The sequence below is a fragment of the Pseudomonas sp. S1_G07 genome, assembly GCF_054668565.1.
This window is the reverse complement of the sequence record NZ_CP162778.1, coordinates 4,805,571-5,032,051: the sequence shown is the minus strand read 5'-3', so window position 1 is coordinate 5,032,051 and position 226,481 is coordinate 4,805,571. Positions and strand designations below refer to the sequence as shown.

General features: G+C 62.2%; 214 protein-coding genes, 9 tRNA genes, 3 pseudogenes and 1 riboswitch (2 of these 227 cut by a window edge). Of the genes and pseudogenes, 147 read left to right on the top strand and 79 right to left on the bottom strand.

Annotated elements, in window-relative coordinates; translation table 11 throughout:
• A protein-coding gene (locus tag AB4O05_RS22900; RefSeq protein WP_460137514.1) for a GNAT family N-acetyltransferase crosses the window boundary here: on the top strand, positions 1-243 show its 3' portion. 201 nt of this gene lie to the left of the window's left edge; 243 of the gene's 444 nt are visible here — the last part of the coding sequence; the start codon falls outside the window, past its left edge; its stop codon occupies positions 241-243.
• A 120-nt stretch (positions 244-363) separates the two neighbouring features.
• Here AB4O05_RS22900 and AB4O05_RS22895 read toward each other — a convergent pair whose 3' ends face one another.
• Positions 364-1,050: a tetratricopeptide repeat protein gene (locus AB4O05_RS22895; RefSeq protein ID WP_460135158.1), complete on the bottom strand. Its 687-nt coding sequence runs from the start codon at positions 1,048-1,050 to the stop codon at positions 364-366.
• Between the two features lie 14 nt (positions 1,051-1,064).
• Entirely contained in the window at positions 1,065-1,736 is a 672-nt protein-coding gene (locus AB4O05_RS22890; RefSeq protein ID WP_460135159.1) for a hypothetical protein, read from the bottom strand.
• Positions 1,737-1,913: 177 nt separating this feature from the next.
• Between AB4O05_RS22890 and AB4O05_RS22885 the strand changes: the two genes are divergently transcribed.
• Together AB4O05_RS22885 and AB4O05_RS22880 are read left to right on the top strand one after the other, a co-directional pair.
• Complete coding sequence (locus AB4O05_RS22885; RefSeq protein WP_460135160.1) at positions 1,914-2,147, top strand: hypothetical protein; 234 nt, start codon at positions 1,914-1,916, stop codon at positions 2,145-2,147.
• Positions 2,148-2,220: 73 nt separating this feature from the next.
• Entirely contained in the window at positions 2,221-2,520 is a 300-nt protein-coding gene (locus AB4O05_RS22880) for a hypothetical protein (protein WP_460135161.1), read from the top strand.
• Between the two features lie 36 nt (positions 2,521-2,556).
• Here AB4O05_RS22880 and AB4O05_RS22875 read toward each other — a convergent pair whose 3' ends face one another.
• Both AB4O05_RS22875 and AB4O05_RS22870 read right to left on the bottom strand, forming a co-directional pair.
• Positions 2,557-4,116 carry a GMC family oxidoreductase gene (locus tag AB4O05_RS22875; RefSeq protein ID WP_460135162.1) on the bottom strand — a complete coding sequence of 520 codons (1,560 nt, stop codon included), beginning with the start codon at positions 4,114-4,116 and terminating at the stop codon, positions 2,557-2,559.
• 98 nt (positions 4,117-4,214) lie between these two features.
• The gene (locus AB4O05_RS22870) at positions 4,215-4,970 is read right to left on the bottom strand and encodes an alpha/beta hydrolase (RefSeq protein WP_460135163.1); all 756 of its coding nucleotides are present in this window, start codon (positions 4,968-4,970) and stop codon (positions 4,215-4,217) included.
• 104 nt (positions 4,971-5,074) lie between these two features.
• Here AB4O05_RS22870 and AB4O05_RS22865 point away from each other — a divergent pair, with 104 nt between their 5' ends.
• Both AB4O05_RS22865 and AB4O05_RS22860 read left to right on the top strand, forming a co-directional pair.
• Complete coding sequence (locus AB4O05_RS22865; protein WP_460135164.1) at positions 5,075-6,514, top strand: HD domain-containing phosphohydrolase; 1,440 nt, start codon at positions 5,075-5,077, stop codon at positions 6,512-6,514.
• 55 nt (positions 6,515-6,569) lie between these two features.
• Positions 6,570-7,133, top strand: a complete 564-nt coding sequence (locus AB4O05_RS22860; RefSeq protein ID WP_460135165.1) for a nucleotidyltransferase family protein — start codon at positions 6,570-6,572, stop codon at positions 7,131-7,133.
• Positions 7,134-7,167: 34 nt separating this feature from the next.
• On the opposite strand, the gene chrA is transcribed toward AB4O05_RS22860, so the two are convergent.
• Positions 7,168-8,379, bottom strand: a complete 1,212-nt coding sequence (gene chrA / locus AB4O05_RS22855; protein WP_460135166.1) for a chromate efflux transporter — start codon at positions 8,377-8,379, stop codon at positions 7,168-7,170.
• Positions 8,380-8,561: 182 nt separating this feature from the next.
• Here chrA and tspO point away from each other — a divergent pair, with 182 nt between their 5' ends.
• Together tspO and AB4O05_RS22845 are read left to right on the top strand one after the other, a co-directional pair.
• The gene (tspO, locus tag AB4O05_RS22850) at positions 8,562-9,002 is read left to right on the top strand and encodes a tryptophan-rich sensory protein TspO (protein ID WP_460135167.1); all 441 of its coding nucleotides are present in this window, start codon (positions 8,562-8,564) and stop codon (positions 9,000-9,002) included.
• Positions 9,002-9,916: an alpha/beta hydrolase fold domain-containing protein gene (locus AB4O05_RS22845; protein WP_460135168.1), complete on the top strand. Its 915-nt coding sequence runs from the start codon at positions 9,002-9,004 to the stop codon at positions 9,914-9,916. The genes tspO and AB4O05_RS22845 overlap by 1 nt, the downstream gene beginning before the upstream one ends.
• Here the strand turns inward: AB4O05_RS22845 and AB4O05_RS22840 are convergent.
• Positions 9,897-10,355 (bottom strand): DUF6678 family protein, encoded by a 459-nt coding sequence (locus AB4O05_RS22840; protein WP_460135169.1) that lies wholly within the window; start codon positions 10,353-10,355, stop codon positions 9,897-9,899. The genes AB4O05_RS22845 and AB4O05_RS22840 overlap by 20 nt on opposite strands.
• Before the next feature lie 216 nt (positions 10,356-10,571).
• On the opposite strand from AB4O05_RS22840, the gene AB4O05_RS22835 reads away from it, so the two are divergent.
• Complete coding sequence (locus AB4O05_RS22835) at positions 10,572-10,796, top strand: hypothetical protein (protein ID WP_460135170.1); 225 nt, start codon at positions 10,572-10,574, stop codon at positions 10,794-10,796.
• Positions 10,797-11,136: 340 nt separating this feature from the next.
• On the opposite strand, the gene AB4O05_RS22830 is transcribed toward AB4O05_RS22835, so the two are convergent.
• The 4 genes from AB4O05_RS22830 to AB4O05_RS22815 all read right to left on the bottom strand — a co-directional run bounded on the left by AB4O05_RS22830 (position 11,137) and on the right by AB4O05_RS22815 (position 15,173).
• Positions 11,137-11,901, bottom strand: coding sequence for an ABC transporter ATP-binding protein (locus AB4O05_RS22830; RefSeq protein WP_460135171.1), 765 nt, complete (start codon positions 11,899-11,901; stop codon positions 11,137-11,139).
• Positions 11,898-12,890: a FecCD family ABC transporter permease gene (locus tag AB4O05_RS22825; RefSeq protein ID WP_460135172.1), complete on the bottom strand. Its 993-nt coding sequence runs from the start codon at positions 12,888-12,890 to the stop codon at positions 11,898-11,900. Before AB4O05_RS22825 ends, AB4O05_RS22830 begins: the two co-directional genes overlap by 4 nt.
• Positions 12,887-13,897 (bottom strand): ABC transporter substrate-binding protein, encoded by a 1,011-nt coding sequence (locus tag AB4O05_RS22820; protein ID WP_460135173.1) that lies wholly within the window; start codon positions 13,895-13,897, stop codon positions 12,887-12,889. Before AB4O05_RS22820 ends, AB4O05_RS22825 begins: the two co-directional genes overlap by 4 nt.
• Positions 13,898-14,012: 115 nt before the next feature.
• Positions 14,013-14,206: riboswitch (cobalamin riboswitch) on the bottom strand.
• 37 nt (positions 14,207-14,243) lie between these two features.
• Positions 14,244-15,173 carry a DNA/RNA non-specific endonuclease gene (locus AB4O05_RS22815; RefSeq protein WP_460135174.1) on the bottom strand — a complete coding sequence of 310 codons (930 nt, stop codon included), beginning with the start codon at positions 15,171-15,173 and terminating at the stop codon, positions 14,244-14,246.
• 135 nt (positions 15,174-15,308) lie between these two features.
• Here AB4O05_RS22815 and AB4O05_RS22810 point away from each other — a divergent pair, with 135 nt between their 5' ends.
• Entirely contained in the window at positions 15,309-16,370 is a 1,062-nt protein-coding gene (locus AB4O05_RS22810) for a M4 family metallopeptidase (RefSeq protein ID WP_460135175.1), read from the top strand.
• A 28-nt stretch (positions 16,371-16,398) separates the two neighbouring features.
• The gene (locus tag AB4O05_RS22805) at positions 16,399-16,704 is read left to right on the top strand and encodes a protealysin inhibitor emfourin (RefSeq protein ID WP_460135176.1); all 306 of its coding nucleotides are present in this window, start codon (positions 16,399-16,401) and stop codon (positions 16,702-16,704) included.
• Positions 16,705-16,707: 3 nt separating this feature from the next.
• Here AB4O05_RS22805 and AB4O05_RS22800 read toward each other — a convergent pair whose 3' ends face one another.
• Positions 16,708-18,099: an aldehyde dehydrogenase family protein gene (locus AB4O05_RS22800; protein WP_460135177.1), complete on the bottom strand. Its 1,392-nt coding sequence runs from the start codon at positions 18,097-18,099 to the stop codon at positions 16,708-16,710.
• A 102-nt stretch (positions 18,100-18,201) separates the two neighbouring features.
• On the opposite strand from AB4O05_RS22800, the gene ptrR reads away from it, so the two are divergent.
• The gene (ptrR, locus tag AB4O05_RS22795) at positions 18,202-19,080 is read left to right on the top strand and encodes a putrescine utilization regulator PtrR (protein ID WP_460135178.1); all 879 of its coding nucleotides are present in this window, start codon (positions 18,202-18,204) and stop codon (positions 19,078-19,080) included.
• 98 nt (positions 19,081-19,178) lie between these two features.
• Here the strand turns inward: ptrR and AB4O05_RS22790 are convergent, their stop codons facing one another.
• Positions 19,179-19,388 (bottom strand): hypothetical protein, encoded by a 210-nt coding sequence (locus AB4O05_RS22790; RefSeq protein ID WP_460135180.1) that lies wholly within the window; start codon positions 19,386-19,388, stop codon positions 19,179-19,181.
• Positions 19,389-19,487: 99 nt separating this feature from the next.
• Positions 19,488-20,684 carry an amino acid aminotransferase gene (locus AB4O05_RS22785; protein ID WP_460135182.1) on the bottom strand — a complete coding sequence of 399 codons (1,197 nt, stop codon included), beginning with the start codon at positions 20,682-20,684 and terminating at the stop codon, positions 19,488-19,490.
• A gap of 345 nt (positions 20,685-21,029) precedes the next feature.
• Here AB4O05_RS22785 and uvrB point away from each other — a divergent pair, with 345 nt between their 5' ends.
• The 13 genes from uvrB to AB4O05_RS22720 all read left to right on the top strand — a co-directional run bounded on the left by uvrB (position 21,030) and on the right by AB4O05_RS22720 (position 32,327).
• Positions 21,030-23,045, top strand: a complete 2,016-nt coding sequence (gene uvrB, locus AB4O05_RS22780) for an excinuclease ABC subunit UvrB (RefSeq protein WP_460135183.1) — start codon at positions 21,030-21,032, stop codon at positions 23,043-23,045.
• Between the two features lie 183 nt (positions 23,046-23,228).
• Entirely contained in the window at positions 23,229-24,710 is a 1,482-nt protein-coding gene (gene gltX, locus AB4O05_RS22775) for a glutamate--tRNA ligase (protein WP_460135184.1), read from the top strand.
• 147 nt (positions 24,711-24,857) lie between these two features.
• Positions 24,858-24,933, top strand: a tRNA-Ala gene (locus tag AB4O05_RS22770).
• Positions 24,934-25,011: 78 nt separating this feature from the next.
• Positions 25,012-25,087 (top strand) — tRNA-Glu (locus tag AB4O05_RS22765).
• Positions 25,088-25,136: 49 nt separating this feature from the next.
• Positions 25,137-25,212, top strand: a tRNA-Ala gene (locus AB4O05_RS22760).
• A gap of 80 nt (positions 25,213-25,292) precedes the next feature.
• Positions 25,293-25,368: transfer RNA gene (locus AB4O05_RS22755), tRNA-Glu, on the top strand.
• A 183-nt stretch (positions 25,369-25,551) separates the two neighbouring features.
• Positions 25,552-26,091: a TetR/AcrR family transcriptional regulator gene (locus AB4O05_RS22750; protein ID WP_460135185.1), complete on the top strand. Its 540-nt coding sequence runs from the start codon at positions 25,552-25,554 to the stop codon at positions 26,089-26,091.
• Between the two features lie 15 nt (positions 26,092-26,106).
• Entirely contained in the window at positions 26,107-26,940 is an 834-nt protein-coding gene (locus AB4O05_RS22745; RefSeq protein ID WP_460135186.1) for an alpha/beta hydrolase, read from the top strand.
• Between the two features lie 41 nt (positions 26,941-26,981).
• On the top strand, positions 26,982-27,416 hold the full coding sequence (locus AB4O05_RS22740) for an acyl-CoA thioesterase (protein WP_460135187.1): 435 nt from the start codon (positions 26,982-26,984) through the stop codon (positions 27,414-27,416).
• 55 nt (positions 27,417-27,471) lie between these two features.
• Positions 27,472-28,431 carry a tRNA dihydrouridine synthase gene (locus AB4O05_RS22735; RefSeq protein ID WP_460135188.1) on the top strand — a complete coding sequence of 320 codons (960 nt, stop codon included), beginning with the start codon at positions 27,472-27,474 and terminating at the stop codon, positions 28,429-28,431.
• 417 nt (positions 28,432-28,848) lie between these two features.
• Positions 28,849-29,883: a hypothetical protein gene (locus AB4O05_RS22730; RefSeq protein ID WP_460135189.1), complete on the top strand. Its 1,035-nt coding sequence runs from the start codon at positions 28,849-28,851 to the stop codon at positions 29,881-29,883.
• Between the two features lie 96 nt (positions 29,884-29,979).
• Positions 29,980-30,930, top strand: coding sequence for a hypothetical protein (locus AB4O05_RS22725; RefSeq protein WP_460135190.1), 951 nt, complete (start codon positions 29,980-29,982; stop codon positions 30,928-30,930).
• A 113-nt stretch (positions 30,931-31,043) separates the two neighbouring features.
• Positions 31,044-32,327: a hypothetical protein gene (locus AB4O05_RS22720; protein ID WP_460135191.1), complete on the top strand. Its 1,284-nt coding sequence runs from the start codon at positions 31,044-31,046 to the stop codon at positions 32,325-32,327.
• Positions 32,328-32,330: 3 nt separating this feature from the next.
• Here AB4O05_RS22720 and AB4O05_RS22715 read toward each other — a convergent pair whose 3' ends face one another.
• On the bottom strand, positions 32,331-35,609 hold the full coding sequence (locus AB4O05_RS22715) for a sensor domain-containing protein (RefSeq protein ID WP_460135192.1): 3,279 nt from the start codon (positions 35,607-35,609) through the stop codon (positions 32,331-32,333).
• A 67-nt stretch (positions 35,610-35,676) separates the two neighbouring features.
• On the bottom strand, positions 35,677-36,567 hold the full coding sequence (locus AB4O05_RS22710) for a LysR family transcriptional regulator (protein ID WP_460135193.1): 891 nt from the start codon (positions 36,565-36,567) through the stop codon (positions 35,677-35,679).
• A 139-nt stretch (positions 36,568-36,706) separates the two neighbouring features.
• Here AB4O05_RS22710 and leuC point away from each other — a divergent pair, with 139 nt between their 5' ends.
• The 19 genes from leuC (at position 36,707) to AB4O05_RS22615 (ending at position 55,551) form a co-directional block, all read left to right on the top strand.
• Positions 36,707-38,125, top strand: a complete 1,419-nt coding sequence (gene leuC, locus AB4O05_RS22705) for a 3-isopropylmalate dehydratase large subunit (protein ID WP_460135194.1) — start codon at positions 36,707-36,709, stop codon at positions 38,123-38,125.
• A 10-nt stretch (positions 38,126-38,135) separates the two neighbouring features.
• Positions 38,136-38,780: a 3-isopropylmalate dehydratase small subunit gene (gene leuD, locus AB4O05_RS22700; RefSeq protein WP_460135195.1), complete on the top strand. Its 645-nt coding sequence runs from the start codon at positions 38,136-38,138 to the stop codon at positions 38,778-38,780.
• Between the two features lie 133 nt (positions 38,781-38,913).
• Positions 38,914-39,678 (top strand): class I SAM-dependent methyltransferase, encoded by a 765-nt coding sequence (locus AB4O05_RS22695; protein ID WP_460135196.1) that lies wholly within the window; start codon positions 38,914-38,916, stop codon positions 39,676-39,678.
• Between the two features lie 53 nt (positions 39,679-39,731).
• Positions 39,732-40,814: a 3-isopropylmalate dehydrogenase gene (leuB, locus tag AB4O05_RS22690; protein ID WP_460135198.1), complete on the top strand. Its 1,083-nt coding sequence runs from the start codon at positions 39,732-39,734 to the stop codon at positions 40,812-40,814.
• A 64-nt stretch (positions 40,815-40,878) separates the two neighbouring features.
• A complete protein-coding gene (asd, locus tag AB4O05_RS22685; protein ID WP_460135199.1) occupies positions 40,879-41,991 on the top strand; it encodes an aspartate-semialdehyde dehydrogenase in 1,113 nt (370 codons plus the stop codon).
• A gap of 149 nt (positions 41,992-42,140) precedes the next feature.
• Positions 42,141-43,151: an aspartate-semialdehyde dehydrogenase gene (locus AB4O05_RS22680; protein ID WP_460135200.1), complete on the top strand. Its 1,011-nt coding sequence runs from the start codon at positions 42,141-42,143 to the stop codon at positions 43,149-43,151.
• A gap of 163 nt (positions 43,152-43,314) precedes the next feature.
• Entirely contained in the window at positions 43,315-45,873 is a 2,559-nt protein-coding gene (locus tag AB4O05_RS22675) for a FimV/HubP family polar landmark protein (protein WP_460135201.1), read from the top strand.
• Positions 45,874-46,010: 137 nt separating this feature from the next.
• Positions 46,011-46,835 (top strand): tRNA pseudouridine(38-40) synthase TruA, encoded by an 825-nt coding sequence (gene truA / locus AB4O05_RS22670; protein WP_460137515.1) that lies wholly within the window; start codon positions 46,011-46,013, stop codon positions 46,833-46,835.
• 64 nt (positions 46,836-46,899) lie between these two features.
• On the top strand, positions 46,900-47,532 hold the full coding sequence (locus tag AB4O05_RS22665; RefSeq protein ID WP_460135202.1) for a phosphoribosylanthranilate isomerase: 633 nt from the start codon (positions 46,900-46,902) through the stop codon (positions 47,530-47,532).
• 244 nt (positions 47,533-47,776) lie between these two features.
• Positions 47,777-48,697: an acetyl-CoA carboxylase, carboxyltransferase subunit beta gene (gene accD / locus AB4O05_RS22660; protein ID WP_460164802.1), complete on the top strand. Its 921-nt coding sequence runs from the start codon at positions 47,777-47,779 to the stop codon at positions 48,695-48,697.
• Entirely contained in the window at positions 48,694-50,001 is a 1,308-nt protein-coding gene (gene folC, locus AB4O05_RS22655; protein ID WP_460135203.1) for a bifunctional tetrahydrofolate synthase/dihydrofolate synthase, read from the top strand. Before accD ends, folC begins: the two co-directional genes overlap by 4 nt.
• Positions 49,985-50,638 (top strand): SPOR domain-containing protein, encoded by a 654-nt coding sequence (locus tag AB4O05_RS22650; RefSeq protein WP_460135204.1) that lies wholly within the window; start codon positions 49,985-49,987, stop codon positions 50,636-50,638. The genes folC and AB4O05_RS22650 overlap by 17 nt, the downstream gene beginning before the upstream one ends.
• 259 nt (positions 50,639-50,897) lie before the next feature.
• The gene (locus AB4O05_RS22645) at positions 50,898-51,455 is read left to right on the top strand and encodes a CvpA family protein (RefSeq protein WP_460135205.1); all 558 of its coding nucleotides are present in this window, start codon (positions 50,898-50,900) and stop codon (positions 51,453-51,455) included.
• A gap of 41 nt (positions 51,456-51,496) precedes the next feature.
• Entirely contained in the window at positions 51,497-53,002 is a 1,506-nt protein-coding gene (gene purF, locus AB4O05_RS22640) for an amidophosphoribosyltransferase (protein WP_460135206.1), read from the top strand.
• Positions 53,003-53,067: 65 nt separating this feature from the next.
• The gene (locus tag AB4O05_RS22635) at positions 53,068-54,279 is read left to right on the top strand and encodes an O-succinylhomoserine sulfhydrylase (RefSeq protein ID WP_460135207.1); all 1,212 of its coding nucleotides are present in this window, start codon (positions 53,068-53,070) and stop codon (positions 54,277-54,279) included.
• Positions 54,280-54,290: 11 nt separating this feature from the next.
• A complete protein-coding gene (locus AB4O05_RS22630; RefSeq protein WP_460135208.1) occupies positions 54,291-55,055 on the top strand; it encodes an SDR family oxidoreductase in 765 nt (254 codons plus the stop codon).
• A 107-nt stretch (positions 55,056-55,162) separates the two neighbouring features.
• Positions 55,163-55,238, top strand: a tRNA-Val gene (locus AB4O05_RS22625).
• Between the two features lie 55 nt (positions 55,239-55,293).
• Positions 55,294-55,370 (top strand) — tRNA-Asp (locus tag AB4O05_RS22620).
• A gap of 104 nt (positions 55,371-55,474) precedes the next feature.
• A tRNA-Asp gene (locus AB4O05_RS22615) sits at positions 55,475-55,551 on the top strand.
• A 222-nt stretch (positions 55,552-55,773) separates the two neighbouring features.
• On the opposite strand, the gene AB4O05_RS22610 is transcribed toward AB4O05_RS22615, so the two are convergent.
• A complete protein-coding gene (locus tag AB4O05_RS22610) occupies positions 55,774-57,057 on the bottom strand; it encodes an NAD(P)/FAD-dependent oxidoreductase (protein ID WP_460135209.1) in 1,284 nt (427 codons plus the stop codon).
• 184 nt (positions 57,058-57,241) lie between these two features.
• On the opposite strand from AB4O05_RS22610, the gene AB4O05_RS22605 reads away from it, so the two are divergent.
• The 6 genes from AB4O05_RS22605 to AB4O05_RS22580 all read left to right on the top strand — a co-directional run bounded on the left by AB4O05_RS22605 (position 57,242) and on the right by AB4O05_RS22580 (position 60,925).
• Positions 57,242-57,318: transfer RNA gene (locus AB4O05_RS22605), tRNA-Val, on the top strand.
• An 89-nt stretch (positions 57,319-57,407) separates the two neighbouring features.
• Positions 57,408-57,833: a GNAT family N-acetyltransferase gene (locus AB4O05_RS22600; protein ID WP_460135210.1), complete on the top strand. Its 426-nt coding sequence runs from the start codon at positions 57,408-57,410 to the stop codon at positions 57,831-57,833.
• Positions 57,834-58,129: 296 nt separating this feature from the next.
• Entirely contained in the window at positions 58,130-58,846 is a 717-nt protein-coding gene (locus tag AB4O05_RS22595) for a DUF969 domain-containing protein (protein WP_460135211.1), read from the top strand.
• On the top strand, positions 58,843-59,793 hold the full coding sequence (locus AB4O05_RS22590; protein ID WP_460135212.1) for a DUF979 domain-containing protein: 951 nt from the start codon (positions 58,843-58,845) through the stop codon (positions 59,791-59,793). The genes AB4O05_RS22595 and AB4O05_RS22590 overlap by 4 nt, the downstream gene beginning before the upstream one ends.
• Positions 59,794-59,800: 7 nt before the next feature.
• Complete coding sequence (gene pcp / locus AB4O05_RS22585; protein ID WP_460135213.1) at positions 59,801-60,415, top strand: pyroglutamyl-peptidase I; 615 nt, start codon at positions 59,801-59,803, stop codon at positions 60,413-60,415.
• Positions 60,416-60,478: 63 nt separating this feature from the next.
• The gene (locus AB4O05_RS22580) at positions 60,479-60,925 is read left to right on the top strand and encodes an anti-virulence regulator CigR family protein (RefSeq protein WP_460135214.1); all 447 of its coding nucleotides are present in this window, start codon (positions 60,479-60,481) and stop codon (positions 60,923-60,925) included.
• A gap of 25 nt (positions 60,926-60,950) precedes the next feature.
• Here the strand turns inward: AB4O05_RS22580 and AB4O05_RS22575 are convergent.
• A pseudogene (locus AB4O05_RS22575) lies at positions 60,951-61,063 on the bottom strand (DNA-binding response regulator); the annotation flags it as partial.
• Positions 61,064-61,105: 42 nt separating this feature from the next.
• Entirely contained in the window at positions 61,106-61,357 is a 252-nt protein-coding gene (locus tag AB4O05_RS22570) for a DUF2790 domain-containing protein (protein ID WP_460135215.1), read from the bottom strand.
• 202 nt (positions 61,358-61,559) lie between these two features.
• Here AB4O05_RS22570 and AB4O05_RS22565 point away from each other — a divergent pair, with 202 nt between their 5' ends.
• Entirely contained in the window at positions 61,560-62,237 is a 678-nt protein-coding gene (locus AB4O05_RS22565) for an HAD-IA family hydrolase (protein WP_460135216.1), read from the top strand.
• A 19-nt stretch (positions 62,238-62,256) separates the two neighbouring features.
• Here AB4O05_RS22565 and AB4O05_RS22560 read toward each other — a convergent pair whose 3' ends face one another.
• The 3 genes from AB4O05_RS22560 to csrA all read right to left on the bottom strand — a co-directional run bounded on the left by AB4O05_RS22560 (position 62,257) and on the right by csrA (position 63,308).
• A complete protein-coding gene (locus tag AB4O05_RS22560) occupies positions 62,257-62,553 on the bottom strand; it encodes a hypothetical protein (protein WP_460135217.1) in 297 nt (98 codons plus the stop codon).
• Between the two features lie 97 nt (positions 62,554-62,650).
• The gene (locus AB4O05_RS22555; protein ID WP_460135218.1) at positions 62,651-62,902 is read right to left on the bottom strand and encodes a hypothetical protein; all 252 of its coding nucleotides are present in this window, start codon (positions 62,900-62,902) and stop codon (positions 62,651-62,653) included.
• Between the two features lie 211 nt (positions 62,903-63,113).
• Entirely contained in the window at positions 63,114-63,308 is a 195-nt protein-coding gene (csrA, locus tag AB4O05_RS22550; RefSeq protein WP_003192511.1) for a carbon storage regulator CsrA, read from the bottom strand.
• Positions 63,309-63,569: 261 nt separating this feature from the next.
• Here csrA and AB4O05_RS22545 point away from each other — a divergent pair, with 261 nt between their 5' ends.
• A complete protein-coding gene (locus tag AB4O05_RS22545; protein ID WP_460137516.1) occupies positions 63,570-63,935 on the top strand; it encodes an SPOR domain-containing protein in 366 nt (121 codons plus the stop codon).
• Between the two features lie 28 nt (positions 63,936-63,963).
• Here AB4O05_RS22545 and AB4O05_RS22540 read toward each other — a convergent pair whose 3' ends face one another.
• From AB4O05_RS22540 to AB4O05_RS22530, 3 genes are all read right to left on the bottom strand, one after another.
• Positions 63,964-64,653, bottom strand: a complete 690-nt coding sequence (locus tag AB4O05_RS22540) for an endonuclease (protein ID WP_460135219.1) — start codon at positions 64,651-64,653, stop codon at positions 63,964-63,966.
• A gap of 4 nt (positions 64,654-64,657) precedes the next feature.
• Positions 64,658-64,909 carry a DUF1654 domain-containing protein gene (locus AB4O05_RS22535; protein ID WP_223015307.1) on the bottom strand — a complete coding sequence of 84 codons (252 nt, stop codon included), beginning with the start codon at positions 64,907-64,909 and terminating at the stop codon, positions 64,658-64,660.
• Between the two features lie 191 nt (positions 64,910-65,100).
• Complete coding sequence (locus AB4O05_RS22530) at positions 65,101-66,189, bottom strand: asparaginase (RefSeq protein ID WP_460135220.1); 1,089 nt, start codon at positions 66,187-66,189, stop codon at positions 65,101-65,103.
• Positions 66,190-66,742: 553 nt separating this feature from the next.
• Here AB4O05_RS22530 and AB4O05_RS22525 point away from each other — a divergent pair.
• Genes AB4O05_RS22525 through AB4O05_RS22495 form a run of 7 tightly spaced genes read left to right on the top strand, consistent with a single transcriptional unit; the run spans position 66,743 to position 73,748 of the window.
• Positions 66,743-67,738, top strand: coding sequence for a substrate-binding domain-containing protein (locus AB4O05_RS22525; protein ID WP_460164801.1), 996 nt, complete (start codon positions 66,743-66,745; stop codon positions 67,736-67,738).
• Positions 67,739-67,795: 57 nt separating this feature from the next.
• The gene (locus AB4O05_RS22520) at positions 67,796-69,349 is read left to right on the top strand and encodes a sugar ABC transporter ATP-binding protein (RefSeq protein ID WP_460135222.1); all 1,554 of its coding nucleotides are present in this window, start codon (positions 67,796-67,798) and stop codon (positions 69,347-69,349) included.
• Positions 69,346-70,323, top strand: coding sequence for an ABC transporter permease (locus tag AB4O05_RS22515; RefSeq protein WP_460135223.1), 978 nt, complete (start codon positions 69,346-69,348; stop codon positions 70,321-70,323). Before AB4O05_RS22520 ends, AB4O05_RS22515 begins: the two co-directional genes overlap by 4 nt.
• Before the next feature lie 3 nt (positions 70,324-70,326).
• Complete coding sequence (locus AB4O05_RS22510; RefSeq protein WP_460135224.1) at positions 70,327-71,349, top strand: LacI family DNA-binding transcriptional regulator; 1,023 nt, start codon at positions 70,327-70,329, stop codon at positions 71,347-71,349.
• Positions 71,350-71,372: 23 nt separating this feature from the next.
• A complete protein-coding gene (rbsK, locus tag AB4O05_RS22505; RefSeq protein ID WP_460135225.1) occupies positions 71,373-72,290 on the top strand; it encodes a ribokinase in 918 nt (305 codons plus the stop codon).
• A complete protein-coding gene (gene rbsD / locus AB4O05_RS22500; protein ID WP_460135226.1) occupies positions 72,287-72,691 on the top strand; it encodes a D-ribose pyranase in 405 nt (134 codons plus the stop codon). Before rbsK ends, rbsD begins: the two co-directional genes overlap by 4 nt.
• Positions 72,692-72,719: 28 nt before the next feature.
• Entirely contained in the window at positions 72,720-73,748 is a 1,029-nt protein-coding gene (locus AB4O05_RS22495; RefSeq protein ID WP_460135227.1) for a nucleoside hydrolase, read from the top strand.
• Between the two features lie 32 nt (positions 73,749-73,780).
• Here AB4O05_RS22495 and AB4O05_RS22490 read toward each other — a convergent pair whose 3' ends face one another.
• On the bottom strand, positions 73,781-73,993 hold the full coding sequence (locus tag AB4O05_RS22490) for a hypothetical protein (protein ID WP_460135228.1): 213 nt from the start codon (positions 73,991-73,993) through the stop codon (positions 73,781-73,783).
• Positions 73,994-74,148: 155 nt separating this feature from the next.
• On the opposite strand from AB4O05_RS22490, the gene AB4O05_RS22485 reads away from it, so the two are divergent.
• Together AB4O05_RS22485 and AB4O05_RS22480 are read left to right on the top strand one after the other, a co-directional pair.
• Positions 74,149-74,454: a hypothetical protein gene (locus AB4O05_RS22485; RefSeq protein WP_460135229.1), complete on the top strand. Its 306-nt coding sequence runs from the start codon at positions 74,149-74,151 to the stop codon at positions 74,452-74,454.
• Between the two features lie 143 nt (positions 74,455-74,597).
• Entirely contained in the window at positions 74,598-74,918 is a 321-nt protein-coding gene (locus AB4O05_RS22480; RefSeq protein WP_460135230.1) for an I78 family peptidase inhibitor, read from the top strand.
• Positions 74,919-74,992: 74 nt separating this feature from the next.
• Here AB4O05_RS22480 and AB4O05_RS22475 read toward each other — a convergent pair whose 3' ends face one another.
• Together AB4O05_RS22475 and AB4O05_RS22470 are read right to left on the bottom strand one after the other, a co-directional pair.
• The gene (locus AB4O05_RS22475; protein WP_003234260.1) at positions 74,993-75,205 is read right to left on the bottom strand and encodes a cold-shock protein; all 213 of its coding nucleotides are present in this window, start codon (positions 75,203-75,205) and stop codon (positions 74,993-74,995) included.
• A gap of 288 nt (positions 75,206-75,493) precedes the next feature.
• Positions 75,494-75,808, bottom strand: coding sequence for a hypothetical protein (locus AB4O05_RS22470; RefSeq protein ID WP_016978147.1), 315 nt, complete (start codon positions 75,806-75,808; stop codon positions 75,494-75,496).
• A 367-nt stretch (positions 75,809-76,175) separates the two neighbouring features.
• On the opposite strand from AB4O05_RS22470, the gene thrS reads away from it, so the two are divergent.
• The 9 genes from thrS to AB4O05_RS22425 all read left to right on the top strand — a co-directional run bounded on the left by thrS (position 76,176) and on the right by AB4O05_RS22425 (position 83,632).
• A complete protein-coding gene (gene thrS / locus AB4O05_RS22465; RefSeq protein WP_460135231.1) occupies positions 76,176-78,098 on the top strand; it encodes a threonine--tRNA ligase in 1,923 nt (640 codons plus the stop codon).
• The gene (gene infC / locus AB4O05_RS22460) at positions 78,098-78,649 is read left to right on the top strand and encodes a translation initiation factor IF-3 (protein WP_169850653.1); all 552 of its coding nucleotides are present in this window, start codon (positions 78,098-78,100) and stop codon (positions 78,647-78,649) included. The genes thrS and infC overlap by 1 nt, the downstream gene beginning before the upstream one ends.
• 60 nt (positions 78,650-78,709) lie before the next feature.
• Positions 78,710-78,904, top strand: coding sequence for a 50S ribosomal protein L35 (rpmI, locus tag AB4O05_RS22455; RefSeq protein ID WP_002553160.1), 195 nt, complete (start codon positions 78,710-78,712; stop codon positions 78,902-78,904).
• Positions 78,905-78,934: 30 nt separating this feature from the next.
• A complete protein-coding gene (gene rplT / locus AB4O05_RS22450) occupies positions 78,935-79,291 on the top strand; it encodes a 50S ribosomal protein L20 (RefSeq protein ID WP_007913489.1) in 357 nt (118 codons plus the stop codon).
• 109 nt (positions 79,292-79,400) lie between these two features.
• Positions 79,401-80,417, top strand: a complete 1,017-nt coding sequence (gene pheS / locus AB4O05_RS22445; protein ID WP_460135232.1) for a phenylalanine--tRNA ligase subunit alpha — start codon at positions 79,401-79,403, stop codon at positions 80,415-80,417.
• Between the two features lie 26 nt (positions 80,418-80,443).
• Positions 80,444-82,822, top strand: coding sequence for a phenylalanine--tRNA ligase subunit beta (gene pheT, locus AB4O05_RS22440; RefSeq protein WP_460135233.1), 2,379 nt, complete (start codon positions 80,444-80,446; stop codon positions 82,820-82,822).
• Between the two features lie 3 nt (positions 82,823-82,825).
• On the top strand, positions 82,826-83,128 hold the full coding sequence (ihfA, locus tag AB4O05_RS22435) for an integration host factor subunit alpha (RefSeq protein WP_002553164.1): 303 nt from the start codon (positions 82,826-82,828) through the stop codon (positions 83,126-83,128).
• Entirely contained in the window at positions 83,109-83,465 is a 357-nt protein-coding gene (locus tag AB4O05_RS22430; protein WP_003174972.1) for a MerR family transcriptional regulator, read from the top strand. Before ihfA ends, AB4O05_RS22430 begins: the two co-directional genes overlap by 20 nt.
• 90 nt (positions 83,466-83,555) lie before the next feature.
• Positions 83,556-83,632, top strand: a tRNA-Pro gene (locus tag AB4O05_RS22425).
• A gap of 69 nt (positions 83,633-83,701) precedes the next feature.
• Here the strand turns inward: AB4O05_RS22425 and AB4O05_RS22420 are convergent.
• Positions 83,702-84,883: pseudogene (locus tag AB4O05_RS22420) on the bottom strand (tyrosine-type recombinase/integrase).
• Positions 84,769-85,170: a hypothetical protein gene (locus tag AB4O05_RS22415; protein WP_460135234.1), complete on the bottom strand. Its 402-nt coding sequence runs from the start codon at positions 85,168-85,170 to the stop codon at positions 84,769-84,771. The pseudogene AB4O05_RS22420 and the gene AB4O05_RS22415 overlap by 115 nt, the downstream one beginning before the upstream one ends.
• Positions 85,171-86,493: 1,323 nt before the next feature.
• Here AB4O05_RS22415 and AB4O05_RS22410 point away from each other — a divergent pair.
• From AB4O05_RS22410 to arsJ, 3 genes are all read left to right on the top strand, one after another.
• The gene (locus AB4O05_RS22410; protein WP_460135235.1) at positions 86,494-86,865 is read left to right on the top strand and encodes a metalloregulator ArsR/SmtB family transcription factor; all 372 of its coding nucleotides are present in this window, start codon (positions 86,494-86,496) and stop codon (positions 86,863-86,865) included.
• Between the two features lie 71 nt (positions 86,866-86,936).
• On the top strand, positions 86,937-87,941 hold the full coding sequence (locus tag AB4O05_RS22405) for an ArsJ-associated glyceraldehyde-3-phosphate dehydrogenase (RefSeq protein WP_460135236.1): 1,005 nt from the start codon (positions 86,937-86,939) through the stop codon (positions 87,939-87,941).
• A gap of 12 nt (positions 87,942-87,953) precedes the next feature.
• Complete coding sequence (gene arsJ, locus AB4O05_RS22400) at positions 87,954-89,174, top strand: organoarsenical effux MFS transporter ArsJ (RefSeq protein WP_460135237.1); 1,221 nt, start codon at positions 87,954-87,956, stop codon at positions 89,172-89,174.
• Positions 89,175-89,236: 62 nt separating this feature from the next.
• On the opposite strand, the gene AB4O05_RS22395 is transcribed toward arsJ, so the two are convergent.
• Together AB4O05_RS22395 and AB4O05_RS22390 are read right to left on the bottom strand one after the other, a co-directional pair.
• A complete protein-coding gene (locus AB4O05_RS22395; protein ID WP_460137517.1) occupies positions 89,237-90,793 on the bottom strand; it encodes a methyl-accepting chemotaxis protein in 1,557 nt (518 codons plus the stop codon).
• Between the two features lie 200 nt (positions 90,794-90,993).
• Positions 90,994-91,227, bottom strand: coding sequence for a hypothetical protein (locus AB4O05_RS22390; RefSeq protein WP_460135238.1), 234 nt, complete (start codon positions 91,225-91,227; stop codon positions 90,994-90,996).
• 282 nt (positions 91,228-91,509) lie between these two features.
• Here AB4O05_RS22390 and AB4O05_RS22385 point away from each other — a divergent pair, with 282 nt between their 5' ends.
• The 13 genes from AB4O05_RS22385 (at position 91,510) to fecE (ending at position 104,568) form a co-directional block, all read left to right on the top strand.
• Complete coding sequence (locus AB4O05_RS22385; protein ID WP_460135239.1) at positions 91,510-91,731, top strand: PLDc N-terminal domain-containing protein; 222 nt, start codon at positions 91,510-91,512, stop codon at positions 91,729-91,731.
• A 14-nt stretch (positions 91,732-91,745) separates the two neighbouring features.
• Complete coding sequence (locus AB4O05_RS22380) at positions 91,746-92,264, top strand: hypothetical protein (protein WP_460135240.1); 519 nt, start codon at positions 91,746-91,748, stop codon at positions 92,262-92,264.
• 8 nt (positions 92,265-92,272) lie between these two features.
• On the top strand, positions 92,273-92,716 hold the full coding sequence (locus tag AB4O05_RS22375) for a DUF421 domain-containing protein (protein WP_460135241.1): 444 nt from the start codon (positions 92,273-92,275) through the stop codon (positions 92,714-92,716).
• A gap of 250 nt (positions 92,717-92,966) precedes the next feature.
• Positions 92,967-93,635 (top strand): GntR family transcriptional regulator, encoded by a 669-nt coding sequence (locus AB4O05_RS22370; RefSeq protein WP_460135242.1) that lies wholly within the window; start codon positions 92,967-92,969, stop codon positions 93,633-93,635.
• A gap of 63 nt (positions 93,636-93,698) precedes the next feature.
• On the top strand, positions 93,699-94,508 hold the full coding sequence (locus tag AB4O05_RS22365) for an ABC transporter substrate-binding protein (protein ID WP_460135243.1): 810 nt from the start codon (positions 93,699-93,701) through the stop codon (positions 94,506-94,508).
• A gap of 12 nt (positions 94,509-94,520) precedes the next feature.
• A complete protein-coding gene (locus tag AB4O05_RS22360) occupies positions 94,521-95,297 on the top strand; it encodes an amino acid ABC transporter permease (RefSeq protein WP_248078967.1) in 777 nt (258 codons plus the stop codon).
• A gap of 2 nt (positions 95,298-95,299) precedes the next feature.
• Positions 95,300-96,079 (top strand): amino acid ABC transporter ATP-binding protein, encoded by a 780-nt coding sequence (locus AB4O05_RS22355; RefSeq protein ID WP_460135244.1) that lies wholly within the window; start codon positions 95,300-95,302, stop codon positions 96,077-96,079.
• Between the two features lie 21 nt (positions 96,080-96,100).
• Positions 96,101-97,711: a gamma-glutamyltransferase family protein gene (locus AB4O05_RS22350; protein ID WP_460135245.1), complete on the top strand. Its 1,611-nt coding sequence runs from the start codon at positions 96,101-96,103 to the stop codon at positions 97,709-97,711.
• Positions 97,712-98,168: 457 nt separating this feature from the next.
• Positions 98,169-100,574, top strand: a complete 2,406-nt coding sequence (locus AB4O05_RS22345) for a TonB-dependent siderophore receptor (protein WP_460135246.1) — start codon at positions 98,169-98,171, stop codon at positions 100,572-100,574.
• A gap of 332 nt (positions 100,575-100,906) precedes the next feature.
• Positions 100,907-101,821 carry a Fe(3+) dicitrate ABC transporter substrate-binding protein gene (locus AB4O05_RS22340; protein WP_460137518.1) on the top strand — a complete coding sequence of 305 codons (915 nt, stop codon included), beginning with the start codon at positions 100,907-100,909 and terminating at the stop codon, positions 101,819-101,821.
• Positions 101,822-101,823: 2 nt separating this feature from the next.
• Positions 101,824-102,813 (top strand): iron-dicitrate ABC transporter permease FecC, encoded by a 990-nt coding sequence (fecC, locus tag AB4O05_RS22335; protein ID WP_460135247.1) that lies wholly within the window; start codon positions 101,824-101,826, stop codon positions 102,811-102,813.
• On the top strand, positions 102,810-103,778 hold the full coding sequence (locus AB4O05_RS22330) for an iron chelate uptake ABC transporter family permease subunit (RefSeq protein ID WP_460135248.1): 969 nt from the start codon (positions 102,810-102,812) through the stop codon (positions 103,776-103,778). The genes fecC and AB4O05_RS22330 overlap by 4 nt, the downstream gene beginning before the upstream one ends.
• 4 nt (positions 103,779-103,782) lie before the next feature.
• On the top strand, positions 103,783-104,568 hold the full coding sequence (fecE, locus tag AB4O05_RS22325) for a Fe(3+) dicitrate ABC transporter ATP-binding protein FecE (protein WP_460135249.1): 786 nt from the start codon (positions 103,783-103,785) through the stop codon (positions 104,566-104,568).
• A 27-nt stretch (positions 104,569-104,595) separates the two neighbouring features.
• On the opposite strand, the gene AB4O05_RS22320 is transcribed toward fecE, so the two are convergent.
• Positions 104,596-105,312 (bottom strand): M12 family metallopeptidase, encoded by a 717-nt coding sequence (locus AB4O05_RS22320; RefSeq protein ID WP_460135250.1) that lies wholly within the window; start codon positions 105,310-105,312, stop codon positions 104,596-104,598.
• Between the two features lie 265 nt (positions 105,313-105,577).
• On the opposite strand from AB4O05_RS22320, the gene gspE reads away from it, so the two are divergent.
• The 13 genes from gspE to AB4O05_RS22255 all read left to right on the top strand — a co-directional run bounded on the left by gspE (position 105,578) and on the right by AB4O05_RS22255 (position 117,562).
• On the top strand, positions 105,578-107,275 hold the full coding sequence (gspE, locus tag AB4O05_RS22315; protein WP_460135251.1) for a type II secretion system ATPase GspE: 1,698 nt from the start codon (positions 105,578-105,580) through the stop codon (positions 107,273-107,275).
• Positions 107,272-108,468, top strand: coding sequence for a type II secretion system inner membrane protein GspF (gspF, locus tag AB4O05_RS22310; protein ID WP_460135252.1), 1,197 nt, complete (start codon positions 107,272-107,274; stop codon positions 108,466-108,468). The genes gspE and gspF overlap by 4 nt, the downstream gene beginning before the upstream one ends.
• Before the next feature lie 20 nt (positions 108,469-108,488).
• The gene (gene gspG, locus AB4O05_RS22305; protein WP_460135253.1) at positions 108,489-108,914 is read left to right on the top strand and encodes a type II secretion system major pseudopilin GspG; all 426 of its coding nucleotides are present in this window, start codon (positions 108,489-108,491) and stop codon (positions 108,912-108,914) included.
• 7 nt (positions 108,915-108,921) lie between these two features.
• Positions 108,922-109,347 carry a GspH/FimT family pseudopilin gene (locus AB4O05_RS22300; protein ID WP_460135254.1) on the top strand — a complete coding sequence of 142 codons (426 nt, stop codon included), beginning with the start codon at positions 108,922-108,924 and terminating at the stop codon, positions 109,345-109,347.
• Complete coding sequence (locus AB4O05_RS22295) at positions 109,344-109,676, top strand: type II secretion system protein (RefSeq protein WP_460135255.1); 333 nt, start codon at positions 109,344-109,346, stop codon at positions 109,674-109,676. The genes AB4O05_RS22300 and AB4O05_RS22295 overlap by 4 nt, the downstream gene beginning before the upstream one ends.
• Entirely contained in the window at positions 109,673-110,281 is a 609-nt protein-coding gene (locus AB4O05_RS22290) for a prepilin-type N-terminal cleavage/methylation domain-containing protein (protein WP_460135256.1), read from the top strand. The genes AB4O05_RS22295 and AB4O05_RS22290 overlap by 4 nt, the downstream gene beginning before the upstream one ends.
• The gene (locus tag AB4O05_RS22285; RefSeq protein ID WP_460135258.1) at positions 110,278-110,979 is read left to right on the top strand and encodes a type II secretion system minor pseudopilin GspK; all 702 of its coding nucleotides are present in this window, start codon (positions 110,278-110,280) and stop codon (positions 110,977-110,979) included. Before AB4O05_RS22290 ends, AB4O05_RS22285 begins: the two co-directional genes overlap by 4 nt.
• Positions 110,976-111,968 carry a PilN domain-containing protein gene (locus AB4O05_RS22280; RefSeq protein ID WP_460135259.1) on the top strand — a complete coding sequence of 331 codons (993 nt, stop codon included), beginning with the start codon at positions 110,976-110,978 and terminating at the stop codon, positions 111,966-111,968. Before AB4O05_RS22285 ends, AB4O05_RS22280 begins: the two co-directional genes overlap by 4 nt.
• Positions 111,943-112,545, top strand: coding sequence for a type II secretion system protein GspM (gspM, locus tag AB4O05_RS22275; protein WP_460135260.1), 603 nt, complete (start codon positions 111,943-111,945; stop codon positions 112,543-112,545). Before AB4O05_RS22280 ends, gspM begins: the two co-directional genes overlap by 26 nt.
• On the top strand, positions 112,542-113,060 hold the full coding sequence (locus AB4O05_RS22270) for a hypothetical protein (protein WP_460135261.1): 519 nt from the start codon (positions 112,542-112,544) through the stop codon (positions 113,058-113,060). Before gspM ends, AB4O05_RS22270 begins: the two co-directional genes overlap by 4 nt.
• Before the next feature lie 5 nt (positions 113,061-113,065).
• On the top strand, positions 113,066-115,195 hold the full coding sequence (gspD, locus tag AB4O05_RS22265; protein WP_460137519.1) for a type II secretion system secretin GspD: 2,130 nt from the start codon (positions 113,066-113,068) through the stop codon (positions 115,193-115,195).
• 332 nt (positions 115,196-115,527) lie between these two features.
• Positions 115,528-116,196, top strand: coding sequence for a haloacid dehalogenase type II (locus tag AB4O05_RS22260; RefSeq protein WP_460135262.1), 669 nt, complete (start codon positions 115,528-115,530; stop codon positions 116,194-116,196).
• A 40-nt stretch (positions 116,197-116,236) separates the two neighbouring features.
• Entirely contained in the window at positions 116,237-117,562 is a 1,326-nt protein-coding gene (locus tag AB4O05_RS22255) for an NAD(P)/FAD-dependent oxidoreductase (protein ID WP_460135263.1), read from the top strand.
• Positions 117,563-117,609: 47 nt separating this feature from the next.
• On the opposite strand, the gene AB4O05_RS22250 is transcribed toward AB4O05_RS22255, so the two are convergent.
• From AB4O05_RS22250 to AB4O05_RS22240, 3 genes are read right to left on the bottom strand one after another with little or no spacing between them, the layout of a single operon-like run.
• Positions 117,610-119,082: an aldehyde dehydrogenase family protein gene (locus AB4O05_RS22250; RefSeq protein WP_460135264.1), complete on the bottom strand. Its 1,473-nt coding sequence runs from the start codon at positions 119,080-119,082 to the stop codon at positions 117,610-117,612.
• 52 nt (positions 119,083-119,134) lie between these two features.
• Entirely contained in the window at positions 119,135-119,848 is a 714-nt protein-coding gene (locus AB4O05_RS22245) for a cupin domain-containing protein (protein WP_460135265.1), read from the bottom strand.
• A 21-nt stretch (positions 119,849-119,869) separates the two neighbouring features.
• On the bottom strand, positions 119,870-120,721 hold the full coding sequence (locus AB4O05_RS22240) for a GNAT family N-acetyltransferase (protein WP_460135266.1): 852 nt from the start codon (positions 120,719-120,721) through the stop codon (positions 119,870-119,872).
• Between the two features lie 498 nt (positions 120,722-121,219).
• Between AB4O05_RS22240 and AB4O05_RS22235 the strand changes: the two genes are divergently transcribed.
• The 8 genes from AB4O05_RS22235 (at position 121,220) to AB4O05_RS22200 (ending at position 131,384) form a co-directional block, all read left to right on the top strand.
• Entirely contained in the window at positions 121,220-121,888 is a 669-nt protein-coding gene (locus tag AB4O05_RS22235) for a haloacid dehalogenase type II (protein ID WP_460135267.1), read from the top strand.
• Between the two features lie 45 nt (positions 121,889-121,933).
• Positions 121,934-123,208: an NAD(P)/FAD-dependent oxidoreductase gene (locus AB4O05_RS22230; protein ID WP_460135268.1), complete on the top strand. Its 1,275-nt coding sequence runs from the start codon at positions 121,934-121,936 to the stop codon at positions 123,206-123,208.
• Positions 123,209-123,305: 97 nt separating this feature from the next.
• Complete coding sequence (locus AB4O05_RS22225; protein WP_460135269.1) at positions 123,306-124,943, top strand: ABC transporter substrate-binding protein; 1,638 nt, start codon at positions 123,306-123,308, stop codon at positions 124,941-124,943.
• Positions 124,944-124,962: 19 nt separating this feature from the next.
• Positions 124,963-125,919: an ABC transporter permease gene (locus AB4O05_RS22220; protein ID WP_460135270.1), complete on the top strand. Its 957-nt coding sequence runs from the start codon at positions 124,963-124,965 to the stop codon at positions 125,917-125,919.
• Entirely contained in the window at positions 125,916-126,791 is an 876-nt protein-coding gene (locus tag AB4O05_RS22215; RefSeq protein WP_460135271.1) for an ABC transporter permease, read from the top strand. Before AB4O05_RS22220 ends, AB4O05_RS22215 begins: the two co-directional genes overlap by 4 nt.
• Position 126,792: 1 nt before the next feature.
• On the top strand, positions 126,793-128,634 hold the full coding sequence (locus tag AB4O05_RS22210; protein WP_460135272.1) for an ABC transporter ATP-binding protein: 1,842 nt from the start codon (positions 126,793-126,795) through the stop codon (positions 128,632-128,634).
• A 14-nt stretch (positions 128,635-128,648) separates the two neighbouring features.
• Complete coding sequence (gene argE, locus AB4O05_RS22205) at positions 128,649-129,806, top strand: acetylornithine deacetylase (RefSeq protein WP_460137520.1); 1,158 nt, start codon at positions 128,649-128,651, stop codon at positions 129,804-129,806.
• A gap of 117 nt (positions 129,807-129,923) precedes the next feature.
• Positions 129,924-131,384: an NAD-dependent succinate-semialdehyde dehydrogenase gene (locus AB4O05_RS22200; RefSeq protein ID WP_460135273.1), complete on the top strand. Its 1,461-nt coding sequence runs from the start codon at positions 129,924-129,926 to the stop codon at positions 131,382-131,384.
• 64 nt (positions 131,385-131,448) lie between these two features.
• Here AB4O05_RS22200 and AB4O05_RS22195 read toward each other — a convergent pair whose 3' ends face one another.
• Positions 131,449-132,375: a 2-hydroxyacid dehydrogenase gene (locus AB4O05_RS22195; RefSeq protein WP_460135274.1), complete on the bottom strand. Its 927-nt coding sequence runs from the start codon at positions 132,373-132,375 to the stop codon at positions 131,449-131,451.
• Between the two features lie 193 nt (positions 132,376-132,568).
• Between AB4O05_RS22195 and gabT the strand changes: the two genes are divergently transcribed.
• From gabT to AB4O05_RS22180, 3 genes are read left to right on the top strand one after another with little or no spacing between them, the layout of a single operon-like run.
• The gene (gene gabT / locus AB4O05_RS22190; protein ID WP_460135275.1) at positions 132,569-133,861 is read left to right on the top strand and encodes a 4-aminobutyrate--2-oxoglutarate transaminase; all 1,293 of its coding nucleotides are present in this window, start codon (positions 132,569-132,571) and stop codon (positions 133,859-133,861) included.
• A gap of 48 nt (positions 133,862-133,909) precedes the next feature.
• Entirely contained in the window at positions 133,910-134,554 is a 645-nt protein-coding gene (locus tag AB4O05_RS22185) for a 2-haloalkanoic acid dehalogenase (RefSeq protein WP_460135276.1), read from the top strand.
• A gap of 45 nt (positions 134,555-134,599) precedes the next feature.
• Entirely contained in the window at positions 134,600-135,088 is a 489-nt protein-coding gene (locus tag AB4O05_RS22180; RefSeq protein ID WP_010449292.1) for an Lrp/AsnC family transcriptional regulator, read from the top strand.
• 78 nt (positions 135,089-135,166) lie between these two features.
• Here AB4O05_RS22180 and AB4O05_RS22175 read toward each other — a convergent pair whose 3' ends face one another.
• Positions 135,167-135,409: a hypothetical protein gene (locus tag AB4O05_RS22175; protein WP_460135277.1), complete on the bottom strand. Its 243-nt coding sequence runs from the start codon at positions 135,407-135,409 to the stop codon at positions 135,167-135,169.
• A gap of 288 nt (positions 135,410-135,697) precedes the next feature.
• Here AB4O05_RS22175 and AB4O05_RS22170 point away from each other — a divergent pair, with 288 nt between their 5' ends.
• Both AB4O05_RS22170 and AB4O05_RS22165 read left to right on the top strand, forming a co-directional pair.
• Complete coding sequence (locus AB4O05_RS22170; protein ID WP_460135278.1) at positions 135,698-136,618, top strand: LysR family transcriptional regulator; 921 nt, start codon at positions 135,698-135,700, stop codon at positions 136,616-136,618.
• Positions 136,618-137,502: a LysR family transcriptional regulator gene (locus AB4O05_RS22165; RefSeq protein WP_460135279.1), complete on the top strand. Its 885-nt coding sequence runs from the start codon at positions 136,618-136,620 to the stop codon at positions 137,500-137,502. The genes AB4O05_RS22170 and AB4O05_RS22165 overlap by 1 nt, the downstream gene beginning before the upstream one ends.
• A 3-nt stretch (positions 137,503-137,505) precedes the next feature.
• Here AB4O05_RS22165 and AB4O05_RS22160 read toward each other — a convergent pair whose 3' ends face one another.
• The 3 genes from AB4O05_RS22160 to pmrG form a co-directional block, all read right to left on the bottom strand.
• Positions 137,506-139,050 carry an ArnT family glycosyltransferase gene (locus tag AB4O05_RS22160; protein WP_460137521.1) on the bottom strand — a complete coding sequence of 515 codons (1,545 nt, stop codon included), beginning with the start codon at positions 139,048-139,050 and terminating at the stop codon, positions 137,506-137,508.
• 2 nt (positions 139,051-139,052) lie between these two features.
• Complete coding sequence (gene arnT, locus AB4O05_RS22155; RefSeq protein ID WP_460135280.1) at positions 139,053-140,708, bottom strand: lipid IV(A) 4-amino-4-deoxy-L-arabinosyltransferase; 1,656 nt, start codon at positions 140,706-140,708, stop codon at positions 139,053-139,055.
• A 189-nt stretch (positions 140,709-140,897) separates the two neighbouring features.
• Positions 140,898-141,572 (bottom strand): lipopolysaccharide core heptose(II)-phosphate phosphatase PmrG, encoded by a 675-nt coding sequence (gene pmrG / locus AB4O05_RS22150; RefSeq protein ID WP_460135281.1) that lies wholly within the window; start codon positions 141,570-141,572, stop codon positions 140,898-140,900.
• Between the two features lie 275 nt (positions 141,573-141,847).
• Between pmrG and AB4O05_RS22145 the strand changes: the two genes are divergently transcribed.
• The 6 genes from AB4O05_RS22145 to AB4O05_RS22120 all read left to right on the top strand — a co-directional run bounded on the left by AB4O05_RS22145 (position 141,848) and on the right by AB4O05_RS22120 (position 149,185).
• Positions 141,848-142,516, top strand: a complete 669-nt coding sequence (locus AB4O05_RS22145) for an ABC transporter ATP-binding protein (protein ID WP_460135282.1) — start codon at positions 141,848-141,850, stop codon at positions 142,514-142,516.
• Position 142,517: 1 nt separating this feature from the next.
• Positions 142,518-144,980, top strand: coding sequence for an ABC transporter permease (locus tag AB4O05_RS22140; RefSeq protein WP_460135283.1), 2,463 nt, complete (start codon positions 142,518-142,520; stop codon positions 144,978-144,980).
• Entirely contained in the window at positions 144,970-146,031 is a 1,062-nt protein-coding gene (locus AB4O05_RS22135; protein ID WP_460135284.1) for a lipocalin-like domain-containing protein, read from the top strand. Before AB4O05_RS22140 ends, AB4O05_RS22135 begins: the two co-directional genes overlap by 11 nt.
• A gap of 138 nt (positions 146,032-146,169) precedes the next feature.
• A complete protein-coding gene (locus tag AB4O05_RS22130) occupies positions 146,170-147,165 on the top strand; it encodes a hypothetical protein (RefSeq protein WP_460135285.1) in 996 nt (331 codons plus the stop codon).
• A gap of 2 nt (positions 147,166-147,167) precedes the next feature.
• Positions 147,168-147,524, top strand: a complete 357-nt coding sequence (locus AB4O05_RS22125; protein ID WP_460135286.1) for a hypothetical protein — start codon at positions 147,168-147,170, stop codon at positions 147,522-147,524.
• 149 nt (positions 147,525-147,673) lie between these two features.
• A complete protein-coding gene (locus tag AB4O05_RS22120; protein ID WP_460135287.1) occupies positions 147,674-149,185 on the top strand; it encodes a hypothetical protein in 1,512 nt (503 codons plus the stop codon).
• Between the two features lie 98 nt (positions 149,186-149,283).
• On the opposite strand, the gene AB4O05_RS22115 is transcribed toward AB4O05_RS22120, so the two are convergent.
• From AB4O05_RS22115 to AB4O05_RS22095, 5 genes are all read right to left on the bottom strand, one after another.
• Positions 149,284-150,147, bottom strand: a complete 864-nt coding sequence (locus tag AB4O05_RS22115) for a LysR family transcriptional regulator (RefSeq protein WP_460135288.1) — start codon at positions 150,145-150,147, stop codon at positions 149,284-149,286.
• 125 nt (positions 150,148-150,272) lie between these two features.
• Complete coding sequence (locus AB4O05_RS22110; RefSeq protein ID WP_460135289.1) at positions 150,273-151,892, bottom strand: alpha/beta fold hydrolase; 1,620 nt, start codon at positions 151,890-151,892, stop codon at positions 150,273-150,275.
• 136 nt (positions 151,893-152,028) lie between these two features.
• Positions 152,029-153,411: an efflux transporter outer membrane subunit gene (locus tag AB4O05_RS22105; protein WP_460137522.1), complete on the bottom strand. Its 1,383-nt coding sequence runs from the start codon at positions 153,409-153,411 to the stop codon at positions 152,029-152,031.
• Positions 153,412-153,436: 25 nt separating this feature from the next.
• Positions 153,437-155,407: a MacB family efflux pump subunit gene (locus AB4O05_RS22100; protein ID WP_460135290.1), complete on the bottom strand. Its 1,971-nt coding sequence runs from the start codon at positions 155,405-155,407 to the stop codon at positions 153,437-153,439.
• Positions 155,404-156,579 carry an efflux RND transporter periplasmic adaptor subunit gene (locus AB4O05_RS22095; protein WP_460135291.1) on the bottom strand — a complete coding sequence of 392 codons (1,176 nt, stop codon included), beginning with the start codon at positions 156,577-156,579 and terminating at the stop codon, positions 155,404-155,406. The genes AB4O05_RS22100 and AB4O05_RS22095 overlap by 4 nt, the downstream gene beginning before the upstream one ends.
• Before the next feature lie 204 nt (positions 156,580-156,783).
• Between AB4O05_RS22095 and AB4O05_RS22090 the strand changes: the two genes are divergently transcribed.
• The 5 genes and pseudogenes from AB4O05_RS22090 to AB4O05_RS22070 all read left to right on the top strand — a co-directional run bounded on the left by AB4O05_RS22090 (position 156,784) and on the right by AB4O05_RS22070 (position 161,884).
• Entirely contained in the window at positions 156,784-157,314 is a 531-nt protein-coding gene (locus AB4O05_RS22090; RefSeq protein ID WP_460164924.1) for a sigma-70 family RNA polymerase sigma factor, read from the top strand.
• Between the two features lie 118 nt (positions 157,315-157,432).
• Positions 157,433-158,770: a lysine N(6)-hydroxylase/L-ornithine N(5)-oxygenase family protein gene (locus tag AB4O05_RS22085; RefSeq protein WP_460135293.1), complete on the top strand. Its 1,338-nt coding sequence runs from the start codon at positions 157,433-157,435 to the stop codon at positions 158,768-158,770.
• 96 nt (positions 158,771-158,866) lie between these two features.
• Positions 158,867-160,084: pseudogene (locus AB4O05_RS22080) on the top strand (putative DNA modification/repair radical SAM protein); the annotation flags it as partial.
• Positions 160,085-160,918, top strand: a complete 834-nt coding sequence (locus tag AB4O05_RS22075; RefSeq protein WP_460135295.1) for a TIGR03915 family putative DNA repair protein — start codon at positions 160,085-160,087, stop codon at positions 160,916-160,918.
• 72 nt (positions 160,919-160,990) lie between these two features.
• On the top strand, positions 160,991-161,884 hold the full coding sequence (locus AB4O05_RS22070) for a GNAT family acetyltransferase (protein WP_460135296.1): 894 nt from the start codon (positions 160,991-160,993) through the stop codon (positions 161,882-161,884).
• A gap of 161 nt (positions 161,885-162,045) precedes the next feature.
• Here the strand turns inward: AB4O05_RS22070 and AB4O05_RS22065 are convergent, their stop codons facing one another.
• The 5 genes from AB4O05_RS22065 to AB4O05_RS22045 form a co-directional block, all read right to left on the bottom strand.
• Positions 162,046-163,065 (bottom strand): branched-chain amino acid aminotransferase, encoded by a 1,020-nt coding sequence (locus AB4O05_RS22065; RefSeq protein ID WP_460135297.1) that lies wholly within the window; start codon positions 163,063-163,065, stop codon positions 162,046-162,048.
• A gap of 203 nt (positions 163,066-163,268) precedes the next feature.
• On the bottom strand, positions 163,269-164,648 hold the full coding sequence (lpdA, locus tag AB4O05_RS22060) for a dihydrolipoyl dehydrogenase (RefSeq protein ID WP_460135298.1): 1,380 nt from the start codon (positions 164,646-164,648) through the stop codon (positions 163,269-163,271).
• Between the two features lie 3 nt (positions 164,649-164,651).
• A complete protein-coding gene (locus AB4O05_RS22055) occupies positions 164,652-165,908 on the bottom strand; it encodes a dihydrolipoamide acetyltransferase family protein (RefSeq protein ID WP_460135300.1) in 1,257 nt (418 codons plus the stop codon).
• Entirely contained in the window at positions 165,909-166,967 is a 1,059-nt protein-coding gene (locus AB4O05_RS22050; RefSeq protein WP_460135301.1) for an alpha-ketoacid dehydrogenase subunit beta, read from the bottom strand.
• 1 nt (position 166,968) lies between these two features.
• Positions 166,969-168,204 (bottom strand): thiamine pyrophosphate-dependent enzyme, encoded by a 1,236-nt coding sequence (locus AB4O05_RS22045; protein ID WP_460135302.1) that lies wholly within the window; start codon positions 168,202-168,204, stop codon positions 166,969-166,971.
• Between the two features lie 194 nt (positions 168,205-168,398).
• Between AB4O05_RS22045 and bkdR the strand changes: the two genes are divergently transcribed.
• Positions 168,399-168,887: a Bkd operon transcriptional regulator BkdR gene (gene bkdR / locus AB4O05_RS22040; protein ID WP_460135303.1), complete on the top strand. Its 489-nt coding sequence runs from the start codon at positions 168,399-168,401 to the stop codon at positions 168,885-168,887.
• Positions 168,888-169,007: 120 nt separating this feature from the next.
• Here bkdR and AB4O05_RS22035 read toward each other — a convergent pair whose 3' ends face one another.
• Positions 169,008-169,871, bottom strand: coding sequence for an MBL fold metallo-hydrolase (locus AB4O05_RS22035; RefSeq protein WP_460135305.1), 864 nt, complete (start codon positions 169,869-169,871; stop codon positions 169,008-169,010).
• A 94-nt stretch (positions 169,872-169,965) separates the two neighbouring features.
• Between AB4O05_RS22035 and AB4O05_RS22030 the strand changes: the two genes are divergently transcribed.
• The 4 genes from AB4O05_RS22030 to AB4O05_RS22015 all read left to right on the top strand — a co-directional run bounded on the left by AB4O05_RS22030 (position 169,966) and on the right by AB4O05_RS22015 (position 174,351).
• A complete protein-coding gene (locus tag AB4O05_RS22030; RefSeq protein WP_460135306.1) occupies positions 169,966-170,301 on the top strand; it encodes an ArsR/SmtB family transcription factor in 336 nt (111 codons plus the stop codon).
• A 55-nt stretch (positions 170,302-170,356) separates the two neighbouring features.
• Complete coding sequence (locus AB4O05_RS22025; protein ID WP_460135307.1) at positions 170,357-171,169, top strand: sulfite exporter TauE/SafE family protein; 813 nt, start codon at positions 170,357-170,359, stop codon at positions 171,167-171,169.
• Positions 171,170-171,308: 139 nt separating this feature from the next.
• On the top strand, positions 171,309-172,454 hold the full coding sequence (gene nosP, locus AB4O05_RS22020; RefSeq protein ID WP_460135308.1) for a nitric oxide-sensing protein NosP: 1,146 nt from the start codon (positions 171,309-171,311) through the stop codon (positions 172,452-172,454).
• Positions 172,396-174,351 carry a PAS domain-containing hybrid sensor histidine kinase/response regulator gene (locus AB4O05_RS22015; RefSeq protein ID WP_460135309.1) on the top strand — a complete coding sequence of 652 codons (1,956 nt, stop codon included), beginning with the start codon at positions 172,396-172,398 and terminating at the stop codon, positions 174,349-174,351. Before nosP ends, AB4O05_RS22015 begins: the two co-directional genes overlap by 59 nt.
• A 76-nt stretch (positions 174,352-174,427) precedes the next feature.
• Here AB4O05_RS22015 and AB4O05_RS22010 read toward each other — a convergent pair whose 3' ends face one another.
• From AB4O05_RS22010 to AB4O05_RS21985, 6 genes are all read right to left on the bottom strand, one after another.
• On the bottom strand, positions 174,428-175,093 hold the full coding sequence (locus AB4O05_RS22010; RefSeq protein ID WP_460135310.1) for a response regulator: 666 nt from the start codon (positions 175,091-175,093) through the stop codon (positions 174,428-174,430).
• 27 nt (positions 175,094-175,120) lie between these two features.
• Positions 175,121-175,660, bottom strand: coding sequence for a PQQ-dependent catabolism-associated CXXCW motif protein (locus AB4O05_RS22005; RefSeq protein ID WP_460135311.1), 540 nt, complete (start codon positions 175,658-175,660; stop codon positions 175,121-175,123).
• A 108-nt stretch (positions 175,661-175,768) separates the two neighbouring features.
• On the bottom strand, positions 175,769-176,560 hold the full coding sequence (locus AB4O05_RS22000; RefSeq protein ID WP_460135312.1) for an ABC transporter permease: 792 nt from the start codon (positions 176,558-176,560) through the stop codon (positions 175,769-175,771).
• Complete coding sequence (locus AB4O05_RS21995) at positions 176,557-177,297, bottom strand: ABC transporter ATP-binding protein (protein ID WP_460135313.1); 741 nt, start codon at positions 177,295-177,297, stop codon at positions 176,557-176,559. Before AB4O05_RS21995 ends, AB4O05_RS22000 begins: the two co-directional genes overlap by 4 nt.
• Positions 177,294-178,253 carry a YVTN family beta-propeller repeat protein gene (locus tag AB4O05_RS21990; RefSeq protein WP_460135314.1) on the bottom strand — a complete coding sequence of 320 codons (960 nt, stop codon included), beginning with the start codon at positions 178,251-178,253 and terminating at the stop codon, positions 177,294-177,296. The genes AB4O05_RS21995 and AB4O05_RS21990 overlap by 4 nt, the downstream gene beginning before the upstream one ends.
• Before the next feature lie 30 nt (positions 178,254-178,283).
• Entirely contained in the window at positions 178,284-179,456 is a 1,173-nt protein-coding gene (locus tag AB4O05_RS21985) for an ABC transporter substrate-binding protein (protein ID WP_460135315.1), read from the bottom strand.
• Positions 179,457-179,623: 167 nt separating this feature from the next.
• On the opposite strand from AB4O05_RS21985, the gene AB4O05_RS21980 reads away from it, so the two are divergent.
• Together AB4O05_RS21980 and AB4O05_RS21975 are read left to right on the top strand one after the other, a co-directional pair.
• Positions 179,624-180,886 carry a sensor histidine kinase gene (locus tag AB4O05_RS21980; protein WP_460137523.1) on the top strand — a complete coding sequence of 421 codons (1,263 nt, stop codon included), beginning with the start codon at positions 179,624-179,626 and terminating at the stop codon, positions 180,884-180,886.
• Positions 180,883-181,515, top strand: coding sequence for a response regulator transcription factor (locus tag AB4O05_RS21975; protein ID WP_460135316.1), 633 nt, complete (start codon positions 180,883-180,885; stop codon positions 181,513-181,515). Before AB4O05_RS21980 ends, AB4O05_RS21975 begins: the two co-directional genes overlap by 4 nt.
• A 1,522-nt stretch (positions 181,516-183,037) precedes the next feature.
• Here AB4O05_RS21975 and AB4O05_RS21970 read toward each other — a convergent pair.
• Together AB4O05_RS21970 and exaA are read right to left on the bottom strand one after the other, a co-directional pair.
• The gene (locus AB4O05_RS21970; protein ID WP_460135317.1) at positions 183,038-183,694 is read right to left on the bottom strand and encodes a pentapeptide repeat-containing protein; all 657 of its coding nucleotides are present in this window, start codon (positions 183,692-183,694) and stop codon (positions 183,038-183,040) included.
• Positions 183,695-183,765: 71 nt separating this feature from the next.
• On the bottom strand, positions 183,766-185,658 hold the full coding sequence (gene exaA / locus AB4O05_RS21965) for a quinoprotein ethanol dehydrogenase (protein ID WP_460135318.1): 1,893 nt from the start codon (positions 185,656-185,658) through the stop codon (positions 183,766-183,768).
• 255 nt (positions 185,659-185,913) lie between these two features.
• Here exaA and pedF point away from each other — a divergent pair, with 255 nt between their 5' ends.
• The 6 genes from pedF (at position 185,914) to exaC (ending at position 192,484) form a co-directional block, all read left to right on the top strand.
• Complete coding sequence (pedF, locus tag AB4O05_RS21960; RefSeq protein ID WP_460135319.1) at positions 185,914-186,375, top strand: cytochrome c-550 PedF; 462 nt, start codon at positions 185,914-185,916, stop codon at positions 186,373-186,375.
• 3 nt (positions 186,376-186,378) lie between these two features.
• Complete coding sequence (locus AB4O05_RS21955) at positions 186,379-187,254, top strand: substrate-binding periplasmic protein (RefSeq protein WP_460135320.1); 876 nt, start codon at positions 186,379-186,381, stop codon at positions 187,252-187,254.
• Positions 187,255-187,263: 9 nt separating this feature from the next.
• Positions 187,264-188,013, top strand: a complete 750-nt coding sequence (locus AB4O05_RS21950) for a quinoprotein dehydrogenase-associated SoxYZ-like carrier (RefSeq protein WP_460135321.1) — start codon at positions 187,264-187,266, stop codon at positions 188,011-188,013.
• A gap of 16 nt (positions 188,014-188,029) precedes the next feature.
• The gene (locus tag AB4O05_RS21945; protein WP_460135322.1) at positions 188,030-188,959 is read left to right on the top strand and encodes a quinoprotein relay system zinc metallohydrolase 1; all 930 of its coding nucleotides are present in this window, start codon (positions 188,030-188,032) and stop codon (positions 188,957-188,959) included.
• 107 nt (positions 188,960-189,066) lie between these two features.
• Positions 189,067-190,842, top strand: a complete 1,776-nt coding sequence (locus AB4O05_RS21940; RefSeq protein WP_460135323.1) for a PQQ-dependent methanol/ethanol family dehydrogenase — start codon at positions 189,067-189,069, stop codon at positions 190,840-190,842.
• A 121-nt stretch (positions 190,843-190,963) separates the two neighbouring features.
• The gene (gene exaC, locus AB4O05_RS21935; protein WP_460135324.1) at positions 190,964-192,484 is read left to right on the top strand and encodes an acetaldehyde dehydrogenase ExaC; all 1,521 of its coding nucleotides are present in this window, start codon (positions 190,964-190,966) and stop codon (positions 192,482-192,484) included.
• Positions 192,485-192,617: 133 nt separating this feature from the next.
• Here exaC and AB4O05_RS21930 read toward each other — a convergent pair whose 3' ends face one another.
• The 3 genes from AB4O05_RS21930 to AB4O05_RS21920 are packed head-to-tail and all read right to left on the bottom strand — an operon-like array spanning position 192,618 to position 195,326.
• The gene (locus tag AB4O05_RS21930; RefSeq protein WP_460137752.1) at positions 192,618-193,442 is read right to left on the bottom strand and encodes an IS3 family transposase; all 825 of its coding nucleotides are present in this window, start codon (positions 193,440-193,442) and stop codon (positions 192,618-192,620) included.
• Positions 193,443-193,499: 57 nt separating this feature from the next.
• Complete coding sequence (locus AB4O05_RS21925; protein ID WP_126587413.1) at positions 193,500-194,849, bottom strand: IS110 family RNA-guided transposase; 1,350 nt, start codon at positions 194,847-194,849, stop codon at positions 193,500-193,502.
• Positions 194,850-194,888: 39 nt separating this feature from the next.
• Positions 194,889-195,326 carry a transposase gene (locus AB4O05_RS21920; RefSeq protein ID WP_460135325.1) on the bottom strand — a complete coding sequence of 146 codons (438 nt, stop codon included), beginning with the start codon at positions 195,324-195,326 and terminating at the stop codon, positions 194,889-194,891.
• Positions 195,327-195,542: 216 nt separating this feature from the next.
• On the opposite strand from AB4O05_RS21920, the gene pqqA reads away from it, so the two are divergent.
• The 7 genes from pqqA (at position 195,543) to AB4O05_RS21885 (ending at position 203,399) form a co-directional block, all read left to right on the top strand.
• Positions 195,543-195,614 (top strand): pyrroloquinoline quinone precursor peptide PqqA, encoded by a 72-nt coding sequence (pqqA, locus tag AB4O05_RS21915; protein WP_010209364.1) that lies wholly within the window; start codon positions 195,543-195,545, stop codon positions 195,612-195,614.
• Between the two features lie 127 nt (positions 195,615-195,741).
• The gene (gene ercA, locus AB4O05_RS21910; protein WP_460135326.1) at positions 195,742-196,905 is read left to right on the top strand and encodes an alcohol dehydrogenase-like regulatory protein ErcA; all 1,164 of its coding nucleotides are present in this window, start codon (positions 195,742-195,744) and stop codon (positions 196,903-196,905) included.
• Complete coding sequence (locus tag AB4O05_RS21905) at positions 196,889-198,259, top strand: ATP-binding response regulator (RefSeq protein WP_460135327.1); 1,371 nt, start codon at positions 196,889-196,891, stop codon at positions 198,257-198,259. The genes ercA and AB4O05_RS21905 overlap by 17 nt, the downstream gene beginning before the upstream one ends.
• A 76-nt stretch (positions 198,260-198,335) precedes the next feature.
• Positions 198,336-199,799, top strand: coding sequence for a DASS family sodium-coupled anion symporter (locus AB4O05_RS21900; protein ID WP_460135328.1), 1,464 nt, complete (start codon positions 198,336-198,338; stop codon positions 199,797-199,799).
• Positions 199,800-200,111: 312 nt separating this feature from the next.
• Positions 200,112-200,369, top strand: coding sequence for a DUF6124 family protein (locus AB4O05_RS21895; RefSeq protein ID WP_460135329.1), 258 nt, complete (start codon positions 200,112-200,114; stop codon positions 200,367-200,369).
• Between the two features lie 244 nt (positions 200,370-200,613).
• Positions 200,614-202,257 (top strand): MFS transporter, encoded by a 1,644-nt coding sequence (locus AB4O05_RS21890; RefSeq protein ID WP_460135330.1) that lies wholly within the window; start codon positions 200,614-200,616, stop codon positions 202,255-202,257.
• Entirely contained in the window at positions 202,254-203,399 is a 1,146-nt protein-coding gene (locus AB4O05_RS21885) for an HlyD family secretion protein (RefSeq protein WP_460135331.1), read from the top strand. The genes AB4O05_RS21890 and AB4O05_RS21885 overlap by 4 nt, the downstream gene beginning before the upstream one ends.
• A 119-nt stretch (positions 203,400-203,518) precedes the next feature.
• Here the strand turns inward: AB4O05_RS21885 and AB4O05_RS21880 are convergent, their stop codons facing one another.
• The 9 genes from AB4O05_RS21880 to copC form a co-directional block, all read right to left on the bottom strand.
• On the bottom strand, positions 203,519-204,382 hold the full coding sequence (locus AB4O05_RS21880; protein ID WP_460135332.1) for an aldose 1-epimerase: 864 nt from the start codon (positions 204,380-204,382) through the stop codon (positions 203,519-203,521).
• 68 nt (positions 204,383-204,450) lie between these two features.
• Entirely contained in the window at positions 204,451-205,731 is a 1,281-nt protein-coding gene (locus AB4O05_RS21875; RefSeq protein ID WP_460135333.1) for a TRAP transporter large permease, read from the bottom strand.
• Between the two features lies 1 nt (position 205,732).
• Positions 205,733-206,260, bottom strand: a complete 528-nt coding sequence (locus tag AB4O05_RS21870; protein ID WP_460135334.1) for a TRAP transporter small permease — start codon at positions 206,258-206,260, stop codon at positions 205,733-205,735.
• A gap of 63 nt (positions 206,261-206,323) precedes the next feature.
• Positions 206,324-207,295: a TRAP transporter substrate-binding protein gene (locus AB4O05_RS21865; protein ID WP_460135336.1), complete on the bottom strand. Its 972-nt coding sequence runs from the start codon at positions 207,293-207,295 to the stop codon at positions 206,324-206,326.
• Between the two features lie 51 nt (positions 207,296-207,346).
• The gene (locus tag AB4O05_RS21860; protein ID WP_460135337.1) at positions 207,347-208,222 is read right to left on the bottom strand and encodes an SMP-30/gluconolactonase/LRE family protein; all 876 of its coding nucleotides are present in this window, start codon (positions 208,220-208,222) and stop codon (positions 207,347-207,349) included.
• 30 nt (positions 208,223-208,252) lie between these two features.
• Positions 208,253-209,068 carry an NAD-dependent epimerase/dehydratase family protein gene (locus tag AB4O05_RS21855; protein ID WP_460135339.1) on the bottom strand — a complete coding sequence of 272 codons (816 nt, stop codon included), beginning with the start codon at positions 209,066-209,068 and terminating at the stop codon, positions 208,253-208,255.
• A 222-nt stretch (positions 209,069-209,290) separates the two neighbouring features.
• Entirely contained in the window at positions 209,291-210,553 is a 1,263-nt protein-coding gene (locus tag AB4O05_RS21850; RefSeq protein WP_460135340.1) for an OprD family porin, read from the bottom strand.
• A gap of 323 nt (positions 210,554-210,876) precedes the next feature.
• Positions 210,877-211,734 (bottom strand): copper homeostasis membrane protein CopD, encoded by an 858-nt coding sequence (gene copD, locus AB4O05_RS21845; RefSeq protein WP_460135341.1) that lies wholly within the window; start codon positions 211,732-211,734, stop codon positions 210,877-210,879.
• A gap of 3 nt (positions 211,735-211,737) precedes the next feature.
• Positions 211,738-212,103: a copper homeostasis periplasmic binding protein CopC gene (gene copC / locus AB4O05_RS21840; protein ID WP_460135342.1), complete on the bottom strand. Its 366-nt coding sequence runs from the start codon at positions 212,101-212,103 to the stop codon at positions 211,738-211,740.
• A gap of 116 nt (positions 212,104-212,219) precedes the next feature.
• Here copC and AB4O05_RS21835 point away from each other — a divergent pair, with 116 nt between their 5' ends.
• On the top strand, positions 212,220-212,840 hold the full coding sequence (locus AB4O05_RS21835; RefSeq protein ID WP_460135343.1) for a TetR family transcriptional regulator C-terminal domain-containing protein: 621 nt from the start codon (positions 212,220-212,222) through the stop codon (positions 212,838-212,840).
• A gap of 57 nt (positions 212,841-212,897) precedes the next feature.
• On the opposite strand, the gene preA is transcribed toward AB4O05_RS21835, so the two are convergent.
• From preA to hydA, 3 genes are all read right to left on the bottom strand, one after another.
• Positions 212,898-214,172: an NAD-dependent dihydropyrimidine dehydrogenase subunit PreA gene (gene preA / locus AB4O05_RS21830; protein ID WP_460135344.1), complete on the bottom strand. Its 1,275-nt coding sequence runs from the start codon at positions 214,170-214,172 to the stop codon at positions 212,898-212,900.
• Entirely contained in the window at positions 214,172-215,539 is a 1,368-nt protein-coding gene (locus tag AB4O05_RS21825; protein WP_460135345.1) for an NAD(P)-dependent oxidoreductase, read from the bottom strand. The genes preA and AB4O05_RS21825 overlap by 1 nt, the downstream gene beginning before the upstream one ends.
• Before the next feature lie 189 nt (positions 215,540-215,728).
• Positions 215,729-217,168, bottom strand: coding sequence for a dihydropyrimidinase (gene hydA / locus AB4O05_RS21820; RefSeq protein ID WP_460135346.1), 1,440 nt, complete (start codon positions 217,166-217,168; stop codon positions 215,729-215,731).
• 593 nt (positions 217,169-217,761) lie between these two features.
• On the opposite strand from hydA, the gene AB4O05_RS21815 reads away from it, so the two are divergent.
• On the top strand, positions 217,762-219,249 hold the full coding sequence (locus AB4O05_RS21815) for an NCS1 family nucleobase:cation symporter-1 (RefSeq protein WP_460135347.1): 1,488 nt from the start codon (positions 217,762-217,764) through the stop codon (positions 219,247-219,249).
• Positions 219,250-219,306: 57 nt separating this feature from the next.
• Complete coding sequence (locus AB4O05_RS21810) at positions 219,307-220,590, top strand: Zn-dependent hydrolase (protein ID WP_460135348.1); 1,284 nt, start codon at positions 219,307-219,309, stop codon at positions 220,588-220,590.
• Positions 220,591-220,713: 123 nt separating this feature from the next.
• Here the strand turns inward: AB4O05_RS21810 and AB4O05_RS21805 are convergent, their stop codons facing one another.
• Positions 220,714-220,917 (bottom strand): hypothetical protein, encoded by a 204-nt coding sequence (locus tag AB4O05_RS21805; RefSeq protein ID WP_460137757.1) that lies wholly within the window; start codon positions 220,915-220,917, stop codon positions 220,714-220,716.
• A gap of 210 nt (positions 220,918-221,127) precedes the next feature.
• Between AB4O05_RS21805 and AB4O05_RS21800 the strand changes: the two genes are divergently transcribed.
• The gene (locus AB4O05_RS21800; protein ID WP_460135350.1) at positions 221,128-221,805 is read left to right on the top strand and encodes a C39 family peptidase; all 678 of its coding nucleotides are present in this window, start codon (positions 221,128-221,130) and stop codon (positions 221,803-221,805) included.
• A 9-nt stretch (positions 221,806-221,814) separates the two neighbouring features.
• Here the strand turns inward: AB4O05_RS21800 and AB4O05_RS21795 are convergent, their stop codons facing one another.
• The 4 genes from AB4O05_RS21795 to AB4O05_RS21780 all read right to left on the bottom strand — a co-directional run bounded on the left by AB4O05_RS21795 (position 221,815) and on the right by AB4O05_RS21780 (position 225,842).
• Positions 221,815-222,771, bottom strand: a complete 957-nt coding sequence (locus AB4O05_RS21795; protein WP_460137527.1) for an FAD:protein FMN transferase — start codon at positions 222,769-222,771, stop codon at positions 221,815-221,817.
• Complete coding sequence (locus AB4O05_RS21790) at positions 222,761-224,941, bottom strand: PepSY domain-containing protein (protein WP_460135351.1); 2,181 nt, start codon at positions 224,939-224,941, stop codon at positions 222,761-222,763. The genes AB4O05_RS21795 and AB4O05_RS21790 overlap by 11 nt, the downstream gene beginning before the upstream one ends.
• Before the next feature lie 25 nt (positions 224,942-224,966).
• Positions 224,967-225,437, bottom strand: a complete 471-nt coding sequence (locus AB4O05_RS21785) for a DUF2271 domain-containing protein (protein ID WP_460135352.1) — start codon at positions 225,435-225,437, stop codon at positions 224,967-224,969.
• 81 nt (positions 225,438-225,518) lie between these two features.
• Positions 225,519-225,842 (bottom strand): PepSY domain-containing protein, encoded by a 324-nt coding sequence (locus tag AB4O05_RS21780; protein ID WP_460135353.1) that lies wholly within the window; start codon positions 225,840-225,842, stop codon positions 225,519-225,521.
• A gap of 132 nt (positions 225,843-225,974) precedes the next feature.
• Between AB4O05_RS21780 and AB4O05_RS21775 the strand changes: the two genes are divergently transcribed.
• Positions 225,975-226,481, top strand: the 5' portion of a protein-coding gene (locus tag AB4O05_RS21775) for a response regulator transcription factor (RefSeq protein WP_460135355.1). It continues 153 nt past the right edge of the window; 507 of the gene's 660 nt are visible here — the first part of the coding sequence; the start codon lies at positions 225,975-225,977; its stop codon lies beyond the right edge, outside the window.

Here is a 226,481-nt window from a genome sequence, read left to right as displayed (position 1 = left end):
CATGAGCTTCTGCTTGACCACCTGTATGTGAAACCTGGTGCTCAGGGGGCTGGAATTGGCTCTCAAGTGCTGAGTCGTATTTTTGAGGAGGCTGATCAGCTCGGCCGTCCGATCAAAGTGGGTGCTCTCAAGGAAAGCGCAGCCAATCGTTTTTATACCCGTCATGGCTTTGTGTTCGTGGAGAGTGGTGAGTTCGATAACTACTATGTGCGTGTTAACGGGGTGATGGTTATGTCCAGATGAACGATGATCGTCCACGCACAATGAGTTTCTGAACAGGGAGGGCAGAGGTGATCCTTCCCTTGTCCAAGATGCGACGCAAGCGGTCACTGCGCATTCGCCGCTAAGCAGGTTCTCCTATTACTACGGTATGGAAATTCCATACCCGGCGAGCTTGGCCTTGTGCTCCTCCTGCACGTATTTCTTGTTGACGATCTGTGAGAACTTCATGAAGTCGGCCTTGGCGTCGTTCCTGTCTGCCAAATGGTCGTACGCGATCCCGCGCGCATAATACGCCCAGGCATAGTCCGGCTGGCGCTGAAGGCCGGTACTGAAGGCTTCAGCAGCCTCTCGGTACTGACCTAGGTCTGTCAGCGCGAGGCCCAGATGAAAGTAGGTCGGCATGTGAAAGCCGGAACCTTTTCCGGCTTCTCCCATGCCGTTGTCAAGGTTGTACTGCACCAGTTCAAGGGCTTTTTTCGGGTTGCCAGCGTCGCGATACATGGCGCTCAAATCCAGGTAGACGCGTGGCTCAGGCTTGACCGCCAGTTGTATGGATTTTTCCTTGGCCGTCACGGCTTCGGGAAAACGCTTGAGGTTGCTGTAGGCATCGGCCTGCACCGCGTAAGTCAAACTTTGCAGCGAGGCGGGCAGCGTAGTTTTCTGCAGGCATAGATCACCTTCCTGCAGTACCAGAGGGTAGTTTTCGGCTTTGGAAGCCTTTAACTGATTGACGCAGTGGGCAACGTTAGCTTTTTGCGGATTCTGCATCCCTGCACAACCTGTGAGGATGACGGAGCAGACGACAAGTGCGGGCCAGCGAGTATTCATGATAGGCATCCTTGTCAGTCGAGCAGATGAGCGTTGAGATCAGGGCGATAGACCTGCAAGAGCGGCGCAGTCACCGTGCCTTGTAGCGAGCAGAACACGGTGGTGTGCCCTGCGAGAGGCTGTGCTGTTTCACCCGTGTCGACGATCAGCACGCGGTCTACGAAACCAAATGGCGTGGGGACGCCGGGACCGGTCAGCCCTTCGGTGCGCCATTGGCCGATCGGGTCACCGATGCGGCGAATTTCGGCGCGGGTAATGGCTTTGCCTTGCATGACAAAACGTGTGTTGTCAACGATCAGTGGCTTGAGTTTTGCAGCCACCTCTTGTGGCGAGCCATCGGCTACAAAACCCCAGAACAGAAAGTTGCCGACGTCCTTGATGGTTTCGGCCTGATTGTAATAGCCGACCATACGCACGCCGTTAACGATCAGGGGCGTTTCGAAGTGTTGGTAAGTGCCACCTTCCTGCAGCGGACTCATGATGGTCGGTGCCTTGACCGAGCCATAGTCACTCAGGCGCAAGGTACCGGCTGGCAGGCGGGCATCGCGCAGGCTTTCGAAGAAATGCGCATCGCAACGCGAGAATTCAGTCAGCAGTTGTTCGGGCGTGGTGACGGTCTGGGCTTGCGCAGTGCAGGCGGCGCAGACGGCGAGCAAAGCAGCGCCGGAAAAAAGAGAGCGGAACATTAAAATTATCCGTGACGTGGAAACAAAAGCTGTCGGCGGCTAAGGCGGGAACTTTAGCAATACGGGCCTGCGGGTCGCAGCGGGAAAACAACCCCTTGCCGCCTATAACGGTCTACCATGCCACCCCCGGCAGTGGTTCCACGCGCTACCGATTCTCTTTTTTGCAAGGTATCGCCCATGTCCATCGACCAAATCAGCCTTCCCAAGGGCGTCGGCCCTCACGCCGCCAAGCTGCTGGACGCCATCACCGGTGCCGGCACCCCTGAGGAACTCAACCGCGCAGGCGGCAAAGCCGAAGGTTTTGTGTTGGGGCTGGAGGCCAGCAAAGCCATCAAAAGCCAAATCGCCGAGTCGTTGTATGTGGCCTACGACGACGCGGCGAGCCATCGGGCGGGGGAGTTGAAGGGCTGACGCGTGCGGTTCTCGAGACAGTTTGCGTGCAGGTCTTTAGACTGGACGCCTTCACTTTCAGGATGACATTCCCATGTTCAAAGCTGTCGTTGCGGCACTGCTGCTGACCTGCGCCTTGGGCGCTTCGGCCGATACGCAGGTCGATGTCTCGCAGATTTACGGCAAGATCCAGTTCGTGGACAGCAACCCCGACTACAAGGTCAAGGTGGTGACCCAGGACGCTGACCTCAAGGTGCAGCAGGTCGATAGCAGTTCTGACTCCGTCGGGAAATGGCAAACCGTGGACGTCAACCCCGACTACAAGGTCCAGATCGTCGACTCCAACCCGGACTTCACCATTCAATACGTGGATTCCTACCCAGGGGTGAATTGAGAGGCCGCCCGCCCAAAAAGCAGAGCGGCGGTGTTTTTACACGCCGTACTGCACCCGAATCTCCTCCACTGCCCGCTCGCCGATCACCACACAAGGCGCCATGGTGTTGCCGCTGGTCACGTGGGGCATGATCGAGGCATCGGCAATTCGCAGGCCTTGCATGCCGTAAACCTGCAGCCGGCTGTCCACCACCGACATCGCGTCTCGGCCCATTTTTGCCGTGCCGCATTGGTGCCAGTAGGTGACGGCCGCATTGCGGGCATAGTGTTCCAGGGCTTTGGCGTTTGAAGTGCCGGGCAGGCGTTCACCTTTGACCAGGCCGTTGAACGACGGTTGAGCGCCGAGTGCCTGGACGAAGCGCAGGTTGTGCAGCGCGGCTTGCAGGTCGGCCGGATGTGACAGGGTGTTGGGTTGGATAATGGGGGGATCCGCCGGGCTGGGGCCCGAGAGGCTGATCTGGCCTCGGCTCTGCGGGTGCGCCAGGCCGGCGAACATGGTCCAGCCGTGGGTGGGCACGTCGAGGTGCGCGTTTTCGGCGCTGGGCACCGGGAATTCGGCCTGGCAATGAAACATGTCCGGCAGGCGCAACGCGCTGTCGCTGCTCCAGTACAGGGTGGCTTCCGAGCCGCCATAGCCGATGGGCTGTGGTTCGGTGTATTCGAAGATGGCGGCGAAGGACACATGGTCCTGGTGATTGGCGCCTACCCCCGGCAGATGCTGCACCACCGGAATGCCGTGGCGGTGCAGCTGCTGTTCCGGGCCTATCCCCGATTGCATCAGCAGCTTGGGGGTGTTGACCGCGCCGAGCGACACCACCACCTCGTGGTCGGCGTAAAAGCGCTGCAATTGCCCATGGTTGAGCGTTTCCACCCCCACCACCCGCGTACCCTCAAACAGCAGACGGGTGACTTGTGTCTCGGTCAGCACACTGAGGTTGGGTTGGCCGCGACGCGGGTGAACGTAGGCGCGGTAGATGGAATGGCGCTGGCCGTCCTTGACGATCAGGTCGTTGATGGCTGCGCCGCCACGGCCTTCCATCATCAGACCATTGGGGCTATCGAAGGTGGGCAGGCCCATCGCGCGGGCGGCACCGAGCATGGCGCGGGCGATGGGTTGCGGGGCGTGTGCGGTTTGCACGTGAACCGGGCCGCCGTTGCCGCGTCGGGCGGGGTCGGCTGGGCCGCGATAGTCCTCGATACGCTGATAAATCTTCAGGACGGACGCATAATTCCAGGCCGGGTCACCGCTCTGGGCGGCGAAGTCTTCCCAGTCGTTCATGTGCCCACGGGCCCAGACCATCACGTTGATACTGGACCCGCCGCCGAGGCCGCGGCCCATGTTGAGCGGGATCTGTCGGTGGTTGACGTGGGGGTTGGCGGCAGCGGTGAAGTTCCAGTCGCGCTCGCTGCCCAGGTTCAAGGGCCAGTTGCCGGGCTGCATCACGTTGGGGTGCTCGTCATCGCCCCCTGCTTCGATCAGCAGCACGCGTACGTCGGGGTTTTCAGCCAGGCGGCCGGCGACCACCGAGCCGCTGGTGCCGGCGCCACATACGATGAAGTCGAAGTGGCGACCGGACAGTGGATGGTTTGCAGACATGCAATCACGCCCCTCTGGTGGATGTTCGCGCAGGCTCAGGCACTTACTTTTTCGTGCGTTCTTGATAAGTGCCTGGCCCCTGATGACAATGCGCGGCGTTACTGGCTTTGCTGCACGGCCTGGAGAATCACCTTGGCGACGTCCGCCGGACGCGATTGCTGGGGCACGTGGCTGGCCGCGATTTCGGTGACGTGGGCGCCGATTTTTTTCGCAAAGGCGCGTTGCAGGTCGGGCTGGATCATGCGGTCGTCGCGGGCAACGACGTACCACGACGGCTTGCCCTTCCACGCAGCGGTGCTGGTTTTATCGTCAAATGCCGAAGCGCGGATTGGCCCTTGGGTCGCTGCCATCACTGCGGTTTGCTCGGGCGAAAGGTCCTGGGCGAAGCCGGTGGCCATGCCTTGCGGAGTCATGTAGAGAAAGCCGTTTTTATCGGCTGTAATGTCTTTGACGCCCGCCGGGGCCGGGTAGTCTTTGCCCAGGTCTTTGCTGGCTTGGCCGGCATCGGGGGCGAAGGCGGCGACGTACACCAGGCTGCGCACTTTCTGGTCGGTACCGGCTTCGCTGATGACGGTGCCGCCCCAGGAGTGCCCGACCAGCACCACGTTGCCGTCCTGATTGTTCAGCACGCGTTGGGTGGCGGCGACATCGTCGGCCAGGGAGGTCAGCGGGTTTTGCACCACGGTGACTTTGACGCCCTGCTTTTGCAGCAAGGGCACCACCTTGGCCCAGTCGGAGCCGTCGGCGAAGGCACCGTGCACGATCACCACCGACGGTTGGGCGGCGAAGCTGGCGTTGGCAAACAGCGATGTGGTCATGGCGAAAGCAAGGGCAATGGCTTTGGGCTTGAACATGGTGAGGTCTCCTGTAGTGGGTGTGCTCAGTGTCGGCATTGCGGGGTGTTGCGGGTATCGGTCGTTTGTCCGAGGCCGGTCATTTAATGTGCAGGGAGGGCCGTATGGAAAAACGTGACTGTATTGAAATGGAGGGAGCGATCCAGGCGTTGTCGATGGTGGGCGACTTGAGCATGGGGCAGCCGTTTGATCAGTCGCGGCGCACCGCGCGCCTGGTGCAGTTGCTGGCCCGCACTTGCCAAGGGGAGGGCGAGCACATCGAGGTTGCGCGCCAGGTGGCCCTGTTGCGCTGGTCGGGCTGCACGGCCAACGCAGACGGTTTTACCCGGTTGTTGGGCGACGATGTCGAAGGCCGCAATGCGATGCTCAGCCAGACCCTCGACGCGGCGGACGTGCGCGCGGTGCAACGGGCCACGCCCCTGGCGCAGGTGCATTGCGAGGTGTCCGGCGACATCGCGCGGACGTTGGGCCTGAGTGCCAGCGTGGAGCAGGGCCTGCGCAATGTCTTCGAGCAATTTGACGGCGGCGGCCGGCCCTTCGGCCTGCGTCATCCCGATGTGCCGGACGTGGTCTATCAGGTGGTGCTGGCGGGGGACCTGGAGATCCTGTCACGGGTTCATGGGCTCGACGGGGCGTTGCAATGGATTTCGACCCAGCGCAACCAGCGTTATCCGGCCGCATTGACCACCGAGCTCCTGCGGCATGCCGGGGAGTGGCTGGAACAGTTACGCACCGCGCAGGAAGCGCCTGTGTGCAAGCAGCCCGATCAGCGCGAGGTTTCGCTGACGCTGGTGGGCGACGTGATCGACCTCAAGCTGCCGTGGCTGGCCGGCTATTCACGGCGCTCGGCCGACCTGGTGCGCGCCGCGGCGCAGCTTTCCGGGCTCTCGCAAGCCGCTGCCGACCAGCTGGGGCAAGCGGCACTGATACATGGCATCGGCCGGGCAGCGGTGCCCAATCGTGTCTGGAATACCCCCGGCGCACTGCTCGAAGGTGATGTTGAGCAAGCACGCCTGGTGCCTTACTGGACCTCACGTGTCTGCAGCCAAATCCCGAGTCTCGCCGTCGTGGGCCAATTGGCGGCCCACGCCTATGAGCGGCTGGATGGCAGCGGCTACTTCCGCAGCTTGAATGGCGCGGCGCTGTCTGACGAGCAGCGCTTGCTGGCCGCCACACTGGCCTGGGAGGCGCTGCGCAATGAACGGCCTTGGCGGCCGGCGTTCAGCGAGGAGCAGGCGACCCGCGTGTTGCTGGATGAGGCGCGCCAAGGGCGGTTCGATCCCCGCGCCTGCCAGGCCGTTATCGCGGCGGCGCGTGGCGAACTCACGGCGCCGGGCTGCAAGGCGAGCGGCAGCCCACTGACCGACCGTGAAACCGAGATCCTGCGGCGCATCAGCAAGGGCGGCAGCAACAAAGAAGTCGCGCGCCAATTGGGCATCAGCCCCAGCACCGTGCGCACCCATGTCGAGAGTGTCTTTCGCAAACTACAATGCACCACGCGCGCAGCGGCGACGCTCAAAGCCTTGACGTCGGGGCTGATCTGAATGCGCTCGCAGGCACGCTGCTGGCAGTGAAATAACCGACTCCCCGGGACCGCACATGACATTGACCGTCGACACCTTGCTCAACCTGGCCATGGCCAACCCCCTCAACGCCGAAATCACTGCGCGCCTGCCCGACCTTGGGGTGGAGCAGTGCATGCTCACGGCGGGGTGTTTGTTCCAGGCGGTGTGGAATCATCAGTCGAATCGACCCGCCGATCAGGGGGTGAAGGACTACGACGTTTTTTACTTCGACACCGACCTGTCCTACGAGGCAGAGGACGCGGTGATTCGCAGGGCTGAGCGGTTGTTCCAGGGCTTGGGCGCCAACGTGGAGGTCAAGAATCAGGCGCGGGTGCATCTGTGGTACGGGCAGCGGTTTGGCCGGCCATATCCTCAGCTGCACTCGGCCAGGCAGGGGGTGGATCGTTACCTCGTGGCGGGAACGTGCATCGGCCTGGAGATCGCCACGGGCGAGGTGTATGCGCCCTATGGGTTGGCGGATGTGGAGCAGGGGCTGTTGCGCATCAACCCGCTGCATCCGGAGCCGCAATTGTTTGCGCAGAAGGCCAGGAGTTATCAGGAACGGTGGCCGTGGTTGAGGATTGTGGCGCCGGGTTGAAGGCTGCCAAACGAAGCCGCTCCCGCCGTTGGCCTCACCCGACGAGGAGGCTGAGCACCCCTCCCAGTGCGCCGCATGCGAGCACCACCAGCCACGGCGGCAGCTTCCAGCGCATCAGCGCCACCAATGCCAGCAGCGCCAGGCCGAGGTCGTAGGCGTTGAAAATCGCGCTGGTCCACACCGGTTGGTACAGCGCGGCCAGCAACAAACCCACCACGCCGGCATTCACGCCGGCCAATGCGGCTCGGGTGCGCGGGCTGCGGCGCAGGGTTTCCCAGAAGGGCAAGGCGCCGAAGACCAGCAGAAACGAGGGGGCGAAGATCGCCAGCAGGCAGATCAGGCCGCCCAGCCAGCCGTTTGGGGCCGGGGTCAGGGCGGCGCCGAGATAGGCGGCGAAGGTGAACAAGGGGCCGGGCACGGCTTGCGCGGCGCCGTAGCCAGCGAGGAACAGGTCGTTGCTGATCCAATGCGGCGGCACCACTTCGGCTTGCAGCAGCGGCAGCACCACATGGCCGCCGCCGAACACCAGCGCGCCGGCACGGTAGAACGCGTCCACCAGCGCCAGGCCTTGGTTGGGCAGGGCTTGGGCCAGCAGCGGCAACGCCACCAGCAACAGCACAAACAGCAGTAACCACAGGGCGCCGGTGCGACGGCGGATCGGCATGGGCAAGGGTTCGTGCTCGGCGTTCGGCGCTGGCGTGAAGAGCAGCAGGCCGATCATGCCGGCGGCCACGATCACGCCCACTTGGCTCCAGGCGGACGCTGTGAACAACGTCACCCCCGCGGCGATCAGCATCAGGCTCACCCGCGCCACGCCCTGGCACAGGTTGCGCGCCATGCCCCATACGGCTTGGGCGACGACGGCCACGGCAACCACTTTAAGGCCATGCAGCACGCCGGGCGGCAGGGCGCTGTTGTGTTGGGTAATACCCAGGGCAAATACCATCAGCAGCAGGGCGGACGGCAATGTGAACCCAGCCCACGCCGCCAGGGCGCCGCCGTAACCCGCCCGTTGCAGGCCCAGTGCGATGCCCACCTGGCTGCTGGCCGGGCCGGGCAAGAATTGGCACAGTGCAACCAGGTCCGCGTAGCTGTGCTCGCTCAGCCAGCGCCGCCGGCTGACGAACTCGTCGCGAAAGTAGCCCAGGTGGGCGATCGGGCCGCCGAAAGAGGTGAGGCCCAGGCGCAGGAAGATCAGGAACACCGACCAGGGGCTGTTAGAGGGAGCGGCGAGGGGGTTGGCCAAGGTCGGGTTCTCGGATAGGCGCTGAAGCAGGTGATGTGTTCTGGAACCATAACCAATTTTCATGACGCGCAGAAGAGCCGGCCTGCGTGCCATTTTTGGCGCCTTGATTGAATTTATGCGCGGTAGTTTGAGTCACTCAAGCATAGCGTTGCTTTCTGCCGACTCCACCTCAAGGACCGACCATGACCTTTTTCATCTTCCTGCTCGCCTGCGCCGCCGCCGCCAGCACCGGCATCCTCTTCAAGCCCGGTGCGTGGTACGAGTCCCTCGTCAAACCCAGCTTCACCCCGCCCAACTGGCTGTTCCCGGTGGCGTGGACGCTCATCTACCTGTTGCTGGCCTGGGCCGGTTATCGCTTGAGCCTGATCCCCGGCAGCCAAATAGTGCTGGCCCTGTGGGCCGCGCAGATCGCCTTGAATACGCTGTGGACCCCGGTGTTCTTTGGTGCCCATCGGCTGTTCGCCGGGATGGTGATCATTGTGCTGCTGTGGCTTACCGTGGTGGCCATGGTGGTGCTGGCCGTGCGCCTGGACCTGATCACCGGTTTGATCCTGTTCCCGTACCTGGCGTGGCTGTGCGTGGCGGCGGCGTTGAATTTCTCGATCCTGCGCAATAACCGCTGATGGCCTGTCAACCTTGGCCGGCCAGCGAGCCGGAACTGGCGCAGATGCGCCGCTTCAATCAAAAACTCGCGTGGATGCCGCGTTTCAAGATTCGTAATCGGCTGACGCCGCGTTTGATCCAGGCGCTGTGGCGGGTCAGTCAGAGGCTCAAGAAAGCCCCCGTGGCGCACTGCAAAAGGGTGGGCGGCGTCCCCGTACGCATCCTGCGACCCAGCGGCAAGCCCAAAGGCGTGGTGCTGGATATCCACGGCGGCGGTTGGGTCATTGGAAACGCGCAGATGGATGACGACCTTAACCTGGGCATGGTCAACGCGTGCGACGTGGCGGTGGTGTCGGTGGACTATCGGTTGGCGGTGGACACGCCGATTGAGGGGCTGATGGACGATTGCCTGGTGGCCGCGCGCTGGTTGCTCAATGATGAGGAATTCGCGGGTTTGCCGGTCATCGTCGTCGGTGAATCGGCCGGAGGGCATTTGGCGGCGGCGACCTTGCTGGCGCTCAAACAATGGCCGCAATTGCTCGACCGCGTGCGCGGCGCGGTGCTGTATTACGGCGTTTACGATTTGAGCGGCACACCGAGCGTACGCACGGCCGGGCCGGATACGTTACTGCTGGACGGGCCGGGGATGGTCGAGGCGTTGCGCATGCTCACGCCGGGGTTGAGTGATGATGAGCGCAGGCAACCGCCGTTGTCGCCGTTGTATGGGGACTTTGACGGTATGCCGCCCGCGTTGATGTTTGTGGGGGCGTTGGACCCGCTTAAAGACGACACGCTGTTAATTGCGAAGCGCTGGCCGCAGGCGGAGGTCCATCTGCTGCCGGAGTCGGCCCATGGGTTCATTCATTTTCCGGTTGCGATGGCGGAAGGGGTGTTGGTGTATAGCCGACAGTGGATCAGAGATCGCGTTGGGTAAACGTCTGTGCAGGCGGGAAGTCTTCGTAGGATTTTGGTAGGTAACCCCAAATTCTCAGCATGTCAGCCTGTACCTCGAACTCGAAACCAATTTGTGCGACGGCCTTCGATATTTCTTCGGTATGATCAATGTACGTTTGTGGGAGTAGCGCACCCAGGGACGGTGCTAGTTCCCACAAGCCGATATCGAACCATTCGACGTAGGCAAATGGGAACGGCAAGTGGTAGTGCCACTCCACGTCCCATTCCGATATATGTCCTGTGATAGATTTAGAACGATACGGTGGTTGCCAGCCTGAGAGTTGACGGACATGGGTGATCAGTTCGTTCCACTTGGTATTGTTCGCCGCGCTTGCCAGGTTTCTCGCTGCTACGGCAGCTTTTATGATCTTGCGGTTCTTATCATTCTGTCGGGCGTCAGGCCCTGGTAGTTCGTTCATATTCATTCCTGTCGACTCACTCATTTGAATGACATGGTACTGCGGGCCATCCAGTAATTTGAAGGCGATCCAGAATATTGAGACTTCCTTTTTTTCCTCCCGGAATTGTCTGAAAGCGTTACTTGGTTATCTTCGTTGCGAGCGGATAGGGAACTTAAAACCTGATCACCTAGTCGGGTTAATCAGCTGCACCTCTCCCATAATAAGGACGCCGCCATGCGCGCATACACCCTGAACTATCTGTTCAACGATGCACCCCGCACCCATCTGTTTGAACTCAAGCAACCCGATTTGCCCGTGCATGAGGCCGCGTTGCACTTGCTGCAATTGCACTTCGGCGATGCGGAGAATGGCTTGATCATGCCCCCGGCGGATGCGGCGCCGGAGGAAATTCTGGAGCAGGCAGAGGTAGTGGGGATTACGCGGATAGAGGTTGTATGAGCCAAAGATCCAGTAGATTCGAGAAGCATCGCCAATCAATGTAGGCGGCCCCACCACCTCTTCGACGTAGCGCTATCGCGCAGCAAACCGGGACCTCTGTGGCGAGCGGGCTTGCCCCGCGTTGGGCTGCGAAGCAGCCCCAAGACCAGGCGCAGAGGAGTGCCTGATACAGCGCATTCGTCTTCATTAGGGGCGCTTCGCACCCCAACGCGGGCGGTGCGACGATTCGCGAAGCCCGCTCGCCACAAAGCACGGTCGTTTAATTATTTAAAATCAATTAGTTATTTTATGTTTATAAGCGCTGGCTTGCCTGCTCCCGCCGTTGGATTGTGTGAAGCCATTAATTGGAGCGCAACCGCAGGATCTGCGCGCCGTCAAACGGGTCGGTCAGGTAATGTCCCTGCACTCCGAACGTGTCCTGCAAGCGTTGTGGCGTCAGCACCTGCCGCGGTTTGCCCAGCGCCACCAACCGTCCGTGATCCAGCACGGCCAGGCGATCACAGGTCAGTGCCTGGTTGAGGTCGTGCAGGGCGATCAAGGTGGTCACCGGCAAACCCTGCACGCCTTTTAAAATCGTCAGTTGATGCTGGATGTCCAGGTGGTTGGTCGGCTCATCCAACAACAGAATCTGCGGCCGCTGCGCCAGGGCGCGGGCGATGTGCACGCGTTGGCGTTCGCCGCCGGAGAGGCTGCGCCAGGCGCGGTGGCTCAGGTGGGTGGCGTCCACATCGTGCAGGGCCTGCTGCACGATGGCGTCGTCGTCGCGGGACCACGGGCTCAGCGCCGACAACCACGGTGTGCGGCCCAGGGCCACGGCGTCGAACACGCGGATGGCGTCGTCGGTGTCGGCCTGCTGTTCCACCACCGCCAGTTGCTGCGCGATGGCGCGGCGCGAGAGGTCGCCCAGGCGTTGGCCACCCAGGCGTACTTCGCCGCTGGCAGGGGCGCGCAAGCCGGCGAGCAGTTTGAGCAGGGTGGACTTGCCCGAGCCGTTCGGCCCGACGATGCCCAAGGTTTCACCCGGCTGCACCTGCAGGTGGATGTCGCACAGCAACTGCGCCTCGCGCACCTTGAAGCCCAGGCCGGTGCAACTGAGTACCGTCATCGCGCGTTCCTGCGGCCAATCAGGATCAGTGCGAACACCGGTGCACCCACCAACGCCGTGACCACGCCCACGGGGATCACCTGGCCTTTGATCAAGGTGCGCGACAGCACATCGGCGGCAATCAAAAACAATGCACCGCCCAGTGCACTGGCCGGCAACAGGCGCGAATGCCCGGTGCCGAGCAACAGGCGCACGGCGTGGGGGATCACCAGGCCGACAAAGCCGATGGAGCCGACAATCGACACCATCACCGCTGTCACCAGCGCCGCGCAGCCCACCAGCAGAAACTGCACGCGGCGCACCGGGATGCCGAGGGACGCCGCCGAGTCGCTGCCGAAGGTGAACGCATCCAGCGCGCGGCGATGCCACAGGCACACCGCCAGCCCCGCGACCGCCACTGGCACCGCCAGCCACACCGACGGCCAGCGCACGCCGCTGAGGTTACCCAGTAGCCAGAACAGGATGCCGCGCGCCTGTTCAGAGCTGGCCGATTTGGTGATCAGGAACGCGGTGAGGGCATTGAACAGCTGTGAGCCGGCAATACCCGCGAGGATGATCTGGCCGGTGCCGCTGGCCCGCGTGAGCAGAATCACCAGGGCAAACGCCGCCATGGCACCGACGAAGGCACCCGCCGACAACGAAATCAGCCCGCCGCCCACGCCCAGCAACGCCACCAATACCGCGCCGGTCGAGGCCCCGGCGCTGATGCCCAGCAGGTACGGGTCGGCCAACGGGTTGCGCAGCAACGACTGCAAAATCACCCCGCAGGTGGCCAGCCCCGCCCCGCAGGCGGCGGCGACCAGGGCGCGGGTCAGGCGGTAGTTCCACACCACGCCTTCGTCGATGGGGTCCAGTACGTAGCCGGCGGCCCAGAGTTTATTGGCGAGCACCTGCAACACCACGTGTGGCTCGATAGTGGTTTCACCGATGGCCACGCCGGCAAGTACGGCAACCAGGAGCAGCGCGAGGGCGAGTAGGGTGCGGATCATTTGGACAGGTCGTAGCCGTCGATGGCGCCGGCCAGTTGTTCAAGGCCATCGAACGTGCGCAGGCTGGCCTGCAGCGCCAGGGCGTCGAGGATGATGATGCGGTTGTTCTTCACGGCATCCATGTTACGGGTCACCGGGTCGCTGCGCAGGAACGCAAGTTTCTTTTCGTGATCGTCGGCCGGGTAGCGACGGCGGTCCATGCGCGCGATGATCAGGAAAGTGGGGTTGGCCTTGGCGATGGTTTCCCAGCCGACCGCGGGCCATTCCTCATCGGACTGCACCACGTTGTGCAGGCCGAGGGTCTGCAGCATGAATTCGGGAATGCCCTTGTGCCCGGCCACGTACGGGTCGCTGGCCATCTCGGAACTGGAGAACCACACCAGCGCACTGGCGTGCTTGAGGCCTTTGCTGCGTGCGGTAGCGATGGACTTGGCCAGGCGCGCCTTGAGCTCATCGTTCAACTGTTGGCCGCGATCCTGGACATCGAAAACCTGCGCCAACTGGTCGATGCTTTTGTAGATCGCCTCGATGCGGAACGGCTCCAGGCGCGTACCGTCGGCGCCCACCAGGTTGTCCTTGCCTTCGCAATCGGAGGGCAGCACGTAGGTGGGGATCTTCAGCTCGTGAAACTGTTCGCGGGTGCCGACCACGCCTTGCGGGCCCACCACCCACTCCAGCTCGGCGGCCACCAGTTGCGGGCGCTTGGCGATCACCGCCTCGAAGCTCGGTTCGTTATTGGCCAGGCGCTCGATTTTATCGTTCTGCGCCTTGAACGGCGCCAGCACGCTGTTGAACCACAGCGAAGTGCCGACCACGGTGTCGCCCACGCCCAGGGCATAGAGCATTTCGGTGGCGGCCTGGCCGATGGTCACGCTGCGCGAGGGCGCGTGTTGAAAGGTGAGGGTGCTGCCGCAGTTCTCGATCGTCAGCGGGTAATGAGTGGGCGCCGCTTGGGCCAGGGCGCAGAAACCCAGGCCGGTGATCAGGGCGGTAACGCGTGGCAGCATGGGGCGATCTCCGTTTGAACCGTACGTGAAACAGGGGAGGTACGGTTCGGAAATACGCCCTCGAACGCTGCCGATCGGGCAGGCGAGAATGTCCTTCCCGGACACCCCGCCGGTTGGTGATTGTGCTGGGCCGGCAGGTCTCCTGACTGATGCGTCGTCGCCTTGCTCCGGCCTTCCCGGACAGCGTCCAGTGGCAGTGGGGAGCAGGCTCGGCACCTACAGTTGCGGGGGCAGTTTCGCTTGGCGCCGCGTGCGGCGCTTCGAATTCCCTGTTAGTCCCTTACGGGAACCGGCGGCGGTATGGTAGTCGATTAGGCCCTGGCGAAGTAGCCCAAGGCCCGTCGGTTCACAGACGAATGTCCCCAGGCCCCTGGATCAGCGCTTCAATCCGGGTGCCAGTGGCGCGTTCTTCGTTGCTGAAACCATCGTAATCGGCCAGGTTGGCGAAGCGGATGCCGGTCAATTGTTCGATCTGGATCACACTGCGCCGATACGTCCTGAGCTGGCCGAACATCAGGTCAAGCTGACCCAGCTCGCGGCTCTGGTCGATCATGTAGGCACTGGCGCTGGGCTTGCCGTCGTCGCTGAGGTAAGCCACCACCTTCCAGAACGCCTTGGGGATTTTGACGCCCCGGTAGACACGGTCGTCGTCGGCGAACACCGGGCCGCTGAACACCGTGGCCCGGGCTTTCCAGCGCTGGGTGTTGTTGAGGATGTAGTCCTCGAGTTCGAGCCAGGTCTTTTGGTTGAAGCCGCTCATCTGTGGCGAGCAGTTGGTGAAGTGGAAGGTGTCGGCGTTGGCGATGGCCGCCGCGTCGCCCCAGTTGGGGTCCTGGCGCCGCACCAGGTGGCCGCGATCCAGACCATTGCTCGCATAGAGCTCTTCGCCCACCTGCGCGCTGATCGGCAGGCGGCCATCGTAGGCCCAGGTGTCGCTGCTGCGCAGAATGTCCTCGTGCTGGCCGCCATCGATATTGACGCCCACATAGAGCGCCAGTCGTCGGGAGCGAGACATGGTGACCGAGAAGTGCGTGTAGTCCAGGCGCCCTGGTTGCATGTCATCCGCCAGCGTCTCGCTCACGGTGGGCCACGGCACCACGAAGCGGCTGAGGAAGTCTTCTGCGTAGCCCTGCCGGCCCTCCAGCGCTTGCGCCGGGGTCACCCGTGGGCCGCCCGCGCGGGCTTCCAACAGTGTGGGGCTGGCCGCGACCAACGGGTGCAGATCGGCGAGCCGGGGGCGGTGCGACAGGTCGATATTGGCTTTGCGTGCTGGCATGGGATGCTCCTTGCGGGCCTGGAAATAAACACGACTGCAACATAGCTTCATGACAATTTAGTCCATGCACCGACAGCAGGACTATCCTGAAGCGGTCACCCGGACGTAGTCACATGCCAAAAAGGGAGCTAGCCCATGTGTGTTCGCCAGCAACGCAATCCGATCTTCTGCCTGATTCCGCCGTACATGCTCGACCAGATCGCGCGTCACGGTAATAAAGCCCAACGGGAAATCGCCTTGCGTACCCGCGCCAAGGACAGCACGTTCCGCTCTTTGCGCATGGTCGCCGTGCCGACCCGGGGGGCCGCCCATATGGCCCTGGCCATGGGCGCCGAAAAACGCCGCTCGATCTACAGCGCCGAGGGCAATGACAGCCTGCCCGGCAAGCTGATCCGTAGCGAGGGCGACGCCGCCAGTGGGGTGGCGGCGGTGGACGAAGCCTATGATGGCCTGGGCGCGACCTTCGATTTTTTCGACCAGGTGTTCGACCGCAATTCCATCGACGATGCCGGCATGGCGCTGGACGCCACCGTTCACTTTGGCCAGGACTATAACAATGCCTTCTGGAACTCGACCCAGATGGTGTTCGGTGATGGCGACCAACAGTTGTTCAACCGCTTCACGGTGGCGCTTGACGTGATCGGCCATGAGTTGGCCCATGGCGTCACCGAGGATGAGGCCAAGCTGATGTATTTCAATCAGTCCGGTGCGTTGAACGAGTCGTTGTCGGACGTGTTCGGCTCGCTGATCAAGCAGTATGCATTGCAGCAAAAGGCCGAGGACGCCGATTGGTTGATCGGTAAAGGGCTGTTTACCGAGAAAATCAACGGTACCGCGCTGCGCTCGATGAAGGCTCCCGGCACGGCGTTTGACGATAAGCTGCTGGGCAAGGACCCTCAGCCGGGGCATATGGATGATTTTGTGCAAACCTATGATGACAATGGCGGCGTGCATATCAATTCCGGCATTCCCAACCATGCGTTTTATCAGGTTGCCACGAACATCGGCGGGTTTGCCTGGGAGCGCGCCGGCCGCATCTGGTATGACGCCCTGCGTGATGCGCGGCTGCGGCCGAACTCGGGCTTCCTGCGGTTTGCGCGTATCACCTACGATGTCGCCGGTCGACTTTACGGCGCGAACAAGGATGAACAGAAGGCGGTCAAGGAAGGCTGGAAAGCGGTGGGCATTCACGTTTGACACACCGCCTGGGCGGTGAGGAGCAGCCATGCACATTTCAATCAAGGAAATCGGCGGGCCGGCGTTTTTTCCTGGCCTGGCCCGGCCGAACACTGTGGAGCTGGAGAAGCTGCCCGAGCCGGACCAGCAGGAGTTGCGGCAACTGATCGAGGCTTCACACTTCTTTGAGTTGCCGCAAAGCACTACGCCGGAACCCGGCAACCCCGACCAGGTGCATTACACCCTGACCGTGACGGAAGGCGAGCGTGAGCACACGGTGTGCGTGCTGGCGCCGGTGAAGTCGCAGGCACTGGACGGGCTGGTGCAGTGCGTGCGGCGGCATGTTCGCTGTTGAGGCTTATTTGCGGTCCAGCCACACGGTTTGCGCATTGCAGAACTCGCGTACGCCAAAGTGCGACAGCTCGCGGCCGAACCCGCTCTTCTTAATGCCGCCAAACGCCACTCGCGGGTCGGAGACGCTGAAGGCGTTAACGAAGATGCCGCCGGTTTCCAGTTGGTTGGCGATATCGCGGGCCTTGGCCGCATCGGAGGTGAAAAGGCTGGCGGTGAGGCCGAATTCGCTGTCATTGGCCAGCGCCACGGCGTGGTCTGCGTCGCGGGCGGTGATGATGGAGGCCACTGGGCCGAACAGTTCCTGCTTGAACGAGGTCATCTGGTCGGTGACGCCTGCCAGGACGGTCGGCGCATAGTAGTTGCCGACGCCCGCGACGTTATGGCCGCCCAGCAGCAGAGTCGCGCCTTCTGCCAGGGTCGCCTGGACCTGCCCGTGCAGCTCATCGCGCAGGTCGAAGCGGGCCATTGGGCCGACGTAGGTGGCGCTCGATGTGGGGTCACCCATCACCAGGGCACGGCTGGCTTCGACGAACCTGGCCGTGAAGGCTTCCACCACGCCTTGCTCGATGATCAGGCGCTTGGCGGCGGCACAGACTTGGCCGCTGTTCTGGAAGCGACCGATCACCGCAGCCTGCACGGCGGCGTCGAGGTCGGCGTCGTTGAGCACGATAAACGGGTCGGAGCCACCCAGTTCCAGGACGCATTTTTTCAGCGCGGCGCCAGCCTGGGAGCCGATGGCGATGCCGGCGCGCACGCTGCCTGTGAGGGTGACGGCAGCGATGCGTGGGTCGGCGATCGCCTCGGACACACCAGCGGGGGTGACGTTGATTACCTCCAACAGGCCGTCAGCGAAGCCGGCTTTGTGAAGCGCGGTTTTGATCAGGTAGGCGCAGCCCATCACATTCGGCGCGTGCTTGAGCACATAGGTGTTGCCGGCCAGCAACGCCGGCACGGCGCCACGCAGTACCTGCCATACCGGGAAGTTCCATGGCATCACCGCGAGGATCGGCCCGAGCGGGCGGTATTCGATATGGGCGGTGCCGTTGTCCACCAGGGTCGGTTCCGGGGCCAGCATGGCCGGGCCGTGGGCCGCGTACCACTCGCTCAGTTGCGCGCATTTCTCGATTTCGGCGCGGGCCTGGGTGATGGGTTTGCCCATTTCCAGGGTGATCATCCGGGCCATCTCTTGCGTTTGGTCGCGCAGCACGCCGGCCAAGGCCAGCAGCCGTTCGGCGCGCCGGTTCAGCGGCTCGCGACGCCAGGCGCGGAAGGCGGCGTTGGCGCGGTCGAGGGCGGCGTCGAGTTGCGACGCGGTGTCGAACGGGTAGCTGGCGACGGTTTCGCCCGTGGCGGGGTTGATCGACAGGGCGTGAGTGGTGTGTGAGATCGCGTTCATGGCACCGTCCGGCTGATGGGGGGAATGGGCTCAGCGTACGGGGCTGTATCTTTTCTGGAAACTGAATAATATTAAGCGATACGTTCACGATTGGAGAATGATTTGGACCTGGTGCAGCTGGAAATCTTCAAGGCCGTTGCCGAGCAAGGCAGCATCAGCGCCGCCGCACAGTTGATTCACCGGGTGCCGTCGAACCTGACCACGCGGATCAAACAACTGGAACAGGATTTGGGCGTGGAGTTGTTTATCCGCGAAAAAAGCCGCCTGCGCCTATCACCGGCCGGGTGGAATTTCCTCGGCTATGCGCGGCGCATCCTCGACCTGGTGCAAGAGGCCCGCGCCACGGTGGCGGGGGAGGAGCCCCAGGGCGCCTTTGCCTTGGGGTCGCTGGAGAGTACGGCGGCGGTGCGTATTCCGGCGTTGCTGGCGGCGTATAACCAAAAACATACGAAGGTCGAGTTGGACCTGAGCACCGGGCCGTCCGGCACGATGATCGAAGGTGTGCTGTCCGGGCGACTGGCGGCGGCGTTTGTCGATGGGCCGGTGCGGCATGCCACGCTGGAGGGGGTGGCGGTGTTCGAAGAGGAGATGGTGGTGATCGCGCCGCTGCACCATGCGCCTGTCACCCGCGGGCAGGATGTGAGTGGCGAGAACATTTATACGTTCCGCTCCAATTGCTCGTACCGGCACCACTTCGAGCGCTGGTTCTCACAGGATGGCGCGGTGCCGGGCAAGATCTTTGAGATCGAGTCGTACCACGGCATGTTGGCGTGTGTCAGCGCTGGCGCCGGCCTGGCGCTGATGCCGCGTAGCATGCTGGAAAGCATGCCGGGGTCTGCGGCGGTGAGTGTGTGGCCGCTGGCGGATAATTTCCGCATCCTGCACACCTGGCTGATCTGGCGGCGGGGCACGGTGTCGCAGAGTTTGAACAGCTTTGTGAAGTTACTGGAGGAACGCGATCTGGTAGCGCAGTCGTTCTAGTGTGGAAGCGGGCTTGCCTGCGCTAGCGTCAACCGGGCCGGCCTGATACACCGCGGTGCCGGCCTCGCAGGCAAGCCAGCTCGCACCTTTGATCGTGTTCAACCGCCGAACTGGAAGGTGCCCATCGCCAGTTTGGCCATGATGGCCGTTGCGCCCAGCTGCACCAGCCACAACGCCAATCCGCCCAGGAACACCCCCAGCGCGACTTGCAGCACCAGGCTTTTCTGGCGTTTGGCTTGCGGGGCACGCGGGGTGTAGTCGTGCAGGTCGTCGCGGTCGGCGCGCAGATCCAGGTCGTCATTTCTCATAAGGTTCTCACAGCAAGAGGGCGGTCAGGGTTCAGTCTAGGGGCTGGATACGAAAAAGGGGAAGCCATCGGCCTCCCCTCCTGTGCAACGCCAGCAGGTTTACAGCACCTGGACGATTGCCTGTGTGACCGCACCAATGTTCGCCTGGTTCAACGCCGCCACGCAGATACGCCCGGTATCCAGCGCGTAGATGCCAAACTCGGTGCGCAAGCGGGTGACTTGTTCGACGGTCAGGCCGGAGTAGGAGAACATTCCGCGCTGGCGGCCGACGAAGCTGAAGTCCTGGCCCGGTGCGGCCTTGGCCAGTTCAGCGACCATCTGCTCGCGCATGCCACGGATGCGCAGGCGCATCTCGGCCAGCTCGGCTTCCCACTGGGCGCGCAGCTCAGGGTTGTTCAGTACGGCTGCCACTACCGCCGCGCCGTGGGTCGGCGGGTTGGAGTAGTTGGTGCGGATCACACGCTTGACCTGGGACAGGATGCGCGCGCTTTCTTCCTTGGATTCGCTGACGATCGACAGTGCGCCCACGCGTTCGCCATACAGCGAGAACGATTTGGAGAACGAACTGGAGACAAAGAAGGTCAGGCCCGATTCGGCGAACAGACGCACGGCGGCGGCGTCTTCGTGGATGCCGTCGCCAAAGCCCTGGTAGGCCATGTCGAGGAATGGCACCAGGTTCCTGGCCTTGACCACGTCCAGCACGTTTTGCCAGTCTGTCGGGCTCAGGTCGACACCGGTCGGGTTGTGGCAGCAGGCGTGCAGCACCACGATGGACTGGGGCGGCAGGGCGTTGAGGTCTTCGAGCAGGCCGGCACGGTTTACGTCATGGGTGGCGGCGTCGTAGTAGCGATAGTTCTGCACCGGGAAACCGGCGGTTTCGAACAGTGCGCGGTGGTTTTCCCAGCTTGGGTCGCTGATGGCGACGACGGCGTCTGGCAGCAGTTGCTTGAGGAAGTCCGCGCCGAGCTTCAGCGCGCCGGTGCCGCCCACGGCTTGTACGGTGACCACGCGGCCAGCATCGAGCAGTGGCGAGTCGTTACCGAACAGCAGGGTTTGCACGGCCTTGTCGTAGGCTGCAATACCGTCGATCGGCAAGTAGCCACGGGCGGCATGTTGCCCCACGCGAATGGCTTCCGCTTCGGCAACGGCACGCAAGAGTGGAATCTTCCCCTCCTCGTTGCAGTAAACGCCCACGCCAAGGTTGACCTTGGTGGTTCGTGTATCGGCGTTGAATGCTTCGTTGAGGCCCAGGATTGGATCGCGTGGTGCCATTTCGACAGCGGAGAACAGGCTCATTTTTGCGGCAGCTCTATGGGGGAAGGGAGGGACGTGTCGCGCTCCAGCCGAATGCACTAGAGCGGTGCACAAACGGGGAGCTAGTATAGAGGCCATCACCGCGCAGAGCGACCACCGAAACGCCTTTTCGGCCAAGTTTTTCGGTTTATTTGCCCACCGTTAGTCTTATTGCAACCTTGATCGTAGACGCCAGGTAGGACGATTGCCTTGAAACCCATCACATTTGCCACCACTTCTACAGCTATCATGGTTTTTTCCTGCAACCTGCGATGATTATTCGCGGGTCGCTGAGCTTTTTTCGTCCCTGGTGGTGTCAGGCCGGGGGTGACTAGAAAGAGGTACGTTATGTCGGATTTCCAGCTCGTCACCCGCTTTGAACCCGCCGGCGATCAACCCGAAGCGATTCGCCAGATGGTCGAAGGCATCGAGGCGGGCCTGGCGCACCAGACGCTGCTCGGGGTGACCGGTTCGGGCAAGACCTTCAGCATCGCCAACGTGATCGCACAGATCAACCGCCCGACCCTGGTGCTGGCGCCGAACAAGACCCTGGCCGCGCAGCTGTATGGCGAGTTCAAGGCGTTCTTCCCGAACAACGCGGTGGAGTACTTCGTTTCCTACTACGACTATTACCAGCCCGAAGCCTATGTGCCGTCCTCCGATACCTTTATCGAGAAGGATGCGTCGATCAACGACCATATCGAGCAGATGCGACTGTCGGCGACCAAGGCGTTGCTGGAGCGCAAGGACGCGATCATCGTCACCACGGTGTCGTGCATTTATGGCCTGGGCAGCCCGGAAACCTATTTGAAGATGGTGTTGCACGTCGACCGTGGCGACAAGCTCGACCAGCGCGAACTGCTGCGTCGCCTGACGAGTTTGCAGTACACCCGCAACGACATGGACTTCGCGCGCGCGACCTTCCGCGTGCGCGGCGATGTGATCGACATTTACCCGGCCGAATCCGACCTGGAAGCGATCCGCATCGAGCTGTTCGACGATGAAGTCGAGAGCCTGTCGGCCTTCGACCCGTTGACCGGCGAGGTGATCCGCAAGTTGCCGCGCTTCACCTTCTACCCGAAAAGCCACTACGTGACCCCGCGCGAAACCCTGATGGGCGCCATCGAGGGCATCAAGGCCGAGTTGGCCGAGCGCCTGGAATACCTGCGCGCCAATAACAAACTGGTGGAAGCTCAGCGCCTGGAGCAGCGCACCCGTTTCGACCTGGAGATGATCCTGGAGCTGGGCTACTGCAACGGTATCGAAAACTACTCGCGCTATCTTTCGGGCCGCGAATCCGGGGCGCCGCCACCGACGCTCTACGACTACCTGCCGGACGACGCGCTGCTGGTGATCGACGAGTCCCACGTCAGCGTGCCGCAAGTGGGGGCGATGTATAAGGGCGACCGTTCGCGTAAAGAAACGCTGGTGGAATACGGCTTCCGCCTGCCGTCGGCGCTGGACAACCGGCCGATGCGCTTCGATGAATGGGAAGCCATCAGCCCGCAGACCATCTTTGTGTCGGCTACGCCGGGTAATTACGAGGCTGAACATGCCGGCCGGGTGATCGAACAACTGGTGCGCCCGACGGGCCTGGTCGACCCCGAGATTGAAATCCGCCCGGCGCTGACCCAGGTCGACGACCTGCTTTCGGAAATCACCAAGCGCGTGGCGCTGGAAGAGCGGGTGCTGGTCACCACGCTGACCAAGCGCATGTCCGAAGACTTGACCGATTACCTGGCCGACCACGGCGTGCGTGTGCGTTACCTGCACTCGGACATCGACACCGTGGAGCGCGTGGAGATCATCCGCGACCTGCGCCTGGGTACGTTTGACGTGCTGGTGGGGATCAACCTGCTGCGTGAAGGCCTGGACATGCCGGAAGTGTCGCTGGTGGCGATCCTCGATGCCGACAAGGAAGGCTTCCTGCGTTCCGAGCGCTCGCTGATCCAGACCATCGGCCGTGCGGCGCGTAACCTCAACGGCCGGGCGATTCTGTACGCCGATCGCATCACCGGCTCCATGGAGCGCGCGATTGGCGAGACCCAGCGTCGCCGTGACAAGCAGATCGCCTTCAACCTGGAAAACGGCATTACGCCCAAGGGCGTGTTCAAGGACGTCGCCGACATCATGGAAGGCGCCACCGTGCCCGGCTCGCGCAGCAAGAAGCGCAAGGGCATGGCCAAGGCCGCGGAGGAAAGCGCCAAGTACGAAAACGAACTGCGCTCGCCGAGTGAGATCACCAAGCGCATTCGCCAGTTGGAAGAGAAGATGTACCAGCTGGCGCGGGACCTGGAGTTTGAAGCGGCGGCGCAGACGCGCGATGAGATCGGCAAGTTGCGTGAGCGCTTGCTGGCCGTGTAGCCCTCTTCCCTGTAGGCGCGAGCTTGCTCGCGAAAAACGCCAGGACACCGCGTTCTGCCTGAGTGCCCGCGTTATCGTTGGCGATCTTCGCGAGCAAGCTCGCGCCTACAACAAGGGGCTGCGGGCTGTTACCATTCGCCCCTTGTTTCAATTTTCAGTTATATCGCCCATTCGAGACCTGCCATGACCACCGTCCGCACGCGCATCGCGCCATCGCCTACTGGGGATCCCCACGTCGGCACTGCCTACATCGCCTTGTTCAACTACTGCTTTGCCAAGCAGCACGGCGGTGAATTCATCCTGCGGATCGAAGACACCGACCAGTTGCGCTCTAGCCGCGAGTCGGAGCAACAGATTTTCGATGCCCTGCGCTGGCTGGGCATTACCTGGGCGGAAGGCCCGGACGTCGGCGGCCCGCACGGCCCGTATCGCCAGAGCGAGCGCAGCGACATCTACAAGCAGTACACCCAGCAATTGGTGGATATGGGGCATGCGTTCCCTTGCTTCTGTACCGCCGAAGAGCTGGACCAGATGCGCGCCGAGCAACAGGCCCGTGGCGAAACCCCACGCTACGATGGCCGTGCGCTGCTGCTGTCCAAGGAAGAAGTGGCCCGCCGCCTGGCTGCCGGTGAGCCCCATGTGATCCGCATGAAGGTGCCGAGCGAAGGCGTGTGCGTGGTGCCGGACATGCTGCGCGGTGACGTCGAGATCCCGTGGGACCGCATGGACATGCAGGTGCTGATGAAGACCGACGGCCTGCCGACGTACTTCCTGGCCAACGTGGTCGACGATCACCTGATGGGCATCACCCACGTGCTGCGTGGCGAAGAATGGCTGCCGTCGGCGCCGAAGCTGATCCTGCTCTACGAGTACTTCGGCTGGGAGCAGCCGCAGTTGTGCTACATGCCGCTGCTGCGTAACCCGGACAAGAGCAAGCTGTCCAAGCGCAAGAATCCGACCTCGGTGACCTTCTACGAGCGCATGGGCTTCATGCCCGAAGCGATGCTCAACTATCTGGGCCGCATGGGCTGGTCGATGCCGGACGAGCGCGAGAAGTTCTCGCTGCAGGAAATGGTCGACAATTTCGACCTGTCCCGTGTGTCGTTGGGTGGGCCGATCTTCGATATCGAGAAGCTGTCGTGGCTCAACGGCCAGTGGCTGCGCGACCTGCCGGTGCAAGAGTTCGCCAGCCGCGTGCAGCAGTGGGCGTTGAACCCCGAGTACATGATGAAGATCGCGCCGCTGGTGCAGGGCAGGGTGGAGACGTTCAGTCAGGTTGCACCGTTGGCCAGTTTCTTTTTTGCCGGGGGCGTGAACCCGGATCCTAAGCTGTTCGAGTCCAAGAAACTCTCGGCCGACCAGGTTCGGCAGTTGATGCAGTTGATCCTGTGGAAGCTCGAAAGCCTGCGCCAGTGGGAGAAGGAGGCGATCACGGCGACGATTCAGGCGGTGGTCGAGTCCCTTGAACTGAAGCTGCGCGATGCCATGCCGTTGATGTTCGCCGCGATCACCGGGCAGGCCAGTTCGGTGTCGGTACTGGATGCGATGGAAATTCTCGGCCCGGACCTTACGCGTTTCCGTCTGCGCCAAGCCCTTGATTTGCTTGGTGGTGTGTCGAAGAAAGAAAACAAAGAGTGGGAAAAGCTGCTGGGCACTATCGCTTAAGCGGGCCGTTGCAGCGACGAAACCCCGGTTTTCCGGGGTTTCGTCGGTAAGTGATTGTTATCCCGGCAAAAAACTTTGGAAATTGTTGAAAATAAATTTGACACGTTTCCAAACCGCCATTAAGATTCGCCCCGTCCTCACCGATGAGGGGCTATAGCTCAGCTGGGAGAGCGCTTGCATGGCATGCAAGAGGTCAACGGTTCGATCCCGTTTAGCTCCACCAATTTGCAGGTTCAAGGTCTGGCCACACCGTCCTTGAATCGATCAGAACTCAGCTCTGATCAGTTTTACAGAAGGTTTTGTCCCCTTCGTCTAGTGGCCTAGGACACCGCCCTTTCACGGCGGTAACAGGGGTTCGAGTCCCCTAGGGGACGCCAGTTTCAACAAGCAGGTCGCAAGGCTTGCTGCGCCGCGAGGCGAAAATTCGGGGCTATAGCTCAGCTGGGAGAGCGCTTGCATGGCATGCAAGAGGTCAACGGTTCGATCCCGTTTAGCTCCACCAATTTACAGGTTCAAGGTTCCGGCCACACCGTCCTTGAATCGATCAGGTCTCAGCCCTGATCTGTTGTAGAGAAGGTTTGTGTCCCCTTCGTCTAGTGGCCTAGGACACCGCCCTTTCACGGCGGTAACAGGGGTTCGAGTCCCCTAGGGGACGCCACGATTACCCGCTATGCGGGATTTTTAAGGGTCATTCAATTATTGAATGGCCCTTTTGTTTGTCTGGCGTTTGGCCAGTGCCCCTTCCAGTTTCCCTTCTTCTTGTTCTGACCAATGGTCATGGCTGTCGCCTGCCAAATATTATTATGATAATAATATTCACCCATGAACGTCGGAGGCTTTGATGAGCGATAAAAAAGCGCAAACCCGCGAACGCATTCTGCAAGCCGCCAGCGCCGCGTTGATCCGGCGTGGCCCGGCTGAACCCAGTGTGGGTGAAGTCATGGGCGCGGCAGGCCTGACCGTTGGGGGGTTCTACGCGCACTTTGAAAGCAAGGACGCGCTGATGCTGGAAGCCTTCACCCAATTGCTCGCGCGGCGACGTGCCGCCATCGACGACATGGATTCACAGCTGACCGGGGAAGAGCGCAGGGGCTTGGTGGCGGCGTTTTATCTGTCGCGCAAGCATCGCGACTCCACCGCCCAGGCATGCCCGATACCGGCAACCGTGGGCGAAATGGCCCGTCTGCCCGACACGTTCCGTGAGGCGCTCAACGAACATGTGGAGTTGATGGCCGCGCAACTCGCCGCCAGCCCCGACGACACTGACAAGGCCCTGGCTGACATGGCGCTGATGATCGGTGGCCTGGCATTGGCCCGCGCCCTGGGGCCGGGTGAGTTGTCGGACCGGGTGTTGCGCGCCGCCAAGTCAGCTGTGCGCTAGAGGAGGGCTTGCAGGATGGGCACATTAACCTGGACTCGTCGCTTCAATGGCACGCTGGGTCACCTGGCGCCGCAAACGATGGCCAACAGGATGCGCCGCGCCTTCATGACGCCGCGCGACCTGCCGCCGCGCGATTGGGAGCTGCCGCTGCTGGCGCAATCGGAGCGCATCACTCTGCGTTTCGGCTTGTCGGCCCTGCGCTGGGGTCAAGGCCCGGCCGTGCTGCTGATGCACGGTTGGGAAGGCCGGCCCACCCAGTTCGCCAGCCTGATCACGGCATTGATCGCCAATGGTTATTCCGTGATCGCCCTGGACGGTCCTGCCCACGGTCGTTCGCCGGGGCGTGAAGCGCATGTGCTGCTCTTTGCCCGCGCCATGCTGGAGGCGGCCGCCGAGTTGCCACCGCTGCGCGCCGTGATCGGCCACTCCATGGGCGGCGCCAGTGCGCTGCTGGCGGTGCAGTTGGGGCTGCGCACCGAGGCGCTGGTGAGCATTGCGGCGCCGTCACGCTTTCTGGATGTGCTGCGCGGCTTCACTACAATGGTCGGTTTGCCGGCACGGGCGCGCTCGGCGTTTATCCAGGCAGTAGAGCTGGCGTTCGGCATGCCGCTCAAGCACCTGGATGTGGCCCACTATAAGATGAATATTCCCGGCCTGATCGTGCACGCCGAAGATGACACCTTCGTCCCGGTCAAGGCCTCTCAAGCCATCCACGAGGCCTGGTTTGACAGCCGCCTGCTGCGCCTGGAGCAGGGAGGCCACCAGAAAGTGCTGGCTGATCCACGGGTCATCGAAGGGGTGCTGGCGCTGTTGGCCGGTCGCCGTTTACCAGCGCAGCAGAGCGCCTGATACACTGCTTCCCGCCGACATTAATCGACTGGGAGCAAGGCATGGGCTGGGATTTGGCAACGCCGTTTATCATCGATCTGCAGGTCGCGCCTGAAGACATCGACGGCCTGGGGCACGCCAATAACGCGGTGTATGTGTCCTGGCTGGAGCGTTGCGCCTGGCGCCACTCCCAGCGGCTGGGGCTGGACCTCACCGAATACCGTCGCCTGGATCGCGCCATGGCGGTGGTGCGCCATGAGATCGACTACCTGGCGGCCGGCTATGAAGGGGACGAACTGCAACTGGCCACCTGGATCGTCGATTGGGACCAGCGCCTGAAAATGACTCGCCGCTTTCAACTGGTGCGCCCCCGTGATGGCGCAACCCTGCTGCGCGCGCACACCACCTTTGTGTGTATCGAATTGTCCAGTGGCAGGCCCAAGCGCATGCCGGTGGAGTTTCTCGATGGCTATGGCGCCGCCCTGACAGGGGGTTAACGGTTGCTGTGGGAAACCCAGTAAACTGCGCCACGATTTTTGTTGAGTGTTTTCCATGCAAATTGCTTTGGCGCCCATGGAGGGGTTGGTCGACAACATCCTGCGGGACGTGCTGACCCGCGTGGGCGGTATTGACTGGTGCGTGACCGAATTCATCCGCGTCAACGACCGCCTGCTCACCCCAGCCTATTTTCACAAGCTTGCCCCGGAATTGCTGCACGGTGCCCACACCGCCGCGGGCGTGCCGTTACGCGTGCAGTTGCTCGGTTCCGATCCGGTGTGCCTGGCGGAAAACGCCGCCCTGGCCTGCGAGCTGGGCTCCCAGGTGATCGACCTGAACTTTGGCTGCCCGGCCAAGACGGTCAACAAGTCGCGCGGCGGTGCCGTGCTGCTCAAGGAGCCGGAGCTGCTCAACCGGATTGTTGAACACGTACGCCGCGCCGTGCCGGCGCATATCCCGGTGACCGCCAAGATGCGCCTGGGTTTCGACAGCCCGGACGGCGCGCTGGTGTGCGCCACGGCCCTGGCCGAGGGCGGCGCGGCGCATATCGTGGTACATGCCCGCACCAAGACCGATGGCTACAAGCCCCCGGCGCACTGGGAATGGATCCCGCGGGTGCAGGACGTGGTCAAGGTACCGGTGTTCGCCAATGGCGACATCTGGAGTGTCGAGGACTGGAAGCGTTGCCGCGAAGTCAGCGGTGCCGAAGACATCATGCTTGGCCGTGGCCTGGTGGCACGCCCCGACCTGGCGCGCCAGATCGCGGCGGCGCGCGCAGGTGAAGAGGTGGTGGAAATGACCTGGGCGCAGATGCAGCCCATGTTGCAGGACTTCTGGGCCCAATCAGTGGCGCAGTTGACTGAAAAGCAGGCTCCGGGTCGTTTGAAGCAGTGGCTGGCGATGTTGACACGCAATTATCCGCAAGCGGTGCAGCTGTTTACGGCCATGCGTCGGGAGACGGAGTTGGAACAGGTCAGCCGATTGCTGGGGATGCCGCATCCACTCGGAGCCTGAGTTTCTTTGCCAGTGACCGCTTGCGCTGCAAGGGCGCATAGGGTTTTTAACGACATATTTACCTGTCACTTGGAAGGGCGCCACTGGCGCCCTTTTTTTCGCGCGCACTAACACAGATGGTTAGCGAGCTTGGGTTTGAATGTTATCGAATGTTTGCGTTGCTGCAGTTTATTAACGCGTGTGACTGCACTTTGAGGTCGTGAGCTGCTTGCATCAAGGCTCGCCGGCGAAAGTCCGTAGGGCAAAGTCTGAAAGTATGCTTTGGTTTCCTTATATGAAGACCGATTTCTGGAACTCGATGGCCTGACTTTCCACGTAAGTAGGGACTGTGAAGCAGTGTTATTGCTTCCGGCTATTCAACCTATCGCTTTCCTGGCCCGTTAATAGGGCCAGGCTATTTTGATTAAGGAATCGCAAATGTCTCTATCGGTTAATAACCTGCCGCAAGTAAAAGTGGACGCGCCGTCGGTTGATCGAAGTTCCGTATCGCCTTCCAGGTCAGACACTAGCCCGCCCCCCCAGGCTCACGGCACTCATATCAGTAATACACCGGCACGCACGGACAACGTCCGACCTTCTCCTAATGAAGTCATGATTCCCGGCGCTGCGCTCAACAAGTTATTTGACATGCTTGAGTTGGTGCTGAAAACCATGCGCGACATGGTGTCCGGAAGGTATTTAACGCCGGCCGTGTTAGTTGATCCAGGCAAATTTTCATTGCGGTCCGACGTGCGTGAGAAACCTGTGCAGCAGGACTCAGGCAAATTGCCAGTGAAGCTGGACGCACGTGAGCAAGGCGTGAAGGCGGAAACGAACACGTTGCCGGTGAAGCCGGATGCACGTGAGAAATCAGTGATGCCGGATGCGGGGCATTTGCCAGTGAGGCCGCAATGGACTGATCGTCCGGCAGTGACCCCCGACGAGGATGTGGTGCCGCTATTTCCACCCATGCCTGAGCCTGATGTCACCGTGAACAATAACTCCAAGGCAGACGTACATTTAAGTGTCAACGTGGGGCATTGTCACTGCGATGACAAGGGTGGGCTCCCGGACAGGCGCAGAAGGGCGAATGATGTGCCAAGGCCCGATGCGGAGCACCGGCCTGGTCGTCGCACCGATGCCGCGCCCGACGGCAAGCCTGGCATTACCCCCGGTCCCACGCCAGCGCCAGGCGTCGTACCAGGCTTGATTCCAGCGCCTATTCCCGCGCCAGGCGTCGTACCAGGCGTGATTCCAGCGCCTATTCCCGCGCCGGGCGTCGAACCGGCCGTAACCCCCAAACCCGATCCCGAAACATTGTCCATTCCAAAGTCCGAGGTCACGCCCCAGCCAATCCTTCCTGATGCGCCGGATTTGACGCCCCTGCCGGATATGCCCGTTCCGGACTTGACCAGCCCACGTCCCAACGACAATCAAGTTGATGCAAGGCGCTGGTGGTTCAACGTTCAGTAAATACTCATATTTTGAGTTGCAGGAAAAACCACTTGAATAGTTTGTGCACTTCTTCGGATGTAAATGTCCGGAGAGGTGCCTGCTTATGGGGGATTTATGTCTAATTGCTCAATAAAAAATATCGCGCGTTTAATCGATGTCAGGCAGGTGTTGGCGGTTGATTCACTTAATGCCAGTAATCAATCGTGTGAAAAGTCGAAGTTGATCGACAATCAGGCCATTGACAATAGTGTGACGCGGCCTGTTGCTGTACCGCAGGAAAAAGAGGGCATCGGCAATGAATCAGAAATCCTGAAGACGCTGGTTGTTTTGTTTAATTCTTTTTTTACTCAACTACTCAGTTTGGTATCTAATAAAAACGACAACAAAGTACCTGATACACCCGCACCTTTGCCCGCACCGAGGGTGGTGCCTGAACCTGTGGTGCCCAGCCCAGAGCCCGCAACGAATATCCCAGGGCTTTCGAGCAAGCGAAACGGTGCGAAGCCCGACAACATTTGGAGTGGGTTTTACCAGGGCCCCGATGGCAACTGTGTGACGGTCTCGGCCATCAAGGCCGCCATGTATCGATTTGGCCAAAGCCCGACGGATATTTTCAAGAGCGTAACCCGAACCCACGACGGTTATCGGGTGGTGATGCGCGATGAGTTCCAACTCACCCTGACTGACCGCGAACTGCGCGAGGGCGCTAAAGGCGCGCAATTCAAGGGCCCGGACAAGGGCATGCTTCAGGACGCGGAATTTCTCTTCGCTGTCAGCGCCAAGCGCGCCCAGATGGAAAACAACGATCGCATGGCGGGCAGGGGATATTGGGCGGCGATTCGCAGTTTGAATAACGGTGAGGATGAGACCGGGCCGGGCGAGGGGTTCCTGCGGTTGGGGTTGAGGCAGCACATGAAGCGGGTTTCGGTGCGCGAACTCGCCCGTGGACAAGTGGGCATGTGCAATCGGACCGGGCATTCGGTAGCGGTTATCAATGGCCGTGAAGAGTTATGGGGGCGTCGCGGCTCCTCGCCCACCCGGGGGGACGCCGTAGCGCTTATGTAGCGGGCGACTGGACCGACCCACTGTGCAGCCGGGGTGCGACTCGCTCCGCTACAACCTTGCCCTGGCTGCATTTTTTCAGGCTATTGCTTCGATAATCATCAGGAAACCAGTGAATGAATACCTCGGTAGGTGAGCGTCCATTTTGGCCGGCGAACGGCACGGGCGATGCGTTTTCATGTCTTTCTTCAAAGCAGGCAGGCGAAAAACCTGCGGATATCAACCGGGCGTTCGACGTCGAGCAACGGCAGTTTGGCGAGACCTTTGACTGCAGCACCCAGGCGGCCGTGATCAAGTTGATGATGTTGACGTTCGGTCAGCATCCAAGCGGGATGTTCAATGAGCTGGTCGCCACGGGTGAGGGGTATCACATCACCATGAAGGATGAGTTCAAGGTGCAACTGTCTCGCCAGGAGTTGGAACAGGCAACGAAAGCGTCACGGTTCAGCGGAGCGGACAGCGGTGCGGTCAAGGACGCCAACTTCGTGTTCGCAGCCTTTGTCAAACGCAAGCAACTGACCGGCGGTTACCCCACGTTTGCGGCCGCCCTGGCCAAAACCCTTGAGGGCGAGACGACCCAGCGATGCTTGCAGGGCATGGGTGTGTTCGGTCTTTCCCAATATGTGTCGTCAAGCGACATGGCCGCAAAAGGGGCCGTGGGGGTCATGTCGACCCATAACTTTGGCTCAGCATTGGTCATGGAGGGGGTAAGGCATCTTTACGGCCAGCAGCGCAGCGCAGATCAAGGCTACGGTTATGTTTTGTTCAACGACGATAGTGTGCCCCGCGCCGATGGGAGGAAAGTCTCCCATGTGGCATCCGGCACCACGTCCGCGCAAATATGGGATGGCTTTTATCAAGGAGGCGAGGGCAATTGCGTCACGGTCTCGGCGATCAAGGCGGCCATTATTCGGTTCTGGCAGGATCCCCAAGGCATCTTTAAGCAAGTCCAGCTCACCCCACAAGGGTTGGAGGTGGTCATGAGGGACTCCTTCAAGGTCACGGTGAGCTTTGATGAGCTGCATCAAGCCGCCGTCGCGTCGAACTTCCAGGGCAGCAATGCGCCGTTGCTCAATTACGCCAATTTCTTGTACGCGGTCAGTGCCAAACGCGCGCAGATGGAAAATAACGACTTCCGCGCCGCAGAGAGTTATGACGTAGCCCTGCAAACCCTCAATGACGGCGAATTTCCAGGCGAAGCGCTGCGCCGGCTGGGGCTGTTTGGCTATATGCGTGAAAGCACCGTTGAAGAGTTGGTCAGGGGCGCGATCGGTACGCTCGCGGACACTGGCCATTCGGTTGCGGCGATCGATGGCGCGGTTGATTTTTACGGGCAAAAGCACGAGCTGGCCTCATCGCGCTGGAAACGTGCCGGGCTGCGCGCGATAAAGCTGGTGTGAGGGCTATAGCAGCAACCGCCTGAAGCCATCGATCGGCAACGGCCGGCTGTGTAAATACCCTTGGAACAAATGGCACCCCAGCTTTTGCAGAAACGCCAGTTGTTCCGGGGTTTCCACGCCCTCGGCAATCACTTCCAGGTTTAGGCTGCGGGCCATGGCCACAATAGCGCGGATGATTTCGGCGTCGTTGGGGTCGTGCGTCGCGTCGCGTACAAACGACTGGTCGATTTTCAGCGCATCTACCGGCAGGCGCTTGAGGTAGGTCAGGGAGGAGTAGCCGGTGCCAAAGTCATCCATGGCAAAACTGACCCCGAGCTTTTTCAGGCGGCGCATCTTGGCCACGGTGTCATCCAGGTTCTGGATCACGATACCTTCGGTGATTTCCAGCTTCAGCAGGCTGAAGGGCAGTTGATGCTGGTTGAGGCTGCGTTCGACGCGTTCGACAAAATCGTTCTGGCGGAACTGCCGTGGGCTGATGTTGACGCACAGGCTGAAATCAAGCGGGTCTACCAGGCCTTCGGCGATCAATTGCTGAAAAGCCGCGCAGGCTTCATCGAGGATCCAGGTGCCCACTTCGAGGATCAGGCCGCTGTCTTCCAGTACCTTGATAAATTCGGACGGCGACTGCGCGCCCAACTGCGGGTGGTGCCAGCGCACCAGGGCTTCGGCGCCGACAATCTTGTCGCCCCGTGCATCGACCTGAGGCTGGTAGTGCACGCTGAACTCGCCGCGCGACAGCGCCAGGCGCAGGTCGGTTTCCATGCGCAGGCGTTCGCTGGCGGTTTTTTGCATGCTGTTGTGGAACATTTGCGTGGTGTTGCGCCCTGAGTCCTTGGCGCGATACAGGGCAATGTCGGCGCGCTTGAGCAGGTCCGCCGGGGTTGAGCCATGATCGGGAATCAACGCCACGCCGATACTGGGCGTGACCTGCAAGCGATGCCCATCGAGGAACATCGGTTCCGACAGCAGTTCGCGCAAGGTGTCGGCCAGTTCCTGCACCTGGTGGCTGACTTCCATGCGCGAGCCGTCCAGGCCACTGAGCAGCACCACAAACTCATCGCCACCCAGGCGCGCCACGGTGTCTTCCATGCGCACGCTGGCTTCAAGGCGCGCGGTGACGATTTTCAGTACGGTGTCGCCCACCGGATGGCCGAGGGAGTCGTTGATGTGCTTGAAGTGGTCAAGATCAAGGAACAGCAACGCGCCACGTAAATTGTGGCGCTTGAGCAGTGCGATCTGCTGGCTCAGGCGGTCCATCAGCAGCGCACGGTTGGGCAGGTTGGTCAGCGGGTCGTGGTAAGCCAGGTGGCGGATCTGCGCCTGGGCGTTCTTCAGCAGGCTCACGTCCCGTGCGGTGAGCAGCAGGCACGGGGTTTCATTCAGGGTGATGGGTTCTACCGAAACCTCCACCGAGAGCAATTCGCCGCGCTTGTTGTGCCAAAGCATCTCCAGGTGATGAATGCGACCCTTGATCTGCAGTTCGGTCAACAGCGCCGAGCGCTGGTTCTCATCGGCCCAGATGCCGATCTGGTACAGCGTAAGGCCGATGGCTTCTTCGGCGCGGTAGCCGGTGAGGCGGCAGAAACCGTCGTTGACCTCCACATAGCGGCCGCTGTCGCGCTCGGTGATGGAAATCGCGTCGGGGCTGGAGTGGAAGGCCTTGGCGAACTTCTCTTCGCTGGCCTTCAGGGCCGCTTCCGAACGTTGCTGCTGGGTGATGTCGCGCAAGGTGGTGACGATGCATGGCTGCTCGCCAACCTTGATCAGGCGGCTGGAAATCACGCAGGTCAGGCTCTGGCCGTTCTTGTGATGGGCAACCACGGTCACATTGTTCAACGCCTGTTCGCGGATCACCCGCTCGATACGTTGCAGGCGCTGGTCGGCGTCGTCCCACAGGCCGATCTGGTCGGCGTTCTTGTCGATCACCTCGGCGGCGGCCCAGCCGAAGGTCTGGGTGAAGGCCGGGTTGATCTCGATAAAGGTGCCGTTTTCCAGGCGCGTGACGCAGATCGGGTCGGGACTGGCCTGGAACAGGCTGGCGAATTTTTCTTCGGAAGCGCTCAGGCGTTGTTCCCGTTCCACCTGGTCAGTGATGTCCAGCAGAGTGCCGGCCATGCGCAGCGGAACGCCTTTCTCGTTGCGGTACAGGCGGGCGCGGCTTTCCAGGTAGCGCGAGGTGCCGTCTTCCATGGGCACGCGGTAGGTCAACTGATAGTTGCCGGCCGGGCCTTCGCGCAGGGTGCGGTAGGCATTGCGCATACTCTCGCGTTCTTCATCGGGCATGCCCTCGAAAAACGCGTCGAAGGACTCATGGAACGGTTCGGGCGGCAAGCCGTGCAACTGCGCGGCGCGGGCCGAGCCGTAGAGCATGCCGCTGGGGATGTGCCAGTCCCAGGTGCCCAGTTGCGCCGAATCCAGGGCCAGGTCGAGGCGTTCCTGGCTGTCCTTGAGGGCCTGCTCGGCGGTTCTGTGTTCGGTGGTGTCGAGAAAGGTGCTGATCAGGTAGGCCTCACCCTCCAGCTCGACCTTTTGCGCGCTGAGGATGCCATCGTGGATCTGGCCGTTACTGGCGCAAAACTGCACCTCCAGGGTGATGGACTCGCCCTTGCGCTGAGTGGCCTTGACCAGTTGCGCGCGTTGCTCGGGGTGGCGCCACAGGCCCAGGTCGAGGGTGGTGCGGCCGATAGCGTCGGCCACCGGCCAGCCGAACAGTGTCTCGAAGTGCTGGTTGGCCTCGCTGATCAGGCCATCCGACTGGCGCGTCAGCAGCACCATGTTCGGGCACAGATGAAACAGTGTGGCGAAGCGTTTTTCCGAGTGGCTGAGGGCGCTTTCCCGCTCGCGCTGGTGGGTGATCTCACGAATCACGCCGATCATGCGGCCCCGGCCGGTTTTGTCTGGCAGCAAGCTGCCGTTGATTTCCAGCCAGTGAAAGCTGCCGTCCGGCCATTGAATACGGTGATGCATGGCCTGCTCGACCGGCTCGCCCGCCAATACCGCATGAAAAGCCCGTACCACTCGGACGCGATCGCCGGGGGCCAGCAGATCGAGGTAGTCCAGGTCCTTAGGCAGTGGCTGGCGCGGGTCAAAGCCAAACAGCGCCTGGGTGCCGCGTGACCAGCTGATTCTGCCGGTATCGATTTCCCAGCACCATGCGCCCAGCCGGGCAGCGTTGAGGGCGGCCAACAATTGCGGGGCGCTGTCCCAGCTTTGCTCCGCCTCTTGAGGGTCCAGAGCATAGATGCGCGGCAGGGGTGGCACGGAATCGACGGGGTTGCGCATTATCAAAGGGCCTTGATTCGATGGGCAAACAGCGCGGTTTTACTCAGAAACCTGCGGCCGCACAATGTCATACCGGTACCCCTGGCAGATCGACCTGTGCATCCAGCAGGCTCATGAAAGCCCGCGCAGCATTCGACAGCGTCCTTTCAGTGTGCACGATATAGCCTAGCTGGCGACTGAGTTGTATGCCTGGCAAAGCGATACTGGCGACCTGGTCGTCGAGCATGGTGCGCGGTAACACACTCCAGGCCAGGCCAATGGACACCATCATCTTGATCGTTTCCAAATAGTTAGTGCTCATCGCGATGTTCGGCGTGAGGCCCTGGGCTTCAAACAGACGCCTGACGATATGGTGGGTAAAGGTGTTGCCGCCGGGGAAAACCGCCGGGTGGCCGGCAATGTCGGCCAGGCTGACCCTGCCGTTGCCGATCAGGCTGTGCTCCGGCGCCACCACGAAGTCCAGTGGGTCGTGCCATACCGGGGTGGCGCTTACCAGGTGGTGGGGATCGGGTGCCAGGGTAATTACGGCGACTTCGGCGCGGCCGTGGAGGATTTCTTCGTAGGCCACTTCCGAATCGAGAAACTGAATATCCAGCGCCACGTTCGGGTATTCCCGGGTAAAGGTGCGCAGCACCGGCGGCAGACGGTGCAGGCCGATATGGTGACTGGTGGCCAGGGTGAGACGCCCGCTGACTTCGCCGGTCAGGTTGGTGAGCGCGCGGCGCGTGTCGTCCAGCACGTTGAGGATCTGATAAGCACGTGGCAGCAGTGCCCGTCCGGCTTCGGTCAAGCCCACTTCACGGCCCAAACGATCAAACAGGCGCACTTTCAGTTGCTGCTCCAGCCCGGCGATCCGCTTGCTGATGGCCGGTTGGGTCAGGTGCAGGCGTTCACCGGCGCCGGAGAAGCTGCCGGTCTCGGCGATGGCAATAAACGCATTGAGGTTGGCCAGGTCCATTGGTGTATTCCAGTTGGTAATCCAAAGCATAAAAAATATGAATTTGAGTTATTTAATGTAGCGCCATACCATCAGCCTCACAAGCCAAAGGGTTATTGAAAAGCCCGGCGTATGAAACACCGCTGATGAGGACCGACTGATGGCCGGCAAAACGCTTTACGACAAGCTTTGGGATTCCCATGAAGTGAAACGGCGCGATGATGGGTCGTCGCTGATCTATATCGACCGTCACATCATCCATGAAGTGACCTCGCCCCAAGCGTTCGAAGGCCTGCGACTGGCCGGGCGCAAGCCTTGGCGCGTCGACTCGATCATCGCCACTCCGGACCACAACGTGCCGACCACCCCGGAGCGCAAGGGCGGTATCGACGCCATCGTCGACACCGTGTCGCGCCTGCAGGTGCAGACCCTTGACGACTATTGCGACGAATATGGCATCACCGAATTCAAGATGAATGACGTGCGTCAAGGCATCGTGCACGTGATCGGCCCGGAGCAGGGTGCCACCTTGCCCGGCATGACCGTGGTCTGCGGTGACTCTCACACCTCCACCCACGGTGCCTTCGGCGCCCTGGCCCATGGCATCGGCACTTCCGAGGTGGAACATGTGTTCGCCACCCAGTGCCTGGTTGCCAAGAAAATGAAGAACATGCTGGTTCGCGTCGAAGGTACCTTGCCCTTCGGTGTGACCGCCAAGGACATCGTCCTCGCCGTGATCGGCAAGATCGGCACCGCCGGCGGTAACGGCCATGCCATCGAGTTCGCCGGCAGCGCCATTCGTGACCTGTCCATCGAAGGCCGCATGACCATCTGCAACATGTCCATCGAGGCCGGTGCCCGCGTGGGTATGGTGGCGGCTGACGACAAGACCGTTGAGTACGTCAAAGGCCGTCCGTTTGCACCCACAGGCGCTGACTGGGACGCCGCGGTTGAGGCCTGGAAAGACCTGGTGTCCGACGCCGACGCGGTGTTCGACACCGTGGTTGACCTCGACGCCGCGCAGATCAAGCCGCAGGTCAGCTGGGGCACCTCCCCGGAAATGGTCCTGGCCGTCGACCAGAACGTGCCGGACCCGGCCAAAGAGGCCGACCTGGTCAAGCGCGGTTCCATCGAGCGCGCCTTGAAGTACATGGGCTTGAAAGCCAACCAGGCGATCACCGATATCCAGTTGGATCGCGTATTCATCGGCTCCTGCACCAACTCGCGGATCGAAGACCTGCGGGCCGCGGCGGTGATCGCCAAGGGCCGTAAAGTGGCGGCGACCATCAAGCAAGCCATCGTGGTGCCGGGTTCGGGCCTGGTCAAAGCGCAGGCCGAAGCCGAAGGCCTGGACAAGATCTTCCTCGAAGCCGGTTTTGAATGGCGCGAGCCGGGCTGCTCGATGTGCCTGGCGATGAACCCGGACCGCCTGGAGTCGGGCGAGCATTGCGCCTCGACTTCCAACCGTAACTTCGAAGGGCGCCAGGGTGCCGGTGGTCGTACCCACCTGGTCAGCCCGGCGATGGCCGCCGCTGCTGCCGTCAACGGTCGTTTCATCGACGTTCGCGAATTGATCTGAGGAATCCCCGATGAAAGCTTTTACCCAGCACACAGGTCTTGTCGCACCGTTGGACCGCGCCAACGTGGACACCGACCAGATCATCCCCAAGCAGTTCTTGAAGTCGATCAAGCGCACTGGTTTTGGCCCGAACCTGTTCGATGAGTGGCGCTACCTGGACGTGGGTTACGCCTACCAGGACAACTCCAAGCGCCCGCTGAACAAAGACTTCGTGCTCAACGCCGAACGCTACCAGGGTGCCAGCGTATTACTGGCCCGAGAAAACTTCGGCTGCGGCTCCAGCCGTGAGCACGCGCCGTGGGCCCTGGAGGAATATGGCTTTCGCAGCATCATTGCGCCGAGCTACGCCGACATCTTCTTCAACAACAGCTTCAAGAACGGCCTGTTGCCGATCATCTTGACCGACGAAGAGGTCGACGAACTGTTCAAGCAAGTGGAGGCCGATGTGGGCTACCAGTTGACCATCGACCTGGCCGCGCAAACCGTGACCCGCCCGGATGGCAAGGTGTACCACTTCGAAGTGGACGCCTTCCGCAAGCACTGCCTGATCAATGGCCTGGACGATATCGGCCTGACCTTGCAGGACGGCGATGCGATTGCTGCGTTTGAGGCCAAACACCGGGCCAGCCAGCCCTGGTTGTTTCGCGACGCATAACCCACTGTAGGAGCGAGCTCGCTCGCGAAAAAGCCCAAGGCGCGAGCGTTGTTTCAGGCTGTCAGTGTCAGCGTTGGCGGCCTTCGCGAGCAAGCTTGCTCCTACAAAAAAGCACCACCAGAAGGAGCTTTCCATGACCACCGCCGCCCACACCCAAGTCGTGCAAAAACAATTCGGCGAGCAGGCTGCCGCCTACCTGAGCAGTGCCGTGCACGCCCAGGGCACCGAATTCGCGCTGCTCCAGGCCGAACTGGCCGGGCAGGGCGCCGCGCGCCTGCTGGACCTGGGCTGCGGTGCCGGGCATGTGAGTTTCCAGGTGGCGCCATTGGTCAAGGAAGTGGTCGCCTACGACCTGTCCCAGCAAATGCTCGACGTGGTTGCAGCCGCTGCGCAAGAACGTGGTTTCACCAATATCAGCACCGTAAACGGCGCCGCCGAACGTCTGCCGTTTGCCGATGGCGAGTTTGACTTCGTGTTCAGCCGTTATTCGGCCCACCACTGGAGCGACCTCGGCCTGGCGTTGCGCGAAGTGCGCCGCGTGCTTAAACCGGGTGGGATGGCGGCGTTTGTCGACGTCTTGTCACCGGGCAGCCCGCTGTTGGACACTTACCTGCAAACCGTCGAAGTGTTGCGCGACACCAGCCACGTGCGCGACTACTCCGCCGCCGAGTGGATGCGCCAGCTCAGTGAAGCCGGTCTGCATGTGCGCAACAGCAGCCGCCAACGCCTGCGCCTGGAATACACCTCATGGGTCGAGCGCATGCGCACACCTCAAGCCCTGCGCGCGGCGATCCTTGAGCTGCAGCAGGCGATGGGCCAGGAAGTGCGTGATTATTACGAAATTCAAGCCGACGGCACCTTCAGCACCGACGTGCTGGTGGTGTGGGCCGAACGCTGATTGATTTTTCCCGACCTGCCCACGGGCGGGTCGCTTGATGAAATGAGGAACCCATGAGCAAGCAGATTCTGATTCTCCCTGGCGACGGTATTGGTCCGGAAATCATGGCCGAAGCGGTCAAGGTCCTGGAGTTGGCCAACACCAAGTACAGTCTGGGCTTCGAGCTGAGCCACGACGTGATTGGCGGTGCCGCCATCGACAAGCATGGCGTGCCGCTGGCCGACGAAACCCTGGACCGTGCCCGTGCCGCCGACGCCGTGCTGCTGGGCGCCGTGGGTGGCCCGAAATGGGACAAGATCGAACGTGATATCCGCCCTGAGCGCGGCCTGCTCAAGATCCGCGCGCAACTGGGCCTGTTCGGCAACCTGCGTCCGGCGATCCTCTACCCGCAACTGGCGGATGCCTCGAGCCTCAAGCCGGAAGTGGTGGCGGGCCTGGACATCCTGATCGTGCGTGAACTGACCGGCGGTATCTACTTTGGCTCGCCACGTGGCGTGCGTGAGCTGCCCAATGGCGAGCGCCAGGCCTACGACACCCTGCCGTACAGCGAGAGCGAAATCCGCCGTATTGCCCGTGTCGGTTTCGATATGGCCCGCGTGCGTGGCAAGAAGGTCTGCTCGGTGGACAAGGCCAACGTACTGGCTTCCAGCCAACTGTGGCGCGAAATCGTCGAGGAAGTCGCCAAGGACTACCCGGACGTCGAGTTGAGCCACATGTACGTCGACAACGCCGCCATGCAACTGGTGCGTGCGCCCAAGCAGTTTGACGTGATCGTCACCGACAACCTGTTCGGCGACATCCTGTCCGACCAGGCCTCGATGCTCACCGGCTCCATCGGCATGCTGCCGTCGGCGTCCCTGGACACCCACAACAAGGGCATGTACGAGCCTTGCCACGGCTCGGCGCCTGACATTGCCGGCCAGGACATTGCCAACCCGCTGGCGACCATTTTGTCGGTCTCGATGATGCTGCGTTACAGCTTCAACCTGAGCGTGGCGGCGGACGCGATCGAGAAGGCGGTGAGCCTGGTGCTGGACCAGGGCTTGCGCACCGGCGATATCTGGTCGCAGGGTTGCACCAAAGTCGGTACGCAAGAAATGGGCGACGCAGTAGTCGCCGCGCTGCGGAATCTGTAATCTCTCGGGCCCACTTGCAGTTGTTGCTGCAAGGCGGCCCACTTTTTAACAAGGTGTAGTTGCGATGAAACGTGTAGGTCTGATCGGTTGGCGCGGTATGGTCGGTTCCGTGCTCATGCAGCGGATGCTGGAAGAGCAGGATTTCGATCTTATCGAGCCGGTGTTTTTCACCACCTCGAACGTGGGTGGCCAAGGGCCGTCCGTGGGCAAGGATATTGCCCCGCTCAAGGACGCCTACAGCATTGACGAGCTGAAAACCCTCGACGTGATCCTGACCTGCCAGGGTGGCGACTACACCAGCGAAGTCTTCCCCAAGCTGCGCGAAGCCGGCTGGCAGGGTTACTGGATCGATGCCGCCTCGAGCCTGCGCATGCAGGACGACGCGGTGATCATCCTCGACCCGGTCAACCGCAGGGTCATCGACCAGCAGCTGGATGCCGGCACCAAGAACTATGTCGGCGGCAACTGCACCGTCAGCCTGATGCTGATGGGCCTGGGTGGCCTGTTCGAAGCCGGCCTGGTCGAGTGGATGAGCGCCATGACCTATCAGGCAGCCTCCGGCGCCGGCGCGCAGAACATGCGTGAGCTGATCAAGCAGATGGGCGCGACCCACGCCGCTGTTGCCGATCAACTGGCCGACCCGGCCAGCGCGATCCTCGACATCGACCGCCGTGTGGCCGAAGCCATGCGCAGCGATGCCTACCCGACCGAGAACTTTGGCGTGCCATTGGCGGGTAGCCTGATCCCGTGGATCGACAAAGAACTGCCAAACGGCCAGAGCCGCGAAGAGTGGAAGGCCCAGGCCGAAACCAACAAGATCCTCGGTCGCTTCAAGAACCCGATCCCGGTGGATGGTATCTGCGTGCGTATCGGCGCCATGCGTTGCCACAGCCAGGCGCTGACCATCAAGCTCAACAAAGACGTGCCGATCGCCGATATCGAAGGGCTGATCAGCCAGCATAACCCTTGGGTCAAGCTGGTACCGAACAACCGCGACATCAGCATGCAGGAGCTGAGCCCGACCAAGGTCACCGGCACCCTGAATGTACCGGTGGGCCGTCTGCGCAAGCTGAACATGGGCAGCCAGTTCCTGGGCGCCTTTACCGTCGGCGACCAACTGCTGTGGGGCGCGGCCGAGCCGCTGCGTCGCATGCTGCGGATCTTGCTGGAGCGTTGATTTTTTGAAGCAGTAAAAAACCCGCAACTGGTGACAGGCGCGGGTTTTTTATTGCTTGTCATGGCCCTATCGCAGGCCCAGGTTAATTGCCTCACCCCCAGGCACCCGGTAAAGTGCCGCTCCTCCCCGCAATGCCCGAGGCAGCCCTCATGACCCAGACCTTTGAAATCGCCGTAATCGGCGCCACCGGCACCGTTGGCGAAACCCTGGTGCAGATTCTCGAAGAACTGGCATTCCCGGTAGGCACCCTGCATCTGCTGGCGGGCAATAATTCAGCCGGTGCGTCGTTGCCGTTTCGTGGTAAGAACGTGCGAGTGCGGGAGGTCGACGAGTTCGATTTCAGCAAGGCGCAACTGGCGTTTTTCGCCGCTGGTCCGGCGGTGACCCTGAGCTTCGCGCCGCGCGCCATCGCGGCGGGGTGTTCGGTGATCGACTTGTCAGGTGCCTTGCCCGTCGAGCAAGCGCCGCAGGTGGTGCCGGAAGCCAATGCCCATATACTCAAGGGCCTGAAAAAACCCTTCCAGCTCGCCAGCCCGAGCCCGTCCGCGACCAACCTGGCGGTGGTGCTCGCGCCGTTGCGCGCGGTGGTGGACATCCAGCGTGTCAGTGTCACTGCCAGCCTGGCGGTGTCTGCCCTGGGGCGCGAAGCGGTCAGCGAGCTGGCGCGGCAAACCGCCGAGCTGCTGAATGTGCGCCCACTGGAACCACAGTTCTTTGATCGGCAGATGGCTTTCAACCTGCTGGCACAGGTCGGCAAGCCAGACGCCCAGGGTCATACGGCCCTGGAGAAGCGTCTCGTACACGAATTGCGTGCCGTGCTGGAAAATCCTTTGCTAAAGATTTCCGCAACCTGCGTTCAAGCCCCGGTGTTTTTCGGCGATAGCCTGACTGTCTCATTGCAACTGAGCGCACCGGTCGATCTGGCTGCCGTCAATCGCGCACTCGAGGCCGCTCCTGGTATAGAGCTGGTGGAAGAGGGGGATTACCCAACAGCGGTGGGCGATGCCGTCGGCCAGGATGTGGTCTATGTGGGGCGGGTTCGCGCCGGGGTGGATGATCCGGCGGAACTAAATCTGTGGCTGACGTCAGATAACGTACGCAAAGGCGCGGCGCTGAACGCCGTGCAGTTGGCGCAGTTGTTGATAAAAGGCCTTGCGTAAAAGATACTTGGCGGCAATTTGTAGATTGATTCTAACCAGGCGCTATGCTTGGCCCCAAGCAGGAACAATTGCGCGTCGGTGACCTATCGGCTCGCCATGCCTTATGGCAAGCGGTTACCAACCTTCTCGCCGGCCGGGGAGTGTTCAAACAAAGGATGAGGCTATGGTTCAAGTTCGCAAACTGGTGTTAGCAATAGCGGCCGCCTCGGCGCTGTCCTCCGGTATGGCGCAGGCGCTGCAACTGGGGGAAATGACCCTCAAGTCGACCTTGAACCAGCCGTTGTCGGTGGAAATCGAATTGCTCGATGTCGGTGGCCTGACGGCTGCCGAGATCACCCCGAGCCTGGCCTCATCCCAGGCGTTTGTGGATGCGGGCGTGGATCGCCAGGCGTTTCTCAATGACCTGACGTTCACCCCGGTGATCAATCCCAATGGCCGCAGCGTGGTGCGCGTCACCTCCAGCAAGCCGCTGCCTGATTCCTACGTACGTTTCCTGCTGCAGGTGCAATGGCCTAACGGCCGTTTGATGCGCGACTACAGTGTGCTGCTCGACCCGGCCAAGTTCGACCAGTCGGCACCCGCCGCCACAACGCCCGCGCCTCGCTTGAGCGCGCCGGCCAGCAGTGGGCCGACGCCGAGCAAGCCTGTCTTGCACACCACCACGTCCCGCGACACTTTGTGGGAAATCGCCGCGAAGCACCGTAATGGCGCCTCCGTGCAGCAGACCATGCTGGCCATTCAGGCGCTGAACCCCGGTGCCTTTGTCGACGGCAATATCAACCGTTTGAAAACCGGCCATGTCCTGCGTCTGCCTGATACCGTTCAAAGCACTGCGCTGTCCCAACCTAAAGCCATCGCCGAAGTGGCGGCGCAGAACGCCGCGTGGCGCCAGGGCCGTCGTTCCGCGGCTAACCAGGCAACCGGCAAGCAGCAGTTGGACGCCACCAGGCGCACCCAGGCGGGCAATGCGCCATCGACCACTCAAACCCAAGACAACCTGAGCCTGGTCTCGGCTGAAGCGGCCAGGAAAGGCGGCAAAGGCAAGGCGGGAGACAGCCAGGCCCTCGGCGACAAGCTGGCGATGACCCAGGAACAACTGGACACCACGCGCCGCGACAACGAAGAACTCAAGAGCCGCGCTGCCGACTTGCAGAGCCAGTTGGACAAGCTGCAAAAGCTGATCCAACTGAAAAACGATCAACTGGCGCGTTTGCAGGCTGAGAAAGGTGACCCGGCAGCCCCGGCGACGGCGGCGATGCCCGCGCAGTTGGCCGGCGAACCTGCGGCCGCGCCAGCAGCACCTGCAGCACCTGCAGCGGCGCCGACGCCCGTTACGCCACTCGCCGAGGCCGCCAAGCCCGATGCCGCGCCAGTCTCGACCACCGACGGCAAATTCAATGAGCTGCTGACCAATCCGGTGGTGCTCGGTGTTATCGGCGGCGCGGCTGGCCTGGTGGTGCTGTTGCTCCTGCTGCTGTGGGCGCGTCATCGCAATGCCCGTCGCGAAGAGGAAAAGCACCTGCGCATGGCGCGTGCCCTGGCTGAAGAGCCGCTGTTTAGCTCCAATATCGATCAGGATCTGCCATCGGACAGCTTCGAAGGCCTCGAAGTACCGCCGCCTAACGTCAAGCTGACCACGACGCCCGCGCCCGCTCCGGTGGTTGCGCCGGCGGCGATGGCACCGACGGTTGCGTCCGTACTCGCGCCGCTCGCGGCGGCCGTGGCCCAGCAAAACGCCAACGATGCGCTGGCCCAGGCCCAATCCCATATCGACCGTGGCCATCTGAACCAGGCTGCCGACGTGCTGGAACAAGGCATCAAGCACGAGCCCAAGCGCAGCGACCTGCGCCTGAAGCTGATGGAGGTCTACGGCCTGCAAGGCGACAAGGACGGTTTCGTCACCCAGGAGCGTCAGCTGGTGGCCAATGGTGAAAATCACGCCCAGGTCGAACAGCTCAAGAGTCGTTTCCCGGCCATGGCCGTACTGGCCGCCGGCGTGAGCGCCGCAGTGGCGGCGGCGGCCCTGGACGCCCAGTACGTCAAGGACCTGTTGGAAGACAAGCCAGCAGCCCCGGCACCCGCGCCCGAGGCGGTCGACACCGATTTTGATCTGAGCCTGGACGATCTTGAAGCGGTCTCGCCCGCCAATCTTGACGATGAGCGCACGTTTGCAGCGCTCCTGCAGGAACAGACAGAGCCCAAGGCGAGTCAGGATGATCTGTCGGACTTTGACCTGGACCTGCAGCTGGATGCACCCGCCTCGGCTCAATCGGACGATGACTTCCTCTCTGGCCTTGAAGGGCAGGTGAAGGACGTGCCCGCGGTCGAGCCGCCGACCCTCACGCCGGCGGCGCAGGACGATTTCGACCTGCCGGAAGATTTCGACCTGTCTCTGGCGGACGAGCCGGATGCGACGGCCAGGCCCGATGCCTTCGCTTCGGAGCTGGACGATGTCAACGCCGAGCTGGATCGTCTGTCCCAGAGCCTGGAGCATCCGCCGATCGAGCACACCTTCACCGCTGAAGATGCGGCACTGGGCGCTGACGAGCCGGAGTTCGATTTCCTGTCCGGCACCAATGAGGTCGCCACCAAGCTCGACCTGGCCCAGGCCTATATCGACATGGGTGATGCGAGCGGCGCGAAAGACATCCTTGCCGAAGTGCTGGCCGAGGGCGACGAGGGGCAGCGCAGCGAAGCCAAGGAAATGCTTGGCAAACTCTGACGGCTGACGCATGGCCGGTGTGGGGGCGATCCCTGACAAAAGCGCCCGCCACGCGACAGCCGCCCTTATAATGGATGCCTTTGCGCAACTCATCGGGCTCTCAGTTCTTGGCAAATATAGATAACGCGGCCGCCGAAATGGCGGCCGCAGGCTTTTACCGTATCGCCCTCGGCGTGGAATACAAAGGCTCGCGCTATCGCGGCTGGCAGCGCCAGGCGTCGGGTGTGCCGACCGTGCAGGAAACGTTGGAAAAGGCCCTGTCCAAGGTGGCCGACTCACCGGTATCGCTGATGTGCGCCGGGCGTACCGACGCCGGTGTGCACGCCTGTGGCCAGGTGGTGCACTTCGATACCCAGGCCGAACGCTCGATGAAGGCGTGGGTGATGGGCGCCAATATCAATTTGCCCCATGACGTCAGCGTCAGCTGGGCCAAGGTCATGCCTGCGCACTTTCATGCGCGCTTCAAGGCGATTGCCCGGCGTTACCGCTACGTGATCTACAACGACCAGATCCGTCCGGCGCACCTTAACGAAGAGATCACCTGGAACCACCGCCCGCTGGACGCCGAACGTATGGCCGAGGCCGCGCAGCATCTGGTGGGCGTGCATGATTTCAGCGCCTTCCGGGCCGGCCAGTGCCAGGCCAAGTCGCCGATCAAGGAAGTCCATCATCTACGGGTGACCCGCCACGGCAAGATGATCGTGCTGGATATTCGTGCTGGCGCGTTCCTGCATCACATGGTGCGCAACATTGCGGGTGTGCTGATGACCATCGGCACTGGCGAACGCCCGGTGGAATGGGCCAGGGAAGTACTCGAAAGCCGCATTCGCCGTACCGGCGGGGTGACGGCCCATCCGTTCGGCCTGTATCTGGTGGAGGTCGAGTACCGCGACGAGTTCGAGCTGCCGGAGCGTTTCATCGGGCCACACTTCCTCACGGGTTTCAGCGAACTTGGCGGCTGACGCCCGGAAAAGCTTTTGTTACCATCCGGGACTTTCCCGGCGCAAACCCTGAGGTTTCTACGATATGTCTGCCGTTCGCAGCAAGATTTGCGGGATTACCCGCATCGAAGACGCGCTGGCGGCAGTCGAGGCGGGTGCGGATGCCATCGGTTTGGTGTTTTATGCCTGGAGTCCACGGGCGGTGAATGTGTTGCAGGCGCGGGCGATCATCCAGGCACTGCCGCCGTTCGTGACCACCGTGGGCTTGTTCGTCAACGCCAGCCGCTGCGAACTCAACGAAACCCTGGATGCTGTGCAGCTGGATCTGCTGCAGTTTCATGGCGATGAAACCCCCGAGGAATGTGAAAGCTATCAGCGCCCGTATATCAAGGCGCTGCGGGTCAAGGCCGGGGACGATATCGCCAGCGCGTGTGCCGCCTATGGCGGAGCGCGCGGGATTCTGCTGGACACTTATGTCGAAGGCGTGCCCGGTGGTACGGGGGAGGCGTTTGATTGGTCGCTGATTCCGGCGGGCCTGAGCATGCCGATCATCCTGGCGGGTGGGCTCAACCCCGGAAATGTCGCGGCGGCCATCGACCGGGTTCGCCCGTATGCGGTGGACGTCAGCGGTGGGGTAGAGCAGGGTAAGGGAATCAAGGATCACAGCAAGATTCGCGCGTTCATGCAGGCCGTGCGCAACAGCGGTGTCGGGATGTGACGGCTGGCAGTCTGCCGCCGTCCATAACTACCACTGTGTAAAACAGCCCGGCGCCACCTGCAGGTGGCCCGGAAACGAAGTGGCAACCCTGCGCTGGCAGGTTGTCTGGAAGGCTGAGGATGCAGGCTGGAAATGGCAGGTCGAACGTCTGACCCCGTCCAGCCTGGGTCATCGCCACAAATGAATTTAGCTCAAGGGCATACGCGGGGCTGTGTTCAAGCCACCGGTACTGGAGAAAGAAAGCATGAGCAACTGGTTAGTAGACAAACTGATCCCTTCGATCATGCGTTCCGAGGTGAAAAAAAGCTCGGTTCCTGAAGGCTTGTGGCACAAGTGCCCATCCTGCGACGCGGTGCTGTACCGCCCGGAACTGGAAAAGACCCTGGACGTTTGCCCCAAGTGCAACCACCACATGCGTATCGGCGCCCGCGCCCGCATCGACATTTTCCTCGACGCCGATGGCCGTCACGAGCTGGGCGCCGACCTGGAGCCGGTTGACCGTCTCAAGTTCCGCGATGGCAAGAAGTACAAGGACCGCCTGACCGCTGCGCAAAAGCAGACCGGTGAGAAGGATGCGCTGATCTCCGTCAGTGGCAAGCTGCTGGGCATGCCAGTGGTGGTCTCGGCGTTCGAGTTCTCCTTCATGGGCGGCTCCATGGGCGCCATCGTCGGCGAGCGCTTTGTTCGCGCCGCCAACTACGCCCTGGAAAACCGTTGCCCGATGATCTGCTTCGCCGCTTCCGGTGGCGCGCGGATGCAGGAAGCCCTGATTTCCCTGATGCAAATGGCCAAGACCTCGGCGGTACTGGCGCGTCTGCGCGAAGAGGGCGTCCCGTTCATCTCCGTGCTGACCGATCCGGTCTACGGCGGCGTTTCCGCCAGCCTGGCAATGCTCGGCGATGTGATCGTCGGCGAGCCTAAAGCCCTGATCGGCTTTGCCGGCCCGCGCGTGATCGAGCAGACCGTGCGGGAAAAACTGCCGGAAGGCTTCCAGCGCAGCGAGTTCCTGCTGGAGCACGGTGCAATCGACATGATCATCCCGCGCGGTGAGCTGCGTCCACGCCTGGGTAGCCTGCTGGCACAAATGATGGGCCTGCCGACGCCTGTGTACGTTGCTCCCAAGGTCGAGCCAATCGTCGTTCCTCCGGTGCCTGCGAACCTATGACCCAGCGTACCCTGGGCGAATGGCTCGCCTACCTTGAGCAGTTGCATCCGTCCGCCATCGACATGGGCCTGGAGCGCTCGCAACAGGTAGCGGCCCGCCTGGGGTTGGGTCGGCCGGCACCGCGTGTGATCACGGTGACCGGCACCAACGGCAAAGGCTCTACCTGTGCCTTTGTCGCCGCGCTGCTGCACGCCCAAGGGCTGAAAGTGGGCGTGTACAGCTCGCCGCACCTGCTGCGTTATAACGAACGGGTGCAGCTCAATGGCGTCGAAGCCACCGACGAGCAACTCTGCGAAGCCTTCGCCGCGCTGGATGCCGGGCGGGGCGAGATTTCCCTGACGTACTTCGAGATGGGCACCCTGGCGGCGCTCTGGCTGTTCGAGCGTGCGCGCCTGGATGTGGTGGTGCTGGAAGTGGGGCTGGGCGGGCGTCTGGACACCGTCAATGTGGTGGACGCCGACTTGGCGCTGGTCACCAGTATTGGCGTGGATCATACCGATTACCTGGGGGATACCCGCGAGTCGGTGTCGTATGAAAAGGCCGGGATCTTCCGCCCGGGCAAGCCGGCGTTGTGCGGCGACCTTGATCCGCCGCAACCCCTGTTGGATAAGGTGCGTGAGCTGGATTGCCCGTTTTTTCTGCGGGGGCATGAATTCAACCTCGAGGTCGGCGACCAGTACTGGCAATGGCGCGGGCGCGATGCGCATGGCCATATCGTGGAACTGCGCGATTTGCCGCTGCTGAACCTGCCGATGGAAAACGCCGCGCTCGCGCTGCAAGCCTATCTGTTGCTGGACCTGCCGTGGAATGCCGCGCAGATTGCTGCGACGCTGCTGGCCACCCGTGTGGTGGGGCGCCTGGATCACCGTGAGTTCGAGTGGCGTGGCAAGCACCTCAACCTGCTGCTGGATGTGGGGCATAACCCCCATGCGGCCGAGTACCTGGCCAGGCGTTTGTCGCGCAAGCCGCTTGCTGGTCGTCGTCTGGCGGTATTCGGGCTGCTGGCCGACAAGGACCTTGAGGGCGTGGTTGCGCCATTGCTGGGCTGTGTGCAGGCTTGGGCGGTGGCGCCGCTGGGTACGCCGCGCAGTCGTCCGGCCGCTGAACTGGAAATGGCATTGCAGAACCTTGCGACGCCCGTGACGTCGTATGCAAGCGTCACCGCCGCGCTGGAGGCTCAGTGCGAGGTGGCAGCGGCCGAGGACGAGATTCTGTTGTTCGGATCATTTTATTGTGTTGCCGAGGCGCTTGAGTGGTTGGCCCGGCGCTCCACGGAGGAAGCTGCACATGGCATTACTGGATAGCGCATACAAGCAGCGGATGGTCGGCGCCTTGGTGCTGGTGGCGTTGGCGGTGATCTTCCTGCCGATGCTGTTTTCCCGTCAGGACGAACAGCGTCAGGTCGTCGTCGAGGCCCCGGCGGCGCCCCAGGCGCCCGCCGTGCCGCAGGTGCAGGTTGAGCCGGTGGTGGTGCCTGAACCGCAGGCGCTGCCCGAAGAAGAGCCAGTGCCGAGCGATGAGGAGCTGGCTGCGCAGCAGGCGCCGTCAATGCCGGTGCAGCCAAGCGTGCCCGTGGTCAAACCAGCTCCCGCTGCGCCTGCCGCAGCCGCCAAGCCGGCATCCGCGCCTAAGCCGGTGACGCCGCAACCCGCCGCGCCGGGCAAGCCGGATGTGGGGCAGAGTCGCATCGACCCAAATGGTTTGCCGATCAGTTGGTCGATCCAGGTGGCCAGCCTGGGCAATCGGGAAGGGGCTGACGCTCTGCAGAAGAAACTGCGTGCCCAAGGGTATAACGCCTATATCCGCAGTGCTGATGGCAAGAACCGAGTGTTTATCGGGCCGCTGATCGAGCGCGCCGAGGCGGACCGCCTGCGGGACTTGCTGGATCGCCAGCAGAACCTGAAGGGTTTTGTCACCCGCTTCCAGCCTGAGCGTAGCTGAATAGTTGCCGACTCCGGTTGGCAATGCGATCTAAATGTGGGAGCGGGCTTGCTCGCTAATGCAGTGGACCAGTCGACACATCTATTGACTGACACAACGCATTCGCGAGCAAGCCCGCTCCCACATTGGTTTTGTGGTGGGGTTGAAATCGCATTTCCTCGCCACAAGCTACTGTTTTGCAAAGCGGCCGAAAACACCGCTTACCGACAGCCCGACGCTCTGCTAAAATGCGCCGCCTTATCCGTCCGTAGGCTCAAACGTGCCATTTACCTGGGTTGATTGGGCGATTGTCGCCATCGTCGCCATCTCCGCTTTGATCAGTCTCAGCCGCGGCTTCGTAAAAGAAGCACTGTCGCTGCTGACCTGGATCATCGCAGGGATCGTAGCCTGGATGTTCGGCGGTTCGCTGTCGGTTTACCTGGCCGGATACATCGAGACACCTTCGGCCCGCGTCATCGCGGGCTGCGCCATCATGTTCATCGCCACGCTGCTGGTGGGGGCAATGGTCAATTATCTTATTGGCGAGTTGATACGTGTCACCGGCCTTTCCGGTACCGATCGATTTCTCGGCATGGCCTTCGGCGCCGCGCGTGGCGCGTTGCTGGTGGTAGTGGCGGTCGGGCTGTTGAGCCTGGGGCCGGTACAGCAGGATGCATGGTGGCAGGAGTCGGTACTCGTGCCAAAATTTCTATTGGTTGCCGATTGGTCCAAGAACCTCATTCTGGGGTGGAGCAGTCAGTGGCTGGCCAGCGGAATCAGCGTACCCGCTGATCTTCCGTTCAAGGAACACCTCTTACCGGCCAAAACGCCTCAGTAAGCGGTGTTCAGTCAAGATTCATTAAGTAGGGGTTGCGTCGCATGTGTGGCATCGTCGGTATCGTCGGTAAGTCGAACGTCAATCAGGCGCTGTATGACGCGCTAACCGTCCTCCAGCACCGCGGCCAGGACGCTGCCGGTATTGTGACCAGCCATGACGGCCGGTTATTCCTGCGCAAGGACAACGGCCTGGTACGTGACGTGTTCCATCAGCGTCACATGCAGCGCCTGGTCGGGCACATGGGTATTGGTCATGTGCGTTACCCGACTGCCGGTAGCTCGACGTCGGCCGAAGCTCAACCGTTTTACGTCAACTCGCCTTACGGCATCACCCTGGCGCACAACGGTAACCTCACCAATGTTGAACAGCTGGCCAAGGAGATTTACGAATCTGACCTGCGCCATGTCAACACCAGTTCCGACTCGGAAGTGCTGCTCAACGTGTTCGCCCACGAACTGGCCCAGCGCGGCAAGCTGCAGCCGACCGAAGAAGACGTGTTCGCCGCCGTGATCGACGTGCACAACCGCTGCGTCGGTGGCTACGCGGTAGTGGCGATGATCACCGGCTACGGTATCGTCGGTTTCCGCGACCCGCACGGCATCCGCCCGATCGTGTTCGGCCAGCGTCATACCGACGAAGGCGTTGAATACATGATCGCTTCCGAAAGCGTGTCCCTGGACGTACTGGGTTTCACCTTGATCCGCGATCTTGCGCCGGGCGAGGCGGTGTACATCACCGAAGATGGCAAGCTGCACACCCGCCAGTGCGCCGTGGCGCCGACACTCACCCCGTGCATCTTCGAACACGTCTACCTGGCGCGTCCGGATTCGATCATCGACGGTGTCTCGGTGTACAAGGCGCGTCTGCGCATGGGCGAGAAGCTGGCCGACAAGATCCTGCGCGAGCGTCCCGAGCACGATATTGACGTGGTGATCCCGATCCCGGACACCAGCCGCACCGCGGCGCTGGAGTTGGCCAACCACCTGGGCGTCAAGTTCCGCGAAGGTTTCGTCAAGAATCGCTACATCGGTCGCACCTTTATCATGCCTGGCCAGGCAGCGCGCAAGAAGTCGGTACGCCAGAAGCTCAATGCCATCGAGCTGGAGTTTCGCGGCAAGAACGTGATGCTGGTGGACGACTCCATCGTGCGCGGCACCACCTGCAAGCAGATCATCCAGATGGCCCGTGAAGCCGGTGCGAAGAACGTTTACTTCTGCTCCGCGGCGCCCGCCGTGCGTTACCCGAACGTCTACGGTATCGACATGCCGAGCGCTCACGAACTGATCGCCCACAACCGCACGACCCAGGACGTGGCCGACCTGATCGGCGCCGATTGGCTGATCTACCAGGATCTGCCGGACCTGATCGAAGCGGTCGGCGGCGGCAAGATCAAGATCGAGCAGTTCGACTGCGCCGTGTTCGATGGCAAGTACGTGACCGGCGACGTCGATGAAGCCTACCTGGACAAGATCGAGCAGGCGCGTAACGACTCCTCGAAGATCAAGACCCAGGCGGTCAGCGCGATCATCGATCTGTACAACAACTGAGTAGACACCGGCCCTGAGGGGCCGGTTTTGTCTCTTGAATAAAGCATTGAGTAAGGAGTGGCAGCATGAGTCAGGAATGGGATGCCGGTCGGTTGGACAGCGACCTCGATGGCGTAGCTTTCGATACCCTGGCTGTGCGTGCCGGCCAGCACCGTACCCCGGAAGGTGAGCATGGCGACCCGATGTTCTTCACCTCCAGCTACGTGTTCCGCACCGCCGCCGATGCCGCTGCGCGCTTCGCTGGCGAAGTGCCGGGCAACGTGTATTCGCGCTACACCAACCCGACTGTGCGCGCGTTCGAAGAGCGTATCGCGGCGCTGGAAGGCGCTGAGCAGGCGGTAGCCACCGCTACCGGCATGGCGGCGATCCTGGCGGTGGTCATGAGTCTGTGCAGTGCCGGCGACCATGTGCTGGTGTCGCGCAGCGTGTTTGGCTCGACCATCAGCCTGTTCGAGAAGTACTTCAAGCGCTTCGGTATCGAAGTGGACTACGTGCCACTGGCGGATCTGTCCGGCTGGGACGCGGCGATCAAGGCCAATACGAAATTGCTGTTCGTCGAGTCGCCGTCCAACCCGCTGGCCGAGTTGGTGGATATCGCCGCGTTGTCCGAAGTGGCTCATGCCAAGGGCGCAATGCTGGTGGTCGACAATTGCTTCTGCACGCCAGCCTTGCAGCAGCCGCTGAAGCTGGGCGCGGATATCGTTGTGCACTCAGCCACCAAGTTCATCGACGGCCAGGGCCGTTGCATGGGTGGTGTGGTCGCCGGTCGCGGCGAGCAGATGAAGGAAGTGGTGGGCTTTTTGCGCACCGCCGGCCCCACCCTGAGCCCGTTCAATGCCTGGGTCTTCCTCAAGGGCCTCGAGACCCTCAGCCTGCGCATGAAGGCCCATTGCGCCAACGCCCAGGCCCTGGCCGAATGGCTGGAACAGCAGGAGGGTATCGAGAAGGTGCACTACGCCGGGCTCAAGAGCCACCCGCAACATGCGTTGGCCCAGCGCCAGCAACGTGGTTTCGGCGCCGTGGTGAGCTTTGAGGTGAGGGGCGGCAAGGAGGGCGCCTGGCGCTTTATCGATGCCACGCGCCTGATTTCCATCACCGCCAACCTGGGTGATAGCAAAACTACCATCACTCACCCGGGCACTACTTCCCACGGTCGCCTGTCGCCGCAGGAGCGTGAGGCGGCGGGTATCCGTGACAGTTTGATCCGCGTTGCGGTGGGCCTGGAAGACGTGGCCGACTTGCAGGCAGACCTGGCCCGCGGGCTGGCTGCCTTGTGATCGAGTGGTCCATGGAGGCCGCTGTGGCTGCTAACGGGCGTGTCGCGCTGGTGACGGGGGCCGCGCGTGGCATTGGCCTCGGTATCGCGGCGTGGCTGATCAGCGAAGGCTGGCAGGTGGTCTTGACCGATCTGGACCGTGAGCGCGGTTCCAAAGTGTCCAAGGTGCTGGGCGAGAACGCCTGGTTCATCACCATGGATGTGGCCGACGAGAAGCAGGTCGCCCAATGCGTTGCTGAGGTGCTCGGGCAATTCGGGCGCCTGGACGCGTTGGTGTGCAATGCGGCGGTGGCCGACCCGCGCAATACCACCCTGGAAAGCCTCGACCTGGCCTACTGGAATCGGGTGCTGGCGGTGAACCTCAGTGGGCCGATGCTGCTGGCCAAGCACTGTGCGCCGTACCTGCGTGCCCATGGCGGGGCGATCGTCAACCTGGCTTCGACCCGGGCCCGTCAATCGGAGGCGGACACCGAAGCCTATGCGGCGAGCAAGGGCGGCCTGTTGGCGCTGACGCACGCGTTGGCCATCAGCCTGGGGCCGGAAGTGCGGGTCAATGCCGTCAGCCCCGGTTGGATCGATGCGCGGGACCCCGCTGCGCGGCGTGCCGAGCCGCTGGCGGACGCCGATCACGCCCAGCATCCGGCGGGCCGGGTCGGCACGGTCGAAGACGTGGCGGCGATGGTGGCGTGGCTGCTGTCGCGCCAGTCCGGGTTTGTCACCGGGCAAGAGTTCGTGGTGGATGGCGGCATGAGCAAGAAGATGATTTACGCCGAGTAGGGTGGCTGGCCGTCTTGAAGCAATTTTGTCTTTTTCAGAAAAACTTCAAGCAGGCTATTGACTTAGGTCTGCTACCTGCGTAAATTTCGCGGCCTCAACGAAGCAAAGGGTGATTAGCTCAGCTGGGAGAGCATCTGCCTTACAAGCAGAGGGTCGGCGGTTCGATCCCGTCATCACCCACCACTTCTTGAGAGTTTTGTCCTAGGGCAAGACGCAACGTTAAAGGTTGCACCGACGCGCAGCGGTAGTTCAGTCGGTTAGAATACCGGCCTGTCACGCCGGGGGTCGCGGGTTCGAGTCCCGTCCGCTGCGCCATATTTTCCAGGTTCGATTTTCGAGCTTGAGATTGAACAGCTCAGGCTGATCGATCAGATGTTTAAAGACGGTTGAGGGTTTACGCTCAATTGCTCAAGCGATACGCAGCGGTAGTTCAGTCGGTTAGAATACCGGCCTGTCACGCCGGGGGTCGCGGGTTCGAGTCCCGTCCGCTGCGCCATATCTGCCTCAAGGCCTACTGAACGCCTTGAAGCACAAAGCACGCCTCTGGCTACTTTGATCCGATAGCAAAGACCCTGGTCGAAAGACCGGGGTTTTTTGTGTCTGCGATTTGGTGTTGGCCAGGGTATCCCAGCAAGCCGCGTGGGAGCTGGCTTGCCTGCGATAGCCGCGACTCGGTCCCATCAGTCTGCGGTGTCACTATTGCAGGCAAGCCGTTCAATCAGAACCCCAGCTTGTCCCGCAGCCCGTAATACCAAGCCCCCATCGCCGCAAACGGCGTGCGCAACAGTTGCCCGCCCGGGAAAGGATAGTGCGGCAGGTCGGCAAACGCATCAAAACGCTCGGCCTGGCCTCTCAGAGCCTCCGCCAGTACCTTGCCTGCCAGGTGCGTGTACGTGACGCCATGGCCGCTGCAGCCCTGTGAGTAATAGATGTTGTCGCCCAGGCGGCCGACCTGTGGCAAGCGCGACAGGGTCAGCAGGAAATTGCCCGTCCACGCGTAGTCAATTTTCACATCCTTGAGTTGCGGGAAGGCTTTGAGCATTTTCGGTCGGATGATCGCCTCTATGTTTGCCGGGTCGCGCGCGCCGTACACCACGCCACCGCCGAAGATCAGGCGCTTATCGCTTGTAAGGCGGTAGTAATCGAGCAGGTAGTTGCAGTCTTCCACGCAGTAATCCTGCGGCAGGAGGGTCTTGGCCAGCTCATCCCCCAGCGGTGCCGTGGTAATGACTTGCGTGCCGCAGGGCATCGACTTGGCTGCCAGTTCCGGCACCAGGTTGCCCAGGTAGGCATTGCCCGCGACGATGATGAACTTGGCCCTGACCTTGCCTTCGGCGGTATGCACCACCGGGTTGGCGCCACGCTCGATGCGCACCGCCGCCGACTGCTCGTAGATCGTACCGCCGAGAGACTCCACGGCCGCTGCCTCCCCCAGCGCCAGGTTGAGCGGGTGGATGTGCCCGCCGCTCATGTCCAGCAGGCCGCCGACATAGTTGTCACAGGCGACCACCTCGCGGATGCGGCGTTGGTCCAGCAACTCCAGCTGCGTGTGGCCGTAGCGCTCCCACAGGCGCTTCTGCGACTCCAAATGCCCCATATGCTTGCTGTTGAGCGCGGCGAACACACCGCCATCCTTCAGGTCGCATTGGATCTGATACTTGGCCACTCGCTCACGAATAATCCTGCCGCCTTCAAACGCCATTTGCCCCAGCAACTGCGCTTGACTGGGGCCGACACTGCGCTCGATCACGTCAATGTCGCGGCTGTAGCTGTTGACGATCTGCCCGCCATTACGACCTGACGCGCCAAAGCCGACCTTGGCGGCTTCCAGTACCGTCACGCGAAAACCGTTTTCCAGCAGAAACAGCGCGCTGGACAGGCCGGTATAGCCGGCGCCAATTACGCACACATCGGTTTCGACCTCACCCTGCAGCATTGGGCGCGGTGGAGCTGCATTGGCGGAAGCAGCGTAATACGACTGGGGGTAGGGGGTGTTCGCCATACTGGAACCTCTGTTTTATATTTTTTACGAGTAACTCGATCCTACCTGAGTTGAAAATTGCCTGCCAGCGACCTAAAAATCACGGGTGTGCCCCTCGCCAATAAAAAATTCGCATATTCATAGGGTTAGCTGCAAAAAAGATGTTGACACCCCTTCTGAATTCCGTAGAATGCCGCCTCACAGCAGGCACGTAGCTCAGTTGGTTAGAGCACCACCTTGACATGGTGGGGGTCGTTGGTTCGAGTCCAATCGCGCCTACCAAACAAAATCCGCTCTGCTGGGCGGTCTGGAAGGGCCCACCGAAAGGTGGGCCCTTTTTTGTTGTGGCCCTGAAATACCCGGAGAGTGAAATGGAGCGAGCAATGGAAGTGTCGTTCAACGTGTCCGCGCAAGAACGTGAGGCCATTCTCAAGCCTTTGAGAGCCTACAACCTCAGCCATGCCGGCGACATGGCGTTCGAGACCGTCGGGGTGCTGCTGCGTGACCCCGAGACTCAGGAGGTGGTGGGTGGTCTCTACGCAAAGATTTCCTACGGTTGGATGTTTATTGAGCTCTTGAGCATCCCGGACTCCATGCGTGCCCAAGGCACGGGCACGCGCTTGATGCAGGCCGCTGAAGAGGTAGCCCGGCACAAGGGCTGCGCCGGTATCTGGCTGGACACGTTCAGCTTCCAGGCCCCGGGGTTTTATCGAAAGTTGGGCTTCAGTGAATTTGGCCATATTGCCGATTACCCGCCGGGTCACCAACGCCACTTTTTCCAGAAACGCCTGGGGTGATCCACGGCGTGTCGTCGCCAGGCGGGGTGCCTTGCCTGGCCTGGCGCGGTTGATATCAGCGATCAACTGTTTGGCAATCCTTTCAACGCGCACCGACAAAATTTATTGGTGCGCAGCAACAATTTTTCTTGTTGGACACCTCCCGCCTCCAGGCAGCAAAGTTGCCGCCACTGACGCTCGCCCTCACGGGTCAACAATAAAAAACCGAGCCGACTGCGCGCCACTTCCTGCTGTGAACCCTTGGTTCACATCCTGCTGTAATGGCGCCGCCGCGCGCACTTAAGGACCTCTCCGCCATGCAAACTGTTGTGAACTTATGGCCGTTGATCGGCGTACTTGTGATCGTGGTTGGCTTCGTTTTGCGTTTCAATCCGCTGTTGGTGGTGACCGCCGCCGCTATCGCCACTGGGCTGGCCGCCCACTTCCCGCTGGAAAAGATCCTCGCCACCATGGGTGATGGCTTCCTTCAGACCCGTGCCTTGCAATTGATTCTGCTATTGCCCCTGGCGGTCATTGGCTTGCTGGAGCGCCATGGGTTGCGCCTGCATGCGCAGAACTGGATTGCGCGGTTCGAGCGCGCCACGGTGGGGCGTTTGCTGATCATCTACCTGTTTGTGCGCGAATCCACCGCTGCCATGGGCTTGACCAGCCTGGGCGGTCACCCGCAGATGGTGCGCCCGTTGCTGGCCCCGATGGCCGAAGGTGCCGCGGAAAAACGCTACGGTAAGCTGCCGGACAAGCTGCGCCACAAGGTATTGGCGATGTGTGCTGCGACGGACAACGTCGGCCTGTTCTTTGGTGAAGACATCTTTGTCGCCTTTGGCGCGATTGCGTTGATGCACACGTTCCTGCTGGGTTCCGGGATCGATGTGGAGCCGCTGCACATTGCGGTATGGGGCATTCCCACGGCGATTTGCGCCTTTATCATTCACGCGATCCGCCTGCATCGGTTTGACCGAAGGCTGACCCGCGAGATGACGCCCGCCGCCCGCCCGGTGGAGGCCGCACAATGATCATCTCTATTCAATACCTGTACTGGCTTGCCGGGGTTCTGCTGCTGATTACCGCGGGCATGATCCTGATGGATCGAACCCATCCCAAGCGCTGGTCCAGCGCCTTGTTCTGGCTGTTGTTCGCCATTCCGTTCCTGGTGGGCGAGCGCCTGCCATCGGTGGTGATCGGCGCCGGTGTAGTGGTGATGGCGTTGATCGCGGGGCTCGGCGGCGTTGGCCGTGGTACCCATTCCGAATTGCATGACAAGGCTTCGCGCGCCAGCGCCGCTCGCTTGGGGCACAAGCTGTTTATTCCCGCGCTGGCGATTCCCCTGACCACGGTGATGGGTTCGGTCTTGCTCAAGCACACCGAAATTGGCGGTGTGCCGTTGCTGGACCCGAAAAACACCACCTTCGTCTCCCTCGGTATCGGCTGCCTGATTGCCCTTGCCCTGGCCTGCTGGCTGACCCGCGATACCCCGGTGCAAGCCTTGCGCGAGTCGCGTCGCCTCACCGAAGCCTTGGGCTGGGCCATGGTGCTGCCGCAAATGCTGGCGATGCTTGGGTTGCTGTTCAATGAGGCCGGTGTGGGCACGGCGGTTGCCCACGTCACTACCACCTATATCAACCTGGATTTCAAGCTGGTGGCGGTGATGGTCTATGTGTTGGGCATGGCGCTGTTCACGGTGATCATGGGTAACGGCTTCGCGGCGTTCCCGGTGATGACCGGTGGCGTGGGTGTACCGGTGCTGGTGGGTATCTACGGTGGCAACCCGGCAGTGATGGCGGCCATTGGCATGTTCTCCGGCTACTGCGGGACCCTGATGACTCCGATGGCGGCCAATTTCAATATCGTGCCGGCGGCGTTGCTGGAGCTGCCAGACAAAAATGCGGTGATCAAGGCGCAATTGCCCACCGCATTGATGATGTTGGTGGTCAATATCGTGCTGCTTTACCTGTTGATGTGAGGCCAGGATGCAAACCCTACTGCTGACGGGCTTCGAGCCCTTTGATCAAGATCTGCTGAACCCGTCCTGGGAAGCGGCGCGCCAACTGGACGGCATGCAGCTCGACGAGGGTGTGCGGATTGTTGCGCGGTGCCTGCCCTGTGCATTTGCCACGGCGGGCGAGTGTCTGGTCCAACTGATCGCCGAACTGCGCCCGGCGATGGTCATTGCCACCGGGTTGGGCCCTGGGCGCAGCGACATGTCGATCGAGCGGGTGGCGATCAATATCAACGATGCGCGTATCCCCGATAACCTGGGGGCGCAGCCCATCGATACGGCGGTGGTGGTCGGCGGGCCGGCGGCGTACTTTTCGACCTTGCCGATCAAGGCTATGGTCAAGGCCCTGCGTGAAGCGGGGATTGCCGCCTCGGTGTCGCAGACGGCGGGTACGTTCGTCTGCAACCAGGTGTTCTACCGTTTGCAACATGCACTCACGGGCTCGGGGGTGCGCAGTGGCTTCATCCACGTGCCCGGCCAGGCCTCGATGGCGCTGTCGAGCGTGGTCGACGGGCTGCTCGTGGCGCTGTTCGCGGCGTGGAACAACACGGTGGACGTGGTGGAGGTGGGCGGTCAAGTGGGTTGATTCAATGCGCGGGGTGGCAACCTCGGCTACAGTTCAATCACGTCCCTGTCTTGGATAGTCGCCATGATCAAGTCTTTGAAAGGTGTGTCTATCGTGTTGTCGCTTGTCTTGTCTGCCGGTAGCGCCGTCGCCCTGGCCGACCCAGGCAATGGCAAGGGCCAAGGTCACAATAAAGGTAACGGTCAAGGCGGGCAGGGGTATGACAAGCCCAAGGGCAAAGGTGCGCAGGGCCGTCATGGCCCCAGCGTCGACCGCAGCGGCGTATTGACTGTGTTGGGGGGCTACCGCGACTACTGGAGCCCGGGGCCCGCGTTGCCCCCGGGCATCCAGAAGAACCTGGCACGGGGCAAGCCGCTGCCGCCGGGTATCGCCAAAAAACTCGATGCTCGTTTATTGAACCGCTTGCCCCATTACGATGGCTACGAATGGCAGCAAGCGGGTACCGATTTGATATTGGTAGCCCTCGCGACAGGGCTTATCTACGAAGTGCTCAATGGTGCGTTTGATTGACGCGGTGATGGCTCATGCCGCGCTGATGCCGACCGTTCATGCCATCGCGAGCGAGACTCACGCAGTACCGCTTTCCTGTTGGCTATCGAGCAGGTAATTACCGGCTTTGAGTTCGTCTTCGACAACGAGGATGTTCATGGGCAGGGCTCTGGTTCGATGCGTTGCGCAAGTGTAGCCGGGTCAATTGTCATTGGGGCAATCGGTGTCCTGCACCTGATAATCCAACTCGTGTTCACGGCCCTGCTGGTCCAGATAGTTGAGGTGCGCCGGAACGATGCCGCACTGGCCGTAGGTGTCGGTGCTCGACAGTACTTTGGCGACATCCAGATGAAGGAAAAAGCCGGTTTTGTCGTGGATCACGCTGCCTTTGTCAGCGGCGAACACAGAGCCGGTAGCCAACAGGGCAGTCAAGCCGAGGATAAACATTCTCATGACGGTACCTCTCTTCAAGGGTGGGCTGCCAGGAGGGCAGTGCGTTCAGGGTACCCAGGTGACTCGAACGGCCAGCCAACAGGAGAATGAAAAGTTCGTAATGATTGGCCGCGCGACGCCCCCGTGGCGTTTACAAGCAGCGAGGTGATCCGTAGATTGCATCGGGCCGATTATTCGTTTCAGCCCGCGAGGAAACCACGCAGTGTCCATCCGAGGTTCAGCCGTATTTGCCCGCCCTTACCGCGCCTTTCTGTTCGATATGGATGGGACCCTGCTCAACTCCATTGCCGCCGCCGAGCGGGTATGGAGCCGCTGGGCTGAGCGTCATGGCCTGGATGTAGCGGCGTTCCTGACCACCATTCATGGCGCCCGCGCCATCGATACCATCACTCGCCAGGCATTGCCGGGCATCGATCCCGAGGTTGAGGCGCAGTGGATTACCGAAGCTGAACTCAATGATGTTCAAGGCGTAGTGGCGATTGGCGGTGCCGTCGAGTTTCTGAACGGCTTGCCCGGCGATCAGTGGGCGCTGGTGACGTCTGCCCCCAAGACGCTGGCGTTGCGCCGGCTGCAAGCGGCGGGCATTACGCCGCCAGCGGTGCTGGTGACGGCGGAAGATGTCGCCATCGGCAAACCGGACCCGGCCTGTTATGTCCTGGGTGCGCAGCGCCTGGGGGTGGCGGTGCGGGACTGCCTGGTGTTTGAAGACGCCAAGGTGGGTATTCGAGCGGGGGAGGCCGCGGGGGCGGATGTGTTGGTCGTGACGTCGACGCATCTTGAGCCCATGCTCACCGAGCATCCTTCGGTCGACGGGTATGAGCGCCTGCAGGTGACGCGCCATGCTGACGGTTTGTTGTTCCTGCAATGCACGGCGGGCTGATACACAAAAACCGGACCCTTTATCGGGCCCGGCCTTGTTCGTGGGGGATTGCCTGAGTAGAGGCCTGCATCCGGTCGCTGCGCATGCTTTGGCGCGATATCACCATTTCCCTGAGGATCTCGTTGGCGAGCCGCGCGATCCCTTCGACGCCGCGATAGTGCGCGCGCACGATCCCGGTGACGGCGAAATGGTCGGTGTCCGGGCCGCTGAGCACCGCTGAGAGGGTGCCATCGGCGTGCAACGTGCAGTTGACCGTATAGCTGGGCAGGCGGGCTGCCAGGGCGGATTCGATTTGGGTTTTACCAAGGGTGTCCATCTGCTTCAGCGCCTTTATTGGCTGTGCGAACAATCCCAAGGATAGGTGCTGTTACGAGGCTGTAAATACTGGCGATACGATAGCGAATAATCGGCGTTCAATGCGCCACATTGTGCGTGGTTCGTTGGCACAACTTGCGATGCACGGCTTTCTGGATGGGTTTGAGACAGAACATGAACAGGTAGCCACACAGCAGCAGAGTCAGGTCCAGCCAGGAATAGGAGTCGCCGGAACCGGCGCCTTCGATTTCAAGCCTCAGACCATATTCCAGCCCCACAAAGACCAGCCCGATCAACAAGGCGATCATCCAGGACCTGGAGAAAAATGGCTGCACAGCGTTAAGCCTCATCGACGTGCTCCCGAATGCACACGAATGGCGAGATATCGTTCAGGGAATTCGGCTATGGATGACGCGACAAGTTCCAGACATGAATGCAGTTTCATCTTTCGGCACGGATGACCTGAATGACGACACGAATCTTACAACCAGAACAGGCGTTGTCTGAAGGAGTTTTCGCCAGCCGTTACAGTGAACGAAAGGGCTGGCTACTGGGGGCGCTTCAAGGCGTCTGGTTTTTATCCGGTGCGGTCAGGCCGGCCTGGATGCGCTGGTAGATCTCCTCGCGATGCACGGCAACGTCCTTGGGTGCGTTGATGCCGATTCGTACTTGCTGGCCGCTGACGCCCAGGATGGTGATCGTGATGTCATCACCGATGTTTATGCTTTCACCAACTTTGCGGGTGAGTATAAGCATGGACTTCTCCTTGATTACTTTTAAGGACACATGTTCAGACAGGGCAGGTGTCGGATGTGTGTAGCTTACTGCTAAGCGCTTCCCTGTGACTGCCTCTTTTAGGACGCATAGAGGCGACATTAATTCCCATGGCGGCATCATACAGGTCTGCGGTACATCATTCGCATTGTTTAAGCCAATGTTTATGACGGCCAGAATAGACAGCGAATGATAAAGTCGCCTCTTTATCCTTAAAGGAGCAGGGCAGTGCGTAAAGTAGCGATGGCAATTGCGGTGTTGGCATTGGCCGGTTGCGGTGAGGGCAAAAGCGTCGATGCCCCGAAGACCAAGCCTGTCGTGACCGACAGTCAGCCACAAACAGGCGCGATTGCCGCTCAGGAATGGGATGTACGGGTCGGCCCGCCGGACCACAAGCTGCAGGCGCTCACCGATCTGACGGCCTGGCTGCTCGAACATGGTTTCAATTTTTATATCGTGAAGGTCGACGGCAAGGACGAAGTGCTGTTGGGGCCGTTCGCAACCAAGGCAGAGGCTGAAGCCAAGCAAACGCTGCTCAACGAAAAAATGGCTCGGGCCAAGAAAACCGACACCGTGTCCGAGATCATCGAACACAACACCGCGCAGTAACCTGTCAATTGGGCGGGGGCGCCCATGTTCAACTGCAGGCTTTAAGATTCACCGGGCCGACAAACTCATTACCGCGTCCCATCACACACGCCACGGTCTGGTTGCGCTGGCGCTCCCAGGCCTGTACCGGGTAGGTCTTGTTCCAGGCCTCGTACAATTGGCGGTCCTGTTTCGACAGGCGCAAGCCATACTGTTTGCTCATGTAGAAATATGTGCGCGCGATCATCCCGCGAATCGACGGGCGTGGCATGACCTTCCTGGCCTTGAAGTCCACCTGGGTCAGGCAAGAGCCGTACTGCCCACTTTGCACCGGCAGCCAGCCAAAACTGAAGTTGTTACGGTCGCCGTTGACCTCGCCGATGCTCGGCACCAGGTTGTGCAAATCCGCTTCGGCGCGCTTGAATACGTCATCGTGGCGGGTGCAGTTCTTGCGTCCGCCATTCTGCCAGCACTGGCGCTGATGCCCGATCTGCCAGGCCGGCACGATGTGCTCCCATTCAATGCGCGCGGCGCGATTGGCGTTTTTGCGCGGAACGTAGCCGCAGGCTTTCAGGTCCACGCGGTTGCCGGTGTATTTGCAGCCGCAATAAAATTCGGTGGATTGCGGGGCGTAGAGTTTCCAGGCGATTTTCTTGGCTTCGCTGAAGGTGCGAGGCGCCTGGGCATGGGCGGTGACGGCGAAAAACAGGCAACACACAGCAATAAAACGGGCACTCATCGACTCAGTCTTCCTTCGGCACGACCCAGAAAATCTGCACGCCGCCGTCATCCCGATAGGCAAGGGTGACGTTGTCGTTCTCGGCGATTTCCTCCAGCAAACGCTGCCACTCATCCTCAGGTTCTTCCGGCAAGCGAAAGATCAAGGCGGCCTTGGCTTTTTGGGCGTTGGTGGAGTTGATGATTTTTTGCACACGAATCGCCAGGCGTTCGTAGGCATCAGGCGGGGTGGGCGCTGCGGAAGAGGACTTTGCCACGGATTATTCCTTGGTTTGCTGTACGCACATACAGTATTTAACTGTAGGCTATTTCGCAACTGCTTAAAACTAAAGAAGTTCGTCTGACAGAAATTTGGAAGATTGGATGTAAGGCGGGGAGGCAGTGGTTGCGGGATTTACCGAGGAGAGCAGAGGCGGATAAACCGCCTCTGCTGTGATGCCCGCCGGAATCAATATTCCCAGAAGATGCGTTGCAGCTCTTTGCTGTCCTGGGTCTTGGTCAGGGCGACCATCGCTAGAATCCGCGCTTTCTGCGGGTTCAGGTCGAGGGCGGCGACCCAGTCGTACTTGTCGTCTGGCTGTTCGGCATTGCGCAGCACCATGCCGCCGGCGTTCACGTGGGAGGAGCGAATGATCTGCACGCCTTGCTTGCGCAGTTCCACCAGCGCGGGGACTACCTTGGAAGATACCGAGCCATTGCCGGTGCCGGCGTGGATGATGGCTTTGGCGCCGGCCTGGGCCAGGGCCTTGTAGGCGGTATCGCTCACGTTGCCGTAGCCATAGGCGATTTCGACGTCGGGCAGGCTCTTGATGGTCTTGATGTCGAATTCAGAGTCCATGGTGTGGCGCTTGGCAGGCAGGCGGAACCAGTAGGATTTGCCTTCGACCACCATGCCCAACGGGCCCCATGGGCTCTTGAACGCTTCGGTCTTGATGTTGATCATCTTGCTGACGTCGCGGCCCGATTGGATCTCGTCGTTCATGGTCACCAGCACGCCTTTGCCGCGCGCATCCTTGCTGCCGGCCACGGCCACGGCGTTGTACAGGTTGAGCATGCCGTCGGCTGACATCGCGGTACCGGGGCGCATGGAGCCGACCACCACGATGGGTTTGTCGGTTTTTTCCACCAGGTTCAGGAAGTAGGCGGTCTCTTCCAGGGTGTCGGTCCCGTGGGTGATCACGATGCCATCCACGTCTTTGTTGTCGGCCAGTTCGGCGACGCGGCGACCCAGTTGCAGCAGGTTTTCGTTGTTGATGCTTTCGGACGCAATTTGCATCACTTGCTCGCCACGCACGTTGGCGATCTGACTAAGCTCAGGAACACCGGCGATCAATTGCTCGATACCGACCTTGGCCGCCTGATAGGTCGCGCTGTTGGCCGCGCTGGCGCCCGCGCCGGCAATGGTGCCGCCGGTGGCGAGAATGACCACGTTGGACAGCTTGGTCTTGGATTCAGCCTCTTTTGCCTGGGCGGCAACAGGGAACAGCAGCAGCAGGGCTAAGGCGCCCGGAACAAAGTTCTTCAGTGCAGATTTCATTATTTTTCTCTCTGGTTTTTGATGAGTGCTGTAGCAGGTTCATCTAGAACACCCAGGCGGTACTGCATGCCACGGGCGCTGTGGAACAGCAGGATCTGTACCAGGCCGATTGTGTTTGTGGATATAAATTAAGTAGTTGATATATATGATTTTTTATTGTGATTTTGGCAGGGCTTTGCGAGTGTTCGTCCGGCTTTCCGAACAAGCTGAGCCGTTGCGTTCGGTTGCCCGAAAAAGGATGACGAATAAATCCTGGGTGGCGCGCCAAAGCCTGTCGTTTCAGAGAACGACCGGGCGCAGAAGATATTTAGCGACGCCGTGCCCCCGACGTGAAAGCAGGGCACGCACGCCTTGTATGAAAGGTAGTTTTCTTCCGTTGACAAATCTCGACAAGGTTCTCATAGTTTGAATAACGCAAACGTTTGCGAGATGTTTCACGGAGCGCACCATAGAGTCTCCTGGCAGCTCGTATCAGCCACCCAGGTGGGAGGGCCGCCGAAGCGTTTTTCGGTGCATGCGTTGCTCACAATAATCATAAGATCGGAGTGAACCCATGAAGCTGCCATTCGCTGGACGTCTTCTTGCTGTCGCTGTGCTTGCCGCCGCATCCGCCGCTTTACCTCTCTCCTCTGCATTCGCTGATGACGCCGCCGCCAAACCCAAGGTCGGCCTGGTGATGAAATCCCTTGCCAATGAATTCTTCGTCACCATGCAGGACGGTGCCAAGGCGTATCAGAAAGACCACGCTGCTGATTTCGACATGATCACCAACGGCATCAAAAACGAAACCGATACCAGCGCGCAGATCGATATCGTCAATCAGATGATCCTCGCCAAGGTCAACGCCATCGTTATCGCGCCGGCTGATTCCAAGGCACTGGTCACCGTGCTGAAGAAAGCCTCCGATGCCGGCATCAAGGTCGTCAACATCGACAACCGCCTGGACCCTGGCGTGCTGAAAAGCAAAAAACTCGATATCCCGTTTGTAGGCCCGGACAACCGCAAGGGTGCCAGGCTGGTGGGTGATTACCTGGCCAAGCAACTGGCTGCGGGTGACAAGGTTGGCATCATCGAAGGTGTGCCGACTACCACCAACGCCCAGCAGCGGACCGCAGGCTACAAGGATGCGATGGACGCTGCCGGCATGAAGATCGTGTCCATCCAATCCGGTAACTGGGAAATCGACCAGGGCCAGAAAGTCGCCTCGGCCATGCTGAGCGAATACCCTGACCTCAAGGCGCTGCTGGCTGGTAACGACAACATGGCCCTGGGCGCTGTCTCTGCCGTACGCGCGGCCGGTAAGGCGGACAAGGCCGGCAAGGCCGGCAAGGCGGACAAGGCGGGCAAGGTGCTGGTGGTCGGCTACGACAATATCAAAGCCATCAAACCGATGCTGCAGGACGGCCGCGTCCTGGCGACCGCCGACCAGGCTGCTGCCCAGCAGGCCGTGTTTGGTATCCAGAGCGCGCTCAAGCTGGTCAAGGGTGAGAAAGTCGATGCCCACGACGGCGTGATCGAAACCCCGGTCGAGCTCGTCATCAAGAAATAATCCTGGCAGCACCCAACAGCGTCCGCTCGCCCTGGGCGGACGCCTGGAGATTTTCCTATGTCATCTTCCGCCCCGAACGCTGTCCTCTCGGTCAGCGGTATCGGTAAGACCTATGCCCAGCCGGTGCTGTCCGACATCACCCTCACGCTCAACCGCGGGGAAGTGTTGGCGCTGACCGGTGAGAACGGCGCAGGCAAAAGTACGTTGTCGAAGATCATCGGCGGGCTGGTCACACCGACCACCGGGCATATGCAATTCAATGGTCAGGATTACCAACCCGCCAGCCGTACCCAGGCTGAACAGCTGGGGGTACGCATGGTCATGCAGGAACTCAACCTGCTGCCGACGTTGACCGTGGCCGAGAACCTGTTTCTGGACAACCTGCCCAGCCACTGTGGCTGGATCAGCCGCAAGCAACTGCGTAGCGCCGCGATAGAGGCCATGGCCCAGGTCGGCCTGGATGCGATCGACCCGGACACCCTGGTCGGCAGCCTGGGCATCGGCCACCAGCAAATGGTCGAGATCGCCCGCAACCTGATCGGCGACTGCCATGTGCTGATCCTCGACGAGCCCACGGCCATGCTCACGGCTCGTGAAGTCGAGATGCTGTTTGAGCAGATCACTCGCCTGCAGGCCCGGGGCGTGGCGATCATCTATATTTCACACCGGCTCGAAGAGCTGGCCCGTGTCGCCCAGCGCATTGCGGTACTGCGTGACGGCAAGCTGGTCTGTGTCGAGCCGATGGCCAACTACAACAGCGAGCAGTTGGTGACCTTGATGGTCGGGCGCGAGCTGGGTGAACACATCGATCTGGGCCCGCGCACCCTTGGCGATCCGGCCCTCACGGTCACAGGCCTGAGCCGCTCGGACAAGGTCCGCGATGTGTCCTTTGAAGTGCGTGCCGGCGAAATCTACGGCATTTCCGGCCTGATCGGCGCTGGCCGCACCGAATTGCTGCGCCTGATCTTCGGCGCCGATCTGGCCGACAGCGGCACCGTGGCCCTGGGTTCGCCGGCCCAGGTGGTGAGCATACGCTCGCCAGTGGACGCGGTCGGTCATGGCATCGCACTGATCACCGAGGACCGCAAGGGCGAAGGCCTGCTGCTGACTCAGTCCATCAGCGCCAATATCGCCTTGGGCAACATGCCGGAAATCTCCGGCGGTGGTCTGGTCAACAGCCGTGACGAAACGGCATTGGCCAGGCGCCAGATCGAGGCCATGCGCATCCGCAGTTCCAGCCCGGCGCAGTTGGTCTCCGAACTGTCGGGCGGCAACCAGCAGAAGGTGGTGATTGGCCGCTGGCTGGAGCGCGACTGCTCGGTGATGCTGTTCGACGAGCCCACCCGCGGCATTGACGTGGGCGCCAAGTTCGACATTTATGCCTTGCTCGGCGAGTTGACCCGTCAGGGCAAAGCGTTGGTGGTGGTGTCCAGCGACCTGCGTGAGCTCATGCTGATCTGCGACCGCATCGGCGTGTTGTCCGCCGGGCGCCTGATCCAGACCTTCGAACGAGACAGCTGGACCCAGGACGAATTGCTCGCCGCCGCGTTTGCCGGCTATCAGAAACGTGACGCGCTGCTCAACGACGCAGTGCTTAGGGAAACCCCATGAAAACAACCACTTCACCCGGTAAAGCGGGCGGCAACTTCTATGGCCTGGGTACGTACCTGGGGCTGGCGGGCGCCTTGCTCGTGATGATCGCGCTGTTCTCGGTGCTCAGCGATCACTTCCTGTCCTACGACACTTTCAGCACCCTGGCCAACCAGATCCCGGACCTGATGGTGCTGGCGGTGGGCATGACGTTCATCCTGATCATCGGCGGTATCGACTTGTCGGTGGGCTCGGTACTGGCGTTGGCCGCGTCGGCGGTGAGCGTGGCGATTCTTGGCTGGGGCTGGAGTGTATTGCCGGCCGCCGTGCTCGGCATGGGCTGCGCCGCATTGGCCGGTACCATCACCGGCTCTATCACTGTGGCGTGGCGGATTCCGTCGTTTATCGTGTCCCTGGGCGTGCTGGAAATGGCCCGTGGCGTGGCCTACCAGATGACCGGCTCGCGCACCGCCTACATTGGCGATTCGTTTGCCTGGCTGTCCGATCCGATTGCTTTTGGCATTTCGCCGTCCTTCATCATTGCGTTGCTGGTGATCATTGCCGCCCAACTGGTGCTGACCCGCACGGTGTTCGGTCGTTACCTGATCGGTATTGGCACTAACGAAGAAGCCGTGCGCCTGGCGGGTATCAACCCAAAACCCTACAAGATCCTGGTATTCAGCCTGATGGGCCTGCTGGCCGGTGTGGCTGCGCTGTTCCAGATCTCGCGCCTGGAAGCGGCCGACCCGAACGCAGGCTCCGGCCTGGAGTTGCAAGTGATTGCGGCGGTGGTGATCGGTGGCACCAGCCTGATGGGCGGGCGTGGTTCGGTGATCAGCACGTTCTTTGGGGTGTTGATTATTTCGGTATTGGCCGCTGGCCTGGCGCAGATCGGTGCCACGGAGCCCACGAAGCGCATCATCACCGGCGCGGTGATTGTGATTGCCGTGGTCCTCGATACGTATCGCAGCCAGCGCGCCAGTCGGCGAGGCTGACCCATGGCAACGATCAAGGATGTGGCGGCGCTTGCAGGTATTTCCTACACCACCGTGTCCCATGTGGTGAACAAAACGCGCCCGGTGAGCGAGCCGGTACGGCTCAAGGTCGAAGCGGCGATCAAGCAGCTCGACTATGTACCCAGTGCCGTCGCGCGGTCGCTCAAGGCCAAGACCACAGCCACCATCGGTTTGCTGGTGCCCAACAGCCTCAACCCGTATTTTGCCGAGCTGGCGCGGGGCATCGAGGATTACTGCGAGCGTAACGGCTATTGCGTGATCCTCTGCAACTCGGACGACAACGCGCAAAAGCAACGCAGTTATTTGCGTGTGTTGCTGGAGAAGCGCATCGACGGCCTGATCGTCACCTCCGTGGGCGGTGACGACAGTGGGCTGGCGGCCGGCTTGAATGCCGTGCGCACGCCCATGGTGATTGTCGACCGGGCGCTGGATGGCATTGATGTCGACCTGGTGCGCATCGACCACGAGGAGGGCGCCTACCTCGCAACCCGGCACCTGTTGGAGCTGGGCCATCGGGACATCGCCTGCATCGGCGGCCCTGCCCATACCCGCGTGGCGCAAATGCGCCTGGCCGGGTATCACCGTGCGCTGCGTGAGGCGGGGGTGGAACTGGCGGCCAGCCGCATCCGGGAAAGCGACTTCACCAGTACCGGCGGTTATGCCGCCGCCGTCACGCTGCTGGCGGAGAACCCGCCCAGCGCGATTTTTGCCAGCAACGACATGATTGGTTTCGGCGTATTACGCGCGGCGGCGGAGCGTAATATTCGTGTGCCTGGCGAGCTGTCGGTGATCGGTTTCGATGATATTCAAATGAGTCGCTACGTCTATCCGGCATTGACCACGGTGGGGCAGTCCATCGTGCAACTGGGCGAGATGGCGGCCGAGCTTTTACTGCGACGAATTGCGACACCCCAACTGCCGATCGATCAACGCATCGTGACGCCGAGCATCGTGTTGCGCGAGTCCACGGCGCCCGTCGCCGGTGTGTTCGCCCAATACCGCTGAACCGAATTGATGAGTACTGATGTATGCCAGCAAAAGTAGTGGTAGTAGGCAGTTTGAACATGGACCTGGTCACCCGCGCCAGCCGGCTGCCGCGTGCCGGTGAAACCCTGATCGGCCAAACGTTCACCACCGTTCCCGGTGGCAAAGGCGCCAACCAGGCGGTGGCGTCGGCGCGCCTGGGGGCTGACGTGGCGATGATTGGCTGCGTTGGCACCGATGCCTATGGCACCCAGCTGCGTGACGCATTGCGGGTGGAAGGCATCGATTGCCAGGCCGTCAGCACCGTGGACGGTTCCAGCGGCGTGGCGTTGATTGTGGTGGACGACAGCAGCCAGAACGCAATTGTCATCGTCGCGGGCAGTAACGGCGAGCTGACGCCGGCTTCGCTGCAGGCATTTGACACGGTACTCCAGGCCGCCGACGTGATCGTCTGCCAACTTGAAGTGCCGATGCCGACCGTGGGATACGCCCTCAAGCGCGGCCGCGAGCTGGGCAAGGTGGTGATCCTCAACCCGGCGCCGGCCAGTGGCCCGTTGCCTGCGCAATGGTATGCCTTGATCGATTACCTGATTCCCAACGAAAGCGAAGCCAGCGCCCTCAGTGGCGTGATGGTTGACTCCCTGGAGAGCGCCAAGGAAGCGGCGACACGGCTGATCCAGGCCGGGGCCGGCAAAGTCATCATTACCCTCGGTGCCCAAGGCGCGCTGTTCGCCGACGGCCACGGCTTCGAACACCTGCTGGCGCCCAAGGTCAAGGCGGTGGATACCACAGCCGCCGGCGATACCTTTGTCGGTGGTTTTGCCGCGGCATTGGCCAACGGTAACAGTGAAGCCGAGGCCATCCGCTTCGGCCAGGTCGCGGCGGCATTGTCGGTGACACGCGCCGGTGCGCAACCCTCCATCCCTACGCTGCACGACGTGCAAGGTTTTGTGCTCACATGAAAAAGACCCCTCTGCTCAATATCGCCCTGTCGCGCGTGATCGCATCCCTTGGTCACGGCGACATCCTGGTGATCGGAGATGCCGGTTTGCCGGTACCGCCAGGCGTCGAGTTGATCGACCTGGCGCTGACCCAGGGGGTTCCTGACTTCATCGGCACCCTGCGCGTCGTGCTCAGTGAAATGCAGGTGGAAAGCCATGTGCTGGCCGAAGAAATCCTGCTCAAGCAGCCGCCGGCGCTGGCTGAGCTGAACACCCTGACCGGGCAGGCCGCCCTCGGCGAGCGGCGCCTGCTCAGTCACGATGAGTTCAAGCAACTGACTCGCAATGCGCGGGCGGTTGTGCGGACCGGCGAATGCCAGCCTTACTGCAATATCGCGCTGGTGTCCGGCGTAACGTTCTAGCGTTTTTTACAACGACAAGGAGTGTTTTATGCAATGTGGTCTGCCAACCCTGAGAAACCTGTTCCGGAGTGTCCTGCTTTTGTCCGCGCTCACTGCCGCAAGCGCCCACGCGGCGGAAAAAGTCGACCTGATCATCGACACAGACCCTGGTGCCGACGATGTGGTGGCGTTGCTCTTCGCCATGGCCTCGCCGGAAGAACTGAACATCCGCGCGCTGACCACGGTCGCCGGTAATGTGCGCCTGGACAAGACCTCTCGCAACGCGCGACTGGCCCGTGAGTGGGCAGGGCGCGAGGATATCCCGGTATATGCCGGTGCGCCGGCGCCGCTGCTGCGCAAGCCGATCTACGCCGAGAATATCCACGGCAAGGAAGGTATTTCCGGCGTCACCGTGCACGAACCCAAAAAAGGCCTGGCCGAAGGCAATGCCGTTGATTACCTGATCAACACCCTGAGCACCGCCAAGCCCCACAGCATCACCATCGCCATGCTTGGCCCGCAGACCAACCTGGCGTTGGCGCTGACCCAGGCGCCGCAAATCACCCAAGGCATCAAGGAGGTCGTGGTGATGGGGGGCGCGCATTTCAATGGCGGCAATATCACGCCAGTGGCTGAGTTCAACCTGTTCGCCGACCCGATTGCGGCTGAAATCGTGCTCAAGAGTGGCGTCAAGCTGACCTACCTGCCGCTGGATGTGACCCACAAAGTGTTGACCAGCGAGGCGCGCTTGAAAAAGATCGCCGATATCAAGAACAACGCCAGCAAGGTTGTTGGCGACATTCTCAATGAATACGTCAAAGGTGACATGGAGCACTATGGCATCTCGGGCGGCCCGGTGCATGACGCCACCGTTATCGGTTACCTGCTCAAGCCTTCGCTGTTCAGCGGTCGTCAGGTCAATATGGTGGTGGACAGTCGCGAAGGTCCGACCTTTGGCCAGACCATCGTCGACTGGTACGACGGCCTCAAGCAGGAAAAGAATGTGTTCTGGGTTGAGAACGGCGACGCCCAGGGCTTCTTCGATCTGCTGACCGAGCGCCTGGCGCGCCTGAAGTAAACGTCTGTCGGTCGACGCTCGTCGGCCGGCGCTTATTCGCGCTCGGGGTCTTGCGCCCCCATGTGGTCGGCCGGGTATTTTTCGAATACCTGGCTGATGAACGCTTGTGCCGCCTGGGTGCCGAGTTCCTTGACCAGCAGGTCAATGCCGATGATCGCCAATTCCTCTGGGCTTCCGGGGCTGTAGGAGCTCTGTCCTTGGGGCCACTTGGCTTTGATGTCGGCTTGAAGCGTTACGGTGGTCATGAAAATCTCACGGGTTGAAAGTACTGGGCGGTGCACTGGAACGCGGTTCCTGCGGGCGCAGTTAACCATTTTGCGTGACGTTTGGCACTGCTACTTAGGCATGACGGAAGCGGTATGCGACACTGTCGCCCTGTTTAATTGCCGGGGAGCGCCGCGTGCAGATCGATTTGAACAACCCCGAGAACCTGACGCTGGCCGCCGTGCGCGAGTTGATCGCCAGTGCCAGCGATGATGAACACACTCAGTTACGGGTGACCAAAGCAGGGATTGCCTACATTTCTTCGGGGGTGGTGGGGGGTACCCATATCGATGGCCTGCTGTTTCGCCTGGAAACCTGGGCCAAGGGCTCCGGTTATGTCGGCAACGTGGCTGCCAGTGACGAGGTCTGGGTCATGCAGGTCTTCAACGCGTTGAAGCAGAACTGGCCGACGCCACCGTTTGATTACATCGATATCTACTGATTGTGTTCATATCTGGTCACGATTGACCGGGCGAATGCCAGTCGAGAGTCAGGCAGACTTGGTCGTCGGCAGCTTACGTCTTGAAACCAATCTGCCAGGCAGTTGTCGCACGATCTCTGTTCATTATTTCAATAGGAGGCTTCATGCCTTGGAAGCTCGCATCATTCGGTACTTTGTTGGCAGCACTCGCATTGGCGGGTTGCAGCACCCCGGGTGCCTCTGAGCCAGGCAAAGACGCCGCCGTGACCGATGCCGGTCATAGCCGCTGTGAGTCGAAGGCCGCCGAATTCACGATTGGCCAGAAAGCCTCGCCCCAGTTGCTGGAGCAGGCGCGCATGCGTGCCGGGGCACAGAACGCCCGAATCCTGAAGCCTAACGATATGATCACCCTGGAATATCGTTCCGACCGCCTGAACCTGAACACCGACGATAACCTGGTGATCACGCGCGTCAATTGCGGCTGATCGTTTCCAGGCTTTTGCGGTACTCATAAAAAACCCCGTCACATGGACGGGGTTTTTTTTAGCTCAGCGGAGAGTTACTCGCCGCGAACCTGTGCAGCTTGCATACCCTTTTGGCCTTTCTCAGCCACGAAGGAAACGGTTTGGCCTTCTTTCAGGCTTTTGAAACCGTCGCTTTCGATAGCTTTGAAGTGTACGAACAGGTCGTCACCGCCACCTTGAGGAGTGATGAAGCCGAAGCCTTTTTCATCGTTGAACCATTTAACGGTGCCGGTTTGGCGATTAGACATGGTGTATCTCCAAGAAACATATATTTTCAGTAGTGCTGTGCTGCTCAGGCCAACTGGGCACACCGGGGTATCATAGTCGAAATGTTCGGCTTGGGAGCCCCCCAAGGCACTGTTTGCGACTCAATAGTGTTGCCTTTGCTGCTTCGCTTGTCTGAAAGCCCCAATCTACGGGGCTTTGAGGCGAAATATAAGCTGGTAAAAAAAGCCGTAAAAGCCGCGTAATTTGTCAGAAAAGGCAGTTTTCGGGCTGTTTTTCCAACAAAACGGGCGTCTGATCAGGGGCTGTTCTTACTTTTTCTTCACGACTTTGCAGGACGAAATAGCCGCGACCGCTTTGTTTTTAAGCTCCGGGCTGGCGTTCTGGTTGGTCATGAGTTCCTTGATCTCTGCAGTGCTCAATTCGGCGTTGATTTTGTCGGCGCCACATTCGCAATGGGCTTTGGCGGTTTTGACGTCCACGTTCTGGCTGGCAGCTGCACTGCAGTCGCTGACAAAGCTGTCACGGGCGCCAGCTGGCCAGTTGGACGGAGCTGCGGCCTGCGCCCCAAGGGAGAGCAGGGTCAGGGAGGCGGCGAGAGCGAGGGTCGAGGTGAAACGCATCATGGGATGCTCCTTTGGGTCGAGTACGAACGGCGATTCTCAGTGGGTTTGAGGCCTGGCGTACAGCTCAAGTTCACTTTTGCGGCTGTAAAGGCTGGAATTTGCCTTTGTGTCAGGTGTGATCGGCGCGATGACCGTTCATCTGTGCTAGCATCGTGCGCCTGGCTGATTACGGGCGTGCCATTTGCCGCCTTGCCATGTTTCTTTTTAGCTCACTCCAGTCACTCTGGTTCGATTATCGGTTGGCCGAAAGGCTCCTGCCGCTGTAAGGCAGGCGTTCATCACTGAACGGCCTGGTGTTGGATCTTGTACTGGCTCATCCCAACCCACGTGACCTTTGGTAGGGGTCACCACTAGGAGAGGAGGCGCCATGCCAACTATTACTCTACCCGACGGCAGTCAACGTTCATTCGATCATGCGGTTTCCGTAGCCGAGGTCGCCGCATCCATTGGTGCCGGCCTGGCCAAGGCCACCGTGGCCGGCAAGGTCGATGGCAAGCTGGTCGACGCCAGCGACCTGATCAGCGCCGACGCCAGCCTGCAAATCATCACGCCCAAGGATCAAGAGGGGCTGGAGATCATTCGCCACTCTTGTGCGCATTTGATTGGCCATGCGGTCAAGCAACTGTACCCGACCGCCAGGATGGTGATCGGTCCGGTGATCGAAGAAGGTTTCTATTACGACATCGCCTACGAGCGTCCTTTTACTCCGGACGACCTGGCGGCGATCGAGCAGCGTATGCATGCGCTGATCGAGAAAGACTACGACGTCATCAAGAAAGTCACTCCGCGCGCCGAAGTGATCGACGTGTTCACCCGCCGTGGCGAAGACTACAAGCTGCGCCTGGTGGAAGACATGCCGGACGAGCAGGCCATGGGTCTGTACTACCACGAAGAATATGTCGATATGTGCCGCGGGCCGCACGTGCCGAACACGCGCTTCCTGAAGTCGTTCAAGTTGACCAAGCTGTCCGGTGCCTACTGGCGCGGCGATGCGAAGAACGAGCAGTTGCAGCGGATCTACGGTACTGCCTGGGCGGACAAGAAGCAGCTGGCGGCCTATATCCAGCGCATCGAAGAAGCCGAAAAGCGCGACCATCGTAAGATCGGCAAGCGCTTGAACCTGTTCCACCTCCAGGAAGAAGCGCCGGGCATGGTGTTCTGGCACCCGAACGGTTGGACCTTGTACCAGGTACTCGAGCAGTATATGCGCAAGGTGCAGCGTGACAACGGTTACCTGGAGATCAAGACCCCGCAGGTCGTTGATCGCAGCCTGTGGGAGAAATCCGGGCACTGGGCCAACTATGCCGACAACATGTTCACCACCCAGTCGGAAAGCCGCGACTACGCCATCAAACCAATGAACTGCCCATGCCACGTGCAGGTGTTCAACCAGGGTTTGAAGAGCTACCGCGAGCTGCCGATGCGCCTGGCCGAGTTCGGTGCCTGCCACCGTAACGAGCCATCGGGAGCGTTGCACGGCATCATGCGCGTGCGCGGCTTTACTCAGGACGACGCCCACATCTTCTGCACCGAAGAGCAGATGCAGGCTGAATCCGCTGCGTTCATCAAACTGACCATGGATGTCTACCGCGATTTCGGTTTTACCGAGGTCGAGATGAAGCTGTCCACTCGTCCGGAAAAACGCGTCGGTTCCGACGAGCTGTGGGATCGCGCCGAAGCTGCACTGGCCGCCGCACTGGACAGTGCTGGCCTTGCGTACGATCTGCAGCCGGGTGAGGGCGCGTTCTACGGTCCGAAGATTGAGTTCTCGCTGAAAGATTGCCTTGGTCGCGTCTGGCAGTGTGGTACCCTGCAGCTCGATTTTAACCTGCCGATCCGTCTGGGAGCCGAATACGTCTCCGAAGACAACAGCCGTAAACACCCGGTTATGCTGCACCGGGCGATCCTTGGCTCGTTCGAACGGTTCGTCGGGATCCTGATCGAGCACTACGAGGGTGCGTTCCCTGCGTGGCTGGCTCCGACTCAGGCAGTGATCATGAATATCACTGATAAACAGGCAGATTTTGCCGCCGAAGTTGAAAAAACTCTCAACGAAAGCGGATTTCGTGCCAAGTCCGACTTGAGAAATGAAAAGATCGGCTTTAAAATCCGCGAGCATACTTTGCTCAAGGTTCCCTATCTTTTGGTTATTGGAGATCGGGAAGTCGAGATGCAGACTGTCGCTGTGCGTACTCGTGAAGGTGCTGACCTGGGCTCGATGCCCGTCGCCCAGTTCGCTGAGTTCCTCGCGCAAGCGGTTTCCCGGCGTGGTCGCCCAGATTCGGAGTAATTATTATTAAGCGTGAAATGAGACAAGATAAACGAGCTGCACCGAAAGCCCCGATCAACGAGAATATCTCGGCACGCGAGGTTCGGTTAATTGGCGCTGACGGCGAGCAGATTGGCATCGTCTCGATTGATGAAGCGCTTCGTATCGCTGAAGAGTCCAAATTGGACCTGGTGGAGATCTCCGCCGACGCAGTCCCGCCTGTTTGCCGGGTGATGGACTACGGCAAGTCGATCTTCGAAAAGAAGAAGCAGATTGCTGCGGCGAAGAAGAACCAGAAGCAGATTCAAGTAAAAGAAATCAAGTTTCGTCCAGGGACGGAGGAAGGGGATTACCAGGTAAAACTGCGCAACCTGGTACGTTTCCTGAGTGATGGGGACAGGGCCAAGGTATCCTTGCGATTCCGCGGCCGTGAGATGGCCCACCAGGAGCTGGGGATGGAACTCCTCAAGCGGGTTGAAGCTGACCTGCTCGAGTACGGTTCGGTCGAACAGCATCCTAAGATGGAAGGACGCCAGCTGATCATGGTCATCGCCCCGAAAAAGAAGAAGTAATCAACAGGGCACGGCAGGCCTTCTGATTATGTTTATCAACTGAATGCGGAGTATCCGAACATGCCAAAGATGAAGACTAAAAGTGGTGCTGCTAAGCGGTTTCTGAAAACTGCTAACGGTATCAAGCACAAGCACGCTTTCAAGAGCCACATCCTGACCAAAATGTCGACCAAGCGTAAGCGTCAACTGCGCGGTAGCAGCTTGCTGCATCCGTCTGACGTGGCAAAAGTCGAGCGCATGCTGCGCCTTCGTTAATTTTTGGATCAAGAATAGAGGAAGTAACTCATGGCTCGTGTAAAGCGTGGCGTCATTGCCCGTAAGCGTCACAAAAAAATTCTGAAACTTGCTAAAGGCTACTACGGCGCGCGTTCACGCGTATTCCGTGTTGCCAAGCAAGCGGTAATCAAGGCAGGCCAATACGCCTACCGTGACCGTCGTCAGAAAAAACGTCAGTTCCGCGCTCTGTGGATCGCTCGTATCAACGCTGGTGCTCGTGTTAACGGTCTGTCCTACAGCCGTTTCATTGCCGGCCTGAAAAAAGCGTCCATCGAGATCGACCGTAAGGTTCTGGCTGATCTGGCAGTGAACGAAAAAGCGGTGTTTGCCGCGATTGTCGAGAAAGCTAAAGCCACCTTGGCTTAAGTACCCCCGACAGTCACCCTGGGTTACTCCTGTAGCCTAAGGTGGTAAACGTCATAAATAGGGGAAGAGCCTTCAAGCTCTTCCCCTATTTTGTATCTGGAGTCTGTACATGGAAAACCTGGACGCGCTCGTCGCTCAAGCTCTTGAGGCTGTGCAAAGCGCTGAAGATATCAATGCCCTGGAGCAAATCCGGGTTCACTACCTTGGCAAAAAGGGTGAATTGACTCAGGTGATGAAGACCCTGGGGAATTTGCCGGCTGAAGAGCGCCCGCAAGTCGGTGCGCTGATCAACGTCGCCAAGGAGCGTGTCACAGAGGTTCTCAATGCGCGCAAGGCGTCGCTCGAGGGGGCCGAGCTTGCGGCCAAACTCGCCGCCGAGTCCATTGACGTCACCTTGCCGGGCCGTGGCCAGGCCTCGGGCGGTCTGCACCCGATCACCCGGACTCTGGAACGTATCGAGCAGTTCTTCACCCATATTGGCTACGGCATTGCCGAAGGCCCTGAGGTCGAAGACGACTATCACAACTTCGAGGCGCTCAACATCCCAGGTCATCACCCGGCCCGGTCGATGCACGACACCTTCTATTTCAATGCCAACATGCTGTTGCGCACCCATACCTCGCCGGTACAGGTCCGCACCATGGAAGCGAACAAGCCGCCGATCCGCATCGTCTGCCCAGGCCGTGTGTATCGCAGCGACTCCGATATCACCCACTCGCCGATGTTCCACCAGGTCGAAGGCCTGCTGATTGATCGCGACATCAATTTCGCCGACCTCAAAGGCACCATCGAAGAGTTCCTTCGTGTGTTCTTCGAGAAAGAGCTGGCGGTACGTTTCCGTCCATCGTTCTTCCCGTTCACCGAACCTTCCGCTGAAGTCGACATGGAATGCGTGATGTGCAGCGGTAAAGGCTGCCGTGTCTGCAAACAGACCGGTTGGCTGGAAGTGATGGGCTGCGGCATGGTGCACCCCAACGTGCTGAGCATGTCCGGTATCGACCCGGAAGAGTTCTCGGGCTTTGCCTTCGGCATGGGCGTTGAGCGTCTGGCCATGCTGCGTTACGGCGTGAACGACTTGCGTCTGTTCTTCGACAACGACTTGCGGTTCCTCGCGCAATTTCGCTAGTCGTAACGAATCTTTAGGAGAGCAGGATGAAATTCAGTGAACAATGGCTGCGCGGCTGGGTAAGCCCGCAGGTAGATCGCGACGAGCTGGTTGCCCGTCTGTCGATGGCCGGTCTTGAGGTCGATAGCGTTACACCGGCCGCCGGTGTTTTCAGTGGCGTGGTGGTAGGCGAGGTGCTGAGCACCGAGCAGCACCCGGATGCCGACAAGTTGCGTGTGTGCCAGGTCAGCAATGGCGTCGAAACCTTCCAGGTCGTGTGCGGAGCGCCTAATGTGCGCCCGGGCCTGAAGATTCCGTTCGCGATGATTGGTGCCGAGCTGCCTGGCGACTTCAAGATCAAGAAGGCCAAGCTGCGTGGCATCGAGTCCAACGGCATGCTGTGCTCCCAGGCTGAACTGCAGGTGGGTGAGGGCAATGATGGCCTGATGGAGCTGCCGGCCGATGCGCCAGTGGGCCAGGACATTCGCGTCTACCTTGATCTGGAAGATGCCAGCATCGAGGTCGACCTGACCCCGAACCGTGGTGATTGCCTGTCGCTGGCTGGGCTGGCCCGTGAAGTGGGCGCGCTGTACAACGCACCGGTCACCCGTCCGGTGGTTGCTGCCGTGCCTGCGGTGCACGACGAAGTACGTCCGATCGAAGTGCTGGCACCCAATGCCTGCCCGCGTTACCTGGGCCGGGTGATCCGCAACGTTGATCTCTCCAAGCCAACGCCACTGTGGATGGTTGAGCGCCTGCGGCGCGCCGACGTGCGCAGTATCGACGCTGCTGTCGACATTACCAACTACGTGATGCTGGAGCTGGGCCAACCGCTGCATGCCTTCGATCTCGCCGAGATCAACGGCGGCATTCGCGTACGCATGGCTGAAGAAGGCGAGAAGCTGGTCTTGCTTGACGGCCAGGAAGTCGCCCTGCGCGCCGATACCCTGGTGATCGCTGACCATTCCCGCGCTCTGGCGATTGCCGGCGTAATGGGCGGTGAGCACAGCGGTGTGTCCGAAACCACTCGTGACGTGTTCCTTGAAAGCGCGTTCTTCGACCAGATCGCCATTGCTGGCAAGGCCCGTTCCTACGGCTTGCACACCGATGCCTCGCACCGTTACGAGCGTGGCGTGGATTGGAAGCTGGCCCGCGAAGCCATGGAGCGCGCTACCGGCCTGCTGCTGGAGATCACCGGCGGCGAAGCCGGCCCGATCACCGAAACCGTCAGCGAGCAATACCTGCCGTCCGTGGCGCCGATCACCCTGCGCGCCAAGAGCGTTGAGCAAATGCTTGGCCTGGTAATCGAACCTGTTGAAATCGAACAACTGCTGTCGGCTCTCGGCCTTGGCATTGCTGCCAGCGGGGAAGGACAGTGGCAGGTTGAAGTGCCAAGCCATCGTTTCGATATCAGCCTGGAAGTCGACCTGATCGAAGAGTTGGCTCGCCTGTACGGTTACAACCGCTTGCCGGTTCGTTACCCGCAAGCGCGCCTGGCGCCGCAGCCCAAGGCAGAAGCGCGTGCGCACTTGCCTGAGCTGCGTCGCCTGCTGGTTGCTCGTGGTTACCAGGAGGCGGTGACCTACAGCTTCATCGATCCTAAGCAGTTCGAACTGTTCAACCCAGGCGTTGAGCCGCTGTTGCTGGCCAACCCGATCTCCAACGACATGGCGGCGATGCGTTCGTCCCTGTGGCCGGGCCTGGTGAAAGCACTTTCCCACAACCTCAATCGCCAGCAAGACCGTGTGCGCATGTTCGAGAGCGGCCTGCGTTTCGTGGGGCAGCTGAACGGCCTGAAGCAAGAGCCGATGCTCGCCGGTGTGGTGTGCGGTAGCCGTCTGCCGGAAGGTTGGGCGCAGGGTCGTGATGCCGTGGACTTCTTCGACGTCAAGGCTGACGTGGAAGCGGTACTGGGTTTTGCCGGGGCACTGGATGCGTTCACGTTTGTGCCAGGCAACCATCCTGCGCTGCACCCGGGGCAGACTGCACGCATCGAGCGCGAAGGCCGTCTGGTCGGCTTTGTGGGGGCCATTCACCCCGAGCTGTCGAAAACCCTGGGGCTCGACCGTCCGGTCTTTGTATTCGAATTGGTGCTGGCTGAAGTCGCTACGGGCAAGATGCCTAAATTCAGCGAGTTGTCGCGCTTCCCTGAAGTGCGTCGTGACCTGGCCCTGATCGCCGACCGCGAAGTCGCCGCCACTGCTGTTATGGATGTAATTCGTGAAAATGCAGGGGAATGGCTGACAGACCTCAGGCTATTTGACGTCTATCAGGGTAAAGGCATTGATCCGCATAGAAAAAGCCTTGCAGTTGGCTTGACCTGGCAGCATCCATCGCGCACTCTTAATGATGATGAGGTGAATGCCACGACACAAAATATCCTCACCTCGCTCGAACAAAGGTTGAACGCCACGTTAAGGAAGTGACGTATGGGGGCTTTGACGAAAGCTGAGATGGCGGAACGTCTGTACGAAGAGTTGGGTCTGAACAAGCGCGAGGCCAAGGAATTGGTCGAGCTGTTTTTCGAAGAGATCAGACACGCTCTGGAAGACAACGAACAGGTCAAATTATCCGGTTTCGGCAATTTTGACCTGCGGGACAAACGCCAGCGGCCTGGCCGCAATCCAAAAACGGGAGAAGAAATCCCGATCACGGCTCGCCGTGTGGTCACCTTTCGTCCAGGGCAGAAGTTGAAGGCCCGAGTTGAGGCTTATGCTGGAACCAAGTCATAACGACGAGCTACCCGTCATCCCAGGCAAACGCTACTTCACCATTGGTGAAGTCAGCGAGCTGTGTGCGGTAAAACCGCACGTGCTGCGCTATTGGGAGCAGGAGTTTCCTCAACTCAACCCCGTCAAACGCACCGGGAACCGTCGGTATTATCAGCGCCAGGATGTGCTGATGATCCGACAGATCCGAGCGTTGCTGTATGACCAGGGGTTCACCATCAGCGGCGCGCGCCAGCGTATGTCGGGTGATGAAGCCAAAGACGACACCACCCAGTACAAGCAACTGATCCGCCAGATGATCTCCGAACTCGAGGATGTGCTGGTGGTTTTGAAAAAATGATTCAGGCTTTTAAAATACTTCCACATTTCAAAAGCTTGCGGTATATTCCTGATCGCTTCGTTGCGAAGCGAACCCAGTAACACGCCTAGTCGGGGCGTAGCGCAGTCCGGTAGCGCACTAGCATGGGGTGCTAGGGGTCGAGTGTTCGAATCACTCCGTCCCGACCATATTATTCAATGACTTAGCCGAACTTTTACCAGTTCGGCTTTTTCATGCGTAGGGACTTTTGCGGGGGATCATCCCAATTTCCTCCTCAAGATCGTCAGCGCTGGCCCGCGAGAGTCAGTTGCCGATACTTTGTTCGCAGCCTCAATCAGATGCTGCAGCTCCGGGGTAGAGTAGTGGCTCGTAATGCTGCCGTTCTTATGCCCCAACAACGCTTTCCGATCCTCCTCCGTCACGCTCGCTGTACGTAGCCTTCTGCCAAAGGTGTGCTTCAAGTCGTGAATCCTGATCGATCTGAATCCGGGGTGTGCTGGCGTCTGTTGGGCCTTCTCCCACTTGTCCGCTGCTCGCACCCTGGCTTTCTTCCAGGCCGAATCATTCATTCGATGCATCGCGGTTGGCACGAACTGATCTGGCTGTCCATATGGGAACACCAGGTCTCGGTGTAGGCCGCGTTGGCCATCGACGATGGACATCGCCACATTGTTCAGGATCACCAGTCGTTCATCGCCGTTCTTCACCCCTGCTTTTTCACTCTGCCTGCCGAATCCGGCAGGTATCAGAAACACGCTGGTGTTCAGGTCCGGCACCCGTATTTCCCAATCCCATCGCAACTTGCACACTTCCTGCTCCCGGCAACCCGTGTTCACCTTATAGAGGGCCATCCTCAACAGATGGTCGGGCAGCTCAGGGAACAACAGGGCCTGCTCTTCCCAGGACATCGGGTAGGGCTTGCGGCTCGACTTCTTCTCCTCAAGCATCGAGATCATCGGCACGCTCTCCATCCGCGGCCGCTTTTCAGCATCGCGCCACTTTCGGTGGCACAGGTTCAAGATCCTGGCCACACGCTGCAGGGCAATGTTGACCTTCCTGTTTGATACGCCTGGCTTGACCTTCCCTTTGTCCGTCTTGCTTGGCCGCTGCCGGTCCCGAATAAATGGGGCCAGCGTCCCGTCATCGATGTGCGTGATCTGCAGATCGCCGATGTACGGGTCAAGCTGTTCGATGTGGGAAGCGGAAAGGCCGATCGATGCTTGGTCTTTGAACTCCACCAGGAACCAGGTGGCAGCCTCACGCTAGGTTCGCACCTGGCGCACGCCGTATATCTTTTCCTGCCGCAGCTTTTCCGGCCGATGAATCAAGTACTGCTCGGCTTCTTCCCTCTCGCTTGCTCCAGTGCTTTCTTGAAGTCGGCTACCTCTGACGACCTTGTCGATGTGCCAAATCCCGTTTCTCTGGTAGAGGCCCGACATTGTTTTTTGCGCCATTGTTTTGCTCCTTGGCGCCCACTGCGGGGCGAATTGCTGTCCTGATCGGCCTGCTTTTCAATTGCCATGGACTCGGCCCAGGAATCCGCCCACTGATCCAGTTCGATCCGGTCGAAGCCAGCGCCCTGTTTCCCAATGGGAAATTCACGGACATTTGGCCTGACCGTTTTGTTAAATTCTTCCCGGCACATGCCCAGGTACGCAGGGGTCGTTGACGCTCTCAGGAAGCGCGGCGCGGTCTCTTTGGTTGGTAACGCAGTTGACTTGGCCATGGAATCATCACTGTTCGATAGAGGAAGTTGTTTGCACCGACTTCCTGACGGGAAAGGCTTCGCCTTCCCACTTGCCGGGTTTGCCACGTATCGCGCCGTGCAGGTCGTAACGGTGAGGCTTCTTGCTGGCGAATAGCTTTTCACACGCCTTTAGAAGGGCCTTCTCATCTTCTACTGCCAATAACTCCTGGCCGGCTATCGAGCCCACCTGAATCCAGCCGGATTATCGCGCCCGTAGTTTTCCGTTTTGAATAGGCGATAGCGGTTACGATGCCCGGTGCCGGGCGATGAGGTTTCGGTGTTCATGTAGAACGCGACGCCATCAAGACGCACTCGAAGTACTGTCTTAGCCATGGGGCGCACCACCTTGAAAGTGGTCGGCCAGTACTCGGCGTGCGTCGATCCCGCACGATGCTGACATGACGATTGGTTCGCTGCACAACAACTTGACTGTTCGCACATTTCTGATGGATATCGGGTCTACTCATTATCTTCAATGGCCATCCAGGCTGCGATTCTTGGACAGGGCGTTGTGTTGGCACAATATTCAATGATTGCCAACGCCCTAACGGATGGGCGTTTAATCATGCCGTTCGCCCAAGGGCTGCAAATGCCCTCGTCGTATTTTTTAGTGGGTGCCAAAGATGCTTTCGATAAAACTCACTGCCGTGACTTCCATCGGTGGCTGGTAGCTCGTGGGCGAGATCAGATGACAGTCAATGAGCAACTGTTGACCCGCCCATAAGTAAAAAAGAATCCGTATGAAGGCATTCTTGATCGATCGCTACGGCATGTAATGGGCGAATTTGCATGACGGAAGATTCGATTGCGCTCCTGAATTGCCCCCCGGCGAATAACTCGGCATCAGGGGAGTGAGGGATATACGGATTGCCCCAGGTACCGGTTGTCAGAACGTACCCGTAAGCCAAATTCAGTACGCTCCACGGCTGCGACCAGAACCGGACGCTCAACAGGAAACTGGTAGCGCTGCTCATGGTGGTTGAGGATCCTCATATGCTTCTGAGGGCTTAAGGCTCATCCCCATCCCCGATGGATGACAAGCTTATTACATTATTCATATATATTTTTTGCAGCATTTCTGAGCAGTCCCCGCCGAATTCGTATCTCATGAGCCCCTTAGAAATGAGCTTTAACGAGCTTATGTCCGGCAGGAAGGGGGGCGTTTTGGGTTTTTTTTGCTGAGGTGGCTTTCTATCTTATGCGGAAAGCCATATATTCGAAAAATCGTATATGAGCTGAGACTTCATCAGGACCGGCAACGCCCCTGTCCTGCCTGGTCAAAAATAAGCACTGAGAAATTCTATGGTCGACCATCTGACACCCACCGCTGTTTTCAAATGCCTGGCTGACGACACCCGTGTCCGCACCATGCTGCTCATCACCCGTGAAGGAGAGCTTTGTGTGTGTGAGCTGACCTGCGCGCTGAACCAGAGCCAGCCAAAAATTTCCAGGCATCTGGCTCAACTGCGTACTTGTGGGCTGTTGTCGGACCGTCGGCAAGGCCAATGGGTGTATTACCGGCTACACCCGAACCTGCCTGACTGGGTTCATCACGTGCTCACCACCGTGCTCGATAGCAATAAGCATTGGTTAAGCCCCGATGCCAGGCGCCTTGATGAAATGGGGGAGCGTCCCGAACGTGCAGTGGTGTGCTGTGAAAGCAAAACTGCCTGATTCCGCCCCTGGATTCTGTTCTTCCCCAAGCAGTCGAACGGTCACAGACAACAGCAACGGAGCACAACAACATGACTATCAAAGTAGGCATCAACGGTTTTGGCCGGATCGGTCGTCTCGCGCTGCGCGCCGCCTGGAATTGGCCAGAGTTCGAGTTTGTACAGATCAACGATCCAGCGGGTGATGCGGCGACACATGCACACTTGATCAACTTCGACTCGGTGCATGGCCGTTGGAACAATCAAGCCAGCGCCGAGGGCGACAGCGTCGTCATCGAGGGTAAACGGATCCATGTCACGGCCAACAAGGCGATTGCCGACACCGATTGGTCGGGCTGCGATCTGGTGATTGAGGCCAGTGGCAAGATGAAAACCGTCGCGGTGCTTCAGGCTTACCTCGACCAAGGGGTGAAACGTGTGGTGGTCTGTGCGCCGATCAAGGAGCAGGGCGCCTTGAATGTGGTGATGGGCGTTAACCAGCACCTGTTCGATCCGGCGCAGCATCGTATCGTCACCGCCGCCTCCTGCACCACCAATTGCCTGGCGCCGGTCGTCAAAGTGATCCACGAGAACTTGGGCATTCGCCACGGCTCTATCACCACGATTCACGACCTGACCAACACCCAGAGCATCCTCGACCAGCCCCACAAGGACCTGCGCCGGGCACGTGCCTCGGGGATGAGCCTCATCCCCACCAGCACCGGTTCGGCCACCGCCATTGCGGAAATTTTCCCCGAACTGCGCGGCCGCCTGAATGGTCACGCCGTGCGAGTGCCGCTGGCCAACGCCTCGCTTACCGACTGCGTGTTCGAAGTGGAGCGCGCCACCTCGGTGGATGAGGTGAATGCGTTGCTCAAGGCGGCGGCAGAAGGTGCGTTGAAAAATATCCTCGGCTATGAAGAGCGCCCATTGGTGTCCATCGACTACCGCACGGACCCGCGTTCATCGATCATCGATGCGCTGTCGACGATGGTGATCAATGGCACGCAAGTGAAGATCTATGCCTGGTATGACAACGAATGGGGTTACGCCAACCGCGCGGTCGAGCTGGCCAGGCTGGTCGGTTCGGCCGGTTGACAGGGAGAGATCATGAGCGCGTTGTCAGCCCTTTCCCCATCCGTGCGCCAGTACCTATTGGTGACCGGCAATTACTGGGCCTTTACCCTCACCGACGGCGCCTTGCGCATGTTGGTGGTGCTGCACTTTCACGCGTTGGGCTACAGCCCGCTTCAAATCGCCGTACTGTTTCTGTTCTACGAGCTGTTTGGCGTGATCACCAACCTGGTGGGGGGCTATCTCGGCGCCCGTTTGGGCCTTAACCGCACCATGAATATCGGGTTGGGCCTGCAGGCCGTGGCGCTGCTGATGCTGACGGTTCCCGGCGCCTGGCTGACCCTCCCTTGGGTGATGGGCACTCAGGCGCTGTCGGGGATCGCCAAGGACCTGAACAAGATGAGTGCCAAAAGCGCCATCAAACTGCTGGTACCGGATGGGCAGCAGGGCACACTCTACAAATGGGTCGCGATCCTGACCGGCTCGAAGAACGCGCTCAAGGGCGTCGGTTTCTTTCTGGGCGGAGCCTTGCTGGCACTGCTCGGCTTCCAAGGCGCATTGCTGGCCATGGCGGGGGTACTGGCGCTGATCTGGCTCAGCAGCCTGGTCCTGCTGAAGAAGGACTTGGGCAAAGCCAAGGCCAAGCCCAAGTTTCGTGACATCCTGTCCAAGAGCCGGGCAATCAATATCCTCTCTGCGGCGCGGATGTTCCTGTTCGGTGCCCGTGATGTCTGGTTTGTGGTGGCCTTGCCGGTGTACCTGAGCAGCGTGTTCGGCTGGGATTTCTGGAAGGTCGGGGGCTTCCTGGCGGCCTGGGTGATTGGCTACGGTATCGTGCAGTCCTTCGCGCCCAACATCACCGGCAAAAAGCGTGGGCAGGTACCGGATGGGCGAACGGCGTTCATATGGGCACTGGCGCTGGCGGGCCTGCCTGTGGCCATCGCCTTGGGGCTGACTACCGGGCTGTCGCCACAAGGGGTGCTGCTCGGCGGGCTGATGGTGTTTGGCGCGCTGTTCGCGGTGAACTCGTCGCTGCACAGCTACCTGATCGTGTCCTATGCCAAGGAAGATGGCGTGTCGCTGGATGTGGGGTTTTATTACATGTCCAACGCCATGGGGCGGTTGATCGGCACGGTGTTGTCCGGTTGGGTTTATCAGGTGTATGGGCTGCCAGCGTGCTTGTGGATCTCGAGCGGCTTCGTGTTGCTTGCGGCACTGATTTCGATCGGTTTGCCCAGGCATGCCGAGGCGATATGAAACAGGGGTGAGCCTCTTCGGTGCGCCGCACCCCGCCCAACCCCGACGACGCACTGCCAGGCCTAGACCTTGAAGCGCTCTACCAGCCTTTCCAGTGCATGGCCCAATCGTGCCAGCTCGTTACTTGACGTCGCGGTTTCTTCGCAGGCATTTGCTGTCTGGTCGGAGATGTCGCGGACACGGATCACGCTGCGATTGATCTCTTCGGTGACCGCGCTTTGCTGTTGCGCCGCCGTAGCGATCTGGTGATTCATGGATTGAATGATGGAGACTTTGCCCGTGATGTTCTCCAGCGCGCTGACAGCACGGTGGGTGCATTCCACGCTGCCTTCGCTGAGGACCATGCTGCTTTGCATGCCCGAGGCGACGGCATGCGTGCCGCTTTGTACGCCGGCGACCAGGTTTTCGATTTCTTCGGTGGAGCGCTGGGTGCGCAGTGCAAGGTTGCGTACTTCGTCCGCCACTACCGCAAAACCGCGTCCGGCCTCTCCGGCGCGGGCGGCTTCAATCGCCGCGTTCAACGCCAGCAGGTTGGTTTGTTGGGCCACGGCCTTGATCACGTCGAGTACGCCGCCGATCTTGTCACTCTGTTCCTGCAGATGCCGTACGGCCTCCGCCGACTGCTTGAGCTCCTGCGCCAGGCTCTGGATCTGCGCAATCGCTTCACCCACGATCTGCTCGCCCTCGCAGGCTTGCTGATCGGCGCTGGACGCGGCGGCCGATGCTTCTGCTGCATTGTGTGCGACGTCGTGCACGGTCGCGGTCATCTCGTTCATCGCGGTGGCGACATGGTCCGTTTCGACTTTCTGGTTGCTGATGCCTGCGTTCGTTTGCTCGGTAACCGCCGACAGCTCTTCAGCAGCGCTGGCAACCTGGATGACACCGGATCGAATGCCCTCGATCAACTCATGAAGATTGAGCATCATCTGCTGAAGACCGGACTGTAATTGGCCCAGTTCATCACGTCGGTCAACCTGCACCGGCTCGCTCAAATCTCCCCCGGCGATGCGGTTCACCGCCTGGAGTGCATGGTGTAACGGGTTGACGATTTGCCGTGTAATGACCCACGCCGCGAGTGTACCCAGCAGTAATGTCAAGGCCGCGACCAACCCCAGCGAGGTCTTGACGGACGCCGCGTCGGCATCGCGTTTGGCGTTCTGCGACTCAATGAGTTGTTGCGTCGTGTCGAGCAGCAGGTCACCCAACTGCCCCATGCGTGCGAACAGGGGGGCCTGGTCCACGTTGGGGGTCGCCAGGTCATGCAGCCGTTGCCCGTACTCCTTCACCGCATTTTCCTGCTGTTGAATCAAGGCTTGATCAAGCGGCGAGATGAAATGCGCCTTGATACTGTGCAGATGGGTCGCAAGGTCATTCAGGGTTTGCTGCAAAGGCTGATAGGCATTTGGTTGGGTCTGTGTACCGATGCGTAAACGAGTGATGCGCAAGTCTTTAGTGTAATCGCTGATCTGAGCAATTTTTTCAATCTTGAGGCCGCGATCGGTCAATGTAACAACGGCATACCAGCCGGTAGCGGTCAGCAATAATGCAAGCCCTAATATCAGCCCGAACCCCCAACTTAGTTTTGCGCTGACGCGAATATTGCTGATCCATCCGAACATACAGGCTCCAGGGAGTAACGTGGGTTGATTAATCATTGATGTCTTGATTGTCGAGCATGATCCACACCTTTAAAGAGGCGTCTTTTTCAATGCCGACTACACCGCGTTATGCTTTAGTCGAATAGTCGGGAAGAGGTTATTCCGGGCAGCGCGCTCCCAGGTCGGCAACACGTAAGAAATGCAGGGTACGCAGGAATGGTTCAGACCCCGATCGCTTTTTTCAGATACGAGAAAAGCTGGTCCTGGCAGGCTCTGTATTGGTTTTCCAGGTTATCGACTTCCCACATGCGGGCCAGCCATACCTCATCACATTCAGCCTCCAGATGATTGACGGTTGTCATCCACGAAACTTGAGCCTTGGCGGTCGCCTGGAGTAACTGCAATAGTTCGCCATTCACCGGTAGTGTTTTCAGTGTGGTTTTTTTCAGCGACATAAAAACCCTGGGATACATGCAGTCGTTAGGTGAATTTTATGCCGCGCACTATAAGGGCTCGCCCCGTGCAGCCATATTCGACTAATGGCTAACGAAAGAGTGTCTCAATAGTTGCGTATTAGTTTCAGGTATTCATTCGGTTTATAAAGCTTTTAATATTGAAGGCGCAATGCTTCACAACCAACGCCGACTCCGTGCTAATCCCCCGCGGCGCCACTCAAAAAAAACTGAACCTGGCCAGTTTTCCCGCAACCTAATGAGGCATAACACTGGAGGTGTCTTATGCAAACCCTGTATTTCTGGATCGGCCTGGCGGTCATTCTGGTGTTGCTCGACCTGTGGGTGCTCAACAGTGTATGGCGAAGCGACAACTCATCGACAAGCAAAGCGGGATGGACCGCGGTGGTAGTGCTGCTGCCTTTTGCAGGGCTGGCGATATGGGCCATTGCTGGCCCTCGCGGTGTCACCAAAGGCCCGTCCTCTGCAGAGCATAGCAAGGGCTGAAGCGAGGGCGGCATATGAAGGAACCAGCGCCCGGCGATCTGCGTGACCGCTGCTATCCGGTCCGGGAAGACATGGCCTTGCAACACAAGGTCTGGCGCTTCGAGCGCGTGGGCTGGTATGCATTGCTGCTGCTCATCGGGCTGACAGTGGCGGGCCTGTTCTCCAAGGGGCCTTTGAGTACTGCTGAAACGCGCAGTGCCGACGGCAGCTTGCGCGTGGAATATCAGCGGTTCCTGCGCAATGGGGCCTCCGATGTGCTGGTGATTCATATCGCTGGCAGGGCGCGTGAAGTGCTTGAGGTGCAGATCAAGGGCGAGTGGCTGCGTGGGTTCGAGGTTGAAATGCTCCAGCCACCCCCGATCAAGGCGAGTGCGGCGGGCGAGGGCGTGACATTTTGGGTGCTCGGCGATAACCACGGGCAGGCGGTGCTGCACCTGGCCCTGCGCAGCGACGGTGTGGGCCGCTTTGATACTCAGGTAGCACTGCCACAACACAGCGCATCCGTGCGCCTCTCTCAATTCATTTACCCCTAGGTGCGGCCATGGACTCGGTATTGCGCGCGGCAGCCATTTACCTGGTATTGATGGTGCTGTTCAAGATTGCTGGCCGGCGCTCTCTGGCGGAGCTTACGACCTTCGATCTGGTGCTGCTGATGGTCATCGGCGAGGCCACTCAGCAGGCGCTGTTGGGTGACGATTTCTCGTTGACCAACGCGGTTCTGGTCATCGCCACGCTCATCGCCATCGACATCGGTTTGTCACTGATAAAACAACGTTCACCCTGGTTCTCTCGCCTGGTGGACGGCGGGCCGACCGTGCTGGTAGAGCACGGCCACGTGCTCTACGAACGGCTCAAGCGGGTGCGATTAGACGAAGACGACATTCTCGAAGCCGCGCGTTCGGCCCAGGGCATTCTCGAGGTCAAGCAGATCAAGTTTGCGATTCTTGAGCGCAACGGCAAGATATCTGTAATCCCCTATGAATAACTGGGTACCTTCACACCGCACAGTGCACCGCCCTTTGTCGCAGTGTTACTGGTGATCCCGCTGCCCGGAATTGGGGCGTTTTCTGAGCCATTTGGTAGCACATTCCTACGCCGCCTGTGCGCAAGCCGCTCTGCCTGCGTGAGCTCTTTCATCAGAATCAAACACTTGGCTCGCGCTGCGGCAGTTGGCACGCATCCTGCTTTTTTGTATCTGTGGATAATTGGATACAAAAATTCAGAAGGTGCTGCCAATGCAATTTGCCCCTGCTTATGTTGACCGCCAGCCTCTGACCGCCGAGGAGGAGGCCTATAACTTCCTGCTTGGCGCCATTTGCAGTGGCCGCTACCGCAAAGGCGACCGGCTGATCGCTGAAGACATCGCCAGCGAGATCGGCATGAGCCGCATGCCGGTACGCGAAGCTTTCCGCCGCCTGGATGCCCAGGGCCTGGTGACCTTGCGGCCCAACCGTGGCGCCATCGTCAGCGGCCTGGATATCGACGAGCTGCACGAAGTGTTCGAGATGCGCAGCGCCCTCGAGGGCCTGGCGGTACGCGTCGCGGTCAGCCGGATTGGCGAGCGTCAACTTGCCGCGCTGGAGCGCCTGCTCGACGAGATGGATGACTACCGTGATGAAGGCGCCGCGTGGGTCAGTCGCCACCGTGCCTTCCATGAAAAGCTGTGCAGCTTCAGCGGCCGCCCGCGCTTGATGAAGCAGATTTCGGCGCTGTATTCGCTGGTGGAAGCGCCCATGCGCTTGTGGCTGCAACATAGCGAAAAGCCCCTCAGCGCGCGCCAGGAGCACGCGGTGATCCTCGACGCGATCCGCGCCGGCGACGCCGCCCGCGCCGAAGCGGTGGTGCGCGAACACATCGAAGGCACCGTGCCGGCGCTGATTCAATTCCTGCAATCCGAACAATAAGAAAACTGCTGTGTTTTGACGTTGAGTCCTGCCCCGTTATTTAACGAACTGGAGTGTCTGGTCATGCATAAACAACGCCGCGCCTTGCTGATGGCTGTAACCCTTGGTCTCTGTACGCAATGGGCGTTTGCCGCGCCCCAAGTGCCGGAGCGCCTGCAGAAAGTCGACAAGCTCACCTACTGCTCGGGGATGGATTCACCGCCCCTGGTGTCCTTCGACGAAGCCCAGAAACCGCGCGGGCTCACCGTCGACCTGGGCCTGGAAATCGCCAAGCGCCTGGGCAATAAAACCGTGCAATGGCGGGTGATTCCGTTCTCCGGGCTGGTGCCGGCGTTGCTCGCCCAGCAGTGCGACATGATCGTCGACCAGTTGTTCGACAAGCCTGAGCGCCGGCAAGTGATCGACATCGTCAACTACATGTACTCCAGCCAGTCGGTGGTAGTGCCCAAGGGCAACCCCAAGGGCATCAAGACCCTGGATGACCTGTCCACGCACAAGGTGGCGGTGCTCAACGGCTCCACCATCAAGACTCTGCTCGACACCCAGAACGACAGCCTGGTCAAGGCCGGCAAGCCACCGATGAAACTGGTGGTCTACAACACCGACACCGATGCCTTCCAGGCCCTGCGCATCAGCCAGGTCGATGCCTACGGCACCACCGTGGAAACCGCCGGCTACTACGCGGCGATGGCCCCGGAGCTGTTCCAGGAAGGCGTGCCCGCGTTCAGCCGCATCCTCACCGGCCTGGGCATGCGCAAGGACGATCCGCAACTGACCGCCGCCGTGCAGCAGATCATCAGCGACATGCGCAGCGACGGCAGCTATGTGCAATTGCTCAACAAATGGCATGTCAGCAGCGACACACTCGACTGAGGTTCTACAACGATGAATTTCAATTGGGATGTGTTCTGGCAGTACCTGCTGCAACCCAGTGGGGTGTACCTCACCGGGCTGTGGCTGACGTGCCTGATCAGCGTGCTGGCGATGTTGCTCGGTTGTGCGCTGGGCCTGGCGGCGGCGCTGTTGCGCTTGTCGAAGAACCCGCTGTTGCACCTGCCGGTGCGCTTTTACGTGTGGCTGATGCGCGGTACGCCCTTGCTGGTGCAGATCGTGTTTTTGTACACCGCACTGGCAGCGGGCGGGATCTTCCGCTTCGAAGACATCGAGCTGTTCGGCCTGATCGTGCCCGGCAATATCCAGGCGGCCATCATCGCCCTGGGCCTCAACGAAGGCGCGTACATGGCCGAAATCATCCGCGCCGGCATCGGCGCGGTGGACAAGGGCCAGTACGAAGCCGGACGTTCCCTGGGCATGGGGTTCGGCAAGCTGATGCGGCGCATCGTGCTGCCCCAGGCGTTTCGCGTGATCGTGCCGCCGCTGGGCAATGAGTTCAACGTGATGCTCAAGAACACCACCCTGGTCAGCGTGATCGGTGTGCAGGAGCTGCTGCTCAGCACGCAGATGATCACCTCGGCGACCTTCCGCGTCTTCGAGCTGTACCTGGTGGTTGCCCTGTACTTCCTGACGCTGACTACCCTGTGGGGCTTTTTCCAGCGCTGGCTCGAAAACCGCTTCGGCCAGTCCGACCGGCCTTCGGCGCCACCGCCGGCCGCCAGCCGCATGTTCGGGCGCAGCACCCTGAAACTGCTGAGGGGACGTTAACCATGGCGCACCAAAGTGAAGAGCTGATCATTGAGGCTCTGGATGTTCAGAAATCGTTCGGCGAGTTGCAGATCCTCAAAGGTATTTCCCTGCAAGTACGACGCGGTGAAGTGGTGGTGCTGATCGGCGCCTCCGGCTCCGGCAAGACCACCTTTATCCGCTGTATCAACCTGCTCGAAGACATCCAGGGCGGGCGCATTCGCGTCAACGGCCGCGCCATGGGATATCGCGAACGCGCCGATGGCAGTCTGGTGCGCGATTCGGAGCGCAACATCGCCCGTCAGCGCCGCGACATCGGCATGGTGTTCCAGCGTTTCAACCTGTTCCCGCACATGACCGCATTGGAAAACATCATCGAAGCGCCGATCCAGGTGCTCGGCGTGCCGCGTGCCCAGGCGCTGGAACAGGCTCGCGGCTTGCTGGCGCGGGTCGGCCTGGCGGACAAGGCCAGCCATTACCCGTCGATGCTCTCCGGTGGCCAGCAGCAACGGGTGGCGATTGCCCGTGCGCTGGCGATGAAACCTCAGGCGATGCTGTTCGACGAACCCACCAGCGCCCTCGACCCGGAAACCGTCGGCGAGGTCTTGCAGGTGATGAAGGAACTGGCCGAGGAGGGCATGACCATGGTGGTGGTCACCCATGAAATGGGCTTTGCCCGTGAAGTGGCCGACCGCGTGGTGGTGCTCGACCAGGGCGAACTCATCGAGCAGGGCCCGCCGGAACAGATTTTCAGCCACCCCAGCCATCCGCGTACCCGGGCGTTTCTCAGCCGCGTGTTATGACTTTTTTGAAGAGCCTTTGCCATGTTGAAATTTTCTGCTCACGAATACCCCTATCCGTCGCAACGCCAAAGTGTGTTTGCCAAGCGCGGCATGGTCGCGGCGTCGCAGCCGCTGGCGGCCCAGGCCGGTATCCAGATCATGCAAAAGGGCGGCAACGCGATTGATGCCGCCATCGCCACGGCGGCCGCCTTGACGGTGGTGGAGCCTACCGGCTGCGGCCTGGGCGGCGATGCGTTTGCCTTGGTCTGGTGCAAGGGCCAGTTGCACGGCCTCAACGGCAACGGCCACGCGCCGGCGTCCCTGAGTATCGAGGCGGTCAAGGCGGCGGGGCACGAGCAGATGCCGGTATATGGCTGGACCCCCGTCACCGTGCCGGGCTGCCCATCGGCCTGGGCCGAACTGTCGCAACGCTTCGGCAAGTTGCCGTTTGCCGAGTTGCTGCAACCGGCGATCAGCCTGGCGCGCGATGGTTTCCCGCTGTCGCCGGTGGTCGCGCATCAATGGCAGATCGCCTTGAACGAATTCAGCCCGCACCGCGACGACGTGCTGCGGGCCTGGTTCGACACGTTCCTGATTGACGGCCGCGCGCCACGCGCCGGGGAGATTTTCCGCAACCCGGCCCAGGCCCGCACCCTGGAAGAACTCGCCGCCACCCGCTGCGAAAGCTTCTATCGCGGCGCCCTGGCCGAGCGCCTGGATGCGCATTCACGCGCCACCGGCGGCTACCTGCGCGCCAGTGATCTCAAGGATTATCGCGCGCAGTGGGTGGAGCCGATCCACATCAACTACCGTGGCGTGGACGTCTGGGAGATCCCGCCCAGCGGCCAGGGCCTGATCGCGCTGATGGCGCTGAAAATCCTCGAAGGCTTCGACTTCGATCACCGCGACAGCCAGCAAACCTGGCATCGTCAGTTGGAAGCGATGAAGCTCGCCTACAGCGACGGCCTGCATTACATCACCGACCCGGCGCACATGCGCGTGGCAGTGGCCGACCTGCTCAGCGACGACTACAGCACCCGCCGCCGCAGCCAGATCGGCGAACAGGCGCAGCCACCCAAACCCGGCGACCCCCACGCCAGCGGCACGGTGTACCTGGCCACCGCGGATGCCGAAGGCAATATGGTCTCGTTCATCCAGAGCAACTACCACGGCTGCGGCTCCGGCGTGGTACTGCCCGACAGCGGCATCGCGCTGCAGAATCGCGGGTATGAGTTCAGCCTCGACCCAGCCCACGCCAACTGCCTGGCGCCGGGCAAGAAAACCTTCCACACCATTATCCCCGGCTTCCTCACCAAAAACGGTCAGGCCCTTGGCCCGTTCGGCGTGATGGGCGGCTACATGCAGCCCCAGGGCCATGTGCAGATGGTCATGAACCTGGTGGACTTCGGCCTCAACCCGCAAGCGGCCCTGGACGCACCGCGCTGGCAATGGCTGGGCGACATGAAGGTCGGCATCGAACATGGCGCTTCGCGCGACCTGGTCAATGCGCTGGCGCGGCGCGGGCACAAGGTGCAGACCGACAGCGACCTGACCGACTACGGGCGTGGGCAGATCATCCTGCGCGACCCGGTCAGCGGTGTGCTGTGCGGCGGCACCGAGCCGAGGGCCGACTCGCATATTGCCGCGTGGTAGGCGGGGCAGGGGCTAATGCCAGTCAGTTAAGAGATAGAACGAGCACACAGTAACCTGTAGGAGCGAGCTTGCTCGCGAAAAACGCCCAGGCAACGCGTTCATTCTCGATAAGCGCGGTGGCCCTGAGTTCTTCGCGAGCAAGAACTAGGCGTCCCCCTCGCTCCAAAAAGCCTTAACTGAACAGCATTGGGGCAAGCCCGCTCGCCACAAAAATGCGGTCGACTGAAATGGCTATACAAGACTCAGGGTCTTAGGGTGAAGTTTTAACCCTTTAAAATCAGCTCCCACAGTGGATCTGCGCTTAACTGACTGGCATTCGGGCAGGGGCGTGCGCCCCTGTTCACGGGTTATCGATGCTCGCTTTATGGTTTAGCTGATCGGCATTGGCCGAAGTCTGTCCCTTTTTTTCACCTCGCCTGTCATTCCAGGCAAGTGAACAAAATCGAGAGCTTTCCCAATGCCCGTCGTCGTCCCTTTGCACTTGCGCCCGTTGCTCAAACTGAGCCTGATGCTGAGCCTCAGCGCCAGCCCACTGTTCGTTCCGTTCGGCTTTGCCGAAGAGGCCGCCGCCAGGCGCAGCTATCAGGTGCCGGCCGGCAGCCTTACGGCCGCGTTGACCCGTTTCGCCGGGTTGGCGGGGGTCAACCTATCGGTGGAACCGGCGCTGGTCAGCGGGCGCAGCAGCAGCGGTTTGTCTGGCGAGTACGCTGTGGAAGAGGGCTTCGCGCGCTTGCTGCAAGGTTCCGGCCTGCAGTTGCAGTCGATGGGCGAGCAGGCGTACAGGCTGGTGCCGGTGCCGGACGGTGGCAGCCTGGAACTGGCGCCCACCTCCATCCTTGGCACCACCGGCCTGTACGACGGCGACACCTACGCCGGTGGGCAAGTGGCGCGCCGTGGCTCGCAAGGTTTGCTCGGCACGCGCGACTTTATGGATACGCCGTTCAGCATGACCACCTACACCCAGGACGCAGTGAAAAACCAGCAGGCGCGCACCCTCGGCGACCTGATCGCCAGCGACCCCTCGGTACGCGCCACTAACCCGGCCGGCGGGCGTTACGAACAGTTCACCATTCGCGGCTTCAGCCTGTTCAACAGTGATGTGTCGTACAACGGCCTTTACGGCGTGCTGCCCACCTACACCATCGACATGGAAATGGCCGACCGCGTCGACATCTTCAAAGGTCCCACCCAGTTGATCAACGGCATCTCGCCGCGCGGCAGCGTGGGCGGTGGCATCAACGTGGTGCCCAAGCGCGCCACTGACAAGGACATCACGTCATTGACCGGCACCTGGGCGTCGGACAGCCAGGCCGGTGGCGCGGTAGACGTGGGGCGGCGGTTCGGCGAGGACAACCAGTTCGGCCTGCGCTTCAACGGCGTGAAACAGGCCGGCGATACCGAATGGGACCACCAGAGCGTCGACCGTGAGATGGCCGTGCTGGGCCTGGATTTCCGTGGCGAGCGCCTGCGCCTGTCCACCGATATCGGCCACACCGAGCGGGACACCGATGCGCCGCAGGAGCGTGTGCAGGTAGCGGCCGCCGCGCCGGTGCCCAGTGCCAACGATGTACGCCGCAACTACGCGCAGTCCTGGAGCAAGGCGCGCACCAAGGACACCTTCGGTACGGTGAATGCCGAATATGACCTCAGCGATTCGGTGATGCTCTACGGCGGTGTGGGCGCGCGCAAAAGTAACCACGAGTTCCTTCGCCATGCGGTGTCGGTCAGTAACGCAGCCGGCGCGTTTATCGTCTCGCCGCGGGATTTCACCCGCGATGAAAACGTCCGCACCGCCACGGCCGGGGTACGTAACTGGTTCCACACCGGGCCGGTGAGTCATGAGGTCAACCTGGCCGCCAGCTATTTCTATATGGACTTCACCAACGGCGGTGCGCGTTATGCGAACGCATCGAGCAATCTCTACAACCCCGTGCAAACCCCGACGCCGTCCGTGGCCACGCGCCAGGATGCGAAGGTCTACACCGAGAACACATTCAGCGGCGTGGCCTTGTCCGACACCCTGGGCTTCTTCGATGACCGCCTGTTGCTCACCCTCGGCGCGCGCTGGCAGCGGGTGGTCGTGGACGACTGGAGCAACGGCATCAAAGGCAAGACCAACTACGATGAAGAAAAGATCTCGCCTTCGGGTGGCCTGCTGTTCAAAGCCACCGACAAGCTGTCGCTGTACGCCAACTACATGGAAGGGTTGAGCCAGGGCAAGATCGCACCGTCCACGTCGCGCAACGAAGACCAGATCTTCCCGCCGTTTATCAGTCGCCAGGTGGAAGTGGGCGCCAAATACGATGCCGGCGCCTTCGCCGTCACCGCCGCGGTGTTCCGCATCAAGCAACCGGCCTATGAGACCAACACCACCTCCCAGCTGTTTGGTCCCAATGGCAAGCGCCAGAACACCGGTGCGGAACTGAGCGTGTTCGGCGAACCCCTCAATGGCGTGCGCTTGCTCGGCGGTGTGATGTACATCGACAGCAAATTGAAGGACACCACCAATGGTGCCTGGGACGGCAACCGCGCACCGGCCACGCCCAAGTACAACGTCAATCTCGGTGCCGAGTGGGACGTACCGACCCTCGAAGGCCTGACCCTGACCAGCCGTGGCATCCACTCCAGTTCCCAATACTTGGACCAGTCCAACGTCAAGGAAATCGACGCCTGGAACCGTATCGACGTCGGCGCCCGCTACGCCTTCAAGGTCGACGACAAGCACATCACCCTGCGCGCGAATGTGGAGAACGTCGCCGACAAGCGTTACTGGAGCTCGGCCGGCGCATCGGATGACAGCGAGCCGGGGCTGACCCTGTCGACCCCGCGCACCTACCTGCTGTCTGCCACCGTCGACTTCTAATACTGTGTGACGAGCGGGCCTGACCCAATGCCAGTCAGTTAAGAAGGAACACTGTACCTGTGGCGAGCGGGCTTGCCCCGCGTTGGGCTGCGCAGCAGCCCCAAGACCATGCGCTGAGGAGTTCCTGATACACCGCATTTGACTTGATTGGGGCTGCTACGCAGCCCAACGCGGGGCAAGCCCGCTCGCCACAGGAGCCCGCTCGACACGGGTGGCGAGGCGTTGGTTGATGAGAATGTTTTTTGATCACACCGCCCCGATATGGAATAGTACCCGCCGTTTTCCCCAGCCATCCAGCTGGGGTGTTTTAACGCCAAGGTATTTTCATGCGAATGCTGCGCTCCATCCCCATCCTTGCCGCCTGCCTGCTGGCGTTGTCTTCAAGCCTGTCAAGTGCTGCCCCGATCGACCTCAACGACGGCCAGCACGCCGTGCATCTGCCGGATACGCCCAAGCGCGTGGTGGTGCTGGAGTTCTCTTTTCTCGACAGCCTCGCTGCCGTGGGCGTGACCCCGGTCGGCGCCGCCGATGATGGCGATGCCAACCGCGTGCTGCCGCGTGTGCGCCAGGCCATCGGCCAGTGGACATCCGTGGGCCTGCGTTCGCAACCGAGCATTGAGGAAATCGCCCGGCTCAAGCCGGACCTGATCGTCGCCGACCTCAACCGCCACCAGGCGCTGTACAGCGACCTGGCGAGCATTGCGCCGACCCTGTTGCTGCCGTCGCGCGGTGAGGATTACCAGGGCAGCCTCAAGTCCGCCGAGTTGATCGGCAAGGCCTTGGGCAAAAGCGCGCAGATGGACGCGCGCATCGCGCAAAACCGGGAAAACCTGAAAAAGATCGCCCGGCAGATCCCCGCCGGTGCCAGTGTGTTGTTTGGCGTCGCCCGCGAAGACAGCTTTTCCGTGCACGGCCCGGACTCCTACGCCGGCAGCGTGCTCGAAGCCATCGGCCTGAAGGTTCCCTCGGTACGTGCCAATGCCGCGCCTACCGAATTTGTCAGCCTGGAGCAGCTGTTGGCGCTGGACCCGGGTTGGTTGCTGGTCGGCCATTACCGGCGCCCGAGCATCGTCGATGCCTGGAGCAGGCAGCCGCTGTGGCAAGTGCTTGGCGCGGTGCGCAACCAGCATGTCGCCGAGGTGGATGGCGACAGCTGGGCGCGTAACCGCGGCGTGCTGGCGTCGGAGCAGATTGCCGAAGACGCCCTGGCGATTCTCAAGGGCGGTAAAGCCGTCGTGAGCCAATAAACATGGCGCGCAGCCTCGCGGCGGCGGGCATTGTGCTGCTCGGCGCCGGGTTGTTCTGGCTGTCGTTGTACAGCTGGTCACCGTTCACGATCACCGCGACCGATGCGTGGAATGGCCTGGCGCACCAGGGCAGCGTGGGCGGCAATATGGCCTACATCGTCGCCCAGTTGCGCGTGCCGCGCGCGCTGTGCGCGGCGTTGGTCGGCGCCTGCCTGGGCCTGGCCGGCGCGTTGATGCAGGGCATTACCCGCAACCGCCTGGCTTCGCCCTCACTGTTTGGCGTGACGGCGGGGGCGGCGTTGGGGTTGGCGGTGTTTTCCACGGGGTTGGTCGCGCCGCCGTTTGCCGGTGGCGCGCTGTTGATGACCTGCCTGGGTGGCGCGCTGGCCTGGGTCACGGTGTTCAGCCTCGGCGGCGCCTGGTCGCCGACCACGGCCCAGGGGCGCCTGGTCTTGGCCGGGGTTGCCGTGGCGGCGTTGTGTGCCGCGTTGACCCGGCTCACGGTGATTCTGGTCGAGGCCCAGGCGCAAAGCATCCTGAACTGGCTGGCGGGCTCTTTGGCCAACGTCGGTGCGGCCCAACTGCAATGGCTCTGGCCCTGCACCTTGATCGGCGGCCTGTGGGCGCTGTGGTGCGCGCCGCGGCTGAACCTGATCAACCTCGGCGAAGACGCCGCCCGCTCGTTGGGCGTGGGCATCGCCAGCCTGCGTTTACAGGTATTTGTCGCCAGCCTGTTGCTGGTCGGCGCCAGTGTCTGCGCGGTCGGCCCGATTGGCTTCGTGGGGCTGGTCGCGCCGAATATCCTGCGCCAGTTCCTCGGTAACGATTACCGCTGGCTGATCCCGTTGAGCGCGGCCCTGGGCGCGGTGATCGTGCTCGGCGCCGACCTGCTCAGCCGGGCCGTGGCCTTCCCGGTGGAAACCCCGGCCGGGGTGGTCACCGCGTTGATCGGTGCGCCATTTTTTCTGTTCCTTGCCAGGCGCGCCCTATGATCCACCCCCGTTTTCGCCTGTGGCTGCTGCTCGGCCTGTTGCTCCTGGCGACTTTCGTCAGCCTCAGTGCCGGCACCCTGTGGCTCAAGCCCGCCAGCGTGCTCGAGCGCTTGCTGGCCCACGATGCGCTCGACTTTGAAGTGTGGAACCACCGCCTGCCGCGCAGCCTGATTGCCATCCTCGCCGGTTGTGCCTTTGGCCTGGCCGGGGCGATTGTGCAGGGCGTGATCCGCAACCCGCTGGCCTCGCCGGAAATCCTCGGTGTGACCCAGGGCGCGGGGCTGGCGCTGACCGTGGCGATCATCAGCTGGCCGCATGTGCCGATTGCCTGGCTGCCGTTGGTGGCCTGCCTGGGCGGTGCCGGCGGCGCCTTGCTGCTGGCGCTGTACAACAGCGGCGTGAGTTTTTCCGGGGTGCGTTTCGCGTTGTCCGGGGTGGCGATTGCGGTGACGTTATCGAGCATCACCGAGTTCCTGATCCTCTCCCACCCGCTGGACATCAACACCGCCTTGCTCGCCCTCACCGGCAGCCTGTGGAGCCGCAATTGGCACCATGTGACGCTGCTGTTGCCGTTCCTGGTGCTGATGCCCCTGGGGCTGTGCCTGGCCAAACCGCTGAACCTGATCGCCCTCGGCGATGAAGCCGCCCACAGCCTCGGCACTGCGCTCGGCCGCACACGCTGGCTGGCGATGGCCTGCGCGGTGTTGCTCACCAGCCTGGGCGTGGGGGTGATCGGGCCGATCGGATTTATCGGTCTGGTCGCACCGCACATGGCGCGGCGCCTGGTGGGCGGGCATCACCAGTACCTGCTGCCGGCGGCGATGCTGATTGGCGCACTGCTGCTGGTGCTGGCCGACACCCTCGGGCGCACGTTGATCGCGCCCAGCGAAATCCCCGCCGGGGTGCTCACGGCGGTGATCGGCGCACCTTATTTTCTTTGGTTGCTGGCACGGTTCAAGGGCTGATGACATGAGTATTCTGCAAGCACGCGAGCTGGACATCGGCTATGGCGCCACACCCATCGTGCGTGGGCTGTCGTTTACGCCGCCGGCGGGAAAGGTCACCGCGTTGATCGGCCCCAATGGCTGCGGCAAGTCCACCTTGCTCAAGGCCTTTGCGCGCATGCTCAAACCCAGTCAGGGTGAGTTGAGCCTGGATGGCCAGGCCTACGCCAGTTTGTCCGCGCGCCAATTGGCCCGGCAGATCGCGTTTTTGCCCCAGGTGTTGCCGGTGCCGGAGGGCGTCAGCGTGCGCCAACTGGTCGCTTATGGGCGCAGCCCGCATAACTCGCTGTGGGGGCGCCTGAGTGGCAACGATCAGTTACAGGTGAGCCAGGCCATGCAACGCCTGGAACTGGACACCCTGGCCGACCGTGCCCTGGCGGACTTGTCCGGCGGCCAGCGCCAACGCGCGTGGCTGGCCATGGTGCTGGCGCAGAACGCGCCGGTGGTGTTGCTGGATGAACCCACCACCTATCTCGATATCAGCCACCAGGTCGAACTGCTCGACCTGATGGGCGAGCTGGCCGCCGAAGGCAAGACCGTGATCACCGTGCTCCACGACATCAACCAGGCCTGCCGCTACGCCGACCACCTGGCGGTGATGCATGGCGGCCGGCTGGTGGCCAATGGCGCGCCCGCGGCCGTGATCAGTGCCGAGCTGATGCGCCAGGTATTTCAGGTGCAAGTACAGATCCTCAGGGAGCCCGTGTCGGGCACGCCAATGTGCGTGGTTGAAAAAAGCGCCCGCGCCTGACGCAGTCAGAGCACCCTGGGTGCGGGCTCAGGCGTGGGCTTTCGGGTAAGCCTTCCTCGCCCAGGCAATATCGCCTGTGCTGAGCATCGAATTTCTTGAGTGAAACAGGTTTTTGTCCGTGGTCCATTCAGGATCAATGGAGTAATGCATGGCCGAGTCCTCGTCGTACGGCAAGAAATCGTAGGTGCCACCGCGGGGCAGGGGCAGGAAGTTGTTTTGCGCCTGTTGCGGTGTGAAGCGCTTATTGAGGCTCTTCTGGTCCCACGGGATATTGGCATCGGGGTGCTGGTGCGCGTGGTGGGCTCCCAGCATGTGCCCGAACTCGTGCAGCACCGTGTGCGCAAAGGAAGGCGTGGTGTGGTCCCGCGGCAGGCTCATGGTGGGCATCCCAGGCCCGGCGTTCAGTGCATCGTTGCCTATTGATGAGCGGCCACCTTCATCACCGGGCAGGTTCTGGGTGATACGCACATGCCCCTCTTCCCCGGACACGAATTCGAACTTGAGATTGATATGAGGCAACCATTCGCTGGCGGCTTTTTTGATAGCCAGTACGTAAGGATCATCCATTTCGTACTCATATAGGGCAATTTTCAGCGTGCTGTTCTGTGGCCAGTATTTTGCTGGCTCACCGATATTGCGCCGGCTTCTTGAGAGCCGTTCAGGCTGATGGGTACTGTCGGCGCTTTCGATTGACGGCGTGCGAGGCAACTGGGCGGTTACGGGATAGGGGTTAGAAGTGATCACGGCGTTTTCCTCTATGTAATCAAGGCTGTATCTGGTGCTTGATTCGCTCGGGAGGCAGTGAGCGTTCCATCTCGGGTGTGTGAAGTTATGACCGCCGCCGTGAGTTTGGCGCGATGTTATTGATTTAATTGCCCTCTCTTCCGGAACTAGCCTTGCAACTTCCAGTCGATTAACCGGTTAACCCAACTCCCCGTCATGGCGAACTACTGGCATTGTTCAGTAGTTTCAAATAGCCATACTTTCTCGCAACCAGATACTTCAAACCATGCCGTCAGCCCCTATCGATGCCTGCCAGATGCACATCCCGGACACCGCCCAGGTGTGCGCATGGCTGACCGCGCAGGCTGGCTTGAAAAGTGCCGACCTGGAACGGGCCCGGCGTTTATCCGCTGACGGCACTGACTTGCTTGGCCTGCTCACGCGCCTGGGGCTGGTCTCCGAGATCGAACTGGCACGCGCCTGGGCCGCGCTGCTCGATGCACCGCTGTTGTTGGCCGATGCCGCGCCGCCGTTGCTCGACCCATTGCCGGCATTGACCGAGCGTTTCATGCGCCATTACCAGGTAGTGCCCATGGGCTGGAGCCACGGCGGCCTGCGCGTACTGGCGGCCAACCCGGCGCAGTTGTACCCGTTCCAGGCCCTGGCCTATGCGTGCCAGGTGCCGGTGTGGCTGGCCATCGGCCCGCGCACCGAAGTCGACAGTCTGATCGAACGCTATTACGGTCAGGGCCGTTCCGCCATGGGCACCCTGATCGAAAACCTCGATGAGCAGGGCGGCGCGCTGGAAGACATCGAACACCTCAAGGACATGGCCTCCGAAGCGCCGGTGATTCGCCTGGTCAACCTGATCCTGCAACGCGCGGTGGAACAGCGCGCCTCGGATATCCATATCGAACCCTTCGAACACCAGCTCAAGGTGCGCTACCGCATCGACGGCGTGCTGCACGACGCCGAGGCGCCGCCGGCCAGCCTGTCGGCGGCGGTGATCTCGCGGGTGAAGATCATGGCGCGCCTGGACATCGCCGAACGGCGGCTGCCCCAGGACGGGCGCATCATGCTGCGCATCCAGGGCAAAGAGCTGGATCTGCGCGTGTCCACGGTGCCCACCAGCTTCGGCGAATCGGTGGTGATGCGCCTGCTCGACCGCCAGACCGTGCAGTTCGACTTCCCCAGCCTGGGCTTTGACGGCGAACGCCTGGCCAGCTTTCTCGATGTGCTGGAGCGCCCCCACGGCATCCTGCTGGTGACCGGGCCCACCGGCTCCGGCAAAACCACCACGCTGTACACCGCGCTGGCGCGGCTCAACACCGCCGAACGCAAGATCATCACCGTGGAAGACCCGGTGGAGTATCAGCTTGAAGGGATCAACCAGATCCAGGTCAAGCCCGCCATCGGCCTGGACTTTGCCGGTGCGCTGCGCTCCATCGTGCGCCAGGACCCGGACGTGATCATGATCGGCGAAATCCGTGACCTGGAAACCTGCCGCATCGCCATCCAATCCTCCCTGACCGGCCACCTGGTGCTCTCGACCTTGCACACCAACAGCGCCGCCGCGAGCATCACGCGACTGCTGGACATGGGGGTGGAAAGTTACCTGATCGCCTCGACCGTCACCGGCATCCTCGCCCAGCGCCTGGTGCGGCGCCTGGACCCGGCCACGCGCGCCGCCTTCGAAGCACCGCCGGCCTTGATCGCCGAACATGGCCTGGATCGCCTGACCGAGCAACGCCCGATCCTGCTCTACCGCGGCGATTACCACGGTCGCAGCGCCATCACCGAATTGCTGGTGATGAACGATGAAGTGCGCGGCTTGTTGATGCGCCACGCCGACGCCGCCACCCTGGAGCAGGCCGCGCGCCGCGCCGGTTTGCGCACCTTGTACGAAGAAGGCCTGCGCCAGGCCCTGGCCGGCGTGACCTCGCTGGAAGAAGTGCTGCGCGTGACCCGTGGAGACGGCGCGTGAGCCTGTTCAAGTTTCGCGCCCTGGACAGCCAGGGCGTTGCCCAGAAAGGCACGCTGGAAGCCGAGGACCACGCCGCCGCCGTGGCCGCCCTGCACAAGCGTGGCTGGTTGCTGCTGCAGCTCGAAACGGCCGGCAGCCCCTGGCTGCGCAACGCGCGCGGGCAGTTGAAGGGCGCCGCGCTGGTGAGTTTCACCCAGCAACTGGCGACGCTGCTCGGCGCCGGCCAGCCCCTTGAGCGCGCATTGAGCCTGTTGCTGCGGCAACCCGGCCCACCCCAGGTGCGCGCGCTGATCGAACGCATCCGCGAGCACGTCAAGGCCGGCAAACCGTTATCGGCCGCGCTGGACGAAGAGGGCGGCAGCTTCTCGCCGCTGTACCTGAGCATGGTGCGCGCCGGTGAGGCCGGTGGCGCGCTGGAAAGCACCCTGCGCCAACTCAGCGACTACCTGGAGCGCAGCCAGTTGCTGCGCGGCGAGGTGATCAATGCACTGATCTACCCGGCGTTCCTTGTAGTGGGGGTGTTGGGTTCGCTGGCGCTGTTGCTGGCCTATGTGGTGCCGCAGTTCGTGCCGATCTTCCAGGACCTCGGCGTGCCGATCCCGCTGATCACCGAGGTGATTCTCGCCCTCGGCCAGTTCCTCGACGCCTACGGGCTGTGGGTGTTGGCCGGGTCGGTGGCGACGCTGTGGGGCGTGCTCGCCAGCCTGCGTGAGCCACGCCGTCGTGAACGTTTCGACCGGCGCCTGCTCGGCCTGCGCGTGACGGGCCCGCTGCTGCAACGGGTCGAGGCGGCGCGCCTGTCGCGCACCCTGGGCACCTTGCTCAGCAATGGTGTGGCATTGCTGCCCGCGCTGGTGATTGCCCGGCAGGTCTGCAGCAACCGCGCCCTGCAAGCCCAGGTGGCCGATGCGGCGGAGTCGGTAAAAGCCGGCGGTACCCTGGCCAGTGCATTCGGTACCCGGCCGCTGCTACCGGACCTGGCCCTGCAAATGATTGAAGTCGGCGAACAGGCCGGTGAACTGGACAGCATGCTGCTCAAGGTCGCCAACGTGTTCGACGTCGAAGCCAAACGCGGTATCGACCGCCTGCTCGCCGCGCTGGTGCCATCGCTGACCCTGGTCATGGCCGTACTGGTGGCGGTGATCATGCTCGCGATCATGCTGCCGCTGATGAGCCTGACCAGCCATATATGAACCTTCAAGGAGCTAGACCGATGCGACATCTGCGCGCCAGACCCCCACGCCGCCAAGGCGGTTTCACCCTGCTGGAAATGCTCGCGGTGATCGTGCTGCTGGGCATTGTCGCCACCATTGTGGTGCGCCAGGTCGGCGGTAATGTGGACAAGGGCAAATACGGCGCGGGCAAGGCGCAACTGGCCAGCCTGAGCATGAAAGTCGACAGCTACGCGCTCGACGTCGGCGCGCCGCCCAACAACCTGCAACAGCTGCTGGACAAACCCGCCAACGCCTCCAGCTGGGCCGGGCCGTATGCCAAACCGTCGGACCTCAAGGACCCGTTCGGGCATGCCTTCGGTTACCGCTTCCCGGGTGAGCACGGCGCGTTCGACCTGATCTTCTATGGTCAGGACGGCCAGGCGGGCGGCGAAGGCTACAGCGCCGACCTGGGCAATTGGGAGTAACCGCGCCATGGCGCAGCGCGGCTTCACCCTGCTGGAGATGCTGGTGGTCATCCTGTTGATCAGCATCGCCGCCGGGTTGTTGGGGCTGGGCGTGCGCCAGGGGTTGCAGGTGGCCAAGGAGCGTCGTGCCGTCGGCCAGATCGTCGATGCGCTGCGCACCACGCGGGCTGCGGCGATTGTCAGCGGCACGGCGGCGCGCACCGAATTCGACCTGCCGCGCCGTGCTTTCCTGGTTCCGGGGCGTGCGCCGCAACACTGGCCGGCCGGGCTTGGCGTGACGCTGCACACCGCCGAACAGTTGGGCCCGGCCGTGGCGTTTTACCCCGACGGCAGCTCTACCGGCGGCCACCTGGTGCTGGCCAACGGCAGCCGACGTTGGCGCATCGATATCGGTTGGTTGACCGGCAGCGTGCAGTCCAAGGCGCTGCCATGAAGCGTCAAGCGGGCTTCACCTTGCTCGAAATGCTCGCCGCGCTGACGCTGATGGCGGTGTGCAGCACGGTGCTGCTGGTCGCTTTCGGCCAGAGCGCGCGCTCGTTGGCGCAAGTCGCCCACAGCGACCGGCTGACCCATGCGGCGCTCAGCGTGCTGGACCAGGAAACCTCGGGTCCGTTGGTCGAAGGGGTCAGCCAGGGCGAACTGGATGGCATCCACTGGCAACTGACCTGCGCACGGCAACAGGCCCGGCTGTTTCGCCTCGACCTGATTGTCAGCGAGGGCCCGCACCAGGCCCGTTTCAGCACCTTGAAGGCGCGCCTGTGACGCGCCGCGAGCAGGGCTTCACCTTGCTGGAAATCCTCGTGGTGCTGAGTTTGCTCTCGGTGTTGCTGGTGCTGGTGGGCGGGGCGTTGCTGGGGGCCAACCGAGCGGTGTCCAAGGCCCAGCGCTACACCGTGAGCCTGGATGAGATGCGCGCCGCCCAACAGTTTTTGCGCACGGCGATCAGCGAAGCGCTGCCGTTGGATGTCCCTGAGGATGACAGCCAGGCCGAGGGTTTCTTTCTGGGCACCGCCGAGCGCTTGCAGTTTGTGGCGACCTTGCCCGGCGTGCTCGGCGGTGGGATTCAGCGCTTCACCGTGCAACGGGTCGGGCAGGACCTGCAGGTGGCGTTCGCGCAGTTGGAGACCCACACCGACCGCTCCCGCGAAGCGCCGCAGGTGCTGCTGAAAAACCTTGCGCAGGTGCAGTTCAGCTATCGCGGCCTGTCGCCGCTGGGCCAGCCGACCGGCTGGATCAGTGCCTGGCCCTGGCCCAAACGCCTGCCCTATGCCGTGCGCATCGCCGCCAGCGTCGACGGGCCGGTGCCCTGGGTGACCCAGGTGATCGCCCTGCGCCTGAACCTGGCCAGCGCGAGTGTCGAAGAATGAAGCGCCAATGCGGTGCAGCCCTGCTGCTGGTGTTGTGGGTGCTGGCCTTGCTCAGTGTGTTGCTCGGTGGCCTCGCCGGCTGGGTGCAGTTGGAAAGTCGCCAGGCCCTGTGGTTTCGCCAGCACACCCAGACAGTATTGGCCGCCGAAGCCGGTATCGCCCTGGCCATGGCCGACCGGCGCTGGGTGGCCGATGGGCGGGACATGGCCCTGAGTTTTGATGACGCGCAGGTGCGGGTCAGCGTACGCAGCGAGCGCGGCAAGCTGTACCTGGTCAACGCCGAGGCCGAGGACCTGATGCGCCTGGCCCTGGCCTGCGGTGCCACCCAGGCCGAGGCCACGCAGCTGGTCAAGGCGCTTGAGGCGCGACGCAAGCAAGGCCTGGCGCCGTTTCGGGTGCTGGAAGAGGTGCGTCGACTGCCCGGCATGACCCAGGCGCTGTACAGCCAATTGCTGCCCGAGATGACCTTATGGAGCGACCTGGATCGCCCCGCCCCGGCCTTCGCCAGCCCGCTGATGCGCAAGGCGCTGAACCTGCCACGGCAGAACGCCGAAGGCATCGACCCCGGCGAGGTGCTGGTGGTCGACAGCCGCGCCACGCGCCCCGGCGGTTATCAGGCACGTCTGCAAGTCACGGTTTTATTGAGCCCCACGGAGGACAGCGCACAACCCTATCGGGTATTGCGGTGGCAAGAATGAATCGACTCGAACCCATTGCCCGGCACTGGCGCGGCAGCTTGCTGCAACAAGGCTGGCGCCTGTGGCTCGCGGAACTGCGCGCCTGTGTGCCGGGCTGGCTGACGCTCCACGAACCGCCGGAGCGCATCCATCATTGGCCGCTGACGCAGCCGGTCACGGCGAGCAACGCGCGCCAGGTGCTGATGCTCGCGCCTGACGCCGTGCTGCGGCAAACCGTGCAACTGCCCCTGGCCGCCGCACGCAATCTCAGCGCCGTGGTCGGTTATGAGTTGGACCGCTACACCCCGTTCGACGCCGAACAGCTGTACTTCGTCGCCCGCCAGGAACGGCGCACGCCCACCCACCTTGAGGTGACCCTGGTGGCGATCCTGCGCGAACGCCTGGACCAGATCCTCGGCGACTGCGCCGCCCTCGGCCTGCAGCCGCACCGCGTGGACGTGGCGGACCTGGGCATCGACCTGCTGCCCGCGCCGTTGCGCCCGCGTCAACGCCCGGCGGGCAAGGACCTGCAACGCAGCCTGCCGTGGCTGTGCGGTGCCCTGGCGATTGCGGCAATGCTGCTGTGGCTCAACGACCGCCAGCGCGTGCTGGACGCCATGCAAAGCAGCGTCCAGCAGCAAAAAGCCCAGGTCGCCGAGGTGCACGCGCTGCGCCAGCAACTGCTCACGACCCGCGGCGCGGCGCAGTATTTGAGCCGCCGCAAACTGGCGCAGCCGCCCCTGGCCGCGCTGCTCAACGACCTGAGTACCTGCCTGCCCGCCGACACCTGGCTCGACCAGCTGGACGTCAAGGACGGTGAAATCTCCATGTCCGGGCAAAGCGCTAAGGCCAGCGCGCTGATCACCCGCATCAAGGGCTGCCACAGTCTGGAAAACGCCCGCTTCGAAGGGGTGATCCAACCCGATGCGCGCACCGGCAAGGATCAGTTTGCCTTGCGTGCCCACCTACGCCAGGAGGCCGCCGATGCGCCGACCTCTCACACCCCGTGAACGTCGTGGCGCGGCCTTGCTGCTGTTGGCCATGGTCGTCGGCGCGGCGTACTGGCTGTTGATCGACAGCTGGTTTGCCGGGCCCCTGCGCGACATGGGCGAGCAGGCCGAGCAACTGCGCGAGCAGCAACAACGCTATGCCGGCGTGCTGCGCCAGCGCGATGCCCTGCGCCAGCAACTGGAACAGGCGCGCCAGGATCCGGCCAGCAATAGCAGCCTGCTGCCGGGGGACGACCCTGATGTGGTCGCCGCTGACCTTATGCAACGTCTCGCCGACCTGATCAACAGCCACGCCAGCCTCGGTGGCGGCTGCAGCCTCCGCCAGCGCAAGCCCATCACCCCGGAGCAGGATGATGGCGAGCCGTATCGGCAGGTCAAGGTCAGCCTGACCCTCGACTGTGCCATTGAACCGCTGACCGCGATCCTGCATGCGCTGGAATATCAGCCGCCTTTCCTGTTCGTCGATGAACTGCGCATCCGGCGCAGCCGCGAGGCACCCGCGCGCGGCGGGGCAGGGAAACTGGTGGTGAACCTGCTGGTGCGCGGCTACCTGCAACCGGCGCGGGTGGCACCATGATCGGCCCGTTGCGCCCCCTGGAATGGGGCTGGCTGGGGCTGGCCGGCGCGCTGGGCGTGCTGATGGCGGTGATCCTCAGCAGCATCGGCGATGAACCCCGGTGGCTGCCCGAACCCGTCGCGCGCGCCCATCCCACCGCCAGCGTGCGGGTGGCACCCAGCGTCGCCCTGGAAAACCTCGCCGCCACCTGGCAGGCGCCCCTGTTCAGCCCTGATCGCAGCCCGGACCGCGTGGTGGGCAACGCCCAGGTAACGAGCCTGGCCAACCTGACCCTGAGCGGCATCCTGATCACCGGCAACCTGAAAATGGCCATGCTCAAACAGGCCGATGGCCCGGCGTTGACCCTTCGCCTCGGCCAGACCCTGCCCAACGGCTGGCGCCTGGAACAACTCACCCCGCAATACGCCCGTTTTGCCCAGGGCGGCCGCACGCAGACCTTGAGCCTCTACGCCAAGCGCCTGCCGCCGCCGGCCAATCGGCCACCCATCACTTTGCCCCGCGAGCCCCTCCCTTGATCGATATGCGCACCTCAACGTTTTGCCTGGCCACCGCCCTCGTCCTGGGCGGCTGTGGATCTTTGCCCGAGCGCATGGACGCGGACGATGACCTGCTGCACGAAGCCATGCAGGGCACCGGCTCACAGCGCCCACCGACTGAGGCACCCGTGGCCGAGAGCCCGCAACCGGCGACCCCGGCACCGCCGTCGCGCCAGTTGATTCGTGGCAACCAGCAGTTCGTGCGCGCCCCCATCGCCACGCCCGATGCGAAAGAGCAGGGCGGCGACATCGTGTTCAATTTTGCCGACCAGCCCATCGAGGCCGTGATCAACAGCGTGATGGGCGACCTGCTGCACGAGAACTACAGCATTGCCCAGGGCGTCAAAGGCAACGTCAGCTTTTCCACCTCCAAACCGGTGGACAAGCAACAAGCGCTGTCGATCCTCGAAACCCTGTTGTCCTGGACCGACAACGCCATGATCAAACAGGGCAACCGCTATGTGATCCTGCCGGCCAACCAGGCGGTGGCGGGCAAACTGGTGCCGCAGATGCGCGTGGCGCAGCCCACCAGCGGGCTCTCGGCGCGGCTGTTTGCGTTGCGCTATATCTCGGCCACCGAGATGCAGAAACTGCTCAAGCCCTTCGCCCGTGAAAATGCGTTTTTGCTGGTGGATCCGGCCCGTAATATCCTCAGCCTGGCCGGCACCCCGGAGGAGCTGGCCAACTACCAGGACACCATCGACACCTTTGATGTGGACTGGCTCAAGGGCATGTCGGTGGCTGTCTTCGGCCTGCAACGCGCCTCGGTGGCCGAGCTGATGCCGGAGCTGCAGAGCATGTTCGGCCCGGACAGCGGCATGCCGTTGGCGGGCATGCTGCGTTTCTTGCCGGTCGAGCGCACCAATTCGGTGGTGGCGATTTCTTCCCAGCCGCAGTACCTCAGCGAAGTGGGCGACTGGATTCGCACCATCGACGAGGGCGGTGGCAACGAGCCGCAGATGTACGTGTACGACGTGCGCAATATGAAGGCCGCCGACCTCGCCAAATACCTGCGGCAGATCTACGGCAACGGCGCGATCAAGGACGACACGCCGGCCAAGGTGGCGCCGGGGCTGCGCACCACCACCTTGTCGTCGCTCAACGGCAACACCGGCGGTTTGCAAAACACCCCGCCAATGGCCGCCGACGAGCCCGAAACCGCGCCCGACGCCCCAGACGTCACACCGGATAAAAGCCTGGAGGCCGGCACCCGCATCACCGCGCAAAAGAGCAGCAACCAGCTGCTGGTGCGCACTCGGCCGGCGCAGTGGAAGGAGATCGAAGCGGCAATCAAGCGCCTCGACAACCCGCCGCTGCAGGTGCAGATCGAGACCCGCATCCTCGAAGTCAAACTCACTGGTGAATTGGACCTAGGGGTGCAGTGGTACCTGGGGCGTCTGGCGGGCAATTCCGCCAGTACCACGGTGGCCAACGCCTCCGGCAGCCAGGGCGCGTTGGGCGGTGGCGGGGCGGGGCTGGGGGCCACGGATTCGTTGTTTTATTCGTTCGTCAGCGCCAACCTGCAAGTGGCCTTGCACGCCCTGGAAACCAATGGCCGCACCCAGGTGCTGTCGGCGCCGTCACTGGTGGTGATGAACAACCAGCCGGCGCAGATCCAGGTGGGTGACAACATCCCCATCAGCCAGACCACGGTGAACACCGGCGACGCCGACACCACCTTGAGCAGCGTCGAATACGTGCAGACCGGGGTGATCCTCGACGTGGTGCCGCGCATCAATCCGGGTGGCCTGGTGTACATGGACATCCAGCAGCAGGTCAGTGACGCCGAGAACCAGAGCAGCAGCGGTGATACGCCGGTCAACCCGCGTATTTCCACGCGCTCGGTGTCGACCCAAGTGGCCGTGCAAAGTGGGCAGACGGTGCTGCTGGGGGGCTTGATCAAGCAGGACAACGCGGAGTCGGTCAGTGCCGTGCCGTATCTTGGGAAGATTCCCGGTCTGCGCTGGTTGTTTGGCAATACCAGCAAGTCCAAGGACCGCACTGAGCTGATCGTGCTGATTACGCCGAGGGTGATCACCAGCAGCAGCCAGGCGCGGCAGGTGACGGATGATTATCGCCAGCAGATGCAGTTGTTGCGCCCGGCCCGACACTGAAGGTTCGATCCCTTGCCAGCGCTCATTTCCGCCACCGGGCCCGATGCGAGCATTTTGAAAATTCGCCCACCCTTGATCTGGACGGCAAGGGAAGCGGGTCGGCTGCTTGATGCCTTGGAAAGCGCTTTCGCCGCGTTGTAGTGCCCAGGCCCCGTCTCGGCAAAGTCTGCTGGGGCGGGCCTGTTAAACGGTGGTTTGTACCAAGTAACCCTTATGTTTAAGCGCTGATGCACGGCTTCATGGTGGTGTAATAAATCCATGAGGAACCGATGCCTGGCACCGAGCAGCGGCTTGCACCGTCATGACCTCATCACTCATTCAGGACCGCATTCATGAATTTTCTTCGCCCCAAGTACATCACCTTTGACTGCTACGGCACCTTGACCAATTTCAAAACCGCAGCGCTGACGCGCGAGCTGTTCGCCGATCGCGTGCCGGCTGAGCGAATGGAGCAGTTCATCAAAGACTACGCGGCCTATCGCCTGGACCAGGTGATGGGCGACTGGCAGCCGTATGACCAGATTCTCAGCACGGCCCTGGCGCGTACGTGCAAACGTTGGGGTATCGAATACCGCGACGAAGGCCAGGTGTACTACGCGGCCGTACCGACCTGGGGCCCGCACCCTGACGTGCCGGCGGGCCTGGCGAAAATCGCCGACAAGATTCCCCTGGTGATTTTCTCCAACGCCATGGACGAGCAGATCATGTCCAACGTCGACAAGCTCGGTGCACCGTTTCACAAGGTCTTCACCGCCCAGCAGGCCCAAGCCTACAAACCACGTTTGGCGGCGTTCGAATTCATGCTCGATAGCCTTGGCTGCGGGCCGGAAGAGGTACTGCACGTTTCGTCGAGCTTCCGCTATGACCTGATGTCGGCCCACGATATGAAGATCAAACACAAAGCCTTCGTCGCCCGCGGGCATGAACAGCCCGCCAATGCTGCCTTCGGCTACCACCAGATCCCGGATATCGGCGGGCTGGCCGGGTTGGTCGGGCTTTAGTCTCAGGTCACTTTTCCGACCCCATACGGATACCCAGAACATGCCAGCACCTTTAATTTCCGTGCAAACCTCCACCGATCTACCGACGCAGGCCGATGTGGTCGTGATCGGTGGCGGCATCATCGGCGCGTTTACCGCCTATTACCTGGCCAGGCGCGGCATGAAGGTCGCACTGGTGGAAAAGGGTCGCATAGGCGCCGAGCAATCCAGCCGTAACTGGGGTTGGTGCCGTCAGCAGAACCGCGATGCGCGCGAGTTGCCGATGGCCACCAAAAGCCTGGAACTGTGGGATCAATTCGCCGCGCAAACGGGTGAGCAGACTGGTTTTAGCCGGTGCGGCCTGCTCTACCTGAGCAACAATGAGCAAGAGTTGGAAGGGTGGGCGCGCTGGGGTGAGTTTGCGCGTACCGTCAATGTGCAGACCCAGATGCTCACCGCCGAGCAGGCCGCGGAGCGCGGCCGGGCGACTGGCAAGGCTTGGAAGGGCGGAGTGTTTGCGCCCACCGATGGCATCGCCGATCCTTCCCGCGCAGCCCCGGCGGTCGCACGCGCGATCATGGCGCTGGGCGGTAGCGTGCATCAGGAATGCGCCGTGCGCGGTGTGGAGACCGAAGGCGGGCGATTGTCGGCGGTGGTCACCGAAAAAGGCACCATCCGCACCCGGCTCGCGGTGCTTGCCGCCGGCGCGTGGGCGTCCTCGTTCTGCCGCCAGTACGGCATCCGTTTCCCGCAGGCGACGATTCGTCAGACCGTGCTGTCGGTCACCGCGCCGAGTGAAGAAATTCCCAGCGCACTGCATACCGTCGGCGCGTCCATGACCCGTCGCTTCGATGGCAGCTACACCCTGGCGATCAGCGGTCGCGGGCGGGTCGACGTTACCCCGCAGTTGCTGAAGTTCTCCACGCAATTTCTGCCGATGTTCCAGCGCCGCTGGCGCAACCTCGCGCCGGGTGGGCTGGAAGGCTGGCGCGCGGGTCACGAAAGCTGGAAACGCTGGCGCCTTGACCAGCCCACGCCGATGGAGCGCATGCGAATTCTCGATCCAAGCGCGGATGCGTCGACGGTTGCGTTGACCTACAAGCGCGCGGTGGAGCTGGTGCCGGCCTTGCAGGGCACGTCAATCAAGGCGGCCTGGGCCGGGTATGTGGACAGCACGCCAGACGGCGTTCCCGGTATCGGCGAGATAGCCAGCCTGCCAGGGCTGGTGCTCGCGGCGGGGTTCAGTGGGCATGGTTTCGGTATCGGCCCCGGCGCGGGTCATCTGATTGCCGATATTGTCAGCGGCATGGCCCCCATCGTGGATCCGCAGCCCTATCATCCGGACCGTTTTCAAACGTCCGCCTGGGGTAAAGTGGCGGACTTTTGAGTGCAAGCCAAGGCCGTTGCGTGCCATACGCAACGGCCTTGTTGTGCTTACTCCTGAAGTTGGCCAAAGCCAATGATTGCCTTGGTTTCAAGGTATTCTTCAAACCCCTGCACGCCATACTCGCGGCCATTCCCCGAGCGTTTATAACCACCGAAGGGTGCCAGCGGGTCCCACGCCGGATAGTTCAGGTGCACCTGGCCTGCGCGAATGCGCGACGCTATGGCGCGGGCAAGCTCAAGGTCCTGTGCCTGCACATGAGCGCCGAGCCCGTACACCGTATCGTTGGCGATAGCGACCGCTTCATCCAGGGTTTCATAGGCGATGATGCACAGCACCGGGCCAAAAATTTCTTCCTGGGCGATGCGCATGCCAGACGCCACTTCGGAGAATACGGTCGGGCGGGCGTAGAAGCCTTTTGCAAAGCCCGGCACACGACCGGGCCCACCGCACAGCAGTTTCGCGCCCTCGTTCAGGCCGACCTCGATCATGGCTTGAACGCGCTCGAACTGTGCCTGATTGGCAATCGGGCCCAGCACGGTATCCGGGTCCAGCGGGTCGCCCACGATGATCGCGTTGGCGGTGGCGGCTGCCAGCGCTTCGACTTCGGCCAATCGGTCCCGAGGCACGATCATTCGGGTCGGCGCGCTGCAGGATTGCCCGACGTTGCGCAACGCCGACATCACGCCCAGCGGCACCGCTTTGGCAAAGTCCGCGTCGGGCAACAGCACGTTCGGCGACTTGCCACCCAGCTCCTGGGTCACACGTTTGACCGTCGGCGCGGCCGCCTGGGCGACCAGCGCGCCGGCGCGGTTGGAGCCGGTGATGGAAATCATGTCGATATCGGCATGCGCCGCCATCGCGGCCCCCACCACGGCGCCACTGCCGTTGACCAGGTTGAACACGCCCGGCGGCAAGCCGGCATCGTGGAGCAACTGGGCAAACAGCAGTGCACTCAGGGGCGACAATTCACTGGGCTTGAGCACCACGGTGCAGCCAGCGGCAATCGCTGGCGCGACCTTGGCGGTGATTTGATAAAGCGGCCAGTTCCACGGCGTGATCAGCCCGCACACGCCGATGGGTTCGCGCTCGATCGCGGTGCCGCGTTCAACCGTTTGAAAGCAATAACTGGACAGCACATCCCGGGCAACCCTGACGTGTTCGGCGGCCAGCGGTACTTGCAGGGTTCGCGCAAAATTGATCGCCGCGCCCATTTCCAGGCAGAGGGTCTGGGCGAACTGCTCCTTGCGCTCGAGGATCAGCGTGTAAATCCTGTCCAGCATTTGCACCCGCACCGCTGGGGCGCATGCCGACCAGGCGGGCAACGCGGCCCGCGCCGCCGCGACGGCGCGATCGACATCCTCGGCGCAGCCGCATGCGACCTGGGCCACGATGTCTTCGCTGGCCGGGTTGACCACCGGCAGGCTGGCCGCGACAGCGGGCGCCGTCCAGCGGCCGTTGATATAGAAAGAGTGAGCGGTGTGCGCATCGATGCTGTCGCTGTGCGACGCTTGTGTGGTCATCCAACTGGCTCCTTGGAACATTGACGGAGGCCGCGCACCGCGCGGCCCAGGCTCACTTCACCGCGTACATCTTGCGCACGTACACCGTGCTGTTCCAGGCGCAAGGTGCGCCTTTGGCGACGAATACGGTGTCACCTGGGTTGATCGTTACGTCCACGCCCTCGGCGTCCTGCAAGGTCATGCTGCCTTCGATCAGGTACATCAATTCATGCAATTTGTGCGGGCGGCCATGGCGCGCATAGGGCGTTGAATCCCAGATGCCGACGCGCAACTGCGTGTCGGCATCGTCGAACAGGTTGTTGGAGCGGCACTGCGGGGCGGCGCCGATCAGGATTTGCGCGTCCGGCGCGGCGGAGGGGTTGAGCAGTGCGCGCGGGTCGAGCCAGGTGAGGCCGGGGCGCAGCGGCGCATCGGGCAGGTCGACGGCGCAGAACGCCCATTGGCTGCCGGCGCTGGCCTGTACGCGCACCCGCGTGCCACGGCCGATCACCGCACTGTCACCGACACCCAGCTCCAGGCTTTGCCCTGCCGTATGCAGAGCGACCTGGCCGGCGTGAACCACCAGTGCTTCGCTGAAGGGGAACGCGTCGATCGAGGTGTCACCGCTGAATCCGACCAGGCCCGCAGACACACCGTCGTCGCCCTGCCAGGCGACTTGGCGTGTATCGCCAAATGGATCGAGCGCGCTCAGGGCCGTGTTGCGCAATGGGGTGGTGACGTGGCTGCCGTCGGCGCGAGCCAGCAGCAGAATGCCGGGAGATGACATGGTAGTGCTCCTGAATGAACGTCAGCCGATGGCTTGGGTGATCAGTGCGAAAGGGTGTACGTCGCCGCTGGCCCGAGGCGGGGTGCCCTTGGCCATTTGCGCGACGGTATCAACATGCTTGAGCCCGGCCTGTTCGAGCCAGTCGCCAAGGCCGCAATCGGCGGGGATATCGATGCGTACAAAGGCATCCGGCACCCGCGCGAGCAGCTCGGTGAGCATGTGCTTGGCCTGGTTGAGGTTCTCCGCCACGGCGGGGCTGATGCTGCGCCCGCGACCAAACGGGCGTAGCACGGCGAAGCCGCGTAACTGGCCGTCGCGCTCGATCCCTACGATGTGCTCCGTCTGCAAGTCGCGCAGCACTTCGCGGCGTTCCAGGCCGCTGGCGGCATTGGCCAGGGCCAGCAGCGCGGGGTGATCGTCGGTGGACAGCACACGGCAGGTTTCGCCGCTTGGCAACGCTACTTGGGCGGGCACCCGCACCTGGCCTTGATGCTGCTGCACCCGCCCGAACTCGACAAACCCCTGGCTGGTATACAGCGGCGTACCGGCAAGGGTGGCATTGAGGATTGGCGTGCGCCCTTGGCAAGCGTCCAGGGCTTTTTCCATTAAGCGTCGGCCAATGCCCTGGCCCTGGTAGTCATCGCTGACGATCACCAGGCCGATGGTGGCGTAATCGCCCTGGGGGCAGGCGAAAGCGGTGCCGATCAAGCGCTCGCCATCGAGCGCGACGAAGCCGGCGCTGACCCGTTGCAGCATCGCCCAGTCTTCCAGGCGATGCGGCCATTTCAGTTGCACCGACAACGCATGGGCGGCCGGCAGATCGGCCACGGTCATGGGCCGGTAAACATAAGTGGGGTGTGGCAGGGCAGACATGGCAAGCCTCCATTGAGCATTGTGTGCGTCATAGGGATGCCTGTATCCCACCTGATTAAAGGGCTGGCAAGAGGGCGCGCCATATTCGGTAGATTCGTGGTGCGGTGGGGTAATCGGACCATAGTTACTACTTAATTTCGGCCGATGGTCAGCAGCAAATGCCTCATGGGTTTATTTGCAGAAAGCCACTGCCGCAGGGAGTGCGCTCGATTGCGCTGGCCCACGACACTTTCTGCCGCTGCACAGCCCTGTGCTTGAGCCTTCCTGGCCCGCAAGGCCCATAAAAGCGCATAAATACAGGGGCCGCCCAAGCCTGGAGCGCGCCGCAAACTCTGCTGGCGCCGGCCGTAAAAACGGTGGTTTGTATTGAGCAGACGGTGTTTTTGACGCCATCTGCTGATTTCACAGTGTTGTAATGAGGCTGTGCTGCAACGAGGTGTTCGCGCCGCCAGGGCAGCGAACGCTGGTTACACTCAACTGACTTCAGGACCGCACTCAATGAGCTTTCTTCGTCCCAAATTCATCACGTTCGACTGCTACGGTACGCTGACCAATTTCCAAATGGGCAGCATGACTCGCGAGCTGTTCGCCGATCGTATCCAGCCGGCGCAGATGGACCAGTTCGTCAAAGACTTCTCGGCCTATCGCCTCGACCAGGTCATGGGTGACTGGCGGCCCTACGATGAAATTCTCAAGACTGCCCTGGCCCGTACCTGCAAGCGTTGGGGCATCGACTATCGCGAGGAAGGCCAACTGTATTACGACGCCGTGCCGACCTGGGGCCCGCATGCGGACGTGCCGGCCGGCCTGGCGAAAATTGCCGACAAGATTCCCCTGGTGATCTTCTCCAACGCCATGGATAGCCAGATCATGTCCAACGTCGACAAGCTTGGCGCGCCGTTTTACAAGGTGTTCACCGCCCAGCAGGCCCAGGCCTATAAACCGCGCCTGGCGGCATTCGAGTACATGCTCGACAACCTGGGGTGCGGCCCTGAAGACGTCCTGCATGTGTCTTCCAGCTTTCGTTACGACCTGATGTCGGCCCATGACATGAAGATCAAGCACAAGGCATTTGTCGCTCGCGGTCACGAAGTGCCGGCCAACGCCGCCTTTGGCTACCAGCAGATCGCCGATATCGGTGGGTTGCCGGCGCTGGTCGGTTTATAAGGTCAATAAGGTCGGCATTCTCGGTTGAACAGGAGCGGACTCGACATGGGCAGTGAATCGTATTGGCTCGACACCGCACCGGCATTTGCCGGCGCGCAGTTGGGTGACTTGCCCAGGCAGGTCGACGTGGCGGTGGTCGGCGGTGGGTTCACCGGCCTCTCGGCGGCAAGGGCGCTGGCCTTGCGCGGCGCCAGCGTGGTGGTGCTGGACGCCGGGCGAGTAGTCGGCGAGGCCTCGGGGCGCAACGGTGGGCAATGCAACACCGGAGTGGCCCAGGATTATGCCGGGCTGCACGCCAGCCTCGGGGCCGACAGGGCGCGGGCGTATTACCAGGCCTACGAAAGCGCGGTGCAGACGGTGGTGTCGCTGGTGGAGCAGGAACGAATCGCCTGTGACATGGTACGCAACGGCAAGCTCAAGCTGGCCGCTAAACCGATGCACTACGAAGGCCTGGCGCGTACCTGCGAGCTGATTCGCCGGGAGGTCGATGCCGATGTCGAGTTGCTCGATGCCGCGCAGACCCGCGCCGAAGTCAATTCGGCGCAGTTTCATGGCGCCTTGCTGCAGCGCAACGGCGTGCAGATGCACATCGGCCGTTTCGGTGTCGGCTTGGCCGAGGCGGCGGCGCGGCGCGGCGCGATGATTCACGAACATACCCTGGTCAACCATTGGAAGGCCCAGGCCGGCGGGTATCAGGTCAACACCGCCAAGGGTTCGTTGCATGCCGGCCAGGTCTTGCTGGCCAGCGGTGCCAGCCAGCACGGTGGCCTCGGCTGGTACCGTCGACGGATCGTGCCGGTGGGCAGTTTTGTCATCGTCACCGAAGTGCTGCCCCAGGCGCTGATCGAGCAACTGTGGCCGCGCCAGCGCTCCTATGTCACCAGCCGCATGATCGGCAATTACTTTCGCCTGACCCCGGACAACCGCCTGCTGTTCGGCGGACGTGCGCGGTTCGCCATGTCCGACAGCGTGTCCGATGCCAAGAGCGGCAAGGTGCTGCAGGCAGCGATGCTGAATATCTTCCCGCAATTGGCCGGGGTGAAGATCGACTATTGCTGGGGTGGGTTGGTGGACATGACCTCCGATCGCCTGCCGCGGGCCGGCCAGCATGGCGGTGTTTTTCACTCCATGGGCTACAGCGGCCATGGCGTGCAGATGTCGGTGCACATGGGCCAGGTCATGGCTGACGTGATGGCCGGCAACACCGCAGCCAACCCCTGGCGCGAGCTCCAGTGGTCGGCGATTCCCGGGCATTTCGGTAAACCCTGGTTCCTGCCGTTCGTGGGCGCCTGGTACCGCTTCCAGGATTATTTGCACTGAGTTTCACCGTCGTTGCGTCAACGTCGTTTGTGTTCCCAGGACGCTCCGGACATCCGTGAGCACTCGAATCTTCCGATTATCGACAGGTAGCCTTGCCATGACAGACAATAAAAATACTCCCGACTTTATCTCCGGCGAAGAAAGCCTGCGGGTCTTCGAACAGCTCAATCGCGGCATGTCGCGGCGCAATGCCCTGCAAATGCTCGGGCTGGCCGGTGTGGCCGCCGCCGGCGCCGGCAGCTTGTTCGGTGCTGCCGGCCAACTGTTCGCTGATGAAGCGCCGACGGCGGGCAAGGGCAAGCCGGGCGGCAAAATTCGGGTGGCCAGTGTGGCCAGCTCCACCGCTGACACCCTGGACCCGGCCAAGGGCGGCCTGTCCACCGATTATGTGCGCCAGTACATGTTCTACAACGGCCTGACCCGCTTCGACGTGCACATGACGCCGCAACTGGAACTGGCTGAACGTATCGACAATACCGACGCCACGTTGTGGACCATCACCCTGCGCAAAGGCGTGACCTTCCATAACGGCAAGCCGCTCACCGCCGCCGACGTGGTGTTCTCCCTGAACCGTCATAAAGATCCGGTGACCGGCTCCAAAGTCATGGCATTGGTGGCGCAGTTCGAGGAGATCAAGGCCAGCGGGCCGAACGAAGTGCAGATTCGCCTCATCGCGCCGAACGCCGAGCTGCCCTCGATCCTTGCCGTGTCGCACTTGTTGATCGTGCCCGAAGGGACCACCGACTTCAGTCAGGGCATCGGCACCGGGCCGTTCAAGGTCAAGGAATTCAAACCTGGCGTGCGCTCGATTGCCGTGCGCAACCCTGATTACTGGAAACCGGGCCTGCCGTACCTGGACGAGATCGAAGTCATCGCCATCAGCGATGAACCGTCACGGGTCAACGCGCTATTGTCGGGCGACGTACACGTGATCAATCAGGTTGACCCACGTTCCACTACCCGTATCAAGGCCAGTACCGGCCATCGATACGTCGATTCGCCTTCGGGCAACTACACCAATCTGATCATCCGCCAGGATCAGTTGCCGGGCAAAAGCCCTGAATTCACCCAGGCCATGAAGTGCCTGCTGGACCGCGAGCAGGTCAAGTCCGCGGTGTTCCGTGGGTTTGCCGTGGTCGGCAACGATCATCCGATTGCGCCCGGCTCACGCTACTACAACGCTGACCTGCCGCAGACTGCGTACGACCCGGAGAAAGCCAGGTTTCTGCTGAAGAAAGCCGGCATGGAAAGTATCACTATGCCGATAGCGGCATCGCCTGCCGCCACCTCCTCGGTGGACATCGCCGTGCTGCTGCAGCAGTCGGCGAAGCAGGCCGGCCTCAAGCTTGACGTCAACCGCCTGCCCACTGATGGCTATTGGTCCAACCACTGGATGAAGCACCCATTGAGTTTCGGCAATATAAATCCACGGCCGAATGCCGACGTGATGTTCTCGCAATTCTTCCAGTCCAAGGCGCCGTGGAACGAGTCCGGCTGGCAGAACGAGCAGTTCGACCAATTGCTGCTGCTGGCACGCGCCGAAACCGACGACGCCAAGCGCGGCAAAATGTACGCCGATATGCAGACCCTGGTGCATGACCATTGCGGCATCGGCATTCCGGTGTTCATCAGCAACATCGATGGCGTCGACCAGCGTCTGAAGGGCTATGCCACCAACCCGTTGGGCGGTTTCATGGGTTATATGTTCGCCGAGCAAGTGTGGCTGGACGCTTGAACTCAGTGAGGGCAGGGCAATGAATAGCACTACGCTGTGGTTGATTGGCCGGCGCCTGGGTGCCGGGGCCGTGACCTTGTTGATCGTGTCCATGGTGGTGTTCGCGATCACCGCGGTACTACCGGGGGATGCGGCGCAACAAGCCCTTGGCCAGTTCGCCACCCCCGAACAGGTAGCGGCGTTGCGCCTGAAGCTGGGGCTCGACCAGCCGGGTGTGCTGCGTTACCTGCACTGGTTGATGAACCTGCTCAGCGGAGACATGGGCATGTCGGTGTCCACCTCGACGTCGGTCAGTGAACTGATGGCGGGGCGGGTGCCCAACACGCTGATGCTGGCGGGAACCACGGCGCTGGTCTCGGTGCCGGTGGCGCTGGTGCTGGGCATCGGCTCGGCGATGGGCCGGGGCGGGCGCATCGACAGTTTCCTCAGCTTTGTCACCCTGGCCATGGTCGCCGTGCCGGAGTTCCTGGTGGCGACCCTGGCGGTGCTGATTTTTGCGGTCAACCTGGGCTGGTTGTCGTCATTGTCCTACGCCAGCGAGATCACCTCGCCCTGGCAATTCATGCGCACCTACGCCTTGCCGGTGATGACCCTGTGCTGTGTGATCGTCGCGCAAATGGCGCGCATGACCCGCGCCGCAGTGATCGACCAATTGGACAGCCCCTATGTGGAAATGGCGCGCCTCAAGGGCGTCGGCCCGATACGCATCGTACTGCGCCATGCGTTGCCCAATGCCATCGGGCCGATTGCCAATGCCATCGCCCTGAGTCTGTCGTACCTGCTGGGCGGGGTGGTGATCGTCGAAACCATCTTCAACTACCCCGGCATTGCCAGCTTGATGGTCGATGCCGTGACCAACCGTGACATGGCGCTGGTGCAGGCCTGCACCATGTTGTTCTGTGCCGCCTACCTGGGTCTGGTGCTGCTCGCCGACCTGTGCGCAATCCTCTCCAATCCGAGGCTGAGAAACCAATGAATACGCTCATTGCGAAATCCAAGCCTGCGTCCTCCGCCCTGGCGCTGGCCAAAGTCTCCAGTAGCCCGCCGTGGCTGGGGCTGGTGGGTGCGGCCGTGTGCGTGGCCTGGTTGCTGATCGCGCTGTTCGGCCCCTGGCTGGCGCCACACCCGGTGGGAGAAGTGGTGTCCGATAACGTCTTCGAAGGCTTCAGCCTCGCGTATCCGTTCGGCACCGACTACCTGGGCCGCGACATGCTCAGCCGCGTGCTGGTGGGCGCGCGCTTTACCGTCGGGCTGGCGCTGGTGGCCGCAGTCCTGGCCAGCACCCTGGGCACCGGGTGTGCGTTGTTGTCGGTGGTTTCGCCCAAATGGCTGGACGAAATCATCAGCCGCATCATGGACGCGTTCATTTCCATTCCAAGCAAAATGCTCGCGTTGATCATGGTCTCTGCATTTGGCTCCTCCGTCACGTTGCTGATCTGCACCGCCGTGATCAGTTATATCCCCGGCTCGTTCCGCGTCGCCCGCAGCATGGCGGTGAACATCGAAACCCTGGAGTACGTACAAGTCGCTCGCACCCGTGGTGAGAGCCGCTTGTACGTGGCGTGCAGGGAGATCCTGCCGAATATGCTCAACCCGGTATTGACCGACCTGGGCCTGCGTTTCGGCTACATCGTACTGCTGCTCGCCGGCATGAGTTTTCTCGGTCTTGGCGTGCAACCGCCTGACGCCGACCTGGGCTCGCTGGTGCGTGAAAACATCGGTGGCCTGAGCCAGGGCGCGCTGGCGATCATCATCCCGGCGCTGGCCATCGGCACATTGACGGTCGGCGTGAATCTGCTGATCGACTATTTGTCATCGCGACGTAGTCGACAAACGGGAGGCCATTGACATGAGCGAATTGATTCGCGTCGAAGACCTGCGCGTGGTCGCCTGTGGCGAGCGCGGCGAGGTAGAGATCGTCAAGGGCGTGAGTTTTGCCCTGGAGAAGGGCGAGGTCCTGGCGCTGATCGGTGAGTCTGGCTCGGGCAAGACCACCATCGCCCTGGCCTTGTTGGGTTATGCCCGCAGCGGCTGTCGGTTGGCCGGCGGGGTGGTGCGGGTGGGTGAGCATGACATGCTCGCCCTCAGCGAAAAACACCTGCAGAGCCTGCGCGGAAACCGCGTCTCGTATATCGCGCAAAGCGCGGCCGCTGCGTTCAACCCGGCGAAAAAACTCATCGACCAGGTGGTCGAAGGTGCGTTGATCCATGGCCTGGGTTCGCGTGCCGAACTTGAGGCCAAAGCTGTCGAATTGTTCCGTGACCTGGCCCTGCCAGACCCCGAACGCATCGGCCAGCGCTACCCGCACCAGGTCTCCGGTGGGCAGTTGCAACGGGTAATGGCGGCGATGGCGCTGATCAGCGACCCGTTGCTGGTGGTGCTCGACGAGCCGACCACGGCGCTGGACGTGACCACTCAGATCGACGTGCTGCGCGCGTTCAAACGCGTGGTGCGCGAGCGCGGCGCCACGGCGGTGTATGTGTCCCACGACCTCGCGGTGGTGGCGCAGATGGCCGACCAGATCGTGGTGCTCAATGGCGGGCAAATTCTCGAAAAGAGCGCGACCACACCGTTGCTCAAAGCCCCGTCCCACACCTACACCCGCAGCCTGTTGGCGGCTGCGCGCCCCGACAGCAGCATCCGTCCGCCTTGCGGCATCGCTGCGGATGTACCGCTGCTGACCATCAGCGGACTCACCGCCGGCTACGGCAACAGAACCCCCCAGGGCATGCCGTCGATCCGGGTGCTGGAAGACATTGATCTCACCGTACGCCGAGGCCAGGCCATCGGTGTGATCGGCGAGTCCGGCTCGGGCAAATCCACCCTGGCCCGGGTGGTCGCCGGCTTGCTGCCGCCGGCCCTGGGCCGCCTGGCGTTCGACGGGCAACCTTTAGGTGCGAGCCTGTCCGAGCGCACCCCGGAGCAATTTCGGCGTATCCAGATGGTGTTCCAGAATGCCGACACCGCGCTGAACCCGATGCACAGCGTGGCGACCATTCTCGGTCGCCCGCTGAAGATGTATTTCGGCCTCAAGGGCGCGGCGCTACAGGCACGGGTCGGCGAACTGCTGGACCTGGTGCGCCTGCCACGGGACATGGCCGAACGTCGTCCCGGCGCCTTGTCCGGTGGGCAAAAACAACGGGTCAACCTGGCCCGCGCGCTGGCCGCCAAACCCGACCTGATCCTTTGCGATGAAGTCACCTCGGCCCTCGACACCGTGGTCGGCGCGGCGATCCTCGAACTGCTGCGCGACCTGCGCCAGCAGCTGGGGGTGTCCTATCTGTTTATCAGCCACGACATCTCCACCGTGCGCGCGCTGTGCGATGACATTGTGGTGATGTACAGCGGCCACAAAGTGCAGGCCGGCAGCCGCGAGTCGTTTGCCGAACCGCCATTTCATCCGTACACCGACCTGTTGATCCACTCGGTGCCTGAGTTGCGCCAAGGCTGGCTGGAAAGCTGCGGCACCACGAGTGAGGCACTGCCGGCGATTGGCGAACGGGCCAACGTGCTGCAGCTGTGCACCTTTCTCAATCGCTGCCCGATGCGGGTCGACGGGCTGTGCAACCGCACCGCGCCGAGTCGCCGTACCCTGGTCAATGGCAGTGAAATGCTTTGCCATCACGAAGGCGAGCACCTGTTGCAAACCCAGCGTGGCCTGGCGCGCGTGGGCGTGGGAGCGTACGCATGACATCGCCAAGCTTGATGAAACCGCGTGTACTTCAAATCCTGCAAACGTTGATGGCCTTCGACACGGTGTCCTCGGTTTCGAACATGGCCTTGATCGAGTACGTGCGCGACCTGCTGCAAAGCCACGGCATCGAGTCGCTGATCGTCAAGGACGAAAGCGGCAAGAAGGCCAACCTGTTCGCCAGCACCGGCCCCAAGGATCGGCCGGGCGTGCTGTTGTCCGGGCACACCGATGTGGTCCCGGCGGCGGGGCAGGCGTGGACCTTTCCCGCCTTCGCCGCCACCGTGCACAACGGGCGTATCTACGGGCGTGGCAGTTGCGACATGAAGGGCTTTATCGCCCTGGCCATTGACACCCTGCTCGACGCAGCCGGCTGTACCCTGACGCGCCCACTGCAACTGGCCCTGTCCCATGACGAGGAGATCGGCTGCGTGGGCGTGCGGCGCCTGCTCGATGTGCTGCACCTGGCGCCGGTACGCCCGTTTCTGTGCCTGATCGGTGAGCCGACCAACATGCAGTTCGTGCTGGGCCATAAGGGCAAGGGCTCCTACCGCACTTACTGCCGTGGCCTGGAAGCGCATTCCTCGCTGGCGCCGCGTTCGGTCAACGCCATTCATGTGGCCTGCGACTTTATCGCCGCGCTGCGCGACAGCCAGCAGCAGTTGCAACGCCACGGCGCCCAGGACAACGATTACGACGTGCCTTACAGCACCGTGCACGTAGGGCAGATTGTCGGCGGCAAGGCGCTGAATATCGTGCCCAACCTGTGCACCCTGGATTTCGAGGTACGCAACCTGCCGGCGGATGATCTGGATGCGTTTCTCGAGCAGATGCGCGAGCGTGCCGAAGTCATCGTGCGTGAGGCGCAGAAGCTGTCCAGCGTGGCGGCCATCGAGATCGAAACCCTTAACGTCTACCCGGGCCTGGACACGCACCCCAGTGTCGAGGCGGTGCGTTTTCTCAAGCAGTTTGCCGCGCCCGGCACCGGCACTTCCAAGGTCTCGTTCGGCACCGAAGGCGGCCTGTTCAAGCAGCGGCTGGACGTGCCGGTGGTGGTGTGCGGGCCCGGCTCCATCGAACAGGCGCACAAGCCCGATGAGTTCATCGAGATCAGCCAGATGGAAGCCGGCGCGCACTTTCTGCAAGGCTTGCTGGGTTCGCTGACGGCCTAGCAGAGCCTGCCGTCCTGGGGCCAATTTCAGCACGGCACACTGCTGTAACCGTGCTTTCGGCATCCTCGTCCGTGGCACCTGCATAGACTGGAGCGTGTCTCGGATCAGGACTCGACCATGCTCAATCATCGCTTGCAAGACCCCAGCCTGTTGGCTGAACTCGCCTATGTGGATGGCCAGTGGATCGCCGCTGACAGCGGCGCTACCCTCGATATCCATGACCCCGCCACCGGCCAGCTGCTCGCCCGCGTGCCGGCCATGGATGCCATGGACACCCGCCGCGCCATCGAAGCGGCCGAACGCGCCTGGCCGGCCTGGCGTGCGCGCCCGGCAGCGGAGCGCGCGGCGCTGCTGGAGCGCTGGTACCAGGCCATGCTCGACAACCTCGACGACCTGGCGCTGATCATGACCTGCGAGCAAGGCAAGCCACTCAACGAAGCCAAGGGCGAAGTGCGCTACGGCGCCGGCTTCGTCAAATGGTTCGCCGAGGAAGCGCGCCGGGTCTACGGCGACACCATGCCGGCGCCCGGTGGTGATCGCCGCCTGCTCACGCTCAAGCAGCCGGTGGGCGTGTGCGCCGCCATCACCCCGTGGAATTTCCCCAACGCAATGATCACGCGCAAATGCGCGCCGGCCTTGGCCGCCGGGTGCCCGATCATCGTCAAACCGTCGGACCTCACACCGCTGTCGGCCCTGGCCCTGGCGGTGCTGGCCGAGCGTGTCGGCATCCCTGCCGGGGTGTTCAATGTGATCACCGGCATGCCCGCCGGCATCGGCCAGGAGCTGACCGGCAACCCGACGGTACGCAAGATTTCCTTTACCGGCTCCACCGCCGTCGGCCGCCTGCTGATGCGCCAAAGTGCCGAGCACATCAAGCGCCTGAGCCTCGAACTGGGTGGTAATGCGCCGTTTGTGGTGTTCGACGATGCCGATCTGGAGCAGGCCGTGGCCGGGGTGATGATCAGCAAATTCCGTAACGCCGGGCAAACCTGTGTGTGCGCCAATCGCATCCTGGTGCAGGCCGGTATCTACCAGCGTTTTGCCGCGCGCCTGGTGGAGGAAGTGGGCAAGCTCAAGGTCGGCAATGGCCTGGACGACGGTGTGAGCATCGGTCCATTGATCAATCCTGGCGCCGTGAACAAAGTCGCGCGGCATATCGACGATGCCCTGAGCCAGGGCGCGACGCTGCTGTGCGGCACGCTCCCCAAGGGCGACAGCCCATTCGTGGTGCCCACTGTGCTCGGTGACTGTCATGCCGAGATGTTGCTGGCCAACGAAGAAACCTTCGGCCCGGTAGCGCCGCTGATGCGCTTTACCGATGAGGCCGAGGCACTGGCCTTGGCCAACGCCACGCCCTACGGCCTGGGAGCCTACTATTTCACCCAGAACCTGCAGCGCTCCTGGCGCTTCGGCGAGGCTCTGGAATTCGGCATGGTCGGGCTCAACACCGGCATCATCTCCATGGAGGTCGCGCCGTTTGGCGGTGTCAAGCAGTCGGGCCTGGGCCGCGAGGGCAGCAAGTACGGGCTGGATGAGTACCTTGAAGTCAAAGCTTTTCACATTGGCGGGTTGAACTGATGGGGACTTGCCTGTGATATCCATGGGTATCGCAGGCAAGCCCGTTCCTGCAGCAAAGCCGACTTCAATAGCCCTTGTGGCGATCCACCTCTCCCACCATGTGCTCGCCGCGTTGATGCCGCCGAATATTCTCCAGCAACACCCCGAACGCACTAGCCGGTTGGGTCATCGCGGCGATATGCGGCGTCAGCACTATCTGCGGGTGGTCCCAGAACGGATGATCTGTGGGGGCCGGCTCCTCTTGCAGCACATCCAGCACCGCGCCACTCAATTGCCCGCTGCCGAGTGCCTCCAACAGATCCTCTTCCACCAGGTGGCCGCCACGGCCCATGTTGATCAGTGCCGCGCCCTTTGGCAGTTGTGCAAACAGCCGCCGGTTGAGAATGCCCTGGGTCTGCTCGGTCAAGGGCAGCACGCACAGCAGAATGTCGCACTGGCCGAGAAATGCTGGCAGTTGCGCCTCCCCGGCATAGCAGTCCACCCCCGTTAGCCGATGGGGGCTGCGTGCCCAGCCCGACAAGGCAAAGCCCATCGGCGCCAGCGTCGCCAGGATCTGCTGTGCCTGGGTGCCCAGCCCCATCACCCCCACGCGCCGGTCCGCTGCCGGCTGCAACAAGTGGGCCTGCCAGCAACGAGTGATTTGCTGCTGACGGTAGCGCAGCATGTCGCGGTGCAGGCTGAGCACCGCCCAACTGGCGTATTCGCACATGCCTCGGGTAATACCCGGGTCGAGCAGGCGCACCACCGGTAACTGCGGTGGCAAGTTGGAAAGGTCCAATTGGTCGACACCGGCCGACAAGGCAAACAGCACTTTCAGGTTGGGCAGCACCTGCATGAGGTCGTCGGGCGCCTGCCAGGCGGCCAGGTACTCGATGTCTTGCGGGTTGCCGATGTCGGGCCAGGCGCGCCATTCGATGTCGGGTGCGTGTTGGGCAAACAGGGTCTTCCAGTGTTGGCCGCGTACCGGGTCACTTTTATAAAGCAAGGCCATGAACATTTCCTGCTGGATGAAGGTAGCGATCATCATCCTTCAAATGCGGCGCAGGATCTGTCGAAAGACGGGGCCAAAACAGTTGATCCGCAGTTCTCACGGGCCAAGTTCGGCGTAGTTCGTTGCCTGCAGGCCGTAATCTGGACAGCATCGCAACCCGCTTTCGGTTGCCGTACTCACGGTGAGAAATGCCATGAATAGCCAAGTCGAAGAAACCCCTCATTTGCTCCGTCAGCGCGAACAGTTCGTGCCCCGTGGTCTGGTGACCGCGCACCCACTGGTGATCGACCGCGCCCAGGGCGCCGAGTTGTGGGATGTGGATGGCAAGCGCTACTTGGACTTCGTGGGAGGGATCGGTGTATTGAACATCGGCCACAACCACCCCAAGGTCGTTGCAGCGGTACAAGCTCAACTGCAGAAAGTGTCCCATGCGTGCTTCCAGGTGGTGGCCTACCGGCCCTATCTCGACCTGGCCCAGCGCCTGTGCGAAATGATCGGCGGGCAGGAGGCGTATAAAGCGGCGTTTTTTACCTCGGGCGCCGAGGCGGTGGAAAACGCGGTGAAGATCGCCCGCGCCCACACCAATCGTTCGGCGGTGATCGCCTTTCGGGGCGGCTTCCATGGCCGCACCTTGTTGGGCACCACGCTCACAGGCATGAGCCAACCCTACAAGCAGAACTTCGGGCCGTTCGCGCCGGAGGTGTTCCACACGCCTTACCCCAACGCCTATCGCGGGGTTACCAGCGAGGTGGCTCTCAAGGCGCTGGACGAGTTGCTTGCAACCCAGGTGGCACCGGAGCGGGTGGCGGCGATCATCATCGAGCCGGTGCAGGGCGACGGTGGTTTCCTCACGGCGCCCCCTGAGTTTCTTCAGGCGTTGCGCGCCTTGGCCGACAAGCACGGGATTGTGCTGATCCTGGATGAAATCCAGACCGGCTTTGGTCGCACCGGCGCCTGGTTCGGTTTCCAGCATGCCGGCATCCAGCCCGACCTGGTCACCGTCGCCAAAAGCCTGGCCGGCGGCTTGCCGCTGTCCGGCGTGGTTGGCAAAGCGCACATCATGGATGCGCCATTGCCCGGCGGCCTGGGTGGCACCTACGGCGGCAACGCGCTGGCCTGTGCGGCGGCGCTGGCGGTGATTAGCGCATTCGAGCAAGAACAGCTGCTCGAGCGCAGCCAACTGCTGGGTCAGCGCCTGCGTCAGGGCTTGCTCGATCTGCAGGCACGCTACCCGCGCATCGGCGATGTGCGTGGCACCGGCTTCATGCTGGCGATCGAACTGATCAAGGACGACACAGACCGCACGCCGGACGCCGACCTCAATCAACGGATCATCGACGAGGTGCGCGCCGGCGGCTTGCTGGTGATCAAGTGCGGCGTGCATCGCAATGTGCTGCGCTTCCTCGCGCCGTTGGTGACCACGCAGGCCCAGGTCGATGAAGCGCTGAAGATTCTCGACGGTGCCTTGGCACGGGTCTTGAACTGAGCCGGTGCCCGCTATGGGCCTAATGCAGCCTTGGAGGCTTGACCCCACATGGGACTGACAGATTATCGAGCGTTATTGATCGATTGCGATGAAGTGCTGGTGGATCGGGAGGCCGGTGTGTGGGCCGCGTTGCAGCCGCTGCTCGATAACCGTGGCGGGCAGCCGTCCAGGGCACAGGTGCTGGCCGAGTTCGACACGGTGGTCGCAACGCTTTATCCGCGCTTCGCCGAGCTGGGCTTCAGTGGCATGCTGTGTTTCGCCCATCGTCAACTCGCCGAGCGCTGGGGGCTACGCCCCAGTTGGGAGGAGGGCATGAGCTTTGCGCGTTCGGCCGCCAGCTGGGCACTGTTCGAAGATGCGCCGGGGGCGATGTTGTACCTGCGCAAGTTCTACCGCTTGCTGGTGCGCGGCGACCGCGACGCCGAGGACCGCTCGGCGTTATGCGAACGCCTGGGCATTGCACCAGAAGACTTCATTTCCCTGGCCGAAGACCCGCAATCGCTCAAGGATCACGTGACCGACGGGCAACCGATGTTGCATGTGACCGGGCCATCGGTCGGCGCATACGGCGCGCTGGACCGCTGTTTGATCGGCCGTCACCGCGTACGGCAGGCGTCTCCCTGTGCCGCGCATTACTGCATCAACAGCATGGCGGACCTGGTGGCTCAACATCAGCTGTCTTTACGGCGCTGATTTTGCTAGAAGATTGTCTTACAAACGGCAGTCGAGAGGTACGCGATGGAAGGGCAAGTGAAGCTGGACCGGATCGACATCAGCATTTTGGTCGAGTTGCAAAAAGACGGCCGCATGACCAATGTCAGCCTCGCCGATGCCGTGGGTTTATCGGCCAGCCCGTGCCTGCAACGGGTCAAGCGGCTCGAGTCGGCGGGGTACATTTCCAGCTACAAGGCACACTTGAACCTGGCCAAGATCACCGATTCGGTGACGGTGTTCACCGAAATCACCCTCAGCGACCACAAGCGCGAAGACTTCGCCAAGTTCGAATCCAATATCCGTCTGGTGGACGAAGTGCTCGAATGCCACCTGATCAGCGGTGGCTACGATTACCTGGTGCGCTTCATGACTCGCAGCATCCAGCACTACCAGGAAGTGGTCGAAAGCCTGCTGGACAAGAACATCGGCATTTCCAAGTACTTCAGCTACATCGTGATCAAATCGCCGGTCCTCAAGGATGGGGTGCCGTTGCGCAAGTTGCTGCGGCACTGAGGGGCATCACTCCGGCAAGTGCAATGCCTGCTGCTTGAGTTGCCGATACCCATCGTGCGCAGCCGATCAGCGCCAGAATCAGGCGGCCGGATCGGGCTGGCGATCAATCCAGTGGGTCTTGATGCCCTTGGCCCACGCCACCGTGTAGAAACAGCTCAACAGCACGATGCCCCATTGCTCGGCATTGATCGACGACCAGAACCAGAACGGCTGGCCCGCCATGCCGAACAGGCAGGCGTAGCGGCGCACCTTCAGGCGTTTGCTCTGGCTGAACCAGATGGCGACGACGCCCAGGGCGGCGATCATGATTTGTGCGATCAAGTGTTTTCTCCGTGCGTGTGGGGACACGGCGATCCCGGATGACCCAGGTGTCGGTAATGCATGTCGCCTCCTTTCGCGTTGAACCTCAGGTTCTGAACCATACCGGTGGCGATAGTTTGAATTTTCTACATGAGGTGCCGAAGCGCCTGCCACGCCATGGCGCGCAACGGGCGCAAGAAGCGCTGGGTGATTGTTTCATCGGGTGAAATACTGGATTGTAAATTCTGGCGATTCCATCGGTCAGTGCGACGGTGGAACATACCTGCCCAACTGATGAAAGGCCTGACGATGGACCGATTCCATGAAATGCAGGTGTTCCTGGCGGTGGCCGAGGAGGAGGGCTTTGCCGCCGCCGCGCGCCGCTTGAACACCTCGCCGCCCAGTGTGACGCGAGCCATCGCCGCCATGGAGCAACGCATCGGCACCCAACTGCTGGCGCGCACCACCCGCAGCCTGCACCTGACCGAAGCCGGCCAGCGTTACCTGGAAGATTGCCGTCGTATCCTCGCCGAGCTGGACGAGGCCGAGGAAGCGGCGGCAGGCAGTTATTCCATGCCTTGCGGCCTCCTCACGGTGACCGCCCCGGTGCTGTTCGGCGAGCTGTATGTGGCGCCGTTGCTGGGGGATTACCTGGACCGTTTCCCCCAGGTGAATATCAATGCATTGATGGTCGATCGTGTGGTCAACATGCTGGATGAGGGCGTGGATGTGGCCGTGCGCATTGGCCATCTGCACGAGCCGGGGCAGCAGGCGATCAAGGTGGGGGAGGTGAGCCGCGTGGTGTGCGCTTCGCCCGATTATCTCGACCGGCATGGCCGGCCCGAGCATCCAGAGCAGTTGCGTGAGGCCAGGATCGCCACGTCGTCGGCCAGCCAACTCTTGAGCGAGTGGGCGTTCGTCGAGGACGGCCAGGTGCTGACGGTGCCCATCGAGCCGCGCCTGGTGGTCTCGGCGAACAACGCCGCGATCAACGTCGCGCGCCTGGGCTGGGGCGTAACGCGGGTGTTGTCTTACCAGGTCGCGGCGGCGGTGGCGGCCGGTGAACTGGAGATCGTGCTTGAAGCCTTCGAACCGGCACCGCTGCCTATCCACGTGGTGTTTCACAGCAACGGTCGCGTGCCGGCCAAGGTCAGTACGTTTGTCGAATTTTTGAGCCAGCGCCTGGGCCAGGATGCTGCCCTCAACCCGGCCCTGAAGCGACGCGGCTGATGGAGCGTTATCGCGATATGCAGCTGTTTGCGACCCTCGCCACACAACCGAGCCTGGCGGCGGCGGCGCGCAGTGCGCAGGTGTCCGGGCCGACCCTGGTGCGGGCGGTGGCCCGCCTGGAAGCACGCCTGCGCGTGGCATTGCTGCAGCGCAGTACACGCGGTGTGCGCCTGACCGACGCCGGCAGCGCCTACCTGGCCGACTGTGTGCGCCTGCTGGCCGCCGTGGACGCCGCCGAAGCCTCGGCCAAGGGCTCGCACGTGCATGCCCAGGGCAATCTGCGTGTGTTCCTGCCGTTGCTGCTCAGCCGCTATGTAATGGCGCCGGTATTGGCCGGCTACATGGACCGTTACCCTGACGTACGCCTGCTGACGCATTATCACGACTACTACCCGAACCTGCATGAAGAGGGGTTGGACGTAGCGATCCTGGTGGGCGAGTTGCCCAACTCGTCATTGATCGCGCGCCCGGTGGGGCACGTGCGCCAGGTGCTCTGTGCGAGCCCCGATTACCTGCGCGCCCATGGCGAACCCCGCCACCCCGACGACCTCAGGCAGCATCACCTGATCGCCAGCGCCGATCCGCTGCATTGGGATTTTCCAGGCTACCCGCTCAAGGCCCGCGCGCGGCTGCGGTGCTCCACCCTGCAAGGCGCGATCAACGCCGCCGTGCAGGGCGCGGGGATGGTGCGCTGCCTGAGCTACCCGGTGCACGAGCATTTGCTCAGCGGCCAATTGCGCCGGCTGTTGCCGCACCACGAGGGGCCGCCGTTGCCGGTGCATGTGGTGTATCGCGAGGGCCGCAATGCGCCGATGCGGGTGCGCGGTTTTGTCGATCATTGCGTCAAAGCGTTGCGTGAACACCCGGCATTTCAGCTGGCGTAACCCTTACCGGATGCCGGGCGCCGCCGTCGTGGGTATGTACGCCACGCTGCCTCCCTGACGCGGCTTGAACAGCCGTTCGCCATTGTCCGGCTGGGTGGTGATCACCTGATGATCCACGCCCAGGTAGGCCAAGGGGGTTGGATCGTGCTTGGAAAACTGCGTGATGATAATCGTGCGCCGTGGATCGAAGTGCTCGCCACGGGTTTTGTCCAGCCAGGCCATGAACGCGGCGCTGTCGCCCTGGCGGGGGAAGTCCTGGGTTTCGCTGACGTAGTAGAACGGTGTGCCGGTGTTTTCCTGGCCTTTTTGCAAGTACATGGGCAGTTTATTGTCGACCTCCACCAGCACCAGTTTCCATTGGTTCCAGGGCGCGCTTTGCAGCGCCTGGGCCTGTACATCCTGGGCGAAACGAGTCACGCCGCCGTTGCCGGTGGACCAGGGATACGCCACGCCGACGATCAGCAGCAACAGCACGGCGGCGCCGGCAAAGCCCTTTTGCCAGCGCGGCCAGCTGGCTGGTTTTGTCGCCAGCCGTTCGCTCAGCCACCACGCCGCCAGCAACTGGGCGAAGGGCACCAGCGGCAGTACGTAGTAGCTGCGGCGGCTGCCACTGGCGGTAAAGAACATGAATAGCAGGCCCAGCCCCCACACCAGCCAGCGCACGTTGGGCGGGGTCTGGCGCCAGTGCCGCAGCGCCAGCCACAGGCCGAGCAGCCAGCACGGCGCCCAGGGCAGGGTGTAGGCGGGCAAGTAGATCAGGTAGGTGTAGATCGGCCCCATGTGGTCGAAGGGGTTGAAGAAACGCACCACATTTTCGCGGAACACCAACGCCAGGCCGCTGTCGCCAAAGGTCGGTGCGCCGTACCGGTGGGACAACACAAACGGCACCGCGTACACCGCCGCAGCCATCAGCAGCGCCAGCAACAGGCGCGGGTTGAGGTGGCGCTTGTAACGCTGCTCGCTGAGCAGGTGGGGCAGCAGCACCAGGCCGGGCAGCACGAAGCCGATCAGGCCCTTGAGCAGCGACGTCAGGGCCAGCAACAGAAAGAACACCGCATAGCGCCACAGCCGCGTGTCCTCGGGGGCGCGCCAATACCACGCGACCGCCGCCAGCACGCCGCACACGGTGAGGATATCCGCCGTGGCCACGCGGCCCCAGAATACAAAGTAGAACGTCGTCGCGAGCATCCAGCCGGCGATCAGCCCGGTGCCCTTGCGGAACAGGCGTTCGCCGATCAGGTACACCAGCCACACGCTCAACCAGGCGCCGATCACCGACGGCAGGCGCAACGACCATGGGCCCAGGCCACCCATCAGGTGCGCCACGCCGGTGATCAACCAGTAGGAGGGCAGGGGTTTGTCATAGTACGGCGCGCCCTTGAGGTAGGGGTCGAAATAGTCACCGCTTTGCAGCATCTGCAAGGCGATATTGGCCCAACGGGTTTCCGGGCCCCACAGGTCGCGCGCGCCCAGGCCGGCAAGCAGCAACAGGGCCGAGACGCCCAGCAACAGCAGCAGGGCGCCGCGTTCGGTCTTGCACCAGCGCAGTATCATGGCAACCTCGGGTATATGATCAGTTCAAGAAAGCCTTTGTGATAGCGCTTGCCTCCCGGCGGAAGCTGCACGGCTTCGCGCATTTCGCTGGTGCTTTGGACGCGCATCAGTACCCCCACCGAACCGTGTTGGCGTGCCTCCTTGAGCCAGTCCTGAACCTGTTCCAGCGCCACCTTGCGCTGCACCGAGCCTGCGTATTGCAGGCCGTAGCGCAGTTCGCCCTCGGTGTGATACAGCGCCACCTCCGGGCGTTGCAGGCGCCAGGCCAGGGCACTGGCACTTTCCAGTTCATTGCTGAGCAGGGCGTGGGTTTGCTGCAACTCGTCCAAGTGCTCCAGCACAAATTGGTCGGGCATTTGGTTATCGGCTATCTGCGCCGGCATGCTCGCCGGCAACAGCACTACCAGCAAGCCGATGCCCAAGGCCGGCATGGCCCACAGTGTCAGCGGGCGAAAGGCTTGCAGCAGGTTGGTGAGGATCCAGCCCAGCAGCACGATAAAAGCCAGCGACAGGCTGAACATCTCGGCGTGGCTGTTGCCATACAGCGGCCTGGCGATCTGCAGGTAGATCAGGCCGATCATGGTCGCCAGGCCGATCACGAAGTTGAGCAGGCCATTGAGGCACAGGGCGCGCTTTTTGCCGTGCTTGAGCAGGTCGCTCACGGTATGCCCCATCAGCAAGGCGAGGGGGAGCAGGCACGGCATGATGTAGGTTGGCAGCTTGCCTTTGCTCAGGCTGAAGAGCGCCAACGGCAGCAGCAACCACAGGGCGAGGAAGGTGATCGCTGGCCGGTGTTTTTCTTTCCAGGCCTGGTGCAGGGTGTTGGGCAGCAGGCCGGCCCAGGGCAGGCAGGCGACGACCATGATCGGCAGGAAAAACCACCATGCCCGCACGTGTTGCGCATCGTCGGCGCTGAAGCGGCGAATGTGTTCATTCCAGAAAAAGAAACGCCAGAAATCAGGTTCCCGCAGGTGGATGGCCCACACCCACGGCAGGCACACCAGCACGGCCACCGCCACCGCCAGCGGGCCGCAGAGCAGCAGTTCGCCGAGGCGCCGTTGCCAGAGCATGTAGGGCACGGCGATCAGCACCGGCAGGGTCCAGGCCAGGAAACCCTTGGTCATAAAACCCATGGCGCAGGCAAATCCGAGCACGGCCCAGGCGCACAGACGGCTGCGCAGGGTGGCGCTGTCGAGGGCAAACCACAGTGCGACGAAGCTGAGGTTGACCCACAGGGTGAATTGCGGGTCAAGGTTGGCATACCCGGCTTGCCCGGCCACCAGGCCAAAACTCAGGTAGAGCAGGGCGCAGGCGAAGCTTTTGCGTGGGTCATTCCACAGGCGACGGGCGATCAGGTAGGCCAGCAGTACGCTCAAGGCTGTGGTCAGTGCCGAAGCGAAGCGCACCCCGAACAGGTTCTGGCCAAATACGGCCTGGCCGAGGGCGATCAGCCAATAACCGGCGGCAGGTTTTTCGAAATAACGGATGCCCATGTAATGCGGCGCCACCCAGTTACCACTCAGGAGCATCTCCTGGCCGGCCTGGGCGTAGCGCGTTTCATCCGGTATCCATAAACCGTGCAGGCCCAGGGGCAATAGATAAAACGCGGCGATGGCCAGCAATAATATCGGCAGGGGTTTCAGACGGGTCATGAACACGCCGCTCCTTGACGTTTATACCTGGCGTTCAGAAGTAATGAAGCAGCAATGTGAGCCGTCAGAGCGTTCACTGAATAACCGAAGAAAGTCATGGCGTACTTAATAAAAAAAGACGCAACTGAACATGCCAGAACAGGGCTGTCTTTTTGCTGAACATAGGCCGCGGTGGCGCGGAGGAAGTGCTTAGAGTTGCTTGAGTACTGCCGGCCAGTCCGGGTTATTCATGATGCCCAGGGCCTTGAACGTGCCGTTGGGCAGCACCTGCACGAACAGCGCGCTGCCGTACTCGGGGAACCTGGCACGGGGGAAGCCCAGGGTGCTTTCGAAGTCGGCGATGCAGCCGCTATGGGTGACGAATACCAGGTTGCGCCCAGGCTGCTTGCGGGCGAGCAGTTCCTCGCCCATGGCCGAGCCGCAGATGGCTTGCTGGCTGGACGTCACCTCGGTCTTGCCGAACATGAAGCGTGAGGTCTGGGCCGTGCGAATGGCCGGGCTGGCGAGCACGTCGCTGCTTTCCATACCCAAGGTCTTGAAGGCTTTGCCGAGGTTTTCCGCTTGCTGGCTGCCATTGATCGTCAGCCCTTCCATCGGGCCCAGGCAAGGGTTGCTCGAACGGTCGCAGCGCTCCTCATGGCGCACCAGCACGATCAACTCGCCGTCGCGCCAAAGGGGCAGCACCGGGGAGTGCAGCAGGCGACTGCCCACGCCCAGGTCTAGTGGCGAGAAGGGCCACAGCAGGCTGCAGGCGAGCAGCGCGGCGACCACGATCATGCCCAGCCAAAGAGGCCTCAGACGCTTGAGAAGGGCGCCGCGCAAGCGGGGTTTGGTCAGAGTAAGGTCAACCACTTTATTCACCATGGGCGCTGTTGGCTATGTTGTATTCGTTAGGCGCAACCTGTTGGCGAATACCCGTAGTGCGACGAGAGACTGTCACGGGGCTGCTGTCGTTTCGCTGAACATGTGGCGGTTATAAGTTGGCCAGGCGCAGCAACTAACTAGTTGCCGGTACATGACGTTTGGCCGGCAATTTAAAGTGCGCAGGGTGGGCAGCCGGTGAAATCCATGTGAAAAAATTGCATGGCGCGGATGCACAGCCGTTATTCTCGATGGCGCCCCCTCGAACGAGCGTTCCCATGTTGCATGTGCAAGGTGTGTCTAAGAGCTACGCCACCCCCCAGGGGCCGTTAACGGTGCTGGCCGATGTCGACCTGCACTTGGCCGAACGCAGCAGCCTGGCGTTGATGGGCGAGTCGGGCAGCGGCAAGAGCACCCTGTTGCACCTGGTAGCCGGGCTCGACCGGGTGGATGGCGGCAGCATCCAGGTGGGCGAGCAGCGCCTCGACCAACTGAGCGAGGCGCAACTGGCCCGCTGGCGTCGCACCGACATCGGCCTGGTGTTCCAGCAGTTCAACCTGATCGGCAGTTTGCGCGTCGACGACAACCTGGCGTTCCAGGCCCGGCTGGCGGGGCGTTTCGACCCGCACTGGCAGGCGCAGTTGATTGAGCGCCTGGGTCTGGGCGACCTGCTCAAGCGTTACCCGGAACAACTCTCGGGCGGCCAGCAACAGCGGGTCGCGGTAGGACGGGCATTGGCGTCGCGTCCTGGCTTGCTGTTGGCCGACGAGCCCACCGGCAACCTCGACGAAGCCACCAGCGACGAGGTGCTGCAACTGCTGCTCGACCTGTTGCGCGACAGCCCCACCAGCCTGTTGATGGTGACCCACAGCCCGCGCATCGCCGCCCGCCTCGACCGCCAGGTAGTGTTACATCACGGCCGCGTTGTGCCTGTGGACGCCGGCTGACATGGCCGTGTTGCAGTGGACGTTGCGCGCGCTGCTCAGCCATTGGCGACGGCACCCGGTGCAGTTTTTCAGCGTGCTCACCGGCCTGTGGCTGGCCACCGCGCTGTTGACCGGGGTGCAGGCGCTCAACAGCCAGGCCCGTGAAAGCTACGCGCGCGCCAGCCAGTTGATCGGTGGCGAAGCCCAGGCCAGCCTCAGTGCGCCGGACGCTGCGAGCATCCCGCAAACGTTGTTTGCCCAACTGCGTCGCGCCGGCTGGCCGGTGTCGCCGGTGGTGCAAGGCCGGGTCCGGCTCAAGGGGCATGAAGAGGTGCGCCTGCAACTGATGGGCATCGAGCCGCTGTCGCTGCCAGGTAGCGGCGCGGTGGCGGGGCAGCGCTTGAGCCAGGCGCAACTGCTCGCCTTCCTGGCTCCACCGGGGCTCACTTGGATCGCCCCGCAGACCTTGCAGGCGTTGGGCTTGCAGGAGGGTCAGCAGCCGCAGACAGTCAATGGCCAGCGCCTGCCACCGCTGCACACGCAGCCGGATATGGCGCCGGGTGTATTGCTGACCGATATCGGCTTCGCCCAGCCCCTGCTCGACATGCCGGGGCAGGTGTCGCGCCTGCTGGTGGACAAGGCCTTCGCCGCCGGCCATCCCATTCCCCCCGCCGACCTGCAACTGCAGCAGGCCGAGGACAATAACCTGGCGCGCCTTACCGAGAGCTTTCACCTGAACCTGGATGCGCTGGGTTTGCTGTCCTTTGTGGTGGGGCTGTTTATCGTGCACGCCGCCATTGGCCTGGCCCTGGAGCAACGACGCGGGCTGTTGCGTACCCTGCGTGCCTGTGGGGTCGGCGCGCGGTTGTTGATTTTCAGCCTGGGCGTGGAGTTGGGCGCGTTGTCGCTGTTGGGCGGTGTGCTCGGCGTCGCCAGCGGTTACGGGTTGGCCAGCCTGTTGCTGCCGGACGTCGCCGCCAGCCTGCGCGGCCTGTATGGCGCCGAGGTGGCGGGGCAGCTTAGCCTGAGCCCATGGTGGTGGCTGGCGGGGCTGGGCTTGAGCCTGTTCGGTGCGCTGCTCGCCGGCGCCAGCAGCCTGTGGCGCGCGGCGCGTTTGCCGTTGCTGGCGTTGGCCAATGCCCAGGCCTGGCATGAGGCTCATGGGCGCTGGTTGCGGCGCCAGGGGTGGGTGGCGGCGGGCGCGTTGCTGACCGCGCTGTTGGCGTTATGGCTGGGCGATAGCCTGGCGGCGGGTTTTGTGTTGATGGCGGCGTTGCTGCTCGGTGCGGCCTTGGGGTTGCCGGTGTTGCTCAACGGGTTGCTCAAGACGTTGCTGGGACGCAGCCGCTCGGTGCTCGGCCAGTGGTTTCTCGCCGACTGCCGCCAGCAATTGCCGGCCTTGAGCCTGGCGCTGATGGCCCTGTTGCTGGCCCTGGCCGCGAATATCGGTGCGGGCTCCATGACCTCGGGCTTTCGCCACACCTTCAACCACTGGCTGGAACAACGCCTCACCGCCGAGCTTTACCTCAACCCGCAGACCCCGGCCCAGGCCGAGCAACTGCACACCTGGCTGGCGCAACAGCCGCTGGTCAAGACAGTGTTGCCCACCTTGCAGGTCGCTGTGCAAGTGCAGGGCTGGCCGGCGGATGTGTTCGGGGTGGTCGACGACCCCACCTATCGCCAGCACTGGCCCTTGCTCGAGGCCGCGAGCGAGCCCTGGGATCAATTGCAGCAAGGCGACACCCTGATGCTCAGCGAACAATTGGCGCGGCGGCTTCGCGTGACACTGGGGGACAGGGTGGTTATTCCCACGCCTCAGGGACGCTGGTCACCCAAGGTCGTGGGGATCTATGCCGATTACGGCAACCCCAAGGGCCATCTGCTGGTCAACGCGCAGCACCTATTGGCGCACTGGCCGAGACTCTCACCGGCCCGTTTCAACCTGCGTGTCGCGCCGCCCGACGTGGCGCCGCTGGTGCGGGAGGTGCAGCGTGCATTTGCCCTGGAAGACAGCCGTATCGTCGATCAACAGCAACTCAAAGGCTGGTCGAGCCAGGTGTTCGAACGCACCTTCGCCGCCACCGCCGCCCTCAACAGCCTGACCCTGGGCGTGGCCGGCGTGGCGCTGTTCATCAGCCTGCTCACGCAAAGCCAGAGCCGTCTCGGCCAACTCGCGCCGCTGTGGGCACTGGGCGTGACGCGCCGACAATTGATGCTGTTGAACCTGGGCCAGACCTGGCTGCTGGCGCTGCTCACGTTATTGTTGGCATTGCCGTTGGGGCTGTTGCTGGCATGGTGCCTGGACGCGGTGATCAACGTGCAAGCCTTTGGCTGGCGCCTGCCATTGCAGGTGTTTCCTTGGCAACTGGCGCAGTTGCTGGGGCTGGCGCTGCTGGCCACGTTATTGGCCTCGGCCTGGCCGCTGTGGCAGCTGTATCGCAGCCGCCCGGCGGATTTGCTTCGGACCTTTGCCCATGAAGATTAACGCGTTGCTGTGTGTCTTGATGCTGCTGGGGGGCTGTGACAAAGCCCCCGCACCGCAGCAGAGCTTCGCCGGCCTGGGCAGTGACGCGGCGGACTTTGCCCAGGTAGTGCCCGGCAAGGTCTTCAGTTTTCCCGAGGACCACGGCCCCCACGATGGCTTTCGGGTCGAGTGGTGGTACGTCACCGCCAACCTCAAGGATGCCCAGGGCAACGTGTTCGGCGTGCAATGGACGCTGTTTCGCAACGCCCTCAAGGCCGGGCCGACGCAAGCGGGCTGGCGGGACTCGACGGTGTGGCTCGGCCATGCCGCCGTCACCTCCGCCAGCCGCCACTACGCCGCCGAACGCCTGGCCCGGGGTGGCGTTGGCCAGGCCGGCGCACAGGCGCTGCCGTTCAACGCCTGGATCGACGATTGGAGCTTCGCCAGCCGCCCCGGCGCGGCCAGTGCCTTGGCGGATATGCAACTCAAGGCCAGCGGCAAACAATTCGCCTATGACCTGCACCTGACCTCCAGCCGCCCGCTGGTGCTGCAAGGCGACCACGGCTACAGCCGCAAGTCCGAGCAAGGCCAGGCGTCGTATTACTACAGCCAGCCGTTCTTTACCGCCAACGGCAGCGTCAGCCTTGATGGCAACGTCTACCAAGTCTCGGGCCCGGCGTGGCTCGACCGTGAATGGAGCAGCCAACCGTTGAGCGCCAGCCAGACCGGCTGGGACTGGTTCTCCCTGCACCTGGACCATGGCGAGCAGTTGATGCTGTTTCGTGTGCGGCAGCAGGACGGCGGTGGGTATCTCACCGGCACCTGGATCGACCGGCAAGGGCGCACACAGACCCTGCACAACGCGGATATCCAGCTTGTTCCGCTGGAGACCACGACCATCGACGGGCGCAGTATTCCGACGCGCTGGTCGCTGAAGATTCCCGCTAAACAGCTGGATATAACCCCTGAGGCCGTCAACCCGAACGCCTGGATGAACCTGAGCATTCCGTACTGGGAAGGGCCGGTGCGGTTTGAGGGCGGGGTGGGGTATCTGGAGATGACCGGGTACTAAGGCTGTTTCTGTAGGCGCTGTTTCTTCACCCGAGTAGGCAACTTCCTAAATTCAATTCAGCCCCCCCGCGCTTGTGTTCGGGCCCCAGGTGCTTGCCTATATTTCGACGCCATCCTCATTGCATCCTGGATGTAAGGCATGGCGCAGAGCTATATCAACGACCGCACAACGGACTACAACAGTTTGAAATCTCGCCTGATGGGCGGCACCCCGGACCAACAGCGCTCCGATCATTTTGATGTGCTGAACCGGCACCTGCGCCCTGGCTTGGTTGCGCCGGGGCAACTGGTGATTATTCCTGATACCTACAGCGTGAGCTGTTCGGCTGAAGAAGCCTGGTTGATGCGCCATGCCGAAGAGGTTCGGCGCAACCTGGAAATGAATACCTCGGCGGGCAGGGAGTTGCTCGGCAACTATGACTTGCTGCAGAGCTTCATGGCCAACGGTTCGATTGGTATCGGCAGTGCAACATCGGCCTGGGCGCGACATCTGAATGAGGTGGCGCAGACCCTGGAGGACATCGAGCGATTGCATCAGCGCTTGAAGGACGGTGCTTCGGACCGGGATGGCTTTATCCAACAGCGCCAGGCCTTGTTCCGGCGCTTGGATCTGCAACTGCAAGGCGCGGCACGGTTCGGCACGGGGTTGCAGGGCAATGAGTCGTTGAAGAAGGTGCTGGGGATTTCGACCAAAAGCTATCTGCATAAAGGCGAGATCGCGGGGTATGCACAGCGCATTCGGGAGACTGCGCAGATGTCGAAGTGGCTGAGTAACGGGACTTTCATGGGGATCGCGCTGGATGTGGGCGTGACCGGGCTGGAGATCAAGGAGGCGTGTGTGACGGGACGAGAGGCGCAGTGCAGGAGGGCGAAGTATGTGGAGACGGGGAGGTTGGTGGGGGGAGTGGCTGGGGCTGCTGGAGCTGGGGGATTAGGTGCTGAACTAACTCGTCGCGCATGCACCATTTTTTTAGGTGTGGCGACTAGAGGAAGTGGCGCACTGACCTGTGGAGTTATCGGCGGGGCTGCGGGAGGGTATATAGGTGGCAGTAAAGGCGGCGATGCTGGGGCGTTCCTGGGCGGAAGGATCATAGAGATCGATGGTGATTTGATATTTCAACCAGAAGGCGCTTAACGATGTCGTTTTTTCTCGTCTACACCCTTGTGATGATTATTGGAACGTTCGTTGTTGTGGGCCTGATGCTGTACGCCGGGCGTACAAAGCTCGACGAGCTGGAAAGTTATTTCAGTGAAAACGCGGAGGTTCGTAAATATTGGCAACGCTGGGAACGAAACCAGCAGCTCAACCGGCGTAATCGCATGGCGCTGTTGATTGACATCTTGCGCACGCCAAAACGCTCCGTGAAAGACGGTCTTGTGACCGAGGCAGAGCTAGTCGCCATCCCCCTGGCACTCAAGCGTTGGGCCGTATGGCCTTATCGGCTTGTGATGTTTTGGGCTGTCAGCTGGGGCTTTTGGGGCATTTGGCTCTAGAGGGAGCACGTTTTTTCCTGCACGTATTTTTCCTTAAGGCTACGTTCTTCTGAAAAAATACTGTACATACGTCCAGTCTTATCCTACATTCCATCCCAGGTGACCGGATGTCACCTGACCTTCAGTTTTTAACTATGGATGGATAAAAAATGAAATCGAAAAAAGCCTTTGTGCTGGGCGCGGCCATGGCGGCCTCCTGCTTCGTTTCGGCCTTTGCCCTGGCCGAGCAATACCCTCACCTGGCTGCGCAAGCAGCGCCTCCGGCGGTCAAGCAAGCGTTGAAAAACGCTGCGAAGATCAAGGCCAACAAGGCCACGGCTGCCCTCAAGCAACAACTGCAGGCGGGTGCCCAGTTGAAGAAACCGGTGTTGGCCGCCAAGGCGAAAGCCGACTCGGTGGTGGAAGACAACACCGCGCCGGCCAGGGTGACCACCGTACAAAAAGCCACTGCCCAACAAGCGCCTGCCGCGCAGGCGGCGCTGGTGCCGGGGTGTGAACAGACGCTGGACATCAACGCGCTCTACACGATCGATGGCGTGCAAACCGGCGACCTGCTGTGCTACCACTTCAACCTGCCGCAGAAAGCGCGGATCAACGTTTTGCTGGTCAACCAGACGGCGGGCACCGATATGTCGTTGTCGCTGTTCCAGGATGACGGCCAGGGCAATCCGCTGCCCCTGGGTACCTCGAATAATCCTGGCACTGGCGATGAAAGCCTCAGTGGCGTGGTGCCGGCCGGTGATTACTACTGGTTCATGGAAGCCAACGCGGCGGTCCAGGGTTCGAGCTTTCAGTTCGGTGTTGCGGTCGATACCAACCTCGATGCCTTCGAACCCAATGACACCCCGGACACGGCCTTCCAACTGCCGGACACCCTCAACTATATCAACGGTAATGCCGACAGCCTGGATGACGTCGATTACTTCGATTTCACCGCCGTCCGTGGCCAGAGTGTCGGTATTGCACTGACGGCCGATGTGGCCAGTGGCAGCACGCGTAACAAGTGGATCCTTGAGCGTTTCGATGGCGCTCAGTGGGTTACCGTGGGGGCCAACGTCCTGTCGACATCGATCCCGAGCCCGGGTGTTGGCGGTGTGGTCAAGGTGCGTGTACGGCCGAACCAGCATCCGAATGAGCCATGGAGCGCGACGGGCAAGTACAACCTGTCGTTTGGTTCCAACCCTCGGGTGAACAACCCGGATGTGAAGGGCGAGGCGAACGTGTTGCGCATCCCGTATTCGGCTTCCGACGTGGGCTATGGCTACATGACCACCCAAGCCTATCGGGACCTGACCTGGACCATGGGGCTGTCGGACAGCACCGGGGCACCGCTGGTGGGCCTGCACCCGATCGTCTATCTCGATCAGCGGATCGACCCGGCCAACGGCGATATCGTCTACAAGGCGTATTCGGCGGCGACCGGCAGTTCGGGGCAAGCGTCCGGCACGATCAATGTGGGCACCTGCTCGGGTGATTTCCAGACCACCTTTGTCGATTACGCCCAGGGCTACAAGAACACCTGGCGTACCGACTTCAACTACGGCGTGTGGCGCATGGAAGTGCTGGAGTACCCAGGTATCGGCGTGGGCGGCGACAACACTCAGTTCGTCAGCTTCGGCCACCTGTGCAAACAGACCTTGCTGAGCAGCACCAAGAGCTAAACGCGTTTAACCCATCGGGGCATACAGGCAGGCGCCTGTATGCCCTTTGGCGTTATTGCGCCAACGCCAGCTTCAACGGCAAGCGCGCCAGCTGAGCTTTACATCAGCGGGTCCCAGCGTTGCGACCAGTCGGTTTCAGCCTTGACCACCTCGCGCAGCAGTTCCAGCGCCTGCTGCAACACCGCCGAGTCCCGCGCCCGCGAGTACACCAGGTACGTCGGGAAGCTGAACTCCGGCGCTTTGGGCACGCGCTGCATCACGCCGCTGTCCAGGTAGCTTTGCACCACCCGCGTGCGGAAATACCCGGCGCCGCCGTGTTCGAGGATGTACTGCAAGGCCAGCGGCCCGAGGTTGAAACTCAACGCGGCGCGGGCCCGGTCGGGCAGGGCGGCGTCATGTTGCTGGCGAAAGCCCGGGCCCCAGTCGATATACACGTAGGGGGTCGGCTTGCTCACCAACTGCACCAGGATCAGCTTTTCTTCCAGCACCTGCTCCACCTGCAGCCCCGGCCAGTACTGCGGCTGGAACACCAGCGCGGCGTCGAGCACGCCCAGTTCCAGTTGACGCAGCAGGTACTCGCCCTCGCGGATTTCCGTGCGCAGGGCATGCCCTGGGATGTGTTCGCGCAAGGCCTGGGCCCAACCGAGCATCAACGGGTTGCACAGGCTGACCTCGCCGCCGATATGCAGCACGTTGCGATAGCCATCCGGCAACGGCAGGTCACGGCGCGCGGCTTCCCAGGTTTGCAGCAACTGGTTGGCGTACACCACGAAGGCCTCGCCGTCGGCGGTCAGCCGGGCGCCTGCGCGGTTACGCACGAACAGTGTGCTGCCCAGTTGGCTTTCCAGGTTCTTGACCCGCGCGGTAATGGCGGTCTGGGTGACGTGCAGTTTCTCGGCCGCCGCGGCCAGGCTGCCGCAGCGGGTGATTTCGAGGAAGGTGCGTGCCAGTTCGATGTCCATGAAGCCCCCGAGGATGAGTGGCGGACAGTGTAATGGAATGCGCTCGAAACGGTGGGCGCTGGAAGCTTTCCATCACGCGGCCTGTCGTTGCTGACGGGCTGGGCCGGCACATGAATGCGCAAGGGTCATTGCGCCTTGGCGTCCGTGCACACCGTCGACCGCGGTGGCTTGGCCCCATGCACCAGGTAGTCGCCCACCCACTGGTTGACGCAGGCACTCACGCCGCTGAACGACACCCCGTGCGCATAGGCGTCCTTGAGCTGCACGCGGCGGGCCGGAAACGTGCGTTCGAAGGCCCAGGCGGCGCCGGTGGCGGGGGTGCGGTCATCGAATTCGGCTTGCACCATCAGCAAACTGTCGAGTTCTGCAAGTGCCTTGTAGGGCAGCGGCGCGGCGTTTCTGTGTGGCCAGGTGGTGCATTGGAGGGTCTCCAGGGCGCTGCCGGCCACAGGATAGCGGGCGTGGGCTTCAGATGCGTTGGCCAGCCATTGGTCTTCGCTGGAGTAGGCCGAGTCGTTGCACAGGATCGCGGTTTTTACCGAGTCGCTGGCTGACATGCGCATGCGCCCAGGTTTGAGGGCGTTGGCCTGCAATGGCTCGCGTACGCGTTGCAGCAGCAGGCTGAACATCAATTTGGCCCGTTGTTCGATCTCGGCATCCGGGCTGAATTGATGGGCGCGGGCTCGGGCTTCGAGCGCCTGGTCATCGCTATCCGGGGTTTCCCGTAGCCAGCGGCTGAGCAGGTGGGCGCCCATCAGCCCGGTGGGGTCGCTGTAGTAGTGGTTATTGGAGCGCAACGCCGTGCGCACGCTGGGCAGCAGTTGCATGAACACCTGGCGCACCGCCGCAGGGGTGTCGCCCAGTTGGTAAAGGCCGGGATACAGGGCGGCTTTGTCGGCGACGAAACGATCGAAGATTTTCTCCTTTTCGTTGGCCACGATTGAGCTGGCGTGTTCGAAAGTGGAGGTCCAGTTGATATTCGAATCCAGCACCATGCGCCCCACATTCGCCGGAAACAGGCCGCCGTACCAGGCACCCAGCCAGGTCCCGTAGGCATTGCCCAGGTAATTGAACTGCAGTTCGCCCAGTTGCTTGCGCACGAACTCAAGGTCGCGCGCGGTTTGCTCGGTGGTGATATAGGGCGTCAGCGGGTGACGGGCGCAGGCTTGGACGACCAGCCTGGCGTTGTGGCGCACGGCGGCCAGGTTGGCCGCGCTGCGATCTTCGCTGACATCCCCTTGCGGCACGATCACCCCCTCGGAGCGGCATTCCAGGCGCGACCCCGGCAATCTGCCCAGGCCCCGTGGGGTGACTTCGACCACATCGTAGGTGTCGGCCAATGTGCGATAGGTTTGGCCCCAGTCGGGTTGCCGGGCGTAGTGCTTCCACACGCTTGCCAGGTGCACGGCGAACGCACCGCCGGCATCGAGCCCTGGCCCGCCCGGGTTGACGAATAGCGTGCCCTGGCGCGAAAGCGGCTGTTTGGCGCCGACGCGGGTGATGTCGAAGCGGATATTGCCACGCTCCGGGGCGGTGTGGTCGAGCGGCGCGGTGACGATGCCGCATTGGGTGCGTTCGATTACCTCCGGATCGAGACGTTCAAGCGCCGGTTGCATGCAGTCGAGCAACCATTCGATGCCGAACGGGGAGGGCGGCGTTTGCGCATGGCCGATGCTGGGTGTGAAGGTAGCCACCAGCACCAGGCTGCTGGTGACCATGACGCTTGCAGGCGGAAGGACGTTCATCTGCGATCCCGGTCAGTCGTGTGGGAATACGCAACCACGGCGGTGGCTGCGTATTCGGGGCGACTTTTTTACCAAGGACCATGGGGTTAAAAATGTAGGGGGATTAAACGCGGCGTGTAAGAAGTTTGACTTTTGTTTATCGGATGTCGGTTTTCCAGCCGCCACCCAATGCCTTGTACAAAGCGATGCTGGCCTGCAGACGCGACAGCCGCAGTTGCACGTTCAAGTCCTGGGCGGTGTACAGGGTGCGCTGGGTTTCCAGCACCGTGAGCAAGTCTTCGGCGCCGGCCTGGTAGCGGCTTTCGGCGATCTGGAAGGCGCTTCGGGCCTGTTGCAGTTCTTCGCTTTGCCATTGGCGTTGCTGGTCCAGGCGCGTGATGCTGCTCAGGGCTTTTTCCACATCGGCAAAGCCGTGGATGATTGCGCCGCGATAGTTGTACAGCAGCTCGTCCTGGCGTGCGCGGGCCTTGTCCCGCTCGGCGCTTAAACGCCCGCTGTTGAAGATCGGCCCCACCAGGCCGGCCGTCAGCGTGTAGTAGGGGCTGCGCAGGAGGTCCACGGCCTTGTAGGCATCGGAGCCCAGCGTGGCGCCCAGGGTTACTGCCGGCAGCATGGCCGCGCGGGCCACGTGAACATCCGCCTGCGCCGCCGCCAATTGTGCTTCGGCCTTGGCGATGTCGGGCCGGCGGCTGAGCAACTGGCTGGGCATGCCGGCGCCAATGCTCGGCCACGTCAGGGCCTGGAAGGGCTCGGTACCCAGGTCCAGGGCTTGCACCGGCTGGCCGAGCAGGGTGGCGAGGGTGATCCGGGAGTCCTCGGCCAGTTGCTGGATCAACGGCAGTTGGCGCTGCTGGCGAGCAACCAGGCTTTTCTGCTGGGCCAGTTCCAGGGCGGTGGCGGACCCGGCGTCGTAGCGGGTTTGCACCAGCGCCAGCACGTTGCGTGCATTGGCCAGGTTCAGTTCGGCGATCTGCTGGCGTTGGCGCGCGGCCAGGGTTTGTGCATAGCGGTCGGCCACGTTGCCAAGCAAGGTCAACTCCACGGTGGCCTGGTCGAACGCGCTGGCCCGCAGGCTGTGCAGGGCACTGTCGCGCGCGGCGGCGCGGCCGCCCCAGAAGTCCACTTCATAGCTGGCGGTGAGGTTGGCACCGAAACTGTCGACGGTATTATCGCTTGGCGTCGCGTCAAGATCCGGTCCCCCCGGCCCGCTTATGAGCTTCTGGTGGCTACTGGTGAGGTTGAACTTCACTTCGGGCAACAGCGGCGCGCCGGCAATCACCGCACTGGCCTGGGCCTGGCGCACGCGGGCCATGGCGGCGGCCACATCCAGGCTGTCGCGACGGGCCTGGTCGATCAGGCGGTTCAACTGCGGGCTGCCGAATTGCGCCCACCAGCGCTGGTGGGTGGCCAGGGCCGCAGGGCTCTCGGCGTTTTGCCAGGCGACGGGTGCGACGATACCGCTGTCGAGCGCTGGCGGCTGGCTCGCGCACGCGTTGAGCAGCAGGCACACGCTGAGCATGCACAGCTGCGTGGGGACGGATCGTTTATTCACTGGTCAACGCCTTTACCGGATCGAGCCGGGCAGCTTTACGGGCCGGCATGAAGCCGAATACGACGCCGGTGACCAACGCGCAGCCAAATGCGCCGAGCACCGCCACCAGGGAAAATTGCACCGCCACCTTGGCCAGCACCAGCACGCCGCCCATCAGCAAGGCCAGGGCGATGCCGCACAGGCCGCCGACCACCGAGAGCATCACCGCTTCGGTGAGAAACTGGCGCAGGATGTCGCGCTGGCGCGCGCCGGTGGCCATGCGGATGCCGATTTCACGCGTGCGCTCGCGCACGGTCATCAACATGATGTTCATCACACCAATGCCGCCCACCAGCAGGGAAATCGCCGCAATCGAGCCGAGCATCAGCGACAGCGTGTTCTGGGTGCGTGCTTCGGCCTGGATCATCGCCGCGTTGTTGGTCAGCTCGTAGTCGCGCTTGCCGTGGTGCAGGCGCTGCATCAGTTGATCGATGGCCTGTTCGGCCTCGCGGACGTTGCGCGCATCGGCGGCGGCAATCACCACGTATTCGGGGTTGTAACTGCCGAACAGGCGCACGCTGGCGGCGTTGTAGGGAATGGCAATGCGGTTGTCGCTGTCCTTGTCGCCGGAGCTGGCGCCTTTTTCCGCCAACACACCAATGACCTGGAACGGCACGTTCTCGATCAGGATGTATTGGCCGATCGGGTCGACCAGGCCCTTGAACAACTTCTCGCGCACGCGGTGGCCGATCACCGCCACCGTGGCCCCCGCGCGCTCGTCGGCCTCGGTGAAGTAACTGCCCTCGGCTACCGGCCAATTGAAGATGGCCGGGAAGTTAGTATCGTTGCCGCCCACGTAGGCCATGTAGTCGACGTTGCCAAAGCGCACCCCGGCCTCGGCGCCGTTGACCGGCATGATGCGCTTGACCTGCGGCAGCGCCGCCAGCGCCGCGACGTCATGGAGGGTGATGATCCCCAGCGGCGTGCGCGGGTTGGGCGAGGAGCCGCCCAGGTAGAGGATGTTGGAACCGAACGCGCCCATCTGCGCCATCACTTGGCGCTTGCTGCCTTCGCCCACCGCCAGCATGACCACCACCGACGCTACGCCGATAACGATCCCCAGCAAGGTCAGCGCGGTACGAAAGCGGTTGATCCACATCACGCGCCAGGCGGCGTGTACGGCGTCAACCAGCTCGGCTTTCCAGGCGCCGTTGTGTTCGGCGCCCGCGACCAGGCGCTGGCGCAGGTCAACGGCTTGCAGGGCCCCGCTCGCGGCGGTGGGTGCGTGCTGGCCGGCATGCGCCGAGTCACTGACGATCAGGCCGTCGCGGATCTCGATGATGCGGTTGGCCCGCGCCGCCACTTCGCGGTCGTGGGTGATCAGGATCACTACGTGGCCCTGGCCCGCCAGTTCGTCGAGCAGGGCCATCACCTCGGCGCCGCTGTGGCTGTCGAGGGCGCCGGTGGGTTCGTCGGCGAGGATAATGTGGCCGCCGTTCATCAGTGCGCGGGCGATGGATACTCGCTGCTGCTGGCCACCGGACAGTTGGTGTGGACGGTTGCCGGTGCGCTCGGCCAGGCCCAGGCGGGTGAGCAGGGCGTGGGCGCGGGCATGGCGTTCGGCGGCACTGATGCCGGCATAGATCGCCGGCATCTCGACGTTTTCCTGGGCTGAACCCGACGCAATCAGGTGATAGCCCTGGAACACAAAGCCGAACGCCTCGCGGCGCAGCCAGGCCAGTTCGTCGTTGCTCAGGTGCGCGACGTTTTCCCCGGCGAACAGGTACTCGCCCGTGCTTGGGCGGTCGAGGCAGCCGAGGATATTCATCAGCGTGGATTTGCCGGAGCCGGAAGCGCCGACGATTGCGACAAATTCCCCGGCATGGATCGCCAGGTCGATTCCGCGCAGCACGTCGACCTGCGGGCTGTCGCCGCCGCCGTAGGATTTGCGGATGTGCTTGAGTTCGATCAGGGGCGTGGTCAATTCAACCCCCCGTTGCCGTCGGCCGGGCCGATCAGCAGGTGATCGCCTTCGTTCAGGCCATCAAGCACCTGCACTCGCAGGCGGTCGCTGATGCCCAGGCGCACTTCGCGCTCTTCGATGCGACCGTTGCCGGTGACCACCCGGGCGATCTGTTTGCCGGCGCTGTTGGTGCCCGGCAACGCGGCGACCGGTGCGGTGAGGGCATCCTTGACCTGGCTGGCGACGAAAAACACTTGGGTGGTCATCTCGGCCATCAAGGCGTTGTCGTGGTTGTCCACGTCCAGCAGCACGGTATACAGCACCACACGGCCGCTGCCGCTCTTGCCGGAACTGTTGGGGTTGCCGCTGCCCTGGGTTTCATTCAACGGCTTGGGCGGGATCGGCAGGATCTGTCGCACTGTGCTGGTCCAGCGCCGGTTACCGCCGCTGAGGGTGGTGAAGTAAGCGCTCATGCCGGGTTTGACGTGGCCGATGTCGGCCTCCGAGACTTCCGCCCACACGGTCATCGGCGACAGCTTGGCGATGCGCAGGATCAATGGGGTTTGCTGTTGCGCGTTGAGGGTCTGGCCCTCCCGTGCGTCCACGGCGACCACGGTGCCGGTCATCGGTGCGTAGATGCGCGTGTATCCTAGTTCGGCTTCATCGCTGCGCAGGCTGGCCTGGGCCTGGAGGATCTGCGCCTGGAACATTTGGATGCGCGCCTGGGTCGCGCTCAGCTCGGCCTTGGCGGTCTGTACGTCTTCCTCGCGGGTGGCGTTGCCGGTGGCCAGGCGTTGCTGGCGCTGGTACTTCTGGCGTGCCAGTTGGTGCCGGGCTTGCTGTTCCCGCAGTTGAGCCTTGAGGTTGTCGATGGCGTAGCGGCTGGCGTCGAGCTTGGCTTTTTGCGTGGCCGGGTCGATCTCCACCAGTAATTGGCCTTGCGTGACCGGGTCGCCGGCCTCGACATGGATCTTGCGAATCTGCCCGGAGGCCTGTGCGCCGACGTCGACATAGCGGCGTGGCTGCAGAGTGCCCAGGGCGCTGACGCTGCTTTCGATACTGCCGCGGGTCACGGTGACGGTGTTCAGGCTGTCAGGCCCCGGCGGCAACACTTGCCAGGCGGCGACGGCGATGAGGGGAATCAGGCACACACCCATGAGCAGGGCGCGTCGGGCGGGGCGAGAGCGTTTCATGCGTGGATTCCAGCCAGGACAGTGCAGGCGCGGTTGCGCGGAACTGACAGGTAAACGAGATAAATGCCCGGAAATTTAGGTGGTTACACACTCGGTTACAGCGTTTATGGAGAAAAAAAACCGCCCCGGATGCAAGTCTTCTTTAAAAGTAGATGAGAATTACTATAAATTGCACGCACTCAAACTGCCATTACGCAATCATCTATCTTTAGCACCCACAGGTCTGATGCCGCCACTCGGCGGTCGGGAGTCATGTTGGAAAACTACTATCGCGAGCTGGTGTGTTTCATCAACGCCAAGCTGGGCAACCGTCAGGTGGCCGAAGATGTGGTGCATGACGCTTATGTCCGGGTGCTGGAGCGTTCCAGCGACACCCCCATCGAACAACCCCGCGCCTTTTTGTACCGCACCGCGCTGAACCTGGTGATCGACGGCCACCGACGCAACGCCCTGCGCCTGGTCGAGCCGTTGGATGTGCTCGACAGCGAAGAACGCTTCGCCACGGGCGCGCCCCACACCCTCCACCACCACGCCGAGCGCCTGGAGATGCTCGAACGCGCCCTGGCGGAGTTGCCGGCGGCCTGTCGCGACAGCTTCCTGCTGCGCAAACTCGATGGCCTGACTCACCTGCAAATTGCCGAACGCCTGGGTATTTCCCGCGCCCTGGTGGAAAAACACATCGTCAATGCCATGAAGCATTGCCGGGTACGCATGCGTGAGTGGGAAGCGCACTGATCGCTGACCGATTAAATTTTATTTCACTGTCCTCGTTTCCTATCAACACATGACCTGTCGGCAGGTCTTGAAGGTATTCCCGCTCCCTCGCCAAGGAGCTTATCCAGAGGACACTGGAATGACACAGGCAATTGCTTCGCCCGCGGTTCACGACCTGATCGGTATCGGTTTCGGCCCTTCGAACCTGGCGCTGGCTATCGCCCTGCAGGAACGAGAGAGCACCCAGGGCAGGCTGGACGCGCTGTTTCTCGACAAGCAGGCCGACTACCGCTGGCACGGCAATACCCTGGTGACCCAGAGCGAGTTGCAGATTTCGTTTCTCAAGGACCTGGTGACCCTGCGCAATCCCACCAGCCCGTACTCGTTCGTCAATTACCTGAAGGCGCACGGCCGCCTGGTCGACTTTATCAACCTGGGCACCTTCTACCCGTGCCGCATGGAATACAACGACTACCTGCGCTGGGTGGCCGCGCAGTTTCAGGCCCAGGGCCGCTATGGCGAGGAGGTGCTGGCCATCGAACCGATCCTGCATCAGCAGCAGGTCGAGGCGTTGCGCGTGATTTCCCGCGACGCCCAGGGCGAGCAGCAGGTGCGCGCTACGCGCTCGGTGGTGGTCAGCGCCGGCGGCACGCCCCGGGTGCCCGAGGCGTTCAAAGGGCTCAAGGACGACAGCCGCGTGTTCCACCACTCCCAGTACCTGGCTCGCATGGCGCAGCAACCCTGTGTGCAGGGCAAGGCGATGCGTATCGCGATCATCGGTGGCGGCCAGAGCGCGGCCGAAGCCTTTATCGACCTCAATGATGGCTATCCGTCGGTACAGGTCGACATGATCCTGCGCGGGTCGGCGCTCAAGCCCGCCGATGACAGCCCGTTCGTCAATGAAGTGTTCTCGCCGGCCTTTACCGACCTGGTGTTCCAGCAGGTGGGCACCGAGCGCGAACGCTTGGTGGCCGAGTACCAGAACACCAACTACTCGGTCGTGGACCTGGACCTGATCGAACGTATCTACGGGATTTTCTACCGCCAGAAAGTCTCCGGCATCGCCCGCCACGTCTTCCGCACCATGGCTGTGGTCGAGAAGGCGGTGGCGGGCCCGCTGGGTGTCGAACTGACGCTGCGCAACACTGCCACCGGCGAGATCATCGTCAACCATTACGATGCAGTGGTGCTGGCCACCGGCTACGAGCGCCAGATGCACCGTGAGCTGTTGGCGCCGTTGGAGGCTTATATGGGCGACTTCGAGGTGGCCCGCGACTACCGCATCGTCACAGACGAGCGCTGCAAGGCCGGCATCTATATCCAGGGTTTCAGCCAGGCCAGCCACGGGTTGAGCGACACGTTGCTGTCGATCCTGCCGATTCGCGCCGATGAAATTGCCGCCTCGTTATACGAAAACGACCGTCACCGGGGCAAGGGCCGTTCGGTGCAGGACCGGCTGCTGGCCTCCGTCAGGTGACGAACTGGTGTTCAAGCTTCAAGCTTCAAGCTTCGAGCTTGCAGCTTGCAGCTGCGCCCTGATACTGTATAAAAAACCAGTATCAGGCAGCCCTCCATGCAGTTGATCGAAAAACTCAGCATCCTCGCCGATGCCGCCAAGTACGACGCTTCGTGCGCCAGCAGTGGCGCGCCCAAGCGCAGTTCCGAGGGCAAGGCGGGGCTGGGCTCCACCGATGGCATGGGCATCTGCCACAGCTACACGCCCGACGGGCGCTGTGTCTCGTTGCTCAAGGTGCTGCTCACCAACTTCTGTCTCTACGACTGCCAATACTGTGTCAACCGCCGCTCCAGCGACGTGCCACGTGCACGCTTCAACCCGGAGGAGGTGGTGGCGCTGACCCTGGATTTCTACCGGCGCAATTGCGTCAGCGGGCTGTTTCTCAGTTCCGGCATCATCCGTTCGGCCGACTACACCATGGAGCAGTTGGTGCGGGTGGCGAAGCTGTTGCGGGAAGAGCACGATTTTCGCGGCTATATCCACCTCAAGACCATCCCCGAAGCCGACCCGGCGCTGATCGCCGAGGCCGGGCGTTATGCCGACCGCCTCAGCGTGAATATCGAGTTGCCCACCAATGCCAGCCTGCAGACCCTGGCGCCGGAAAAGCAGATCGGTTCGATCAAGCAGGCCATGCAGACCATCTACACCGGCGAACAGGCGGTGTTCAACGAGCCGCGCGCACCGCGTTTCGCCCCGGCGGGGCAGAGCACGCAGATGATCGTCGGCGCCGACGACACCGACGACAGTACCATCCTCCATGGCGCCGAGGCGTTGTACGGCAACTACAAGCTGCGCCGTGTGTATTATTCGGCGTTCAGCCCCATCCCCAACAGCCCGAAAAGCGTGCCCCTGGCCGCGCCGCCGCTGATGCGCGAGCACCGCTTGTACCAGGCGGACTTCCTGTTGCGCAGTTACGGCTTCAGCGCGGGCGAACTGTTCGAAGGCCCCGGCCACCTGGCCCTGGACATCGACCCCAAGCTGGCCTGGGCGCTGGAACACCGCGAGGTGTTCCCCCTGGACCTGAACCGCGCCGAGCCCACCCTGATCGCGCGCATCCCGGGCATTGGCCTGCGCACCACCCAGCGGTTGGTCGACCTGCGGCGCGAACGCAAGATCCGTTTCGAAGACCTGGCGCGCATGCGTTGCGTGCTGGCCAAGGCCAAGCCGTTTTTCATCACCAGCGACTACCACCCGCAGCAGGCGGACAGCACCAGCGTGCTGCTGCGTGAGCAATTGCGTGACCGCCCGCAACCGCAACAGATGGGGCTGTGGGGGGTGATCAGCCTGGAATGCGACAACCTGTTCGGCACCTGGCGCGAGCAGGCGCGCTGGCTGCTCAGCCATCAGGTCGACCCCAGCCAGGTGAGCTGGGGTGAGGCCGAGGTGGCGGACCTGTTTGCCACCGACGAGCCGATTCCCGCAGGGCCTGGGCCGTTCCAGGCACGCATTCCCAAGGCGCTGCTGGCGTTGCTGGAGTCGGCCGCCTGTTACCACGGCGACCAGCGCTGGAGCCTGCTGTACGAAGTGTTGTGGCGGGTCAGCCATGGCGACCGCACGGCGATGCTGGCGGGAGACAAGCTGGGCAGCGAATTGCAGCGGCGCATCAAGCAGGTCAGCCGTGAAGCCCACCACTTGCATGCGTTTGTGCGGTTTATCGCATTGCCGCCGGAGGCGGGGCCCGAGCTGCCGGAATATGTGGCCTGGCACGAGCCGGCCCATGACATTCTAAAAAGCGCGAGCGCGCACTTTATTGGGCGCATGGGCCGCCACCGCTGGATGATCGCCACGCCCCTGGACGGGGTGTATTACGACGGCGAGCAACTGATCCACCAGCGCCAGTGCCCGCCGGCGTGGCAGCAACTGGCGCAGAACATCGAAGACCCCAACAGCGCCCTGTGGCTGACCTACTACAGCCACATTTTCAACCCGGCGCGGCTTAACCCCAAGGTGATGGAGGGGCACTTGCCCAGCCGGTTCTGGAAGAATCTGCCGGAGGGCAAGTTGATACCGGGGTTGATCAGCGAGGCGCGTACGGGCAAGCAGAAGGATGGGCAGGCAAAGCAGGTTGGCATCAGGCCGGGTAAACGAATTTCAAGCGGGCGCGGTTAAAAACGTGGGAGCGGGTGTGCTCCCACATTGGTATTGTGGCGTCTGCCAAACCGTCGTCAGCCAGGAGCAATCATGTCTACCGCCGTCCGTCTCGCCCAGCCCATCGATGCCGAGGGCATCAGCCAGATCATCCTGGCAGCCTTGCATAGCACCAATGCGCGGGATTACCCGGCGGATGTGATTGCGCGGGTGGCGAGCAACTTCACGCCCGAGGCGGTGCTGGACCTGCTCAAGCGCCGCGTGGTGCTGGTGGCGATTCAGGATCAGGTAATCGTCGCCACCGCCGCACTGGATGCCAACGTGGTGCGTTCGGTGTTCGTCAACCCGGCGCTGCAAGGGCAGGGTATCGGGCGGTTGCTGATGATCGAGATCGAATTGCGCGCCCGTGAAGCCGGGGTGACGACGCTGAGCGTGCCGTCTTCACTGACCGCCGAGCCGTTTTATACCAAAATGGGCTTTCACACCGTGCGCGACGTGTATCACGGCAACGAGCGCACGTTGGTTATGGAAAAGGCCTTGTCCTCGCGTCACCCCATCGGGCCGTATCGTGACCGTCAGCACCGCGCCCAGGTGATTGACTTGTGGCAGGAGGCGTTTGGCTATGACACCGCCCATAACCTGCCGAGCCTGTCGATCGATAAGAAGCTGGCGGTCAATGATGGGTTGTTCTTTGTGGCAACGGATAAAAAGGTTGTGGTCGGGACGATTCTTGCAGGGTACGACGGGCATCGTGGCTGGTTGTATTCGGTGGCGGTACGCGCGGACTACCGTCGGCAAGGCCTGGGCGCCTCGTTGGTGCGGCATGCGGAACAGGCGTTGAGCGCCTTGGGCTGCATGAAGATCAACCTGCAGATCACTGGGGGCAATGAGGTGGTGGTGGGGTTCTACGAGGCGCTGGGGTATGGGGTGGAGCCGAGGATCAGCATGGGCAAGAAGCTTGCGCAGAATATTCCCAAGGAGTCTTGAGTACGCTGCAAGGCAAATGGGGGAGGGGGCTAGCTGTGGTGAGGGGGCCCCAGGTTCACTGGGGATCCAGTGGGGCCGCTTCGCGGCCCAACGCAGGGCAAGCCTGCTCGCCACAGGCAATCACGCTGGCTGCCAGTTGATAGCCGCCACTGGCTTCCGGCTTAGACCTTGACGATCCAACCCTCTGGCGCTTCAACGTCGCCGGTCTGCACACCGGTCAGCTCTTTGTAGAGTTTCTGGGTGATCGGGCCGACTTCGGTCTCGCTGTGGAACACATGCAGCTTGCCGTTGTACTGGATACCGCCGATCGGCGAGATGACCGCCGCGGTGCCACAGGCGCCGGCTTCCTTGAATTGATCCAGTTTGTCGATGAACACTTCGCCCTCGACCACTTCCAGGCCCAGGCGGGTCCGGGCCAGTTCGATCAGCGACAGGCGGGTGATGCCAGGCAGCACCGAAGGCGACTTCGGCGTGATGAACTTGTTGTCGTGGGTGATCCCGAAGAAGTTGGCCGAGCCGACTTCTTCGATTTTCGAGTGGGTCATGGGGTCCAGGTAAATCGCGTCGGCGAAGCCGGATTTTTTCGCTTCCGAGCCCGGCATCAGGCTGGCGGCATAGTTGCCGCCGACCTTCGCGGCACCGGTGCCCTGTGGCGCGGCACGGTCGAAGGTGGAAATCTGGAAGTTGTGCGGCACCAGACCGCCCTTGAAGTAGGCGCCGACCGGGATGCAGAACACCGAGAAGATGAATTCCGGTGCGGTGCGCACGCCGATGTTGTCACCAGTGCCGATCACGAACGGGCGCAGGTACAGCGCGCCGCCGCTGCCGTACGGCGGGATGAAGCGCTCGTTGGCCTTGACCACTTGTTTGCAGGCGTCGATGAACGCGTCGGTGGGCACATGCGGCATCAGCAGCCGGGCACAGCTGCGTTGCATGCGCGCGGCGTTCTGGTCCGGGCGGAACAGGTTGATCGAACCGTCCTTGCAGCGATAGGCCTTGAGGCCTTCAAAGCATTGCTGGCCATAGTGCAGGGCGGTGGAGCCCTCGCTGATGTGCAGCACGTTGTCGTCGGTCAGGGTGCCTGCTTGCCATTCGCCGTTTTTCCAGACCTGGAGAAACCGCTTGTCGGTCTTGATGTAGTCAAAACCCAGCTTGTCCCAATTGATGCTTTCGTTACCCATGACACCCTCTATCTTTGGTCAAGTCGGTTTTTTTCTGAATGGGCGCAACAATACTTCATTCGCGGGGCCGTTCGCATCCCCCGCGTCCCTTGTAGGAGCGAGCTTGCTCGCGAAAATCGTCAACGATAACGCGTGAAACCAGAATGAACGCGGCGCCCTCAGGTTCTTCGCGAGCAAGCTCGCTCCTACAGGGGGGTGGTTATTTACAGGTGCAGCGCATGCCCCAGGGCCCTCAGCGCGGCTTCCTGCACAGCTTCGCCGAGCGTCGGATGGGCATGGATGGTGCCGGCCACATCTTCCAGGCGCGCGCCCATTTCCAGGCTCAGGCCAAACGCAGTGGACAGTTCTGATACACCCATCCCCACGGCCTGCCAACCCAGGATCAGGTGGTTGTCACGCCGCGCCACCACCCGCACGAAGCCGGTTTTCGACTCCAGGGTCATGGCCCGGCCATTGGCGGCGAACGGGAAGCTCGACACGATGCAGTCCAGACCGGCGGCCTTGGCCTCGTCCGGGGTCTTGCCGACCACCACCAGTTCCGGGTCGGTAAAACACACCGCCGGTATCGTCGCCGGGTTGAATTCGCGGTGCTTGCCACTGATCAGTTCGGCGACCATTTCCCCCTGGGCCATGGCCCGATGCGCCAGCATCGGCTCGCCGCTCAGGTCGCCAATGGCATACACATTGCGCATGCTGGTCTGGCAGCGGTGGTCGATCCTGATCGCCGCGCCGTTCATGTCCAGGCCCAGCGCTTCGAGGTTCCAGCCCTGGGTGTTGGGTTTGCGACCGACGGCCACCAGCACCTGGTCGGTGTCCAGCGACAACGTGTCGCCATTCGGATCGGTCACCTGCAGGCGGTTGTGCTCGAAACCGCTGACGCTGTGCTGGAGGTACAGCTTCACCCCCAGTTGCTTGAGGGATTCGACCACCGGCTGGGTCAGTTCGGCGTCGTAGGCCGGCAGGATCCGCTCCTGCGCCTCGACCACACTGACCTCGGCGCCCAGCTTGCGATAGGCAATGCCCAGCTCCAGGCCGATATAGCCGCCACCCACCACGATCAGGCGCTTGGGCACGCGGGTCGGCGCCAGGGCTTCGGTGGAGGAGATGATCGGCCCGCCAATCGGCAGCATCGGCAGGTTGACGCTGGTTGAGCCGGTGGCCAGCAGCAGGTGTTCGCACTGGATGCGCTGGTCGCCGACGTCGACGGTCTTGCCGTCGACCACCTTGGCCCAGCCGTGGATCACCTGCACCTTGTGTTTCTTGAGCAGCGCGGCGACGCCGGTGGTCAGGCGGTCGACGATGCCGTCTTTCCATTCCACGCTTTTGCGGATGTCCAGGGTCGGCACATCCACCTCGATCCCCAACTGGGAACCCTGGCTATGATGCACGGTTTGCTGGAACTGCTCGGCCACGTGAATCAAGGCCTTGGACGGGATGCAGCCGATATTCAGGCAGGTGCCGCCCAGCGCCTGGCCTTCCACCAGGATGGTCGGAATGCCCAACTGGCCGGCGCGAATCGCCGCCACATAACCGCCAGGGCCGCCGCCGATAATCAGCAGCGTGGTATGCAATGTCTGCGTCATGCCTTACTCCAGGAACAGGCTGGCGGGTTGTTCGAGCAGGCCGCGAATGGCCTGGATGAATTGCGCCGCGTCCATGCCGTCGACCACACGGTGATCGAACGAGCTGGACAGGTTCATCATCTTGCGGATCACGATCTGGCCCTTGATCACCATGGGCCGTTCGACGATACGGTTGACGCCGACGATGGCCACTTCCGGCAGGTTCAGCACCGGCGTGCTGACGATGCCGCCCAAGGCGCCGAGGCTGGTCAACGTAATCGTCGAACCCGACAGCTCGTCGCGGCTGGCCTTGCCGGTGCGCGCGGCGGTGGCCAGCCGCGCGATTTCCTCGGCATTGCCCCACAGGCTGCGTGCCTCGGCATGCCGCACCACCGGCACCATCAGGCCCACGTCGCTCTGGGTAGCGACGCCCACATGCACCGCGCCGAGACGGGTGATGACCTGGGCTTCGTCATCGTAGCGCGCGTTGATCTGCGGAAAGTCGCGCAGTGCCACGACCATGGCACGCACGATGAACGGCAGCAGGGTCAGCTTGCCGCGTGTGGCGCCGTGTTTCTCATTGAGGTGCACGCGCAGCTCGTCGAGGGCGGTGACGTCGATCTCTTCGACGTAGCTGAAATGCGCGGCGCGCCGGGTGGCGTCCTGCATGCGCTGGGCGATCTTGCGGCGCATGCCGATCACCGGGATCTGTTCTTCGTCGTTGCGCTCGGCGTAAGGGTTGGCTGCCGTCGAAGGTTTTGAAGCCCCTTGTTGCAGGTAGGCGTCGAGGTCTTCGTGCAGGATCCGCCCGGCGGGGCCAGAACCCTGCACCAGGCGTAGCGGGATACCGGCATCCAGCGCGTGCTTGCGCACGGCGGGGGAGGCCAGGGGGCGCTCGTCGGTATCGCGGACCACGGTGGCCTGTGTGGTTACGACGGGCGCGGGCGTGCTTTCAACCACCGGTGCAGGGCTGGCCTCGACAACGGGAGCCGCTTTCACCGCTTCCGCCACCACCGGCGCATCCTTGGCGTTGCCCGCACCCTCCACCTCAATACTGATCAAAATACTGCCCACGGCCATGACTTCACCCGGCTCGCCGCCGAGGGCAATCACCTTGCCGTGTACCGGCGAGGGAATATCCACCATCGCCTTGTCGGTCATCACATCCGCCAGCACCTGGTCTTCGACGACCATGTCGCCGACCTTCACATGCCATGCCGACAATTCAACTTCCGCGATGCCTTCGCCAATGTCCGGCATCTTGATAACGTGCGTGCCCATTCAGACCTCCATGACCCGTTTCAACGCCGCGCCCACTCGGGACGGCCCTGGGAAATACGCCCACTCCTGCGCGTGCGGGTAGGGGGTGTCCCACCCGGTGACGCGTTCGATCGGCGCTTCCAGGTGGTGGAAGCAATGCTCCTGCACCAGCGCCACCAACTCGGCGCCAAAGCCGCAGGTGCGGGTGGCTTCGTGCACCACCACGCAACGGCCGGTCTTTTTCACCGACTTGACGATGGTGTCCAGGTCCAGTGGCCACAGGCTGCGCAGGTCAATGACCTCGGCGTCGATGCCGGTTTCTTCGGCGGCAACCTGCGACACATACACGGTGGTGCCGTAGGTCAGGATGGTGACGGCCGAACCTGGGCGCACGATGGCGGCCACGTCCAGTGGCACGGTGTAGTAACCGTCCGGCACTTGCGCTTTCGGGTGTTTCGACCACGGGGTGACAGGGCGGTCGTGATGGCCGTCGAACGGGCCGTTGTACAGGCGCTTGGGTTCGAGGAAGATCACCGGGTCATCGTTTTCGATCGAGGCGATCAACAAGCCCTTGGCGTCGTACGGGTTGGACGGCATCACGGTGCGCAGGCCGCAGACCTGGGTGAACACCGCCTCGATACTCTGGCTGTGGGTCTGGCCGCCGTAGATGCCGCCGCCGCAGGGCATGCGCAGGGTCAGCGGCGCGGTGAACTGGCCGGCCGAGCGATAACGCAGGCGCGCGGCCTCGGAGACGATCTGGTCGGTGGCGGGGTAGACGTAGTCGGCGAACTGGATTTCCGCCACCGGGCGCAGGCCATAGGCGCCCATGCCCACCGCCACGCCGACGATGCCGCTTTCGGAGATGGGTGCGTCGAATACCCGCGAGCTGCCGTACTTGGTCTGCAAGCCTTCGGTGCAGCGGAATACACCGCCGAAGTAACCGACGTCCTGGCCGAATACCACCACATTGTCGTCACGCTCAAGCATCACATCCATGGCCGAGCGCAGGGCCTGGATCATGGTCATGGTGGTGGTGGTCATGGCGGTTTCCACTTCAATACTGTTGTTGTGATCGTTCATGTCAGATCCCCAACTCCTGACGCTGGCGCTTCAAGTGCTCCGGCATCTCTTTATAGACGTCTTCGAACATGGTCGCGGCGCTTGGAATCTGGCCGCCGGCGAGGGTGCCGTACTGTTCGGCTTGTTTTTGCGCCGCAATCACTTCGGCTTCCAGCTCGGCACTGACCGCCGCGTGTTCCTCTTCGGACCACTGGCCAATCTTGATCAGGTGCTGCTTGAGACGGGCAATCGGGTCGCCCAGGGGGAAGTGGCTCCAGTCATCGGCCGGGCGGTACTTGGACGGGTCGTCCGAGGTGGAATGCGGGCCGGCGCGGTAGGTGACCCATTCGATCAGGGTCGGGCCGAGGTTGCGCCGGGCGCGTTCGGCCGCCCAGGCGGAGGCGGCGTACACCGCGATGAAGTCGTTGCCGTCCACCCGCAGCGAGGCGATGCCGCAACCGACGCCGCGTCCGGCGAAGGTGGTGGCTTCGCCGCCGGCGATGGCCTGGAAGGTGGAAATGGCCCACTGGTTGTTGACCACGTTCAGGATGACCGGCGCCCGGTACACGTGGGCGAAGGTGAGGGCGGTGTGGAAGTCGGACTCGGCGGTGGCGCCGTCGCCGATCCAGGCCGAGGCGATCTTGGTATCGCCCTTGATCGCCGAGGCCATGCCCCAGCCCACACCCTGTACGAATTGAGTGGCGAGGTTGCCGGAAATGGTGAAGAAGCCGGCGTCTTTGACCGAATACATGATCGGCAGCTGGCGCCCCTTGAGCGGGTCGCGCTCGTTGGACAGCAACTGGCAGATCAGGTCCACCAGCGGCACGTCGCGGGCCATCAGGATGCTTTGCTGACGGTAGGTGGGGAAGCACATGTCGTCGATGTTCAAGGCCAGGGCCTGGGCGCTGCCGATGGCTTCCTCGCCAAGGCTCTGCATGTAGAACGACATTTTTTTCTGACGCTGGGCCACCACCATGCGGTTGTCGAACACCCGCGTCTTGAGCATTGCGCGCATGCCGCGGCGCATGATCGCCACGCTGACGCCTTCGGCCCACGGGCCCAGGGCCTGGCCCTGGTCGTCGAGCACGCGAATCAGGCCCTTGGCCAGGTCGGCGGTGTCGGCGGGTTCTACGTCAATGGAGGGTTTGCGCACCAGGCCGGCGTCGGTCAGGCGCAGGTAGGTAAAGTCGGTCTTGCAGCCTGGTCGGCCCGAGGGTTCAGGGACGTGCAGGCGCAGCGGTTCATATGGCTGGGTCATGGCTTCTACGCTCGATCTTGTGAATTTCTTGTAATGGGCGCGCTAGCTGACAGTCAGTCTTCGGGTAGAAGAAATCTTGTCCTACAACAATCATAGGCTCGGCGTAGAAGAATATTTATCTGTGTTTCGTTGCGCTCACGCTCATTTGCGGATAAAAAAACTGCATAAACATAATAAACAGGTGATTTTGTCTCATGCGCAAACTGGACCGTACCGATATCGGCATTCTCAACGCCCTGCAGGAGAACGCCCGAATCACCAACGCCGACCTGGCCCGTTCGGTCAATCTGTCGCCCACCCCGTGTTTCAACCGGGTGAAGGCCATGGAAGAACTGGGCCTGATCCGCGAGCAGGTCACGTTGCTGGACGCCGACCTGCTGGGGCTGCACGTCAATGTGTTTATCCATGTGAGCCTGGAAAAACAGAACGAACTGGCGTTGCAGCAGTTCGAAGGGGCGATTTCGGACCGGCCGGAAGTGATGGAGTGCTACCTGATGGCCGGCGACCCGGATTATCTGATCCGGGTGCTGGTGCCGACAATCCAGGCGCTGGAGCGCTTCATGATGGACTTTCTGACCAAGGTGCCGGGGGTGGCGAATATCCGCTCGAGTTTTGCGCTTAAGCAGGTGCGCTATAAGACCGCGCTGCCGTTGCCGGCGAATGGCATCAGCGTCGACGCCTGACTCAACGCTGGACAAAATGTGGGAGGGGGCTTGCTCCCGATAGCGGTGGATCAGCTTCAGATAAGCTCACTGTCACACCGCCATCGGGAGCAAGCCCCCTCCCACAGTTGGTTTTATATTTCAAAGTTGGTTGAGCGGAATCTTCAGGTAAGTCACGCCGTTTTCTTCCGTTGGCGGCATATTCCCCGCCCGCACATTCACCTGGATCGCCGGCAACAACAGCGTTGGCATGCCCAGCCCGGCATCGCGCTTCGTGCGCATGGCCACGAACGTCGCCTCATCCACCCCGTCATGCACATGGATATTTCCCGCGCGCTGTTCGGCCACCGTGGTCAGGCATTTTGCCTCGCGACCATCAGGCGGGTAGTCATGGCACACGTACAGCCTTGTTTCAGGCGGGAAGGCCAGCAGCTTGCGCATCGAGGTATACAACTGCCGCGCATCGCCACCGGGGAAGTCGCAACGGGCGGTGCCCACATCGGGCATGAACAGCGTGTCGCCCACCAGAATCAGGCGGTCGTCGATCAGGTAGGCCATGTCCGCCGGGGTATGCCCAGGCACATGCAGGGCCTGGGCCTTGATGGCGCCGATCTGGAAGACCTCATCCGGCGCGAACAGGTGATCGAACTGCGAGCCGTCGGCGCGAAATTCCGGTTCCAGGTTGAACAGGTTCTTGAACACGTCCTGCACCTGACTGATCGTCTGGCCAATCGCGATCTTGCCGCCCAGCTTGCGGCGCAAATAGGGCGCGGCGGACAAATGGTCAGCATGGGCGTGGGTCTCCAGCAACCACTGCACCTGCAAGCCATGCTCGTGCACAAAGGCAATCACCTTGTCGGCCTGGGCGGTGTCGGTGCGCCCGGACGCCGGGTCGTAGTTGAGCACCGAATCGACGATGGCGCAGGGGCCGCCGTCGGTTTCATGGACGACGTAGGTGTAGGTCGACGATGCCTCGTCCAGAAAGGCTTGAATCAACGCTGGCATGGCGGCTGTCCCCGGTGAAGAAAAAAGTGGTTACAAACAGTTTACGTTTACACATAATGTTTTCAGCTTAAGTGAAGCAAAGGACCCGAGGCAAATGCAATCGACTCTGAGTGAGGGCGAAGTCGCCCAGTTGCGCGCGTCGGCGTCCAAGGCCTGCGCCTTGCTCAAGGCCCTGGCCAATGAGGATCGCTTGTTGATCCTTTGCCAGCTGACCCAGGGCGAGCGCAATGTCGGAGAGCTGGAAACCATGACCGGCGTACGCCAGCCCACGCTGTCCCAACAGTTGGGCATTTTGCGCGATGAAGGGTTGGTCGCCACCCGTCGCGAAGGCAAGTACATCTTCTACGGGCTGGCCAGCCACGAAGTGATCCAGGTGATGAAAACCCTGTCCGGCCTGTACTGCGGCGCAGTGATAAAAAGCTGGGCGTGACGCCATGCGACAGCCACGGCTCGTACCCGCTGAGAGTGAAGGCAAGGTGGACTGAATGCTGCTGGCCAGTGTCTTGGGATTATTGATGGGCCTGGTCATGGGCCTGACCGGTGCGGGTGGCGGCATCCTTGGAGTGCCGGCGTTGGTGCTGGGCCTGGGCTTGAGCATGATCCAGGCCGCGCCGGTGTCGTTGCTCGCCGTGGGCGCGGCGGCGGCGGTCGGTGCGATTGACGGCTTGCGCCACGGCCTGGTGCGTTATCGCGCGGCATTGCTGATCGCCTTACTGGGCGCGCTGTTTTCACCGTTGGGCGTGTTCGTCGCCCACCAATTGCCGGAGCCCGTGCTGATGGGCCTGTTCAGTACGCTGATGGTGCTGGTGGCCTGGCGCATGTTGCAGCATGAAAAGGCCGAGGCCGGGCCGAGCGACCACGGCGCCGCGTCCTGGGGCCAGAAGAACTGCATGCTCAACCAGCAGACCGGGCGCCTGGCCTGGACCGCCAAATGCAGCGCCACTCTGGCGGCGTTGGGCGCGGTGACCGGCGCAGTGTCCGGGTTGCTTGGGGTGGGCGGTGGCTTTCTGATCGTGCCGGCGTTCAAGCAGCTCACCGATGTGCAGATGCGCGGCATCGTCGCCACCTCACTGATGGTGATCAGCCTGATCTCGCTGATTGGCGTGGCTGGCGCGTTGCAGGCCGGCGTACGTATCGAGCCGCTGGGCTGGGTGTTCATCGGCGCAAGCATCGTCGGCATGCTGATCGGCCGGCGCCTGTGTTCGGTGATCCCCGCGCGCGCCTTGCAGGTGGGGTTTGCCAGCCTGTGTGTACTGGTGGCCATCGGCATGCTGGTCAGCGCCGGTCTTACCTCCTGAATGGCGGGCTTGCTCCGCCATGTTGCTCCGCGTCGTTCTTTTAAACCTCATCCCATCGCATCCCCCCACCCAGTACCCAAGTAGCATAGGTCCCACCCCTTGGCCTTCGTACACTCATGCCTCAGAGGGGGAGCCCGTGATGCACAACAGTGAAGGCATAGTCAGTGCCATGTCCCAGGCCGCCGATCCGGGCCAGGCCGCCGAGGAATTGGCGCGGCAACTGCTGCACCCGTACCTGGGCTTCGTGCTGTTTTTCTGTTCGGCATCCTACGATCTGCAGGCCTTGGGCGACGCCCTGCAACGCGGCTTCGGCACGGTGCGCGTGGTGGGCTGCACCAGCGCCGGCGAGATCACGCCCCAGGGCTACGGGCGCAATTGCGTCACGGCGGTGGGCTTCAACCATGCACACTTTTCCATCGCCACCGAATTGATCGACCAGGTCGAGCACTTCAGCCTGATCGACGCCCAGCACATGGTCGAACGCCTGGTCGGCGGCTGTCGCAGCAACACGCTCGCGCCGATCAAGGGCAATACCTTTGCCCTGACGCTGCTCGATGGCCTGTCGAGCCGCGAAGAAATGGTGCTCGCCGCCCTGAGTGCGGCCCTGGGCGATATACCGCACTTTGGTGGTTCGGCCGGCGACGACAACTTCCTCACCCACACCCATGTGTATTTCAACGGCGCCTTCCACAGTGGCGCGGCGGTGGTGGTGCTGGTCAATACCTGGCTGGATTTCGAAGTGTTCACCACCCACCACATCCTGCCGCGCGCGGAAAAACTGGTGGTGACCGGCGCCGACAGCCCGTCACGCCGGGTGTTCGAACTCAACGCGGAACCGGCCGCCGAAGAGTACGCGCGGCATATCGGCGTGGCCGTGGCCGACCTCGACCACCGCATCTTTGCCGCCCACCCGCTGGCGGTGCGCATCCATGACCAGTACTACGTGCGCGCCATCCAGCAAGTGCATGACGACCTGAGCCTGAGTTTCTACTGCGCGGTGGAAAACGGCATCGTCCTCACCGTGATGAAACCCGGGCCGCTCCTGCCCAACCTGGAAAACCTGTTCGATGGCCTGCAATCACGCCTCGGCGAGCTGTTGCTGACCATCGGCTGCGACTGCTTCCTGCGCCGCCTGGAACTGGAAGACCGGGATGGCCTGGAACAGATCGGCGACTTCCTGCAAAGCAAGCGGGTGATGGGGTTCAACACCTACGGAGAACAGTTCAATGGCATGCATATCAACCAAACCTTCACCGGGGTCGCCATTGCCCGAGGGCGGCGCTGAACTGCTCGCCCAGGTGGCCCGCCTGCAGCAGGACAACCACAAGCTGGCGCGGATCAACGCGGCGTTGATCGAACGCATCGAGTCGGGGATGACCCAGGGCAATAACCCGTACACCACCTTCCAGCATTCGGTGGTGCTGGCCGAGCAAGTGCGCGAACGCACCGACGCGCTGAACCAGGCGATGGCGGAACTCAAGGCCAGCAACCACTTGCTGATCAACGCCCAGTTGCGCGCCGAAACCCTGCGCGGCGAACAGGCGGCGGCGCAGAAGGCCCAGGAAAGCGAGCGCTGGATTCGCCTGATCACCGACAACGTACCGGCGCTGATCGGCTACCTGAATGCCGACCTGGTCTACGAGTTCACCAATAAGGTCTACGAACAATGGTACTGCTGGCCGCACGGCATGATGCTCGGGCTGAGCCTGCGCGAAGTCCACAGCGAGCAGCATTGCCAGCGCCTGGATGCCTACGTTGCGCGGGCCCTGGCCGGCGAGAGCGTGACCTTTGAGTTCGCCGAGACCAACATCAATAACCAGGAGCGCTACATGCTGCGTTCCTATGTGCCGAATATGCTCGCCAGTGGCGAAGTGGTCGGCATCTTTGTGCTGATCCGCGACATCACCGAGCGCCGCCGCACCGCCGAAGCCCTGCACCAGGCCTATCAGCACCTGGAGCAGCGCGTGGCCCAACGCACCTCGGAACTCACCGCGCTCAACGACCAGTTGCTCAAGGAAATCGACGAGCGCCGCCGCATGGAAACCCGCCTGCGCGAAGCCAAGCTGGAGGCCGAACAGGCCAACCTGTCGAAAACCAAGTTCCTCGCCGCGGTCAGCCATGACCTGCTGCAACCGCTGAACGCCGCGCGCCTGTTCACTGGCGCTCTGCTCGAGCGCCGCGAGCCCCAGGCCACTGAAACCCTGGTGCGCAACGTGAGCAATTCCCTGGAAGACGTGGAAAACCTGTTGGGCACGCTGGTGGATATTTCCAAGCTGGATGCTGGCGTGATCAAGGCGGATATCGCGCCGTTCGCCCTGAGTGAATTGCTCGACAACCTGGCCACCGAGTACACCGAACTGGCCCGCAGCGAGGGCCTGGCCCTGCATTTTGTCGGCTGCTCGGCCCTGGTTCGCAGCGACATTCAGTTGCTGGCGCGGATTCTGCGCAACCTGCTGAGCAATGCGATCCGCTACACCTACAAGGGGCGTGTGGTGCTGGGGTGTCGACGCCAGCATCAGCGCTTGTCGATCCAAGTGTGGGACAGCGGCATGGGCATTGCCGAGGAGCGGTTGGAAGAGATCTTCCAGGAGTTCAAACGCGGCGATGTGCAACGCCCGGACCAGGATCGCGGCTTGGGCCTGGGGCTGGCGATTGTCGAGAAAATCGCCGGCATTCTCGGCCACCGTATCAGCGTCAGATCCTGGCCGGGCAAGGGCTCGATGTTCTCGGTGGAGGTGCCGTTGAGCGCCACTGCGCCCAAGTCCTTGCCCGCGCCGGCCATGAGCGAGCCGATGCTTGAGCGCCTGCAGGGCGCGAAGGTCTGGGTGCTGGATAACGACGCGGCGATCTGCGCGGGCATGCGCACCTTGCTCGAAGGCTGGGGCTGCCGCGTGATCACTGCCTTATCCGAGCAGGATCTGGCGCGGCAGGTGGACAACTACCATGCCGAGGCCGACCTGCTGATCGCCGACTACCACCTCGACGACGACCAGAACGGCGTCGACGCCGTCGCCCGCATCAATGGACGCCGCGGCCGCGCGATACCGGCACTGATGATCACCGCTAACTACAGCAATGAGTTGAAGCAACAGATCCGCGAGTTGGGGCACACCTTGATGCACAAGCCGGTGCGGCCGATGAAACTCAAGACCGCCATGAGCCACCTGCTCGGTCGGCCCTGACAACTGATCGTTCCCACGCTCCGCGTGGGAATGCCGCACTGGACGCTCTGCGTCCGCTCTTAACGGTCAAGACGGGTCAGCGGCGCAGGTACGAGCCGAAATCGATATCCCCGGCGCTCAGGATCGCCTGCACCCGGTTATGCACATTCAACTTGCGCAAGATCGCCGATACATGGGCCTTCACCGTGGTTTCGGCAATTTCCAGGGTGTAGGCGATCTGTTTGTTCGACTCGCCCTTGGTCATGCGCTCCAGCACCAGTAGCTGTTTGCGGGTCAGGGCTTGCAGCAGCTCGGGGGCGAAGCCGGGGTTTTCGTTCAGGCGCCGGTGTGTGCCGGCTTTCTGGGTACGAATGATGTCGGGCGGCAGGTACACATTGCCGTTGAGAATCTGCTGGATCGCCTCGGTCATTTGCAGGCGTGGCGAGGACTTGGTGATAAACCCCACGGCGCCGTAGGTGATGGCTTGCAGCACGATCTGCTTGTCCTGCTCGGCCGAGACGATCACCACCGGAATGGTCGGCGCCTCGTTGCGCAGGTTGATCAGGCCATTGAGGCCGTGCATGCCGGGCATGTTCAGGTCCAGCAGGATCAGGTCGAGGTCGTCGTGTTCCTGGGTCAGGGCCAGGGCGCTGTCCAGGTCGGCGGTTTCCATCACCTCGCTGCCGGGGAAACCGTCGCTGATGACGTTATGAATCGCCTCGCGAAACAGCGGGTGATCGTCGGCTATCAGGATTTTGTACATGGCCGTTCACCTTCTTGTTGTGGGTTTTTATTGAAAAGGTTCGGGTGTCGCAGCCATCACTGGCAGGTGGGCCGCTTCCCACGCATCCAGCCCGTCGCGATACCAATACACAGAGGTATAGCCCAGGTTGGCCGCACGTTTTACCGCGTTCCAACTCAGCCAACAATCGGAGCGGCAATAGAACACCAGCGGGCGTGTCAGGTCACCGTCGGTAAACTTGTACAGGTGGCGCACGAAGTAGCCCTGCCACTCCGGTGTGAGGTCGCCATCGCCGGTATTGGCCAGCCAATGGCTGCCGGGCAGGTTGGCGTGGGGTTGGTCTTCGATGAAACGGCCTTGCAACCATTGGCGGCGGTACACATCGATCAGCACCGGCGTCGGTGTTTGCTTGAGCAGGGTTTGCAGGGCAGGGGTGTCGACGATGGTCGCCCCTGGCAGTTGCTCGGGTGTGGGGCTGCGGTACAGGCTGATGCGGTAGCCTTCGGCGGAAAACAGCGCGGTATCGGCCTGGGCGTTGACGCAGAGCAGGCACAGCAACGCCAACAGGGGCAGTCGGGCAGGCAGCATGGTGGGGGCAATCCTTATCGTTATGCCGCCATTACACGTGAGTCCCGCTGCCTTGGGAATGCGACGATAGTCAGCAAAACCAGTACCAAAGTAGTAGTTTTGCCGCCATCAGCCCTGTTTGCGCAACGCCGCATGCTGGGGGTTGAAGGTCAGCACCGCCAGCAGCGCGAACAGCAGGGTCAAGCCCAGGCATACCGCCAACGCCAGGCCGGCGAAGCGTTCGTACAGGGCAAAACGCACCAGTTCCACGGCGTGGGTAAACGGGTTGATCGCGCACAGCCAGTACAACCACTCGCTGGAATCGCGCATCTTCCACAGCGGGTACAACGCCGACGACAGGAAAAACAGCGGGAAGATCACGAAATTCATGACCCCGGCAAAGTTCTCCAATTGGCGAATCGCGTTCGACAGCAACAAGCCCAGGGCGCTGAGCATCAGCGCCACCAGCAGCAACGCCGGCAACGCGAGCAACAGCCCCATGGCCGGCGGTTGCACCCCATACACCCAGGCAATCGCCAGGAAGCCGTACACCTGCAACAGCGAAATCAACGCCGTGGCCAGCAACTTGCTGCACAGCAAAAAGGTGCGCGGCAACGGGCTGGTCAGCAGCACGCGCATGCTGCCCATCTCGCGGTCGTAGACCATCGACAGCGAGCCCTGCATGCCGTTGAACAGCAGGATCATGCAGGCCAGGCCCGGGATGATGTAGACCTCGTAGGGGATGTAGGTGTCGTAGGGCTCGATCACCGAGATGCCCAAAGCCGCGCGGAAGCCGGCGGCAAACACCACCAGCCACAGCAGCGGGCGCACCAGGGCGCTGAGAAAGCGCGTGCGCTGCAACACAAAGCGCAGCCACTCGCGCAGCACGATACCGCGCAGGCATTGCCAGTAAGCGTTCATGCCGCGGCTCCCGCCGGCGTAGGACGGGTCAGCCGGGCGAACAGGCTGCCCAGGTCGCCATCGTGTGGTTGGACGAGCACGTCGACCTGCCCGCTGGCCACCAGGCGCCCCTGATGCAGAATCATCAGCGCATCGTCGGCCTGCACTTCATCGAGCAGGTGGGTGGTCCACAGCACGCTGATGCCGTGGTCGGCGCACAGGCTGCGCACGTGCTGGTTGAGGGCCAGGCGGCTGGCGGGATCGAGGCCGACGCTGGCTTCGTCGAGCAGCAGCACGCGCGGTTCATGCAGCAGGGCGCGGGCGATTTCCACGCGGCGGCGGTGCCCGCCATTGAGTTCGCGGACCTTTTCGCGGCGGCGTTCGGTCAGGGCCTGGCGCGCCAGTTCGGCCTCGACCCGCACATCGGTCTGGCGCCGCGACAAACCGTGCAGCGCGGCGTGGTAGCGCAGGTTCTGCTCCACGCTCAAATCCAGGTCCAGGGTGCTCTGCTGGAACACCACGCCCAGTTGCGTCAGGGCGGCGCGCGGAGCCTCGCGCAGGGAATGCCCGCCCACGCGGATGTCGCCGCTTTGCAGGTCATACAGCCGTGTCAGCAGGGCGATCAACGTCGACTTGCCCGCGCCATTGGGCCCCAGCAACCCGCAGAACTGCCCCGGCGCCAGGCTGAAACTCAACGCATTCAGCGCCTGGCGCGGGCCATAGGCGAAGCTCAGATCGCGCACCTCCAGGGCGTTCATGGCGTGACCACCACGCCCCACGGATAACGCCCGACTTTCACCGACTTGATCACCTTGAGGCTGTCCACATCGATCACCGACACATCACCGCTCACGCCGTTGGTGGCCAGCAGCTGTTTCTGGTCCGGGGTGAACGCCATCTGCCACACGCGGCGGCCCACCAGCAGGTAGTCGAGGATCTCGAATGTCCTGGCGTCGATCACCGCCACATGGTTGGCCGGGCCGAGGGCGACAAAGCCGTACTTGCCGTCGGCGCTGAGCTTGATTCCCACCGGCTGCACCTTGTCCGGGTGCACGCCCTTGATCTTGAAGGTCAGGGTCTTGAGCACCTTGCGGCTGGCCACGTCGAGGATGGTCACGGTGCCGCCGATTTCCGCCGAGGCCCACAGCTGCGAGCCATCGTGGTTGAACTCGACAAAGCGCGGGCGCTGGTCCACCAGGGTGCTGTCGGCCAGGGTCTGGGTGCTGGTGTCGATCCAGTGCAGCATGTTCGTGGTTTCGCTGGTGTTCACCGCCCACTTGCCGTCGGGGCTCACGGCCATGCCTTCGGGCTCGACGCCGACGTTGATCTGGCCGAGCACCTTGGCGGTTTCGGTGTCGATCACGGTGACCAGCGCATCGTCTTCGTTGGACACATACAGCCAGCGGTTATTGGGGTGCAGGGCGAACTGCTCGGGGTCTTTGCCGGAGGGCAGTTCCTTGATGATCGTGCGCGTGGCCACGTCCATTACCTGCACACGGTCCGAGTCGCTGGCGCAGATGTACAGCAGCTTGTTGTCATGGGACAACAACAGGCCGCGTGGGCGCTGGCCGACCTTGAGGGTGTCGGTGACTTGCAGAGTCTGCATGTCGATCAGGCTCAGGCTGTTGTCTTTCTCGTTGGAGACCCAGGCGGTACTGGCCACGGCGTGCCCGGCGGCAAGCAGCAGGGCGCATGAGAGCAGGGTGCGGCGCATGGCGGATTCCTTATTATTGTGAGGTGGCGATCAGGGAAAGCGGCAGGTCACCTCGGGCTTGTCATAGCCCAGGCTGTCCATTTCGTTGGTGGGGTGCAGGAAACCGTCCTGGGGCGAGGTGCTGACCAGCGCGCGGGGCTGCACGATGGGAATCGGTTGGCGCAATTGGCCGTTCCAGGCGCGGTAGCTGAGCTTGCGGCCCTTGAAGCCATCCAGCGGCAGTTGCTCGCTGAGCTCCAGTTGGCGGATCGCCATGGGCTCGACCTGGCGCAGCTTGTTCACCGCGCTGGAGAGGCTGCGCACGGCCATCCAGGCGGCGAAGTCGCGGTCGTTCATCCAGCGCCCGGCCAGCGCCTCGAAGCGTTTCTGCAATTGGGCGGCGCCGTAGGTCTCGACGGTCTTGTGCCAGCCGGTGGGCGTCAGGCCCTGGGTGCCGGCGACGGGGCGCGGGTACCAGGTCTGGTAGGGCACGTACTCGCCGAAGTCGCCGCGCTCGTCGGCCACCAGTACCACGTCGTATTCGGCGCTCTGGGTGAACAGCGGCATATCCGCCTGGGCGCTGCGGCGCTGGTCGTTATCGAAGCGCCAGGCTTTTTCCGCCACCAGTTGCACGCCGAAGCGCTTGGCGGCGCGGCGCAGGGCGGCGGCGTAGGCCTGGTCGTCTTCGGTGGGGCCAACGATCAGCAGCGCCTTTTGCCATTTGCGCAGCACCAGGAACTGCGCCAGGGCGTCGGCGAGCATCGCGCGGCTGGGCAGTGTATGCAGCACGTTGCCCAGGCAGTCGGTGCTGCGCAGGCGGTCATCCGGGCTGCCGGCGTTGAACAGCAGGCTGTCGGGCAGGGCGGCGCTGAGTTGACGCAGGCTGGCGGCGGGGGCGTTGACCACGAACAGGCGCAGGCCCTGGGCGTGTTGGGCCAGGGCGGCGGCGAGCAGCGCCTCGGGGCTGTCGACGTTGGCGGCGGTCAGGCTGTAGCGCTGGTTCAGAAACGCCCCGGTGCTGTTGCTGTCGATGATCGCCAGTTCGGCGCCACGCTGCCCGGCGTCGGCGGGCTCGGGAATCACATTCGAAAGCAGCGGCCCCGGGTCTGGTCGATAGCCCAGGTAGCCGATCCGCACCTGCAACGGCGCTTCGGCGGCCTGGCCGGAGGTGGCCCAGGTGATCGCCATCAGGCAGACCATGGCGTAAGGGGCGAGCTGGCGCATAAGGCACTCCATGACAGGTAGCGCCAGCATAGGAAGCGTTGGCCTCGCTGCAAATATGCAGAAAGTACCGCCGAGCCAGTACCAAGGTAGTAGCCCCGCGCACGCTGTGCGGTTTTAGCATGGAGCACCACAGGTCCCATTCACAGGAGTGACACAGCATGCGCGTCTTGTCGGCCCTGTGGCGGATCAACCTGTGGGTGTGCGGCTTCTTCGCCCTGGTCACCTGTGCCTGCACGGCGCTGTTGCTGCACCAGGCCCTGGCGGACGTGGAGCGCGAGTTGCAATCGGCCGAAGCGGTGGTGCACTACCTGAGCGAAACCGCCGAGCGTGACCCGGCCAGCCTGCAACCGAAGCTCACCGCCAGCCTGCGCCATGTGCGCGTGCACTGGCTGGCCCCTGGCGAAACCCTGCAGGCACGGTTGCCGGACGGCCTGGATGCCTGGCTCGGTCGGCTGCTGTTTGCCGAGGCACGGCGCAGTGCTCAGGTGCTGGACTTGCCGGACGGTCGGCGCGTGTCCATCGCGGTCGACCCGCGAGATGAGATCGACGAAGTCTGGGATTCCCTGCAACAACTGCTGGGCCTGTGCGCCCTGGCCCTGGCCGTGAGCCTGCTGACCATCCGTTGGGCGGTGCGCCGTGGCATGGGCGTGCTGGATGAACTGCTGCGCGCCCTGCAACAGGTGTGCGCCGGCCAGCTCAACGTGCGCCTGCGCAGTGAGGGCGCGCCGGAAGCGCGGCAACTGGCGCTGCACTTCAACCGCATGACCGATGCCCTGGAACAGGCACGCACCGATAACACTCAGCTCACCCAAACCCTGCTGGCGGTGCAGGAGCAGGAGCGCACCCACCTGGCCCAGACCCTGCACGATGACCTCGGCCAATACCTGGCCGGGATCCGCGCCCAGGCGTGCCTGTTGCGCCTGGTCACCGACCAGCCGCACCTGCTGGCGCCCACGGTGGCGCAGCTGGAGGATCACTGCGAGCACTTGCAGCAAGGCTTTCGCGCGCTGGTCCATGACCTCTACCCGGTGGCCCTGCAGCACCTGCCAATGGCCGAGGCCGTGTCGATGCTGGTCACGCAGTGGCAGGTCAGCCACGGCATTCCTTGCCAACTGCGGGTCGGTGCGGACCTGCCGGCGTTGTCCGGTGTCGACAAGACCCATCTGTATCGCCTGCTGCAAGAAGCGCTGACGAATATCCTGCGCCATGCCGACGCCAGCCAGGTGCGCGTGCGCCTGCAACATCACGGTTCGCGCCTGCGCCTGTGGGTGCGTGACAACGGGCGCGGCGCGCACACGCCCCAGCGTCCCGGCGTGGGCCTGTATTCGATGGCTGAGCGCGCGCGCTGCCTGGGCGGCGAACTGAAGATCCTCAGCCACCCTGGCGCCGGTTGGGCGCTGGCGTTGAACCTGCCGTTGGAGGTGTCATGAATATTCTGTTGGTGGACGACCATGCCGTGGTGCGCCAGGGCTATGCCAGCCTGCTGCGCGCATTGCTGCCGGCCATCGAGGTACGCGAGGCGGCCAGTGGCGAAGAGGCGTTGAGCCGGGTGCAGGAGGCGGTGCCGCACCTGGTGATCATGGACTTCGGCCTGCCCGGCATCAGCGGCCTGGAAACCACGCGGCGCCTGCGCCAGCGCCTGCCGCAACTGCGCGTGCTGTTTTTCAGCATGCACGACGAGCTGCCGCTGGTGCGCCAGGCCCTGGATGCCGGAGCCGCCGGCTACCTGACCAAAAGCTCGGCGCCCGAGGTGTTGATCGAAGCGGTGCGGCGCATCCTCGAGGGCCACGCCTACATCGAACAGGCCCTGGCCACCGAACTGGCCTACACCCCCAGTGACCAACGCTTGCAGGGCATGACCCCGCGCGAGCTGGAGATCTTCCTGATGCTGGCCAGGGGCACGCCCACCCGGGCGATTGCCGACCAGTTGAATATCAGCAGCAAGACCGTGTCCAACCACCTGACCTTGCTCAAGAGCAAATTGCAGGTGAGTTCCCATGCCGAGTTGGTGCACCTGGGGATCGACATGGGAGTGGTGCGGGTGGGGGCTTGCCCCTGATGGCGGTGGGTATCTACACAACTTTCAGACCCTGACACATCTCCCTGTGGCGAGCGGGCTTGCCCCGCGTTGGGCTGCGAAGCAGCCCCAAAGCCAGCCGCTATGGAGTGTCTGATACACCGCGCTCTTCTTTACTGGGGCTGCTACGCAGCCCAACGCGGGGCAAGCCCGCTCGCCACAACAAGCTCGCTTGCGACAAAAGTCCTATCTGCCGGACGTTCAGCGTTGTGCCGAAGTTGTGTGGATACCTGGCCGAGTTGGTGCACCTGGGGATCGATATGGGAGTGGTGCGGGTGGGGGCTTGCCCCTGATGACGGTGGGTATCTACACAACTTTTCAGACCTTGACACATCTCCCTGTGGCGAGCGGGCTTGCCCCGCGTTGGGCTGCGAAGCAGCCCCAAAGCCAGCCGCTATGGAGTGTCTGATACACCGCGCTCTTCTTTACTGGGGCTGCTACGCAGCCCAACGCGGGGCAAGCCCGCTCGCCACAACAAGCTCGCTTGCCACAACAGTCCTATCTGCCGGACGTTCAGCGTTGTGCCGAAGTTGTGTGGATACCTGGCCGAGCTGGTGCACCTGGGGATCGACATGGGAGTGGTGCGGGTGGGGGCTTGCCCCTGATGGCGGTGGGTATCTACACAACTTTTCAGACCCTGACACATCTCCCTGTGGCGAGCGGGCTTGCCCCGCGTTGGGCTGCGAAGCAGCCCCAAAGCCAGCCGCTAGAGAGTGTCTGATACACCGCGCTCTTCTTTACTGGGGCTGCTACGCAGCCCAACGCGGGGCAAGCCCGCTCGCCACAACAAGCTCGCTTGCCACAACAGTCCTATCTGCCGGACGTTCAGCGTTGTGCCGAAGTTGTGTGGATACCTGGCCGAGTTGGTGCACCTGGGGATCGATATGGGAGTGGTGCGGGTGGGGGCTTGCCCCCGATGGCGGTGGGTATCTACACAACTTTTCAGACCCTGAAAAAATCTCCCTGTGGCGAGCGGGCTTGCCCCGCGTTGGGCTGCGAAGCAGCCCCAAAGCCAGCCGCTAGAGAGTGTCTGATACACCGCGCTCTTCTTTACTGGGGCTGCTACGCAGCCCAACGCGGGGCAAGCCCGCTCGCCACAACAAGCTCGCTTGCCACAACAGTCCTATCTGCCGGACGTTCAGCGTTGAGCCAAAGTTGTGTGGATACCTGGCCGAGTTGGTGCACCTGGGGATCGACATGGTGGGTGGTGCGGGTGGGGGCTTGCCCCCTATGGCGGTGGGTATCTACACAGCTTTTCAGACCTTGACACATCTCCCTGTGGCGAGCGGGCTTGCCCCGCGTTGGGCTGCGAAGCAGCCCCAAAGCCAGCCGCTATGGAGTGTCTGATACACCGCGCTCTTCTTTACTGGGGCTGCTACGCAGCCCAACGCGGGGCAAGCCCGCTCGCCACAACAAGCCCGCTCGCCACAGGGGTTCCTGTTTGCTGCGCGACAGTGCTCCGTCGAAGAGGTCGTGGGGCCTCCTACATTCGAATGGCAGTGCTCTAACGATTCCAGGTGGTGGGGCAGTCCGTGCAGCCTTCCATGTTGGCGTCCTGAAAGTTCGCATAATGCTGGCGACTGCCGGTGAGAGTGGCCTGTTCCAGGTTGCTTTCGCCGAACTTGGCTTCCTGCAGATTCGCATCGCTGAGGTCGGCCCCTTGCAGGTCGGCCTTGCTCAGCCAGGTCATTTCCAGGTCGGCCGCGCGCAGGTTGGCGTTGTGCAGCTTGGCTCCCGAGAGTCGCGCAAATTGCAGGTAGGCGGCGCTGAGGTTGGCGTTTTCGAACTGTGCACCCTGAGCAAACAGCCCCCAGCCTTGCACGGCCATCAATGTGGCGCCGGTAAAGTCGGCCAGGCGCAGGTTGCTTTGTTGCAGGCTGGCGCGGGTCAGGTTGGCGCCTTGCAGCTGGGCCTTCTCCAGGTTGGCCAGGTCGAGGTTGGCGTGGCGCAGGTCCGCACCGCGCAGGTCGGCGCCGGCCAGGTTCATTTTGCTCAGGTTCTGGTTGCGCAGGTTGGCGCCCCTGAGGTTGGCGCCGGGGCATTGGCTGTGTTCGGCGAGGGTGCAGCCGTTGATGACCAGCGGCGCGTCGTCGCCGTCGTCGCCGTCGTCGGCGTGGGCCAGGGGTAGGGCGAGCAGGAGTAACAAGGGCAGGTAGTTCATCGCGGGACCTCTGATGATCCTGGGGTGACCGGGCTCACCACAAACAAAGGCGGCCCGGCATTCTCTGTGGGTTACTTCTGTGCGGTTTTCTGATCCCAGCTCGGGATCTTGAACACCCAGAACGACCCGCCCTGTGCCACCGGCTTGGTCAGCTCGGCCATGTCGCCACCCCACAACGGCACCGCGCCGCCATAGCCGACGGTCACGCCGACATACTGCTCGCCATCCTGCTCCCAAGTGATAGGCGGCGAGACGATGCCGCTGCCGGTCTGGAATTTCCACAGCTCCTTGCCGGTTTTCGCGTCGAAGGCCTTGAAGAAACCGTCGCCGGTACCGGTGAACACCAGGTTGCCCTTGGTCGCCAGCACACCGGCCCACAGCGGCAAGTGTTCCTTGTGCTCCCACACCACCTTGCCGGTGGTCGGGTTCATCGCCCGCAGGGTGCCGACGTGGTCGTCATACATGCGCTTGATACGGAACCCCATGCCCAGGTACGCCGAGCCTTTCTTGTAGTTGACCTCTTCGGTCCAGTATTCCTCTTTCCACTGGTTGCCCGGAATGTAGAACAGCCCGGTGTCCTGGCTGTAGGCCATGGGGTTCCAGTTCTTGCCACCGAGGAACGGCGGTGACACTTCCACCGGCTTGCCCTTGGTTTCACCTGGCAACGGCTTGGCCGGGCGCTGCCCTTCGTTTTCCACGGGGCGGCCGGTCTTCAGGTCGATATGGCTGGCCCAGGTGATGTTGTCGACAAACGGGAAGGCGTTCTGCAGCTTGCCGTTGTTGCGGTCGACCACGTAGAAGAACCCGTTGCGGTCGGCGTGGCCGGTGGCCTTGACCACTTTGCCGTCCTTGTCTTTGTAGTCGAACAGCACCAGTTCGTTGTTGCCGGAGAAGTCCCAGGCATCGTTCGGGGTGTGCTGGTAGAACCACTTCACTTCGCCGGTACTCGGGTCGACGCCGACCTGGCCTGAGGTGTAGAGGCTGTCGAAGTCGTGGGGGTTGCCGTCCTTGGACGTGCGTGCCCAGGTGTTCCACGGGCCGGGGTTGCCGGCGCCGACGATGATCGTGTTGGTCTCGGCATCGAAGCTTGCGCTCTGCCAAGGCGCGCCGCCGCCATGGCTCCAGGCTTCGACCTTGCCGGTTTCGGTGGTCGGGTCATCCGGCCACGACGGCGCTTTGACGTCGCCGGTCGGGGTGCTGTCCTTGCCGTTGAGGCGGCCCATGTGGCCTTCCACGAACGGGCGCATCCACACTTCTTCGCCGGTGTCCGGGTCGCGTGCAAACAGCTGGCCGACTACGCCGAATTCATCGCCGGAGCTGCCGTGGATCAGCAGCACCTTGCCGCTGACCTTGTCTTTGATCAGCACCGGGGCGCCGGTCATGGTGTAGCCGGCGGCGTGGTCGCCGAATTTCTTGTTCCACACCACTTTGCCGGTGTTTTTGTCGAGGGCGATCAGGCGCGCGTCGAGGGTGCCGAAGTAGATCTTGTCGCCAAAGATCGCCGCGCCACGGTTGACCACGTCGCAGCACGGGCGAATGTTGTCGGGCAGGCGGTGGTTGTAGGTCCACAGGCGCTTGCCGGTCTTGGCGTCGAGGGCGAACACGCGGGAGTAGGAGCCGGTGACATAGACCACGCCGTCGCTGACGATGGCCTGGGACTCCTGGCCACGTTGCTTCTCATCGCCGAACGAATACGACCAGGCCGGGGTGAGCTTGAACACGTTCTTGTCGTTGACCTGGGCCAGCGGGCTCCAGCGCTGGGCGTTGGTGCCCATGCCGTATTGCAGCACGTCCTGGGTGGTCAGGTGGTCGTTGGCGATGTCTTCCCAGGTGACGTTGCGGGTGGTTTTCGCAGGCTCGGCGGCGAAACCGGTCGCGCTCAAGGACAGGCTGCCGACCAGCAGGAAGGCCTGCACGGCAAGGCTCAAAGGTGAAAGGGCGGGTAGCGATCTTGTTCTTGTCATGGTTGCAGTTCCCAGTGGAGGTTTTGGCCTGCACAGGGTGTTACGCCGGGGCGCTGGGCGGATACGGAAAAAGTCCCGCTGTGGCCGGGAAGACTTCCCGAGGCGCCACTGTTTTAGGCGTGCCCCACAAGCCCTACTACCAAGGGAGGAGAGGGCGGCCACCAAAGCAGCATACGGCCCATGCACCGGGGTTTCTAAGATGATTGCCATAGCCTCTGCAATGAGGTTTTGCGTGCAATCCTGAGGGCAAAAATAATGACAACAAAACACAATGCCTGGCTCGTGGCTGGTCTGTTGGTGGGTGTAATCGGTGCCGGCCCTGCCTGGGCGCATGGCAACGTGGTCCCGCAAGCGGTGGAAACCAAGGGCCTGACCTCGATCAAGGACGCCGGCGTGCCGGTGGACGGCGACGGCTGGGCGGCGGTGAACCCGTATCGCACCTCGCCCGAACATGACAAAGCGCTGGAAATCGGCTCGTCGGCCTACAACCAGAACTGCGCCGCCTGCCACGGCCTGGAAGCCAAGTCCGGCGGTATCGCCCCGGACCTGCGCATGCTGGATGCGGGCGAGGCCGGTGATGAGTGGTTTGTCGAGCGCGTGCGCCATGGCGCGGTGCGCGATGGCCGGGTGTATATGCCGAAAATGGCCGACTACCTGAGCCAGGAAGCCCTGTGGGCGGTGCGCACCTACCTGGACAGCGTGCACGTCGAGGAGTAAGCCATGCGCCTGTTCGCTTATGTGCTCGGCCTGGCCCTGCTGTGCTGCCAGACGGCACAGGCGCAGGTGCGCAGCTATGACCAGATGATCGCCGCCGGCGAGATCAAGGTGGCGGTGTACAAGGACTTTGCTCCCTACAGCTTCCAGGACGGCAGCACCCCACGGGGTGTCGACGTGGACCTGGCCGAGGCCCTGGCCAAGGCCTTGGGGGTACGGCTGACGCTGATCTGGGCGCCAGCCGGCGAGAAGCTCGACGACGACCTGCGCGACTACATCTGGCGCGGCAGCCCGCTGCACCACCAGCAACTGGCCGACCTGATGCTGCGTGCGCCCTACGACCACGCCTACGCGCAAAAACGCAACGACCAGGGCGAGCTGGAAAACGGCCATGTGGTGATGTTCGGGCCATACCAGAACGAACAATGGCAGGTGGCCTATGACCGCCGGCGCCTGGATAAAGTCGCCAGCGTGGCGGTGTTCGAACAGCACCCGATCGGCGTCGAAGTCGACAGCGTGCCGTCGTTCTACCTCACTTCGGTGTTCAACGGCATGCTCGCCGCCAAGACCCGTCACTACCCCGGCGTGCCCCAGGCCTTTGCGGCGATGAAGGCGGGCGAGGTCGACGCGGTGATGGCCATGCGCGGTGAAATCGACTGGCAGGTGCACGAGGCCCACGACCCGCAGCTGGCCCTGGCGCAAAACGCCTACCCCAACATGGGCAAGCAGCGCTGGGAGATCGGCATGGCGGTGCATGAAAGCAATCGCCAGCTCGCCTACGCGGTGGAGGAGGCGCTGGAAGGCCTGATCCGCGACGGCGCGGTGCAAAACATCTACAGCCGCTACGGCCTGCAGTACGAAGTGCCCGAGATGTATCAATAGGAGCAGGCGATGAACTGGCGATTGAGCTGCATATTGGCTTGCTGGCTGCCGCTGGCGGCTCACGCCGTGGAAGTCGACCCGGTGCCGTCGGTGATGTGGGCGTTCTATCACAAGCAGTTGCTGGCCGATGCGCCGTTTGTGTTCGATGCGCGGGTCAAGCTGCTGGCGCCGCCGTTCGCCGAAGATGCACGGCAGGTACCGCTGGAAATCGATGCGCGGGCGTTCAACGGCCATGTGGTGAGAATCCTGGCCTGGGCCGAGCTCAACCCGTTGCCGAAAATCGTCGACTTCCAACCCAAGGCCGGGGTGCTGCCGTGGCTGGCGCTGCGCATCCGCATCGAGCAGGCCACGCCGTTGCGCGCGGCGGTGCTGACCGATGACGGGGTATGGCACGTCGGCTCGACCCTGATCGACGCTGCCGGTGGCGGCTGCACCGCGCCGAGCGTGGTGCGCACCCAGCCGGGTTGGGAAGAGCATATCGGCGAGGTGCTCGGCGGGCGTTACCCGCGTGGTGACTTCAGCCGGGTGCGCGTGCAGGTGGCGCACCCGATGGACAACGGCATGGTCAGCGGCATCCCGGAATTTTTTATCAACCATGCGCAATTGCGTGGCCGGGACGATCAGGTATTGGCCGAGCTGGAGTTGTTCCCGGCGGTCAGCGAAAACCCCAACCTGGCCTTCGATATCGACGCGCCGGGCCCCACCCGCCTGGTGCTGCGCGACAACAGCGGCAATGAATTCGATGCGGCCATTCCCTGACCAGAAGGAGCGCGGCATGCGCTGGATTCTATTGTTGTGCCTGGGCCTGAGCCTGCCCGCCCTGGCAGACCTGGATTACGCCCTCAACCCCCGGCTGATCGCCGATGACACCTGGCTGCTCGAAGGCAGCACCGACAACTTCGCCAAGGCCAATGGCGGCAATATCGTCAACACCGCCTTTATCGTCACCGAGGCCGGCGTGGTGGTGATCGACACCGGGCCGTCGCGGCGTTACGGCGAAGCCCTGCGCCAGGCCATCGCCCGCGTGACCGACAAGCCGGTGGTGCAGGTGCTGATGACCCACCATCACCCCGACCATGCGCTGGGCAACCAGGCCTTCAAGGACGTGCCCATCGGCGCCCTGGCCGACACCACGCGCCTGCTGCACGAGCAGGGCGACAGCATGGCGGAAAACCTCTACCGCATGGTCGGCGACTGGATGCGCGGCACCGAAGTGGTGTTGCCCACCCAGGCCGTGGAACCCGGCGTGCTCACCTTCGGCCGCCACGACCTGCGCCTGCTGGCCCTTACCGGCCACACCGGCGCCGACCTGGCGATCCTCGACCAGAGCACCGGCGTGTTGTTCACCGGTGACCTGGTGTTCTACCAGCGCGCCCTGACCACCCCCAACAGCCCAGGGCTGGCGGCGTGGCTGGCCGACCTCGACACCCTGCAAGCCTTGCCCTGGACCCTGATCGTGCCTGGCCACGGCCCGGTGGCCGGCGACGCGCAGCCCTTCGCGCAGATGCGCGACTACCTCACCTGGCTCGATCAACTGCTGCGCGACGGCGCGGCCCACGGCAACGACATGGCCGAGATGATCCGCAGCCCCATCCCCGAGCGCTTCGCCGCGATCACCCTGAGCCGTTATGAACTGATTCGCAGCGTCAGCCACCTGTACCCGCGCTACGAGCGCGAGCAGATGCACCCGCTACTAAGGAACTAGCAATCTCGATACTGCGGTCAATTGTGGCAACGGCCCCTGCGTCCAAGAATCTGCACCAGACCGGGAAAATTTCCCGGGTATAACAAAAAACCGCAGAGGTAGCCGTCATGACCCAACCCGCACGTCGCCAACCCTTCGCCTTGAGCGTGTTACTCGGTGCCATCCTGTTGTCCGGCCAGGCCATGGCCTCGGTCACCGACGAGGACATCCTCCAGGACCCGAAAAACCCCGGGCAGATCGTCACCAACGGCCTGGGCGTGCAGGGCCAGCGCTACAGCCCGCTCGACACGCTGAACGTGGACAACGTCAAGGACCTGCGCCCGGTCTGGGCGTTTTCCTTTGGTGGCGAGAAACAGCGCGGTCAACAGGCGCAGCCGATGGTCAAGGATGGGGTGATGTACCTCACCGGTTCCTACTCGCGGGTGTTCGCGGTGGATGCACGCACCGGCAAGAAGCTCTGGCAGTACGATGCGCGTCTGCCTGACGACATCCGCCCGTGCTGCGACGTGATCAACCGTGGCGTGGCGCTGTATGGCGACCTGGTGTTCTTCGGCACCCTCGACGCCAAGCTGGTGGCGCTGAATAAAGACACCGGCAAAGTGGTGTGGAGCAAGAAGGTCGCCGACCACAAGGAAGGCTACTCGATCAGTGCCGCGCCGCTGGTGATCAACGGCAAGCTGATTACCGGCGTGGCCGGCGGCGAATTCGGTGTGGTGGGCAAGATCGAAGCCTATGACCCGAAAAACGGCGACCTGCTGTGGAGCCGTCCGACCGTCGAAGGCCATATGGGCTACGTGTACAAGGACGGCAAGGCCGTGGAAAACGGCATTTCCGGCGGCGAGGCGGGCAAGACCTGGCCGGGCGATCTGTGGAAGACCGGCGGCGCGGCGCCATGGCTGGGTGGCTACTACGACCCGGAAACCAACCTGTTGCTGTTCGGCACCGGCAACCCGGCACCCTGGAACTCGCACCTGCGCCCCGGTGACAACCTCTACTCATCCTCGCGCCTGGCGCTGAACCCGGACGATGGCACCATCAAGTGGCACTTCCAGAGCACCCCCCACGACGGTTGGGACTATGACGGCGTCAACGAGCTGATCTCCTTCAACTACACCGAAGGCGGCAAGGAAATCAAAGCGGCGGCCACCGCCGACCGCAACGGTTTCTTCTACGTGCTCGACCGCACCAACGGCAAGTTCATCCGCGGCTTCCCGTTTGTCGACAAGATCACCTGGGCCACCGGCCTGGATAAGGACGGTCGGCCGATCTACAACGAAGCCAGTCGCCCCGGTGCGCCGGGCAGCGAAACCAAGGGTACCTCGGTGTTTGTCGCGCCGGCGTTCCTCGGTGCGAAGAACTGGATGCCGATGGCCTACAACCGCGATACCGGGCTGTTCTACGTGCCGTCCAACGAGTGGGGCATGGACATCTGGAACGAAGGCATCGCCTACAAGAAAGGCGCGGCGTTCCTCGGTGCCGGCTTCACCATCAAGCCGCTGAACGAAGACTACATCGGCGTGCTGCGCGCCATCGACCCGAAGACCGGCAAGGAAGTCTGGCGCCACAAGAACTTCGCGCCGCTATGGGGCGGGGTGCTGACCACCAAGGGCAACCTGGTGTTCACCGGCACGCCGGAAGGTTTCCTGCAAGCGTTCAACGCCAAGACCGGCGAGAAGGTCTGGGAATTCCAGACCGGCTCCGGCGTGCTCGGTTCGCCCGTGACCTGGGAAATGGACGGCGAACAGTACGTCTCGGTGCTCTCCGGCTGGGGCGGCGCGGTGCCGTTGTGGGGCGGTGAAGTGGCCAAGCGCATCAAGGACTTCAACCAGGGCGGCATGCTCTGGACCTTCAAGTTGCCCAAAGAACTGGTCGCCAAGCACTGAATCTACGACCAAATGACAAGTACCCCCCTGCCAACGGCGCATTCGCCCGGCAGCGGGGGCTCTTTACTATCGGGTCATCGCCTGTTGACCGACAGGCCCGGACCCAGACAGAGGCTTTAACATGATCTACGCACAACCTGGCACCCCTGGCGCCATCGTCAGCTTCAAGCAGCGCTACGGCAATTACATCGGCGGTGAGTTCGTTGCGCCGCAGAGCGGTGAGTACTTCACCAACACCTCGCCGGTGACCGGCGAAGTGATTGCCGAGTTCCCGCGCTCCAACGCCGCCGACATCGACAAGGCCCTCGACGCCGCCCATGCCGCCGCCGACGCCTGGGGCAAGACCTCGCCGCAGGATCGCTCCCTGGTGCTGCTGAAAATCGCCGACCGCATCGAGCAGAATCTCGACGTGCTGGCTGTGACCGAAAGCTGGGACAACGGCAAGGCCGTGCGCGAAACCCTCAACGCCGACGTGCCCCTGGCCGCCGACCACTTCCGCTATTTCGCCGGCTGCATCCGCGCCCAGGAAGGCGGCGCCGCCGAGATCAACGAACACACCGCGGCCTATCACTTCCACGAGCCATTGGGCGTGGTCGGGCAGATCATTCCGTGGAACTTCCCGCTGCTGATGGCCGCCTGGAAACTCGCCCCGGCCCTGGCCGCCGGTAACTGCATCGTGCTCAAGCCGGCCGAACAGACGCCGCTGTCGATCATGGTGTTTGCCGAGTTGATCAATGACCTGCTGCCGCCGGGCGTGCTCAATATCGTCCAGGGCTTCGGCCGCGAAGCCGGTGAGGCGCTGGCCACCAGCAAGCGCATCGCCAAGATCGCCTTTACCGGCTCCACGCCGATCGGTGCGCACATCATGCATGCGGCCGCCGAGAACCTCATTCCGTCCACCGTGGAACTGGGCGGCAAATCGCCGAACATCTTCTTCGAAGACATCATGCAGGCCGAGCCTGCGTTCATCGAAAAAGCCGCCGAGGGCCTGGTGCTGGCGTTCTTCAACCAGGGCGAAGTGTGCACCTGCCCGTCGCGGGCGCTGGTGCAGGAGTCGATCTACGACGACTTCATGAAAGTGGTGATGCAGAAGATCGTCAAGATCAAGCGCGGCAACCCGCTGGACACCGAGACCATGGTCGGCGCCCAGGCGTCCGAGCAGCAATACGACAAGATCCTCTCGTACCTCAAGATTGCCCAGGAAGAGGGCGCCGAGCTGCTCACCGGCGGCGCGGCCGAGCGTCTGGAGGGCGACCTGTCCAGCGGGTATTACATCCAGCCGACGCTGCTCAAGGGCCACAACAAGATGCGTGTGTTCCAGGAAGAAATCTTCGGCCCGGTGGTGGGGATCACCACCTTCAAGGACGAAGCCGAAGCCCTGGCGATTGCCAACGACAGCGAATTCGGCCTGGGCGCCGGGCTGTGGACCCGCGACATCAACCGCGCGTACCGCATGGGCCGGGCGATCAAGGCCGGTCGCGTGTGGACCAACTGCTATCACCTGTACCCGGCGCATGCGGCGTTTGGCGGCTACAAGAAGTCGGGCGTGGGGCGTGAGAACCACAAGATGATGCTGGATCACTACCAACAGACCAAGAACCTGCTGGTGAGCTACGACATCAACCCGTTGGGCTTCTTCTAACCTGACCCTGTAGGAGCGAGCTTGCTCGCGAAAAACCTCAGGGCAATGCGGGGCATCAGGCACCCCGCGTTATCGTTGACGATCTTCGCGAGCAAGCTGAACTGGTCAAGTATTCTTGGACACCATTTAAGGTTCACGCCGCCAGTCTCTCCCTGACGACCGGAGACCGGTAATCGTTGTAACTGTGAGGCCTGGTGATGTTGTAGCGCGAGACATAACGCTGCACGTCCGCTCGGGCCTCATGTTCTGATGCGTAACCCGTCTCGGGCACCCACTCTGATTTCAAACTTCCGAAGAAGCGCTCCATCGGAGCGTTATCCCAGCATTCGCCTTTACGGCTCATGCTTTGCCGCAGGCCATGCTCCAGCAGCTCATTCCTGAACTTATGACTGGTGTACTGACAGCCTTGGTCTGAATGAAACAGCACCTCTTTAGGACGACCTCTGAGCTCAACCGCCATCCGCAAAGCCTCGCAGGTCAGCGTGGCATCGGAAATCATCGAAAACGACCAGCCCACGATCCGACGGGCGAACAAATCCAGAATCGCAGCAAAATACAGCCATCGCTTGCCGACCTTGATGTACGTCACGTCGCCACACCACACCTGATTGACCGCCGTGACATCAAACTTACGCTTGAGCACGTGCGGTGCCACCAAAGCTTCCACACCGGGCGATTTGTATTTATGGCGTCGGCGCTGGCGGCTGGCGATCCCCGCTTCGCGCATCAAACTGCGAGCCAAGTACCGGCCAATGCGATGCCCTTTCTCTTGCAGCTCCTTCGCCAAAGTCCTCGCTCCCGCAGAAGCCCGCGATGCTTTGTGATGCTTGACCAGCGCGGCTTTAAGCTTCTCTCGCTGAGGATTAGCCTTACCTTGGCGCTGACGCCAAGCGTAAAAGCTGCTGCGGTTGACGCCGAACGCCCGGCAACACCGATTAACGCCGTACTGCTCGTCCAGCTCATCGATCAGCGTGAATGATCTTTGGCGTCCAAAAGCAGGAGAGCACTGGCCTTCCTAAGAAACACCCTCCAGTGGTTGCAGCGTAAAACCAAACTCAGCCGCGCGTCGGTGTAGGCCTTTGACGACTCGCTCGCGATATTTTTGCTCATAGTGATCTGCTCCAGGGTCTTGATAATTCATGCCGAAACGCATGGCGTTGTAGAACAGGATCGCGATCTTTCGAGCGGTAGCCGTGACCGCCTTGGCTTTGCCGATTCGCGCCGCGAGCCGCCGATAAAACGCCCCCAATGCGGTATTGGTTCTGCCGACCGTCACTGCGGCTAAGCGCAGATGGGCGGTCACTCGATTTTTGGTCTTGCGGGTATGGGCCGAAAGTACCTTGCCGCCACTGATGCGACAGCCGGGTGCAAGGGTGAGCCAGGAAGTGAAATGGTGACAAGTCCGCCATCGACTCAGATCCGTGCCACACTCGGCGACCAGCCGAAGAGCCAGGTAGGGGCCGATGCCGTGGATCTGGGTCAGATCAACACCGACCAGTTGATAGAGCAAGGTACGTACATCGAAATTGAGCGCGTTGGGTTGCCGAGTGTTATGCCGTGGTTTTGGCAGCGGCTCAGCGGGCAATGTCTTTTCCTGCGAGAGCTTAATCAACGTTTGTGCAATCTGCTGGTCGCAAACCAGTAGCTGCGCTTGATAAGCGTCATACATGGACAGCGCCTGCGTCAAAGCGAAAACGTGCTCGGGCTGGTAGTTGCCGACCAGCGATGCCTCAATCACATCAACACCTGCCTTGCAGCGCTTGTCACTCAGCGCCGCTAACGAGGAGGGGTTGCGCTCGCCTGCGACGATGGCGCGAATTATCCGCATCCCCGACAAGCCGGTGATATCGGCCACAACGTGATGCAATTGCAGGTTCATGTGCGTGAGAGCTTTTTGCATGTGCTGAATATGCGCCGCGGCATAATCGAGATGACGCTCCCGCAGCCGCAAATAGCTGCGCAAAGCCGAAATCTCACGATCAGGGTGAAAGCTGGCTCGAAGCAGCCCACATGCATGGAGTCGTTGAATCCACTGTGCATCATTCACATCGGTTTTGCGCCCTGGCACCGCACGGGCATCACGCGCATTGGCGAGTACGACCTGAAGGCCGTGCGCTTCCAGTATTTCGTAAACCGGAATCCAGTAAACGCCTGTTGATTCCATGGCGACCGTCGTTATCCCAAGACTTACCAGCCAGTTGGCCATGCGCTCGAGATCGGCAGTGAAGGCCTGGAAAGTTTGAACGGATTCTTTGGCCAGGTCTGCAGGAACGGCCACCACATGAAAGCGTGAGCCAATATCAATGCCGGCTGCGTAATCATGAATAACCGGTAACCCACGCTGCTTCAGATCATGCTTTTTCATGAGCACCTCCAGTCAAGTTGAACTGGACGGGGACTCGGATCAAATCACCTTCCTAAACGGGGTCACGGAACGTGCCACCACTAACGGGTCCGCAGCTTCCCCTGGGTCAAGTTTTTTGACGGGGACTAAGCCTCCAAAAAGCCAGCGACCACTGTCCAGTAAGATCAGTGTAGAACGCAGTGTTTCTAATCCAATGGGCCGCGGAGCGCCGGGGAGGCGGTTTTTTAGGATTTCGATGTCCAGATCTTTCTCCCTGAGCAGGGCTTTGAGCCTCTGAATCTCTCGCTGGTCGGCGGTAATCGCCTTGGCGCCTACCGGCGTCGAGCCCAAACGCTCTTTGCGTACCTGATCGACCCAACGACGCAAGGCGGTAGGGCCTATATCCAAACTGGCACACACCTCGGTAACCGGCTGGCCTTCGTCCAGCACCATGCTGGCAGCCTTGAGCTTGAACTCACTCGAATAAGATTTACGCATATCCAAACACCTCAGATTTGGGCGCCATCATAGCGCCCGATTGAAGTGTCCAAAATCATTAGGCCAGTTCAAACTCGCTCCTACAGGGGGGCGACGGGGGTATGCCCGCTACCAATGCATGCGCCCAGCTCGTTCCAAAGTAGCATTCGCCCCTTTGACCCCCCATGCATTAATGCCTTTACCGGAATCTTCCGGCACAACAAGAGGACTCTCCCCATGTGGACCAAACCCGCGTTTACCGACCTGCGTATCGGCTTTGAAGTGACCATGTACTTCGCCAGCCGCTGATCCATCTCCGGCCAGCCGCGTGCTGGCCGGTGCCGTATTGGGCATGACCCTTTGGTCTGATTGCATTCGCCTCTGGATGGGTTAGTGTGGAGCGCATCTTCCAAAAATAATAACAACAGGCTTTCCAATGAGCCCCAATCTGAGCCTCCTGCGTAAATTCGTCTCGCCTGAAATCATCTTTGGTGCCGGCTGCCGGCATAACGTGGGCAATTACGCCAAGACCTTCGGTGCGCGCAAGGTCCTGGTGGTCAGCGACCCCGGCGTGATCGCCGCCGGCTGGGTAGCCGATGTGGAAGCCAGCCTGCAGGCCATCGGCATCGACTACTGCCTGTACAGCGCCGTCTCGCCCAACCCCCGTGTCGAAGAAGTGATGCTCGGCGCCGAGGTGTACCGCGACAACCATTGCGACGTGATCGTGGCCATCGGCGGCGGTAGCCCCATGGACTGCGGCAAGGCCATCGGCATTGTGGTTGCCCATGGGCGCAACATCCTCGAATTCGAAGGCGTGGACACCATTCGCGTGCCCAGCCCGCCGCTGATCCTGATCCCCACCACCGCCGGCACCTCGGCGGATGTGTCGCAGTTCGTGATCATTTCCAACCAGCAGGAACGCATGAAGTTTTCCATCGTCAGCAAGGCGGTGGTGCCGGATGTGTCGCTGATCGACCCGGAAACCACGGCCAGCATGGACCCGTTCCTGTCGGCCTGCACCGGCATCGACGCGCTGGTGCATGCCATCGAAGCATTCGTGTCCACCGGCCACGGTCCGCTGACCGACCCCCACGCCCTGGAAGCCATGCGCCTGATCAACGGCAACCTGGTACAGATGATCGCCAACCCCGCCGACATTGCCCTGCGCGAGAAGATCATGCTCGGCAGCATGCAGGCCGGCCTGGCGTTCTCCAATGCGATCCTTGGCGCGGTGCACGCGATGTCCCACAGCCTCGGCGGCTTTCTCGATTTGCCCCATGGCTTGTGCAACGCGGTGCTGGTGGAGCATGTGGTGGCGTTCAACTACAACTCGGCGCCGGAGCGCTTCAAGGTCATCGCCGAGACGTTTGGCATCGATTGCCGGGGCCTCAATCATCGGCAGATCCGTGGGCGACTGGTGGAACACCTGATCGCCCTGAAACATGCGATCGGTTTCCATGAAACTCTGGGCCTGCATGGGGTGCGCGTGGCGGATATTCCGTTTTTGTCCCAGCATGCGATGGACGACCCGTGCATCCTCACCAACCCCCGTGAGTCGAGCCAGCGTGACGTCGAGGTCGTGTATGGCGAAGCGCTCTGACGACCAGCAACAGGCACTGGCCGGGCTGCTGGGGCTGGGCAACCACTCGGCGCGCAAGAGCCATTACCCGGAACTCACCGCGCGCCTGGATGAGCTGGAGGCCGAGCGCAAGCGCTATATTCGCCTCAACGATGAACTGGAGCAGCGCGTTGCCGCGCGCACCGACGAATTGCTGGAAGCCAACCGCAACCTGCAACAGCAGATCGCCCAGCGCGAGCAGGTCGAGCAGGCCCTGCGCGATGCCCGCGACGCCGCCCAGGCCGCCAACCGCAGCAAAGACAAATACCTCGCCGCCGCCAGCCACGACCTGCTGCAACCGCTCAACGCGGCGCGGCTGCTGATCTCCACCCTGCGTGAGCGCAACTTGCCCAGCGTCGAGCAGGTGCTGGTGGAGCGCACCCACCAGGCCCTGGAAGGCGCGGAGGATTTGCTCACCGACTTGCTCGACATCTCGCGCCTGGACCAGGCGGCCGTCAAACCGGACGTGGCCCTGTATCGGCTGGATGAGGTGTTTGCACCGCTGGTCTCGGAGTTTCAGTCGGTGGCCCAGGCCGCCGGGCTGAACCTGCGTGTGCGCATGGGCCATTATGCGGTGCGCACCGACCTGCGCCTGCTCACGCGGATTCTGCGTAATTTTCTCAGCAACGCCTGCCGCTACACCGAAGAAGGCTGCATCCTGCTTGGCGCCCGGCGGCGCGGGGAGTGCCTGCGCCTGGAGGTGTGGGACACCGGGCGCGGCATTGCGGCCGACCGGTTGGAGGCGATCTTCCTCGAGTTCAACCAGCTGGATGTGGGCCGGGCCTCGGACCGCAAAGGCGTGGGGCTGGGGTTGGCGATTGTCGAGCGTATCGCCGAGGTGCTGGGCTACCCGATTGCCGTGCGTTCCTGGCCGGGGCGTGGCTCGATGTTCAGCATCGAAGTGCCCCTGAGCGCCGAGATGCCCCTGGCGATCAGCCAACTGCCGGTGCAACCGACCACGGGCAATCCGTTACCAGGCCGGCGTCTGCTGGTGATCGACAACGAAGTCAGCATCCTCGATAGCATGCGCGCGCTGCTCGGCCAGTGGGGCTGCGAAGTGGTCACCGCCACCGACCTGGCCGGCGCGTTACTGGCGTTGCAGGGCCGGGCGCCGGAACTGATCCTGGCGGACTACCACCTGGACCATGGGGTGGTGGGTTGCGAGGTGGTCAAGCACCTGCGCGAGCATTTCGCGCAGAAGATCCCCGCCGTGATCATCACCGCCGACCGTACCGACCAGTGCCGTCGCGCCCTGCGACGGCTGGATGCGCCCTTGCTGAACAAACCGCTCAAGCCCGGTAAGTTGCGGGCGGTGTTGAGCCAGTTATTGGTCTAGAGACTGATACCTGTCAACACGCCGTGCGGTGCCGTGCCTCATGCTCAGGGCCTGATCTGAAGGCACGGAGTACATCATGAGCGCGGCATCATTCAAATTACCCCTGGGCCTGGTGGTCGCCGTGCTGGTGATGGCCGGCGTGCTGCTGTTGCCACTGCCCGTCGGCTTGCCGGTGGCCGGGCAGCGCATGCTGGCGATCCTCGCATTCGCGGTGGTGGTGTGGATCACCGAAGCGGTGTCCTATGAAGCCAGCGCAATCATGATCACCTCGCTCATGGCGTTTTTGCTCGGTACCGCGCCGTCGCTGCAAGACCCCACGCACCTGATCGGTACCAGCCCGGCCATCAGCATGGCGCTCACCGGGTTCTCCAACCCGGCGCTGGCGCTGGTGGCGGGCGCGCTGTTCATCGCCGCCGCCATGACCCACACCGGCCTGGACCGGCGCATCGCCCTGGTCACCCTGAGCCGAATCGGCACCAGCACCCGGCGTATTCTGCTGGGAGCGATTGCGGTGACCATCCTGCTCAGCCTGGTGGTGCCCAGCGCCACCGCGCGCAGTGCCTGTGTGGTGCCGATCATGATGGGGGTGATCGCCGCGTTCGGTGTCGACAAGCGCTCGAACATCGCCGCCGGGATCATGATCGTCGTGGCCCAGGGCACCAGCATCTGGAACGTCGGTATCCAGACCGCCGCCGCGCAGAACCTGCTGACCGTGGGCTTTATGGACAAGATGCTCGGCCAGCGCGTGTCGTGGATCGACTGGCTGATCGCTGGCGCGCCGTGGGCGCTGATCATGTCGGCGGTGTTGCTGTTCCTGGTGCTCAAACTGCTGCCGCCGGAAACCGAGAGCATCCCCGGCGGCAAGGAAGCCGTGGCGCAATCGTTGGTGGACATCGGCCCGATGACCGGGCCGCAGAAGCGCCTGCTGGCTGTGTCGGTGCTGCTGTTACTGGCCTGGGCCACGGAAGGGCGCCTGCACAATTTCGACACCACCTCGACCACCTATGCCGGGCTGGTCTTCCTGCTGCTGCCGGGGATTGGGGTGATGACCTGGAAGGATGTGCAGTCGCGTATCCCATGGGGCACGGTGATTGTGTTCGGCGTGGGCATCAGCCTGGGCACGGCGTTGCTGACCACCCAGGCCGGGCAGTGGCTGGGTTCTACGGTTGTGGCCCACACGGGGTTGGATCAGGTGGGACCGTTGGGGGTGTTTGCAATTCTTGGGGCATTTTTGATCGTGATTCACCTGGGGTTTGCCAGCGCCACGGCGTTGACCTCGGCGTTGTTGCCGATTCTGATTGCGGTGTTGCAGAACCTGCCGGGGGATTTCAGCCGGTTGGGCATGACCATGCTGTTGGGGTTTGTGATGAGCTACGGGTTTATCCTGCCGATCAATGCGCCGCAGAACATGGTGTGTTTGGGCACCGGCACGTTTACGGCGCGGCAGTTTGCCAAGGTGGGGGTGTTGGTGACGCTGGTCGGGTATGGGTTGATGTTGGTGTTTGCGGCGACTTATTGGAGCTGGTTGGGGTGGATCTGATTTGGAGTCGCACAGCAAACTGGCCCGCTCGCCATCAGTTGCGTCCTCACCATCTGCCGCCTATGATTCGTCCCGTCACTGCAAAATCAGTGATCGGGTTTGGTCACCCGTCCAATGTCAGGCGCACAAGCGCCAACCGAAGTATTTCAGGCGCTTTTTTTGTGCCTGCGATAATGCTTCATGGTGGGCTGTGCGCGGGGCACTTTCGAGTGCGCCGGGTGCCTGACATCCCGGTTGACCAACCTGCGTACGGCCTGCCACCTTTCGTTTGGTCACGAGGCTGGTGGCTCCATCAATGTCAGGAGCTTCACCATGAAAAAAACGGCTCCCAATCCCCCTGAAGCAGCCTTCAGCCATCCGCTCTTTTGCGTTCGTTCGGACTTGAGCACGGAAGAATTGCTGAGCAATGCCAGTGAAATTATCGAGACAGCCGCGGTCACCGGGCATGAGGCTGCTCAACATATGCAAGGCGTTCATCGTGAGCAACTGATGACACTGGTGCAATCAGTTGAAATGGCGCAGATATTGGTCGAGGCGGCCTTGGGCCGCGAGTGCCCTGTAGCGTCCTGATCACGGTCCTCAAAACAAAGCAGATCAACTGCGGGAGCGGGCTTGCTCGCGAAGACGTCGGCCCAGCAAACATTGGCGTTGACTGACCCACCGCTTTCGCGAGCAAGCCCGCTCCCACAGTTTTGACCGTGCCGACTTCGATGATCACTTGTTCCTTCGAAATGGCAAGATGAACTCCGCTCAGGTTTACTACTCCCTAAGTAACCCCCAGCAACATCACCTGTCGGCTCATCCAGGTCATCGAATGGACAAATACACCCCCCGCACCTGGGAACCCCACGAGCGCCCGAGCCTGCCGGGTTCGCCGTCGACGCCGTGGCACCCCACGCACAAGCGTTGGCTGTATGCGCTGGTCGGTGTGCTGGTGGCCATCACCGGTGGCCTCGGTAACGCCCTGGTGATCGCCAACCTGCAATACCTGCAAGGCGCCCTCGGTGCGACCACCGCCGAAATGGCCTGGTTGCCCGCCGCTTATGTGATGACCAACGTGTGCATGAACCTGCTGCTGGTCAAGTTCCGCCAGCAGTTCGGCCTGCGCGCGTTTACCGAGGTGTTCCTGGTGTTGTATGCGCTGGTGACCTTCGGCCACTTGTTCGTCAACGATCTCAATTCGGCCATCGCGGTGCGGGCGGCCCATGGCATGGTTGGCGCGGCGCTGAGTTCGTTGGGGTTGTACTACATGATCCAGGCGTTCCCGGCCAAATGGCGTTTGAAGTCCCTGGTGCTGGGCCTGGGCACGGCGCAGTTGGCCTTGCCGCTGGCGCGGCTGTTTTCCGAAGACCTGCTGCAGATCGCCGAATGGCGCGGCCTGTACCTGTTCGAACTGGGCATGGCGCTGATCTGCCTGGGGTGCGTGTTTTTGCTCAAGCTGCCGCCGGGTGACCGCTTCAAGACCTTTGAGAAACTCGACTTCCTTACTTTCGCCATCCTCGCCAGCGGCGTGGCCTTGCTCTGCGCGGTGCTGTCCCTGGGGCGTATCGACTGGTGGCTGGAGGCACCCTGGATCGGCGTCGCGTCAGCCTGTTCCCTGGTGCTGATCATGACGGGCCTGGCCATCGAACATAACCGCGCCAACCCGCTGCTGATGACCCGCTGGCTGGGCAGCGGCACCATGATCCGCCTGGCTTTGGCGGTGATCCTGATTCGCATGGTGCTGTCGGAGCAGTCCACCGGTGCGGTGGGGTTCATGCAGATGTTGAACATGAGCTACCAGCAGATGCACACGCTGTACGTGGTGATGCTGGCCGGCGCCATCAGTGGCTTGGTGGTCAGCGCGCTGACGATCAACCCGGCGCACCTGCTGATGCCGCTGGTGATTTCCCTCGCGCTGATGGCCGCAGGCTCGGTGATGGACAGTTTCTCCAGCAACCTCACGCGCCCGCAGAACCTGTACATCAGCCAGTTCCTCCTAGGCTTCGGCGGTACGTTCTTTCTGGGGCCGACCATGGTGCTGGGCACGAAAAACGTGTTGGCCAACCCGCGTAACCTGGTGAGCTTTTCGGTGATGTTCGGCATTTGTCAGAACCTCGGCGGCCTGATCGGCGCGGCGTTGCTCGGCACGTTCCAGATCGTGCGCGAGAAGTATCACTCCAGCATGATCGTCGAACACCTGACCCTGCTTGACCCACGCGTGGCCGCACGGGTGCAGAGCGGCGGCTCGGCTTATGGCGGCATCGTCGGCGACCCGGAACTGCGCAACCTCATGGGTATTCGCAGTCTGGCCACGGCGGCGACCCGTGAGGCGAACGTCATGGCTTACAACGATGTCTTCATGCTGATTGCGATTATCGCGATGCTGACCATGGTCTGGATTTTTATCCGCAGTCTGTGGCTGATGAGCACCACCAAAGCAGCCACTTCCGTTCAACCCAGCGGCGCCACTTCATGACCGAACCGACCACCACGACCACCAACGCCATCGCCGCCACCCCTGAGGGCACTACGCCGCCCGGCGCCACGGTCACCGAGCCGCGCTCATTGCGCGTGCGCATCCTCTCGTCCCTGGGCTTTGCCGCGATTGCCATCGTTGGGGTGATGATCGTGCTGTATGCCTGGCAATTGCCGCCGTTCAGCAGCGCGGTGGAAACCACCGAGAACGCCCTGGTGCGTGGCCAGGTGACGATCATTGGCCCGCAGCTCAGCGGTTATGTCGTTGAAGTGCCCGTGCACGACTTCCAGTACGTGAAAACCGGCGACCTGCTGGTACGCCTGGATGACCGCATCTATCAGCAACGCCTCGACCAGTCGCTGGCGCAGTTGGCGGTGCAGAAGGCCTCGCTGGCCAATGTGGTGCAGCAACGCAACAGCGCCGAAGCGACGATCAAACTGCGCCAGGCAGCGTTGACGGACAGCCAGGCCCAAGCGCGCAAAAGCACCGCGGACCTGCGTCGCAACGAAGCGTTGATCAGCGACGGTTCGGTCTCCAGGCGCGAGCTGGACGTGACTCGCGCCGCCCATGCGCAGACCCTCGCGGCCGTCGCACAAGCCCAGGCCAGCCTGGAAATTGCGCGGCAGGATTTGCAGACGGTGATCGTCAATCGCGGTTCCCTGGAAGCGGCGGTGGCGAGTGCCGAGGCGGCGGTGGAGCTGGCGCGTATCGACCTGTCCAACACGCGCATCACGGCGCCACGTGACGGGCAGTTGGGGCAGATTGGTGTGCGGCTGGGGGCCTACGTCAACTCCGGCGCGCAGTTGATGGCCCTGGTGCCGAAGCAGCTGTGGGTAATCGCCAACATGAAAGAAACCCAGATGGACAAGGTGCAGGTCGGCCAGCCGGTGACGTTCACCGTGGATGCGCTGAACCACCGCAGGTTTCATGGCACGGTGCAGCATATTTCCCCGGCCACGGGCTCGGAGTTCAGCCTGTTGCAGGCGGACAACGCCACCGGCAACTTTGTGAAGATTGCCCAGCGCGTGCCGGTAAGGATTACGGTGGACCCGAATCAGGCCGAGAGCGAGCGGTTGCGGCCGGGGTTGTCGGTGGTCGTCAGCATCGACACCGCCGGGCGCCTGAAAAACTCACCACCCTGAGCCGGCCCCCTGTAGGAGCGAGCTTGCTCGCGAAGATCGTCAACGATAACGCGGGGTGCCTGACGCCCCGCATTGCCCTGAGGTTTTTCGCGAGCAAGAACTAGGCGTCCCCCTCGCTCCTACAGGGGGGTGTATTTCAGGCTGAAATCGAGGTGGGTGGATTGGCCTTGCTCCAGCAGTTTCAGGCCCGGCCTGCCCGGCAAGTGATGGGCATTCACCGGATGACTTACCGGCTCGATACAGAAGAACCCCAACCCCGGCGGGCAGTACAGCAGGAAATAATCGGCGCCGCTGGCCCGGCATTCCAGGGCATAACCCAGCTCCGGTTGTTCGATCCGGCAATGCCCGTCCCATTGGCAGAAGCCGTTGTCCACGAGGCCGTCGGGCAGGTTTTTCAACGTCCGGAAATCCCATTCGGCCGGCACCGCCGCCACCCCGGTCGGTAGTTTGGTCGCGTCACTCAGCCACACCTGCGCTGACTTGGCCTGCAAGCGTGTATTCGGCTTGCGCGGAAAGTACGGATGCAAGCCCAGGCCATGCCATGCGGCTTTTTCCGCCAGATGAGTCACGCGCAAGGCGATGCTCAGCTCGCCATTGTTCAAGCGGATCCGCTGTTCGGCGCGATAGGCGAACGGCGTCTCGCATACCATCTCCAGTACCACTTCATCCGCCGTCTGGCTGACCAGCTGCCACGCCTGCTGCCAGGCCGAGCCATGAATCGGCAGCGGATCGGTGAGGCTGTTCGGCGTGAGTGCCAACCACCCGTCGGGGTTGTCGAAACCGCCGTGGGCAATGCGGTTGGACCACGGCGCCAAGGGGTAGCAGCCCAGTTTGCCGGGCAGACCGGTGTTGATTGCCTGCTGGTCGTTATGCCGCAACAGCGGCTGGCCGGTGGCGCGCACGCTCCAATTGACGAGGCTGCCGCCGATATCGGGGGCGATGACCAGGTGAGTGAGTTGATCCTGAAGTTCAACGAAGTTCAAAGACACAATTGACCTGCCGAATGAAGTAGAACAAACACCAGTGACCACTGGTGTTTGCCAGGTTGGGTTTACAGCACCACGCTCGGCAACCACAGCGACAATGCCGGAATGTAGGTCACTGCCATCAGGATCAGGAACAGCACGGCATAGAACGGCAGCAGCGCGGTCACGGTTTTTTCGATACTCACCTTGCCCACCGCCGCGCCGACGAACAGCACCGCGCCCACCGGCGGGGTGATCAGGCCGATGCCGAGGTTGACCAGCATGATCATGCCGAAATGCACCGGGTCGACGCCGATACCGAGCACCACCGGCAGCAGGATCGGTGTGAGGATCAGGATCAGCGGCGCCATGTCCATCACCGTGCCGAGGAGCAGCAACATGACGTTGATGCACATCAGGATCACGTAGCGGTTGTCCGACAGGGTCAGGAACAGTGTGGTGATCTTCGCCGGGATCTGCATCAGCGTCATGATGTAGCCGAAGCTGGCAGCGAAAGCGATCAGGATCATCACGATGGAAATGGTGCGCACCGTGCGGTGCATCAGTTTGGGCAGTTCGTTCCACTTGTAGTCGCGGTAGATGAACATGGTCACGAAGAAGGCCCACAGCACGGCAATTGCGGCCGATTCGGTGGCGGTGAAGATACCCGAGAGGATCCCGCCGAGGATGATCACCATGGCCATCAGGCCCCAGAGGGCGTCGGCGGCGATTTTCAGCGCCTGCTTGAGGGGGATGACATCGCCTTTGGGGTAATCGCGTTTCTTCGCGAAGATCAGGCACAGCACCATCAGGCACGCGCTCATCAGCAGGCCCGGCACCACGCCGGCCATGAACAGCGAGGCAATGGACACCGTGCCGCCGGCCGCCAGGGAGTAGAGCACCGAGTTGTGGCTGGGCGGGGTGAGCAGCGCCTGCACCGAACCGCTGACGGTCACGGCGGTGGCGAACTCACGCGGGTAGCCACGGCGTTCCATTTCCGGGATCAGCACCGAGCCTACCGAGGCGGTATCGGCCACCGACGAGCCGGAAATCGCGCCGAAAAACGTCGAGGCCACGATATTCACCAGGGACAGGCCACCGCGTACGAAACCCACCAGCACCCCGGCAAACGCCACCAGGCGCCGCGACATACCGCCCTCGGCCATGATCGCCCCGGCCAGCACGAAGAACGGGATCGCCATCAGCGAAAACTTGTTCACCCCGCCGGCCACCTGGATCATCAGGGCCTGGAATGGGATGTCGATCCACCACGCGCCGATCAGCGCCGACAAACCCAGGGCGTAGGCCACCGGCATGCCGATCAGGATCAAGGCGATAAAGCTGCCCAACAGAATCAATGCGTCCATATCAGGCAGCCCCTTCGCTTTCTTCCACCAGGTCGAAGCGCACCACGCGCCGGTTGCTCTGGTCACCGAGCAGGAGTTTTTCCACCACGAAGATCAGCGTCAGCACCCCACCGATCGGGATCGGCATATAGGTGATGCCCACGCGCAGGGTGGGGATGGCGCTCATGAACTGGTTCCAGGTGGACAGGCATAGCTTGCTGCCCCAAATGGCCATGAACAGGCAGATGGTGCCCATCAGCAATTGTGAGCAGATGCCGACGATTCGCCGTTGGGCGGGGGGCAGGCGGTCGGTGACCATGGCCACCGACATGTGCGCGCCGGCGCGGTAGCTGGCGGCGGCGCCGATAAAGGTGAACACCAGCATCAGCAGGATGGCGGTAGGTTCCGGCCAACTGGAGCCGGTGCCGAGGACGTAGCGGGCGAAGATGCCCCAAGGGATGATCAGCGCGACGCCGAGAACCGAGAGGCCGGCGACCCAGATGCAGGTCATGTAGATGCGGTCGTTGATGCGCAGCAGTAGATTCTTCATGGCGTTCACCGTGACCGGGCGCGTCGGTACGAACCGCGCCGGGCCTTGTCAGGGAGGAGGGCGTTACTGAACGGCGTCTATACGCTGGATGATGTCGGCGTAAGGCGCGCCGTACTTGGCGCGAACCGCTGCGGTGGCGTCGTAGAAGGGCTTTTTGTCGACGGTGATGAACTCGACGCCGGCAGCCTTGAGCTTGGCTTCGCTGCTGGCGGACTTGGCATCCCACAGCACGCGTTCATCGGCCTGGGCGACCTTGGCGGCTTTTTTCACCATGTCCTGCTGGGCCGGGGTGAGTTTGTTCCAAGTGATTTTCGACATCACGATGGGTTCAGGCAGGATCAGGTGTTCGGTGAGGGTGTAGTACTTGGCGTTCTGGAAATGGTTGTGTTCCAGCATGGTTGGCGGGTTGTTCTCCGCGCCGTCGATCACCCCGGTCTGCAAGGCGCTGAAAATCTCGCCGGTGTCCATTGCGATGCCGTTGGCGCCCATGGCGTTGAACGCGTCGATGAACAGCGGGTTGCCTTGCACGCGAATCTTCATGCCCTTGAGGTCTTCGATCTTGCGCACCGGTTTCTTGGTGTAGAGGTTGCGCGTGCCGCCGTCCATCCAGGCGAGGGCCACCAGGCCGAACTCGGAGTCGGTGATCTTGGCGAGGATCTCGTCGCCGATCTCGCCGTCGATGACCTTGCGCATATGCGCCTGGTCACGGAACACGAACGGCAGGTTGAACACGTTTACGTCCGGCACCACCGGGCCGACGATGCCGAGGCTGACGCGGGTCATCTGCACCGCGCCGACCTGGGCCTGTTCGACCACTTCCTTTTCCGAGCCCAGCACGCCGCCGGGGAAGTACTTGAAGGTCAGTTCGCCGTTGCTTTGCTGGGTCAGGGCCTTGCCCATGTTTTCTTCGGCAACCACGGTGGGGTAGCCGGCGGGGTGGATGTCGGCGAATTTTATTTCCAGTGCCTGGGCGGCACTGCCGAGGGTGGCGACGAGTGGAAATGCAGCGGCCAGCAAGGTGCGTTTGAAGTCCATGGGATGTCATTCCTGTCTTGTTATTGTTGTGTTCAAGGCGCAGCGGTGCAGCTAGAGGGTGAAGCAGGGTTCGGGTAAGCCTTTGACGCCGGGGTTAAGGGCGAATACGCCGCCGGCGATGGAGTGGTCGCTCTGGTCGTCACGGATCGAGGTGACGAACAAGGTGTCCAGGCGACTGCCGCCAAAGGCGCACATGGTGGGTTTTTTCACCGGCACGCTCAGGGAACGGTCCAGGCGGCCATCGGGGGTGAAGCGGTGGATCAGGCCGGCGTCGTTGGCGCAGATCCAGTAGCAGCCGTCTGCGTCGACCGCGGCGCCGTCGGGGCGACCGGGGTGCGGGTGCATGTCGACGAACACGCGGCGATTGGACGGGGTACCGGTATCGATGTCGTAGTCGAAGGCCCAGATCTGCTGCACCAACGGATGCGAGTCCGAGACGTACATCGTGCGGCCATCGGGGCTGAAGGCCAGGCCGTTGAGGGTGATAAAGCCATCCAGTAGGGCATGAGGCGCCGAACCTGACGCATAGCGGTAGAGGATACCCTCGGCCGCATTCAGCCCCATGTTCAATACCATGCTGCCGGCCCAGAAGCGGCCCTGGCGATCACAGCGGCCATCGTTGAGGCGCATGTCCGCGCGCGGGTGCTCGACACTGGCCAGGGGCGTGGTGTCGAGGCTGCCGTCGCTGTGCGGGGTGAGCTGGAAAAAGCCGGTTTCCATGCCGGCGACCCAGTTACCCGTCGTGGTACGGGCGATACAGGCGAGCATCTGCGGGGCTTTCCACGCTGCCACATGGCCGGTGCTGGCGCTCCAGCGTTGCAGGCCGCCGTTGGGGATGTCCACCCAGTACAGCGCGTTTTCCTCCGGCACCCACACCGGGCATTCGCCCACGGCATTGCGGGCGTCGACGATCAATTCAGCAGTCATGGCCACTCATTCCCTTGGGTTGGTGTGAACTCAGTCACCGAATGGCCCGGCCGCGCAGAAGGCGCCGCCTTGATAAACCGCCGCCGGGTCATCGGCGGCCACGGGTGGCAGGGCTTCGACCTGGGCACGGAAGACTTCGGAGGTGTCCTTGGGCGCGTAGCCGAGGTGGGCGGCGTAGCGGTTGTCCCACCAGGTGTCGAGGTTATCCGACATGCCATAGACCACGGTATGCCCCACATTCGGGGTGTACAGCGCGCGTTCGAGCAGTTGGGTGAGGTCGTCGAAGCTCAGCCAGGTGTGCATCATCCGGCGGTTCTGCGGTTGCGGGAACGAGGAGCCGATGCGGATGCTCACGGTCTCGATGCCGTAACGGTCGAAGTAGAAACTGGCCATGTCTTCGCCATAGGACTTGGACAGGCCATAGTAGCTGTCCGGGCGGCGAGGGGAGTGAGCGTCGAGGGTTTCGCCCTGCTTGTAGAAGCCGATCACGTGGTTGGAACTGGCGAAGATCACGCGCTTGACGCCATGGCGGCGGGCGGCTTCGTAGATGTGGAAAACCCCGCTGATGTTCGCGCCCAGCACCTCTTCGAAGGAGCGCTCCACCGATACACCGCCAAAGTGCAGGATGGCGTCGACGCCCTCCACCAGGTGGTGCACGGCCTGTTTGTCGGCGAGGTCGCAGGGCTGAACTTCTTCCGATGCATCGGCAGCCGGGGCCATGTTGGCGATGTCCGACAGGCGCAGTACCTGGGCGTAGGGGCGCAGGCGTTCGCGCAGGACTTTGCCGAGGCCGCCGGCGGCACCGGTGAGGAGGAGGCGGTTGAAGGGAGCTGGGGTGGTGGTCATGGGGATTCCAAATTTTTTGTTGTAGGTTGTCGTATGACTGTGTCGAAGTATTGTTAGGGGACCCCAGGTTGTCAATGCTATTCCAGACGAGTGAGATTCAAATGTAGGAGCTGGCTTGCCTGCGATGGCGTTGTGTCAGGCAAGCCGGTGCTAACTGACCGACCGCTATCGCAGGCAAGCCAGCCCCCACACGGCCTTGAAAATGGCGTTCGCCGCGAAGCCCTACAGCAGGGAAATCGGATAGCTGACGAAAATCCGATTCTCATCGAACTCGTTGGTGCTGAAGTCTCGACGGATGGTCGCGTTGCGCCATTTCACGTTGAGGTTCTTCAGCGCACCGCTCTGTACGGTGTAGGCCAGCTCCGATTCACGCCCCCATTCCTTGCCATCGGTGATCGCGCCGGTGTGCACGTTGCTGCCGCTGATATAGCGGTTCATCAGGGTCAGCCCCGGCACGCCGAGTACCGCGAAATTGAAGTCGTGGCGCACCTGCCAGGATTTTTCCTTGGCGTTGTCGTAGCTGGAGTTGTAGCTATCGTTGGCCAGGGTGCCGCCGCTGGTGCCGTTGACGCGCATCCACACGCTGTTGCCGGTGAGCTTTTGCAGGCCGACATAGAAGGTGTTGCCGCCGTACTTGGCCGAGAGCAGGGCGAACGCGGTCTTGTTGTCGAGGTCGCCGGCCAGGGCGCTGCCGTCTTCCTTGCCGTTGAAGAAGCCGAGGTTGGCGCCCAGGGTCCAGTCGCCCACGGGTTGGCTGTGGGTGAGGTTGACGTACTGCTGCTGGTAGATGTCGGTCAGCTCGGCGTACCACAGGCCGACCTGGGTGCGTTTGTCGTTGAAGGTGTATTCGCCGCCGCCGAAGTTGAAGCGGTCGGAGGTGAACGCGGCTTTGCCGTTCATGAACATGTCTTCCATGCTCGCGTCGTTGCGTGGGCTGTTGCCACGGAACTGGCCGCCGTAGAGAGTCAGGCCGGCGATTTCATTGGACGTGACCTGACCGCCGCGAAAGGTCTGGGGCAGGGAGCGGCCATCGTCGGAGCGCAGGATCGGCAGTACCGGCATCCACTCACCCACTTTCAATTCGGTCTTCGACAGCCTGGTTTTCAGCGCCACGCCCAGGCGTCCGAAGTTATCGGCGGGGCGGCCGTCGTCGTGGATCGGCAACAACTGGGTACCGCCGGTACCTTTGCCGCCATCGAGCTTCTGCGAGTACAGGCCCAACACATCAAGCCCGAAACCCACGGTGCCCTGGGTGAAGCCGGACTTGGCATCGAGAATGAAGCTCTGCGTCCACTCTTCAGCCTTGCCTTGGGCATTGGCGGGGTTGGTGAAATTGCGATTGAAATAGGCGTTACGCAGGTTCAGCGTGGCCTTGGCGTCGTCGACGAAGCCTTCGGCGTGGGCGCCGATCGGCAAGGTGAAGGCCAGGCTGCCGAGACTGATAAGACCGAGACGCGAGGAGGAATTGCGGGCGAATTGACGCACAGTGAGGCTCCCTTGCTTTTGTTGTTTTTATTTTTGTCATACGTCGTCGTACAACATTAGCGCGGATATTTGCGGGGTTTCCGTTGGGTGTCAAGCAGTAGTTATACGATGACTTGCGGTTAGTGGATGTGAAACGTCAACGATAACGCGGCAAACCCGATCCCCCGCGGCGTCCTCGGGTTTTTCGCGAGCTAGCTCGCTCCTACAAAAGTTACCGGTCAGTGCCCATGCCGAGTGGGGCCCGTGGACAAGCCCGCTCGCCACAAAAACAGGGTCGTTTAAGTAACAAGTTAATTATTTAAAATCAATACCAACGCAGGTCTTCAACCCGCCATGACCATTGGCGGCAAGGTGCCCAGCAGGGAAACTGCCGCGACCGCTGCAATACCGAGCACCCACTCCAGCCCCACACTGGCCTTCAGGCTGCCCACGCGTTGTTCGCACTGCTCCAGGCGCACCCGGTTCAGCAGGGCCAGCGCCACCATGCCCAGCACCAGCATCACTTTGATCAACAGAATCAGGGCGAACCCACTGAACAACGGCGTGGGCCACAGTTGCCCGGTGAGCACGCGCACGTTGATCAAGCCGGTGACCAGCAGGCCGGCAACAAGCCCATAGCCCACACCGCTGAAGCGCCGCAGGATCGGCTCCAGTGCCGGACGCGGCGATTGCCTGAGGATCAGCACCAGCAACAACAACCCACCCAGCCATGCACCGACACACGCCAGGTGTACTCCTTGATTGAGGATCAACAAGTGCCCGTCCAGCCCATCGAGCATCGCGCCATGGCCAACGGGGGCCAGGGTTGCCAGCAACAGCGCGCTCAACGGCAGGCGCAAGGCCGGCCAGGGCTTGATCAGCGTAATCACCAGCAGCAGGTTCAGCAGCAGGTGCCAGACCCACACCTGGCCGAAGAAGGTCTTGCCCAGCACCAACTGGACGGTGGCCGGTTGCAGCGCGGCGTCCCAACTGCCGGCCATGCTGGCGGTGATCAACAGCAACCACGCCACCCCGGAAACCAGGCCTGTGCAGGCCAGCGCCCGGGTGGTGCGCAGCAGTGTGCGGTCCAGTAACGGTTGCGGTGCAGTGCCCAATAACCAGGGCCTGAACACGCAGGCCCCGAATATCAGCAACACCACGATGAAATGCACGAAGCGGCACAGCACCAGCAGCGTCGCCATCGGTTATTGGCCGACCTTGAACTGGTATTCACCGTTGCTCTTGTGGGTGTCGACCGACACCGCGTTCCACACCACTTTGTAGGTGCCGGCGGCCAACGGCGCGGCCGGCGTGACCACCAGGACTTTTTTGTCGGCGTCCGGGGTTTCCAGGCCTTTGATGGCGACTTCGGTGCCGTCCTTGCTCAGGGAGACCTTGGTAAAGGTCGCCTCGACGCCTTCGCTGAAGGTCAGGCGCAGGTCTTTGGGCGCGGTGACGCTGCTGTCGGCCGCCGGTGTCGAGCTCTTGAGGTGGGCATGGGCAAAGGCCGCCGAGGCACCCAGCAGGGAGGCGAGCAGGGCGACGGTGGTCAGGGTTTTCTTGATCAACATTGCGCAATACCAATCGACGAGTAGGAACGCGCAGTGTACGAAGTTTCGGCTGCGCCTGTCGCCCCGATCTAGAGCGGGTGGTAGTCTTTGAACCATGTAGTTGTCAGGGAGCCCTTATGGGCAATCACAAGATCGGAATTCGTCGGGTCAATGTCGAAAAAATCCTGCTCGCAGCGGAGAAAGTCTTCGCCGAGAAAGGCTATGGCAGCACCGCTATGGCCGACATCGCCGAACAGGCGCAGTTGCCGCGCTCCAACCTGCATTACTACTTCAGCACCAAGAGCGAGCTGTACAGTGCGGTGCTGTTCGACCTGCTGGATGTGTGGAAGCAGGATGCCCTGAGCTTCGAAACCTTTGACGACCCGCGAGTGGTGCTCAGCAGTTACATCCGCGCCAAGATGCAGCGTTCACGCACGCGGCCCTATGGTTCCAAAGTCTGGGCCAACGAAATCATCCACGGCGCGCCGACCCTCGGTGAAGCGCTGGATGAGAGCCTGTACGACTGGGCCAAGATGAAGGAAGCGAAGATTCGCCAATGGGTGGAAGACAAGCGCATCCTGCCGGTGGAGCCGTCGAGCCTGTTGTACATGATCTGGGCCTCGACCCAGCACTATGCCGACTTTGACCACCAGGTGAAGATTTTGAATGATCACCAGCCATTGTCGGATAGGCAGTTCGAGAAGGCGATTCAGACGGTGATCAGTGTGATTCTGCGCGGGATAGGGTTGGAGCCTTGAGTGGTGCGGTTGAGGAGCCGCTATCGGGGGGCAGGCCCCCAATAGCGGCCTGAAGGATTACACCGCCTCCCGATAGGGATTCCTCGGATCCTGCGTCCAATTCAAGAACGGCTTGCCCGTATCAATGGGCACCATCTCGATGCAGTCCGCCACCGGGCAGGTGATCTGGCACAAGTTGCAGCCCACGCACTCATCATCGATCACCTCATACTTATGCGTGCCGTCCGCCTGTTTCAAACTGGCGATGGCCTGGTGCGAGGTGTCCTCGCAGGCGATATGGCAACGCCCACAGCCAATACAGGCGGCCTGATCGATCTTGGCGATTACTTGGTAGTTGATATCCAGGTACTTCCAATCCGTGGTGTTGCCCACCGCGCGCCCGGCAAATTCCTGCAGGCTGGTGTAACCCTGACTGTCCATCCACCGCGACAGGCCATCCTTCATTTCTTCAACGATGCGAAACCCATGCAGCATCGCCGCCGTGCACACCTGCACCGCGCCGCAGCCCAGGGCCACGAATTCCGCAGCGTCGCGCCAATTGCCAATGCCGCCGATCCCGCAGATGGGCAGGCCTTGGGTCTGTGGGTCGCGGGCGATTTCCGCGACCATGTTCAACGCAATCGGCTTGACCGCCGAGCCACAGTAACCGCCGTGTGTGCTCTGGGTGCCGACCGTCGGCAAGGCGACCATGCGCTCCAGATCGACGCTGGTGATGGAGTTGATGGTGTTGATCAGCGACACCGCGTCCGCGCCGCCGCGATACGCTGCGCGCGCCGCCACGCGGATGTCGGTGATGTTCGGCGTGAGCTTGACGATCACCGGCAGCGAGCAATACGTCTTGCACCAGCGCGTCACCTGTTCCACATACTCCGGCACCTGGCCCACTGCCGCGCCCATGCCGCGCTCGGGCATGCCGTGGGGGCAGCCGAAGTTCAGTTCGATGCCGTCGCAGCCGGTGGCTTCCACCAGGGGCAGGATGTTTTTCCAGGACGCCTCGACGCACGGCACCATCAGCGAGACGATCAACGCGCGGTCGGGCCAGTCCTTTTTCACCTGGGTGATTTCCCGCAGGTTGATCTCCAGGGAGCGGTCGGTGATCAGTTCGATGTTGTTGATGCCCAGCACTTCACGGTTGGCGCCGTAGTGCGCCGAGTAACGCGACGACACGTTGACCGCCGCCGGGTCTTCGCCCAGGGTTTTCCACACCACGCCGCCCCAGCCCGCCTCAAAGGCGCGGACCACGTTGTAGGCCTTGTCGGTGGGCGGCGCGGAGGCCAGCCAGAACGGGTTGGGGGCTTTGATACCGGCGAACACAATCGAGAGATCGGCCATTACGCAGCCTCCACGTGAAGCATGAGTTGGGTGTGCATGGCTTCGGCTGCCAGCTTGCCGTGTTGCACCGCCTGCACGGTGAGGTCCTGGCCGAGGCTGACGCAATCGCCTCCGGCATAGACCCCAGGAATACTGGTGCGCAGCTGTTCGTCGACGAAGATGCGTTCGCCCACGCGATGCAGTTGCTGGGCCAGGGGATCGTGCAACGCCGCGTCGTCAAAGCCTTGCCCGATGGCCTTGAAGATCGCATCGGCGGCCAGTTCGAAGGTTTCGCCGGTGGGCAGCAGGCGGCCGTTTTCCAGGTGGGTGCGGGCCAAGCGCATGCCGCGTACGTGGCCCTGGTCATCGAGCAGCACGGCTTCGGGCTGGGCCCAGGTGAGCAGGCGGACCTGGTTGGCCTTGGCGATGTCCTGTTCGTGGTGGGTGGCGCCCATGTCCGCCAGGCCACGGCGGTACACCAGGTTCACGTCACGGGCACCGAGGCGGGCCATTTGCACGGCCATGTCGATGGCGGTATTGCCGGCGCCGAGCACGATGCAGCGGTCGGCCAGGGGCAGTTGGCTGAGGTCGTCTGCCTGGCGCAATTCGCGGATGTAGTCGGTGGCGGCGAGCAGGCCCGGAGCGTCCTCGTGGGGCAGCCCCAGTTGTTTGCTCGCTGCCAGGCCGAGTCCGAGGAACACTGCATCGAATTGCTGGTGCAGGTCACTCAAGGTGAGGTTGACGCCCAGGCGCTGGCCGTGACGAATCTCTATACCGCCGATCTGCAAGAGAAACTCCAGTTCCTTCTGGGCGAAGTCATCCACCAGTTTGTACTTGGCGATCCCGTATTCATTCAGGCCGCCGGCTTTTTCGCGCGCTTCGAATATCACTACGTCGTGGCCGTGCATGGCGCTGCGATGCGCGCAGGCCAGCCCCGCAGGCCCGGCACCCACTACGGCGATCCGTTTCCCGGTCGGCGCGGCGCGTTGGAACGGGTGCTCACTGAAGTGCGCGTTGTCCACGGCATAGCGCTGCAACAGGCCGATCAGCACCGGGGCGCATTCTTCGGCGTTGTTACGCACACAGGCCTGCTGGCACAGGATCTCCGTAGGGCAGACCCGTGCGCAGCTGCCGCCGAGGATATTGGCCGAGAGGATCTTCTGCGCCGCGCCTTGCACGTTGTCGGTGTGGATATTGCGAATGAACGACGGAATATCGATCTCGCTGGGGCACGCATTCACGCACGGAGCGTCGTAGCAGTACAGGCAGCGCGAGGCTTCCAATTGGGCCTGCCGGGCGTTGAGGGGCGGCGCCAGGTCGGTGAAGTGGCTGGCGAGGGTGGTGCCATCCTCATGGGGATGGGGGAGGTGGCTCAGGGTCTGGATCACGGGTTTGGCCTCACGTTTTTTTTGCCTCTGGCGGGCATTGATTGACGCAACCTGTAGGAGCGAGGGGGACGCCTAGTTCTTGCTCGCGAAGAACCTGAGAGCACCGGTGGGTATCAGGCTTTGCGCGTTCTTGTTAACGATTTTCGCGAGCAAGAACTAGGCGTCCCCCTCGCTCCTACAAGGAGAGGGTCAGCGGTTGACGGCAACGGGCCTGGAATGCTCCGCCCGCTTGCGCAACTGCTCGAACACCGACGGATACGCCGGCCGTTCCACATACCGCCCGGCACCGCGCTCGGCACGCAGGTCGCCATCGGCCCAGACCAGCTTGCCCTGGCTGATGGTGTGGCTCGGCACGCCGCGCACGGTCTTGCCTTCGAAGATGTTGAAGTCGACTTGCTGGTGGTGGGTGGTGGCGGAAATAGTGCGGGTGCCCTCCGGGTCCCACAGCACCAGGTCGGCATCGGCCCCCACGCGGATCGCGCCTTTGCGTGGGTAGAGATTGAAGATTTTTGCGGTGTTGGTGGAGGTCAGCGCGACGAACTCCTGCATCGACAGGCGCCCGCTGTTGACGCCTTCGTGCCACAACAGCGCCATGCGGTCTTCGATACCGGCGGTGCCGTTGGGGATCTTGCTGAAGTCGTCACGGCCGGCGGCTTTTTGTTCGGCGCAGAAGCAGCAGTGGTCGGTGGCGGTGGTGTGCAGGTTGCCCGATTGCAGGCCGTGCCACAGCGCCTCCTGGTGCCCGCGTGGGCGGAATGGCGGGCTCATCACGTAGCCGGCGGCGGTCTGCCAGTCGGGGTGCTGGTAAACGCTGTCGTCGAGCAACAGGTGGCCGGCGAGGACTTCGCCGTATACGGCCTGGCCCTTGCCACGAGCGTAGGTGATTTCATCCAGCGCCTCTTTGGTCGAGACGTGCACCAGGTACAGCGGCGTGCCGATGGTCTCGGCGATACGGATCGCGCGGCTGGCCGCTTCGCCTTCCACCTGCGACGGGCGCGACAGCGGGTGCGCTTCCGGCCCGGTGATGCCCTGGGCCATCAGCTTGCGTTGCAGGTGGTACACCAGCTCGCCGTTTTCCGCATGCACGGTGGGTACCGCGCCCAGTTCCAGGCAACGTTCGAAGCTGGCGACCAGGGTGTCGTCGGCGGCCATGATCGCGTTCTTGTAGGCCATGAAGTGCTTGAAACTGTTGATACCGTGGTGGCTGACCAGTTCGGCCATTTCCTCGCGCACCTGTTCGCTCCACCAGGTGATCGCCACGTGAAAGCCGTAGTCGGACGCCGATTTTTCGGCCCAGCCACGCCACTGGTGGAACGCCTCCATCAGCGACTGCTGCGGGTTGGGAATCACGAAGTCGATGATCGACGTGGTGCCGCCGGCCAGGCCGGCCGCGGTGCCGCTGAAAAAGTCTTCACTGGCCACGGTGCCCATGAAGGGCAGTTGCATATGGGTGTGGGGGTCGATGCCGCCGGGCATCAGGTATTGGCCGCTGCCATCGAGTAGTTGCGTGCCGGCGGGAATATCCAGGTCCGTGCCAATGGCGCGAATCAGGCCGCCTGCGCACAACACATCGGCGCGGTAACGTTCATCATGGGTAATAACGGTGGCGCCACGGATCAACAGCGACATGTCGAGTTCCTCACAGGCTTGACCGGCTTGTGCCAGTTCTAAGTGTTGTAATGCTGCTTGCCGATGGCGTGGTTAAATCCTGTCATCGGTGACAGGAATAGAAACTAGACCGAGTTTTATGATTGGGCAAGCAGATTTTTTATAAGTGTTTAGTTGTTTTAATTTATTGATTTTTAAGGATAAAAAATAAAAATCACCAAAATGTGGCGGTCTCTCACCATTTTGACGCACTTGACAGGTTCCAGATATGAGCAACATTTCTTATTGCAAATCAGACGCTTGAGATATGCCGCTTGACGGGGCCGGGAAATAAAAATAATGGTGTTGCACCAGATTGAGTCCTGACAGTGCGGGCAACTTCCACGTTATCCAGCCTGAGTGGCGTGGCAAGTACCGCAGGTTCAATCGGAAAGCTGATTAACATCAGCCAGTTATATAAGCGGTGTGGGTGGGGCGGCGGTTTTCGGCACGGTTATTGAGTGCAGTGACGGCTGGCCGGGCCCGTGATGTCATGTTGTTTACGAGGTACTCCGGCCACCTGCCTTAACCTGCGCAGGTGAGCAAAAATAATTCGAAAAAACCGTGGAGCGGCCATGCAACAGAACAGATCGCAAGTCATTGAGCGCCACGGGCTGTACGAACTCGACGCCGGCCCGGACGTCCTCGACAGCCCTCGCTACAACCACGACATGGCCCCGACCAAGGTGCATGAACGCACCTGGAACAGGTGGCACATCACCGCGCTTTGGGTCGGCATGTCGATCTGCGTGCCCACCTACACGTTGGGCGGGGTGCTCACCGCGTATTTCGGGCTGTCGGTGGGCGAGGCGCTGGTGGCGATTCTGCTGGCCAATATCGTGGTGCTGATCCCGCTGACCCTCAATGCTTTCCCCGGCACCAAGTACGGCATCCCCTTTCCGGTGTTGCTGCGTTCGTCGTTCGGCATCCTCGGTTCCAACGTGCCGTGCCTGATACGCGCACTGGTGGCGTGCGGCTGGTTTGGGATCCAGACCCTGTTTGGCGGGCTGGCGATTCACCTGTTCCTGGGTTCGATTTTCGACGGCTGGAAAGCGCTCGGTGGCACCGGTGAAGTGATCGGCTTCATGCTGTTCTGGACCCTTAACCTGTGGGTGGTGCTGCGTGGCGCCGAGTCGATCAAGCGCCTGGAAACCCTGTCGGCGCCGTTGCTGGTGGCGGTGGGGATTGGCCTGCTGGTGTGGGCGATGCCCAATGTGTCGATCAGCGAGTTGATGGCGATCCCGCCCAAGCGTCCCGAAGGCGCGAGCCTCACTGGTTACTTCATGGCCGGCCTTACGGCGATGGTGGGGTTCTGGGCCACCTTGTCGCTGAATATTCCTGACTTCAGCCGCTACGCCAAGAGCCAGAAGGATCAGATCCTCGGGCAGATTTTCGGCCTGCCGCTGACCATGTTCCTGTTCGCCGCCCTGGGTGTGGTGATGACCGCCGCGTCGGTGAAACTGGTGGGGGTGAGCGTGTCCGACCCGGTCACCCTGATCGGGCATATCCAGAGCCCGGTGTGGGTGGCGGTGGCCATGGCATTGATCATTGTTGCCACGTTGTCCACCAACACGGCGGCGAACATCGTTTCGCCCACCAACGACTTCCAGAATATCGCGCCCAAGCTGATCAACCGCACCACTGCGGTGATCCTGACCGGCTTGGTCGGGCTGGTGCTGATGGCCCATGAACTGCTGAAAAAACTTGGGCTGATCGTTTCGGATGTGAGCCTGGAAACTGTGTATTCCAATTGGTTGCTGGGCTATTCGAGCCTGCTGGGGCCGATTGCCGGGATCATGGTGGTGGACTACTTCATCACCCGCAAACAACACCTGGACCTGGCCGGTTTGTACCGTGACGACGTGTACCCGGCATGGAACTGGAGTGGCTTTGTCGCCTTCGGCGTGCCGGTGGTGCTGACCTTGCTGTCACTGGGCAGCGATGCCTTCAGCTGGTTCTACAGCTATGGCTGGTTTACCGGTTCGGCGTTGGGTGGCCTGTTGTATTACGGGCTTAACGCTAAGCGCGGGGCCCGCTCGGTTGCCGCCAAAGCCCCTTTGTAAATGCGCCCACACTTGACCGAATCGATCCATAAGAAAATGTAGCTTGAGGAGATCCTTATGAGCGCTGCCCTCGACGTTCTGCAATCGACCGATCAGCACATCAACCGCGACCGCTTGTGGCAGTCGCTGATGGACCTGGCCACACTCGGCGCCACCCCCAAGGGCGGCGTGTGCCGCCTGGCCCTTACCGATCTTGATCGCAAGGCCCGCGACCTGTTTGTGCAGTGGTGCGAGGCGGCCGGCTGCACCGTGACCGTCGACGGCATCGGCAATATCTTCGCGCGTCGCCCGGGGCGCAATCCCAACCTGCCACCGGTAATGACCGGCAGCCACATCGACACCCAGCCTACCGGCGGCAAGTTCGATGGCTGTTTTGGCGTGCTGGCGGGGGTGGAGGTGCTGCGTACCCTCAATGACCTCAACCTGGAAACCGAGGCACCCCTGGAAGTGGTGGTGTGGACCAATGAAGAGGGCTCGCGCTTTCCGCCGTGCATGATGGGCTCCGGCGTATTTGCCGAGAAGTTCACGTTGGCCGAGACGTTAGCCAAGGTCGACGCCGATGGCGTCTCCGTGGGCGATGCCCTCAATGCCATTGGTTATGCCGGTACGCGTGCGGAGAGTGGGCACAAGGTCGGTGCCTATTTCGAGGCGCATATCGAACAAGGGCCGATTCTTGAGGACGAGAAGAAAACCATCGGCGTGGTCCTTGGTGCCCTCGGGCAAAAATGGTTCGACCTGACATTGCGCGGCGTCGAAGCCCACGCCGGGCCAACGCCGATGCACCTGCGCAAGGACGCCCTGGTGGGGGCGGCGGCCGTGGTCGCGGCGGTGAATGCGGCGGCGTTGGGGCATCAGCCCCATGCATGCGGTACTGTCGGTTGCCTGCAGGCGTATCCCGGTTCACGCAACGTGATTCCTGGCGAAGTGCGCATGACATTGGACTTCCGTCACCTGGAACCGGCACGGTTGGATTCGATGATTGCCCAGGTGCGCAAGGTCATCGATGAGACCTGCGCCAAGCATGGGTTGACGTATGAGATGGAACCCACCGCCGACTTCCCGCCGCTGTATTTCGACCAAGGCTGCGTGGACGCCGTGCGGGATGCGGCGAATGGGTTGGGCCTGTCGAACATGGACATCGTCAGCGGGGCAGGGCACGACGCGATCTTTGTCGCCGAGCTTGGCCCGGCGGGGATGATCTTTGTGCCGTGTGAAGGCGGCATCAGCCACAACGAAATCGAAAACGCCGCGCCGGATGACCTGGCGGCCGGATGTGCGGTGTTGCTGCGGGCGATGGTGGCCGCCTCGGCGGCAATCGCCAGCGGCAAGCTGGCGGCCTGAAGGTGGGGCGGTTGATCCACTGCTGATGGGTCTGCCGCCATCGCAAGCAAGCCAGTTCCCTATTCACACATCAGCATGTGGGAGCCGGGCTTGCCCGCGATGCGGCCCTGAAGAGCGACGCGGCTACTGCGCCAGTATCCGATGATGACGACCCTCCTGCTGGCACTTCGCGTGGTGTCCCGTGCCTTTATGCGGCTCGGCGGGGGCAGCGGGTGTGACGTGGGGGTGATGGTACCGGCGGGTAATGCGCAGCACCCCCCACAACATGGCAGCGGCTACCGACAGCCAACCGCAGATCAACAGGAAAATCGTTGTTGCAAGGCTCATTCGGGCCTCCTTACGCCCCGCAGGGGCACACACAGTCTTCTCAATGGACAGTCTAGTCATCAGACGGTTGCCTGCTATTGACCAATGGTCGTGTCCTTTCAACTTCTTTGCTCTATCCCGGGCCGTTCATCCTGCCTTTGGGCTATACCCGCGGGGCTGAGCGTCCTATGATCAGGGCCCTTACCGGCAGTTGATCAAGAGAGTAAAACAGTGCGGTTACGGTCCAACCTTCAAACATCCCTGTTGCTGGCCTGCACCCTGTGGCTGGCGGCGTGTTCCGGGCAGCCGTCGAAACTGGCGGGCCTGCCGGAACGTGTCGAACTCAATGGTGTGCCGACCTTTCGCAGCGAGGCTTATCAGAGCGGTCCTACGGCATTGGCCAGCATGCTGTCGCAACAAGGCATTGTCATGACACCGGGGTTGCTGGATAAGCCACTGCACTTGCCGGGCGCCGAGGCGGATCTTGCGCGCAACATGCAGGTGCTGGCGCGTGAGTACGGGCTGATGGTGTATCCGCTGGACACCCAACTGACGGCAGTACTGGCGCAAGTGGCGGCCGGTTACCCGGTGATGGCGCGGATCGGTGGGCGGTTCTGGTCTGAAGCACACTACGTCGTGGTGGTGGGGTTCAACCAGCAGAAAAGCACGGTGTTGTTGCGTTCGGGCCTCGACCGGCGGCGGTTGATGAGCTTCAGCGATTTCGAGTCGGCCTGGAAAGGCGCCGGGCATTGGGCGATCCTGATCCAGCGCCCCAGCCAGTTGCCGGCCCATGTGGATGCGCAGCGCTGGCGCGACTCGGCGAACGCCACCGCTCAGGCCGGGCAGGAGCGGGCAGCGGCGCAGGCACTCAAGGTGTTGGCCGAAGTGCCTGGAGCCGGCAACCGGTAACGCGTGGGCTCACTCCGCGCACTGCAATGCGCCGCCGACAATCGATAGTTCTTTAAGGTTTTCACCTTCGCGCAGCACGAACAGCGCATCCATCCCGCGCTCCTGCGCCAGGCGGGGGCCTTCGATTTCGCCCAGTACCATCAGCGCCGTGGCCCATGCATCGGCAAGCATGCACGATGCGGCCACCACCGTGACGGCCGCGACGGTATTGCACAACGGTGCGCCGGTCGTGGGGTTGAGGGTGTGAGCAAGGTGCTGCCCCTGGATGTCGAGCCAATGCCGGTAGTCGCCGGACGTGGCGATGGCCGCATCGCAAAGCTCCATGACCCCCATCACTTCACGTCGGTCGCGACAGGGTTTTTCAATCGCCACCACCCAAGGCTGGGCCGTCGGCTTGACGCCTCGGGCGCGCATCTCGCCATCGATACCGACCAGGTAGCAGGTCAGCCCGAAACGGTCCAGGCAGCGTGCCAGTTCGTCGACGCCAAACCCCTTGGCGATGCCGTTGAGGTCAAGGTCAAGGGGCGCGCGCTTGCGCACTTGACACCGTTGCAGGTCCACCGTCAACGCAGTGTGGGCTGATCGGTGAACGCGTGGCGGCACGCTGGCAAGTGTCTGTTCGGTGATCGACGGTGCGCCGGGGCCGAAGCCCCAGGCCTTGACCCGATCACCCACGCCGATGTCGAAGGCTCCGTGGGATTGCTGGCTGACCCGTAGCGCGGCGGCCAACACCGTGGCCAGTTCCCTGGGGACTGACAGCCATTGCTGCTCAGGGGCGTTATTGAGGCGATTGAGGTCGGAGTCGGCTTTCCAGATGGACATCTGCCGGTCCACCCGGCCCACGGCCTCGGCCAGGCCACGGCTGATCGCAGCGGTGTCGATGCCGGCCTCGGTATAGAACACGGCGGTATAGCGTGTGCCCATGGTCTCGCCATTGAGGCTGTAGCGTTGTGTGTCAGTACACATCTTCACGGTAGCGTCCTTGTGCCTTGAGCGCCTGCACGCTCAGGTTGAGCGGCGCCAGCACTTCATCCAGGGTCTGCATCACGCCTTTGGCCATTTCACGACTGCCGCACACCAGCACCTGGGCGCCTTTTTCCATCAGCCGCCGCAACGCCAGGGCGTCGCTGCGCAACCGATCCTGTACATGGCTGTGATCCTGGGCCTGGGAAAACGCGGCGCGCAAGGTGGTCAGGCGGCGATCGGCCAGGTAACCATTGAGCTCCGGTTCGTAGAGGAAATCCGAAGCTGGGTTGCGCCCGCCCCAATACAAATGCATCGGGTGTTTGGCCTTGTTGTTGCGGATAAAACCGGCCAGGGGACCGATACCGGTACCCGCGCCGATCAGAATCACCGGGTGCGCGCCCGACGCCGGGCGAAATTGCGGGTTGGGCTGAATAAAAGCGTCGATCGACGCGCCGACCGTCAGGTCGTGCAGGAACCCCGAGCACAGGCCGCCTGCGTGTTTGCGCACGCAAATCTCCAGCACACCATCGTCAGCGCTGCTGGCCAGCGAGTAAAACCGCGGTATCGGGCTGCCCGGCGGGACAATGCCGACCAGGTCGCCGGCCTGAAAGCTCGGCAATGTTCCGGGCACCTTGAACCGCAGGATACGGGTCGGTGATTGCATGCGCTCGCCATAGACGGTGCTGCCGACCAGCACCAGTGGCTGGGTAGGCGGTGGCTCGCTGCTATGGACCAGTGTCAGTGCCTGCCCCAGGACGTCGCCCAGGTCGCGGCCCCAGCGCGCGAATGCTTGTGAGGAGCGGCGGTTGATGGTTTCCAGTGGCAACAACGCCACGCCACCGGCTTGCACCAGGGCGGCTTGCACCGCCTGGGCGTACTGACAGAAGTGCGCAAACTGCCTGTCGCCGAAACCCAGCACGGCAAAGGGCTGACCGGGCTTGATACCCAACCGGTTCAGCCGCTTCAGGAACTGCGAGGCGCAGGCGGGCGCGTCGCCGTCGCCGTGGGTGGCGGTGAGGATGAAAACCCGCTGCGCGCTGCGGTAGTCCCCGGTCCAGGTATTCATCGCGGCGCTATGAACCTGGTGCCCGGCCTGATGCAGCGCCTGGTGCAAGGTGTTGGCAAAACCCCAGGTGGTGTTGTTTTCGCTGCCCACCAGAATCACGCTGTCGGCGCAGTGGGCGAGGCTGTTATGGTCAATGTGCGGACCTGCCCTGCGACGACGCCACCAAAGCAGGATGCCGGTCGTGCTCAGCCACGCAACGCTGAGGGCACAGAGCCCGAGGAGCAGGCCCAGCCACCAGAGACCTTCACCGGTGTGCAATTGATAGATCAATTCATACAGGTGGTGCAGCGAACCGTGGGCTTGATAGGACAACAATGCGCCGTTGACCGGGTCCACGTAACCATCCCCCTGGGTGGTGCGCAGGGAAAACACATCCTGTGGGTGGCCGGGGCTCGGGTAAACCAGTTCGCGCAGATCATTCAGGTCGATGGCCCGCAAGGCTTGGAGGGTGGTCACCGGCCGCGCCGCGTCGACGCTGGTGCGGGCCGGGTAAGCCGACTCGGCTTGACTGCCGTCGGTGATCACCTCGAACGTGGTGGCGCACAGGTAGAGACCACTCAAGGCCGAGAGCAGCAGCCCGAGTACGGCCAGGCGCCCGACTTCGGCATGCCAGCGCTGGCTGAACGTGCCACGCAGGGGCCGCAACATGTTGCGCACGCCGCCCAGGCGACGGGCCAGCAGCAGTGCGCCAGACACTGAAAGCATCACCATGAATAACGCACCGACGCCGACGACCCCATGCCCCGCCGTGCCCATGAACAGCGAGCGGTGCAGCTCCTTCACCCAGCGTGAAAGGCTGGACGGCTCATAGGGCCCAAGCCCCTGGCCAGTCAGTGGGTCGACGGTTTGCGCACTGGCCTGGCCGTCCTGGGTGTAGTACACGATCACCGTCCCGGAGGGGCTGCGTTGGATCTGTTCCACCCCGTTGAAATGCTGGGCGATGTGCCCGGCCAACTGGCCAACGTCAAGTTGCCCGGCCGCGATTGACGTGCCGTGCAGGCGTTCCAGCGCCGGGTTGACGGACAAAACCGCCCCGCTGATGGCCATGATCATCACCAGCAGGGCGGCGATCAGGCCGGGCAGTGAATGGAACTGGCGAAGCATGTTCAGCCTCCGGAAATCGCAGGGACTACAGGTCGTAGGTAAAAGACTCGACATAGGTGTTGCCGGTGGCCGGCTTACCTGACCCGCCCGATGTCAGGGGAACACTGACATCGGCGCGGCTATCGCGTTTGTCTTCCACGGCGCCGTCGATACGGATCTGATAACCGGCATCGATCAACGTGTCGGCCAGTTCAACGCTGACGGTGAGGGTGCGGCCACTGCCGACGCTGGCGCCGCTGAGCCCGTCGAACTCGCTCGGGTTCATGCCGCTGCCGCGCGCCCAGTCGCCCAGGTGCCGGTAGTACTTGGTCTTCTTGCCGGCGACCCAAAGGGTTTTTTGATACTGGCCGTTGGCGTTGGTGACATAGATCGCCAGGTACGCACCGTTGCCGCTGTAGTTTTTGAGTTGGGTCGTCAGGGTCACTTCGCGGGCCTGGGCCGGCACTGACAAGGCAAGGGTGCCGGCGAGGCAGGTAATGGCAATGATCTTTTTCATGAGGATGTCCTGCTTGAGCGTTGGGGCGGGAGCCTGGACCTGCTGGCTGACAGCAACCTGAAAGCCAGAGATAAAGCTCGATCATTCAGATCCAGGGCGGTTGAGGTAATCCTGGGCGTCACCGTTGCCACGGAAATGAATTTCCAGCTTGCGCAGGCGCAAAGTGGCGGGGGCGTAGCGGGCTTCGATGCGATTGCCCTTACGGTCGGAGCCCTTCAGTTCGTAGCAGCCGTCGTCGACCTTGATGCGCTGTACGCTCCAGCCGTATTGCCGCTCCACCTGCTGGCGCAGGGTTTCGCGCGGTTGCCAGTCGCTGACCGGCTCGTTGCAGTCGTCATCGGCCAAGGCTTCTCCCGCGAGCAGGAGGCTCAGCAATGCGGTGGCGGCAATAAACGCTGATTTCATGATCTGTCTCCGGTCGGATCTGGCCTGTGCGGCTTACCTTAGCGGGCATTCCTGACAACCAGCTGAATCTTCAGATTCACGTCAGGTAAGGCGGCTAGGGTGCTGCACGACTACCATCACAGGGGGTGCCAGATGCGGGTTTTATTGGTCGAGGACGCGCCCGGGCTTGGGGACGCGGTGCGCGAACAGATTGCCGATGATGGCCACGCCGTCGATTGGGTGCAGCGACTGGACCATGCCACCAGCAGTGTGCGTTCCACGCTGTACGACTTGATCCTGCTGGACCTGATGCTGCCGGACGGTCGCGGCCTGGACTTTTTGCGCCAGCAACGGGCGGCCGGCAACGTAACGCCGGTGATTATCCTGACTGCCCAGGACCAGATTTCCGATCGTATCGCCGGCCTCAATGCCGGGGCCGACGACTATCTGGTCAAGCCGTTCGACCTGTTTGAACTCTCGGCCCGCGTGGCCGCCGTGGCCCGTCGCTACAGCGGCAACCCCAACCCGCTGATCAAGCTTGGCGAACTGCAGGTCGACCTGAACGCGCGCACCGTGCGGCGCGCTGGCGTCACCGTTGACCTGACGGCGCGCGAATGGGCGCTGTTCGAGGCGTTTGTGCAGCGCCCCACGGCGTTGCTG

Bases quoted from the DNA above. Each gene is read 5' to 3' on its own strand.
- AB4O05_RS22895 (WP_460135158.1), bottom strand. From the start codon at position 1,050: ATGAATACTCGCTGGCCCGCACTTGTCGTCTGCTCCGTCATCCTCACA.
- AB4O05_RS22890 (WP_460135159.1), bottom strand. From the start codon at position 1,736: ATGTTCCGCTCTCTTTTTTCCGGCGCTGCTTTGCTCGCCGTCTGCGCC.
- AB4O05_RS22885 (WP_460135160.1), top strand. From the start codon at position 1,914: ATGTCCATCGACCAAATCAGCCTTCCCAAGGGCGTCGGCCCTCACGCC.
- AB4O05_RS22880 (WP_460135161.1), top strand. From the start codon at position 2,221: ATGTTCAAAGCTGTCGTTGCGGCACTGCTGCTGACCTGCGCCTTGGGC.
- AB4O05_RS22875 (WP_460135162.1), bottom strand. From the start codon at position 4,116: ATGTCTGCAAACCATCCACTGTCCGGTCGCCACTTCGACTTCATCGTA.
- AB4O05_RS22870 (WP_460135163.1), bottom strand. From the start codon at position 4,970: ATGTTCAAGCCCAAAGCCATTGCCCTTGCTTTCGCCATGACCACATCG.
- AB4O05_RS22865 (WP_460135164.1), top strand. From the start codon at position 5,075: ATGGAAAAACGTGACTGTATTGAAATGGAGGGAGCGATCCAGGCGTTG.
- AB4O05_RS22860 (WP_460135165.1), top strand. From the start codon at position 6,570: ATGACATTGACCGTCGACACCTTGCTCAACCTGGCCATGGCCAACCCC.
- tspO (WP_460135167.1), top strand. From the start codon at position 8,562: ATGACCTTTTTCATCTTCCTGCTCGCCTGCGCCGCCGCCGCCAGCACC.
- AB4O05_RS22845 (WP_460135168.1), top strand. From the start codon at position 9,002: ATGGCCTGTCAACCTTGGCCGGCCAGCGAGCCGGAACTGGCGCAGATG.
- AB4O05_RS22840 (WP_460135169.1), bottom strand. From the start codon at position 10,355: ATGAACGAACTACCAGGGCCTGACGCCCGACAGAATGATAAGAACCGC.
- AB4O05_RS22835 (WP_460135170.1), top strand. From the start codon at position 10,572: ATGCGCGCATACACCCTGAACTATCTGTTCAACGATGCACCCCGCACC.
- AB4O05_RS22830 (WP_460135171.1), bottom strand. From the start codon at position 11,901: ATGACGGTACTCAGTTGCACCGGCCTGGGCTTCAAGGTGCGCGAGGCG.
- AB4O05_RS22825 (WP_460135172.1), bottom strand. From the start codon at position 12,890: ATGATCCGCACCCTACTCGCCCTCGCGCTGCTCCTGGTTGCCGTACTT.
- AB4O05_RS22820 (WP_460135173.1), bottom strand. From the start codon at position 13,897: ATGCTGCCACGCGTTACCGCCCTGATCACCGGCCTGGGTTTCTGCGCC.
- AB4O05_RS22815 (WP_460135174.1), bottom strand. From the start codon at position 15,173: ATGCCAGCACGCAAAGCCAATATCGACCTGTCGCACCGCCCCCGGCTC.
- AB4O05_RS22810 (WP_460135175.1), top strand. From the start codon at position 15,309: ATGTGTGTTCGCCAGCAACGCAATCCGATCTTCTGCCTGATTCCGCCG.
- AB4O05_RS22805 (WP_460135176.1), top strand. From the start codon at position 16,399: ATGCACATTTCAATCAAGGAAATCGGCGGGCCGGCGTTTTTTCCTGGC.
- AB4O05_RS22800 (WP_460135177.1), bottom strand. From the start codon at position 18,099: ATGAACGCGATCTCACACACCACTCACGCCCTGTCGATCAACCCCGCC.
- AB4O05_RS22790 (WP_460135180.1), bottom strand. From the start codon at position 19,388: ATGAGAAATGACGACCTGGATCTGCGCGCCGACCGCGACGACCTGCAC.
- AB4O05_RS22785 (WP_460135182.1), bottom strand. From the start codon at position 20,684: ATGAGCCTGTTCTCCGCTGTCGAAATGGCACCACGCGATCCAATCCTG.
- uvrB (WP_460135183.1), top strand. From the start codon at position 21,030: ATGTCGGATTTCCAGCTCGTCACCCGCTTTGAACCCGCCGGCGATCAA.
- gltX (WP_460135184.1), top strand. From the start codon at position 23,229: ATGACCACCGTCCGCACGCGCATCGCGCCATCGCCTACTGGGGATCCC.
- AB4O05_RS22750 (WP_460135185.1), top strand. From the start codon at position 25,552: ATGAGCGATAAAAAAGCGCAAACCCGCGAACGCATTCTGCAAGCCGCC.
- AB4O05_RS22745 (WP_460135186.1), top strand. From the start codon at position 26,107: ATGGGCACATTAACCTGGACTCGTCGCTTCAATGGCACGCTGGGTCAC.
- AB4O05_RS22740 (WP_460135187.1), top strand. From the start codon at position 26,982: ATGGGCTGGGATTTGGCAACGCCGTTTATCATCGATCTGCAGGTCGCG.
- AB4O05_RS22735 (WP_460135188.1), top strand. From the start codon at position 27,472: ATGCAAATTGCTTTGGCGCCCATGGAGGGGTTGGTCGACAACATCCTG.
- AB4O05_RS22730 (WP_460135189.1), top strand. From the start codon at position 28,849: ATGTCTCTATCGGTTAATAACCTGCCGCAAGTAAAAGTGGACGCGCCG.
- AB4O05_RS22725 (WP_460135190.1), top strand. From the start codon at position 29,980: ATGTCTAATTGCTCAATAAAAAATATCGCGCGTTTAATCGATGTCAGG.
- AB4O05_RS22720 (WP_460135191.1), top strand. From the start codon at position 31,044: ATGAATACCTCGGTAGGTGAGCGTCCATTTTGGCCGGCGAACGGCACG.
- AB4O05_RS22715 (WP_460135192.1), bottom strand. From the start codon at position 35,609: ATGCGCAACCCCGTCGATTCCGTGCCACCCCTGCCGCGCATCTATGCT.
- AB4O05_RS22710 (WP_460135193.1), bottom strand. From the start codon at position 36,567: ATGGACCTGGCCAACCTCAATGCGTTTATTGCCATCGCCGAGACCGGC.
- leuC (WP_460135194.1), top strand. From the start codon at position 36,707: ATGGCCGGCAAAACGCTTTACGACAAGCTTTGGGATTCCCATGAAGTG.
- leuD (WP_460135195.1), top strand. From the start codon at position 38,136: ATGAAAGCTTTTACCCAGCACACAGGTCTTGTCGCACCGTTGGACCGC.
- AB4O05_RS22695 (WP_460135196.1), top strand. From the start codon at position 38,914: ATGACCACCGCCGCCCACACCCAAGTCGTGCAAAAACAATTCGGCGAG.
- leuB (WP_460135198.1), top strand. From the start codon at position 39,732: ATGAGCAAGCAGATTCTGATTCTCCCTGGCGACGGTATTGGTCCGGAA.
- asd (WP_460135199.1), top strand. From the start codon at position 40,879: ATGAAACGTGTAGGTCTGATCGGTTGGCGCGGTATGGTCGGTTCCGTG.
- AB4O05_RS22680 (WP_460135200.1), top strand. From the start codon at position 42,141: ATGACCCAGACCTTTGAAATCGCCGTAATCGGCGCCACCGGCACCGTT.
- AB4O05_RS22675 (WP_460135201.1), top strand. From the start codon at position 43,315: ATGGTTCAAGTTCGCAAACTGGTGTTAGCAATAGCGGCCGCCTCGGCG.
- truA (WP_460137515.1), top strand. From the start codon at position 46,011: ATGGCGGCCGCAGGCTTTTACCGTATCGCCCTCGGCGTGGAATACAAA.
- AB4O05_RS22665 (WP_460135202.1), top strand. From the start codon at position 46,900: ATGTCTGCCGTTCGCAGCAAGATTTGCGGGATTACCCGCATCGAAGAC.
- accD (WP_460164802.1), top strand. From the start codon at position 47,777: ATGAGCAACTGGTTAGTAGACAAACTGATCCCTTCGATCATGCGTTCC.
- folC (WP_460135203.1), top strand. From the start codon at position 48,694: ATGACCCAGCGTACCCTGGGCGAATGGCTCGCCTACCTTGAGCAGTTG.
- AB4O05_RS22650 (WP_460135204.1), top strand. From the start codon at position 49,985: ATGGCATTACTGGATAGCGCATACAAGCAGCGGATGGTCGGCGCCTTG.
- purF (WP_460135206.1), top strand. From the start codon at position 51,497: ATGTGTGGCATCGTCGGTATCGTCGGTAAGTCGAACGTCAATCAGGCG.
- AB4O05_RS22635 (WP_460135207.1), top strand. From the start codon at position 53,068: ATGAGTCAGGAATGGGATGCCGGTCGGTTGGACAGCGACCTCGATGGC.
- AB4O05_RS22630 (WP_460135208.1), top strand. From the start codon at position 54,291: ATGGAGGCCGCTGTGGCTGCTAACGGGCGTGTCGCGCTGGTGACGGGG.
- AB4O05_RS22610 (WP_460135209.1), bottom strand. From the start codon at position 57,057: ATGGCGAACACCCCCTACCCCCAGTCGTATTACGCTGCTTCCGCCAAT.
- AB4O05_RS22600 (WP_460135210.1), top strand. From the start codon at position 57,408: ATGGAGCGAGCAATGGAAGTGTCGTTCAACGTGTCCGCGCAAGAACGT.
- AB4O05_RS22595 (WP_460135211.1), top strand. From the start codon at position 58,130: ATGCAAACTGTTGTGAACTTATGGCCGTTGATCGGCGTACTTGTGATC.
- AB4O05_RS22590 (WP_460135212.1), top strand. From the start codon at position 58,843: ATGATCATCTCTATTCAATACCTGTACTGGCTTGCCGGGGTTCTGCTG.
- pcp (WP_460135213.1), top strand. From the start codon at position 59,801: ATGCAAACCCTACTGCTGACGGGCTTCGAGCCCTTTGATCAAGATCTG.
- AB4O05_RS22580 (WP_460135214.1), top strand. From the start codon at position 60,479: ATGATCAAGTCTTTGAAAGGTGTGTCTATCGTGTTGTCGCTTGTCTTG.
- AB4O05_RS22570 (WP_460135215.1), bottom strand. From the start codon at position 61,357: ATGAGAATGTTTATCCTCGGCTTGACTGCCCTGTTGGCTACCGGCTCT.
- AB4O05_RS22560 (WP_460135217.1), bottom strand. From the start codon at position 62,553: ATGGACACCCTTGGTAAAACCCAAATCGAATCCGCCCTGGCAGCCCGC.
- AB4O05_RS22555 (WP_460135218.1), bottom strand. From the start codon at position 62,902: ATGAGGCTTAACGCTGTGCAGCCATTTTTCTCCAGGTCCTGGATGATC.
- csrA (WP_003192511.1), bottom strand. From the start codon at position 63,308: ATGCTTATACTCACCCGCAAAGTTGGTGAAAGCATAAACATCGGTGAT.
- AB4O05_RS22545 (WP_460137516.1), top strand. From the start codon at position 63,570: ATGGCAATTGCGGTGTTGGCATTGGCCGGTTGCGGTGAGGGCAAAAGC.
- AB4O05_RS22540 (WP_460135219.1), bottom strand. From the start codon at position 64,653: ATGAGTGCCCGTTTTATTGCTGTGTGTTGCCTGTTTTTCGCCGTCACC.
- AB4O05_RS22530 (WP_460135220.1), bottom strand. From the start codon at position 66,189: ATGAAATCTGCACTGAAGAACTTTGTTCCGGGCGCCTTAGCCCTGCTG.
- AB4O05_RS22525 (WP_460164801.1), top strand. From the start codon at position 66,743: ATGAAGCTGCCATTCGCTGGACGTCTTCTTGCTGTCGCTGTGCTTGCC.
- AB4O05_RS22520 (WP_460135222.1), top strand. From the start codon at position 67,796: ATGTCATCTTCCGCCCCGAACGCTGTCCTCTCGGTCAGCGGTATCGGT.
- AB4O05_RS22515 (WP_460135223.1), top strand. From the start codon at position 69,346: ATGAAAACAACCACTTCACCCGGTAAAGCGGGCGGCAACTTCTATGGC.
- AB4O05_RS22510 (WP_460135224.1), top strand. From the start codon at position 70,327: ATGGCAACGATCAAGGATGTGGCGGCGCTTGCAGGTATTTCCTACACC.
- rbsK (WP_460135225.1), top strand. From the start codon at position 71,373: ATGCCAGCAAAAGTAGTGGTAGTAGGCAGTTTGAACATGGACCTGGTC.
- rbsD (WP_460135226.1), top strand. From the start codon at position 72,287: ATGAAAAAGACCCCTCTGCTCAATATCGCCCTGTCGCGCGTGATCGCA.
- AB4O05_RS22495 (WP_460135227.1), top strand. From the start codon at position 72,720: ATGCAATGTGGTCTGCCAACCCTGAGAAACCTGTTCCGGAGTGTCCTG.
- AB4O05_RS22490 (WP_460135228.1), bottom strand. From the start codon at position 73,993: ATGACCACCGTAACGCTTCAAGCCGACATCAAAGCCAAGTGGCCCCAA.
- AB4O05_RS22480 (WP_460135230.1), top strand. From the start codon at position 74,598: ATGCCTTGGAAGCTCGCATCATTCGGTACTTTGTTGGCAGCACTCGCA.
- AB4O05_RS22475 (WP_003234260.1), bottom strand. From the start codon at position 75,205: ATGTCTAATCGCCAAACCGGCACCGTTAAATGGTTCAACGATGAAAAA.
- AB4O05_RS22470 (WP_016978147.1), bottom strand. From the start codon at position 75,808: ATGATGCGTTTCACCTCGACCCTCGCTCTCGCCGCCTCCCTGACCCTG.
- thrS (WP_460135231.1), top strand. From the start codon at position 76,176: ATGCCAACTATTACTCTACCCGACGGCAGTCAACGTTCATTCGATCAT.
- rpmI (WP_002553160.1), top strand. From the start codon at position 78,710: ATGCCAAAGATGAAGACTAAAAGTGGTGCTGCTAAGCGGTTTCTGAAA.
- rplT (WP_007913489.1), top strand. From the start codon at position 78,935: ATGGCTCGTGTAAAGCGTGGCGTCATTGCCCGTAAGCGTCACAAAAAA.
- pheS (WP_460135232.1), top strand. From the start codon at position 79,401: ATGGAAAACCTGGACGCGCTCGTCGCTCAAGCTCTTGAGGCTGTGCAA.
- pheT (WP_460135233.1), top strand. From the start codon at position 80,444: ATGAAATTCAGTGAACAATGGCTGCGCGGCTGGGTAAGCCCGCAGGTA.
- ihfA (WP_002553164.1), top strand. From the start codon at position 82,826: ATGGGGGCTTTGACGAAAGCTGAGATGGCGGAACGTCTGTACGAAGAG.
- AB4O05_RS22430 (WP_003174972.1), top strand. From the start codon at position 83,109: ATGCTGGAACCAAGTCATAACGACGAGCTACCCGTCATCCCAGGCAAA.
- AB4O05_RS22415 (WP_460135234.1), bottom strand. From the start codon at position 85,170: ATGGCCAAGTCAACTGCGTTACCAACCAAAGAGACCGCGCCGCGCTTC.
- AB4O05_RS22410 (WP_460135235.1), top strand. From the start codon at position 86,494: ATGGTCGACCATCTGACACCCACCGCTGTTTTCAAATGCCTGGCTGAC.
- AB4O05_RS22405 (WP_460135236.1), top strand. From the start codon at position 86,937: ATGACTATCAAAGTAGGCATCAACGGTTTTGGCCGGATCGGTCGTCTC.
- arsJ (WP_460135237.1), top strand. From the start codon at position 87,954: ATGAGCGCGTTGTCAGCCCTTTCCCCATCCGTGCGCCAGTACCTATTG.
- AB4O05_RS22395 (WP_460137517.1), bottom strand. From the start codon at position 90,793: ATGTTCGGATGGATCAGCAATATTCGCGTCAGCGCAAAACTAAGTTGG.
- AB4O05_RS22390 (WP_460135238.1), bottom strand. From the start codon at position 91,227: ATGTCGCTGAAAAAAACCACACTGAAAACACTACCGGTGAATGGCGAA.
- AB4O05_RS22385 (WP_460135239.1), top strand. From the start codon at position 91,510: ATGCAAACCCTGTATTTCTGGATCGGCCTGGCGGTCATTCTGGTGTTG.
- AB4O05_RS22380 (WP_460135240.1), top strand. From the start codon at position 91,746: ATGAAGGAACCAGCGCCCGGCGATCTGCGTGACCGCTGCTATCCGGTC.
- AB4O05_RS22375 (WP_460135241.1), top strand. From the start codon at position 92,273: ATGGACTCGGTATTGCGCGCGGCAGCCATTTACCTGGTATTGATGGTG.
- AB4O05_RS22370 (WP_460135242.1), top strand. From the start codon at position 92,967: ATGCAATTTGCCCCTGCTTATGTTGACCGCCAGCCTCTGACCGCCGAG.
- AB4O05_RS22365 (WP_460135243.1), top strand. From the start codon at position 93,699: ATGCATAAACAACGCCGCGCCTTGCTGATGGCTGTAACCCTTGGTCTC.
- AB4O05_RS22360 (WP_248078967.1), top strand. From the start codon at position 94,521: ATGAATTTCAATTGGGATGTGTTCTGGCAGTACCTGCTGCAACCCAGT.
- AB4O05_RS22355 (WP_460135244.1), top strand. From the start codon at position 95,300: ATGGCGCACCAAAGTGAAGAGCTGATCATTGAGGCTCTGGATGTTCAG.
- AB4O05_RS22350 (WP_460135245.1), top strand. From the start codon at position 96,101: ATGTTGAAATTTTCTGCTCACGAATACCCCTATCCGTCGCAACGCCAA.
- AB4O05_RS22345 (WP_460135246.1), top strand. From the start codon at position 98,169: ATGCCCGTCGTCGTCCCTTTGCACTTGCGCCCGTTGCTCAAACTGAGC.
- AB4O05_RS22340 (WP_460137518.1), top strand. From the start codon at position 100,907: ATGCTGCGCTCCATCCCCATCCTTGCCGCCTGCCTGCTGGCGTTGTCT.
- fecC (WP_460135247.1), top strand. From the start codon at position 101,824: ATGGCGCGCAGCCTCGCGGCGGCGGGCATTGTGCTGCTCGGCGCCGGG.
- AB4O05_RS22330 (WP_460135248.1), top strand. From the start codon at position 102,810: ATGATCCACCCCCGTTTTCGCCTGTGGCTGCTGCTCGGCCTGTTGCTC.
- fecE (WP_460135249.1), top strand. From the start codon at position 103,783: ATGAGTATTCTGCAAGCACGCGAGCTGGACATCGGCTATGGCGCCACA.
- gspE (WP_460135251.1), top strand. From the start codon at position 105,578: ATGCCGTCAGCCCCTATCGATGCCTGCCAGATGCACATCCCGGACACC.
- gspG (WP_460135253.1), top strand. From the start codon at position 108,489: ATGCGACATCTGCGCGCCAGACCCCCACGCCGCCAAGGCGGTTTCACC.
- AB4O05_RS22300 (WP_460135254.1), top strand. From the start codon at position 108,922: ATGGCGCAGCGCGGCTTCACCCTGCTGGAGATGCTGGTGGTCATCCTG.
- AB4O05_RS22295 (WP_460135255.1), top strand. From the start codon at position 109,344: ATGAAGCGTCAAGCGGGCTTCACCTTGCTCGAAATGCTCGCCGCGCTG.
- AB4O05_RS22285 (WP_460135258.1), top strand. From the start codon at position 110,278: ATGAAGCGCCAATGCGGTGCAGCCCTGCTGCTGGTGTTGTGGGTGCTG.
- AB4O05_RS22280 (WP_460135259.1), top strand. From the start codon at position 110,976: ATGAATCGACTCGAACCCATTGCCCGGCACTGGCGCGGCAGCTTGCTG.
- gspM (WP_460135260.1), top strand. From the start codon at position 111,943: ATGCGCCGACCTCTCACACCCCGTGAACGTCGTGGCGCGGCCTTGCTG.
- AB4O05_RS22270 (WP_460135261.1), top strand. From the start codon at position 112,542: ATGATCGGCCCGTTGCGCCCCCTGGAATGGGGCTGGCTGGGGCTGGCC.
- gspD (WP_460137519.1), top strand. From the start codon at position 113,066: ATGCGCACCTCAACGTTTTGCCTGGCCACCGCCCTCGTCCTGGGCGGC.
- AB4O05_RS22260 (WP_460135262.1), top strand. From the start codon at position 115,528: ATGAATTTTCTTCGCCCCAAGTACATCACCTTTGACTGCTACGGCACC.
- AB4O05_RS22255 (WP_460135263.1), top strand. From the start codon at position 116,237: ATGCCAGCACCTTTAATTTCCGTGCAAACCTCCACCGATCTACCGACG.
- AB4O05_RS22250 (WP_460135264.1), bottom strand. From the start codon at position 119,082: ATGACCACACAAGCGTCGCACAGCGACAGCATCGATGCGCACACCGCT.
- AB4O05_RS22245 (WP_460135265.1), bottom strand. From the start codon at position 119,848: ATGTCATCTCCCGGCATTCTGCTGCTGGCTCGCGCCGACGGCAGCCAC.
- AB4O05_RS22240 (WP_460135266.1), bottom strand. From the start codon at position 120,721: ATGTCTGCCCTGCCACACCCCACTTATGTTTACCGGCCCATGACCGTG.
- AB4O05_RS22235 (WP_460135267.1), top strand. From the start codon at position 121,220: ATGAGCTTTCTTCGTCCCAAATTCATCACGTTCGACTGCTACGGTACG.
- AB4O05_RS22230 (WP_460135268.1), top strand. From the start codon at position 121,934: ATGGGCAGTGAATCGTATTGGCTCGACACCGCACCGGCATTTGCCGGC.
- AB4O05_RS22225 (WP_460135269.1), top strand. From the start codon at position 123,306: ATGACAGACAATAAAAATACTCCCGACTTTATCTCCGGCGAAGAAAGC.
- AB4O05_RS22220 (WP_460135270.1), top strand. From the start codon at position 124,963: ATGAATAGCACTACGCTGTGGTTGATTGGCCGGCGCCTGGGTGCCGGG.
- AB4O05_RS22215 (WP_460135271.1), top strand. From the start codon at position 125,916: ATGAATACGCTCATTGCGAAATCCAAGCCTGCGTCCTCCGCCCTGGCG.
- AB4O05_RS22210 (WP_460135272.1), top strand. From the start codon at position 126,793: ATGAGCGAATTGATTCGCGTCGAAGACCTGCGCGTGGTCGCCTGTGGC.
- argE (WP_460137520.1), top strand. From the start codon at position 128,649: ATGAAACCGCGTGTACTTCAAATCCTGCAAACGTTGATGGCCTTCGAC.
- AB4O05_RS22200 (WP_460135273.1), top strand. From the start codon at position 129,924: ATGCTCAATCATCGCTTGCAAGACCCCAGCCTGTTGGCTGAACTCGCC.
- AB4O05_RS22195 (WP_460135274.1), bottom strand. From the start codon at position 132,375: ATGGCCTTGCTTTATAAAAGTGACCCGGTACGCGGCCAACACTGGAAG.
- gabT (WP_460135275.1), top strand. From the start codon at position 132,569: ATGAATAGCCAAGTCGAAGAAACCCCTCATTTGCTCCGTCAGCGCGAA.
- AB4O05_RS22185 (WP_460135276.1), top strand. From the start codon at position 133,910: ATGGGACTGACAGATTATCGAGCGTTATTGATCGATTGCGATGAAGTG.
- AB4O05_RS22180 (WP_010449292.1), top strand. From the start codon at position 134,600: ATGGAAGGGCAAGTGAAGCTGGACCGGATCGACATCAGCATTTTGGTC.
- AB4O05_RS22170 (WP_460135278.1), top strand. From the start codon at position 135,698: ATGGACCGATTCCATGAAATGCAGGTGTTCCTGGCGGTGGCCGAGGAG.
- AB4O05_RS22165 (WP_460135279.1), top strand. From the start codon at position 136,618: ATGGAGCGTTATCGCGATATGCAGCTGTTTGCGACCCTCGCCACACAA.
- arnT (WP_460135280.1), bottom strand. From the start codon at position 140,708: ATGACCCGTCTGAAACCCCTGCCGATATTATTGCTGGCCATCGCCGCG.
- pmrG (WP_460135281.1), bottom strand. From the start codon at position 141,572: ATGGTGAATAAAGTGGTTGACCTTACTCTGACCAAACCCCGCTTGCGC.
- AB4O05_RS22145 (WP_460135282.1), top strand. From the start codon at position 141,848: ATGTTGCATGTGCAAGGTGTGTCTAAGAGCTACGCCACCCCCCAGGGG.
- AB4O05_RS22140 (WP_460135283.1), top strand. From the start codon at position 142,518: ATGGCCGTGTTGCAGTGGACGTTGCGCGCGCTGCTCAGCCATTGGCGA.
- AB4O05_RS22135 (WP_460135284.1), top strand. From the start codon at position 144,970: ATGAAGATTAACGCGTTGCTGTGTGTCTTGATGCTGCTGGGGGGCTGT.
- AB4O05_RS22130 (WP_460135285.1), top strand. From the start codon at position 146,170: ATGGCGCAGAGCTATATCAACGACCGCACAACGGACTACAACAGTTTG.
- AB4O05_RS22125 (WP_460135286.1), top strand. From the start codon at position 147,168: ATGTCGTTTTTTCTCGTCTACACCCTTGTGATGATTATTGGAACGTTC.
- AB4O05_RS22120 (WP_460135287.1), top strand. From the start codon at position 147,674: ATGAAATCGAAAAAAGCCTTTGTGCTGGGCGCGGCCATGGCGGCCTCC.
- AB4O05_RS22115 (WP_460135288.1), bottom strand. From the start codon at position 150,147: ATGGACATCGAACTGGCACGCACCTTCCTCGAAATCACCCGCTGCGGC.
- AB4O05_RS22110 (WP_460135289.1), bottom strand. From the start codon at position 151,892: ATGAACGTCCTTCCGCCTGCAAGCGTCATGGTCACCAGCAGCCTGGTG.
- AB4O05_RS22105 (WP_460137522.1), bottom strand. From the start codon at position 153,411: ATGCTCAGCGTGTGCCTGCTGCTCAACGCGTGCGCGAGCCAGCCGCCA.
- AB4O05_RS22095 (WP_460135291.1), bottom strand. From the start codon at position 156,579: ATGAAACGCTCTCGCCCCGCCCGACGCGCCCTGCTCATGGGTGTGTGC.
- AB4O05_RS22085 (WP_460135293.1), top strand. From the start codon at position 157,433: ATGACACAGGCAATTGCTTCGCCCGCGGTTCACGACCTGATCGGTATC.
- AB4O05_RS22070 (WP_460135296.1), top strand. From the start codon at position 160,991: ATGTCTACCGCCGTCCGTCTCGCCCAGCCCATCGATGCCGAGGGCATC.
- AB4O05_RS22065 (WP_460135297.1), bottom strand. From the start codon at position 163,065: ATGGGTAACGAAAGCATCAATTGGGACAAGCTGGGTTTTGACTACATC.
- lpdA (WP_460135298.1), bottom strand. From the start codon at position 164,648: ATGACGCAGACATTGCATACCACGCTGCTGATTATCGGCGGCGGCCCT.
- AB4O05_RS22055 (WP_460135300.1), bottom strand. From the start codon at position 165,908: ATGGGCACGCACGTTATCAAGATGCCGGACATTGGCGAAGGCATCGCG.
- AB4O05_RS22050 (WP_460135301.1), bottom strand. From the start codon at position 166,967: ATGAACGATCACAACAACAGTATTGAAGTGGAAACCGCCATGACCACC.
- AB4O05_RS22045 (WP_460135302.1), bottom strand. From the start codon at position 168,204: ATGACCCAGCCATATGAACCGCTGCGCCTGCACGTCCCTGAACCCTCG.
- bkdR (WP_460135303.1), top strand. From the start codon at position 168,399: ATGCGCAAACTGGACCGTACCGATATCGGCATTCTCAACGCCCTGCAG.
- AB4O05_RS22035 (WP_460135305.1), bottom strand. From the start codon at position 169,871: ATGCCAGCGTTGATTCAAGCCTTTCTGGACGAGGCATCGTCGACCTAC.
- AB4O05_RS22030 (WP_460135306.1), top strand. From the start codon at position 169,966: ATGCAATCGACTCTGAGTGAGGGCGAAGTCGCCCAGTTGCGCGCGTCG.
- AB4O05_RS22025 (WP_460135307.1), top strand. From the start codon at position 170,357: ATGCTGCTGGCCAGTGTCTTGGGATTATTGATGGGCCTGGTCATGGGC.
- nosP (WP_460135308.1), top strand. From the start codon at position 171,309: ATGCACAACAGTGAAGGCATAGTCAGTGCCATGTCCCAGGCCGCCGAT.
- AB4O05_RS22015 (WP_460135309.1), top strand. From the start codon at position 172,396: ATGGCATGCATATCAACCAAACCTTCACCGGGGTCGCCATTGCCCGAG.
- AB4O05_RS22010 (WP_460135310.1), bottom strand. From the start codon at position 175,093: ATGTACAAAATCCTGATAGCCGACGATCACCCGCTGTTTCGCGAGGCG.
- AB4O05_RS22005 (WP_460135311.1), bottom strand. From the start codon at position 175,660: ATGCTGCCTGCCCGACTGCCCCTGTTGGCGTTGCTGTGCCTGCTCTGC.
- AB4O05_RS22000 (WP_460135312.1), bottom strand. From the start codon at position 176,560: ATGAACGCTTACTGGCAATGCCTGCGCGGTATCGTGCTGCGCGAGTGG.
- AB4O05_RS21995 (WP_460135313.1), bottom strand. From the start codon at position 177,297: ATGAACGCCCTGGAGGTGCGCGATCTGAGCTTCGCCTATGGCCCGCGC.
- AB4O05_RS21990 (WP_460135314.1), bottom strand. From the start codon at position 178,253: ATGCGCCGCACCCTGCTCTCATGCGCCCTGCTGCTTGCCGCCGGGCAC.
- AB4O05_RS21985 (WP_460135315.1), bottom strand. From the start codon at position 179,456: ATGCGCCAGCTCGCCCCTTACGCCATGGTCTGCCTGATGGCGATCACC.
- AB4O05_RS21975 (WP_460135316.1), top strand. From the start codon at position 180,883: ATGAATATTCTGTTGGTGGACGACCATGCCGTGGTGCGCCAGGGCTAT.
- AB4O05_RS21970 (WP_460135317.1), bottom strand. From the start codon at position 183,694: ATGAACTACCTGCCCTTGTTACTCCTGCTCGCCCTACCCCTGGCCCAC.
- exaA (WP_460135318.1), bottom strand. From the start codon at position 185,658: ATGACAAGAACAAGATCGCTACCCGCCCTTTCACCTTTGAGCCTTGCC.
- pedF (WP_460135319.1), top strand. From the start codon at position 185,914: ATGACAACAAAACACAATGCCTGGCTCGTGGCTGGTCTGTTGGTGGGT.
- AB4O05_RS21955 (WP_460135320.1), top strand. From the start codon at position 186,379: ATGCGCCTGTTCGCTTATGTGCTCGGCCTGGCCCTGCTGTGCTGCCAG.
- AB4O05_RS21950 (WP_460135321.1), top strand. From the start codon at position 187,264: ATGAACTGGCGATTGAGCTGCATATTGGCTTGCTGGCTGCCGCTGGCG.
- AB4O05_RS21945 (WP_460135322.1), top strand. From the start codon at position 188,030: ATGCGCTGGATTCTATTGTTGTGCCTGGGCCTGAGCCTGCCCGCCCTG.
- AB4O05_RS21940 (WP_460135323.1), top strand. From the start codon at position 189,067: ATGACCCAACCCGCACGTCGCCAACCCTTCGCCTTGAGCGTGTTACTC.
- exaC (WP_460135324.1), top strand. From the start codon at position 190,964: ATGATCTACGCACAACCTGGCACCCCTGGCGCCATCGTCAGCTTCAAG.
- AB4O05_RS21925 (WP_126587413.1), bottom strand. From the start codon at position 194,849: ATGAAAAAGCATGATCTGAAGCAGCGTGGGTTACCGGTTATTCATGAT.
- AB4O05_RS21920 (WP_460135325.1), bottom strand. From the start codon at position 195,326: ATGCGTAAATCTTATTCGAGTGAGTTCAAGCTCAAGGCTGCCAGCATG.
- ercA (WP_460135326.1), top strand. From the start codon at position 195,742: ATGAGCCCCAATCTGAGCCTCCTGCGTAAATTCGTCTCGCCTGAAATC.
- AB4O05_RS21905 (WP_460135327.1), top strand. From the start codon at position 196,889: ATGGCGAAGCGCTCTGACGACCAGCAACAGGCACTGGCCGGGCTGCTG.
- AB4O05_RS21900 (WP_460135328.1), top strand. From the start codon at position 198,336: ATGAGCGCGGCATCATTCAAATTACCCCTGGGCCTGGTGGTCGCCGTG.
- AB4O05_RS21895 (WP_460135329.1), top strand. From the start codon at position 200,112: ATGAAAAAAACGGCTCCCAATCCCCCTGAAGCAGCCTTCAGCCATCCG.
- AB4O05_RS21890 (WP_460135330.1), top strand. From the start codon at position 200,614: ATGGACAAATACACCCCCCGCACCTGGGAACCCCACGAGCGCCCGAGC.
- AB4O05_RS21885 (WP_460135331.1), top strand. From the start codon at position 202,254: ATGACCGAACCGACCACCACGACCACCAACGCCATCGCCGCCACCCCT.
- AB4O05_RS21875 (WP_460135333.1), bottom strand. From the start codon at position 205,731: ATGGACGCATTGATTCTGTTGGGCAGCTTTATCGCCTTGATCCTGATC.
- AB4O05_RS21870 (WP_460135334.1), bottom strand. From the start codon at position 206,260: ATGAAGAATCTACTGCTGCGCATCAACGACCGCATCTACATGACCTGC.
- AB4O05_RS21865 (WP_460135336.1), bottom strand. From the start codon at position 207,295: ATGGACTTCAAACGCACCTTGCTGGCCGCTGCATTTCCACTCGTCGCC.
- AB4O05_RS21860 (WP_460135337.1), bottom strand. From the start codon at position 208,222: ATGACTGCTGAATTGATCGTCGACGCCCGCAATGCCGTGGGCGAATGC.
- AB4O05_RS21855 (WP_460135339.1), bottom strand. From the start codon at position 209,068: ATGACCACCACCCCAGCTCCCTTCAACCGCCTCCTCCTCACCGGTGCC.
- copD (WP_460135341.1), bottom strand. From the start codon at position 211,734: ATGGCGACGCTGCTGGTGCTGTGCCGCTTCGTGCATTTCATCGTGGTG.
- copC (WP_460135342.1), bottom strand. From the start codon at position 212,103: ATGTTGATCAAGAAAACCCTGACCACCGTCGCCCTGCTCGCCTCCCTG.
- AB4O05_RS21835 (WP_460135343.1), top strand. From the start codon at position 212,220: ATGGGCAATCACAAGATCGGAATTCGTCGGGTCAATGTCGAAAAAATC.
- preA (WP_460135344.1), bottom strand. From the start codon at position 214,172: ATGGCCGATCTCTCGATTGTGTTCGCCGGTATCAAAGCCCCCAACCCG.
- hydA (WP_460135346.1), bottom strand. From the start codon at position 217,168: ATGTCGCTGTTGATCCGTGGCGCCACCGTTATTACCCATGATGAACGT.
- AB4O05_RS21815 (WP_460135347.1), top strand. From the start codon at position 217,762: ATGCAACAGAACAGATCGCAAGTCATTGAGCGCCACGGGCTGTACGAA.
- AB4O05_RS21810 (WP_460135348.1), top strand. From the start codon at position 219,307: ATGAGCGCTGCCCTCGACGTTCTGCAATCGACCGATCAGCACATCAAC.
- AB4O05_RS21805 (WP_460137757.1), bottom strand. From the start codon at position 220,917: ATGAGCCTTGCAACAACGATTTTCCTGTTGATCTGCGGTTGGCTGTCG.
- AB4O05_RS21795 (WP_460137527.1), bottom strand. From the start codon at position 222,771: ATGTGTACTGACACACAACGCTACAGCCTCAATGGCGAGACCATGGGC.
- AB4O05_RS21790 (WP_460135351.1), bottom strand. From the start codon at position 224,941: ATGCTTCGCCAGTTCCATTCACTGCCCGGCCTGATCGCCGCCCTGCTG.
- AB4O05_RS21785 (WP_460135352.1), bottom strand. From the start codon at position 225,437: ATGAAAAAGATCATTGCCATTACCTGCCTCGCCGGCACCCTTGCCTTG.
- AB4O05_RS21780 (WP_460135353.1), bottom strand. From the start codon at position 225,842: ATGAAATCAGCGTTTATTGCCGCCACCGCATTGCTGAGCCTCCTGCTC.